Raw genomic sequence first — 178,432 nt, forward strand, 5'->3', positions numbered from 1 at the left:
TTTATAGGATATGGCCCAGCGCGGCGATTTGGCGGTAAAGCCCAGTTCCTGCTGCTGCCCGTAATTATTTACTTTAATTACAATGCCATCTATATCATAACTTAATTCGAACCGGCGCTTATCCCATTCGGTAATAAAAGCTAATACATCATCAATAGTATGGCAAAGTCTGCTTTCGTCATTAACATGAAAGCCCCAGTCTTTAACAGCCTGCAAACTTTCCCAATGGGTTTTAAATAGTGTTTTCTCCGTATATAAACCATATAAGAAGCAATCCAAAGGGCGCTTGGCCACCTCGCTTGAGTCCTGTAATTTTATGGTGCCCGATGCAAAGTTGCGTGGGTTAGCGTATGGTTGTTCGCCGTTGTCAACGCGTTCCTGGTTTAGCCTGTCAAAAGCTTTAAGGTGCATAAACACCTCGCCGCGTATCTCAAATTCGTCGGGGTATCCATCACCATGTAAACGTTTTGGAATGGTATGGATGGTACGAACGTTAGTGGTAACATCATCGCCTTGTGTGCCATCGCCGCGGGTAACGGCTTTTACCAGTTTCCCCTGCTCGTAAGTGAGGCTCATAGAGAGGCCATCAAACTTCAGCTCGCATACGTATTCAAAATTATCACCTATAGCCTTACGGATGCGTTGATCAAAATCCAGCAACTCCTGGGCATTGTAGGTATTGCCCAGGGACAGCATGGGCCAGCGGTGCTTTACGGTGGTAAACTCCTTGGTAATAAACCCGCCCACCTTTTGTGTAGGCGAATCAGCATCCAACAAATCCGGAAACTGTTTTTCAAGTGCGGCCAGTTGCTCCAGCTTTTTATCAAATTCAAAATCGGTTATGGTAGGCATGGCCAGCACATAATAGTTATACGTGTGCTGTTTTAACTCTGCCGATAATTGGTCAATTTGTTGTTTAGCTTCAGAAGGTGACATACCAACGAAGATAGTAAATTGAGCGTTGAGCAAATAATTTTGTTACATAATGCATCATTAAACTTTTTAGAGCAAATGCAGTCTTTATTATAGTAAATGATATTACGATGCCTTTAAAAGTTGAGCGCTAACTTACCGGGGGCATTTATCTAATACAAAGCCGTTCATTTTCGGGAGAGGAGCCCGCCGGTGAGGGGTTTTTTATTTGACTGTTTTTTTGGCATATAATCGTATTATTGTGGTGAGCATGAAACGATTAATCACCAACCTTACCTTCCAGGTTTTAGTAGCAATAACGCTGGGTGTTATAACCGGCTTCTATTTCCCTCAATTCGCGCCAACTGCGCAGCTTATCAGCAAAACGTTTATCAATCTTATAACCATGCTGATAGCGCCAATCATATTTTTAACAATAGTGCTTGGCGTAGCGGGTATGCGCGATATGAAAAAAGTGGGCCGGGTAGGGGGCAAGGCACTCCTGTATTTTGAAATAGTGACCACCTTCGCGTTGGTAATAGGTGTGGTTGTATGTAACCTGCTTAAGCCCGGCGTTGGTTTTGTAAGCCACGTAAAGGTTGACGCAACTAAACTTGAGGAATTTGAAAAGGCCGCTTCAGAAATGCATTGGGGCGATTTTATTGCACACATAGTTCCCTCTAATTTTTTTGACGCGCTTGGCAAAGGCGATATACTGCAGATCCTTTTCTTCGCTATACTATTTGGTATTGCTTTGAGTAAAATGGGGGAGCGTGGCAATACAGTTGTAGACCTGTTTGAGAAGATCTCTAAAGTATTCTTCAATATTATGCATATGGTAATGCGGGTGGCACCAATTGGGGCTTTTGGCGGTATGGCATTTACTGTGGGTAAATACGGAATTGCTACACTGCAACCCTTAGCTAAGCTGATGGGGTCGGTATACCTTACCATGTTCCTGTTTATATTTGTGGTGCTTAACCTGATCTGCTATTTGTACAAGTTCAGTCTGTGGCAATACCTTAAATTCATCCGGCAGGAAATACTTATCGTGCTGGGCACCTCATCGTCAGAGCCGGTGCTGCCTGCCATGATGGAGAAGATGGAGCGCTTTGGTTGCTCGCGGTCGGTAGTAGGATTGGTTATACCCTCTGGATATTCTTTTAACCTGGATGGTACCACCATTTACCTTTCCATGTCCGTGATCTTTTTGGCCCAGGTATTCAATAAGCAGCTTAGCTGGGAGCAACAGCTTTCTATTATTGGGATCTTAATGGTTACCTCAAAAGGAGCAGCGGGGGTAACCGGCAGTGGCTTTATTGTACTGGCATCAACACTTACCGCTGTAAAGCTTATTCCGGTAGAGGGGGTTGCCATTCTGCTAGGTGTAGACAGGTTCATGTCTGAAGCGCGGGCCATTACTAACATGATTGGCAACGGCCTGGCCAGCGTGGTGATTGCCAAAAGCGAGAAAGAATTTGACGAAACTAAATACAAGGCGGCTATAGCCAATAACTAATTAACCTTAAAACGATGAAAAAACTACTACCCCTGGTACTACTGCTGTTAACGGCTCAACTGGCATTAGCCCAGCAAGAGGAATATGTAAAACCCGGTCAGGTTATTGAGAAGGGTAAGGCGCCTGCAATGAAGTACCGGCTGGTCAACACCAACGGCAATATTAAAACCTACGTTATAGCATTATTCCGTGGGGATGATATCCTATCGGGTATGAGTGACTTTGCCGAGAAAGAAGGAATCAAATTTGCGCAGTTTAACGGGGTGGGTGCCATAAGTTCGGGCAGGTTGGGCAGTTACGACCGCGATAAGCAGATGTATCACATTTACACTGTAAAGCAGCAGGCCGAGATCGTTTCTTTTACCGGCAACATAGCCACCTTTAATGGCAAACCGGTAGTACACGTACATATGAGTGTTAGCCAGAGCGATTTTACTGTGCGCGCCGGGCATCTTTTCAACGGTATTGTGTGGCCCACTTTAGAGATAATGGTTACGGCGTACCCGGATGGCGTGTATAAAAAGAAAGAAGATGATACCGGCTTCGTGCTGACCGATCCGGAGTTGACGCATTAATCGCGTTGTCTCACAACAGTGTGGGACAAACTGAGACAACGTGGGACAAGATTTTTAGTAAGTAATTGACAGTTAGTAGTTTGATGATTTTGCCTGGGACAAAGTGAGACTACTTATTCGTCAGGAAATTTAGCTGTAATTTTGCTATAAATTATTGATAATCAGTATAATTATAAAATTGATAAAATTTGTCCCGCCTGGGACGTGAAATGTGGCCATGCGGCTGAGAGAACATGATGAACAAAGAGATAAAACCGTGGACGGTATTAGAAGAAGAAGATGTATCGCCAAGCCATTGGTTCCCTGTTACAAAACAAAAAGTAAGGCTCACCAATAATAATGTCTACGATTATTATTTAGCTGAACTGGGCGATGTGGTGCAGGTGCTGGCCCTTACAAAACAACATGAGGTAGTATTGGTAAAGCAATATAAACACGGCCTTGGCCAAATACTATTGGAGCTTCCGGGCGGGATGCAGCAAAAGGACACATCGCTAATACAGTCTGCCTTAAACGAGCTGGAGGAGGAAACAGGTATAAAAGCGAGTGGCGAAAATCTTGTCTCTTTAGGCAAAATTGCCATCAACCCAACAAAATTAAAGCAGGTTACTTATGGCTTTATTGTGTTTGATGCCGAGTTTAACTCGGTGCAGCAACTGGAAGATACCGAGGACATACAAATAGTTTTAAAGCCCGCTACCGAGGTACTGCAACTCGCACTAAACGGGGGAATATGGGTTACAGATTCGGTAAGCTTTATTTTAAGGGCGGCGATGATGTATCCGGAGGTTTTTGGACGGTAGGGATTTCAAAAAAAAGTCGGTGGCCTGTGCGATTCCCTCCCTTGGGAGGGTGTAGGGAGGGGTTTAGCCGCAGTATTAAACCCCTACCCGCCACTCCACAACCTGCCGCACCCTTCCCCAAGGAAGGAGTTTTAATTGATTTTCCGTTCCCTCAGGGGCTCCTGAAAAGTGTTGGAGATTCAAAAAAGGCGGTGGCCAGTGCGATTCCCTCCATTGGGAGGGTGTAGGGAGGGTTTAGCCGCAGTATTAAACCCCTACCCGCCACTCCACAACCTGCCGCACCCTTCCCCAAGGAAGGAGTTTTAATGGATTTTCCGTTCCCTCAGGGACTCCTGAAAAGTGTTGGAAGATTCAAAAAAAGCGGTGGCCAGTGCGATTCCCTCCCTTAGGAGGGTGTAGGGAGGGGCTTAGCCGCAGCATTAAACCCCTACCCGCCACTCCACAACCTGCCGCACCCTTCCCCAAGGAAGGAGTTTTAATGGATTTTCCGTTCCCTCAGGGGCTCCTGAAAAGTGTTGGAAGATTCAAAAAAAGCGGTGGCCAGCGCGATTCCCTCCCTTGGGAGGGTGTAGGGAGGGGTTATCCGCAGTATTAAACCCCTACCCGCCACTTCACAACCTGCCGCACCCTTCCCAGGGGAAGGAGCTTAATGGATTACAAATCACCGTCCCCTCAACTGCCCTTCTCGTTTACAAATAATTACGATTATTTCGTAATTATACGAATGTTTCGTAGTTTTGGTTTATAACCAAAAAACAAACCTGTTATGAAACAATTTAAAACTTTGTCATTATCGCTTATTGCTTTATTGTCCAGCCTGGCTTCTTTCTCGCAAAATCTTCCCGTAATTCAACCGGCGGGTTTACAAGCTCCCCAGGGCATCAATATAGATGGTAAACCCAACGAATGGGGTGGCAACTTTCAGGCTTTCAATCGTGCTACAAGCGTATTTTACACTATGGCTAACGATGATAAGAACCTGTACATGGTAATTAAATGTGAAGAGCAGCCAACCATAGCCAAGATACTGAGCGGAGGAATCACACTGGCGCTAAAAAGTGCCGCTAATAAAGAAGCTCAAGCTGTAAAAATTGTCTATCCGCTAATATCTTATACAGATAAATATACTATCAGTATACCCCTGCGTGAGGATGCCGACGTAGAAAAAATGGCGATCACACTAAATAAGGAACTGCCAAAAGTGGCCAAGCAGATCAACGTTTCCGGCATTTCAGAAATCAAAGAACCATCTGTTTCTATCTATAATGATTGGGATATAAAAGCAGTTTCGGCTGTAGATACCAAACGCGCTTACACTATTGAATGGCAGGTGCCTTTAAAATATCTTCGCCACTTAATTAGCGCCGACGGCAGTTTTGATTATAACATAATAGTAAATGGTGTAGTTAATCCGCCCGGTACCATCGTAGTTGGAGGAGGAAGGATTGGCGGCGCGCCGCCCAAATTAAATGAAGCCGCTGCTTTTGATATGTTTAATCCAACTGATTTTAAAGGGAGTTATACCTTGATGAAAAAATAGGGCTTGACTTTTTTACGCACGTTATGACGAGGCGGTATTGCACCGGAGCTTTTGAGTTAGCCCATTGGGGGATTACAATCCCCTGCTCTTAAGTCCGGGATCGCAGATCCGGACTAACGGGCTAACTTACCGATCCGCTACCCGGCATGTGGGGTGCTGAAACAAGTTACCCATGACAGATTATATTTTGAGGGTGGGCCTGTCACCCTGAGCTTGTCGAAGGGCGGGGCGTAAAGGCCTTGCCGCGCTATGGTTCGACAGGCTCACCATGACACCCAACCCAGTGTCATTGCACCCTTAGAGACCCCGGATTTTATAACTCAGCATGACGGGCAATAAGTAAAATATTATCATAAAAAAAGCGATGAGCATTCGCCCATCGCTTTAAAAATATAACAAACGCTGGTGTTTAGTTCAAAGAAAACTCAACCCTGCGGTTTTGCTGACGGCCAGCTGCTGTTTTGTTTGTTGCAATTGGCTGGTTAGGGCCATAGCCTGTTGCTTCAATTAATGATGCGTTTGCACCTTGCGATACCAGGTAAGCTTTAACGGCCTCTGCACGGTCTTTTGATAAAGCCATGTTTAAAGCCATTGAGCCGGTGTTATCAGTATGGCCTGCTAATTTTAAGCTAAAGCTTTTCTCTTTTAACAGATCGGCAACACGGTTTAATGTTGGGTATGATCTTGTTTTGATGGTAGCTTTACCCAGATCAAACTCCAGGTTTTTAATCGCTTCGCCAACAACACGACGATCAGACTCGGTTACAATAACTTTCTCTTTAGTAACCACAACCGGGGCCGGAACTTTTAACGGGCAACCTGCACCGTCAACTTGTGTACCTGCAGTTGTGCCCGGGCATCTGTCAAACTTGTTAGCAACACCATCAGCATCATCATCACCCATTTCGCGGGCGTATTGCTGTGCAAGCGCTGCTCTGGCTTGCTCTTCCTGCATTCTTGCTTGTTCGGCAGCAGCTAAACGGCCTCTTAAATAAGCACTCTCTGCAGCAGCGGCTTCGCGCAATGCGGCGGCGGCGCTGTAGTTTTGCAGTTGTGGCGATGATTTTTTACCCAGGGCAATTTCTAAACCGGCATGCGCGTAAGAGAATCTGTCGCTTGTACCGCTTCTGTAACCATCAAAGTTGTTGCTCTTTACAAAGTTTACGTTATAACCTAAATCAATGTTAATACCCCTGGCTATGCCAAATTTTACACCTGCACCAACAGGTATGTAAATGCTTTCATCGTAAGTAGTGTTAGCAAACCCGGGCACATTACGCACATTAGCGCTTGATGACATTACACCAACACCCGATGTAAAGTACGGCGAGATCACGCTGCGTTTTTGATTTAAGCTAAGGTTAGCCAGGGTAATGTTGGCGCTGATAGCGCCTGCCCATGCTATGGTAGTTTTAAAGCTGCTGTTATCCTGCGCGGTTGAGCCCGGTTGTAAACTGTTAGATCTGGAACCCTGAACAGTACCTGCCAGGAAGTCGGCCTGAATACCGAAGCCCGGTAAAATTTGTTTTTTAATGTAACCGCCGTAACCCCAGGTTTCCTGCGGGGTTAAAAAGTCGCCGTTAAATTGATTGTTAAACGGCGTGTAGTGGGTTAACATACCACCGTTTAAACCTATAGACCAGGTACGGAAGTTCTTTTTGTCGAAACGAGTAGTTGTGTCTGAATAACCTTGCGCAAGTACCGCGCTTGATGAGCCTATAAGTGCAAGGGCCATCATGGATTTTGTAAAATTGAATTTCATGGTATAAAATATTTATTAACTGATGAACATGTGTTCAACACCGGCATACAGGCAATAAGCAGGCCCATTTTATGGGCGTTGAGTTTTGCTCATGGTTAATTTGCTGGATATCAGCCGTACAATTATTTATGTTTAACTGATGTTGCCACATATATTATTTTACTATATGTGTACACTAAAAAGGGCGTTTAGTATGATGTTAGTAATAAATTGAAAGAATTTGCCCCTTTTAATCTATCCCTGCTTTTATTGTAATAAATGGGCACCCGTTGCTAAGAGAATTTAAAGCGATGTACTATGTTGCTGTATTATAAGGGTTTGCCTGCAGCGTAAAATTTTAATGCCAATACATTGTTTTTACAGCGATATGTTGGTAAAATTTGCCTAACATTGCGGGCTCAAAACCGTCCCGATTTTTTTTAATAAAAAATTTTGTCGGGCATTAAAATTTTGTAAATTTGCAATCCCTTTCAGAAAGGGGCTTATCGCCACTTCTGAAATAAGGGAACGGTTCTTTAAAATAAAAAAATAAGCCTCCTTAGCTCAGCTGGTAGAGCAACTGACTTGTAATCAGTAGGTCATTGGTTCGATCCCGATAGGAGGCTCAGTTTGATTTCGAATTTCGAAATTTCGATTTCGGATTTTTTCCTGTCAAAAGGTAAATCCGAAATTGTAAATCCGAAATCCGAACTCAACTTGGGGGGATACCAGAGCGGTCAAATGGGACGGACTGTAAATCCGTTGCTTCGGCTACGAAGGTTCGAATCCTTCTCCCCCCACAATGGGTAATGAGTGAAGGTTGAATGAGTGAATGAGTGATTAATTGAAACTTAAAAGTCAATAAATCGCTAATTCACTCAATCACTCATTAAAAAAAGCGGAAGTAGCTCAGTTGGTAGAGCGATAGCCTTCCAAGCTATAGGTCGAGAGTTCGAACCTCTTCTTCCGCTCTGTTAAAGTTGGCAGTATGCGGTTCGCAGTAAGCAGTTAATAACTGCAAGCTACAAACTGAAAAACTGCAAACTAAACAAAAAGCCGACGTAGCTCAGGGGTAGAGCACTTCCTTGGTAAGGAAGAGGTCATGGGTTCAAATCCCATTGTTGGCTCAACTTATTAAAGTATAAATAAGTAATAGTTTTAAATATAAATTAACCTACAAACAAAAATAAATCATGGCAAAAGAAAAGTTTGACCGCAGTAAGCCGCACTTAAACATCGGCACTATCGGTCACGTTGACCACGGCAAAACTACCTTGACCGCAGCTATCACTAAAGTATTAGCTGACGCAGGTTTATCAGAAGCGCGTTCATTTGAATCAATTGACTCAGCTCCTGAAGAAAAAGAACGCGGTATCACTATTAACACAGCTCACGTTGAGTACTCAACTGCTAACCGTCACTACGCTCACGTTGACTGCCCAGGTCACGCGGATTATGTGAAAAACATGGTTACAGGTGCTGCTCAGATGGACGGTGCAATTATAGTTGTTGCTGCTACTGATGGCCCGATGCCACAAACTCGCGAGCACATCCTTTTGGCTCGTCAGGTAGGTGTACCTTCATTGGTTGTATTCATGAATAAAGTGGATATGGTTGATGATCCGGAATTGTTAGAGTTAGTAGAAATGGAAATCCGTGAGCTACTTTCATTCTATGATTTCCCAGGTGATGATATCCCTGTTATCCAAGGTTCTGCTTTGGGTGGCTTAAATGCAGATCCGAAATGGGTTAGCAAAATTATGGAATTGATGGATGCTGTTGATAACTACATCCCAATCCCTCCACGTTTAACTGATCTTCCTTTCTTGATGCCTGTTGAAGACGTATTCTCAATTACTGGTCGTGGTACTGTTGCTACAGGTCGTATTGAGCGTGGTGTAATCAACTCTGGTGAGCAAGTTGATATATTAGGTATGGGTGCTGAGAACTTAAAATCAACCGTAACAGGTGTTGAGATGTTCCGCAAGATCCTTGACCGTGGCGAAGCTGGTGACAACGTAGGTTTATTGTTACGTGGTATTGAAAAAACTGATATCCGTCGTGGTATGGTTATTTGCAAACCAGGTTCAGTTAACCCACACACTGATTTCAAAGCAGAAGTTTACGTATTATCAAAAGCAGAAGGTGGCCGTCACACTCCATTCTTCAACAAATACCGTCCGCAATTCTATTTCCGTACAACAGACGTTACAGGTGAGATCACTTTAGCTGAAGGTGTAGAAATGGTTATGCCTGGTGATAACGTTACCATCACTGTAAAGTTGATCAACGCTATCGCGATGGAAAAAGGCTTACGTTTCGCTATCCGTGAGGGTGGTAGAACAGTAGGTGCCGGTCAGGTAACCGAAATATTAAAATAAGCCCCCCGGCCCCCTTAAGGGGGAGTAATTGGGTGAGGTTAATTTAGACAAAGTACTTAGTCATTTTGACTAAGTACTTTGTTACATAATAAAGAGGTTCTCTTTTGTTCCCCCTTTAGGGGGACAGGGGGCTAATACACGGGAATAGTTCAACGGTAGAATAGAGGTCTCCAAAACCTTTGATCAGGGTTCGAATCCTTGTTCCCGTGCTTATAGTAATTAATAATATAGATGGCTGGCGTATCAGAATATATTAAAGAGTCGTACATAGAGTTGACCCAGAAGGTAACCTGGCCAACCTGGAAAGAGCTGCAAAGCAGTGCCGTATTGGTGCTTATTGCTGCTATTATTATTGCGTTGCTTATTTTCGGTATGGACCATATAATAGGTTACGTGCTAGACAAGTTTTATAGTTCACTGGCTTAATAATATATATAAAGAATGGGTGATCAGTTAAAATGGTATGTGGTTAGGGCCATTAGCGGTAAAGAGAAAAAGGTAAAGCAGTATATTGATGCTGAGGTAAACCGTTTAGGTATATCGCACCTTGCACCGCAGGTTTTAATACCTACCGAGAAATATTACCAAATGCGCGACGGAAAGAAAATTGCTAAAGAACGCAATTATTTTCCGGGTTACGTGCTGATGGAAGCTGCCCTTGATGGCGAGCTGGAGCACATTATAAAAAATATAAACAGCGTAATTGGCTTTTTGGGTGATAAGGCAGGTAATGCCATCCCTTTACGCCAGGCAGAAGTTAACCGTATTTTAGGTAAGGTTGATGAGATGAGTGCGCAAGGCGAAACCATGAGCGTGCCTTACTATGTAGGCGAGGCCGTTAAAGTAATGGATGGCCCTTTCAACGGTTTTAGCGGTGTGATTGAAGAAGTGAACGAAGAGAAAAAGAAACTGAAAGTAATGGTAAAGATCTTCGGGCGCCGTACACCGCTTGAATTGAATTACATGCAGGTAGAGAAAGAGTAGTTAATATTTCGAATTTCGAATTTTCGATTTCGGATTTATATAAAGACATTTTGACCAGGAAAAGGATAGGAAATTCAAAATTGAACATCCGAAATCCGAAATCAAAATAACAAAATGTTACATAGCTTCCAACTTATAACATTGAGTACTAATTAAACAAAGCAAAAGATGGCAAAAGAAGTCGGTGCGATGGTAAAGCTGCAAGTAAAGGGCGGCGCTGCAAACCCATCACCTCCAATAGGCCCAGCATTGGGTGCCAAAGGGGTGAACATTATGGAGTTTTGCAAGCAGTTCAATGCACGTACCCAGGACAAACCTGGTAAAGTGCTTCCTGTAGTTATTACTGTTTATGTTGACAAGTCATTTGATTTTATCATTAAAACCCCACCGGTAGCTATCCAGTTAATGGAAGCCACAGGTTTAAAAAGCGGGTCGGCAGAACCCAACCGTAAAAAAGTTGCCAGTGTAAACTGGGATCAGGTTGAGACAATTGCCAAAGATAAAATGACTGATTTGAACGCATTCACAGTAGAATCAGCCATGAAAATGGTAGCAGGTACTGCCCGCAGCATGGGGATAACCGTTAGCGGTACAGCTCCCTGGAACAACAATTAATTTCGGATTTCGGATTTTCAATTTCGGATTTTGAAATTGAAGGAAAGAAATTTGATTATTAACGTTTCGAGTTAAGGAAGCGACGAGGAAAATAAATCCGAGATCGCAAATCCGAAATCCGAAATAAAAAATTAAATCAGTTTAAAGACAGTGGCTAGATTAACAAAAAATCAAAAAGTGGCACTCTCCAAAATTGAGGCTAATAAATCATACTCGTTAGAAGCTGCATCAGCTTTAGTGAAGGAATTAACCCTAACTAAATTTGATTCATCAGTTGATATAGATGTGCGTTTAGGTGTAGATCCGCGTAAAGCCAATCAAATGGTACGTGGTATTGCAACATTGCCTCATGGAACCGGTAAAACTGTACGTGTATTAGTTCTTTGTACGCCTGATAAGGAACAAGAAGCTAAAGACGCAGGTGCAGATTACGTAGGTTTGGATGACTATATTGCCAAGATTGAAGGCGGATGGACTGATGTTGATATTATCATTACTATGCCAAGTGTTATGGCTAAGGTAGGTAGATTAGGCCGTGTGCTTGGTCCGCGTAACTTAATGCCTAACCCTAAATCAGGAACAGTAACTCCGGAAGTTGGAAAAGCTGTAACTGAGGTAAAAGGTGGTAAGATCGATTTCAAGGTTGACAAAACCGGTATCATCCATACCTCAATAGGAAAAGCATCTTTCCCTGCTGAAAAAATTTACGAGAATGCATTAGAAGTATTGCAAACCATCTCTAAATTAAAACCATCAGCAGCTAAAGGAACATATTTTAAGAGCATTCATATCTCTTCTACTATGTCTCCCGGAATTACAGTAGAAACAAAATCAGTAGCGGGGATCTAAAATCATGACTAAAGAAGAAAAATACGACTTAGTTCTTGCCCTCACTGAGCAAATGAAGGAGTACGGCAATTTTTATATTACCGATACTTCAAACTTAACGGTTGCAAAAGTAAACGATATCCGCAGGAAGTGTTTCGACGCTGACATCAAAATGCAGGTTACCAAAAACAGCTTGATCAAAAAAGCTATGGAAGCTGCAGGCGGAGACTTTGCACCAATATATGATGTGTTAAAAGGTTCATCATCAATACTTTTCTCAAAATCAGCAACTGCTCCGGCAAAACTGATCAAACAACTGAGAAAAGCTGGCGACAAACCGGTATTAAAAGCAGCATATATTGACTCTGCAGTGTTCATTGGCGATAATCAGCTGGATACATTAACCAAGCTGAAATCAAAAGAACAACTGATAGGCGAAGTTATTGGCTTACTGCAATCACCAGCGAAAAATGTTATTTCTGCACTGCAATCAGGCGGAAACACATTGGCAGGATTAGTAAAAACATTACAAGAAAGAGGTTAATCCAAACACCTAAAAGTTTGGTAATTAAAAACAAAGCATTACAATAAAACACAAAATAAAATGGCGGATTTAAAAGCGTTTGCTGAACAGTTGGTAAACTTAACAGTAAAAGAAGTAAACGAATTAGCTCAGATATTGAAAGACGAGTATGGCATTGAGCCTGCTGCTGCTGCTGTTGCAGTTGCTGCTGCTCCTGCTGGTGGCGATGACGCCCCTGCTGCTGCTGCTGAGCAAACAGCATTTGACGTTATCCTGAAAGAAGCAGGTGGCGCTAAATTAGCTGTAGTTAAATTAGTAAAAGACCTAACCGGCCTTGGTTTGAAAGAAGCTAAAGATCTTGTTGACGGTGCACCTAAAGAATTAAAAACTGGTGTAACTAAAGAAGAAGCTCAATCTTTGAAATCACAATTAGAAGAAGCCGGAGCGGTAGTTGAGGTTAAGTAATTTAACCATACACACAAAGCACAGAGACTCCGACCTGTTTTGGTCGGGGTCTATTGCTGTTTATAAGGTTTTAGATTGGAGATATCCGAGCTGAGTTATGAGATTGATGGCACAATAATTGTGCGTTAGGTTTCGTTCTTTCTCTCAAATCCCATAATACCACCCGGTGCAGCCCCGGGGAAACTCACATCTACTAAAGTTTAATTTTTAAACTAAATTTATAACACCTTGGCAACCCAAATAAATCAAAGAGTTAACTTTGCAACCAGCAGAAAGGTACTTGAATACCCCGATTTTCTGGATGTGCAGTTGCAATCTTTCCAGGAATTTTTTCAATTAGAAACTACTTCAGACAACCGCCACAAAGAGGGTTTGTTTAAAGTTTTCGCAGAAAATTTTCCGATCTCAGACTCAAGGAACATCTTTGTTCTTGAATTCCTGGATTATTTTATTGACCCGCCACGTTACGATATACGCGAGTGTATTGAGCGCGGTTTAACTTACAGCGTGCCTTTAAAGGCAAAGCTGCGCCTGTCATGTAACGATGCAGAGCACGAAGATTTCGAAACCATAGTTCAGGACGTGTATTTGGGAACCATCCCTTACATGACCCCTAAAGGTACTTTCGTTATCAACGGTGCTGAGCGTGTTATCGTGTCGCAGTTGCACCGTTCGCCTGGTGTATTCTTTGGTCAAAGCCGCCACACTAACGGTACCAAGTTGTACTCTGCCCGTGTAATTCCTTTCAAAGGATCATGGATTGAGTTTGCTACCGACGTTAACAACGTAATGTACGCCTACATTGACCGTAAGAAAAAATTCCCGGTAACTACCTTGCTTCGTGCTATTGGTTATGATTCTGATAAGGATATATTAGAATTATTTGAACTGGCTGATGAAGTAAAAGTTAGCAAATCTGGTCTGAAAAAATTCATTGGCCGTAAACTGGCTGCAAGAGTTTTGAAGAAATGGGTTGAAGACTTTGTGGATGAAGATACCGGTGAAGTTGTTTCTATTGACCGTAACGAGATCATTCTTGAGCGCGAAACCATGCTGGAAGATGACCATATTGATATGATCATTGACGCTGGCGTTAAAACTATCATCCTGAACAAAGAGGATAGCGCTTCAAGCGGTGATTACACTATTATATATAACACTTTACAAAAAGATACTTCAAACTCAGAGAAAGAGGCGGTTGAGCATATCTACCGTCAGTTGCGTAACGCAGAACCACCTGATGAGGAAACCGCACGCGGTATCATTGACAGATTGTTCTTCTCTGACAAACGTTATGACCTGGGCGATGTGGGCCGCTACCGCATTAACCGTAAGTTGAAACTGGATACTTCTGAAGAGATCAAAGTTTTAACTAAACAGGATATCATCGCGATAGTAAAATACCTGATCAAGTTGATCAACTCAAAAGCCGAGGTGGATGATATCGATCACTTGTCAAACCGTCGTGTTCGTACAGTAGGTGAGCAGTTATATGCTCAGTTTGGTGTTGGTTTGGCCCGTATGGCCCGTACCATCCGCGAGCGTATGAACATCCGCGATAACGAGGTATTTACACCAACCGACTTAATTAACGCGCGTACACTATCATCTGTGATCAACTCGTTCTTCGGAACCAACCAGTTATCACAGTTTATGGACCAAACCAATCCTCTGGCAGAGATCACGCACAAGCGTCGTCTGTCAGCCCTTGGGCCCGGTGGTCTGTCTCGTGAGCGTGCAGGTTTTGAGGTGCGTGACGTTCACTACACCCACTACGGCAGGTTGTGTACTATTGAAACACCGGAAGGTCCAAACATTGGTTTGATCTCTTCATTGTGTGTTCACGCTAAGATTAACAACTTAGGCTTTATTGAAACACCATACAAACGCGTTATTGAAGGTAAAGTACAGGTGCAAGAGCCGGTAATTTACTTATCAGCAGAAGACGAAGATGGCAAAACCATTGGTCAGGCTAACGCGGTTTATGATGATAAAGGCGAATTTGCTACTCCGAAAGTGAAAGCACGTTTCGAGGGTGATTTCCCTATTATTGAGCCGGAAAGACTGGATCTGATGGACGTTGCTCCAAACCAGATCACATCAATCGCGGCATCATTAATTCCGTTTTTGGAGCATGATGATGCTAACCGTGCCTTGATGGGTTCAAACATGCAACGCCAGGCCGTACCATTATTGCGCCCTGAAGCGCCAATTGTAGGTACCGGTTTGGAAGGTCGTGTGGCAAAAGACTCTCGTACCTTGATCAATGCCGAAGGCAATGGTGTGGTTGAGTATGTTGATGCTAACCAGATAATAATTAAATATGATCGTAACGAGGATGACCGTTTGGTTTCTTTCGAAGGCGATTCAAAAAGCTATATATTAACCAAGTTTAAAAAGACTAACCAGAGCACTACTATCAACCTTAAGCCGATCATTAAAAAAGGTCAGCGTGTTGAAAAAGGACAGGTGCTTTGCGAAGGTTATGCTACACAAGATGGTGAACTGGCCCTGGGCCGTAACCTTAAAGTGGCATTCATGCCTTGGCAAGGTTATAACTTTGAGGATGCGATTGTAATATCTGAGCGCGTTGTGTCTCAGGATATCTTCACATCGCTTCACGTTGAAGAGTTTGAACTTGAAGTGCGTGATACAAAACGTGGGGAAGAGGAATTAACTGCCGATATCCCTAACGTATCAGAAGAAGCTACTAAAGACCTTGACGAAGACGGTATCATCCGTGTGGGTGCAGAGGTTAAAGAAGGCGATATTCTGATTGGTAAGATCACCCCTAAAGGCGAATCTGATCCTTCACCGGAAGAGAAACTTTTACGTGCCATATTTGGTGACAAAGCAGGTGATGTTAAAGACGCATCATTAAAAACTCCGCCTTCAATTGCAGGTGTGGTTATTGATACCAAATTATTCTCTCGCGCTAAAAAGACCACTAAGGCTGAAGAAAAAGCACAGATAGAAAAACTGGATACCAAACACGATAAAGCAACTAAAGATCTGAAGTCTACTTTGATCGAGAAGTTGTTTGAAATTGTTAACGGCAAAACATCACAAGGTGTACAAAATGTTTACAAAGAGCTGTTGGTACCAAAAGGTGTTAAATTCACTCAGAAAATTTTAACTGAATTAAACTACGAAAACATCAACCCAACTAAATGGACAACTGATGACGACAAGAATGATCAGATAAAATTGCTGTTGCATAACTACAACATCAAATTGAACGAGGAACTGGGCGCTTACCGTCGTGATAAATTTGCGATAAGTGTAGGTGACGAGCTTCCATCGGGAATTGTACAAATGGCTAAAGTTTACATCGCTAAAAAGCGTAAGCTTAAAGTGGGTGATAAAATGGCAGGCCGCCACGGTAACAAAGGTATTGTTGCACGTATTGTACGTGATGAGGATATGCCGTTCTTGGAGGATGGAACACCGGTTGATATTGTGTTGAACCCACTGGGTGTACCATCACGTATGAACCTTGGACAGATCTACGAAACTGTATTAGGATGGGCCGGTAAAGAGCTGGGTATTAAGTTTGCTACTCCTATTTTTGATGGTGCAAGCCATGATGAAGTAGAAGAGTACGTTAAAAAAGCAGGTATACCAGAAAGTGGCCGTACTTACTTATACAACGGCTTAACAGGCGACCGTTTTGACCAGCAAACAACTGTAGGTATTATCTACATGCTTAAACTGGGCCACATGGTTGACGATAAGATGCACGCGCGTTCAATAGGGCCATACTCATTAATTACACAACAACCATTGGGCGGTAAAGCACAATTTGGTGGTCAGCGTTTTGGTGAGATGGAGGTTTGGGCACTGGAAGCATTCGGCGCATCAAACATCCTGCAGGAAATATTGACAGTTAAGTCTGACGACGTTGTTGGCCGTGCCAAAACTTACGAGGCTATTGTTAAAGGTGAAAACCTGCCAACACCATCAGTTCCAGAATCATTCAACGTATTGGTTCATGAGCTTAGAGGTTTAGGTTTGGATATCACGCTTGAATAATTAGTGAATTAGTGAATGAGAGAATGAGTGATCAGGTCACCATTCACTCATTCACCACTCACTCATTCACTCATTAAAAAAACAAGGAGACTATGTCTTACAAAAAGGATAATAAAATCAAAAGTAACTTTACCACCATCACCATTAGCCTGGCTTCGCCTGAGGCAATTTTGGAGCGTTCAAGTGGTGAGGTTTTAAAACCCGAAACCATTAACTACAGGACTTATAAGCCTGAGCGTGATGGTTTATTTTGCGAGCGTATTTTTGGTCCGGTAAAAGACTACGAATGCCATTGCGGTAAATACAAACGTATACGTTACAAAGGTATAGTTTGCGACCGTTGCGGTGTTGAAGTAACCGAGAAAAAAGTACGCAGAGAGCGTATGGGCCACATCAATTTGGTGGTGCCTGTTGCTCATATCTGGTATTTCCGCTCGTTGCCAAATAAAATTGGTTACCTGCTGGGCTTACCTACAAAAAAACTCGACCTTATTATTTACTACGAGCGTTATGTAGTAATTCAGCCGGGTATTAAGGAGTCTGATGGTATATCAACAATGGATTTCCTTACTGAGGAAGAATACCTGGATATATTAGATACTTTACCAAAAGAGAACCAGTATCTTGATGATAAAGATCCGCAGAAGTTTGTAGCCAAAATGGGTGCAGAGGCTTTAGAAGAGTTGTTAAAACGTATTGATCTTGACCACCTTTCTTTCAGCTTACGCCACCAGGCAGCTACAGAAACTTCGCAACAACGTAAAAACGAAGCGTTAAAACGCCTTCAGGTTGTTGAAGCTTTCCGCGGAGCTAAAACCCGTATTGAAAATAACCCTGAGTGGATGATCGTTAAGATCGTTCCGGTTATACCGCCGGAGTTGCGTCCGTTAGTACCACTTGAGGGTGGCCGTTTTGCAACATCGGATTTGAACGATCTTTATCGCCGTGTAATTATCCGTAACAACCGTTTAAAACGTTTGATAGAGATAAAAGCGCCTGAGGTAATTTTACGTAACGAAAAACGTATGTTACAGGAAGCTGTAGATTCGTTATTTGATAACTCACGTAAAGTTAACGCGGTAAAAACTGAAGGTAACCGTGCTTTGAAATCACTTTCAGACATCCTGAAAGGTAAGCAAGGCCGTTTCCGTCAAAACTTATTGGGTAAACGTGTGGATTATTCAGCACGTTCTGTAATTGTTGTGGGCCCTAACCTTAAACTGCATGAGTGCGGTTTACCAAAGGATATGGCTGCAGAATTATTCAAACCGTTCATCATTCGTAAAATGATTGAGCGTGGTGTTGTTAAAACTGTAAAATCTGCAAAGAAAATAGTTGACCGTAAGGACCCATTGGTTTGGGATATATTGGAGAACGTACTTAAAGGACACCCGGTATTACTAAACCGTGCGCCTACGCTGCACAGGTTGGGTATACAGTCTTTCCAGCCAAAACTGGTTGAAGGTAAAGCTATCCAATTGCACCCGTTAACCTGTACCGCGTTCAACGCCGACTTTGACGGTGACCAGATGGCCGTTCACGTACCACTTGGTAACGCCGCAATTTTAGAAGCACAGGTGTTGATGCTTGCATCGCACAATATATTAAACCCTGCTAACGGTACACCTATTACAGTACCGTCTCAGGACATGGTTTTGGGTCTTTACTACATTACTAAAGGCCGTAAAACTGATGCTAGCCGCGTTGTAAAAGGCGAGGGATTAACATTCTACTCTGCTGAAGAAGTTATTATAGCTTACAATGAGAGGAAAGTTGATCTGCACGCGTTTATTAAGGTTAAAGCCTTTGTAAAAGAGCGCGATGGCAGCATTGTTAGCAAAATTATTGATACCACTGTAGGCCGTGTATTGTTTAATCAGCACGTTCCAACAGAAGTGGGTTACATAAATGAGCTGCTTACCAAAAAATCACTGCGTGATATTATTGGCGAGGTAGTTAAAAACACCGGTATGGCCCGCGCTGCCGCTTTCCTTGATGATATTAAGGAATTAGGATTTAAAATGGCGTTCCAGGGTGGTTTATCATTTAACCTTAAGGATATCAACATCCCTGCTGAAAAAGTAACCCTGATTGACACTGCTTCTAAACAAGTAGAAGAAGTAATGGGTAACTATAACATGGGTTTCATTACCAATAACGAGCGTTATAACCAAATTATCGATATCTGGACACGTATCAACAACCGCTTAACCGCGAATGTGATGGATATCCTGAGCAACGATAACCAGGGCTTTAACTCGGTATACATGATGTTGGACTCAGGCGCGCGTGGTTCTAAAGAGCAGATCCGTCAGCTTGCAGGTATGCGTGGTTTGATGGCTAAGCCTCAAAAATCAGGCTCAGGCGGCGAGATCATTGAGAACCCTATCCTTTCAAACTTTAAAGAAGGTTTGTCTGTATTAGAGTACTTTATATCTACCCACGGTGCACGTAAAGGTTTGGCGGATACGGCGTTGAAAACGGCGGATGCGGGTTACTTAACCCGTCGTTTACATGACGTTGCGCAGGATATGATTGTTGGTACCGTAGATTGCGGAACCTTAAGAGGTATATTCACTACCGCGTTAAAAGATAACGAGGATATTGTTGAGCCACTATACGATCGTATTTTGGGCCGTACATCTTTACATGATGTTCATGATCCGATCACTAATGAGTTATTGGTAACAGCAGGACAGGATATTACTGAAGAAATTGGCAAAAAGATAGAGAATTCACCATTGGAAGGTATCGAAATTCGTTCGGTATTAACCTGCGAAAGCAAGCGTGGTGTTTGTGCTTTATGCTATGGCCGTAACCTTGCAAGCGGTAAACGCGTGCAAAAAGGCGAGGCTGTTGGTGTAATTGCTGCACAGTCTATCGGTGAGCCGGGTACACAGTTAACACTACGTACATTCCACGTGGGTGGTACCGCGTCAAACATCGCGGCTGAATCTCAGATCAACGCTAAGTTTGATGGTATCATAGAGTTTGAAAACGTTCGTACAGTAGAGTATGTTGGCGAAGACGGACCGGTTGATGTAGTTCTAGGCCGGTCAGGCGAGTTCCGTATAGTTGAAGAAGGAAGCAACAAGGTAATTGTTACTAACAACATTCCATACGGCGCTTATTTATACATTAAGGACGGCAGCAAAGTAAAACGTGGCGATCGCATCTGTTCATGGGATCCGTACAACGCGGTTATCATCTCTGAATTTGCGGGTAAAACACAGTTTGAGGCTGTATTAGAGGGTATCACTTTCCGTGAAGAATCTGATGAGCAAACCGGTCACCGTGAGAAAGTTATTATCGATACACGTGATAAAACCAAGAACCCGTCTATCCAGGTTGTTGATGGTAAAGGAACGCTTATTAAAGGATACAACATCCCGGTAGGCGCGCACATTGCTGTTGATGAAGGTGAAAAACTACAAACCGGACAGATCATCGCTAAAATACCTCGTTCAACAGGTAAAACGCGGGATATTACAGGTGGTTTACCACGTGTAACTGAGTTGTTTGAAGCACGTAACCCATCTAACCCTGCGGTAGTAACTGAGATTGATGGTGTGGTAACTTTAGGTGGTGTTAAACGTGGTAACCGCGAGATCACTATCGAATCAAGAGACGGACAGATCAAAAAATACCTGGTGCCATTGTCTAAACACATCCTTGTACAGGATAATGACTTTGTTAAAGCCGGTATGCCATTGTCTGACGGTTCAATATCACCATCTGATATATTAGCTATTAAAGGCCCTGCTGCCGTGCAAGAGTATCTTGTTAACGGTATACAGGAAGTTTACCGCTTACAGGGTGTGAAGATAAACGATAAACACTTTGAGGTTATCGTTCACCAGATGATGCAGAAAGTAATGATCGAGGATGCAGGTGATACCCGTTTCCTTGAGAAAGAAGCTGTTGATAGCTGGGACTTTATGCAGGAAAACGACGAGATATTTGACAAAAAGGTAGTTGTTGATCCGGGTGATTCAACAGCATTTAAAGCCGGTCAGATAGTATCTGTACGTAAACTGCGTGATGAGAACTCTATCCTTAAACGTAAGGATATGAAGTTGATTGAAGTGCGCGATGCTATTGCTGCAACTTCAAGCCCTATACTGCAAGGTATAACCAGAGCTTCATTAGGTACCAAGTCGTTTATCTCGGCTGCATCGTTCCAGGAAACTACAAAAGTACTGAACGAGGCTGCAATTGCCGGCAAACGCGATTTGATGCTGGGTCTGAAAGAGAACGTGATCGTTGGTCACCTGATACCTTCAGGTACAGGTTTACGCGAATACGAAAATATCCGTGTAGGATCTCAGGAAGAGTTCGATCGTCTGATGGCATCAAAAGCCGAAGAGGTAGAAGCTTAACCCAGGCAAATACAAATAATTAATATTTTCAAAGCCTTCCCATTTGCGGAAGGCTTTGTTATTTTAGCACCATGGAAGAACAATTTGACAACCAGCTTAATATAGAGCTTTCAGAAGAAATTGCCGAGGGGATATATTCTAACCTTGCCATTGTAACCCATTCAACTGCCGAGTTTGTAATGGATTTTATACGTGTTATGCCGGGTGTGCCTAAGGCTAAAGTAAAATCAAGAATAATTTTAACGCCGGAGCATGCCAAACGTTTGTTAGCCGCGCTTGAAGAGAATGTTGAAAAATACGAAGCAGTAAACGGGCGCATTAAAACCCAGCCCGAAGCAGGCGGTTTCCCCATAAATTTTGGCGGTACTATGGGCCAGGCCTAATAATCTGCTATATAACTGCATAGCGCTTTTTTGATATAAAATATACTGTTTGCTAAACCCGAAAATGAAAGTATATTTGCAAACTCTATTAAATCAGTAGAATTACTCAATGATATCCAAATTAAGCTCGAGCGAGGTACTGCACTTTCTGATCATCGTATCGCTTATGCTGCTGCTTGCAAGACTGTTAGGCGAACTTTGCCGCCAGCTAAAGCAACCCGCTATTATAGGCGAGGTGATGGCGGGAATTATTCTCGGCCCGTCATTGCTGGGTGGTATATTCCCTGATTTGTTTAACGAGATATTTGTATCGCAACCAAAAGCATATGGCGCTTACGATGGCCTGGCCAACATTGGCATTATGCTTTTAATGTTTATAGCAGGCTTTGAAATAGATTTAAAGCAGATAAGAGCGCAGGGAAAGCAGGCGTTTTCTATAAGCATGATGGGGCTTTTGTTTCCGTTTGCCGTTGGGTTTGCCGTGGCCTATTACTTTTACGATCACATTTTTGCCCAACCCAGCCATAACCTGATAATATCGGCCATGTTTTTTGGTACGGCGTTATCTATTACAGCATTATCTGTAATAACCAAAATACTGATAGATATGGATATCCTTCAATCAAAAATTGGAGGTTTGGTATTAACAGCTGCTATGGTTGATGACTTTTTTGGTTGGATACTCTTTTCGGTTATACTTAAGCTGATGGGCTCGGGTAAGGAGGATGCTTCATTCCTGTCTATTATACTAGTATTGGTTTTCGTAGCATTTATGCTCACTATTGGCCGTTGGGGAATTAACAAATTACTGTCGCTTGCGCAGCAACACTTAAAAACCGGCAGAATAGTTACCCTTTGCGTAATTCTGTGCCTGTTAGGTGCCATTGTTACAGAGTATTTGGGTGTGCGAGGTGTTTTCGGAGCATTTTTGGTTGGTATAGCAATTGGCGACTCTGAATACTTTAGCGCGCGCCACAGGTTGGCCCTTCATCAGTTTGTAGTTAACGTTTTGGCTCCGCTGTTCTTTGCTTCAATTGGATTGCGACTAAACTTTATTGAAAACTTTGATTTAAAAGTAGTGCTGATAATATTAGGCATTGCTTGTTTTGCAAAACTGGGTGGAGCATGGTTGGGCAGCCGCATGAGTGGTATGAGCAATAACGAATCGTGGGCGGTGGCTTTTGGTATGAATGCCCGCGGATCGCAGGAGGTGGTTTTGGGTTTAATTGCTTTGCAGGCCGGCATTATTGATGAACCATTATTTGTGGGCCTTGTAGTAATGACCATTGTTACTATCGGCATTTCGGGCCCGCTGATGCGACATTTTATTTTAAAAGAGGAAGCGGATGTTGCCAGGGCCAAATTGCCCGCAGAATTGCCTTCAACTTAATATCGGAATTTGCACTTTTATCCCGAAATTTGCGGGATGGAAGGAAACCCCAATATTGTAAACTTTACCTACTCGGTTTGCAAGCAAATGCGGGAAGGTGCAAATGGCCATAAAGGCGCTTGTTTATGGTTTGAGGGGCTGTCAGGCGCGGGGAAAAGTACCCTGGCAAATGGGGTTGAAAGTGAGCTTTTTAAAAAAGGCGTTAAAACCTTCAGCCTTGATGGAGATAATGTGAGGAGAGGTTTAAATAGCGACCTGGGGTTTTCTGAATCTGACAGAATAGAAAATTTAAGGCGGATAGGAGAGGTTGCAAAGTTAATGTGTGATGCAGGGTTGGTGGTAACTGCAGCGTTTATATCGCCTTATAAAAAAGACAGGCATCTGCTTAGAAATTTAATAGGCAGTTCTTTTTTTGAGTTTTTTGTTGATACCCCACTAAACGTTTGCGAACAAAGAGATGTGAAGGGTTTATATAAAAGAGCAAGGGCAGGGGAAATAAAAAATTTTACCGGTATTGACGTCCCCTTTGAACGCCCTGACAATCCGGATATGATAATAAATACAGTTAATCAATCAATAGATCAATCGGTAAGTTTAATTTTGGATTTTATTTGGCCAAAATTAGCGCTTAGTTAAATATAATGAATAAATACTATCTTAATCATCTTCAGGAGCTTGAAGCTGAGGCAATTTATGTGATCAGGGAAGTTGTGGCTCAGTTTGACAGACCCGCTATTTTATTCTCTGGCGGAAAAGACTCCATCGTAGTAACCCACCTGGCGCGCAAGGCATTTTGGCCTGCACGTATCCCTATGCCTTTAATACACATTGATACCGGTCATAATTTCCCCGAAACTATGGAGTTTAGGGATAAACTGGTTGAAGAGCTGGGCATACAATTAATTGTTGGATCAGTACAGGAGTCAATTAACGAAGGACGGGCGGTAGAAGAATCAGGCTTAAACGCCAGCCGTAATGAATTACAGATCGTTACACTGTTAGACGCCATCGAAAAAAACAAAATTGATGCAGCCATTGGTGGCGCGCGCAGGGATGAGGAAAAGGCCAGGGCAAAAGAGCGCTTCTTTTCGCATAGAGATGAATTTGGCCAATGGGACCCGAAAAACCAGCGCCCCGAATTATGGAACATATTTAACGGACGCAAGCGTATGGGAGAGCACTTTAGGGTGTTCCCGATAAGTAACTGGACAGAAATGGATGTGTGGAACTATATCCTGCACGAAAATATACCTATCCCGTCGTTGTATTTTGCTCATCAACGCGAAGCGATTTATCGTGATAACACATGGCTGCCCGTTTCAGAATTTACTGAATTACGTGCAGGCGAAAAGATAGAGACCAAATTAATGCGTTTCCGCACATTAGGCGACATAACTATAACCGGAGGTATAGAATCTGACGCGGACACATTGGAGAAAATTGTAAGTGAGGTTGCCGGAAGCCGCAGCACAGAGCGCGGAAACCGAAGCGATGACAAACGTTCTGACACCTCGATGGAGGACAGGAAACGTCAGGGTTATTTTTAAAATGCCCGCAACCTTAATTTACCCTTTTAATTATTATTAAACTATATATGGAATTATTACGCTTTACTACAGCAGGTAGTGTTGATGATGGAAAAAGCACATTAATTGGCCGTTTGTTATATGATTCAAAATCAATTTTTGAAGACCAGATAGAAGCAGTAAAAAAATCAAGCGAACGCAAGGGTTTACAACATGTTGACCTTAGTTTACTAACCGATGGTTTGCGTTCAGAACGCGAGCAAGGCATAACTATTGACGTTGCCTACCGTTACTTTGCCACCCCAAAGCGTAAGTTTATTATAGCAGACACCCCGGGCCACATACAGTATACACGCAATATGGTAACCGGCGCGTCAACAGCTAACCTGGCGCTGGTGCTGATAGATGCCCGGCACGGTGTAATTGAGCAAACCTGCAGACACTCTTTTATCGCATCGCTTTTGCAAATACCGCATATTATAGTTTGTATAAATAAAATGGACCTTGTTGATTATTCTGAAGACGCATTTAACAGAATAGTTGAGCAGTATCATGAGTTTGCAAGCAAGTTAAGCATTAAAGATATCCGTTACATACCTATCAGCGCGCTTAAAGGTGATAATGTTGTAAACGAATCAGAGCATATGCCCTGGTATAAAGGTTCAAGTTTATTAGAAACGTTGGAAACTATACACATAGGCAGCGACTATAACCACAACGATGCCCGTTTTCCGGTGCAAACTGTTATAAGGCCTCACGATACAAAGTACCACGATTACCGTGGATATGCCGGGCGCATAGCGGGGGGGATCTTTAAAACGGGCGACAATATTGTCGCTTTACCGTCGGGCCAAACATCACGCATAAAATCAATAGATACCTTTAACGGGCCGGTTGCAGAAGCATTTGCTCCAATGTCGGTGTCTATTACCTTAGAGGATGATATAGATATTGGAAGAGGTGATATGATTGTTGCGGAAGACAATGAACCAACCGAAACGCAGGATCTGGATGTTATGCTTTGCTGGATGCGCACTAAGGGCCCGCGCCCCGGTGCCAAATATTTTATAAAGCATACCAGCAGGGAGGTTATGGGCATTATAAAAGAAGTGGTTTATAAGCTTGACATCAACACGATGGAAAAGGTAACCGACGATCAGAATATCAAAATGAACGATATGGTGCGGGTAAAAATAAGAACGGTACAACCTTTAATGGTTGATGAGTATAGTAAAAATCGCGTAACCGGTTCTTTAATATTGATTGATGATACCACCAATGAAACAGTTGCCGCCGGTACTATTCAGTTTAACGGATAATTTATAAACGTGTAAGGTAAGGCTTATAACAAATAAATAACGCATGGGCGATAATGCAAATAATGGTGTTAAACTTTCCTTTAACAGTCAGCATATCCCCATATTTTTTGTACAGCTGGGCAATCACGTAAATTTATTTCTTGATAAAATACTACTGCAGGCACAGCATTCAAACGGCAAAGAGAATGTTTACGTGTTAGCAGATAAGAATTTGCATTTATACCGGGATTTTAACTGTATCGATGTATCAAAATACCTGCATGGCCGTGAGTTTGACTCATTGTATCAACACCATTCATCCAATAAATATTCTTTTGAAAAGGCCTGCTTTGACCGCTGGTTTATAATTAATGATGTTGTAAACGATTTAAACATCGATTATTTTTTTCATGCCGATTGCGATGTGCTTATAACGGAAGACCTAAACCCTACTTACGCCCATTTGCTGCAGCATAATTACGATGGCTCGGTAATGTATTTTGAACATGATGGTAAAACCATAACATCAGGGCATTCTTCGTTTTGGAGCAAAAAGCTGCTTGGTGACTTTTGTAATTTTGTTTCTGAGAAATACGCGGATGGGGCAGCTTTTAACGAAATATTGAACGTTACCAGATCAGGTTTTTTTCTGGGCAACAAAAATGTTTCAGACATGATCTTCCTGGATATTTTCAGGCGCAGCACCATCTTAAAAACGTTAAATTTATTTTCGCTTGAAGATGAAGGCATTGGCTTTGATTTTAACCTGAATGTTTCCTCAAATGGTTGGCGTAAATTTTTTAAAATAAATAAAATTTACGGTATAAAAGCCATAACCAGGGCAAACAAAAGCGTGTATGCCGAAGAAGTTGATAACGGCACCCGCTTTAAATTTTACACACTCCATTTTCAGGGTTATATTACTAAATCTTTGATACCTAAGTACATAACTTACGGCAGTAGTATAGATAATGTGCAGAACACCCTGTTAGCGTATTTTACTTTTACCAAAAGAAGGCTTATATTAAAAAAGAATTGGTTAAGAGATAAACTTAAAATTAAAAAATAACTTAACTAAAACTGCTATATTTAGCCAGCCTTCTGCGCGGTAAAAAAATGGTATATAAGCAGTTAAAATAAGGTTAGGTTAAATGTTTTATAAAATTTTGCGATTTTTTTTAATAAAATTGTAAAATTAAAATTTAGCCGCCGGTAAAGTTGTAAATTTGTTAAGCCTGTCAGATACTGTTCTTTCAATGCTTGGTTACAGCCGGGCACACAATATATTTTATGAAACTAAAATTCCATTTATTTAGCTTTATTGTAATAACGATGTTTCTCGGGTCTTTGCTAAGCTCTTGTATTTCAGGTAAGCAACTGGCCTATTTTAATAACATCAAAAATGATAGTGTTTCTACCATAGAACCTACAAATTTTCAGACCGTTATTAGTAAGAACGATATTTTACAAATAGATATTTCTACCCCCGACCCCGTAACAACAGCACGGTTTAATACTACCGGAACTAACGGAAGAACAGAATATCTGGTAGATGAAACAGGCGTAATTAAGTTGCCCTATGTGGGGGCTATTAAGGCCGAAGGGTTAAATAAAAAACAATTGGCAGATTTTATAACTAATGCACTTGTAAAAGGTGAATATGCGAAGGAACCGGTAGTTTCTGTACGGGTAATCAATTATTTCGTTACCGTTTTGGGCGAGGTTGTGAGGCCGGGAAACGTACCTGTGCCAAATGAAAGAATAACATTGCCGGAAGCATTAGCAGCTGCAGGGGATTTAACGGCTTACGGCCGTAGAAATGATGTATTGCTGGTAAGGGAGGCAAACGGAAAAAGGATATATAAGCACATTGACCTTAACAAGGGGCAAATGTTTGATCCTGACGTTTATAATCTTCAAAACCAGGATAAGATCTACGTCTCTCCGAGCAGAAACCGCGCAGCCAGTGTTGATAGAACGGGGCAATTAGTTTCTATAGTTGCATCTGTAGTATCGTTGGTTTTAGTAGTGTATGTTCAATTTATTAAGTAGCGTATTTATTTGCAATGAAAAATATTGAGCAACAAAATGTTTTAAACAACCCGTTTGAGCAAAGGTCTGTTAAAACAATAATTAATCATATTGCCTTTAGATACCTACCTTTTTGGCCAATTTTTGTAATTACCATTATTGTAGCGCTTGTTTCTGCCCATTTTTATATCCGGTATCAAACACCAATTTATCAGGCTAATGCTACAATTGTTTTAAAAGACAATGCCAATGAACGCGAGGATGCCAATGTTCTGCAGGCACTGGGAGTATCAAATACCGTAAAATCTGTTGAAAACGAGGTTGAGATATTAAAATCACGCGATTTGATGGAGCAGGTGGTTGCCAAAGCTAATCTGTATGCTACGTTGTATTATAAAGGCGCGTTAAGGGATGTGTTGATATATCCAAGCCCGATTGATTTTATAGCAATAGATCCTTACGCGGTAAAATCAACCGGCCCTATTTCTTTTAAATATAACGCTAAGGAAAATTTTATTCAGCTTGATAATAAAAAATACCGTTTAGGAATACCGGTTAGGACACCTTACGGGGTATTTAAATTTGATGTGAATCATAATTTTAACCCTTCGCCTCAGGGAGATAACGATGAAAACCAATACTATTTATCGCTGCGCGATGTAAAGTCTGCAGCCTTGGGCACTTTGGGCAATCTTAGCGTGGTGCCTTTATCTAAACAATCGTCATTAATTAATCTGGCTATGTCTGATGCCGTACCTCAACGCGGCATAGATATCCTGAATGCTATAATAAAAGAGTATAACATTGAGGGAATAAAAGACAAAAACCAAATTGCAAGTAACACATTAGAGTTTTTAGAAAAAAGGTTACAACTGGTTGCGGATGAGTTGTCTGGGGTGGAAGGAGAATATGAGAATTACCGGTCTCGCGAAGGCATAGTTAGCATAAGCCAGGAAGGAAATAACCTGCTTACCAATGTTCAGACATTTGATAAGCAAAAAGAAGATATAGAGCTGCAACTACACATTCTTGATCAGATTGAGAAGTATATAGTTACTAAAGGCCCTCATCCGGGTACTGTACCCGCGGCAATAAATAATCCGTTTTTTAATAATTTGCTCGAAAAATTATATGGGTTTGAGCTTCAATTAGAAGGTTTAAGAGAAACAAATGGCGAAAAATCGTCGGCTGTAGTTGGCCTGGTGTCTCAAATTAATCAGGTAAAACAAAGCTTATTAGAGAATATAAAGAATACAAGACAAAGCTTAACAACCGAGTTAAAGTCAATACAAGGCCAGGTTAGCAGAAATTCTCAAATGTTGAAGCAGGTGCCTCAAAAAGAACGCGACCTGCTTCAGATCACCAGAAAGCAGGTGATCAAAAATGATATCTACACCTTCCTTCTTAAAAAACGCGAAGAAACAGAATTATCTAAGGCTTCTCAGGTAGCCAATAGCAAGGTAGTTAATTCGGCCAGTGGCAGTGGCGGCCCTATAAAGCCAATACCACGCAACATTTATCTTATTGCTTTAACAGTTGGTGTTTTTGCCGGGGTGCTGTTTGTACTGATAAGGGAGCAATACAATCAGTCAATATTGTTCAGAACAGATATAGAGCGGTTAACAAATGCCCCTATAATTGGCGAAATTATGTACGACAGCAGTTCAGATGCCATGGTTATCAAAGATGGCAAACGAACGGTTATAGCCGAGCAATTCAGGGCCTTGCGTACTTCGCTAAGCTTTACCGGCATTAATCCTGACAACAGCAACACCTTCTTATTAACCTCTTCCATTTCCGGGGAAGGTAAAAGTTTTATCGGTGTCAATCTGGCGGTTAGTTTCGCGTTAACGGGTAAAAAAGTAGCATTGCTTGAATTTGACTTACGCAAGCCCAAAGTAAGTTCAATGCTTGAAATTGAAAAGGATCCGGGAATAAGTAATTACCTGGCCGGCCTGGTAACCTTGAACGATATAAGAAGGCCAATGGACGACAAAGGCGTACCGGGATTTGTTGTGTTGCCTGCCGGTACCATACCGCATAATCCTACAGAGTTAATGTTAAACGGGCGCCTGGATATATTAATGAAGGACCTTAAAGCTGAGTTTGATTACGTAATTATAGATTCGCCTCCAATTGGATTGGTAACGGATGCCAAGCTGCTTAGCAAATATGCCGATGTAAGCTTGTACATGATCAGACACGGCTACACGCCTAAAGGTTACTTAAAATTGATTGATCAGCTTTACAGCAATCAAGAGATGAAAAATGTTAATCTAATATTTAACGGTATCAAATCAAGAGGTGTTGGAAGCGGAACAGGCTATGGCTATGGTTACGGCTATGGCTACGGTTATGGTTACGGCTATGGCTACGGTTATGGTTACACTCAGGAGGATGAGAAAAAACCGGGTATATTGAAACGCCTGGTAAAGAAAAAGAAATAATCCGAACTTTACTGCGCTTGCAGATCGCGTGGCACTTATTTAATAGTTATGCAAAAAAGTGATGGGTCTACAAATTGGACGCTTAAAATAACATCATCTCGTAGCGCTTTTGATCTTCATCTTAAAGATATTTGGCTTTATAGAGATTTGCTATGGCTCATAGTACGTCGCGATTTTGTGTCGTTCTACAAGCAAACCATATTAGGGCCACTGTGGTTTTTTATACAGCCAATATTTACTACAGTAATATATGTGGTAGTTTTTAGCAACCTGGCAAAAATAAGCACCAGCGGGGCTCCTCCGGCTATTTTCTATTTGGTAGGTACTGTTGCATGGACCTATTTTTCTGATTGTCTAACTAAAACATCAACAGTATTCAGAGACAATGTATCCATTTTTGGCAAGGTTTATTTTCCGAGGCTTATTATGCCATTGAGCATAATCTTTTCCAATTTGATAAAATTTGGTGTACAGTTTTTGCTTTTCCTTATATTATTAATATACTATGTTGTTCAGCAAAGGGTGCATATAAATAATTATGTGTTATTATTCCCGGTAGTAATATTGCTAATGGCTATACTGGGTTTGGGAATAGGATTAATAATAACGGCGCTAACAACAAAATACCGCGACCTGGCATTTATAGTAACTTTTGGAATGCAATTGTTAATGTATGCTACGCCGGTTATTTATCCCCTTTCAGCTGCTCCGGCTAAGTATCGAACAATTATATCTCTTAATCCGATGAGTGGGTTGATAGAAACTTTTAGATACGGCTTTTTAGGCACCGGAGATTTTTACCCTTCAGCCTTTTTATATAGCATTTTTGCAAGTATTGTTTTATTAATATTAGGGTTGATAGTATTCAATAAAGTTGAAAAGAACTTTGTTGACAAGATATAAGGTACGGCGTTAAATGAGCGATATTGTAATACAGGCAGAAAACATATCTAAGGCTTACCAGCTGGGTGATTTTGGTACGGGTACGCTGAGCCATGATATTGAGCGGTGGTGGGCAATAATGCGCGGAAAGGAAGACCCGTTTTTAAAAATAGGCGAAGTTAATGACCGGGCTGTAAAGGGCGTTAGCGACATTGTATGGAGCTTGAAGGATATAAATTTTGAAATTAAACAAGGCGAAGCTATAGGTATTATAGGCCGTAACGGTGCGGGAAAAAGCACTTTGCTAAAAATACTTAGCCGGGTAACTACCCCTACAACCGGCGAAATAAATGTTAAAGGCCGTATAGCCAGTTTGCTGGAAGTAGGTACAGGGTTTCACCCTGAACTTACGGGGCGCGAGAATATTTTTTTAAATGGTGCCATCCTGGGCATGCGTAAGGCCGAGATAAAAAAGCAGTTTGACAGTATAGTGGCCTTTGCCGGAGTAGAGCGGTACATTGATACCCCGGTAAAACGCTACTCATCGGGTATGTATGTAAGGCTGGCATTTGCTGTTGCGGCTCACCTTGAATCAGAGATTTTAATTGTTGATGAAGTGCTTGCCGTAGGCGATGCCGAGTTTCAGAAAAAGTGCCTGGGTAAAATGGGCGAGCTAAGCAAAGCGCAGGGTAGAACAGTGTTGTTTGTTAGTCATAACCTGCAATCGGTAGCAACTTTGTGCAATAGCGGAATGTATTTAAAGAACGGTGATTTAGGCTTTAAGGGAAATATTGACGAAGCATTAAAAACTTACTCAATTGAAAAGGATATTAATTACTCAAACAAAATTGTAGTAATAAGTGAGGGTAAAAGAGCATGGCTATCAAATTTTTATATAACAGATCAGGCTGGTGATGATTATATCCACCCTGAAGGGATTAAGAATGTAATTGTTGAAGTAGAATCTACCGAACGCATAGAGCGTATATTTATAGGGATTGGAATTAACGATACAAATGATCTGCGATTATTAACCTTGTTTAGTAAATTCAGTAATCAGTCATTTACATTAAATCCGGGTAAAAACCTTTTGCAGTGTGAGGTTGAGAGTTTTTACCTAAAACCAGGTATTTATCGGGTAGAGGTGTTTGTTGGCAATGATTATTTAAATCTCGATTATTATGATCGCGGTTTGCAGTTTGAGATATTTCCCTCTGTAAAAACAAACCAAATATTACCTGATTCAGGTCAGGGGAGTATAATGATAAATCAAAAATGGCGTGTCTATGAAGGAAACTGATGAATTTGCGGAGGAGATTTTCTGTTTAAAGTATGAGTTGAATACACTTGCCAGCGTTTTGCTGAGAAACGAATCAGAACGTTGGTTGCCGGGTTTTTTACACGAAAGAACAGAATATTCACACGTTGAGCGATACAAGCTTGCCTGTAAGTATACATCCCAAAAAAATGTATTAGATGTAGCTTGTGGTATTGGCAAAGGCAGTAGTATGATGGCACAAGAAGGCGGCGCGGCGCTTGTTAACGGATTTGATATACAGCCAGAAGCAGTTAGATACGCAAACTGGCGCAATGCAGCCCCAAATTTAACCTTTTCTGTTGTTGATGCCGAGACTATGGATATTGTTGAAGCGTACGAGATGGCAGTAAGTTTTGAAACAATTGAGCACTTACATAATTATAGGAGCTTTTTAATAAATGTAAATAAAAGCATAAGGGCAGGTGGTTATCTTTTAATTTCAACCCCGATATCTGCGGCAAGCGTCGACTCGAATCCTATTAATCCCTATCATACACGAGAGTGGGGTTTTACAGAATTTCAAAAAGTATTAAATGAGTTCTTTTCGATAGAAAAGATATTTGTTCAGCTTTATCCACCATCACAGGTACCAATAAATACTCCACGCAAGGGTATTATTGAAGATTTAATCGGTAAAATAAAACGAAAGCTTGGGTTTGCACAAATCCTTGAACAAGTCAAAGAGTCAGCGAACGGTTTTTCAAAAATTGAGGAGTATACAGGCCAATACGCAGAGGAGGAATTGGGTGTAAGCCGTGTTGGTTATCAAATTGTATTAGCAAGGAAAAATTAATATGAGTTTGGCAATTATTATACCGGCTTATAAAGATCATTATTTTGAAAAGGCGCTACAGTCCTTGGCAAATCAAACAAATAAAAACTTCACGGTCTATGTAGGAGACGACAATAGCCCCAATGAACTTTTTAAAATTTGCGAACTATTTAAAGATCGGATGAATTTGGTTTATCACCATTTCGATAATAATTTAGGCGGAGAAGATCTAGTTGCACATTGGGAAAGGTGCGTAAGTTTGATGAAAGATGAAGAATGGCTATGGATTTTTTCTGATGACGATTTAGCGGAAGAAACCTGCGTTGAATGTTTTTATGCCGCGATTGCAGAAACCAATGGTTTTTATGATGCATATAGGTTCAACGTCACGGCAATCGATTCAAACGATAACATAACCAATAAAACTCCCGCGAGCCCAACTGTTGAATATGCCTGCGATTTAGCCTACCATATTCTTATTAACCAGCGCGGTAATTCTATGCCCGATCATATTTTCAATACAGAAGCATACATTCAAAAAGGTGGTGTGGTAAATTTTATTCAGGCTCAGGCCAGTGATTGGGCAACCTCAATAAAATTTGCAGGTGATAAAGGGTTATATACTATTAGCGGACCCAGAATTAGATGGCGCTACAGCGGGCAAAACGTTTCATCAACAGCTCATAAAAACAATGCCAAATTAATATATGGGCATTTGCAATTTATTGATTGGGTAATCAAATTACCAAATATTAAATGCTCAGAAAAAAACAATGTTTATAAAAAACGAGATTTAATAAAGGCCACAAAATTTAACTTAGATCTTGTTATCACCAGCCACTACAGGGGGGTGCCAAATTCTGATCTGGTAAATATTGCGAAGATTATTGGTGGTATTTATAATAAATCGTTACTATTTGGCCTTTTGTTTTGTTTAAAAATCAACTATAAGGTATACAAAAGAAACAGGTAGTTAGTGTAGGCGAATAAAATATAGTTAATAGTTAATCAGCCTAGCTAAATTTAGGGAAAACAGTTATGGTCATTGTTAAGCTCATTAGCGGATTAGGGAACCAGTTATTTCAATACGCGTTTGGCAGGAAAATGGCATTAATTAACAACGTGCCTTTAAAATTGGATACCTCGTTTTATGAAACTCAGCATCTGCGGGGCTATGTACTTGATCGTTTTAAAATAAAGGCTGAGGTTGCTACAAAACATGATATAGAGGAAGTTTTAAAACTTAACCATCTTGTGAGTAAGTTGGAGCGTTATTTTACAGGCACCAACAAATATTATTACAAAGAGCGAAAGGTGTGGAGCTATGATGCCTCATTATTGAGTTTAAAAAAAGAACGGATCTATTTAGACGGATACTGGCAGAACTACAAATATTACAATGATCTTGATGGCTCAATATTAAGCGAGTTAACAATAGCTGATGAGGCTGAACCATTCAATTATAGCGTATATTCAACTATTTTGCAAGATGAAGGGTCGGTTTCCATACATATACGCAGGGGGGATTATGCCATTGATGAGGAAGCCAATAAAATGATGGGCTTATTGCCATTGGGTTATTATGATAGCGCAGTAGCTTATATAAATGCCAACGTGCCGAACGCGAATTTTTATATATTTTCGGATGATTTAAACTGGGCAGCCGATAATTTAAAAATTGATAGACCGGTTACTTTTGTGGATGTAGCGAACGGCCGGAAGGACTATGTTGAATTGAATATGATGAGTAAGTGCAACCACAATATTATTGCTAACAGCACTTTTAGCTGGTGGGGAGCATTTATCAACAAAAATCCGGGTAAAATTGTAATCGGGCCTAAAAACTGGGTTGCTACGCCTGATGTGAACGCCCAAATTGAATTGCTTTTGCCAGAATGGATAAAGATATAAAATGAGTAATCCTGCACTGTCTGTTTTAATACCGTGTTATAACGGCGGGCAATATTTGCCCGCGGCTTTAGCAAGTATAACCAGCTATCCTGACAAGCATCTTTATGAAATAATAATTGTTAACGATGGCTCAACTGACGAGGCAACTATCGGGCTTTTAAATTCTTTGCAACAACAGGGCTATCAAGTTATTAACCAGGAAAATAAAGGGCCTGCCGCTGCCCGCAATAATGCAGCAAAAAACGCGAAAGGTGAGTACTTACTACTGCTTGACAGCGATAATAAAATACGGCATAATTATATAAAAAAGGGTGTTGACATATTAAGGCAAAACCCCGAAATAAGTATTGTACATGGCAAGCCGGTTTTTTTTGGCAACGTTACTCCGTCGCGCTTATTTGACACGGGCAAGTTTGATATGGCCAAAATGTTAAACTGCAATTACATTGATAATTGCACCCTTATCAGAAAATCCGCCTGGGATATGTTAGGGGGCCAGGACGAGAAAAGCTTTGTAGAGGATTGGGAGTTTTGGATAAGAGCGGGAATAGCTGATCTTAAATTTTTTTATCTGGAAGAAGATTGTTTTGATTACAGAATTGTATCTGATTCATTAACAGACAGCCTTGCCAAAGAAAGGTGGGATAGCGAAGCGCAATACATTTATAACAAACATGTTCAATTGTTAACTGAGCAATATAAACGGCTTTATATAGAAAAGCTAATTTATCATCAAGATCAGCAGCAACCTTTTCGGTCATTCGTAAAGTATTTTTTTAAAAAATATTTTAAGAAAAAATAGGTGATAATGCGCGCTAATTTTAAATACAATATAAACACTCCAATCTAAGCATGCCAGCAGTATCTGTCATCGTTCCAAATTATAACCATGCTCCTTACCTTAAACAGCGTATTGATAGTATCCTTGCGCAAAGTTTTCAGGATTTTGAGGTGATTATATTAGATGATTGTTCTACTGATGACAGCCGTAGTATAATTGAGCAATATCGTGGTCACGACAAAATAAGCCACTTAGTGTTTAACGAGCAGAACAGTGGCGGACCTTTCTACCAATGGAAAAAAGGGATCGAGTTGGCGCAGGGTAAATATATATGGATTGCCGAAAGCGATGATTGGTGCGAACCATCACTGCTGGAAACCTTAGTTGCAGCTATTGACCATAATCCGGAGTGTGTAATGGCTTATGTGCAAACACATACAGTTTACAATGATGAGATCATCCAAACGTCGTCGCATGTTAAGTTAGCGGAGTACATTGATGGCAAACAATACATCAAAAAGTACCTTGCCGGGTTATGTGCTATATGGAATGCCAGTATGCTTTTGTTTAAAAAGGAATATTATTACCAGGTGTCTGATAGCTTTATCAATTTTAAGATGTGCGGCGACTGGCAGTTTTATGTTGAGCTGGCCAGCCAGGGAGAGGTTTTCGTTTCAGGAAAAGTACTCAACTATTTCAGGAAGCATGAAAACGACGTAAGCGGTAAAATTTACGGTACCGGCCAAAATTACATTGAAGAAATAGATATACTTACGTCGCTTGCGGATTATACATTGATTACTGCTGAAGAATTTAAGCAACATTTACTGGATAAATACATAAGGTTTTTAGTTTCCCGCCATCTGTTTTCAACTGAAATGAATGCTGTTATTGAAAGTAAGTTTTACCAGACAGGGGGTGGTAAGTTAAAAAGCTTTTTGATAAAAGAAAGCAGGCGTATACTGATAAAAGCCCGTATAAAACGCAGGCTTAACATGCTATTTGATAATTGATATACAATGGTTAACCGTGTTTGCGTAGTTATTCCCGTACACAAGCAACACCCAACAAATGCTGAAGTACTTTCGTTGAGGGCCTGCACGCGGCACCTGGCATCGTATGATTGTTATCTGATTTTTCCGCAAGATTTAGACGTAAGCGCTTACACCACCATTTTTAAAAGTTTGCTACCCCGGCCGGTAACGCCGCAGTGGCTAGCATCAATTGAAGCGTATAATAAAATGAAACTGGATTTACGGTTTTACAACATGTTTAGTGCCTATACCCACATGCTTACCTACGAGCTTGATGCATACATTTTTAGCGACAAATTAAACCAGGCCCATGCCTTTGAATTTGATTTTATAGGCGCACCTTTTTTTGAGGGTTATTGGGAGGCAAAGCCAGATGCTCAACTTGTTCAGGGCTGTAATTCAGGTTTTTCTGTGCGTAATATACAGTCGTGTATTAGCGTATTAAGTTCAATGAATAAATACCGCAAGCATTGGATATTCTACAAACTATTTTTATCGCCTTCCCGCCATATCAGGCTTTGGTTAAACAGGCTTACCAATAACCGATACGAAGTATTTATTACAGGGCGTTTCGCTTTTTATTTTGATGGTTTTCATTTAAATGAAGATGTTGTATGGACAGAGGTTGTGCCAAAGTTATTTCCAAATTTTAGTATAGCCGACGGTAGAAGCGCGCTGCAATTTGCTTTTGAATATAATTTACCGCAATCTCTCCAACTAAACGGTGGTAATTTGCCCCTCGGATGCCATGCATGGCCTAAACATCCTGAATTTTGGAAGGAATACATCAACTTTGATAATTTGACATAAGATGGGGTTTGATTTTTATCTTTCTGAGATGTCTATATCTGATTACCACGGAGGCGGTTTAACCCTTCAGCGTGTAATTGGCGACGATCTGAAAAATATTGATCATTTAATTTATGTTAGCCGCTTTGCTACGGATATTGAAACAATACCAGCCTTAAAAAGCAAGGTGATAGATGTAACGTCAACCTGGGATAGCAACCTGATGCGTCGTGTTATAGGCCGCACCCGCGCAAATGCCATTAGTAAAAATCTATCTGTTATTAAAGCTGATGCCAAAAAAGCAGCCAATACTATTGTTAAACGGGTAGGGAAAAATGGGCAGTTAAATGGGTTGGTATGCCCCCAGGGTGCGCAATCAATTTATACAATTGAAGCTTTAAAACAGCATACGCAGCTACGTTACACAACATGGGTAATGGATGACCATTTAATTACGTATCAAGGCGGAAAATGGGAATATCCACCGGGTGTAGAAGCTGTATTTGCAAAACATTTGCAGGAAGCTGAACACGTTTTTGTTATAAGCCCCGTTATGCAGCAGTTTTACCAGGAGCGGTTTGGCGTTAAGTCAACAGTACTTTTTGGGCCGGCTGATCCGAAAGAAGAAAACAAAGTGTCTCGCAATACTCCTACGCAAATAAAAATAGGGTATTTTGGCGCCGTTACAGAGTGGCAAACAGATGCTTTATGTGCTGTTGCCGATGCCCTTCAGAACACAGACACTACATTGGATATATATTCTGTGGTTAATAAACTGCCGGATAAACTTAATATTGATGGTGTGTATTTTAAAGGCAGATTACAACAGAATGAAGTTTTAAATACCATGCAAAGATATGATGCTGTACTTTTGCCAATAAGCTTTTCACAGAAAATGCGCAGTATGTCTGAGTTTAATATTGCAACAAAAATGAGCGAGTATCTTGCGTCAGGCGTGCCTGTATTAGCCATCGGCCCGGCGTATGCCGGCATGATAAAGTATCTTAAGCAACACAATGCCGCGCTGATTGTTGAGTCGTTAGCGCTCTCAGATATTAGACACGCGTTTTCTCAATTAAGCAATGGTGAAGTAGTGAAGTCAATTTTACATCATGCCCAAAAAAGGGTCGCGGTTGAAACCGGTGTAACCGCAACGCAAAAACGTTGGCGTGATGCTTTAAGTAACTGATTATATTAATTTTCGTCAATATCGCAGCCGCATATGATCATAAAAAAGAAGAAATTATTAGTAACCGGCTCTTCCGGCCTTATCGGGTCAGAGGTTTGCGTTCATTTTGCCGCGCTTGGTTGGGAAGTTCATGGCTTAGATAATAACCAGCGGGCCGTATTCTTTGGTCCGCAAGGCGACACGCGTTGGAATCAAAACAGGCTAAAAGAAAAGTTAGGCCAAAGCTTTATCCACCACGAGTTGGATATCAGAGACCGTGCCGGAGTATTGGAATTACTTAAACAATTAACGCCGGATGCTATTGTGCACACAGCAGCACAGCCATCGCATGACAGGGCTGCAGCAATTCCCTTTGATGATTTTGACACCAACGCTACAGGTACCTTAAATTTATTGGAAGCCGCGCGACAAGCTTGCCCCGATTCGCCGTTTGTACATATGTCTACTAATAAAGTGTATGGCGACAGACCCAATTCAATTGACCTTGTTGAAAAGGAAACCCGTTGGGACTATGCCGACCCGTTTTATGAAAACGGAATTACAGAAGATTTTTCTATAGATCAAAGCAAACACTCTTTATTCGGAGCATCCAAAGTAGCGGCAGATATAATGGTGCAAGAATATGGTCGGTATTTTAATATCGCTACGTGTTGTTTGCGCGGTGGTTGTTTAACCGGCCCAAACCACTCCGGAGTTGAGCTTCACGGTTTTTTAAGCTACCTGGTTAAATGTAATATAGAAGGTAGAACATATAACGTATTTGGATATAAGGGCAAGCAGGTGCGAGACAATATTCACTCGCATGATGTTGCTTTGTTTATTGAAGCCTTTATAAATGCTCCCCGCGTGGCAGAAGTGTATAATATAGGTGGTGGTCGCGAAAACTCTTGTTCAATATGGGAAGCGTTTAAAATTGCCGAGAGCTTCTCAGGCAAACAACAGGTTTACACTTATGTGGATGACAATCGTATTGGAGATCATATTTGTTATATTTCAAACTTAGATAAAATGCGTCGTCATTACCCTCAATGGGATATAACAGTCTCGTTAGAAGAAACTATAAAGCAAATTGTTGAAGCACAAACAGGTAAAATGTAAATCTGCCTGAAAGTATTTAAAATGAAGATCCTTTCGTTTCATCCCTTCTCTTTATATGCAAACGGCGGTGGAAGCCGCATTTTGCGCCGTTTATATCAGGGGCGGGAGGCGCAGGTAACTTCTCTTGCTGTTGAGGGAATTAGTAATACACCAAACAAAGGTCCCATAAAGGAGCGTATTGTTTATGCGATGCCCCTTACCCGGAAATGGATGCGATGGCATTTACGCACCTGGATAATATTTTTAAGGGAAAAAAAATTTGTTGAAATAACTAATCGCCGTATTCGGCGTGCAGCTGCCCAAATACCTTGCGACGTTATACATGTTGTACATCATGGCCCGTTTGCTGATGCTTTATGTACAGATGAATTTGCCGGAAAAGAACTGTGGGTTTCGTTTCATGACCATTTTAACACTACAAAGTGTACATTCAGCAGTTCGGCGGAGTTATGGAACCGGGCAGACAGGAGATTAGTAATTTCTGATGAACTAGGCAAAAACTATCAGCAGGTATTTGGTAATAAACCTTACGATTTAATTACTGATGGCGTATATACAGACGAAATTACATATCCGGCCGAAGGTGAAGCCGCACAGCCATTTGAAGTTTATTTTGCAGGCTTATTGCATATAGCCTATTTACCCTTATTTGAAGTTTTGGCAGATGCGCTTGATAAGTTGAGCGCCGATGGTTTGTCATTTAAAGTAATTTTACGGGCAACACAAAAACTACCATTTTTAAGCAATAGACTTTTTAAAACTGAGTACAGAGGTATCACTTTAGTCGACGAGGAATTAAAAGCTGAGCTAAATAACGCGGATATTCTATATCTCCCCATAAAATTTACGCAGCCCGATTTTTACCTATATAGCTTATCCACCAAAATGGTGGGATATCTGGGCGCACCGGGTAGTATACTGTACCACGGCCCTGCAGATAGCGCCGCATGCAATCTTTTGCAAAACGCAAGTGCAGCCGCGTGTTGTGTTACCTTAAACGTAGATGAGTTAATAATATCTATTTTAGATGCTATTAAAAACAGGCAAAAGTTTTCTGCTGAGGCAAAAAGCCTGGCGCAAAATAAATTTGATATGTTGGCTATCCAGAACAAATTTTGGCAGTTGACATAAGACAGGTAACAGAATATAAAAATGAGGCGTTTACTATCTGAATTTCGAATATTTGTAGGTAACCGCTGGGTGGCAAGATTGCCCAGTCGTACTTTGCGCATGTTTTTCTATCGCTACATAATGAAATTTAAAATAGCTAGCAACTCCTATATTTTTATGGATTGCACGTTTGATTGTACGGAGCTTTTTAGCATGAAAAACAATTCAGTTATAAATACTAAATGCCGTCTGGATAACAAAGCAGGAATCCATATAGGCGAAAATGTCTCCATCTCGCAGGAGGTAATGATCCTTTCTGCCGATCATGACCCGGATTCCCCAACATTCGCTGCACGAGACCTGGCGGTGTATATAGATGATTATGTTTTTATTGGGTCAAGGGCTATAATTATGCCTGGCGTTACTGTGGGCAAAGGAGCGGTAGTGGCTGCAGGGGCGGTTGTTACCCGTAGTGTTGAGCCTTATACCATTGTGGCAGGTGTACCCGCTAGATTGGTCAGGCACCGCTCGCAAAATCTCAACTATAAAATTAAATACAGCCGTTTTTTACAATAGTTGTGTAACAGAGATCTATTGGTGAAAAAACTTATTTACTAACTGCTTTGCCAGTTTTTGAAAAGGAACTTCAATAAAGAGATAGCTCAAATAGCTTAGGAAAAACGCCAAAACGATAGATAGAATTAAAATAGCGATTTGCCCATATAACAATGCCGATCCAACTAAGGAGCAAACTGTTATGATAATGGGCAAATGAAGCAAGTAAAAGCTGTATGAAATCCGGCCCAAAAACACAAAGGGCTTTGCATTTAGCACGCTAACTAAGGGCGTATTACACAACGAAATGATCAAAATAATGCAACCACCGACGGCCGTTGTATAGTCTCGCCAAAAAAAGGCGAATGGGTGCAGCTTATCGCCATAAGGGATAAATGACAACAGGCTAATATTGTATAGGTAAATGGAAACTAAGCCAATAAGCAGCATTATGCCAAAGTGTATGTTATTTAATTTATCGATAACTTGATATCTGTATTTTGCCAACAAAATGCCTAAATAAAATATGCCCAAATAACCAAAAGTGTGGTTATATATCATCACATTGACGAGTAAGAAAAACAGCAAATTTAAATACCAGTTGCACCGGTTAACCAGCATTATAATAAAGGGTATAATTAATGACATTTTCATTTCAACAACCAGCGACCAAATAACCGGGTCGATAAGATCGCCATTAAAATTAGGGCCTATAAGCAAGCAAGTTTTAATAAGTTCTATGGCATATTTGCTATCCATGTGCCAGGCCCAAAATTCATTTATCCATGGCGAGAATGAATGCATTGCGACTGGCTGATACAAATACGTTTTCAATAATAATGCAAATGCTATAGCGGCCAGGTATGCAGGATAAATCCGTAGAATTCTTTTTAAATAAAATGGTAATAGTTTTAGGGGCTTATTGCTATTTAAAAAGGGAAGTGCCAGCACAAAACCGCTTAAAACAAAAAAGAACATTACCGCCGCCCTGCCATTTGTTATTATACCCAATGGTGTAAAGCGCAACGTCCACGAACTGTGTGCATCTATGTTGAAAGCCAACAGATAATGAGATAGGAATACACATAAAGCAGCAATGCCCCGTAAGCTATCCAGTTGTTGAAAACGTTGAGATACCTGGCTTTTTATTGCAGCATTTGTCATAACGAGTAATTGTACTGGATGGTCAAGGCGCTAAAAATAGGGTTGCTGCTGTTATATAATACAGGTAAATGTAAGGAGAATAAGTATGTTATAAGTATTTTTGTGAATCAGCGGTAACAACAAGTGAATATTGAATGAATATAATTTTAGTATGTAGTTCGCTTGAGCCGGGCCGTGATGGAGTAGGCGATTATTCGCGTTTGCTTGCAGGGGCATTGATAAACCAGGGACATGCATGCGCGCTATTAGCCCTTAATGACAAATTTGTACGCAGCATACAACATGAAGTGCAATTAGCTGATGATACAAAAGTTGCCGCATTAAGAATTCCAACTTATAAGCTAAAAGATAACATACGCGATGTCCAATCATGGATAATTGATTTTAATCCGGATTGGTTAAGTTTACAATACGTGATATTTGGTTATCACAACAAAGGATTACCGTTTAACCTGAGTAAGCAATTGTCAGCAATAAGCCAGGGCCGCAAGTGGCATATCATGTTTCATGAACTGTGGCTGGGAATAGCCGTGCAAGAGTCTGTAAAGTTGAAATTATGGGGGCGGATACAAAAATATTTGATAAAGACGCTGATCCGGCACCTTAACCCAAGGGTAATTAATACGCAAACCCCCCTTTACCAAATATTATTACAAAACTTAGGGTACAAAGCCACCTGTCTGCCGCTATTTTCTAATATTCCAAAAATTGAGAGTGTGCGCAAGGTTGATAATTCCGATAGCATTAAATTGGTGGTTTTTGGTACAATACATACCGGTGCCCTCATTAAGGAATTGGCGGCCGACGCGGCCGCATACACGTTAAAGCATAAAAAAACCGTGCTGCTTACATTTATAGGAGCGTGTGGTAGCCAGCAGGAAAAATGGGTTAGCGAATGGCAAAACGCCGGACTTAGTGTTGATATTATGGGCAAACAACCTGCCGGTATTGTGTCCGCTGTTTTACAGAATTCTACAATCGGTATTTTAAGCACGGCAGTCGCGGTTGCAGAAAAAAGCGGCTCTTTTGCAGCAATGCGCGCTCACCGGTTGCCCGTTTTAAATATATCTAAACCCTGGCAACCAACCGGAGTAGCTATTGATGTCCCCTTGGGCGTTACCGTTTATGAGCCCGGTAGTTTTGAAAAGTATATAGCATCGTGCCCGGTCATGATAAACAATAATATTGGTCCAACGGAAGTTGCAAAAGAAATGCTTGCTCAATTAACAGTTTATTAATGCCAAAAAGAAGAATCTGCCTGTTTACTGCCCATTCACCCGCAAGCGGTGGCGGTGGTGCTATATTACGTAGCCTGGTAGAAAACATGCCCCATATTGATGTAATATGGTGTTATACAGGAAGCAAGGTAGTTGGGTATGAGGCCGGGCATTTAGGCGAAGGCATAATGGGTGGCAATATTCTGAAGGATATAGCATCAACCTATAAAATGCTAAGCGGTTTTAATAGTGTAAGTTTAAATAAACTGGTTGATAAGCTACTGGCTGTTTCTTGCGATGCGTACTGGATAGTATCGCACAACGAAGGGCTGCGGGTTGCTTTAGAGTTAGCTTTACATCAACAGCAACGGCCGGTGCATCTAACCGTGCATGATGATTGGGCAGGGGCACTCAGCGCCCGGTCTGTAAGATATCGTTTATTAGCCGGGCCAGCACAAAAACTTACCATTAAAACCTTAAACAGCGTTGCATCATTTGATGTGATAAGTAAAGGCATGCAAGCATACTACAGCCAAATAGCTGGTAAAACCGGTAATATTTGTCATCGTTATTTATTAGTGGATAGTCTTCATATTACTCATTTACCTAATAGGGGTGAGGTTTACATCGGGCACATAGGTTCTTTGTATAACGTAAAAAGCTTAATAGATCTAATAACGTTATTGCGTAAATATTTTGAGCCAAAAGGAAAGAAGCCTGTGGTTAAACTGTGGGGCTGTCACATAACCGGCGAAAGCATGCCGGCTGATTTAAGAGATTATACCGTTTTTTACCCAACTGCCTCAGAGGCAGAAGTCGTTCCTGAGTTAGCCAACTGCGACTTATTATATGCCATGTATCCGTTGGGTAAATCACTGGAAATTTTTGCCCAAACCAGTTTGCCAACCAAGCTTACCAGTTATTTGCAGGCGGGACGCCCAATTTTGGCACATTGTGCAAAAACAAGTACCCTTGCAGAATATATTGACACAACAGGGTTAGGGGTGGTTTGGCCATCTGATAACGAAGCCGAAGGTATAGCAGCGATTGAAAAACTATCTTCGCTTAATATTACCCTGCAACTTGCATTAAAAGCAAGGGAGCTTTACTTTGGCGAACGCAATTTGGAAGTTATGAATGATTATTTTATGAACGGCGACACCAAAACAGCCTAGGTATGGAAAATAGTGCACCAGCTCGTAATATTTCCGGATCATCAAGTGCTTTTTTGGATGCATTACGAATCTGTGCCGCGCTCTTAGTGCTTATTGTGCATGCTTTTAATAAATGGTTTTTAACCAAAGCATATCGTAGCGAGTGGCCGGGCGAGCCTTCGCATGTGGCGGTAATCGTGTTTTTTGTTCTTTCGGGATATGTGATCGGCTATACAACTATTAGTAAAAACCGGGGCGCTATGCAATACGCTCAGGCAAGGCTAAGCCGGCTATGCTCAATTGTAATACCGGTAATTTTAATAACAGCATGTATTCACCTGTTTATATCAATAGTTAATCCGGAAGCACTATTAAAAACAAGGGGTTCCTCAGTTTTACGTTATATTCTTTCCAGCTTTTATTTAAACGAACTATGGCTCTTTTCGGCAGCTCCGCCGTTAAACGGCTCGCTTTGGTCCTTAAGTTTTGAGTTTTGGTATTACACTGTTTTTGGGTTATGGTTTTTCAGAAAACCCGGCTTAAAATCAACGCTATTGTTAATACTTGCAATTGTTGTTGCAGGCCCTAAAATAATATTGATGATGCCAATTTGGATAATGGGTTATCTGGCTTACAGGCTGCCCGGGCCAAATATTAGCCCGGCATTGGCGTGGTGCCTTATAGGTTTAACCTTTTTAAGCGGGGCCGTTGTTGCGGCTTTTCTGCCGCCTTTGCCATATGTAATTCATTTAAAGCCACTATATTATGCAAACCAGTTTTTTACAGACTGGGTTTTAGCCCTTTTTGTATCTTTTGCATTATGGTTATTGCCAAATGGAAATGGTAGTAAGGTTAGTTCTAAACCTGCAAATCTGCTTAGAAAAATAGCCGACCTTACGTTTCCACTTTACGTTCTCCATTTCCCTTTAATTGTTTTGTGGAAAGCAACCATTGGTATTCAGTATGATAATTTCTGGCAGCTTTGCGCGGCAATTGTTTTTGTGTTGATAACCGCATCAGTAATTGGATATTTTTTAGAAAAGCAAAGGCCGTTGTGGACGCGCTTTTTTAAGTGGCTGCTTACCAATGGGCGTAATTTTTTTAACGTGAGTCGATCAGATAAATCTACAGCCAATCATGAGTAAGATAGTTTTGTCGCATCCTACGGGAAACCAATTCGTCAGAGCTTTACTTGTGGAACTACAGGCGCGCGAACTATTAACTCGTTTTTACACAACCATTGCAACTAACCCCGGCAGCCCATGGCTTGGTATGCTGCCTGCTAAATTTAAGCAGGAATTGCTCCGCCGCTCTTACCCGGTACCCAGGGATATAATAGAAACCCAGCCTTTAAAAGAACTGTCGCGCAATTTGCTGCCAAAGCTTGGTTTTAAAAGCATAGCCAGGCATGAAGTGGGGTGGGCAAGTGTTGATGCGGTATACAACGAGCTTGACAATAAGGTAGCTAACGCGTTATCGCAACTTAAAATTAAAAAAGGTGTAACGGGCATATACGCTTACGAAGATGGGGCTGCGGCATCCTTTGTTATGGCCAAAAGCCTTGGCCTAAGTTGTTTTTATGATTTACCGATAGGTTATTGGAGAGCTGCGCAGCAACTGCTTGCTGCAGAGGCTGAGCGTTGGCCTGATTGGGCAGCTACATTGCCCGGTATGCATGACTCTGCTGAAAAACTATTAAGGAAAGATCGGGAGCTCCAGCTTGCCGATAAAATTTTTGTAGCCAGCCGGTTCACAGCAAAAACACTCGAATTCTATAATGGAACGCTTGCGCCGGTAGAGGTGATACCGTATGGCTTTCCGCAGGTTGCCGGGCGCGAATACAATAAAATATCGCGAAGCCACCCCTTGAAATTACTTTTTGTGGGGGGGCTCTCTCAACGAAAAGGTATAGCCGATGTATTTAAAACAGCGGAATTTTTTGGTAACCGCGTGGAGTTAACTGTTGTTGGGCATAAAACTGGAAACAACTGTCCGGTTTTAAACGAAGCACTTGCAAGGCATACCTGGATACCAGGCTTGCCGCATCAACAAATATTAAAATTGATGCATCAGCATGATGTACTTCTATTTCCTTCGCTTTTTGAAGGATTTGGTATGGTGATTACCGAGGCAATGGCGCAGGGCACACCAGTAATAACTACTGACCGCACCGCAGGGCCTGATATTATTGAGGATGGGCACAACGGATGGTTAATAGAAGCGGGAAATACGGAAAAATTAATTGAAGCAACCGAAAGACTATTGATGAAACCCGAATTGATTGAAGAGAATGGCAAAGCAGCCATTGAAACAGCTGTTAAAAGGCCCTGGCAATTGTACGCGAAGCAGCTTGTTGCGTCAATAATTGATGAAAATTGAGTATAATTGAAGAAAAAACAGGAGTATACCATTTACTAATATGGCCGAGGGGATAACAGCGCAACTGCAAACAAGTACGGACAAGAGTTTGCCCAACTTTAGAGCAGAGCACGGCGAAATGCTGTTAAAAAAAGGCATCTGGGTTTATTTTTTTCTAATAATTTTTGAAGGGGCGTTACGTAAGTGGTTTTTACCTTCTCTGGCAACCCCATTGCTTATCATTAGAGATCCTGTTGCAGTATGGCTGCTATACACTGCTTGGAAATATGACAGATTTCCATCAAACATATATATATCCGGAATTTATTTCGCGGGGATATTAGGTTTTTTTACAACTATGCTTGTTGGCCATGGTAATCTTTTTGTGGCTATATATGGAGAGCGCATATTATTGCTTCACTTTCCCCTTATATTTTTAATAGCAAATACTTTCGATCAGACCGACGTAGTAAAGATGGGACGGGTATTTATGTGGATAGCAATACCTATGGTTGTTATTGTTGCTTTGCAGTTTTATACCCCGCAGTCTTCATTTTTTAACAGAGGCATTGGCGGCGAGGGTAGTTCGGGTTTTAGTGGTGCCAACGGTTTTTTCAGGCCATCGGGTACTTTTTCATTTACAACAGGGCTAACAGAATTTTATACAGTTATAGCGGCATTTGTAGTGTACTTCCTGCTAAACGAAAATAAGATCAAGCGTTGGGTTCTTATAGGTGGGGGTATAGCTTTAATGGCTGCAATACCATTGTCAATAAGCCGGACTCTATCATTTCAAATAGCACTTACCGCGGTATTTACTTTGATAGCTGCTCTTAAAAACCAAAAGTATCTTACTACTATAATTGGCGGGGCTGTAACTGTGGTAGTGCTGTTTTTTGTTTTAAACGAAGTGGGGGTATTTGGAACCGCGGTTGATACGCTTGTGATAAGATTTACTGACGCCAATGAAAGTGAGGGTGGTATAGTAAAAACGCTGACTAACAGAACAATTGCAAACGTTGACGAGCCTTATTTGGGAGATGATTTTCCCTTTTTTGGTATGGGCATTGGTATGGGAACAAATGCAGGTGCCCGCATACTCGTAGGCCGATCAGACAAGTTCCTGGTGTCTGAAGGGGAATGGGGGCGACTGGTTGGTGAGATGGGATCTATTTTGGGCACGTTTGTGCTTTTAATCCGTATTGCCATATGCTTTAAAATACTCGTTAAAGGCTACCAGGCTCTAAAATTTAACAATATCCTTCCGTGGCTATTGTTAAGCGTTGATTTTCAGCTTATATCACAGGGGCAGTGGGCGCAGCCAACCGCTCTTGGCTTCGCCATTTTATTTGCGGGCTTAAACATTGCTGCTTTTAAAACATATGAGCCCGACGTGAAGAGTAATTTTAATTAATGCAAAAGTTAGAAAGCGTTTTAATTTACAGATTAGGTAGCCTTGGAGATACTATAGCTGCTCTACCGGTTTTCAACAAGGTAGTGGCCGCATTTCCGGGCGCGGATATAACCTTGCTAACTAATAAGCCTGTTGCCGCTAAGGCCGCTGCAGTTGAGAGTGTGTTGGGAAATGAATATTTCTTTAATCACATATTAAATTATCCTGTCGGAACACGCAATCCATTTTTACTGTTTAAATTACTGATTGATATCAGGAAGAGAAAACCCAATATCGTTTGCTATTTAGCCAGTGTACGTTCAGACGGCGATATTAGAAAAGCAAAATTAACCCTTTTGCGCGACAAGCTTTTTTTTAAAGCCGCCGGGGTGAAGACATTTATTGGTTTCCCGGAGATAATTGAAGATATCCAGCTAAGCATTGACCCTCAAACCGGAGATTTTGAATGGGAGCCTAAACGACTTGCACGCAGGTTTGCGTCAATAGGTCAGATAGACCTTAATTCGGAAGATGCTTGGAAACTTCATTTCACCTCTGCGGAGTTGGCGATAGCGGATAAAGTAATTGCAGACTACAGTATAAATACACCATTTATTGCCATAAGTACCGGCACAAAGCATCCAACCAATAACTGGGAACAACACAATTGGGTTGAATTATTGAATTTATTAGGACGAGAACTGAAGGGATGGCATTTAGTAGTTTTCGGCGCAGCCGATGAGGCTGAAGAAGCAGACATATGTTTAGCTGCCTGGGGCCAGCAAGGAGTTAATCTTTGTGGGAAGACCGCGCCAAGAACATCGGCAGTATTAATGCAGCGTGCAAGTGTTTTTTTAGGACATGATAGCGGCCCCATGCATTTGGCTGCCAGTGTAGGTACGCCTTGCGTGTGTGTGTTTTCGGCCCGCCATTTTCCACGTCAATGGTATCCACGGGGGTTAAATAACAAAATAATATATCATAGAACAGATTGCGCAGGATGCCAGAAAGAGATTTGTATAACGCAGCAGAAGCGATGCATACTATCTATAAGCCCCTACGAAGTTTATAGTGCGGTTGCCGAGGTGTTAAAGTTTAATATTAATTAAAACTGTATGAGGCTTTTACATATCATCTCAAGTATGGATCCAGTGAGCGGCGGGCCATGCCAGGGTATACGCAATAATAATCCACTGATCAGAGATTTGGGCGTTTATCGCGAGGTTGTGTGTATGGATGACCCCAGTTCGGAGTATTTAGGATCAGATGATTTTCCTATCCACGCTTTAGGGCCGGCTAAAGGGCTTTGGCAATACTCTAACAGGTTGTTTCCGTGGTTAAAAACGCATATGCAGTCTTTTGATGTTGTTGTTATTAACGGCTTGTGGTTGTTTTTTAGTTACGCGGGATGGAAAATGCTGAGAAAAATAAAAGAGGCGGCAAAGAATAAAGGAGATAAAGTACCTAAACTTTTTGTTATGCCACATGGCATGCTTGATCCATACTTTCAGTTGGCTCCCGAGCGGAGAATAAAGGCAATTCGTAATTATATATATTGGCATTTAATAGAAAAAAAAGTTGTTAATGATTCTGATGGATTGTTATTCACTTCGCAATTAGAGCTTTTACTTGCGCGCAAATCGTTTCCTGATTACCACCCGAAAAATGAATATAATATAGGATACGGAATTCCTTTACCTCCGCCATATTCAGCCGGCATGAAAGAAGCGTTCCTGAAAAAGTGTCCTTTGCTGCAGGGGAAAAATTACTTACTTTTTTTCGGGAGGATACATCCCAAAAAAGGCGTTGATATGCTGGTGGAAGCTTATTTAGAGTTGTTAGCAAAAAGGCAAATAAAGAACCTTCCTGTTTTGGTTTTAGCCGGGCCAGGTATGGACAGCCAGTTTGGCGCAAAAATAAGAAGGGCTCTTGCATTAATACCTGAAGCAAAAGATTACGTGTTTTATCCTGGAATGATAAAAGGCGCGGCCAAATGGGGCGCAATTTATGGGGCAGATGCGTTTATGTTACCCAGCCATCAGGAAAACTTTGGCATTGCCGTAGTTGAGGCTTTAGCATGTAGCAAACCTGTAATTATTTCAGACCAGATAAACATATGGGAGGAAATTAAAAAAGGCAAGGGGGGCATCGTAACTGAAGATACAATCTCTGGTGTAAAAAATATGCTCAAGCAATGGTTTGAATTATCTGCGGTTGACAAGAAAGAAATGGGTGAAAATGCCTTCAACGTTTATTTAAATAATTTTAGAGTTGAGCGTGCCGCCGCTAAATTCTACAATGTTATTTCGCAACGGTAATTGCCAGGCAAAATGTGTTATAATAAAATCAATTTGTTTAGCTGTTTTAGTTCTATTAGGATATATTTGCTAACCACTTGCAGATAGTGGAAAATTGTGATTTTATATGATATCTGTATTGATCCTTACTAAAAATGAAGAGTCTAATTTGCCGGGCTGCTTAAAATCTGTGGCCTGGTGCGACGATATAAACGTGTTTGATTCGTATAGTGAGGATTCAACCATAGAAGTTGCGCAACAGGCGGGAGCAATAGTAACCCAACGAAAATTTGATAACTGGTCCGACCATCAAAATTGGGGACTCGCAAACATTCGTTTTAAGTATCCATGGGTGTTATATATAGATGCAGATGAGCGGGTGTCAGAAAGTTTGTATTTGGAATTAAAGCGTTTTGATCCGGATAAAAATACTGACGTGGTAGCCTATGAGATACAAAGAAGGGATTTTGCCTGGAATGGAAAATGGTTAAAGCGGTCGCAGATATCACCGTACTATGTTAGATTGTTTAGACCAGAAAAGATGCGGTATGAACGATTGGTAAATCCAATTTCTCTGGCTGACGGAAAAGTGATGCGAATGAATGGTTATTTGGATCATTATCCTTTTTCTAAAGGATTTAACCATTGGTTTACCAGGCATTTGGGTTATGCAAACATGGAAGCTGAGATGTTAGTGCATGATGTAAAAGCTGATACCCAATTTTCTTTGAAAAAGGCCATTTTTGAACGCGATTTTACAGAGAGGAGATACCATCAAAAGGGTTTCTTTTACAGAACGCCGTTAAGGCCGGTTGTAAAATGGCTTTATATGGTTATTTGGCGTAAAGGGTTTATGGACGGAGCTACCGGCATAACCTATGCTACATTGCAAGCTATATATGAGTACCTGATTGTGTTGAGGACGCGGGAAATAACAGCTGCAGAAAAGGTGGTTTAATATTTGACAAGTGCACCGTGATTTAACTTTTTTGCTGTAATATGTAGGTGATATACGCCATATCTACGCTGTTTTTGATTAATAGTGTTTATATTTAGGGTTTAATAGTTACGGGGACGAGACGTAGGATGTGAAAAAACTATATTTTTAATGAAAAAAAAAAACATTCTGCTTATAAGTCATAATTTTTCGCCCGAACCCATCGGGATAGGTAAATATAACGGGGAGATGATGGACTGGCTGGCTAATCAGGGTTACGATTGCACAGTTATAACCACGTTCCCGTATTACCCTTTCTGGAAAGTTCAGGCACCTTACAGAAACAAATGGTATAAGAAAGAAATTATAAAATATCCCGATAGTAATTCAAATATTCAGGTTTATCGTTGCCCCTCATACATTCCATCTAACCCTACAGGTAAGCAACGAGCAATTCAAGATTTCTCTTACTGGATTGCTAAGTTTTTTGTTGTTTTTAAACTTATTCTGTCGCGAAAAAGGTATGATCTAATCATAAACGTAGCTCCGCCTTTTCACTTAGCCTACCTTGGTTTAATGCTAAGGGTTTTTAACGGCGGTAAGCTGTTGTACCATATACAGGATATGCAGATAGAAGCAGCTCGCGATCTTAAAATGTTCTATCATAAAAAGTTATTGGCAGGCTTGTTTAGAATAGAGCGTAAGATATTAATGAGCGCTGACTATGTAAGCAGCATATCGCTGGGAATGATTGACAAGATTCACTCAAAAATAAATAAGGACGTTATTTTCTTCCCAAATTGGGTTGATACCGAGTATTTTAAACCATTGCAGGATCGCGGCTCGCTTAAACAAAAATGGGGTTACCAGCCCGATGATCAAATTTATATGTATTCGGGGGCTATCGGTGTAAAGCAGGGCTTAGAAGGAATAACCCTTGCGGCAGAAAAATTGAAAGATAATCCGCGCATTAAATTTATCATTTGTGCATCGGGCCCGTACAAAGATGAGTTGGTTAAAGAGGCACAGAAAAAAGGACTGTCCAATATAGCTTTCTTGCCATTGCAGGACAAAGAAGTGTTTAACGAGTTTTTGAACATGGCCGATATTCACCTGGTGATGCAAAAAGCTACTGCAGGCGATTTGGTTATGCCATCAAAATTGGCCACTATATTTGCCGTTGGGGGCGTAAGTATAGTTACAACCTCGCCGGGAACGTCATTATACAAAATGATAAAGGATGATAATTTAGGTTATATTGTTGAGCCGGGAAAAAGCGATCTGCTGGTTGAAAAAATACTTGAGCTTGAAAAAGGGTACGATAAAAACATAGGCTTAAATGCCCGCAATTATGCTATGAAGTATTTAAATATTGATAGTGTAATGAAACAGTTTGTAGCCGATGTGTTGCATGATGTTTAAAAGCAAAAAGCGACTCACTTTAATAAGTCGCGGGTAATAAAAATCTTAATTACGTTGAGCCACAGCGTTATAAATGTCCAATAATTCGTTCGTTATTTTTTGCGGATCATGCCTTTCAAGGGCTGTTTTACGAGAGTTTCTTCCATAGTCAGCGGCTTTTTTATAATCGTTAATCATTTCAACAATTGCTCCCGCCATAACAAAGGGGTCACCATCTTGTATAACAATTCCCTCTTTACCATCTTGTATTAAAGTACTTGTGCCACCGGCATTTGTAGTTACACATGGCATGCCTAAAATCTGCGCTTCGCAAAGGCTGTTCGGGCTGTTTTCAATGTGCGATGTAGAAACATAAATACTAGCCTGAAGCATTTGTGTTATTAAGTCATCTTCAGCAACGGTGCCCAAAAATTTGATGTTTTTTGAGATTGGCTTTCCTACCACTTTTGCCGCTATAGCAACGGTTTCGTCGTTAACGTTAAGGCCCGCAACCCGCCACTCGAAGCTGATATTTATCATATCCAGTAAAAGGGCGCAATGTAACAAGGTTTCTATGCCTTTATAAATATCGGGCCCATTGGTGGTAAATAAAGTAATTTTTGAGTTTAAAGAAGCAGCCCATTGTTTTTGATAAAACCCGCTGCGAAGCACTTCGTCATTGTGATGATAAATTGCGTTTGGTGCCAGTATTGATGCTACTCTTTTATCCCACGCCGTACGGCCAATTACATGTTTGGTATGGCGGTATATATCCAGTTCGCGTTGGGCCATTTTATTGAAACGCCTGTAAACATTATTGAAGCTTCTAAACAAGATGAACTCTTTAACGCGCGAATATTTTCTTACATGAAAATGGTTAATGGTAGAAAAATATTTATGGTGGTAAACGGTAATTATGCTTTGAATGGACAATACCACCGGAATATCAGTGTATTTCTGAATCAGGCCGTAATTGGTTTCTGTACCGTGCACATGTATTACATCAGGCTTAACTTCGTCAATGATTTTTAAAAAAGTGGCTATGTGCCTATCGCTCTCAAGCGAATTAGTAATTCGCTCCAGCATCTCAGATACCTTGCCTTTTTTGTAACGCTTAACCGGAAAATATCTGGTATTGCCCAGCGTAAAGGGTTCATGGTCGTCGTGATGATAAAATGCAATTGATAGGTCAACCTTGTCTTGTATATTGCTTTCAAGCGCTTTAAGCCATCCAAGGCCCATGTAGTTATTGTTTACATGGGTTGCACTTAATCCGGGCGACAATGAAAACCATAAAATCTTCAACATTATGCCTTATAGTTTAATTATGATTGTAAAAATTATTGACACCTTTTGCAAGGTAAATTTCACGGCTCAAGTTAAATAAAAATTTACCCGGGTTATATTAAATACTCACTTAAACTATATTCGTTTTATATTTGAAAGGCAATACAGGCTAAGGTGTGGATTGAAACAAAAAGACGATTTTTATTGTGATACCGGCTTTTCTCCTGCCAGATAAAATGTTAAGCTATTTTTACCGTTAAAAAAATCTTAAATAGTATTGTTCTTCACAACTACCATCTAATAGTAATATATACTAATGTCAAATAAAATTATTACTGATCAAATATCATCTTCAATACTTGTTAAGCAAAGTATTTTAAGCGATCCGGGCTTAATTGAGGTGATTGACAAGGCTGCTAAACTGATAACCAATGCATACAAGGCCGGATTTAAAACAATGTTGGCCGGAAATGGCGGGAGCGCTGCCGATGCCCAACATATTGCGGCAGAATTGGTAGTTAGGTTTTACTTTGACAGGCCGGGGCTATCATCTATAGCTTTAAGTACTGATACTTCCATTTTAACAGCCATTGGAAACGACTATGGTTTTGATAAACTTTTTGCCCGGCAGGTGCAGGCCCATGGGGTTCCTGGTGATGTTTTTATAGGATTATCTACATCCGGAAATTCGCCTAATGTTTTAAATGTACTGGAACAGTGCAAGAAAATGGGAATAGCAACAATTGGGTTAACGGGAATGGGAGGCGGTGAAATGAAGCAACACTGTGATATTTGTATTGAGGTGCCTTCGGTAGATACACCGCGGATACAAGAAGCTCATATTTTAATAGGCCACATAATATGCTGTATTGTAGAGCAGGAAATTTTCGGATCCCCGCAGCATGATACACTGTTGTAATGCTTCTATTCAAAGTAATTTAATTAAATAAGCTGTTTAACGTTCCAATTAAGCTTTTGGAACGCTATTATCAATAGGGGTAAAAATAACCACTTATGAAATATTACTATATTTGAAAGTAGTTATAGCAGGGATGAGTACAAACAGAACAACAATTCTAAAAAATATTACCAGCCTTGTTTCAATTCAAATAGCTAACTATCTCTTACCCGTAATTAGTGTGCCCGTAATTTGGCGTGTTATTGGGGCCGATAAATTCGGTGTCATTAACTATGCAACCGCTATTGCAGGTTATTTTGTTCTGATTGTAAACTATGGGTTTGATCTTACCGCCACAAGAAAGGTGGCACAGAATAAAAACGATACCAAAGTAATTACCGAGCTTTTTAGTACGGTGTTATGGTGTAAGGTTTTATTATTTCTGGTAACACTTGTGCTATTTCTCTGTTGTTTTGCCGTAGTTCCGTTTTTTGTTGCCGAGTGGAAAGCGATGATATTTAGCTACATTTTTGTTATATCCTGGATAATTACACCTAACTGGTTGTATCAGGGCATGCAAGAGCTGCATCGGGTAGCTGTTTTTAACGTAGTAATGAAGCTGTTATTTACAGTAGCCGTATTGTTGGCGGTACGCCACGAAGACGACTATTTCTATCACCCGCTTATTTTTAGTGCAGCGCAAATAGCGGTTGGGTATTATTCGTTTAGGTATGCAATTGGCAGATATAAAATCAAAATTATCAAATTACCTTTTCAAAAAATACTAAGAACGTTAAAAGACGAATATCAGGTGTTTTTTTCGACAGTGGTAATTAATGTATATACTACTGCTAACATGGTTTTGTTAGGCGCTCTCACTAACAATGCCCAGGTGGGTTACTACGCTGCCGCGATAAAAATTGTGCAAATAGCTCAGGCTGTTATCACTGTGCCGTTATCTAACTCTTTTTTTCCGTACGTGGGTGCTGCATTTGCCTCTGGTAGAGACGAAGGTGTACAGGCAGCTCAGAAAGTGCTACCTATTGTAACTATAGTAGGATTTATTGCTTTTACCGGAATGGTTGTGTTAGGCCCCTGGGCATTGCGGTTGTTTTACGGAGAAAGCATTACCTTAAGTATACCTATATTTCTTATTTTGTCTGTAACTCCGTTGCTTATAGTTATTAGTAATGTCTACGCAATACAAGTAATGTTAAATTTAATAATGGATAAGGCGTTTTTGCGCATTACAACAGCAGGCGCGATTGTAAGCGTAGTATCAAATCTATTATTGATACCTTTAATTGGTGGCACCGGAGCGGCATATAGCTTAGTAATAACAGAGGTGTTTATTGTATTGGCCTGTGCTATTTATTTATATGCAAAAGGAATTAATTTGCTTACGTGGAAGTATTTCAGCGCGCGCACTATTATGAGTCAGATATTAACCATTTTTTCATCACTAAAAAAAACAGCTAACTAATGCGTTCTCAAAATTATCTGATTATAGGAGCAGGATTTTCGGGGGCTGTTATAGCTGAGCAATTAAGCAAAAATATTGATTGCAGCATTACCGTATTAGATGAACGTAACCACATAGGGGGCAATTGCCATACAGAGCGCGATGGTGCTACAGGCATAATGGTACATACTTACGGCCCGCATATTTTTAATACAGACAATAAGGAGGTGTGGGATTATATTAACAGGTTTGGCAATTTCAAAAATTACACCCATCGTGTAAAAGCTATTTATCAGGATAAAGTTTACACCCTGCCAATAAACCTGCATACTATAAATCAATTTTTCGGAAAAAATTTTACACCCGCCGAGGCTGAGGCATTTATTGCATCACGTGTAGTTAAGATCGCTGAACCTGCCAACTTTGAGGAGCAGGCAATGACAATGATAGGTGCAGATCTTTATAAAGCTTTTATGTACGGATACACTAAAAAGCAATGGGGATGCGAGCCTAAGGAGTTGCCGGCTTCTATAATTAAAAGACTACCGCTAAGGTTTAATTACAATGACAGTTATTACCATGGACAGTTTTTCGGAATACCTGAGGAAGGTTACTCAGCAATAATTGAAAAAATGTTAACGCATGATAATATAGAAATACGTTTAAACACAAGGTTTAATTCAGCATTTGATACCGGCGCTTATGACCATATATTTTACACCGGACCAATAGACGCTTATTTCGATTATTGCTACGGAAGATTAGGATATCGTACAGTAACCTTTGATCGTAACGAGGCCGAAGGCGATTTTCAAGGCGCATCGCAAATTAATTATTGTGATGAGGACGTAAGCCATACCCGTGTTGTTGAATATAAGCATTTCACTCCCTGGGAGGAGCATGATCAAACTGTGTATTTTAAGGAATACAGTAAGGAGACGGGTGACGATGACGTACCGTATTACCCAAAACGATTGACTGCCGACATGGACAAACTCAGCCTGTACCAGGCGCAGGTTGCACAACTGGATAAGGTGACTTTTTTGGGTCGGTTGGCTACTTATAGGTATATGGATATGCACCATGTAATAGCCGAAGCTCTGCAGCTTGCAGCTAAGTTTATAGAAAAACACAAGTAGTATGTTGAGTAATACTGCAGCTGTAATTGTTACTTATAATCGCCTTGAAATGTTGAAGCATTGTATTGGCAAACTGCGAGCGCAAACCTTACCGGTAAATGATATTATAGTTGTGAACAATGGCAGCACCGACGGAACAAAAGAGTGGCTGGCAACGCAGACACAGTTAATAGTTTTTAATCAGCCCAACAGCGGTAGCGCCGGGGGGTTTTATACCGGAATAAAAGCGGCGGCAGAAGCTTACAACTATAAATGGTTATGGCTGATGGACGACGATGGCTACCCGGCAGAAGATTGTTTAGAAAATTTAATTGCAGCAACTGTTAAGAAACCTGAGGTTGATGTTTGGGGCTGCATTGTGTTGGATAATGATAACCCTGACAGCCTCGCCTTTGATTGCGCGGCTATAACCACATCCAACAATAAAATACATCTGTCAATAGAATATGTTGACAATTGGGCCCCCTTTTTCAACGGCATACTTTTAGCAGTTAATACTGTTAAAAAAGTTGGTTATCCAGATCCACGCCTTTTTATATGGGGCGATGAAATGGAATATTTTCAACGCATTAATAATATCGGTGCTATTATTAAAAGCACTACTAAAGCGGTTTTCTATCACCCTAAAGACAGGCTATATGATAAAGTTTTTAAAGGTGAATATGTTTATGACGGCCCCACAAACTGGAAAGCTTATTGCTTTTTTCGCAACCGGGCTTACTTAGGGCGTAAATACCATAACAGCACGCGTACAAAAGTGTTGCTTAAACAATTTGACTATCTATATAGGAAATTGTCGCTTATAGATTTTATTAAAGCTGTTGGTTTAATAACCAGGGCGCATATAGATGGATTGCGCTATAATTTAAATAAGAAATTGCCTTATTAAAATCATATAATAATTAACCATCAATTAGCTATTGGATGCCAAATTAATTGGTTTGAAGTTTTCTGCTAATTTCATTAAATTTGTTCGTGCTTCTGCAAACTATAGGTATTGGTAAATGCATATACAATTGATATGCGCGTAATCTGATTTGGTATTGAATCTAAACAACATGAGGTTTATCCTTTTTTCGTTGAAAACATTAATTATATGCGCTGTCATTACAGTATTGACATCATTTCAAGGCAACAAAGAAGTTAACATTTTCGTCTCGCCTAATGGTAACGATAACAATGATGGTCAGATAAATACGCCTGTACGTACAATTGAAAGGGCCAAAGGCATTGTGAGAGTGTTACGTTCAAGATATACTTATTCTAAAATAACAGTTGCTCTAATGCCCGGTGAATATGAAATTTCGGAATCGTTAGTATTTACCTTCAATGATGGAGGGACATCGACTTGTTCTGTGAATTATAAAGCATATAAACCTGGTACGGTTACGATTTCAGGCGGAAAAAATTTAGCCCATAACTGGGTTAAAACTAAATCCGGGAACATTTGGAAGTTAAGTACAGGGTCATACAAAGAGATTAATCAACTTTTTGAAAACGGGAATCGCTTAAACAGGAGTCAGTCGCCGTTATTTTATACTTCAGGACCTTTGAGGGCGTACAAAGGCACTATTAAAGATATAACTAAGCACGAGCTTTCGGATATTTCTGAAAAATTTAGGTTAAGTGCAAAACTTAAAACTAAAGATCTCATACCATTTTCGGGATTCTCTTATATCGGAAATGATTTAAGTAAGTTAAGTGTAGAAGATGTAAATAACGCTGAAGTAAAGTTATACCATAGTTGGGATTGTTCTTTGCATTCTATTGCAAAAATAGATTATAATACAAAGGAGGTATATCTTAAGAGCCCCTCTATTTATCCTGTTGGCTTTTTTTCTGATAGAAATCGTTATGTGTTAGAAAATTGTAGAGAATATTTATTAAAACCCGGTGATTGGTGTTACAATAGAGAAACTAATGAAATTCTATTACGCACGAAAGTAAATGCGAATCCTAACTTTTCGCAATACACTATTCCCCGTCTTAAACAACTTATCTTAATAAGAGGCAAGGGGGATTCCACCAACCGATCAGTTCAAAACTTAACTTTCTCAGGAATTAAGTTCAAATATACTGTAGCCCAACGGGGAGTGCATACCGATAAAAAAGAGGTTCTGTCAAAGTACAATATAAGTAATATTCCCTGGCTTGATATGCAAACAGGATACTCTGGTGGTATGAATGGAGATGCAGCTATCTCTCTGCAAAATGCTTGCGGTAATAAGTTTGAAAACTGTGACTTTTCTCAATTAGGAGCATCTGCAATCAATATTAAAGATTATAGCAGCAAAAACAATATTATCAATTGTAGATTTTTTGATTTAGGTGGTGGAGGTATAAAGATAGGTGCAGAGGTATATGATTTAGGTAAAACATTTGATGCTTCTCTGCCCACTTTCAATGTTGTAAAAAAATGTAAGATCCATGATAGCGGACTTATTTATCCGTCGGCGATAGGTATTGCTGTTAATGCCGCAATTGGCTCTAATATAAATAGCAATGAAATATATAATATGCCGTATGACGGTATCCTTTGTGGTTCCGTAACGGGGCGAGGCCTAAGTTATACACGGGCAAACATCATCGAAAACAATAAAATTCATCATGTTATGCAACTATTGGCAGATGGGGGGGGGATATACACATTTGGTAATCAATTTGATGCGGTAATAAGGGGAAATATAGTTCATGATATAAGTCGATCCCCGGATGCGACTGGTTCTGGTAACTATGGTCTATATTTTGATGAAGGCTCGGCCCGTATTTTTTTAGATAACAACGAAGTCTATAATATCGAGAACGAGGCAGTTCGGTATAATAAATCCAATCTACAATCTGATATAGTCTGGGGAACGAATAAATTTGATGGCAAATCTATTACCGGAAGTGATGGTCAGTTATTTTCATCTGTGGATGTACTACAGCGATGGATTAAGACAGGGCGACTCCAGAGTCTTATTTCAGGTGAATTAAGTTCTAATTGGTTTATATATTGTTTAATTGCATTACTATCGATTATCATCATACTTTTCTTTAAAACAAAAAGACGGCAAAATAAGAAAGTGTATCATAAAAAAAGGAATTATAAGGTTAGATAATAAGGTATTTAAATTAAAAGGTAATTTCAACCTATATTCACTTGTAATAGCGAAGATCTTTAACCTAAACCAACGTTGTATATAAATAAATATGAAATTTTTCAAACAATTTGACGCTTATTACTTCATTACGCTGCTGTTTATCTTGTTATCGTCTGCTGCTAATTTTCTTGCTGCAAATGATATTATTTGGTTTGTTGTATTGCTATTCTTCTCTGTTTTTGCACTTGGCAAACAGCTTTTAAAAATTAAGGATCTGCGCATTATAGCAGTGCTTTCTATAGCATATCTTGCTTTTGTAGGTATTAGAGACGCTGTTATCAATAACCTGGCAATGGAATATCTGATCAGTGACGTAGTTTTCTTGTTTAAATATGTTTATCTGGCGTTTCTTTACTGCGTTATAATGAAAGATAAGGTTGCGCATTACTTTGTAAATGTAGTAGCTCATCTTACGGTCATCTCTCTCTTTTTTTATACGCTTCAGCTGATCGGGCTGCGAGATTATATATATGCGTTTTCTGAGTCATTACACTTGCAAAGTGCTTATTACATTGATGGTTATACCAACTTTATTTTATTCACCTACGTTAGGGGGCTTCACGACTATAGAAATTCAGGGTTTTCCTGGGAGCCGGGAGCGTTTGGCTGTTTCCTTATTATAGCTTTAATGTTCAATTTGTTTCTTAACAAATTCAAGTTTGATAGAAAATCGTATCTGTTTATTGTGGCTATTATTACAACCATATCAACAACAGATTATCTGGCGCTCATTGTACTTGTGTTTATGGTTTACAGATACAAAGTGCCTCGTATAAATTGGGGTACGGTAATGTTATTGCTAATGGCGGGCGGAATTTTTATTTACATTCCTATTTTGGGCGATAAGATAATGGGAACCTATTATGAAGATATGGATGATTTGCGCCGTCTTAAATACCTTGAAATATTTTACAAGAAGAATAATAGCCAGATACCTTTAAACCGGTTTTCAAGCATGGTTTACCTTTATCAAACATTTGGCTGGCAGTTAATATTAGGGGTGAGTAACAAGTATGATGTAATAGTTAACAGCAAATTTAATATCAATATATCAAACGGGTTATTTGATTTTATGGCCAAGTTTGGCTTGGTCAACTTTATCTTGCTGATGTATCAATATGCGAGATTTTGCCTGGCTAATGTAAAGAAATTTGAATTCATGATATACTGTGTACTTACGTTATTGATTATTGGTTTTGGCGAACCCATTATGTTTTTGCCATTTGTGCTGATGTTTATCTTTTTACCGTTTGAACAGATAAGAGTGATAAAAGGCAGAGTAAAAAATTTTAGTTTAGATCGCCTGGGCAAATACGGTGTAGCACGATAAATATGATTAAAGCCGGGCTGGTAACTGTTTTGTTTAACGCCGATGATGTGTTAGACGATTTTTTTAAAAGTCTGTCTATACAATCATTCAAAAACTATGTACTATATATTATTGATAACTCCCCATCAGCAGCTACTGATAAGCTAATAGCACATCTTAGTCGGCGCTACCAGATATCGAATTATATCCACATAAAAAATCCGGAGAACTATGGGGTTGCTAAAGGCAATAATCAGGGAATTGAACTAGCCCTGCGCGATGGAGCAGATTATGTTATATTGCTAAATAATGATATAGCGTTTGTACAACCTTTGTTGCTTGAGCAGTTAATTAGTACTGCTGTTAAAAAGGGTGAGGATATTATTATACCTAAGATATACTATTACGGTACGCGAAAGTTATGGATGGCAGGCGGAGCGTTTATCCATTATAAAGGGACTTCAGCGACCATTGGAGATAAGGAAGAGGATAATGGACAGTATAATGCGGATCGATATGTAGATTATGCCCCTACTTGCTTTATGTTATGCAGCAAAAAGGTATTTGACGTTGCCGGCCTAATGGATGAACGCTATTTTGTATATTATGACGATAACGATTTTGTGTTCAGAGCAAAAAAGCGGGGCTTTAGTATTTACTACCTGCACGCTCTGGAGGTTTTTCACAAAGTTTCAATAAGTACCGGCGGCGCGGAATCTTTATTCTCGATTTATTATTTAAATCGCAATCGCATTTTATTCATCCGGAAACATTACAAATTTCCGCTTAAGCAAATAGCATTAATGCACATGATGCTTACCAAAGGAATAAGACATTTCAGTTACGATAAAGCAAGAAAAAAACAATTAATAAAAGCTGTTAAGGACGGATTTTCTATTAGCGTAAATTAAAATTACTTTGCAAATAACATATTAATATAAGTGAAAGTAGCCATATTAAGCAACGATTTCAGGGTATATTGGAGAGGGCGATTGATTTACCTGCAAAGGTATCTTAAAGACAATGGTGTAGAAATGCGGGCTATTGAACTTTTTGGCAAAGGATCAGCATATAGTTTTGACGACTATAACGATAAATATCCCTGGTGGACATGTTTGTTCCCCGATAGTGATGCTACAGAATTATCAACAGATACAATTGCAAAAGAGCTTTTTAACTCGCTTAATGCTTTCAACCCGGATGTGGTAATAGCTTCTCCTATTACTTTCTTTGCTGGCGCGCTGGGCTTGCGCTGGGCTAAGAGGAATAACAAAAAGCACATCATGTTTGATGATGCCAAACCCTTGTTACAGTTTAAACGAAATTTTTTGGTTAGATGGGTAAGAGATACCATTACGGCGCAAACTGATGCGCTATGGTTACCTTCTGCCGATTATGACATGGAGTACCCATCGTTGGATAAATTAGATATGCACTTTTTTTACGGCTTTAATTGCATTGATAATGAGCATTTCAAACCCTCTGAACAAAGAAAACTTGATGGTAATACAGTTATATGCGTGGCAAGGCTGGTTCCTATAAAAAATCTGCACAATCTATTGCGGGCATGGCAAAGCATTGAGGAAAAAAATATCCAATGGAAATTAGTAATTATTGGCGACGGCCCCATGTACGAAAAGTTAACGCAATTCGCTCTGCAATTAAATTTAAAGAGTGTAAATTTTATGGGTGCTAGTAATTACGAGGACATGCCGGAACACTTGCACATGGCAGATGTATTTATTTTACCCAGTTTATCAGAAACATGGGGGCTGGTTGTAAACGAGGCCATGGCTGCCGGTTTACCTGTGATATTGAGTAACAAGGTTAACGCGGCAGTAAGCTTGCTCCAAGAAGGAGTAAATGGTTATAGCTTCGACCCTTATCAAATAAGCGACATTACCAGTTCGCTTTTAAAATTTATAACGCTGGATGACGATTCCAAACAAGTAATGGGAATACAATCTCAACAAATTATTAGCAGAATGGACTACAATAATATGGGACAGAGTTTGCTTGGCGGTTTAAATACTGTATTAAAAAGGAAGGTTAAAAAAACAAATTTTATATCGTCCTTATTATTAAATCTATGGTCGGGTAAGCATGATTTATCCGCTTGGTATGAGCTCTAAATCCCGAACTAAAAACTTTTAATGACAGCGCTAAAGGAATTCAAGCTGAATAATTTTGATCTGTTGCGTTTACTTGCTGCAACGCAGGTGGTTTTTGATCATTATTTTCAGCACTTACATATCCTTTTAAATGATTGGCAACAGGCGTTGCTTTACTTGTTTCCCGGCGTCCCTGTTTTTTTTGTTATAAGCGGCTATCTTATAAGCGCATCCTATGAGCGGACTAATGATTTAACTAAATATTTTAGGAACAGGATATTGCGCATATTCCCGGGGCTATGGCTGTGCATATTTGTTAGCATATTTATTATAACGCTCACCGGTGTTAGTTTTTTAAACAAGCAAACAATTTTTTGGTTGCCAAGTCAGCTTATAGGATTAATTTATACCCCAGCATTTTTGTCGAACTACGGTTTTGGATCTTATAACGGAAGCTTGTGGACTATACCTATAGAATTGCAATTTTACATATTACTTCCTGTATGTTACCTACTTTTACCGAAGAAGAAAAGCGTGTATTGGCTAGGCCTTTTAGTGGTAGTTTTTATTTTACTGAACATAATTTCCACTACATTTACATTTAGTCCTATCATCAGTAAGTTGCTTAACTATTCGTTCATTCCGCACTTCTATCTTTTCCTTACCGGGATGCTGTTGCAAAAGTTAAAATTATACTCATCTACAATGGTGTATAACCAAGCCTTTTATTGGTGTGCTGCCTATGGTATTTTTAGTTTAGTGTTGTACAATTATATTGATCAAACAATATTCTTAATATTAAAGAGCCTATTGTTAGCAATTACCTTATTATCAATGGCTTATACTTTACCTGGTCTGGCAAGCCGATTGTTGCGTACCAACGATATTTCTTATGGTATATATATTTACCACGGGTTGTTTCTTACTGTTATTGTAGCGTTACAATGGGCTGATTACGTAAATTTATTTACTATTACTTTAATATCATACTTGGCTGGCTTTTTATCGTGGGTTTTAATTGAAAAGCCGTTTATCAAACGAAAAGAAGGCGCTTTTAGGAAACTATTTAATTAAAACCTACAAAATAATAAGCGAAAAGAAATAATATTTATCTCGCAACAATTTTGCGGTACACCTTAACAGTATAATGGAGGGCTTTGTTAATAAACTATTAACAAAGTGGAAAATAGGTAAGATATTTAGCTATAAAAGAAACTATTCTTTAATGGAATAATGATATTTAATAACTATTTTTGAGAAAATTAAGATTCTATTAAAATACGGCCTCACTTTTGAAAGTATCCTTTTAAGTTAGGTTGAACACTAAACTATTTAACTTGTTTGTATTGCTAAGTACATGGGTAGGAGTCACACGGTAAATTTATTTGATTATTCTATTTATAGTTCTAATTTAGAATTTATTGATTTGAATTCTAAGTATGTAATTAACACCATTAATCAATACTCTTACGTTGTAGCTGAGCGGGATGCGGAATTCAAACAGTCATTATTACAGTCCGATATATTACTTCCGGACGGCATTGGTATTGTTGTAGCTACCAAAATTATCAAAGGCAAAAGAATTAAGAAGATTGCTGGAGCTGACTTACACAAGTATTTACTGGAAGAGTTAAATTTAGTTGGGGGCAAGTGTTTTTACTTAGGGTCTTCAAATGATACATTAATGCGGATTAAAGATCGCATAACCCATGACTATCCTTCAATTAACTTTGGCTGTTATTCGCCTCCTTACAAACCAGTTTTTAGTGAAGAAGACAATCAAATAATGATTGATAAGGTTAATAGTTTTATGCCTACTGTTCTATTTGTAGGCATGACAGCCCCTAAGCAGGAAAAGTGGGTATATGAACATAAAGACCAGTTGAACGTTAATATTATTTGCTCTATTGGTGCGGTGTTTGATTTTTATGCAGGTACCATTAAACGGCCCAACCGGTTTATGATAAAAATTGGCATGGAATGGATGGGGCGCCTGTCTAATCAGCCTAAACGCTTGTGGAAAAGATATGTGTACTACGGCCCCGTCTTCGTAGCAGATTTAGTGAAAGATATTTTCAGTAGTATTTCTAATAAAGGCGGGTAGTACTTAGGTGTTAAGTACGTCATTGTAAATTTCGTTTAACTTTTTTACATAATTATCCATTCTGAAGTTTTGAGATATGTATGACTTCGATTCTTTTGACATTTGACTTATCAGATCTGTTTTTTTGCATAATAATTTCATTTGGCCATAGATTGCCGTAGAATCATGTTTGGGTACCAAGAGGCCATTAGTTCCATTGGATACAACACTGCCCATCGATCCATCTGAAGTCGTAATCGGCACTAAACCGACAGCCATACACTCAAGCAAAGCCACGGGTAATCCTTCACCATGAATAGACGGGAGAACAAAGACATCATTTGATGTTAATTTATCAAGCTTATCTGCGCCTGATACGATGCCATGAAAAATTATTTTATGATTTCTGTTAGTAGCTTCAGTTACCCTTTCTTCTAGTGGGCCTGTTCCACAGATGTTTAGGACCGCATTTATTCCGGACGAGCAAAGCTCTTCAAAAGCTTTTATTAGATAATCCAAACCTTTTGATTCATGTAATCTTCCTAAAAATAAAAATCTTGTTACTATTTCACTTTTGTCTTTTATGTTAGCTTCGAGGTATGTATCCTCAACGGAATTAGATAATGATACAGTGTCTTGTCGAGAGCTGTACTGCTGTACGAGGTCTTTCTCCAAATCACTTAGCACAATTAATATATCGGAATTTTTTATTATTCGATTAATAATATATTTTAAGATTAGATTTTTTGGTTTCGTTGTAAGGTGCTTACCCCCATGTAAGTGGGTTATTGTTTTCTTTTTAAAAAAACTGGCTATTTCAAAAAATGAGTAGTCTCTTAATATTGATTTTGGATTAAGAGCAAGATTTAAGTGAAGTATATCATATTTGTTTTTTTTAGATAGGCTATAAAAAAGCAAATAGCTTTTGAACAGCGGTGTTAGCCTTTTTAAACCTCCAGCTTCGTCGTCTTCCTTTCCAGACAAAAAGTGGTAATAATTTGCTGCTTTGTTATATTTAATTATCGAATTAACTACAGACGAAATGCCACTTACATTCTTTTTTACGTCTAAACTTGGGCCAGTGATTAAAATATTCATATATACTTCATGATTAGTGACAAAATATTGTGCGATAGTTCTAGTTTTTCAATAAAACTTTCGCTGAATAAGCGGGAACTTTAATTTTTTTAGAGTATTTATTATGATGTAAATCATAATAAATACTGTTATATAGGTTATATATCTCAACCGCTTTAGTCGGGTTTGTTAATAGAACTAAACTTCCACTAGGCTTACGGCTTAATATTAAGTCCTTGTCACTGCTGTTTATAGTTATGGTAAATGAATTTACGTCAAGAAGTGCGTTTTTTTTCCAATCAGAAAAGTTGTAGGACTTTTTTAATCCGGAAAGTTTAAGACTAAAGGTTGAATCATTTTGTGACATTTGACGGATGTAATAATTACTGTCGATAATTCCATATGTACCAATTGTGCTTCTTGCATTTGTTAGTGCTAAGCTACTTTGTCCTTTTTTTGAAATACATATGTTATTTGTTACTATCATATTGCGAATTCTTGTCCCCATTAGGGCGCCATCATCATCCAGAATTATTTGGACGGAGCTGTCATAAAGAATATTTCGGTTAATTTTTATGTCAGAAGCGTTATGAACCTTAATTCCATGCCCTCTAATAGTACTAACGGTATTACTAATTATTTCGATTTCGGAAGTTCCGTCATCTGCATAAATTCCCACAGTCATTTCAAAATGCGGAAAAGCTGTACCTTTTGAATTTCCAATACCATTAGATATGAAATTTTCAATAACACTACGTTTTTTATACTGTGCGCCATCTAAGTAAATGCCTGCACCGTCTTGCAATATTAAATTAAAATTATTGATAAGGTTATGCCTTATAATACATTTATTACCTCCCACTCTTATACCGTTATAACCACAATTTCTTATATTATTTCCATAGAGTAACATATTGTCGCCATTAACATCCAAGGCTGAATAAACAACACCCATTCCGGGAAATAAACCTGTGTTAGAAATAGTATTATTTGTAATCGTTGCATTTGTACTTCTGTAAGATTTAATGGCGATGTCGTTACAGTGGTCAATATAATTATTACGCAGAGTTAAACTATCTATATCCAAAGTTGCTTCTATCCCTTTACCTCCAGAAAGGTAAATGATATTATCACTTATATTTATATTACTTGAACGAATAATTTTTATAGCGCTACTGTTAGCCCCTTCAATAGCTAGATCTGTTACGCGAATGAATCTTGCATCAGAAACGGTAACCAAATCATCAATCGTACTAACCATTATAGAGTGGTTATGTGGCTTTCTTAATCCAAAATATATCTGAATTCTTTCTTTTAACGGATCATAATACCACTCTCCAAAAGTATCAAGCGTATTGACACCCCTTTGAATAAAAAAACCAAATTTATCCATAGCCTCCCAAGGCGAATTTCCGTTATAGGTAATTGATCGGGGAAGACTTTCAGTAATAACACCTTTTTCTAAAGACCACCATGTCCGTCTCACAACCAGTTCAGCACCCAACCAATTTGAAAATTGCACATTCGGTTGTAGGGCTATTGTGTTTTTTTTTCCTGTAGTTCTATATGTTATATATCCTCCATTTTTCGAATTATAATTAGGGAAACGCCCTACAGGCATTGGTTTCTTATCAATCAATAATAAGTTTAGTTTTTCAACCGATCGCTCGCAAGCAGTTTCCCAAATACCACCACCCGAATACTGCCATTTTGTGATAGTTGTTAAAGCTTGAATTTTGGGTAAAGAACCTCTGCCATAGGCACCAAAAGTTATGTTATTTGCTTTTGTGCCAGATGATTTAATAAACAACGGCCCATAAAACACTTGCCCACGTTTAAAAAAAATTTTATCACCTGGCTTAAATTTATAGCCATTAACTGCTAATAACGTTTTCCAGGGATGCTCTACTGTTCCGGCGTTATTATCATCGCCCGCATTTGAATCAACATAATAGTTTTGTTTATTCTGTGTCCATGGATGTAAATGCATAAGCATGATGACCGTTTTTATAATGAAACACAGCATTGAAACTTTACTAATCATCAAGAATTTCTGTTATATGACGGCTTATGATATTTTGCTACATTGTTAAGTGTAGTTAGGATGTATAATCTTCGCAGGGTTGCCCGCAACAACGGAGTTAGGCATTACATCTTTTACAACGACGGAACCCGCGCCAATTGTCACATTATCTCCTATTGTTATATTTCCAATAATACAGGTATTAGCACCGATGTTAACGAAGTTCCCTATTGTTGGACAACCGCCCTCCGCGTGAGCATTACCTATAGTGGTGTTCTGACGAACAGTAACGTAATCTCCAATTACGGTGTCTTTACTTATAACTAAGCCTTGACCATGAAATACGTTGAAGGCATAACCAATTTCGGTTGTATCGGGTATATCTATTCCTAACAGATAGTTAAATAGAATTTTGTAATATATTCTATATAGTAAACCTAGTGTCTTATATACACCTTTTTTTTTCGAAATGGCGTTAGATTTTCTAAAACTTTTTATAAAAAAACGCCCTTTAGTATTAGAACCAATTGCTTCAAGCTCGTTATATAAATTTTTCATAGTTCCACGTCGGAGTTATTTGGTTTTAGCCATTAGCATTAGAAACTTATAACAGTTGTGAGTAATTAAGTAAGTTGCAATTCTGTACTTAAGGGGAGATATATTGCATGGATATCGAGTAATAACTTTATGCCAAAACTCATCAGATGAAACTTCTTTTAACACCGCTCGCCTTTCCTCGTTAGTCATATCATAATTTTTAAGGCTAAATATTAGAGACCGTACGTATCCTATGAAGAGTCTATCAACACTTTGTCGATAATTAGCTAAGCCCAATAAAGACAGTTTTCTATCTAGCTCAACGCTCAGTACCTTGTATCGTTCAAACCTGTCTTTTCTATATGATGCCGACAGCGAAACCCCGTTAATACAATAGAAGTAAAGAGGATCAGGCAGGAATGCAACCTTTGAGGCCATTTGAAGGTAATCGATATGAAAAATGATATCTTCAGAAATAAATTGCCTCTCTGAATGGAACTTTATTTTATATCGGTCAATAATTTCTTTGGAATAAATCGCCCGCCATACGGACATCTGATACTTTCTATCAGCAGTTGCACTTGGTTCATTGCCCACCATATCTACAAGGAAATTGTTTATTTCATCACGACTATTAAAAGTTGTTAATTCCTTAACTTCCTGTACAGGGCGTACAGTTAAGTTTTCATCTACACGATTAAATCCACAATAAACCGTATCTGAAGAGTTTATCTTTGCTACATTGTAAAGCATTTCAAACATTTTAGGACCCACGTAGTCGTCGGAGTCTATAAATGCGACAAATTCACCTGTGGCCAATTCTATTCCGCTATTGCGAGCAAATCCTAAGCCGGCATTTGCTTTATGTAGAACTTTAATTCTGTTATCTTGCATGGCGTATTCATTACACAAAGCCGCACAATTATCTGGAGATCCATCGTTAACTAAAATAAATTCGACGTCGACGAGGGTTTGATGTAATAAGCTATTCATGCATCTCGGAAGATACTTCTCTACATTGTAGATAGGGACGATGATGCTGACTTTTACCATTCCGAATTACTTATTATATGATTTAACCGATGAATTTACTTGATTTTTCTAGCGGGTATGCCGCCTATAACTATTCCTTCCTCTAAAAAGGAATGAATTACAACAGCTCCCGCTGCTATTTTAACCCTATTTGCTATAGTCACATTACCTATTACTTTAGCGCCAACACCTAACATCACATCATCACCAATAACGGGGCAGTCATTAGTGGCGCCATTATTTCCGATACAATTATTCCCATGTAAATGGCAATTTTTACCTATGATTGCTTCGCTATTAATTACATTATTGTAGTGATAAATTAGTAAACCTTTATCCGTGTTCGCAGTACTTATTTCGAGACCTAATTTTTCTCCCAATCGATTTTTAATAGAAACATAATACAAATAACATAAGTTATGTATAAAACTATTTTTGCTTTTCAATAAATGATAATCGGTTTTCCTTGACAAAATCATAAACGAATAAACCATTCGTGCCGGCTCTCTTTTCAGCCTAGATATATAATACCGAAACTTTGTTGGAAACATGTACTCGGAATATATTTTTTTTTCATAAAGTATACAATCCAGTAGCTCTGCTCTATTCGTGATCATGCTTATTGTTATAAGTTCCAAAAAAACAAATGGTCTGGGCTTAAAAAAATGAACCTACCCCAAAATAGTAATAAATAAATCATAATTGTAAAAATGCTCATGTTGAAAAAGTACATAGTACGATTCGTTTTAGCAACACTGCTTCCATTGAAAAGCGCCACTTGCTTTATAACGTTTCTATTGAAATACATCAACGTTACATATCCTAATACTACAAAATAGAACATCATCAAGGGTTCAGCAATACGTCTTAAGATTTCAAAATAAAATACAGCTCTATCAAAAATTAACCCAAACACAGTAACATTGTATATCCAAATTAACCTCTCGTTGAGCCTATATTTTAAAGTAATATATCCTGAGTAAATAATACTTACATGAAACAACGCAGAAAGAATAAGAGCATCGATCGATTGTTCATAAATATCGCTTGCTGCCTCTTTACCAAACCACGTGTCTGCATTTTCTATGTAAGATTGAAAATGACTCTCTACAGAGAGTGTACTAATGTATCGGGACAAAACTCCTATTTTACTTACATCAAATACAAACGTAAAAAATAAATAGAGTGGAATGGAAACTTTCCAATTTATAAGCCATTTACGGCTAAAATAAAACATCCCGATCATGGCTGTTGTTAAAAGAATAGTTGTATGTATTGATGCACCTATTAAAATAGATAACCCGAACAATATCCATTTGCGCTTATCAAAGTAATACCAAGCCAACAATACAAAACTTAGTGCAATTCCCTGCCTAATGGCCGAAGTAGTAAGTATTAAGGTTGCCGGCAGGAAAAATGCATACATATACTTAGCCTCGGCACCAAAACTCCGTATAAACATGAAAGCGCAAGTCACGAAAATCAAGCTATATATAATGTATGCACCAATATAGTTTAATCCAATAGAATTCATTCCTTGATTTAAAAACTTAAACCCTTGCTGATCTTCCTGGTAGCTAAACGCATGTTCAAATCGGTCTTTATAAGAAAGATAGTCGGGACCCCAACCGTATCTTGAACCTATAATTAATATATAAGCGAGTATAGGAATTAATGCTAACTTCCAATATTGGATATTAGAGTTAAAATTATAATTGCGCTTACCCCATGCTATAAACAAGATGAATAAAAATATATATAAAATGATATGCTCCGCGCTAGACATAATTGAAGAACTATAAATGTTTTAAGCAAGTATGAAAGTGACGCACTGAAAAAATATGACTGCGATCAAGCGATGCGCGTTTTAATCGATCCAATCTATCTCTGTCAGCATCTAACAACCTGATTGCATTAGAAAATGAACTCACATCATCGTTGTTGCAATAAATTGCACCGTCTTCTTTACAATAATCCCTAATTGAACCAACATCGCTGACAATCATTGCCAAACCCATGGCTATAGATGTTGTAATAACATTACTTCCAATGGTATCATCCATGACATTTAATGAGATGTCAGCTTCTTGCATTAATTCTTTCAGCTTATCTTCACATACGAAGCCTACAAGTTTAACGTTACTATAACCATTGAAAATATGATCAATGTCACTCACGCCTTTACATACTACAAAAGAAACATTGGGGTTTGCTTTTATAATTTCAGATAAAATGTTATAATTTCTTTTTTGATTCCCCATTGCAATAACAATAATCCTATCATTATGACTTGATCGGTACTTTAAGTTTTTATAATACTCAAGGTCCACGTAATGAAAAAGAGTAGAAATCTTACTTTGAGGTACCCCTCTTTTGACAAAATAACTTGATAATGAGGATCCCATAGTTATCACGTTATCTACGGCAAAAGTCCAGTTCTGAATTTCACTTTGCGTAAAGGCGTTCTCCAATACCGAAGGCGTTAAATGCACGAGTCCTAATACTTTTACCTCAGGTTTTAATTTTTTTATTACCTCGGCAATACGGTTTTGAGGCGTAACCTTTTCCATATATTCTAGTAGAAACACTCTATCTCCTTTTTTAATCTGGTTAACGAGATATATCGCAAACAGAAAATAGCTAGCGGGATTAATTACCTTAGTGCACGCCTGCCATTCTATTCTACCCCAAAAATTTCTTTTTTTGTTTCCAAGTCGGTCGGCAAAAATATATACTTTATAATTGTCAGGAGAATTGAATTTTAATAAGTTAGCCATGTGCTTCATCCCAGCATGGTTGTTCGTCGTATTTTCCCAGTCCTGACACACTAAATAATCCATATATGCTAATTTAATTATTAAATTACCTAGAGTTTCCTATTCAATCACCCTATTGCTAAACAAAATTGTGCCTTGGGAATGTTAACGTTGTGACGATTCGGCCAAACTTCATAAAAGTGAATACTAGTATTAACTGCCAGAGATTTCTTCTATTATTTTTAAATACAAACTCTTGCATATTTTTAAGCTGTTTATATTTAGTAGTGTTTATTTTGAAAAAGTGCTTTTTTCTACCCCATAAAAAATTCATGTAAAGGGTGGCGAGTTCTGTCTTAAATTCTTCATCTTTAGCGGTTTCTGTTAATGCCTCCTGAACATAATTCATGATCTTTAACTCATAATCTAAATTGAATTTTTTTAAAAACACTGATAAGGCGGAACCTGGTCTATCCCATCTGTAACTATATACGGATTTATTAATGATTAAAACTTCACCACTATTATTTAAGCCCAGCCTTAAGTTCATAATCAAGTCTTCTTTATTTTTAATCTCTCTCGGTAAGTCAAAAATAGAGCCATAAAAAAGATGTTTTCGGAAAAGCTTTCCCCATGGTGCCACTTCTACTTTCCCATTTAGAAAAATGGATAGATAACTATTATTACTAAACACGCCAGCGTAAGCATTTTCAAAGAACTCATATTTGCCATCGTCATATATTCTATGATATGCGCCTATTACGATATTAATATTTTCCTTTACAGCAGTAATTAAATCCTGTAGCGCACCGGGAGGAGTTAAATCATCGCCGTCAACAAATGTAATCCATTGACCTTGGGCGATTTCAACACCACTTTTTCTGGCAGCTGTAACCCCTCCATTAACTTTATGCAATACTCGTACCCGATCATCTTTTTTTGCATATTCATCACAAGTCTCTCCGGAACCGTCTATACTTCCGTCATTAATAAGTAGCAACTCAAAGTTTTTATATGTTTGCGATAAAATGCTGTCAACACAGTTATTTAAAAAGGAATTTAAATTATAAACAGGGACAATAACGCTTATTAAAGGTGGTTTCATTTTAAGGCATCATGTAAGAAATTATATGCTTCCTGCCGTACTTCATCCATTTTTTTATTTGGTTCAGAATAATCTATTTCTTGAAAATTAGGTGAAGTATTAACCGATATCAATCTTTCTGAAAGTGCAAATCTCCTTAATAAAGAGGCTGATCTGCTATCCCAACCATCATGAAGGTTCATGGTGTAAAAAGGTTTATTAAATATCATAGAAAATATAGTTCCATGAAAAGATGTTGTAACAACACAGTCTGAGTATTTTATCCAACCTAAAAATTCTTCAACAGATGCTGATTGATATTTGTTTATTGCATTTACTTTGTCAACATGCGCTACCAGTTCCACGACAACCCCACCAATTTGTTTGGCAATATCGCAGGCGATTTTTAACGTTGCTTCACTAACACGAACTTGATAAACCAACACATATTTTTGATTTAAATCCGGTTTTACAGCTATTTTTTCCCATTGAGTACTTTTTAGCAGCAGAGTAGGATCAATAACAGTTGTTATAGGCTTTGAAGTAAGAGGCTGTAATAATTGTTGTAACACTAACTCCCGTACGCCTACATAGTCAAAGTTTTTTATTGCATTTGTAAAAAAAGTCTTTTGTTCATTTGTTAATTGAATAGCCTCCATGCTTGCAGCATAGGCAATCTTTCTAGACCCTTGTTTAGCTGGGAACTCTCCAAAAAAAACCTTATCAAAACCGTTAGTGATTTTTGGATTCCATATTTGATCACTTCCAAAAATATAAGCATCCAAATCCGGAGGAATTTCATTCGAAACTTTTCCTGACAGGTATAATCTGTTATTTATAAAATCATTAAACCTTGTATACCTCAAATAATGCTTCCGAAACATAAGAGCTTCCCAAACAGCTTTTTTGGCTATCTTTACAAAATTTTTGGATTGAAAAATTCGTTTTAAATTTATTAATTTATAGTGGTCAACGATGTAATGGGGTCTGTAATCAATTATTTCAACTTCATGCCCTAGTGTTTTTAAATATTCTTGAGTACCGTAAGCTTGTAGTACGGCCCCGTAATTATGAGCAGAGTGAAATGTTAAAATGCCTATTTTCATATCTGTCTATATCTATCGTCCAAAAAGTTTTTTAATGCCCTTTAAATTATTGTCACCAACAAATTGTTTTAAAGCTTCTTTTGTTTTCCCTTTTACCCCTTGTTCTTCTAAATTCATCATAATCTTTAATGCCTCTGCTTCTTCTTCACTATTAGTGAAAACCTCCAATAATATGGGTCTAAGGGTAACGCCACTTACTAAAAACTTATCTACCACTGCTTCAAATTCCTCCTCGTTGCCGGCGCATAAATAGTCAAAGCCAAGATCTTCTGCATAATGTTTTACCAGTTGCCTCGACTTATTGCCAAAGTGGCCGGCAGCCGCTACAAATTCATCCGCTTCATCGCCAAGGTTAGCAGCATGATGTTTATATTGACGAAATTCTGTGCCTTTACCGTTATTAACCAACATTATACGGAGATTATTTCCTACGTGTCTGTTTCCTAAGGCATTCATATCATAAAAGAAAGCCAGGTCACCAAGTACGCAGAAGTAAAGTTTTTGTTTATTAGCTAAAGAAGCTCCTAGTAAACTTGAAAGACCGCCATCTATTCCAAAGCCTCCTACGTTAGATGCAGATTCAACCGATTTAGGTAACTCGAAAAAATTCCATGAGCGCAGACTGTTTAAAATGCCGAAATGTATAGTAGAATTATCCGGTATCCGATGAGCTGTTTTAGAGGCCAGCCATATGTTTGAATAAGGGAGTTCCGGTAGTTTTTGATATAGTTCATCCAGCTTGGTTTTACAGGTTTGTAAATACGTATCTTTTGATGTATTACCTTCTTTTGCATATTGCTCAAAAAATAACTTTTCGGGCATTTCAAAAACGTATTTTAATTTTCTATAAGTATCACGAAGTTCTCCATCTTCACTAACTCGCCAAATTTCCCCACCTCTTGCACACAAATTGTAGTAATCGCCTGTAATTTCACCAATACTGATAACTATATCCGGCGAAAGAGATCCATCAAAATATAATTGACAGCCTGGTAAAGTAAATAAAACTCTATACTTTCCTTTATAGCCGCTGGTATGATCACAAAAGACAACTGCGTTATTTGTAGCACAAAAGGCATCCAATGCGCTCTCATCTTCTTTTGTGAAATTGCTATGAGAACCTATAAAAACAGCAACCCTTCCATTCAATGCAGGAAATTTCTTTACGATAGTAACTCTCTCAATTTTTCTTACTGCCGGAAGTTCTGTTACACTAAAAGATTGATTATATGTTGTTGGCAAATTAATGTGAACGGGCCCGCCGCCATGGCGGGTTAATTCCAAAATAGCCCTATTTGCTTTTATTTCGCATTCCCATAAATCATCGTCATCTTTAATTAGGGGCAACGATAAACTTAATTTAACGACGTCTTTTTGCATGGAACTTCTATCTATTACCTGCGCTACGTGATGCCCAACTTTTGCAAGAATTTGTGTTGACGTAATTGCTAAAACAGGAAGTTTCCTATAAAATGCTTCAGTTAATCCAGGTAAATAATTTCTCGATGCTGTCGCTCCAGTACAGCTTATTATAACCGGTTCGCCAGACTCCGCTGATAAGCCGCATGCAATATATGCTGCCGACCGTTCATCAACCGCAGAGTACATCTCAAACCAGGAATCCCTCCTCATGCTTGTTACCAATGTAACATTCGTTGCACCGGGCGACGCAACCACTTTTTTCACTCCATGCGATTTTAATAAGGCAATTAAAATCTGAATATGTTTTTCGTCTGAATATTGGTTTGCCATAGTATATGTTTTAATTAATACGATCTAATTATTCAATGAAATTATTTTGCCGCCATTATCAACACTATCTTTATTTTATAGAATATCCACCATCACACACTATTGTTTGTCCAACAATAAAATTGGCGGAATCACTCATAAGAAAAATTGCGAGTTCTGCTATCTCTTCTGGTAACCCAATTCTTTGTAACGGATTTTCGGTAATAAATACATTCTCCTTTTGATGTAGAAATCCGGGTTGCATATCTGTAGCAATTATACCTGGCGCTATCCCATTTACTATAATACCATGTTGTGCTAATTTGATGCCGAGGCCTTGTGTCAATCCAGCGACATCCCATTTAGTCATCCTATATGGGTAAGTTGCTCCAACAAAACCACCTTGCGAAGAAATATTAATAATTTTTTTTAAGCTATTATTTCTGCAGATCATCCATTTTTCACACAGCGTCTGTGTTAAAAAAAATAAACCCTTTGAATTTGTCGCATATATTTTATCCCATATTTGCTCTGTAATATATGGGAATGGAGTAGTGTCTAACACCCCTGCGTTGTTAATTAAAATATCTATATCGCCACCCAATAAAAAAGTTGCCTTTTCAAGACCTTTGTGGATCTCAGACACTTCGGAAATATCCCAAACTAGAGGCTGTAGTAATCCGGAGTTCAATTGCTTGCATGCCTCTCTCAACTTGTTTTCGCTTCTACCAGTTATAACAACAGAAGCTCCCTCTTCCAAGCATCTTTTTGCAATATTAAATCCTATTCCTGCTCCGCCTCCTGTTACTACAATTTTTCGGCCTTTTAAAACTTGTCCATATTGTATACTAGAAATATTAACTATAGTATAACCGCCATGACGATAGATTTTTTTGAAAGCCTTTAGCATTAACGATACACTCGTGACTATACTTAAAATTTTACCCTTAATTATGCTTATAAAACTCATCGTTAAAGCTTTTAATTTAATGTTTTTAAAATTCTTTGCTTAAATAGTCCTGTGACCTTTATACGTGAGGTTTCATCTAGGCCTATAAAATACATGCTTGCGCAAGCAAATATTATACATAAGAAAATATTGATCGCAGAGAACAATAAACCTGTGGGCAACACCCATTTAATTATATATGAAAGAGTACCGGACACAATCGCAACTAACAAAACAGGTAATATTACTTTTCTAGAAAAGGAGCGTACAGGTAAACCAACTAAGCGGCGCACCAGGAATAAACGAGCTACAAACATTATCAAATTCACTAATATAGCTACCGTGAAAACAGAATAAGCACTCCCTCCTTTTTTAAAAACAATCCATGAAACAATAAATATCATCATTTGGAGTGCACCAAGAGTTAGTTCATACAACCTCATTTTACCCGGCGCCCTGGCCGCCGTGCTCAACGGCAAACTAACCGCCAGGATTAAAGACTCTATCAATGCCAAGCGAGTAAACAATACTGAATACTCCGGTAGATTTTTTAACCATAGCTTTAGTATAGTATCCATCTCAAGATAAAATGGCAGCGCAACAATCCACATTAAAAAAAAGGTTATTTTCGATCCATTAAATAACAGAAAAAACATTTCCTGTTTGTCGCCTGCTGCATAAGATTTAATAAGCGGAGGATAAAGCCCTGTATTAAAATTATTTGAAAATAAAATTATTTGCGAGTTTATATTGACTGCTATACCTCTGGCTGCTACTACTACCGGATTAAAAAACTGATTAACCAATATAGTGCTGGCCTCATTGCGTGCAACATTCGACATTTGACCAAAAAGTGTCCACCCAGTAAATCCTAATACTTCCCGAAAAATGCTTTTATCCCAGTAAAATTTTCTAAATTGACACTCTTGATATTTATGAAGGCATATGAAAATATAACCAAAAACATTTAATAAGGACAAAATACAAAGCAAGACACTATACAACTTTAGCTTTTCAAAGTTCAAATAAACCAGTAATCCTACTATAATTAATTTGATAATAGTTTCTAAGATTGACATATATGCGTATATGTGCATGTCTTCGTGGGCAATAATCATGGATGTGAAAGGTGACGAAATAATACCTATCACAAAAGTGAATATTGAAAAATGATAAACCCAAATCGCTGTGTCAAATCTATCAGGAGGTATCTTTAAATGATTAGTTACAAACCAGAGCCCTGCGGTCTCCATTAAAATCAATGCTAAGAGTGCAATTGATATATAAATGATAAAATTTACGGTAAATGTTTTTTTTATTTTCTCCAAGTCATTTTGGCCCATAGCAAACGAAAAAAAGCGTTGTGTTGCTGAGGCCATTGACCCACTAAGAAATGTAAATAGTGATACCAGCCCACCAATTACCGTATAAATGCCATAATCCTTAACTCCAAGTACGTTTAATACAATTCGTACAGTAAAAAGACTTACAATTAATACTAGTACTTGCCTGAAGTACAGCATTAAGGTATTTTTAACAATATGTTTCCTATTATTAATCGTTTCTTTCATCGATAACTATCTGTGGTTGTTGCTCGCCGTTTATTAGGATGTATGTAATGTTAAACGCACCTTAATCACAGATAATGTTGTATCTCAGTTAAACTAAGTATTCCTACTCATTGATATTATTAGGAATACAGTGTTACAAATTAAAATCTGCTTACAAGTCCTTTTATTATTTTACCAAAAGTTACTTTTTCTTTTGTAGCATAAGAGTTATAACCATTGTAACCGCCGTAGCCATAGCCGTATCCATAGCCATAACCTTGACCATAACCACCATAGCTAGATAGACCGCTTTTTACACCATTGAATACAATTGTGAATTTAGGGAAACGTTGTGCTTCGTTAATTTCATTAACAAATTCCAACTCATATTTATGTGTGTAACCTTGCCGTACAACATATAACGATGCATCTGCTACACGGGCAATAATTAGTGCATCGGTAACCAAGTGTATAGGCGGGGAGTCTATAATAATGTCATCATACATCGCCTTAAGCTTATTGATAAGTTCATCCAATTTTTCGTTCTCCAGCAATTCGGAAGGATTTGGTAATATTGAGCCACAACCTAATACATCAAGCCCCGGTATGCCCGATGGCTGTATAAGCGATTTGACATCTGAAGTTTCGTTGTTAAGGTAGTTGCTAATACCTGTATGTGCAGATGGTAGACCAAATGCGACCGAGATTTTCGGTTTGCGTAAGTCCATCTCCATTATAATGGTTTTTCTTGATGCGTAGGCTAGTGTTACTGCCAAGTTGGAGCTCACGAAACTTTTACCCTCTCCACTCACACTTGATGTAAATAGTGTAACACGACCACTACCATTGTTGCTATGCAAGTGGTACAGGTTGGTACGCAACACCCTAAACTGCTCGCCAATTGCAAATTTACTTCTACCTTCAGATACTACTATCTGCTGGTTGCTAACCTGATAAGCTAACTCGCCCAAAATAGGTACTTCTGTTTCATCTTCAATCTGCCTGCGACTAATTATCAGATCATTCATACTTTCACGCAAATAAAGTATGCCCGCAGCTATTGCAAGGCCAACTATTAAAGCTATAGCATACACTGCGATCGGAATGGGCCACTTCACTCGTCCGGCGTGCGCGTCATCAACAACTTCAGAGTCAGAAACTGATGACGAATAGCGTAAATTAACTTGTTCATATTTTTCCAATAAGAACTTGTAAATATTTTCTTTACTTTCCTGGTATCTTTTTAATGAACTGTATTCTTTATCCTGAGCAGGAACGGATTTTAAAGAAACTTTAAGGCCATTTTCTATTTGCTGTAATTTATTTCTTTCAGCTAAAAGAGATGCTTTAGTGCTTTGAATGGCACCTTTAAATTGTTTTTTAAGTGAAGATATTTGCTGATTAACCGTACTCAATATTGGGTTATCTTTTGTAACGGTAGTTACTAAGAATTCGCGACGCATTTGCAACTCAGTTAACTTACTATAAATATCATTTAAAGCTTGATCTTTTACAGTATTACTTATTGCCGGCAATTCTCCCTCGCTTTCTGATGAATTAGCATATCTTTCAAGATTATTAAGTACCCCTAACTCAATATCAACCTCATTCATGTTTTTAATATTGGTTTGACCCAGGTCTCGGAAATCTTGCGCCTGCTCTCTAATATCTGTTATATTGTGAGCACTTCGGTAAATTTGAATGTCAGTTTCAATCGCGTTAAGCTCTTTTCGTAAAGAGTCAAGCCTAAATCCTATAAATTTTAGTGTGCGTTGGGATAGCTTACTTTTACTTTCCATTGCATACTGAACGTAGAGGTTCATTAGAGAGTTTAAAACATCCTTACCTCGTTGCGGAACTTCGTCTGAAGTTGTCAAGTTAACAAAAGGAGCATCTTTATTTTCTAAAGCAACCTTTATTGTTGCTTGTAGACCGTCTGTTACCTGATCAGGATCCTGTATTCTGATGGTAATGGTAGAATCCAAAAAACTACTGACTTTACTTGTTGGGATTAGCTGCCATGTACCTATGCCAGTTTTTATTATTGAAGAAAAATTATAAATAGTTTGTTTACCGTGGGCATCTTCGTAAGCAAAATTTTTTGGAGACTTTATATGAATAATTAATTTTTCTCCCGTGGGCGATGTTATTCCTTCCTGCTGCACAAATTTAAAAGTAACCGGGCTTTGTTTGTAAAGATCAACATTTTTAAGGCCCTTCTTTTGGATGTAGCTTGTCCACAGTTGCAACTCATCTACTACTTGATAAATGATCTTTTTAGATTGCATCACCTCAATCTCATTCTCAACAATTATAGGTTTATCTATAGGATCTAGTTGTTGTTCCGTTGAATTTTGGTTTACAGTTAACGAAGCTGATGATGCGGTAGGTGATTTAAATTCAAGCGTAGCAAGTATTGGATAAACGGAAACAGTTGTTTTTAAATAAAAATATGCACCTACTAATGTTATTATCGTACACAGTACAAATAATGGCCAATGGTAGATGTATTTTTTTATAAGCAAGTTCATACCCGAAGTCTGACCTTCAGTGCCACTGCCAGGTAATGTAAACGCTGCTAAGGTTTGAGTTTTTTGTTTGCTCATATATTTATATTATCAATATTATTAACGTGACAGGAATACTGCAACAATAGTAAGCGCTGAGAACAATAAGGATAGCCTCTGTGCATAAGAGTCTGTAGCCAAAACTCGGTCGCGATTTGGCTTAACATAGATAACATCATTGTTCTTTAAATAGTAGTATTGCGACGAGAATATTTTTTTGGATGTTAAATCTATTGGAACATATTCGCGTTTTCCTTCAGTTTCTCTAATTAGGAAAATACTGTTCCTAACACCTGTGGTATTTAAATCGCCGGCTAATGCCAGTACCTCATTTACATTTATTTTTTCAGTCGCAATATTAAATAATCCTGGATTTTGCACATCTCCTAAAACCGAAACCTTGAAGTTCATCAATCTAACCTCTACATTAGGTGATAACAGTGCGGCAGACAATTTATTTTCCAGAGCTGATTTTGCCTGAGAAAGCGTTAGCCCCCCAATTTTAAGCGGCCCTAATGTAGGCAAAGAAATGTTTCCATCTTTATCTACTAAGTAACCGACAACAGCATTTTGCGCTGTAGAAGTTATTTCTCCGGTAGTTGCCGCATTAGCACCGGTTGAATTTGGACGAACCAAGTTGTAGTTGAAAACAGCATCAGCTTCACGGCTCAAACTAACAACGTTTAGCGCTATCATATCTCCGGCCTGAAGTACAATAGGTGAGTAATTAATTATCTGTTCCGTGACTATGCTGTCCTGCTTCAAATCTTGATAGTAGGGAACGTTTTTGTAAGGAGTGCACGAACCGATTAGAAGCGCAACACCAATTGTAAGTAGAAAAATTTTAAAGCGCATATATTTTTTTTGAAAACAGTTTGGGTTACTCAAGCATCTTTGTTATTTAGAAGAAGATATACAACCAAAGTAACGATATGTAAATAGTCCCTACAAATTTTCGTTATTTTGAGTTATTGGCAGTAAATATATTAATTTTGTTGATTATTTTAAAACAAAGGTACTTTTTTTAGCAAATATTTTAAAAAAAAATAAACATTGGACAATATTAAGAACTATACAATTATCGCTAATGCCGACGACTTTGGTTTGAAAGGTTCTGTCAACTCTGCCATTATCCAATGTTTCCAAAAAGGGTATATTACCAGCGCATCAATAATGACCAATAGCGCTATTTTTGATGAAACCGTTAAGTTGATAAACAGCAACGCGTGTGTAATTAATATTGGCGTACACATTGATTTAGTGGAGTTTAAACCCTTAACAGCGTTTAAGCCAATAAAGTTTCTTAATGAAGAAGGAAACTGGAATTCGGAAGCAATTAATAAAAAATTTCTGATACTTGATGCCCAAGCTAAAGATGCTTTTGAATTAGAAATTTATAAACAAATAGAAACGGCGCTTTCCGCGGGTTTAAACATAAGTCATCTTGATTCTCACTATCACATACACACTTTACCGTGTTTTTACAATTTGTTTATTAAGGCAGCAAAAAAATACCATTTAAAATTGCGGCTGGCCCAAACTTATAATGAAGGTAATTATCTAAAATTCCTTTATAGAAAATGGCTTAACAATTCTATTAAGAAAAACGGATGCAATTATTCTGATTTGTTCGAGGATGTAGATCACTTTCTCACCTCAGAAGGACAGAATGGTGCTTTGAGTGTTGAAATAATGCTTCACCCGGATTTGGATGTTTATGGAAATCTTACTGACCACTACGATCCTGATACAATGACTAAGTGGATGGCTTTTTTACACAATGCAAAAAAGACGTTGTGACACTGGTTAACCGGTAAAATGTAGGGTACGTCTGTTTAGCCGCGGTTTTGATAAATAGAATCGTAATGTTGAATTTTAGCAACAGTATCAAAAATATGCACTTTTGATGATGCGCCAAACAAAATTGATTCTATGTTTGGAAGGCTACAAACGTACTCTATGGCCTCGTCTGGCGAAATAGCGCCGGCAGCAAGTACCTGCATTGCAACAATTCTTAATTTTCTGCCTTTTAGCGTGTCTTCGTAAAGTTTTCTGCCACCGGGCATTCTAAAGCCAATTTTATTTATTGATGTGCATATTATAGCATCGTGTATGTTGCACGAATCCAGCATCTCAACCAATTTAGGCATATTCATGGTTATAAAACCAACTTCTGCATTGTATTTTTTTCTAATATGATCATGAAATGCAATAAACATTTCTTTCATACCAAGCCCCAGCAGTAAGTCTGTTACAATATTTTGCAGCCATATAACAGGAGTTTTGATGCCCTTAAACATTTTCATTTCAGCATCAATCAGTAGCTGAACTATTGAAACAAAATCTTTTGACAAATAAGCAATTCCTCCCTTGGCCACCACACTCAAAAAGTTTCCCGGAACGTATTGTTTAATAGTTTCCCAATACCCCAACTCAGTAACAGCATTAGCATATTTATGGGCATAAGGCATACAGGGATAGATTTCAAAATCTTTGTATTTTTCAGGATATTTCCTCACATGATCACAAATATTCCCAATTCTTTCATGGGTTGTGCACATAAAAGTATTTATCCCTGCTTCTCTGGCAGTATCCAATGTCTGTATAACTGCATCATCATCCTTAAACTTGATTGAAAGTGACCTTGATTTTTCTTCAGAGATGTGATTTATCGCAAAAAACTGGTTATCACCAAAAAGTATTCTATCCATTTCTAAAGATTATTTTGCATTTATTCTTATCAAATCAATTGCTCTATCAGTAAGCCAGGCACTTTCAAAAGTATTGATAATGTTAGGTTTATTTGCAATAACTGCGTTTATAAAGTAATCTATTTGAGCAGAATATTCTTCGCCGCGCAAATAAAAGTCTATTTTCTCGGTTAAATCTGTAACGTATTTAATATTCCATCCTGTTGTATATCCTTCGGGAGTTGTTTTGTCTTTTAAATAAACCTTCAATTCATTTATGTCTGAAACTATTTTTCCCTTAGTTCCCTCTATAGTTATAGAAGTTGACATTACCCGATAAGTCTCATCGCTCCAATTAACAGATATGGTGCCTGTAACGCTATTTTGAAGCTTTACTAATGCATAAACAGCGTCTTCAACTTTTCTTGAAAAGATTGACTTTAAAATACTGCTATTAACCTGCGTTATGGGGCCAACTATGTAATTAATCAGATCTATAACGTGAGATGCGTATTCCATAAGGCATCCGCCACCCTCACCCGGATCAGAGCGCCAGGTGTACGATTGTTTCTTTACAACTACCGGGCCGTAAGATTCACCTTTAAAATGCAATATATCACCAATAGCACCTTGTTCCAGTAAACGTTTTACCTCTTGCCATGTACCGCCAAACTTATTATGATAACCAACCTGGTTAACAAGATTGTTCTTTTCTGCTAATTCAACCAGTGGAGCACCTTCTTCGGGGGTAAGGCAAAATGGCTTTTCAACAAACACATGTATATTTTGCTGCAAAAGTTCTTTAACAATTTCAGCATGGTACTTAGTGGGCGCAGCTACAAAAACGGCATCGGGCTTGGTAGCAGACAGCATTGTCTTGTAGTTAGCAAAGCACGAAAAGGGAGAATATTTTTCCAAAACGTCAACAACAAGCTTCGAAGTGTCGCAAACGCCAACAACTTTAACTTTTGGGTGAGCCCCAAGAATAGATAAATGGGAAATTCCCATTTTTCCGGCTCCAATCAACGCGACTTTAAGCATTATTAAACTTCTTTAATTTAAAAAATAATAAAATTACGTCCGAAAAAAATTTCATCTGGTTACCTATATTTCTTTTAAAAATTTCCGGCCTCAAAAAAATTCTAATCAACCAAGCCAGTCTTAATTTGTACCATAACGAATGAATTGCCTTTTGTGTTCCGGCAAACCAATCAAATACGTTACCAATGCTAATTATTAACCCACTTTTTAAACGGTATTTATGCTTTACAGACCATTTTTCTTGTTTAGGGCAAGTCATCCCAATAAATAATATATCTGGTTCGTACTCATTTATAACATCCACCATTTTATTGTTATCTTCTTCACTAAAATCTGATTTAAATGGCGGCGCGTAACTTCTTATTTTAATGTTAGGATATAAGCGATGAGCTTTTTCTTCTATTTTTTCAAGAGTTTCAGGGCTTGATCCTAAAAAGAAAACTTTATAACCGTTAATATTAGCCCGTTCTATAAAATGCTCAAAAACCTCGGGGCCCTGGTTTTTTTTAATATTTTTTCCTTGTAATAAAATAGATGCCAGTGCGAAATATACACCATCTAAAACCAGATAATCACTTTTTTTTAAAGATTGATAAAACTCTGCATCGCAAGTCGATAAGCCATATGAATTAGGACTAATGGTATTGATTACCTGGGGGGAGGTATTTTTTACATTAATTAAATCTAAATCATCTGAAAAAACTTTAAATCCTAACGTATTAATATATTTTGCTTTACGCATTTTTAAACTTGACTATAAACCGGAGAGCAATAATTTCTTTTCAATACTCCATCTTTAATTTTATCAATAAGATATTTAAGAGTAACTTAAAAGTTTGCCACATTCAACTCGTACCACGGCAGAGGCATCATTTGTGAGCAATTATACTAAATAAAATGCAATTTTATCTAAAATATCAATACTTTACTGATGATTTTATAAATTCATAATATTAGTTTTGAATTCCAACTAATAGTTGCATCACATAATAGTTATGGATTTGCAAAAAATCCCGGCGCTATTTTAAAAAATAAAATTCCTACCGAAAAATAAATCAATGATAAAAGGGAAAAAGAAATTATTGGCGTTTGGCGCGCTGATCTTTGTAGCGTGTTATTTTATTACCAGACCATTAATAGCCGAGGATAAGGGCTTGGAATTTGAAAATTTACATGATACAACTATTTCAAATATATCTATACAAAATATAAAGCAGCCATGCTTAAAATTTAGTAATTGTAGTAACATCACTATAAAAAAATGCACTTTAAGTAATTCTACCGATGTAGCTATTTTTTTGTATAAGTGCCGCAATGTTACTATAGAAAATTGCTATATAACAAATGTGTCAACAGGTGTTTACGCGTTAGAATCACAGGGTATCAAAATAATCAATAATACTGTTCTTAATGTTAACGGACCGTTTCCTCGCGGACAGATGGTTCAATTTGACGAGGTAAGCGGGGCGGGAAACCGGGTTCTAAATAATAAATGCGAAAATATTATTGGCCGGAGCTTCGCTGAAGATGCTATAAGTATGTACAAATCCAGTGGTACACCCTCAGACCCAATATTGATAAGCGGTAATTTAATAAAAGGAGGGGGGCCTAGTATAACCGGCGGCGGAATAATGCTTGGCGATAACGGCGGGGAGTATATTATTGCTACAAATAATGTATTGGTAAATCCCGGTCAGTATGGTATGGCTATTTCCGGTGGTAAGCATATTCAAATTACAAATAATAAAATTTATAGCAAAAGGCAATCATTTACAAATGTTGGTTTGTATGTATGGAATCAAAACCCTTTGGCTTGCGGGGATAACACAGTTAGCGGCAACTACGTTAACTGGACAAATTCTAAAGGCGCTGCGCATGACGAGTGGAATAACGGCAACTGTGGCGTGGTTACAGGATGGGATACAAATGTGTGGCGGGCTTCTATAGACTCAACCTTAATTGAAAATAACTTTATGCTAAATAAGTTTTGAAGCTTAACGCGCATAGTTTATATTATCTGATACTCCTCTTTTAAAATTATTAAAAAAAAGGCCTTATTATTATATAATTTTTAATTGGCATGTTGTATCTTTATCGCATTGATAAAATGTTATTCAAAAAGTAACATTTTAAGTAAGAAGGTTCCATCATCTGAATCAATATTAAACCCAGGTGTCACATAAACGTTAATCTTACTTAGAACTATTTACAAAATATTTGAAAATGCCAAACCAAAAAAAAGTTGCTCTGCTGACCGGTGTTACCGGACAAGACGGTGCGTATTTAGTTGAATTATTGTTGTCTAAAGGCTATGAAGTTCATGGTATAAAACGTCGGAGTTCATTATTCAATACAGACCGGATTGATCATTTATATCAAGATCCACATGAAAAGGATGTTAATCTAACATTGCATTACGGCGATTTGACAGATTCAACAAACCTGATTCGTATTATACAACAAGTGCAGCCTGACGAGATTTACAATCTTGGCGCTATGTCGCATGTTAAGGTTAGCTTTGATACACCGGAATATACGGCTAATGCGGATGGAATTGGCACATTGCGTATTTTGGAAGCAGTACGTTTACTGGGTTTGACCCAAAAAACCAGGATATATCAAGCGTCAACGTCTGAATTGTATGGCTTGGTTCAGGCTGTTCCTCAATCAGAAGATACACCTTTTTATCCACGGTCGCCCTACGCTGTTGCTAAATTATACGCTTATTGGATAACGGTTAATTACAGGGAGGCTTACAATATGTATGCTTGCAATGGCATATTGTTTAACCACGAAAGCCCGCTTAGAGGAGAAACTTTTGTTACCAGGAAAATAACCAGAGCTACTGCAAAAATAGCTATGGGGTTACAAAACAAGTTATATTTAGGTAACTTGGATGCTAAACGGGACTGGGGACACGCTAAGGACTATGTGGAAGCTATGTATTTAATTTTGCAGCAAGATCAACCAGAAGATTATGTTATTGCAACGGGCATAACTACAACAGTGCGTGATTTTGTACGATTGGCTTTTAACGAAGTTGGAATAACTTTGGAGTTTAAAGGCGAGGGGGTTGCTGAAAAAGGTTATGTTGTAAGTTGCTCTAACCCTTCTTATAATGTTGAAGCCGGCACTGAAATAGTAGCTATTGATCCGAAATACTATCGCCCTACAGAAGTTGAATTATTAATTGGTGACCCAAGTAAGGCAGAAAAGAAATTAAATTGGAAGCCAAAATATCGTTTGAATGAATTGGTAAAAGAGATGGTTGCAGCTGATTTGCAGCTTTTCCAAAAAGAAAAGTTGCTGCGTGATTCAGGATACTCCATTAAAAACCAATATGAGTAAAATAGGTATTAACATGGACAAAAATGCTAAAATATATATTGCAGGCCATAGAGGGATGGTGGGGTCTGCTATTTATCGTAAACTGACCAAAGAGGGTTTCAATAATATTATTACCCGTACTTCATCAGAGCTAGACTTGCGTAACCAGGTAGCGGTTGCCGATTTTTTCGCCGATGAAAAACCCGACTATGTGTTTCTTGCAGCCGCCAAAGTAGGGGGTATTCTGGCTAATAACACCTACCGGGCTGATTTTTTGTACGATAATTTACAAATTCAAAGCAATATTATCCATTCTTCTTATCTGAATAAGGTAACTAAGCTAATGTTTTTGGGCTCTAGCTGTATCTATCCAAAAATGGCACCTCAACCTTTAAAGGAAGAGTATTTATTAACCGGGCCATTAGAATCAACAAATGAGCCATATGCTATAGCTAAAATAGCTGGTATAAAAATGTGCGATGCATATAGACAGCAATATGGGTGTAACTTCATTTCGGTTATGCCTACTAACTTATATGGTTACAATGATAACTACCATCCTGAAAATTCACACGTATTGCCGGCACTTATCAGGCGTTTTCACGAAGCTAAAGTAGCACAGGCAGACGCTGTAACCATTTGGGGTACCGGAACACCCAAAAGAGAGTTTTTATTTGCAGATGATTTGGCAGAAGCCTGTTATTTTTTAATGCAAACTTACAACGAGGAAGGTTTGATCAATATTGGAACAGGTACTGATGTGTCAATAAAAGAGTTGGCAGAATTAATTAAGCAGGTAACCGGCTATAGTGGAGCTATAAATTTTGACAGCTCAAAACCAGACGGAACTCCAAGAAAACTGATGGATGTTTCTAAACTGGAAAGTAAGGGTTGGAAACATCGGATTAATTTAGAAGAAGGCTTATCTTTAACATATCAGGATTATTTAGATAAACTAAATAAAACGGTTTTAGTATAAAAAGAATTTATTAGAATTACACATGAAAACTATTCATAACCAAAGGCTCAATTACATGGTATCAGATGTAGTAAGTTGCATTTTTAAATCATAAGGCTTGTTATGAATATTATACCATCGTCTAACCTGGAAGGGTGCATTGTAATTAAACCTAATGTTTATAACGATAACCGGGGATATTTTTTTGAATCATTTAACCAAAAAACCTTCACAGCTCTTACGGGCCATTCAGTGTCATTTGTTCAGGATAATGAATCTTTTTCTAAAAAAGGCACTTTACGAGGGTTGCATTTTCAAACTGGCGAATATGCCCAGGCTAAATTAGTTAGGGTTGTACGTGGCGAAGTGTTGGATTATGCGGTTGACTTGCGCAGATCCTCTCCTACCTATAAAAAATATCAGCCTGTACTGCTATCAGAGTCTAACCGTCACCAATTTTTTATTCCACGTGGTTTTGCACACGGATTTGTTGTGTTAAGTGATGAAGCAGTATTTCAATATAAATGTGATAATTATTATAATAAACAATCTGAAGCAGGTATTAATTTCGCAGACCCTACACTTAATATTGATTGGAAAATCGATGTTAATGAATTAATCGTATCTGATAAAGACAAAGAATTACCATTTTTTAATGAAAGTGATTTTTATTTTTAAATGATTTCTATAAAACTAAAGTAGAATTTGGCACTTCTTAAAATTGTTAGTGCAAAAGTGTAATAACTTTACACTTGAAATAAAACGATTTTATAAACGCTCTAATTTTGTAACATGAAGGGAATTATACTTGCTGGTGGCTCAGGTACACGCCTTTATCCCATTACCAAAGCAATAAGTAAACAACTAATGCCTATATATGATAAGCCGATGATTTATTATCCGCTATCAGTATTAATGCTTGCCGGTATTAAGGACATACTTATCATAACCACGCCCGAAGATCAGGCAGGGTTTATAAGACTTTTAGGCGACGGCGCAGAATTAGGGTGTAATTTTGAATTTGCTGTACAGGAAAAACCCAATGGCTTAGCTCAGGCTTTTGTAATTGGCGAAGAATTTATAAAGAATGATAAAGTCGCCTTGGTGTTAGGCGATAATATTTTTTATGGATCCGGTTTTAGTACTTTGCTACAAAGCTTTAATGACCTTACTGGAGCTGCCATATTTGCATATCCGGTAGCAGATCCTCAACGATATGGTGTTGTAGAATTTGATAGTAACTTTAATGCTCTTTCTATTGTAGAAAAGCCTGTTGCTCCAAAATCTAATTACGCTGTGCCTGGTTTATATTTTTATGACAACTCTGTTGTTGAAGTAGCTAAAAATATAAAACCGTCCGTACGCGATGAATATGAAATTACAGACGTTAATAAATGGTACCTTGACCAAAATAAATTAAAGGTTGGTTTAATGGATAGAGGTATGGCATGGCTTGATACCGGCACTTTTGATTCGTTAAGTGATGCTTCAGAATTTGTAAAGGTTATTGAAAAGCGTCAAGGCACAAAGATTGGTTGTATTGAAGAAGTTGCTTACAGAATGGGCTTTATTGATCGCGAAGCGTTACATAAACTTGCTGATAAGTACATTAAAAGCGGCTATGGCTCATACTTAATGGAACTTGTATAATTGTAAAGAAATTAAAAAACTTATTACACATTTAAATCTAAAAAAATGTCTGTAAAAAACATCTGTTGTATTGGCGCGGGCTATGTTGGTGGGCCAACTATGGCAATGATAGCAAAAAAGTGTCCCCACATCAATGTTACCGTGGTGGATCTTAATGAAGCCAGAATAGCTGCATGGAACGACGAGGACGTAAGCAATATTCCGGTTTATGAACCAGGTTTGAGCGATGTTGTTGCCGAAGCAAGAGGCAGGAACCTGTTTTTTTCAACTGACGTGAATTCAGCCATTGATATAGCTGAAGTTATTTTTATATCTGTAAACACACCCACCAAAATGTATGGAGCGGGAAAAGGGCAGGCTGCAGACTTAAAATGGATTGAACTTTGCGCACGGCAGATAGCTAGTGTAGCAAAAAATGATAAAATAATTGTAGAAAAATCAACCTTGCCCGTTCGCACAGCTAGCGCTATAAAAGATATTTTAACCCATACCGGCAGCGGTGTGTCTTTTCAAATATTGTCTAATCCGGAGTTTCTTGCTGAAGGTACAGCTGTGGAAGATCTGGACTCGCCGGACCGTGTGTTAATTGGTGGAGATGATACACCCGAGGGACAGGAAGCTTTAAGAAAGCTTGTTGATATTTATGCAAATTGGGTTCCGCGCGACAGGATTTTAACCACCAGCGTATGGTCTTCAGAACTATCAAAGTTAACAGCCAATGCATTTTTAGCGCAACGGGTGTCTTCAATCAACGCATTGTCTGAAATTTGTGAAAAAACCGAAGCTAATATAGCCGAAGTAGCACGGGCCATAGGTACAGATAGTCGCATAGGCTCCAAATTTTTAAAATCTTCTGTTGGTTTTGGGGGCTCATGCTTTCAAAAAGATATTTTAAATTTGGTTTACATAGCTAAGAGTTACGGGCTTAACGAAGTAGCAAACTATTGGGAACAGGTTATTATAATGAATGATCATCAAAAAACCAGGTTTGCCAGCAAGATTGTAAGTACGCTATATAACACAGTTAATGGTAAGAAGATAGCCCTGTTGGGCTGGGCCTTTAAAAAGGACACAAATGACACAAGAGAATCTCCGGCTATTCATGTAGCAGATCATTTGTTATTTGAGCAAGCCAATCTTGCTGTATATGATCCGAAAGTATCTGAAGAGCAAGTGTACAATGACCTGGATTACCTAAAGACCCGCGAGAGAGCAGAGAATAGAGCTAATCTGCAAGTATATCTTGATCCGTATGAAGCTTGCAAAGGGGCGCATGCTATAGCCGTTTTAACAGAGTGGGATGAATTTAAAACTTACGACTGGAAATCTATTTACAACAATATGCTTAAACCCGCTACTGTTTTTGATGGTAGAAATGTTTTAGATATTGCAGAATTAAAGGCGATTGGCTTTCAGGTTAGATCTATAGGGTCAACCCTTTAACTAGGGGTTTTATTGCATTGTTGTAGTGCTTTGGTAAAAGATATAAGGAACTAAAAAAAGATATAATTTAATGAGCCACCGATATTTAACATTTATAAAAGCGATCAATCTTACTTTTGATCATATTAGCTTAAATGTTGCCATGGTTTTGGCTTACTATTTTGAGGGTAAAGAAAACACCTTTTTTATTGAAAACATAAATTACTTGCCCATAGTATTAGTGTTTAACTTTACCTGGCTGCTTTCTGCAAATTTAACCGGATTATACGAGCAGGTTCTCAATAAGGATTCTATACGCACTTACCGCAATGTTTTTAAAACATACGTAATTTTTATCTGCATAATATGTTTTATTGTAATAATAGTAGGGCCTAAAACCTACTTTATTACAAGATCATACCTTTTATATTCATCGGTTTCCTTTAGTGTACTTTTGGCTACCTGGAAGTTGATTTTTCTTGCAATAAGAAAAAGTGACAGAGCCAGGCTTTATGATTCGCGAAATGTTGTGATCGTAGGTTCAGGCAGAATAGGAGTAGATCTTCAGCATTATTTTGAGAATAACTCTGGCCTTGGATACAACCTTGTTGGTTTTTTTGATGACAACCCTGATAATATAACTAACAAAAGAATGTACCTGGGTAGTACTAAAGAGTCAATAAGTTACGTGTTAAATAATAGGGTAGATGAGATATTTTGCGCACTACCGGTATCAGAAAAAAGTAAGATAGAGCAGTTGATGAGCGACGCCGACAAAAACCTGATACGCTTTCGCTTTGTTCCTGAGTATTACGACTACGGTATCAAACCTGTATTAATTCAAAGTTTTGGTAATATACCGGTAATATCTGTTAGGCCTGAACCGCTTGAGAACATGCTTAACAGATTTATTAAACGTGTTTTTGACATACTTTTCGCCCTGTTTGTAATAGTATTTTTCTTTAGCTGGCTGTTTCCAATACTCGCCATTTTAATACGCCTGGAATCAAAAGGGCCAATCTTTTTTACCCAGGAAAGATCTGGCAGAGACAATGATCCCTTTATGTGTTATAAGTTTAGAAGCATGAAGGTAAATGATGATTCAGACAAAAGGCAAGCCACACGAGATGATAAAAGGATAACTAAGATTGGTGCTTTTATAAGGCGTACAAGTATTGATGAACTTCCACAGTTTTTCAATGTAATAATAGGCAATATGTCGGTTGTCGGACCAAGGCCCCACATGATCAGTCATACCGAACAGTATTCAGAATTGATAGACAGTTTTATGATACGGCAGTTTTTAAAGCCGGGTATAACCGGTTGGGCTCAGGTAAAAGGTCTGCGTGGTGAAACAAAAACTACAGAAGCGATGTTAAAACGCGTTGAGGCAGATGTTTGGTATCTTGAAAATTGGTCTTTTTTGCTGGATATGAAAATAATTTTTCTTACGGTGTGGAATAGTGCTAAAGGCGATGAGAATGCTTTTTAACCTTAACTTTTTGAGTTACTATTTTTGAGGGGGATCTCCACAGTAACATAAAAAGGTAAATTGATTGAACTACTGATCAACCTGATCTATTACATAGCTAGCTAACTATTAAAATTATGATATTAGCGGCGGGCTAACCATACCTTAAATTGTATAGTATTAATTTTTAACTTTGGCCACCAAGTAGGTATTACGCGAGATAGCGGATCTCTGATTATAGTAAATATGAATAAATCAATACTTTTTCTAGTTATATTTTTTTTAGTTATTGTAAAGTTTACCCCGGTAAACGCTCAGGCAGTACCGCAAAATATGTCAACAGTTAACGTTGACGAACTTTCTGACGCGCAGATAAGGCAACTTATGCAAAACGCTCAATCATCAGGCTTGAGTGATGCGCAATTAATTCAGACAGCCCAAACCAGAGGAATGTCTTCCGCGCAGATACAACGTCTGCAAGCAAGAGTTGCCGACATTCGCAGTAAAGAAGGGAGTGCAGGATTTAACGGAAGCTCACCGGATACGGCCCAGGCCAGAGGTAGAAACTATGGGGCAGATACTATTAAAAACGCTCCGCAAGGAAATCGCGAAGACCTATTTGCAAGTATTCAGCCCAGGATATTTGGAGCTACGTTGTTTAGAAACACTAAAGTCAATTCTTTTGAGCCTAATTTAAAACTACCAACACCAGTTAATTATATACTTGGTCCTGGAGATATTTTGAATATAGAGGTTTACGGTAATTCTATAGCTAACTGGAAATTAGCGGTTAGCCCTGAAGGAAATATTAGTATACCAGGAGTAGGCCCTGTAAACGTAACGGGTAAAACAATTGAAGCGACAACGGCCTTGATAAGGCGCACTTTAATAGCTAATAGATACGCTATAGGAAGGGGTACGGAGCTAAAGGTAACTTTAGGTGATATACGCAGTATAAAGGTTCTGGTGCAGGGTCAGGTTATGCGTCCCGGCACATATACTTTGTCGTCATTATCAACAGTTTTTTTTGCGTTATACGCGGCAGGGGGCCCTAATGATATCGGTTCTTTTCGTGACATTGAAGTAATTAGAGACAATAGAATAATAAGGCATCTTGATTTATATGACTTTTTAGTAAAAGGCAGTCAGAAAGACAATATCGGGCTTAAGGATCAGGATCTGATACGCGTACCATCTTACCGTTTGCGAGCAGAATTAAAGGGTGAGGTAAAAATACCGGCAATTTTTGAAGTATTACCTGGCGAAACCTTGCAAACACTGCTTGACTTTAGCGGAGGATTTACCGACGAGGCTTATACAGCGCGTATCAAAATAAACCAGGTTTCAGACCAGCAACGTAGAATTACAGAAGTTTTAGAGGCAGATTTTAAGAGCTATATACCATTGCGGGGAGATAGATTTGTTGTTGAACGAATACTTGACCGTTTTGAGAACAGAGTAGTTATTAATGGGGCGGTGTTCAGACCCGGCCAATTTGAATTGCAAAAGGGATTAACGGTTTCGCAGTTAATTAAGAACGCAGGCGGTTTAAAAGAAGATGCCTTTACCGGTAGGGCCAGCATAATAAGACTTAACCCTGATAATACTACACAGCAAATATCATTTAATTTATTTGACGCAATAAATAAAGCTGGTGCTGATATAGCGTTGCAACGGGAGGACATTATAACCATTTCATCATTATTTGATCTGCGTGATAAATACAGGGTGGCCATACAAGGAGAAGTTAGAAATCCGGGCGACTTTGCGTATGCGGATAGTATGAAAGTGGCAGATCTTATTGTGCTGGCGGGTGGCTTTTCTGAAGGTGCGAGCGCCAAAAGGATAGAAGTATCCAGGCGAGTGTTTGACAGCGACCCCCGTGCAATTAATAGCAAAGTTGCTCAGATATTTACAGTAGATGTTAACAGCAGGTTGCAGGAGGATGGCATGGGTTTTACACTTAAACCATTTGACATTGTGTCAATTTACGCTTTGCCGGGCTACGAAACACAGAAAGTTGTATACGTAGAAGGCGAGGTACTGTATCCGGGGCCTTTTACAATTCAAAAAAAGAATGAAAAGATTTCTGACATTCTTAAAAGGGCCGGGGGGTTAACCTCGTCTGCTGACGTAGATGGAAGTAGTTTAAAACGTGATAATGAAGCTATTTTAGGCGTTAGCAAAAGCAAGGCCGATGCGAATGCAGAGCGAAATGCACGGTTGCGACAGTTTCAGAGAACATATTCTACCAAGGATATAGACTCGGTAAAAACAAACACCGATACTGCCCAACTTAGAAACAATTACATAGGAATTAACCTTAGAAAAATATTGAAGGACCCGGGAGTAGGTGACGACATTATATTAGAGAACGGCGATGTATTGCGTATACCCAAACAGCAACAAATAGTTAAGGTAAATGGCGAGGTGCTTTATCCAAGCGCAATTGTATACAGTAAGGGTAAAAGCTTCAGGGGCTATGTACTTAACTCGGGCGGATATTCTGCAAGAGCACTAAAGCGTGGAGGATATATTGTTTATGCCAACGGATCTGTTAAAGCAACAAGGAAGTTTTTATTCTTTAACGTCCACCCTTCAGTAAAGCCCGGAGCAGAAATATATGTTCCTAAAAAACTGCCTTCGCCAGCTACTACGGTGCAAACTATATTAGGTTTTACAACAGGTTTGGCCTCTTTAGGAGCAATAATACTGGGTATAGTAAGCTTAAATAAATAGCATTTGTTATTTAGCGTTAGCGCACACAGCAATTATTGTTTAAGCTTTACAAAGCATTCCAATCATGAAGCAACAGAATAAAAGATAGCTATGATAAAATGGTATCAAATTGTTTTGCTGTTCTTTACGCTCTTTGGCATTGAATTGATTTATTTCCGCTTAGCCGAAAATTATAACATCATTGATCGCCCCAATCATCGTAGCTCGCATACAAAGGTAACAATACGGGGTGGGGGAGTTATTTTCACCATTGCAATACTGTTGGCCACCATTTTACAGGGTTTTTCGCAAATTTATTTCGTTATCGGTTTGCTTTTTATAAGCTTTATAAGCTTTATTGATGACTTAAGCCCCTTAAATAATCGTATAAGAATACTGTTTCATGTAATTGCAGTAGCATTTCTATTTTATCAGCTTAATCTCTACAGTCTTCCTTTCTACTTAATTTTACTTGTATTTATTTTTGTAATAGGTACGCTCAACGCCGTTAACTTTATGGATGGCATTAACGGTATTACAGGTGGATATGGCCTGGTAGCTTTGTGCACTTTGTGGTTTTTAAACACACAAATTGCATTTACTACGGGCGTTTATTTATTAGCAGCTATAGTGGGTGTATTGGTTTTTTGCTTCTTTAATTTTCGTAAAAAAGCAAAATGTTTTGCCGGCGATGTAGGCAGCATGAGCCTTGCGTTTATAATACTATATTTTGTGTTACTGGCTATTATAAACACCCAAAATATTAAGTATATAATGATACTTTTTATTTATGGAGTTGATGCGGTAACAACAATTTTATTAAGATTTTGGCGAGGCGAGAATATATTTAAAGCACACCGAAGCCATTTTTATCAATTCCTTGCAAACGAAAAACAAATGCCTCATTTAATGGTTGCGTTAATATATATGATAATGCAAGCCTTAATTAATATTATCTTAATAACCGCAGATATTAGCAACTTATTATGGTTTATTCTTTATATTGTGATTGGGGTTACTATATTTGTTCTGTTAAGAATAAAAATGGAGGGGCGGGACAGGCTTTTTAAAAAAGTTGATGCTAATAATAATTAATTTAGCCTAGGCACTTATAATTGTGTTCCCCCTGATACTATTAGATTGGCTTGGTAAACAATATCTTTAAGAAATTGTTAATGAACGGACATCTATACCAACTACTATGAATTCGTATACGTATTTAGGGCAGCTTAACGTTGTTCCACGATGGATAATTTTTGCGCTTGATTTATCTATAAGTATCTTATCTCTAATTGGTGCATATTTAATCAAATACAATTTCAATCTTTCTACCCTTGACCAAGTTGAATTTAGCCGCAATATATTAATACTTACTTTCTTAAGCATCGGGGTTTTCGGCTGGATAAAAACCTATGCCGGTATTATAAGATATACAGGTATGCAGGACACATTACGCATACTGTTTGCCGTTCTGGTTAATTTTGGCACTTTCTTTTTAATAAATATTGCATCAAGCGCTTTTTTACAACATTCCATAATATCCAATGGTGTTTTAGTCATCATGTCTTTAAGCTGTTTCCTGCTTATGGTTGCTTACCGTATTGTAGTGAAATATGCTTTTATTTACTTCCGTAATTTAAAGCTGGATGAGAAGAACATTGTAATATACGGAGCTGGAGAAGCGGGTGTGGCAGCCAAGCGTTCATTTGATAACGCTTACAAAGTAAATCGCAAAATAATAGCATTTGTTGATGATGATCTTCGCAAAGTAGGCAAAACTATTGGTGGTGTAAGAATATTTAATGCCAGCGAACTGCCGCGATTAATAGCTGATCAAAAAATTGATGAACTTGTTATTGCTACCTACTCTTTGCCTATAAATCATAAAAACAAGTTAGTTGATATGTGCCTTGAGAACAGCGTTAAGGTACTTAATATACCTCCACATAATGAGTGGGCTGATGGTGAGTTACTTCCGGCTCAGATACAGAGCATCAATATTGAAGATTTGTTGAACCGGGAGCCAATTGAAATTGACACAACCGGCATAAAAAGAGAGTTGGGCGGTAAACGTATATTAATAACCGGTGCAGCAGGCTCTATAGGAAGCGAAATTGCACGTCAGTTAACGTCATTTAATACATCACTCATAATCTTATGCGATCAGGCCGAAACGGCATTGCATAGTTTGTATTTAGAGCTTTCAGAAAGTGCACCTCATGCAAATATCTGTCCGTTTGTTGGTGATGTAAGAGACAAAGCAAGAATGGAGTTTCTGTTTGATGCCTATAAGCCTCATTACGTATACCACGCCGCAGCGTACAAGCATGTTCCCATGATGGAAGATAACCCGGCAGAGGCTATTAAAACCAACGTGTTAGGTACCCGCACCATCGCCGATCTATCAGTAAAACACAGCGTGGCAAAGTTTGTAATGGTTTCTACCGATAAAGCGGTTAACCCAACTAATGTAATGGGGGCCTCTAAGCGCATTGCCGAGATGTATGTACAATCTTTGAATAGAGCTATAAGCAATCCCAACTTTAAAGTTTTAAATGGCTTTAGTAATTTGGCGGGTAAACATAATACACGTTTTATTACAACAAGATTTGGAAACGTACTTGGTTCTAACGGTTCCGTTATTCCGCGGTTTAAGCAGCAAATTGAAAAAGGCGGGCCGGTAACAGTTACACACCCTGATGTAACACGTTATTTTATGACGATCCCTGAAGCTTGCCGCCTTGTACTTGAGGCCGGTTGTATGGGCAAGGGCGGTGAGATATTTATATTTGACATGGGCAGATCAGTGAAAATTGTTGAGTTGGCTAAGCGAATGATAAAGCTGGCCGGCCTTATTCCTGATCAGGATATTAAAATAGAGTATACCGGGTTAAGACCAGGAGAAAAACTGTTTGAAGAGTTATTAAATGATAGCGAAAATACCCTGCCTACTCACCATGAAAAGATTATGATAGGCCAGGTTAACGAGTTTTTATTTGTTGAAGTGGAATCTCAAATTAGTGAATTAATAGAAAACGCACAGAAAAGCGACGATTTAGCTGTTGTAAAGTCCATGAAGAAAATTGTACATGAATTTAAGAGCGAAAACTCTATTTTTGAGGAGTTAGATCTGGTATCCAAGGCGGTATAATTAAATGAGGAAAAACGTTCTCCTTGCACTTTTCTTTTTTGTTTTTATCTCCTCTTGTAAAGATAAAGCAAGCGAGCAAACCCAGGTATATAATAACGATTTTGAGAGTAATAATTTGTCTCAAATTACAAACGGACAAATTGAGCAGTTTAATGGTACAGCTGTTTTAGGCCGTTACAACAACGGCAATTTTACTTTGAAACTTGATAATTTGCCAGCGCATGATCTTATTACCATAAGTTTAGATCTCTATATCCACGATAGCTGGGACGGCAATAAACAGGATGTGGACGGACCGGATATATGGCAACTGCTTGTAGATGGTGGCTTATACGTTAACACCACTTTTTCAAATACTACGTGCGGGGTAAATGAGTTTTGTTCACCGCAATCATATCCCTTAGATTATCCCAATAATTACAACAATCCTAAAACCGGGGCTTATAGAATAAATTTGCCGGCTGCTTGTAAACCCACAGAGCCCAGGGGCACATCTGTTTATAAGATTGTAAAAACTATAAGTCATTCAAATTCCACTTTGCTGCTGCAATGTCTTGATAAATTAGTACAACCTAATGCGCCGGATCCCAAATGCGATGAAAGCTGGTCAATAGACAACCTTAATATTAAAGCAATTAAGCTATGAAGATAGCAAAGCATATTTATTGGACTTTAGTTTTTTTGATCGCATTTCAGTTAGCATGTTATTCGCAATCTCTGCCGGTTGGAACTCCCGCTATTGAAGATTATTACAGGAGAGCCCAATTAACGGGGCAGGCTGATACTAATGTATCCTTTACCATTCGGCCATTGTTTCCGGGTAGTATTACTAAAGGGGCCGACCCTTTTTATCCGGATTCTACCGAAGCAAAGTTTAATTTATTAAATACTGAAAGATATTTTCAGAATGCCAGCGGGACAATAAAAGGTAGTTTATTACCAATAACCAGTCAATATCAGTTTAACACACATCATCCATACGGATGGAATGACGGAGCGATGATACCCGCTAAGGGGTTACAAAATGTTATAAGTGCAGGAATATTTGCTCAATATGGCCCCTTAACAATTCAATTTAAACCGGAAGTAGTATTAGCTCAAAATTCTGATTTTGAAAGTTTTAATGCCAACCATTACGATGTAATATTCGCCCGGTACTATGACATTTATAACAATATTGATTTGCCGGTTAGGTTTGGAGTTAATAACTATGTTAGATTAAACTGGGGGCAAAGCAGTATAAGATTAAATCACAAAGGGATTTCTTTTGGCCTATCTACCGAAAATTTATGGTGGGGGCCGGGCATGCGTAATTCATTGCTAATGAGCAATACCGCGCCGGGTTTTGCGCACCTTACACTTAATACACTACGACCGGTAAAAACGCCTATAGGAACTTTCGAGGCGCAGTTAATAGCCGGCAGATTAGAAAATTCAGGATTTGCACCTTTAACACCAGATCATTATTTCTTCGGCACAAATTTAAATGTACCAAAACCAAATGATTGGCGATATCTGTCAGGTCTCATTGTAACATGGCAGCCTAAGTGGATAAAAGGCTTGTTTTTAGGATTTGATAAGTCGGCTATAATGTACGGGAAGGATATAAATGGAATTAAGGATTACCTGCCGGTATTTACTCAGTTTAAAAAAGTAAACAGCCCAACCGCTCAAATTAACAAAAAAGACCAAATGGGCTCAATGTTTATGCGGTGGCTGTGGACCGAAGAGCATGCGGAAATTTACTTCCAGTATGGTCAATATAATTTTGAGGGAACATTAACACAAGCTTTGTTGTCGCCTAATGATTCTCGCGCTTATATTTTTGGACTCAGAAAATTGTTGCCTTTCAATAAATCGCGTAACGAAAGCATATTAATTGGTATAGAAGCGGCCCAGTTTCAAGTAAATTCGTTGGATCTGCTTGCCCAAGGTAAACAGTGGTATGTTGGTAAATGGGTTAGACAAGGTTATACCAACATGGGTGAGGCCCTGGGCGCCGGCATTGGCCCGGGTGCAAACTTGCAAACTGTAAACGTTAGCTGGGTTAAGGGTTTAAAAAGACTGGGTATAGAGCTAGAGCGCTACGTGCACAATAATGATTTTTATTACTATGCCTACATTGATAGCGGCGACCCACGCCGCCATTGGGTTGATTTAAGTTTGGCTGCGCATGGCGAGTGGAATTATAAAAATTTAATTTTTAACGCCAGATTACAGGCAATAAGATCCTTAAATTATCAATGGTATTTAAGGCAGAACCCGGGCGACGATTATTGGGTAAACGGTAAGGATGTAACTAATGTGCAAATTCAAGCAGGTGTAACGTACAGATTTTAACAATGAAAAAAGTATTGTGGATAGTAACAATAATCTCTGGTATTACTGTTATCTTATCCAACAAGTTAGTTGCTCAGTCTATCCCGGTTGGCGCGCCTTTGCTTGATGATTATTACAGGAGAATGCAACTACTTGGAAAAGTTGATTCGAATGTTTCCTTTACAGTTAGGCCAATTTTTGCCGAAGCACTGAAAGCTACTAACGTATTCGACCCCGAAGGCACACTAAAAAAATCAGAAACCCTAACATCAACAGATAATTTAACAAGCGGGCGTGCGGTGTTACGTTTGTTGCCCTTAACATGGCAGCAACAATTTAATACCCACCATCCATACGGATGGAACGATGGTGTTATGATCCCGGCCAAAGGTTATCAAACTTTAGTAAGCGGTGGCTTATTTTTCAAATACGGCGTTTTAACCATACAATTGCGTCCGGAGTTTGTGTATGCGGCCAATAATCAATTTGAGGGTTATGCTGTTGGTCACAACGATACAGAATTAACGCATTATTACACCTGGAATAATTACATAGATCAGCCGGAGAGATTTGGCACTACACCCTACAGAAAATTGTTTTGGGGCCAAAGCAGTATCCGATTAACTTTCGGGAAGATATCTATGGGGTTATCAAATGAAAACTTATGGTGGGGACCTGGAATCAATAATTCACTAATATTAAGTAATAACGCCGGCGGATTTAAACATCTTACCCTTAATACCGTAAAGCCCATCCAAACAAAGATAGGTGCCTTTGAAGGACAAATTATAGCAGGAAAACTGGATGGTTCAGGTTATTCGCCCTTACCTGTCACAACCACTTCGGCCGGCTTAAATTTACTTAACCCCAAAAGGCAGGAATGGCGATATTTTACCGGGCTGAACTTAAACTATCATCCTAAGTGGGTACCGGGTTTAACACTGGGTTTAACCAGAACATTCAACTCTTACCATTCAGATGTAAAAGGTATCAGCGGGTATTTCCCTTTCTTTTTCACTTACTTTAAGGCAAATACAGTTGACGCTAACGGCGATCCTTTTGAACGCGATCAATATACATCTTTGTATGCCCGGTGGTTGTTTACCAAAGCACAGGCCGAAGTGTATTTTGAGTTCGGTGTTAATGACAACTCTTACAACGTACGCGATTTTGTTCTATCTCCGGACCATGCACGGGCTTATATATTTGGTTTCAGAAAAATGATACCGGTAAATGGCAAGAAAAATCAAAATATTTTAATCGGGGCAGAGATAACCCAACTGGCTCAAAGCCCTGAAAGAATGGTTAGGGGTATTGAGTATTGGTACATCCACGCTGGTGTTAGGCATGGCCATACACAGCAAGGGCAAATATTGGGCGCAGGTATTGGCCCGGGGAGCAATCTGCAGTCTGCTGAATTAAGCTGGGTATCAGGCCTTAAAAAGATTGGGATAAAGATTGACAGATATGATCATAATCTTGAATTTTCAAAAACGGAGTTTAAAGACATTGATGGAAATAAAAGAAACTGGGTTGATATTGCATTTGGTTTGCAGGGCGATTGGGATTATAAAAATTTGCTGTTAAGCGCAAAGCTGCAAACTGTTAAATCGCTAAATTACAACTGGTTATTAAAAAATTATACGCCTAATAGTTATTATATACCCAATAATACTGTATATAATTTGCACGGAGAGTTGGGTTTAACCTATAGATTTTAGCAAATTTACACGGTTACGTTAAACTAACCCCTAATTTATTGGTTAACTTTATTTACAACCAATAAACCTTATCTACCTTTACAAGTTAATACCGAATGAGAAGAAAATATTTCCTTACTGGAATTTTAAGCGTATTGTGCGTTTTTTTAAGTTGCCGTTTAAATGCGCAAACTATAATTGTTGGCGACCCCAATTTAGACGACTATTACAGGCGGGAGCAATTGCTTGGACACGTTGACTCTAATATCTCATTTACCGTTAGACCACTGTTTGTGGGCTACTCTTCAAAAGCTAATGATATTTACGACCCTGATAGTAGTTTAGCTGCAAATCATTGGGTAAAAGCCGGCCCTATTCATTTCGCAAAAAAGCTTGGTGTATTTCAAATTTTGCCTGTGCATATACAGCAGCAGTTTAATTCTAACCAACCTTATGGCTGGAACGATGGCAGCATGATACCGGCGCGGGGGTACCAAACAAGAATTAGTGGCGGCATTTTTTTAAAATTTGGCCCGCTAACAATTCAACTGCAACCAGAATACGTTTATGCTCAAAATAATTCTTTTAATGGTTTTGCAACAGGTAAGTCAGCCCAGGATTTAGCTAATTACAACGCGTATTTTGGCGCTATTGACCAGCCCGAGCGTTTTGGAACAGTGCCATTTAAAAAAATGTTTTTGGGGCAAAGTAGCATCAGGTTAACATTTAGCCCAATATCAATTGGTTTATCTAACGAAAATGTATGGTGGGGGCCGGGGATACGCAACGCCCTTATTTTAAGTAATAATGCACCTGGTTTTAAGCATCTTACTTTAAATACCGTTAAACCTGTTAAAACACCAATAGGACATTTTGAAATGCAGGTGCTGGCAGCACGTTTAGATAACTCTAACTTTGCTTTGCTATCCGGAGAGCCAAAACTGGTTACGCCCCAAAATAACGACTGGAGGTATTTTACGGGGTTAAATATTAACTATCATCCTAAATGGATTCCGGGGCTAACAGTGGGGCTAATAAGAACATTTAATGCCTACCGAACGTCAATTAAGACATTTAGTGATTATGTGCCGTTCTTTTTCCCTTATCAAAAACAAAATACAAATGATGGAGATCCCGTACCCCGCGATCAGATAACTTCATTTTATGCCCGTTGGTTGTTTAAGAAAGCAAAGGCCGAAGTATATTTTGAATATGGCTTAAATGACAATTCTTATAACTACAGGGACTTTATTGGTTCTCCGGATCACTCCAGGGCATATGTGTTCGGATTAAGGAAAATAATACCCTTTAACGCGCAGTCAACCAGCCATTTATTATTGAGTGGCGAAATTACCCAATTATCACAAACCCCGGATAGGGTAGTTAGGACAGCCGGCACATGGTATACGCACTATCAAGTAAGAGAAGGGCACACCAATCAAGGGCAGGTTTTAGGTGCAGGCACAGGGCCGGGTGGTAATCTGCAATCATTTGATGTTAAGTGGATATCTGGTTTAAAAAGTTTAGGCATTGGCTTTGAACGTTACGAACATAATGTTGACTTTTCTGATACGTTCCTTTCTGATGTGTATGGAAATAAAAGAAAATGGGTTGACTTCGCTATTGCGCTTCAAGGACAATGGAACTATCGTAATTTGCTGTTCAATGCTAAATTACAACACATTAACTCTTTAAATTACCAATGGATTTTAAAAGACTTTCTTCCGGGCCAATATTATGTGCCTCATAATACGGTTAATAATTTCCATGCAGAACTAGGCGTAACTTTCAGATTCTGAAGGCTTGCGCACCATTAGTTTATACGTGGCAAATAGCAATAATAAAATTATTATACCTGCCGCAATAGCAACCGGATATTTAAGACGATTTTTCTTTAATGGAAGCTCCGGCTCATCTACTATTTGTACGGTAGGGGTTTCCTGAGCTAACATGCTTCTGCTGGCTTCCAGATTTTTAACAGTTTCAGAATAAATAGTGCTCAACACAATTTTATCACGTTGCTTAATGTCCAACCGTGCTTCTTCTTCTGCAAACGCCGGATTTAGATCAAGGCCTACACGAGCTGTGTTAGACATAGCGTAGGTTTTGGAGTTAAGCAGCCTTTCCAGGCTATCGGCACGTACCTGGAGCCTGTCTGCATTATTCTTTAGCCGCTTTGTCTTTGTCGTTATAAAAAAATCTGTCGACTGTTTTATTATTCGCCGGCAAAAAAGCATAGCCAGTTTCTCATCTTTAAAGGTTACGTTTATCTCGAAAAAGCCAAGTTTTTTGTCGGGCTTTGAGATGCCAAATTGCCCCTTGTCTAAAATAAGCTCGGTTATTTCATGCAATAAACTGTCCTGTAAACGAGTGTTATTTTTACCATTTAACGGAAATCGAATAATTTTGCCATCAGGGCTATGTTCAAGCCATTCCTTATCAAGCTTATACGCGGCAGCATACCTGTCAGCAAGCGTTTGGGTATCATCGTATGCTGACACTAATGTGTTTTGTATTAATTTTTGACTTTTTACCAATTCCTCAATATTGTCACCGGCAAGTACCCCGCTCGCGCCTCCAAGTCCGTCAAGATTGAACCCAAATTGGCCGGCCAGGCTGGAAAGTCCACCCATTGAACCCGAGGATTTCGCATCATCAATTACAAATGTTAACCGGGCTGTATAAGTTGGTTTTTTTAAATAGGCCGCCAGCGCGCCTAAAACGGCGCCCCCAATAATACATGCCACTATTAAAGCCCTAAACTGCAGCAGGTATTTAATGTCGCGATACTTGTCATTAAATAATTCCTTAATGGAAAACTCGCGTTCAAAAGCGCTTGGTTGATCAGTGCCGCTCATAGGTTTTACTTAGATAAAATTGCTACAATACTAACCAGTGCTGTTAAAGCTGCAGCTATCCCTCCTAAATCACTTATGCCTACTTTTATTCGCGCGTCAGGACTTTTCTCGGGCACTATTATTTTGCTGCCTGGTTTTACAGGCGGGTACGATTTAAAGAACAGTACGTTTTTAACAGGCCTGTTCATACCGTTAGGGTATTTTATATACGCACCTTTAAGTCGTGCTTTTTGAGTTGTGCCGCCAACTGCATCTATATAATATTTAAAATTGCGCCCTTTATAAAGTATGTATTGCGGGTTATTTACCGCACCGGCAACTTCAACGTTTGATATAACGCGCGGCACATAAATACTATCGCCGGGCAATAATATATTTTTTGATTTTGCAGAAAGTACGTCAACATTAACGCGAACGCCACTCCTGAATATTTGGACATTCTCTGCCGAACCAAACGGAGTTATACCGCCCGCCCGGGTTAAAAATTCCTGTGCTGTTTCATCCCTTTTTTGCACAGCGTAATCGTTCGGGAAAACCACCTCGCCCCTTATTTTAACATTGCCCAAAGGCCTGTTGTTAACCAGCCTTAACACATTAACCACATCCCTGGGTTGCAGCTCAACGTTATAATTAGGATCGGAAGGATCTTCCATATTAACTACAAACGTGCTAACCAGTTGGGTTGCCACGCTGTCTGACTTATTATTTATAATGCGGGAAACCTCAACATGATGAGCAGCTGCCTCGTCATCAAAACCACCGGCCAAAGCAATAACGTCTGCTAACTTTAACCCACTGCGATAAGTAATGGTTACAGGTTTTCTAACGTAACCGTTCACGGCTATTTTTTGGTTGGATATAAATACATCCTGACTTAATATCAATATGGAATCTTCGCGCATAAGCGGTATATCATTTTTACCTGCCAAAATCTGCCTTGGGTCAAAGGGAATAGAGGTGCGCTGAAGATCGGGCATTGTTCTTTTTATAAAGCCCCTTTCCATATAAGCTTCAGGCTTAAGCCCCTGAGCATTTTTTAATAGTTGCGATAAGGTAAGGCCGGGAACCAGTTCATACACGCCGGGCCTGTATGCCATGCCTTCAAGAATGATCCTGTTTGTATAACGATCTGTAATTGGATTAATTTCTACCATGTCGCCGTTGCGTAACACGTAATTGCCAAAACTATTTGCCGATACGTCCTTCACATCTTTTTGCAAATCATTAATCTGGATAAGTTTTGCAACACCTTTATACGCCTGGGCAGTAAATCCACCGGCATAGGCTATCAAATCAGCCATGGTTTCATTATCCTTCAACTCGTAATACGCCGGGCGTTTTATTTCGCCTTTAATACCTACAAGTTTTTTGTAAACAGGTATATTAATAACGTCCTGATCTTCAAGTCGTATATTGTTAGGCATAGTGCCTTGCTGTAAAAACTCGTAAAGGTCTACGGTTTTAAAAAGCTTATTATTTCTTATTAAGCGTATTTGCCTTAATGATCCGTTAGCATTTGGGCCACCGCTATTGTAAAGTACATTAAATAGAGGGGTTAACGCGGATACGGTGTATCCCCCGGGAGTATTTACCTCGCCTGTAACAGTAACCCGGATACGGCGAATATTACCAAGACTGATTGTTACGCTTGTTTTGCCGCTTTCTATGGCCGGATATACTTTGGCCAACCTTCGTTTTATTAAACTGGTTGCTTGTTCTATAGTAAAGCCGGCCACAGCAATAATGCCGGCGTTGGGTATTTGAAGGTTTCCCTCAGGCGTAACTACCGATTTTATATCTCTTTCATTTAAACCGGTTACCAATACTATCACCTCATCGCCGGGCCCTAAAATATAATTTTTAGGTGTAGGTGCCGAAAAATTAGGCTCGAAAGAGAGGCCGCTTTGCCTAAACATATCATAGCCATATATTGTAAGATTATCTGCTTTTTTTGGCTCTTCTTGTTTTTTTGCTGTTGGTTTTGATACAGTATCGGTGTTTGTGCGACTATGATCAATTTTATTTACCGGCGGCGCTGATGAGGTTTTCGTTGCCGAGCCCGTACCGGATAATCCCAGCAAGGTAACCCTGTTTTTTAACTCTTCTATCTCTGAGGCCGGCATGCCTTTTTGCTTTAAAACAGCATATACCTCGGTTTCTGTTAAACCTTGTGCTTTAGCCTGGTTCCATAAATCTATTATCTTTTCGTCAGGTAGTGAGCTAACCTTTGTTGTAGCAATAGACTCGGGCGATTGCGCTACGGCACTGCTAAAAAGAAAAACTATAATAAGGGGCAGTATATATAACAGGTATTTATGTTGCATGTAATTTTTTATGACTGTTACAAATATAAAGTATTATATCGGTGTAGGGTAATACAGAAAGGATAACGCCTAAACTAACCCCAATAACGCAATTTGACACAATTTGTTGAGGGTAATTATAAACCGGGAATAAGTTGCTGCAAACCCGCGTAGTGTTTATTATTGTCTATAAGGGTTGTAATATGCTGTCGCGCGTTTTTTCCCAGTTTTGTTATCAGGTCGTCATCGGCACACAAGGTTGTTATCAACTCACTAAGTTGGGCATCGTTGCCCGGCTCAAATAACAATCCGGTATGGTTATCTATCACCATTTCTGGTATGGCGCCAATGGCCGATCCGATTACCGGTTTGCCTAAGGCCATTGCTTCTACAACAGTAAAGCCAAGCACCTCATACCATTCAGACGCGCATATCAAAAAATCTGCATTTTTTATTATTTGCAATGTTTCGTTACGGTTTTTCTTTCCTTCAAAGCATACATTTTGCAAGCCGTTTTCCAATACAAATTGTTTTAACTCTTGCTCTTGCGTGCCGGTGCCAACAACTTTTAATGATATGTTTGGGCAGCGTTTAATAGCTTTTAAAACAGTGTGTGTCCCCTTTATTTTTTCAAGCCGGCCTACAAAAACAATATACCTTTCTTTAGCTAAAACATGCGTTTGTAAGGCAAAGTCTATTTCTGAATAATTGTAGCCGTGATACAATTGCACCAGTTTATCGCTAAAAAAATTAAACTGCTTAAACTTATTATATAAAAAAACTGATGGGCAAACATAAAAATCTACATAACTATAATAGTTAAGATACTTATGTACATAGTTTTCCAAAGCGGCTACAGTGCTTGCTAATACTGATCCTTTTTTACAGGTATGCGTTATACAGTTATAAAAGGCGCCTCCGTAGCAACGCTCACAAATTTTGCCGTGGCTTATAAACGTACTTTCAGGGCAAATAGGGGTGTATTCGTGCAGCGTCCATATTACAGGGATGTTTCTGCTTTTTATGATTTTTAAAATAGTAGGCGTAATGTAGTGGTGTATAACGTTGATGTGTACAAAATCTATTTTTACATTGTTAAGTAAACGTTCCAGATTTTGTTGTGCTTCAAACGAGTAAATACTTTTTGCTACAACTTTTATTCCTGCAGATAAACTGCGTTTATTTATTTTTTTATAATCAATATTCTCAATAAAATATTCGCTGTATGGCGATGGAAAATTGCGCTCGTCCTTCATTGAAAAAGGAATAACTGTATGCCCGTTCCTTGTATAAAGGTCCACTACATTCTCAACATAGGTCCAATCACCGCCACTGGGATACCATGTCCAGTTAACAACAAGAATATTCATATTTAATATTTGTTGACGAAATTATAAACACTTATTACTCTATTTTCAGCCGCAAAACAAACAAAATATAAAGTGGCTTGTATTATACATAGAATTTAGACTTTGTAATATTAACAATAAAAACCCCGGCCTTTATTGTATAAATAGGATAAAAGTTATTACAACATAGAAAATTTGCAATTTTCAGATGGGTAAGTAGCTGATAACTATTAATCATTTTTATATGAGTTTGGCTTATTTGTGGTGTTTTTTTTAACATCAAACACGTTTTTTTAAAATTATAATATGTTTTTAAGTGCTATCTGGTCGTGTTCCAAAAAAAAGACTAAATTTGGAATGTAAAGTTTTCGCACCTTTTCGCACTTTAAAGCATCTGCCGGATGTTGCCTCTATGGTTAAACGTTTAATATGAAGAAAAAAATTTACATTGCCGGTGCGGGCGGAATGCTTGGAGAAGCATTTTACCGCATTTTTAAGGAAGATTATTTCATTAAGTGCACTGATAAGGACGTAAATGAACAATGGCTTAGCTTTTTAGATTTCCGTAATTTCGAAGCTTACAAAAAGGACGTTGAAGCGTTTAATCCCGATTTCTTATTCCATTTGGGTGCTCACACAGATCTGGAGTATTGTGAGCTAAATCAGGATGATGCTTATTTAACCAATACAACATGTGTTGAAAACGCCGTGTTTATTGCCAACCAATTAAGCATACCCCTTTTTTATGTTAGCACTGCCGGCATATTTGACGGTACAAAAGATTTTTACGACGATTGGGACGAACCCAATCCACTTGGCCATTATGCACGCTCTAAATATATGGGCGAGCGCTACGTTCGCGAAAACGCCAAGAGATACGTTATCTGCCGTGCAGGCTGGATGATGGGAGGCGGCCCTGAAAAGGATAAAAAATTCATCAATAAAGTAATTAAGCAATTGGTAGATGGCAAGCGCGATCTGCACATTGTTAATGATAAAGACGGAACACCAACCTTTACCGTTGATTTTGCCAAGAACGTTAAGCTGTTGCTTGAACGGGAATATTGGGGCTTATACAATATGGTTTGCGGCGGCGAGACAAGCAGGCTTGAAGTTGCACGTGAACTGGTAAAAATTCTGCGTTTAGAAGACGAGGTGACGTTTAACAACGTATCGTCAAGCTATTTCAAAGATATTTATTTTGCGCCCAGGCCACCATCTGAAAGACTGGTGAATAAAAAATTGGAACTACGCAATATCAATATCATGCGGGATTGGAAAATCGCTTTAAACGAATATATAGGCGATTACTATTTAGACTATTTGAACGAGAATAATATTTATCCGGCAAAAAGTATTCCGGTTACTTTATAAATATTAAATTCATTAATGAGAATAGCAGCCTTTGGCTTCCGCTCTTTGCCGCCCGGAAAAGGTGCAGCAGGAGCTGATAAATTCGCGCTTGAATTATTTCCAAGATTGGTAGCCCGTGGCCACAGCGTTGTGGCATACAATCGTCGTTATCCTGATGCATTTGTTGATGTTGCTGAATACCGTGGCGTTACTATAAAAACATTTAAAACCATTAAAAAAGGTGGTTTCGATACCCTTTTACATTCCTGTAAATGCACGCTTGATATTATTTTGCACAATACCGCTGATATTGTGCATATACAAAACGGTGGTAACAGTATATGGGCCCTGCCGCTGCGGCTTTTTGGTAAAAAGGTTTTTATAAGCCAGGATGGCGTTGATTGGAAACGCGACAAGTGGCCCTGGTACGGAAAAGCTTTTCTTAAACTATCATCTTTTATTACTGCGCACTTCCCCAATCAGGTAATATTTGATAACGTAATAGCCAAAAAGCTTTTTGAGGATAAGTTTAAAAAGCAATATAAATTTATTCCCTTTGGTAGCGAAGTTAATTATCCAACTGATACGGAGAAAGTGTTGCAGAAATTCGCCTTGCAAAACGGCGAATATTATTTGTTTGTAGGCCGTTTCATCCCTGATAAGGGTCTGCACTATTTGATCCCCGCGTTTAAAAATTCCATATCCAGCAAAAAGCTGATTTTAATAGGTGGTTCGCCTAACCCGTCGCAGTATGAAAGTGATATTCTGGCAATGGCTGATGATCAAATAATTTTTCCGGGGTTTGTTTACGGCGAAGATGTGAACGCTTTGATGGTGAATGCCTATTGTTACATTCAACCATCTGATGTAGAAGGCCTTTCGCCGGTTGTATTAACCGTTATGGGCCTGAATGTACCTTTGATAGTAAGTGATATTGAGGAAAACCAATATGCTGTTAAAGATACCGCCCGGATGTTTGGGAAAGGTGATATATTATCTTTAACCGAAGAAATAAACTATTGCGAACGCCATTACCCCGAAATGCAGCAATTAGCAGAAAGAGCACAAAAACGTGCCTTAAGTGAATTTAACTGGGAAAAGGTTGCAGATGAACACGTGGAAGTGTTTATGAATAATTAACCACCCGTTTAAAAATTTCAACCAATTGCTCGGCTGTTTTCTTCCACGAAAACTCTTTTAGCCGTTCCCGTCCCTCAAATATCATTGTGTCGCGTAGCGCTTCATCATCCAGCACGCTTTTTATCGTTTTAAAAATATCATCTGTATCAAATGGATCAAAACTTAAAACAGCCTGGCCACCTACTTCTGGCAAACAGGTATTATTGGACACGACTACGGGTAGGTCATTACTAAAAGCTTCAAGTACGGGAAGGCCAAAGCCCTCGTTTACCGATGGGAAAGCATAAAGCAGCGCGTTTTTATAGAGCAGATCCAGATCATTATCGCTCAGATAGCCCGTTAAAACAACGTCATTTTCAACATTGTTTTTTGTTATCGCTTCAATAACCTCGCGGTAGTCATTTTCGGTTTTACTTGCCGGTAAAGGCCCTGCCAATACTAATTTAAGCTCCGTATATCCGGCAGCTTTTAGTTTTGCAAACGCGGTTATTAAGGCGGGTAAGTTTTTCCGTTTAAAAAACGACCCTACATGTAAAATGTACTGTTTTAATTTGATGGGTAAACGCAAGGTATCCAAACCTACCTGGCCCGCGGATTTTTCTGAATTGCGTGCGCCTTCAAACACTACCGCAAATTTTTCTGCATTAATTCCCGTAAAACTTTGCAGCCGCCTTTTTGAATGCTCAGTAGGAGTGATGATCACCGGCGACCGGCGTGCCGCAGGCAAAGCCGTTTTTTTATATAGCCACAACCATAACCGGCCATAATCTCGCGGTGTTTCAAAAAAAAAGGCATCGTGAAACACCGGTATGGTTTGGTATCCTAAACGTATCAGCGGAACAAAGTTATCGGTGCAAAAAACTATATCACAACCTTTACTACGGGCTTTTAAGGGCAGTATTACTTGTTTCCATATTTGGTAACGCAAGTGTTCAGCCCATTTAAGCAGTTTATTGTTACCTGTATAAACCGCAGCATTAGTATCTAAAAACTCAAAACGTAGGTTATCCCTTTGCATTTCTTTAAACTCACGGCAAAGCTCAAGCAGATATGTGCGTGTGCCGGTTTTGGCCACCTTCAGATCGCGCACATCAACACCTATAATAAGTGGCTTGTGCATCAGCTAAACTTCTCCGCGGGTTTTAATAACTTTTGCCGGAACACCCGCCACTACCGAGTTAGGCGGCACAGATTTGGTTACCACACTGCCGGCAGCTATAACGCAACCATCGCCAATAGTAACACCTGCCAGTATGGTAATACCTGCACCCAGCCAGCAATTATTGCCAATTACGGTAGGTTGTTTAGCAACTCCCTGCTCTTTTATAGTGAGCGATGTATCGTCAAAATTATGATTCTCTGAAAATATCTGAATGTTAGGGCCGGTTATCACGTCAGTACCAATAGTTACTCCGCCCTGCCCGGCTATAAACGCCCGCGCACCTATCCCGGTCCTATCGCCTATAATAATCCCGGTGCCCTTTTGCGCTATTATGCCAGTACAAAACAAAATCGAATCGCGCGCTATAGATACGTGGTTGCCCAATTGTATGCCGTTAACAGAAAGAGCGTTTATACTCACATTATCGTCCAGTATTAAATTTTTGCCGGCAGAAAGTTGGTAAGCATGCGTTACTTTTACACGGCAGCCTAAAAAAACAAAGCCTGATGAATGCTTTAAAAAAGGTTTAAGAAACAATCCCCGCAAAGCCTGCCAGCCCCGCATCCAGCTTACAATAAACAGATCGCGGCCACTATAGGCGCTTTCCCATTTATAGTTAGGATCATTCTTTAACTTTTTTATTATCGTTTCAATCATTGCTTAACGCTACTGTTTTTTGGGGCCTTGGCCGCATTATAATACTGATTAGTAAACCCGATAAAAACCAGTTCATGTAGGAAATATAAGAAGATGATTCAACTTCTGAAGTAAATAATGGAATTAAGAAACCAACTTTCATCAATAACACCGCTAAACAAACCTGCCGTTCCTTACCCTCAAGGTAACGCAAGCCTTTTATCCCCGTCCGTATAAACATTACGTATATGCATAAATACAGTAACAATGCAGCCACACCCGCCTGAACGCCTATAATAATAAATTGATTCTCGCCCCCTACGTTCTCGCCTAATGTACCCGCCACACGGCCCGAGGCACCCAGGCCCAGGCCCAACGGCCTTTGTATCATCGCGTTTATGCCTGTTACCCACTCAACCACGTGCCCTACGCTTGATGGGTCAGAAAAATCAATGGTGTTCATTAAAACCTGAACCAGTGGATTTTTTCGCCGGGTTGCGTCGCTAAATAAATAGGCCAGATAAACTACCAAAGCCACGCCACCGGCATGGCAAAAGCGGGTAATAAGCTTATGGTTGGTAACCAGTGCGTATACGTATATAATTAGAAAATAGGAGGCGAGAGGAGCGCGTGAGAGCGCGAAAATTATAGAGAGCAAGCTGGCACCAAGGGCAGCCATACCCATACTTGTTGGTCTGAATTTGTTTTTCGCATCGGTATATAAAGCTAATATAACCGACAATGCAAGCAAGGTTGCAGCAGCGTGTTCAAGCGGGTTGGCAAAAAAGGAAGCAAAGCGCCTGTGCCCGCTGTCCGACTCAAAGGTGGTGCTTAGCCCAAACATGCCACTGGGCTCAAAGTTGAAAAAGTAGTAAACGTATTCAGCGTATCCTGTCATGGTTTGCAGGTGCCTGTTCATTAATACCTCGCCTAATAAAACAAGTCCCGCGGCTATGGTGAGCAGCAGTATGTAATTAAAATACTTGCTGATAAATACATTTTGCGGATCCATCAATCGTCCCGTAAAATATACTACTATGTAAAACGATGTGCTTTTAAATGCCAGCAGCCTTTGGGTGAAGTTTTGTTCGCCAATGGGCAGCAGGGCGTAGATAAGTGTTAGCGCCAGAAAGCTAAAAATGGCATAATCAATTAAATGAAACCGTGGCCTGTATTTAAGCTTTACTATATTAAGTGTAAGGGTACACAATATCAGCACCTCTTTAAAATACTGAAATACAGGTACCAATAGTTTAAGCCCAAGCGTATAGGTTACAGACATGGCCGTGGTGTACATGGATAGGCCCAGAATAATGAAAATTAATACGCCGTCGCGCCGTCCGTTCAGCACTTCTCTAAGAGCTACAATAAACGAGGCAACAAAAATGAGTGTAAAAACAAACATGCTTTAGCGGTTATTGATATTATCAATATCTGTAGGCCAAATTAGGTTTTTTGGCGTTAAAAGCCCATCCTTTAATCCCCTTATTAGGTTGGATGCCTTTTGGTTTCGGCCACGAAGCTTAAAATAGACATATAAGGCCCCGTAATACAACGCGTTGCGTAGGGCGTTTACCGGCAAAAAGGCAGCGCTACCATATTTGCGTAAAAACCATATATGGTTGCGGCTAACGTAATAGTGTATCACGGGGTTTAAATGTCCCTCTTTTTTTGGGGCCGATACTTTGGCTGATACGCCTGCCTCGTGATAAATTTTAACCGAAGGCAGGTAGTGTAATTCATATCCGTTAGCTGCCAGGCGGTAGGAGAGCTCTACATCCTCAAAATATAAAAAGAACTGTTTGTTGAGCAGGCCGCTTTTTTTCAGCGCGCTGTTACGCAATAAAACACAGCAGCCGGTAACCCATTTTGCTTTTTTAAATGATGTTATAGCATTAGCTCCGGGTGTGTTGGTATCAGACCGTACCACACCCGTTACGGCGTTAAAATTACCCTCTCCGTTCCATATTTTGCTTCTATCGTGCATCCAATAAATTGCCGGCTGTACAGCTGCCGCGTTTGGATGCGAATTTAAATGCAGGCTGAGTGCTGTTACAATATCTTCATCAACAATGGTGTCTGTGTTAATCAACAGAGAGTAAGTATACCCGTTGTCTATACTATAAGTTAAAGCTCTGTTGTTCCCTTCGGCAAAGCCCAAATTTCCCCCATTATCAATAAATTTAACACCGGGGAACCTGGTTTGTAAAGTGGCTAATGAATCGTCGGTAGAGCCGTTATCGGCAACAATAATATCAAACAGCTGCTCATCACAATATTGTTTTAATGACTGTATGCACGCCGCGGTATAATCGGGTGTATTCCAGTTCAGTAAAATTAGAGCTACCTGTTTAGGCATTTTGCGTTTTTGTTGTTTTTATAACATACTCATACATTAACCAGGCCGTTCCCTCCATAAACAGGGTAAAAGCGGCTATAAGGTATATGTTTTTGGTATAGGCAGATACACAGGCTAAAATTATTGCAACCACGGTAAGTACTACAGCTATATTAAATATGTTTCGGCGTTTTTGTTTCAGTAACAGATCAAGCATACTAAAAACGTTAAATGCTGATATAATTGGCACAAAAGCCATTATTCGTAATATCAATATCGTATCCGGATCATGTTTTTCTGATAGTATAAAAACTATCCAATCGGCCATAACGCAAATAAACAATGCTCCGGCAAGCGCCACCAGGCTAAAAATATTCTTCATCTTCTTCCTGAAAACTACCCACTGCTCTTTGCTTAGTTTGTAAACAGCCACTGCTTTTGGATATACCGCGTTTGATACAATGTTAAAGGCGTTACGGCATTGGCCTATTACCCTGTTGCTAACACTGTAAGCGCCAAGTAAAGGCGAATGGAAAAAGTTAAGCGCAAAAAATATTACAGATTGCTGCAGGTTAGCTGATACATTATTTAAGGCAAGCGAGAAGTTAGCCTTGCCAATCGCGGCCAAATCAGTAGCGGATGGTAAATGAAGATTCAGCCTGAAACGTTTATGCAGATACAGAAATAAACCTGTATAGACAAAGATATTTGCCGCGCCTAAAATAAAATTTACCCAAACCGCATTATTAGCGCCGTTTACAAAAATAAAAATAGTTGCTACTGCAAAAAAGTTACCTATTAGGTTAAAGATGTTAAATATCTTAACTTTTTCAATCCCGATAAAAAAGCATAGCGGATTAACAACCTCGGCCATTGCAAGCGGAACGGCAAACAACAGATAGCTGTAATGATCAGGATTAAACCAGTAATAGGCACACAATAAAACGCAAAAAATTAAAAATATAACTGCACGTATACCCAGGGTGTTATAAATAACAAGGCTTAGTTTTTCTGTTTCGTTAACGTGAAATGCAGTGTCCCGAACGCCCGATTGGGTTGTACCATAGCTTATAACGGTACCCGCAAGCATCATAAACGTGTAAGCTACTGATACAAGCCCGTATCCATCAAAACCATAACGTACGGTTATTATTCTGATGGTAATAACTAACAGCAATACGTTAGAAGCCTGTATACTGCTCAAATTGATAAAATTTGAGAGGATATTGGTTGATCGCAGCTTGATGTAGTAGTTATTTATTGTTGATCTCAAACAATCTGATTTTTAACAAAAAACAAATTTAGCTTATTTAGTTGTAAAGAACTTTAAGATTATCGTATAATAACAGCACTCTAAGTATTGAACATCAGCCCGATAATTTATACCTTGCAAACAAAAAAATAGAAACCGCTATGAATTATCTTAATCCTGAAATTAAAGACCTTAAACAACTTGGTATTGATAAGAGAGAAGAATATTTAAATGCCGAGCCGTTTCCAAGTATTGTAATAGATAATTTTTTTAATGAGGAGATTCTGAGCCAGGTATTGGCTGATTTTCCCGACCTATCTAAAAAGGCAGATATTAATAGCTACAACAACCATAACGAAAAAAAGCTTGAAGCTAAAGGCGAGCAGTATTTTAGCGATACCACCAAAGGTTTTGTTCATTTTTTAAACTCGCAGCCGGTGCTTGAGTTTTTACAAGAACTTACCGGAATTAAAGAAACACTGTTACCCGACCCGTATTTGAAAGGTGGAGGCTACCATGAAATTAAACCCGGAGGTTTGCTAAAGGTACATGCCGATTTTAATAAGCACGAAATGACCTGGCTTGATCGCCGTATAAACTTGTTAGTATACCTTAACAAAGATTGGGAAGAAAGCTATGGCGGCCATTTTGAGCTGTTTAATGTTGAAATGACCAAATCATACAGAAAGGTATTGCCAATATTCAACAGGATAGCCATTTTCTCTACTACAGACTTTACCTACCATGGTCACCCTGATCCGCTTACTTGCCCGCCTGATAGAAGCCGCAAATCAATAGCGCTATATTATTACAGCAACGGCAGGCCAAAGAGCGAGATAAGCGATACGCCACACTCAACATTATTTGTTGGCAGAGCCGGACAAGAAGGTGACGTAGTGCAGGAAAAGAGCTTTGTTAAAGATCTTGTAAAAGATATTACGCCGCCTATAATATTTAAAACCGCTAAAAAACTGATGGGTAAAAAGTGAGTAAAGTAGTAATATTTGGCGCTTCGGGGCAATTGGGTAGTTGTATAAAAAGTATTACGGGCGACGAATCAGAATCCTTCTACTTTCCGCAGACAAGCGAAGCTAATATATTGGACGTTGAAGGGCTTGAAAAGCTTTTTGCGGCGCATAAGCCTGCTTATGCTATCAACTGCGCTGCTTATACTGCCGTTGATAAGGCAGAAGAGGATAGCGACCTGGCCGAAAAAGTAAATGTAACAGGGGTAAAAAACCTGGCCGACCAATGTACTAAGCACGGCACGGTGCTCATCCATGTATCAACTGATTTTGTTTTTAAAGGTGCTGTTGCGCGCCCGCTAACTGAAGTTGATGCTACTGAGCCCATCAGCGTTTACGGCCAAACCAAATTGGATGGCGAAAAAGCGGCAGTCCAAACAAGCAAGCATTTTATCATCCGTACCGGCTGGTTGTATTCTGAACATGGCAACAACTTTGTTAAAACCATGCTTAAACTGGGTGCTGAGCGTGATAAACTGACTATTATTGCCGATCAGGTGGGTACACCTACCTATGCTATTGATCTGGCAGGATTTATTCTTACCATTATTAAGCAGCAAAGCAATGCCTACGGTATTTACCATTACAGCAACGAAGGCGTAACATCATGGTTTGATTTTGCCCGGGCTGTGTTTGACCTGTCAGGAACGCAGGTAAAGGTCATACCTATCCGTACAGATCAATATCCTACACGCGCAACGCGGCCCGGCTATTCTGTAATGGATAAAAGTAAGGCAAAGGAAACATTTAGTATAGAAATTCCGTATTGGAGGGATAGTTTGATAAAATGTATCCAACAACTCGGGTAAAATAGTCGGATTAACAAAATTTTAAGTAAGCGTGCCATTTAGAGGGGTTGTATCAGCTCCTCTATTTTTTTTCCCTCAATTTCTTCAGGTGCCATCCAGTGTATGTCCTTATCTTTTCTGAACCAGGTTAGCTGGCGTTTAGCAAAGCGGCGGGTGTTCTGTTTTATTAATTCAATGGCAGTATTAAAGGTTGTTTTTCCATCAAAATGGTCAAAAAGTTCGCTGTAGCCAACGGTATTTAAGGCATTCAGGTGGCGGTGGGGAAGTAATGATCGTACTTCATCAACCAAACCTTGTGCTACCATTGCGTCAACCCGGGTATTAACACGATCGTACAATACTTCGCGCGGCAGATCCAATGCTATTTTAATGCAGTTAAACGGCCGCTTATTAGTTGTTGCTTTACGATAGGATGAGAATGGCCGCCCCGTGCTGCGATAAACCTCCAGCGCACGGATAATGCGTTGTGGGTTATTTACATCAACCTGATTATAATAATCAGGGTCAACCGCTTTAAGCTCTTCCTGCAGCGGCGATATCCCTTTTTCGGCAAGTACATTATTTAGCTGCTCGCGTATGCCTTCATCCGCTTGCGGAATATCATCAAAACCTTCACACAGCGCCTTAATGTACAAGCCGGAGCCGCCAACCAGTATAACAACATTGTGCTGTTTAAACAATTCATCCAACAAGGCTAAACCCTGCTTTTCAAAATCGCCAACAGAAAAAAGCTCATTAATACTATGCGAATTGATGAAGTAATGCGTGGCAGCAGCCAGTTCGTCCGCATCAGGTTTGGCGGTGCCGATAGACATTTCGCGATAGAACTGCCTTGAATCTGCCGAAAGTATAACCGTATTAAAATGCTGCGCCAACCTTATAGCCGCTGCCGTTTTGCCGGAAGCAGTAGGGCCGGCAATGACGATTAAGGTTTTTGTTGGTCCATTGTCCATGGTCGATGGTCCATAGGTTTGTTTGTCGATAGTTAATGGACCATAGTTTATTTTACTATGGTCCATGGACTATGGTCTATCGACTAAAATTAATAATCGTCATTTTTACCACCGCGACTATCGTCCTCAAAGCCTTCGTCATCGGCAAACTCGTTGCCAAACTCGTCTTCTTCTTCCTCCGCGTCTTCGGCAGGTACTTCCTCGCCGCTTTCGTCAACTTCGGTAAAGTCTTCAGCGTCTTCGGGGTTCATGCCCACTTCGTTAAAAAAGTCAAAATCGTCGGCATCAGTAGCGGCAGCGGCTGCCATGGCAGCATCAGGACCGGTAACAAATTGCCGTGGCGCTTCGCCTGTTGATTTTATAACCGCCGGATAGGTGATCTTTGGATCTTCATCCAGAATTATCTTCATCAGTTCGATATGAAAATCAAACGGACGGTCGAAATTAAAAGTGTAGTAAAATTTTTGATGCGGATCGTCAATCCGGCTGCTCAGCTTTACCTTTTCCATCAACGCCACGCCGCGGTCAATGCGGCGCTGGTTAGGCAGATAGGTTATTTCCTCGCCTTTCATCCATTGATCGTTACTGATGTAAAACGACGATGAAAACTCAGCATTGTATTTAGTTGATTGGTGAATAGCGCGGTGCAGATCTTCAAATGTTTGGTTTGATCTGATATCTATCACGCGCGATACATCATCATAATCCTCAAAAGTTACGCTAAACCTGTATAGTGCCATTGTATAAGATAGTAGAGTTTTTTTGCAAAAATAATATTTTTACTTTGTGTTTGAGCCTTCCACAACTTTTAAGCCAATCTGTTGGCCGCAAGCTATAGTAAATGCAATTGCTTCATCGCGGCTGTTAGGTATATCGCCTTCCAATATCGCTTCGCGGATCTTGTTTTTTATAATTCCCACCTCGCGGCCCTCCTTAATACCAAACAATTCCATTATATCAGTGCCCGTAACAGGGGGCTGCCAGTTGCGTATATTATCGCGCTCCTCAACATCCTTTAATTTTTGCTGAACCAGCTCAAAATTGTTGCGGTACTTTTTAACCTTGTATTCATTTTTGGTAGTTACGTCTGCTTTACACAACAACATTAGTCCTTCAATGTCTTCGCCTGCCTCAAAAAGTAAACGCCTCACGGCCGAATCGGTAACGATAGACTGCGATAGCACAATGGGCCGCAAGTGCAGCTGCACCAGCTTTTGTACCAGTTTCATTTTCTCGTTAAGCGGTAATTTTAGCTGCGCGAAGATTTTAGGTACCATGCGTGCTCCTTTGTCTTCGTGCCCGTGAAAGGTCCAGCCGTGGCCGGCCTCAAAACGTTTGGTGGCAGGCTTGGCAATATCATGCAAAATGGCCGCCCAGCGCAGCCAAAGGTCGTTAGTGGTTTCGCAAATGTTATCCAGCACTTGCAGGGTATGGTAAAAGTTATCCTTATGGCCTTTGCCGTTAATATAATCAACGCCGTAAAGCGCCACCATTTGTGGAAAAATTTTATGCAGCAGGCCGGTATCAAACAAATAGTTAAAACCGATTGACGGTTTTGGCGAAAGGATGATCTTGTTCAACTCATCGGTTATCCGCTCCTGCGATACTATGCTGATACGGTCTACATTGTTTTTTATCGCCTCAACCGCCAGCGTATCAATTTTAAAATTAAGCTGCGTAGCAAAACGGATGGCACGCATCATGCGCAAAGGGTCATCGCTAAATGTTTCAACGGGGTTAAGCGGTGTGCGGATGAGTTGGCTATCCAGATCAGCCAATCCATTAAAAGGATCAACCAATTCTCCATAACTGTCCGGATGCAGGGATATGGCCAGGGCATTAATGGTAAAATCGCGCCTAAGCTGGTCATCTTCTAAAGTGCCATCCTCAACTATCGGCTTGCGCGAATTGCTGCGGTAGCTCTCTTTACGTGCCCCAACAAACTCCAGTTCAAGGTCCTGATAGCGTAATGATGCCGTACCGAAGTTTTTGTACACCGCCAGTTTTACTTTAAGCAGTTTGGCAACTTTTTCCGCATAGTCAATGCCGTTGCCAATAACAACGATATCAATATCTTTTGACGGGCGCTTTAAAAAAATATCGCGCACAAAACCACCTATGGCAAATACCTGCAAATTATGCTCACCGGCAATTTTGCTCAGTATTTTAAAAACAGGATGTTGGAGGTGTTGCTTCATGTACGCGCGGTTCCCAAACAAAAGGGGACTGCGAAATTAAGGAAAATTATTACAGTTGGAGGTAGGGAGTTTACAGTTGGCAGTTTACAGTTGGCAGTAGGCGAAGCCACAGGCTATCAAAGCCGCACTTATCATTTTATAACGTAAATGATAACATTAATTTACTACTGTTGCAGAAGCTGATGATTATCTTTGGAAAATACCCATACCAGGCCCATGCGTTTACTATTTGCCTTTGTTTTGTTACTTAGCTTCACCCAACAAGGTTACGGGCAACAGCGGAGGCAATTGTTAAACAAAAATGCTTCAAGGCAAGCAAAGGCGGTTTATAGCTATTTGCAGGACATGTATGGCAAAAAAATGCTGGCCGGGCAAATGACCTCCAACTGGGGCGATGACGAGCTTAAATATGTAAAAGACAGTACCGGAAAACTTCCCGCCATACGCGGACTGGATTTTATAGACAGCGCAAAAAATAACGACGAGATAAAATATGCCAGGCAATGGTGGCGCAAGGGGGGCATACCCACTATAATGTGGCATTGGGGTGCACCGTCAATAGGCAGCGGTTACGAAAACTCAAAAAAGCAGATAGATATTGATAAGATATTTATGGATGGCACGCCCGAGCACATTGCCTTTTGGAAAGAGATGGACGAAAAGGCCGCCCTGCTTAAAAAACTGCAGCGCGCCAACATCCCCGTATTGTGGCGACCGTTCCATGAGCTAAATGGCGACTGGTTTTGGTGGGGTAAGCAAGGGCCTGAACGCTTTAAACGCCTGTGGGTAACTATGTACAATTATTACGTTAATGAAAAAGGCCTTAATAACCTGATATGGGTGCTATGTTACATGGATGTGCCGGATGCAGCCTGGTACCCCGGCGACGCGTATGTGGATATTGCCGGGCCGGATACTTATAAAAAGGAACAATCGCAGATAGAAATGTACCAACGCACACGCGCCATTGTGGGCGATGTGATGCCCATAGCTTTTCATGAAACCGGCGTGCCACCCGACCCTACAGCATCTTTTAAATTAGGTGCAAAATGGGTGTGGTTTATGGAGTGGCATACCAATTTTTTAAGAGAGGTACCGGTAAATCATCTTAGATATGTTTATGATAATGATTTGGTAGTAACCCTTGATGAAGTGCCTAATATTGTAAAGCAGTATGGTGGTAAAAGAACTTTTTGGGAATGGTTGCGGGATTTGTTTTAGGGGGCTGAACCCTCAAAATAGTTTGTCATTCTGAGCGGCAGCGAAGAATCTTGTAAAAGCGACCAACCGAGCGCTCAGCTACAAAAGCGTATAAGATTCTTCGCTATTGCTCAGAATGACAGGTAATTATTTACATCACCGTTGTCTCAATACTAATACTATGCGTTAGTATTTTGTGCAGCGGGCAGGCATTGGCAACCGCTAACAGCCGGGTGCGTTGCTCATCCGTAAGGTTGCCGGTAAATTGTATTTTGCGGATGAAGGTGGTTTGTCCTTCCGCCTCTAATAATTCAACATCAGTATCCACACTTTCCAATGGCCATTCTTTACGGTCGGCATACATACGCACAGTAGCGCAGGTACATGCACCCAGTGACGATGCCAGTAATTCTTTAGGCGAAAAACCTTTATCCTGCCCGCCTTTATCAACAGGCTCATCGCCGATAATCACATTGCCTGTGGGCGATTTAAGTTCTATGCGGTAAAGTTCGGTGCCTATGCTGGCTTTAATTGCTATCATGTTATTTTTTGTTAAAGGTTGGGTAAGGTACAAATTCGTTTTCTTCGCCGGGTATCTTGTCAAATGTCTGGTCTATCCATTTCTGTTTGACAACACTTATCAGCTCCTTGTCGGTTGCAACAAAGTTCCAGTCTATAAAGCGCTGCTCGGCAAAGGGCTCGCCGCCAAAAATATAGATAGTGCTGCCGGGTGCCATAACAAAATTGCATAACGAGCTTTCTTTAGCCACCAGCAATTGTTTGGGCTGATAAATATTGCCGTCGTTTTCAATGCTTCCCTCCAGAATATAAATGCCCACCTCGCCATAAAGCTCATGGCTTATATCAACCGTTTGACGGGTTTGGCTTTTTATTTCTATCATAAAAAGTTTGCTGTAAACGGGCACCGGCGATACGCGGCCAAAAGCCTCGCCGGCTATCAGCTTAAATTGCAGGTCTTCATCCGTCCATGCCGGTATATGGTCCGCATCAATATGAAAGAACTCCGGCTCCATCTGCTCCAGCTCTTTTGGAAGTGCTACCCAAATTTGCAGGCCATGCAGCACCTGGTCGTCATGGCGCATATGCTCAGGCATGCGTTCAGAATGGACAATACCTTTACCTGCGGTCATCCAGTTTACGGCACCGGGTTTTATTTCGGCAACGGTGCCCAATGTATCCCTGTGCATAATGCTGCCTTCAAACAAAAAGGTGAGGGTAGACAGGCCAATGTGCGGGTGCGGAAGCACATCAAAGCTTTGGCGCTCGTTTAGTTTTACAGGCCCCATGTGGTCTATAAAAATAAATGGGCCCACCATTCTTTTTTCGCGAAACGGCAGCAGGCGGCCAACCATAAAGTTGCCAATGCTTGCCGCGCGCTCTTCAATTATCAGGCTGATGTTTGACATTTAATTTGATGAAAAGGTTGTAATTGGTAATAAGCTAAATTACACAAAATGTTATGGAATGTGTGGCGCCTGAAAAGCCATAAATTTAGCTACTTAAAGATAGGTCTGCCGTTTGCTTATGCTTCCTTATCAGCAAACACGCAAACCCAACCCCCATAATAGCCATGCACATACCTACCAATGATGGCCAGTTAAAGCCCAGCCCCATGGCAATAGGCAAACCGCCCAAAAAAGCACCGATGGCATTACCAATGTTAAAAGCGGCTTGGGTAATGGCTGCGCCCAGCATTTCGGCACTTTTAGCGGTATTGATCATTAATATCTGTATAGGCGCGGCAAGGGCAATAGACAAGGCACCGGCAATAAACGTTAGCAGCAGCGATATGATCTGATTGCCCGAAAAAAGGAAGATACATAACAGCGTTAACGCCATTGCTGTAAGTAGCCATACCGTTGCCGTAATAGGCTTAACCCTGTCTGCCAGCCAGCCGCCTGCAACGTTACCTACCACCATGCCAAAGCCTGCTAATACCAAGATATAGGATACATTGGCGCTTTTAAAACCTGATACTTCCGTCATTAGCGGGGCTATGTAGCTTATCCAGCAAAACAAACCGCTTGTACCAATCCCTGTAATAAGTATGATCAACCATGTTTCGGTACTTTTAAATATCTGTAGTTCTGAACGCGCGTTGCCGCTGCGGTTAACCGGCAGGGCAGGCATCCACAGATATAAAAATAACAGGGTAACCAAACCAATAAAAGCTACAATTGCAAAAGTATATCGCCATAAATAAACATGCCCAACCCATGTACCGAGTGGCACCAGCAATAAATTGGCAATAGTTAAGCCTGCAAACATAACTGATATGGCTTGCGCCTGTTTGCCCGGCGAAGCCAACCGGCTGGCCACTACCGCGCCTACGCCAAAAAAAGCGCCATGCGGTAGTCCCGCAAAAAAGCGGGCAATGAGCAGTGTAAAATTATTGGGGGCAAAGGCTGATGCAGTGTTAAAAACGGTGAACATTACCATTAACGCGATCAATATTTTTTTAGGCGGATAACTGCCACTTATCAGCACCAACAGGGGGGCGCCAACTACAACACCCAGCGCGTACGACGATATGAGGTGCCCGGCCACCGGGATGCTGATGTTAAGGTTAGCGGCAATATCAGGCAGCAGGCCCATCATCACAAATTCGGTTGTGCCAATAGCCAAACCACCCAGCAATAGCGGGAATAAACTTTTCTTCACGCTACGCTATTAATAGTTTTCTATTCCGGCCGAATCTACATTCCAGAACTTACCTATTGCTGTATTTTCTGTAATGGCCTTGTAAATTCCGTTAACAGATTGTTCAATGGTAGTAGGAGCTGTTTGGCCACCCATGCGGGTTTGCACCCAGCCGGGATGCAATGCCGTAACGCGGATATTTCTTTTGGTCAGTCGTTCACTTAACATCACCACATACATATTTAACGCCGCTTTTGACATGCGATACCCCGGCGCATCAGGCGCCGCCGCCCGCAGCAGCGACATGATGGTTGACAGGAAGATAATTTGCCCGCCGTCGGTCACATTATTTAATAAGGCTTCAGTAAATAAGGCTGTGCCTACAGTATTGGTGGCAAAACTTGCGTTAAGCCCGGCAGCAGTAGGTACTTCGGTATTAGCATCAACCAAAACACCCGCGTTATTGATCAGGCAGTCTATGCTAATGCCCAATTCAGCCACCTGCTTGGCAACTTTTGCAATACTTTCCTCATTGCTGATATCGCCCTGCATAACGGTAAGGTTAGGATGCGAAAAACCGGCAACCTCGCCGCTTCTTGTTACGGCAATTACTTTGATGCCTTCTGCTATTAATTTTTTAGTAAGGTCAAGCCCTATACCATTGCTCGCGCCGGTTATGAGGGAGGTTTTTATTGAATTATTCATAGGGAGATGTTGCAGTTTTTATACCTGGGCAAAGCTAACAAAAAACTCCTTCCCCGGGGGAAGTGTGCCAGGGGCTGTAAGTAGGGATTTATATCGTTCTTTTATCGGTTTGGCTTTTTAGAATGCCCCCTAAAGTGTATACACCTAAAAGTTGTAAAGCCCGTTTTAGGTGATTTTTAGCCATTATTGGGAGATGCTTATTTTAGTTAAATAATTGATAGTTAGTGTATTGAGTAAATAAGCGTATACGCTTTAATTTGAGTGGATGGCTGTATACGGCTACACCCTTTTTGCTTACCGCCTTAAAAATTCAAACTTACCGCTGGGATCTAAGCGCATTATGGTTGATGGTTTTTTGATCTCGGTACTGTGCTGCTCCAGGTCAACCACGTAATCAACGCCGTTTATAATGTCATCGCTTATCTGCCCGAAATACTGGGGTGATGGCTCACCACTTATATTGGCCGATGTTGAAACCAGGGGCCTGCGCAGCCGCTGTATAACCTGCTGGCAAAACTGGTGCGAAGTTACCCTTATACCAACACTGCCATCCGTAGCAATAAGCGCGGGCGAGATATTTTTGGCACCCGGCATTACCAGGGTAAGCGGATTTTCGGCGTATTCTATCAGGTTATAAGCCAGTTCAGGCACCTCCTGTACATAGCTTTGCAGTTTATTATCTGTATCCAGCAAAATGATCATGCTCTTGGCCTCATCGCGCTGTTTTAAAGCGAATATCCGTTTAACGGCATCGGTATTGGCCGCGTCGCAGCCTATACCCCAAATGGTATCTGTAGGATATAGTATTATCCCGCCCTCCTGCAATACTTTAAAAGCTTTGGCAACTTCGTCTCTAAGCATGGTTCAAATATACGCTGAGCGCGTTAATAATCCGCGAATCGTCAAGCAATTGCATACACTTGGGTATGCCGTAAAGTTTGCAAACATTGCGCACGCAGGGTTCGCAAGGTAATTGTCCGGCACGTATTACGGTAAGGTTGTGTGTGTTATTGGGGGCAGTGTTATGTTCATTACCCGCACCAAACAGCGCCACAACCGGCAAGCCCACACTATTGGCCAAATGTGCCGGCCCCGAGTCGGTACTTAGCAACACTGTTGCTCCTTCCATTAAGTTAGCCAGCGTTGCCAGCGTTGTTTTGCCGCAAAAGTTGCTTATACGGTCAAGATTGTCGGCTCCTTGCAGTAACTGTTCTATATAAATGGAGTCTTTAGGGCCGCCTATCAAACCAAACTGCCTGTCGGTAAAAGTTTGGGTAAGCAGTTTTAACAGCTCTTTGCCCTTATCCAGTGGCATGCGTCGAGAATCAGCTTCCGAGTTAAAATTCAACAACACCAGGCCTGATTTTTTTTGCGGCTCCGGCTGTAGTTTTACCTGTTTTTGGCCAATAGTTTTTCCGGTAAATTGTTCAAGCAGGGCTAAATATTCATTTACCCGGTGTACGTTCTTAGGTCGGCGGCAAACTTTGGTCAACAAAAAAAAGCCGCCCTCTTTGCTAAACCCCACGCGCTTTTTTGCGCCCGTTGCTTTACCCATTATCGCTGCCGAAAGGGAATCGGGCAGGGTGAAGAAGATGTCGTATTGTTCTGATCGCAGAGATTTGCCGAAACGGTATACACCACCCAGGCCGGGGTTATCCTGTTTTGAAAAAGAATGAATGGTATCTACACCGGGGATAAGCGAAGCCACAGAACTCAGCTCCTTTTTGATGATCACATCAATGCGGGCATCATGATAAAGCTGCTTCACTGATGTAATAAACGCGGTGCTCATCACCACATCACCCAGCCAGTTAGGCAGCCTTATGAGTATTTTCATGGTAAAAGATTAGTGATTGAAGATTGAAGATTGGTGACTGGCGACGAACCAATCTTCAATCTTTAATCTCCAATCTTCAGTAACTAAACCGCCACATTATTCTCCCTCAAAGCATCATTCAATGAGGTTTTCTTATCGGTTGATTCTTTCCGCGTACCGATTATCAGGGCGCAAGGTACCTGGAAATCACCCGCAGGGAAGGTTTTGGTATAGCTGCCCGGAATAACTACCGAGCGGGCAGGCACACGGCCTTTATACTCAACAGGTGTGCTGCCTGTAACATCAATAATTTTGGTTGATGCGGTAAGCACTACGTTAGCGCCTAACACAGCCTCGCGCTCAACATGCACACCCTCAACCACAATAGCGCGAGATCCTAAAAAGCAATTATCCTCAATTATTACAGGGGCAGCTTGCACAGGCTCTAATACGCCACCAATACCCACACCACCGCTTAAGTGAACATGCTTGCCAATTTGCGCGCACGATCCTACCGTTGCCCAGGTATCAACCATGGTGCCTTCGTCAACAAAAGCGCCAATGTTTACATAGCTTGGCATCATAATAACGCCTTTAGCCAAATGCGCGCCGTAGCGGGCAATAGCATGTGGCACTACGCGCACGCCGGTTGCCTTATAGTCGGTTTTTAGTTTCATTTTATCGTGAAACACAAACGGGCCAACTTCAATCTCCTCCATGGTGCGGATAGGGAAGTATAATATAACGGCTTTCTTTACCCAGTCGTTTACATGCCAGCGGGTGCCAATCAGTTCGGCAACGCGTATCTCGCCCTTATCAAGGCGTTCAATAACGGTTTCAATGGCATTAATGTATTCGTTATAAGTAAGCAGGGTACGGTCTTCCCAGGCTTGCTCAATTAGTTTTTGTAGCTCTTGCATCTTATATGTTAAAAGTTTGCCGCAAATTAAAGGATTTTTGAGCAGATTTGTTTGATTCAGTTTGCAGTAGTCGGTTACTTGGTCTGAACCATGATTCGTATGATTGATGAGTTTAAGGATTTTAAATGATTCTTATAATCCTCAAATCTTAAAAATCTTAGTTCAAACAATATCGGCGTTATCTGAGGCCCGCGCTATCCGCTCATACTGCACAGGCCTTAGCCACGGGCCGGTATCCGCTGCTATCGCTAACGCATTTCTACAATAAATTAAATTTGTAACTTTCTCCCCAAAACCATCACACATAATGAGTTTGCGTAAATGGACATCCACAGATAAAACCCCCACAACTTTACTGATCAGGCTCGTAGTAGGTGTAGTTTTCCTTTCAGAAGGGATTCAAAAGTTTTTATTTGCCGCGGCACAGGGCAGTGGCCGTTTTGAAAAAATAGGCATGCCATCGCCGGAATTTTTAGGTCCGTTTGTTGGCATTACCGAGATCATCTGCGGTTTTTTAATATTAATAGGTTTGCTTACGCGTTTCGCAGCTATACCGCTTATTAGTATTATGTTGGTAGCCATTTATACCACAAAATTACCTATGTTGAATGATGGTGGCATCTGGAAAATGCTGCACGAAAGCCGTACGGATTGGGCCATGCTGCTTTGCAGCATATTTTTGCTGATAAGGGGCGGCGGAGCATTTTCAATAGATAAGAAATTATGAGAAAATACTTAATACTGCTATTACTGGCAATAGCTACAATAGCAAAAGCGCAAGATGATGACGAATATTGGAAAAGCTGGAATAAGAATTATCCGCCGGGCGACATTCCGCTGGTTTTACAACATGAACGGCTTTACGCTGATAGTGTAGAGAAACACCGCAATATAGCGCCTTATTACTTTGCAAAAGCCAGCTACCGCTTTAACGCTACTTTTTTAGCGCAGGTAAAGAAAATAGATAACGAGACGCTGGCATCTATTAAACGCGTTTTAAAGCTTACCGTACAGAAGGATACGCCTGTGGATGAAATATTTAAGCAAATGGTTTTGATGAAAATAGGTGATGTACAGATTTGGATGCCAATACAGGAAAAGATTTTAATGGCGTTAAAGGAAGAGGCATCTAAAAATGACGAAGTATTACTTTACTGTTTGTTTTTAAATGAGCACACAAGTAAAAACGTTTTGTACAATCATTTCTTAATTTCGGAGTTTATAAAAGATTGATGTAAGTTAGGCATGCCCGAAAAAGAGAAACTAAGAATAGATAAATACCTGTGGGCCATACGCCAGTTTAAAACACGTACGCTGGCATCTGATGCCTGTAAGGCGGGCCGTGTTAAGCTGGATGGGAACAATATAAAACCATCGCATGAGGTGCGCCTGGGCGAAGTTTATCAGGTATCTAAAGGACCTGACCGTAAAGTTATTCGTGTTGTTGGCTTGTTAGAGAACAGGGTTGATGCTAAAACCGCCGTAGGTTTTTACGAAGACATTACCCCGGTTGAAGAAACCCATGCTTTTAAAACTATGTTCCATGCACCTATGCTGAAACGGGACAGGGGCACCGGCCGCCCAACAAAACGCGACCGCCGCGAAATAGACGACCTTAAGGACGATCTGCTGGAAAACAAAAACGAAAGCCCCCTCTAAATCTCCCCCGGAAGGGGAGACCTTTAAAAATGAATTATAAAAACAAAACCCGGACTGTTGGTCCGGGCTTGGTATAATATCTTCTTTATCATCCGCAAATCTGCACATTTGCATATCTGCACATCAAATTATTTCTTGTCTTTAGCGTAAGCTTCGTTCAATCTTTTAGTAACATCAGCAGTTACATCAAGTGTAGCGTCACCGTATAACACGGTAGGGTTAGCCTTTGAGTAGGTAAGTACCATTTTGTAGCCTTTTTCTTTCGCGTATATTTTGGTAAAATCAGCTATCTTATCATATAGTTTGTTGGCTTCAGTGCCTTGCAAGTTTTGAAATTCAGCACCGGCAGCCTGCTCGTATTGCTGTTGTTCTTGTCCTTTGCGTGTTAAACGTTGCTCCGTAGCAGCGCGTTGGTCAGCGCTTAAAGTATTGGCATTTCTTTTATACTCGGCTATTTCACGCTCAAAAGCCTGCCTTCTTGAGCCAATATCGTTTTCGGTTGTTTTGCCTTTGCTTTCAAGTGTGCTACGCATGTCTTTAGCATAATCATATTTAGCTAACAGCGTATCCTGGTTTACAAAAACAATAGTTTCAGACGCTGAACTTCCCGTTGAAGCGGCAGCAGCCGGGGCATCGGCTTTTTTATCGTTATTGCAGGCTGCAACGGCAATGGCAACCATTACACCTAAAGAGATCTTTGTGAAAATAGAACCTGTGGTTTTCATTTAATTTTTATTGTATTGATAATGTGTGTGGTTATAAGATCCTTTAAAGCTTATACCTGTTTTTTTGTAAAAAATTTTCACAAATATAATCTTTCAATACAAGTATCCTAATAAATTAAAAAGAGGTTAATGTGAGGTCATAATTTATTAACAATGGCAAATATTAGGGCATTTTTTGTAGCTTTGAAGGTTATTGTTTTAACCAAATTATGAGCGAAGAAAATCAGGACAAATCGAATTACTCAGCAGATAATATACAGGTTTTAGAGGGTTTAGAGGCGGTGCGCAAGCGGCCGTCTATGTACATTGGCGATACAGGTGTTAAAGGCCTGCACCACCTGGTGTATGAAGTAGTAGATAACTCGATAGACGAGGCGCTGGCCGGGTATTGCGATACTATAAATGTTGCCATCCACAAAGGCAACTCTATAACAGTAGTTGATAACGGGCGCGGTATACCAACCGGCATCAACACAAAAGAAAATAAATCGGCACTTGAAATTGTAATGACCGTACTGCACGCGGGCGGTAAGTTTGATAAGGACACTTACAAGGTTTCGGGTGGTTTGCACGGTGTGGGTGTTAGTTGCGTTAACGCGCTGTCAACCCACGTAAAAACAGTTGTACACCGCGAGGGTAAAATATTTACGCAGGAGTACGAGCGTGGTAAGCCGTTATTTGATGTTAAAGAGATAGGCGTTTCTGATAAAACAGGAACGATACAAACTTTTCAACCCGATCCGGAAATTTTTCAGTTAACTACAGAATATAAGTTTGATACACTGGCAGCGCGCTTACGCGAACTGGCCTATTTAAATAAGGGTATCCGCTTAACGTTGACCGACGAGCGCGAGCCTAACGAGGACGGTACTTTTTTAATGGAAGAGTATTACTCTGAAGGTGGTTTGAGCGAGTTTGTTAAATTTTTAGATGGCACGCGTACCTCTATTATACCTGAGCCTATTTATGTTGACGGTATAAAACAAGGCATACCTGTTGAGCTGGCTTTGCAGTATAATGATACTTACTCAGAGAACGTATTCTCTTACGTAAACAACATTAATACTATTGAAGGTGGCACGCACGTAGCAGGTTTCCGTCGCGGATTGACCCGTACTTTAAAAAATTACGCGGAAAAAGAGGGCTTGTTAAAGAACCTTAAAGTAGAAATATCAGGCGACGACTTCCGCGAAGGCTTAACTGCTGTTGTTTCTGTAAAAGTACAGGAGCCGCAGTTTGAAGGCCAAACCAAAGGCAAACTGGGTAACAACGAGGTAATGGGCGCGGTTGACCAGGCCGTTGGCGAAATTTTAGGCAACTACCTGGAAGAACATCCGCGCGAGGCCAAAATGATAGTTCAAAAAGTGGTATTAGCTGCTACTGCCCGTGCCGCTGCACGTAAGGCACGCGAGCTGGTGCAACGTAAGAATGTAATGAGCGGATCGGGCTTGCCGGGTAAACTATCTGATTGTGCCAACAGTGATCCTGCATTATGTGAGATCTATCTTGTCGAAGGTGACTCGGCGGGTGGTACCGCCAAGCAGGGCCGTAACCGCGAGTATCAGGCTATTTTGCCTTTAAGGGGTAAGATACTGAACGTGGAGAAAGCCATGGAGTACAAGATCTACGAGAACGAGGAGATAAAGAACATGTTTACCGGTTTGGGTGTAACCCGCGGTACGCCAGAGGATGATAAAGCGTTAAACCTTACTAAGCTTCGTTATCATAAAATTGTGATCATGACGGATGCTGACGTTGACGGATCGCACATAACAACGTTGATATTGACCTTCTTCTTCCGTTACATGAAGGAGTTGATAGAGGCCGGATATGTTTACATCGCATCGCCACCGCTTTACCAGGTTAAAAAAGGTAAAGAGTCTGTTTATGCCTGGAACGACGAGCAGCGCGATGCTGCCATACAGCGCTTAAAAGGTGCCGGTAAAGAAGATAGTGTACATGTGCAACGTTACAAAGGTTTGGGTGAGATGAACGCTGAGCAGTTGTGGGAAACTACAATGGACCCTGCACGCCGCACACTTAAGAAAGCGACCATTGAAAATGCTGCCGAGTGCGACCATACCTTCTCTATGTTAATGGGCGACGAGGTAGCACCACGCCGCGCATTTATTGAGAAGAACGCCAAGTATGCGCGTATAGATACGTAGGTAGTTGATTAGTTGATTAGAGATTAGTTGACTGGTGCTTAGAGACTATTTGAATATTTAAGCAAACCCCCTCGTCGCAAGATGGAGGGGTTTTGTTATTAATCCAATACTTCGTTGTCATTTCGATGGAGCGGAGCAAGGGCAAAGTGCATAGGGGCGAAAGAGAAATCTTTTCGAAGCAGTCAGTCTTGAATAGTTCGAAAAGATTTCTCCTCCCAACCCCGCTCTATCCTGCGTTGGTCGTCGAAATGACAGCGGAGGTTAAAGCCCGCCCGTGTAGGCGTAAAATACATTAACGCTATTGCTATTTAGCTATAATTGGCGACAATTGAGTGTCCAGCCAAATTTCCCAAATATCAGGCGGCATGAATAATTAGCGTATTCTTTATTTTATTAGAAGCATATAACAAGGCTGCTTGAATGTCCTCTTTCTCCAAAATTGGATGCTGTTCTAATATATCAGACTCAGAAATTCCTGTCGAAAGTAGTTCCAGGATATCGCTTACTAAAAAACGCAGGCCCCTTATTGCCGGTTTACCCCCAAGAGTTCCGGGAGTAATTGTTATACGCTCCAACAGTTTTTGCTGATTATGATCCATATATAAAGTTAATATTTTTTTGTGAATAATATTAATGTCTATAAATGCCCCCAAAATCTACCACCCCCATTAAACCCTGCCCTGCCTTTTTCAGTCAAAAAACAGAGTTTAATGATTTTTAGTTTTAATGAGAGGTGGTTTAGTGAGGATGGCCCTGGCCATCGCCTTAATGATAGTAGTGATGAACGAGGCGATGGCGCAGGGGTACCATCAATTAACACCATCTGATTTTCAGGGGATACCCAAACCCCGCGTTACCGGCCACGTGGCCTACACCAATTGCACTATTGATTTTAAATACCGGGCTTACCGCGATAAAGGCGGCGCATACCGTTTGTATGCTACGGTTGAATTGCTGCTAAACCGCGACCGCTGTTGGCTTGACTCGCGGAATATAAGTTCTAAACCAATGATGGATGAAGTGCTTAATCATGAGCAGGGTCATTATATTATTGCCTATATGGAGCAGCAGGAATTACTGCGCGAGATAAACCGCACCTTTTTTACCGGCAATTACAAGGCAGAGGCTATGCAATTATTTAACACTGTGGATGCCAAATACAAAGAACTTAACCAGAATTACGAAACCGGCACGCTGCACATGCAGAACAAGGCACAGCAGCGCAGTTGGGACGAGTATTTTGCAAAGCGATTAGATAATGCGCCGCCGCTTGCAAGGACAGGGTACTGACAGGTGGCTCACATAGGCTCACGGTGGCTCACATAGGCTCACGGTGGCTCACCCGGCTCAGAGCCACCCCTTGTTAAAGACCTTTTTTTCTTGTTATTCCAGGCTTCCTTGCTCTTTTGGTTTCTACTGATCCAAAACCTTCGGCGCCATATTGCCGTGCCATTTTTGCTATGCGGTCTTCTAAACTTTCGGTGGTTAAACGCTCGCGGCCCAAGCTGTCAACCATTATAGGGAAGGCGAAAGGGGTAGGGCGCTCAATGGTTTTTAATACTATACTTTGTGTGGCTATGCGTTGCAAAGCTGCCCGTAGCCTAAACTCTTCCAGTTGAAAAGCCAATGCCTCGTTATAAGCCTGGCGCACTAATAGGTTATCGGGCTCGTACTCGCTAAAAACCTCGAATAACAAAGATGATGAAGCTTGTAAATGCCTGTTTTTAACCTGCTGCCCGGGATAGCCGGTAAACAGCAAGCCGCCAATATGGGCAATGTCCCTGAAACGGCGGCGGGCCATCTCGTTGGCGTTAAGACTATGCATAATATCGTCCAACAGGTTGTCTATTGAAAAGAAGGAGGCATCCTCTAATACTTCTTCAATGGGTACATCTTCGTCTGTTAGCAACTCAAAGCCATAATCGTTCATGGCGATAGAAAAACTTGCCGGGCGTATGCGCGAGATTCGGTAGGCCAGCAATGATGCTATACCTTCATGCACCAGCCGCCCCTCAAAAGGGTAAAACAGCAAATGATGCCCCTCGCGGGATTTGAAAGATTCTATTAAAAATTCGTGGCTTTGCGGTAAATGCGATAACTCCTTCTGCAAAGCAAATAAAGGCTTGAGGGCCTTAACTTCCTCATCCTGCTCAATACCATGCGCAACCTCATCCAGCTTATCCCTAAATACTGCCGACAGTTGCGATGATAACGGCATCCTGCCACCGTTCCAACTGGGTATCATACCCTTTTGCGCGTTTGATTTTTTTACGTAGGCGCTCATATCTTTTAACCTAACAAATTCCAGGCTGCGCCCCGCAAACCAGAACGTATTGCCCGGCTTTAGTTTGGATATAAAAGATTCTTCTACCGTGCCCAGGCTGCCGCCGCTCAACCATTTTACCCGCACGCTCATGTCGCTGGTTATGGTGCCAATGCTCAGGCGGTGGCGCATGGCCACCCTGCGGCTGTTTACTTTATATAAACCATCTTCAACTTCTACTTTCAAAAACTCGTCATACTGGGCCAGCGTTTTACCACCATTAACAATAAAATCAAGCAGTTGGTTAAATTCCCCTCGATTTAGATCGGCAAAAGCATAAGTGGTTTTTACTTCGTTAAATAGTTCATCTGCCCTAAATCCATCAGATACGGCCAGCGTAACCATATACTGTATCAGCACATCCATAGTAAGCAGCATAGGGTCGCGACTCTCAAAGATTCCGCGTTTGAGTGCTTCCTTCAAAGCAGCCCCTTCCAGTAGTTCCAGGGAATGCGTGGGCACAAAATAAGCTTTTGATATTGCACCGGGATGGTGTCCGCTGCGTCCTGCCCGCTGCATAAATCGCGCAACTCCCTTTGGGCTGCCTACTTGTATTACTGTATCAACGGGCCTAAAATCTACCCCAAGATCTAAACTTGATGTGCATACAACAACTTTGAGTGCCTCTGCGTGGAGCGCCTGCTCTACCCAGTTGCGCAGCTCGTTGTCTAATGAGCCGTGGTGCATGGCCATAATTCCGGCATATTCAGGGTATTGATCCAAAATAGCGTGATACCAGATCTCTGATTGCGACCGGGTATTAGTAAATATCAGCGTGGTTTTGCTTTTGGCCACCAGTTCCATCACCTGTGCAATAAGCTTAACGCCAATGTGTCCCGCCCACGAGTAATTCTCAATATTTGGCGGGATGACCGACTTTATAACCAGCTTTTTATCAATATTGGCACGTATCAATTTTACCTTATCCCGTTCAAAATTGTTGCCGAGCAGTACATCACCAGCCTGCTCCAGGTTACCTATAGTAGCGCTGATGCCCCATATTTTTAGTTGGCGGTTGGCAGTTGGCAGTTTGCAGTTTGTAGTTTGCAATTGGTTTGCTGCTGGGCTACCTACTGCCAACTGCCCACTGCCAACTGAACCAATTGCCTTTAGCCGCGATAGCCCCAGCTCTACCTGTACACCGCGTTTAGTACCCAGTAATTCGTGCCACTCGTCAACCACCAAAATCTGTAAGCTCTTAAATATGACCGGGTACTCCTTTTGGGCCAGCATCAAATGCAGACTTTCAGGAGTAGTAAGCAATACTTCGGGAAGCTTTTTCTTAAGCGCGGCTTTCTCTGCTGCTGAGGTATCGCCTGTACGGGTGGCAATTTTCCATGGAAGCTCCAGGTCATCACAAACCTCCTGCATGGCCTTGCGGATATCGTTGGTTAGCGCTCGCAGCGGTGTTATCCACAGCATTTGCAGGCCGTTGTTTTTACGTGTTTTATAGTCGGGATTTTTGTTAATGAAATCAGCCAAAAAAGGAAGAAACAAAGCGAACGTTTTACCGCTGCCGGTGGGCGCGTTCAACAACCCCGAATAACCCTCCAGGTAGGCCGCCTCCATTTCTTTTTGAAACGGAAATTGCCGCCATTTTTTTTGGCGATACCATTGCTGAATAACTTTTTGCCCCGGCGTGCTCATTGTTAGGTAACAAAATAACTAAAGTATTTGTTATTAATAAATCACAAAGGGTTAAGCACTTCGCCTGAGTTGCTCATAAAAAAAGCCACCAAAGGTGGCTTTTTTACCATAAGCAAAAATGTTATTTCTTTTCAGGCAACAAGGTCAGCTTTATCAGGTTGGCATCATTAAGATATTTGATAGCAGCCTCTTTAGTGCGTGGTATGGTTAATTGCTGAAGCGATTGAACATGTAGCAGAATTTTATCCGGATCATCGCCTGTTTGCGCAGCAACGTTCAGTGCACCGCTCCAGTAAGCATTCTGCCTTAATTGCGATTGCGTGGTACGTGCGTCATCTAAAACAAATGTGTTAAGCTCTTTTTGCTCGGCACCATTTTGCCTGAATTTGTTTATTTCATCAACAACCAGGCCGGTAACCCTTTCAAGATCAGCCACCGGACTTTGAATATCGATATTTACGCGATACCTGCTTTCCGGATGCTTAGTATAGTTAACCCTAACCCCTGTCTGAATATTTCCGGTGGTGTCTTTTATACGTTGCGCCAATTTTAAATATAATATTGTTTCCACAGCATCAAGGTCAATGTTGTTAACGGCGCTGTAGTCATATTTTCCGCTATATATCATTTGAGTTAGGGCGATGTCACCTTTGCCTTTAACAATTGTCCTTGTAATATTACCTGCCGGTGGATGCATGCCCAGGTTTTTGAAGGTTTCGGTGCCTGCTTTTGTAGGCAATGAGCCTAAGTAAGTTTCAATGAAAGGCAAGATAGCCTCAACAGTAAAAGATCCCGTAAAGGTAAAAGTAAAGTTGGCCGCGTTGGAATAGCGATCTTTATAAAATTGATAAGCTTTATCTAAACTGGCTGCATTTAACTGGGCTATGGTAGTCGTCATGCCGCGTTTGTTATAACCACTCAATATAGCATTTGCTGTATCCTGTAACACTGAACCTTCCTCAACAGCGCGTAGTACCAGGGCGCCTTTTGTATCGGCAATGGTTTTTTGCCATGCGGCGATATCTTTGCGTGGTTGTGTAAAATAGAGGTGGAGCAGCTGGATAGCTGTTTCAAAATCATTGGCCGAAGTAAAGCCGGTAAATCCATGAAGAATGTCGCTTGTATACGGCGAGATATTTACACTTTTGTTGCGCAGCATTCTTTCCAGTTGCGTTTGGCTAAACCCGGCAACACCACTTATACCAATCACCCTTGCGGCAAGGTCGGCAGATGTAAAATCCGCGTCAGACGCAAGCGACGTGCCACCAAGGGCGAATCCGTTCATGATGATCTGACCTGGTTGAAACTGTGTTGGCTTTAAAATAACCTTTACACCATTGGATAAGGTTACATTAGTTACAAGTATGGTACTATCCGTTTTAATGCTCACTACTTTGCCGGCCACAGGTAGCTTTTCCATAAGCGGTATGCTGGCGTTATCTTCGTATGCACTAACTGCAGCGCTTCCCGTTGTGAACCAGGTACGCACTGCTTGTTCTGTAGGGAACAGGGCTTTTTCAGTTTCAGGTGCCTGTAATAGAATAGCCCGGTTTTGGTTTAGTAATTTTGCTGCAAGCGCATTCATAGTAGCAAGGTCTATTTTGCCAATATTATCCAGATAGTAGTTGTATTTATAACTGGTTCCTGTGGCAATGCCACCCGTAATAAAATTTCGCTGATACTCCGCAGCTATGCTGGCAGGTAATATATTATCGCGCTGCTGATATTCAAACCCAACCTGAGAAAGCGCGTTTTGCTTAGCGCGCTCCAGTTCGGTTGATACGAACCCGAATTTGCGTGTACGCTCAATTTCTGTTGCCAGTGTCTTTACTGCAGTGTCAATACCGCGTGCATTAGCCAGTACCATTGCTATAAATGCGTCCTGCTTACCAATAAAGCTGTTATAACCAGCTTGCGCAAATAAGAAAGGCGAGTTGGATTGCTGCCGCAATTCATCAATGCGATTGGCCAGCATTTCGTTAAACAAATTTAACTGTACGCTTTGCATAAAACCTGCAGGGGTTTTTGCAACTGCCCGGGGCTGTGGTATAACAACTTGGGTAACTACATACGGAAGTTCCTTATCAGTAATAAATTTTATTTGAGTGCCAACTACCGGCGCAATAGCGTAGAGGGTAACCGGCTTGGGAACGGCCGGACCTTTTAAAGCTGAAAAGATAGTTTTTATTGTCGCTTCTACCTGTTTTGCATCTACATCGCCAACAACAATAATAGCTTGCAGGTCAGGTCGATACCAGTCTGTATAAAAGCTTTTTAAAGTAGCTGCATCAGCCGCCGCAATTGCAGCTTCTTCTCCTTTAGGGTTGCGTAGTGCATACCTCGAATTGTTCAGCATAAAAGGCAGGGCATTTTTATCAAGCCTGTCTTTCATTACATTTAAGCTGTTTTTCAGTTCTTCTGTTACACCTGTTTTTGCAGCATTTACGTTCGCGGCATCAAAGGTTATACCACCAGCCCATCCGGCTAATAATTTAAGCCCCTTGTTAAGTGCGTCTGCGGTATCTGTACGTACGGTTAGGCGGTATACACTTTCATCATAACTACTTATGGCATTACTATCAGCCTTTAATTTACCTTTATTTAATTGCATAAAAGCTGCCAATTGCTCTTCTGTAAAGCCCGGGGTGCCTTTAAGCGCCAAATGACTTATTAAATGTGCATAGCCGCGTTGCGCATCTGTTTCTAACACCGAGCCGGCTTTGTTTACCAAAACCACCTCTGCATTTTTAGCCAGCGCTGTGGTACTCCTTATATAATAAGTTAGGCCATTAGGTAAAGTTCCTTTCAGTAAAAAAGGGTCAGAAGGTAAAATTTGGGCGTTAGCCGGCGGGGCAATTTGCTTTGCAGCCGGTACAGGTTTGCTTTTAGGGGATGGTGCAGGTTTTTTCTTTACCTGGGCAAACGCTCCACCTGCGGTAACCAACAACACAGTTGCCGATAAAAAAAAGGTATGCTTAAAATTCATATAAAAGTTTAAATAATTGGGTGCTAAGATGCAAAAACGAGAGGGTTAGTTAAAAATTATTTTTTTTGGCATCTTTTTTCAAATGCGCTATACCTTAATAACTATATTTCGTTTGTACAATATCCGCATCAACGCCCAAATTATAAAAACCAGCAACAGCCCGCTTAGCGCCGAAGCCACATAAGGTTGAATGTAAGGTTCAAAGATCAGCTGATAAAGGTTGCCGCCACCAAAGTATTTTTTATTGGTGATGTAATGCGGAATATAGTTAGACAGCACATAAGCCGTTATGGCATTAACACCCAGCGGTACAAAAAACATAGCCGGCTTTTTATGCCCCTGCACATCAATCAGCCAAAAGCATAAGGCCAGCGCCACCATTGCCCAGCCACCCGAGTATAACACATATGAGCTTGTCCATAAAGCTTTGTTTATGGGGAAAAACAGATCCCAGATTAAACCTGTAACTATAGCGATAATGCCATAGGCAAACAACCAGCTTACTTTAACCGCGTCATGGTTGTTTTTTTGTTTAAGCCAGCTGCCTACCCTTACACCGAGCAAACAGGTAGCAATGGCGGGCAGTGTGCCCAATAAGCCTTCCGGGTCCCAGGTTTTTGACTCCGACCACAAATGATTGGTTGAAAACACCATGCGGTCAACCCAGGCGCCCATGTTGGTTTCAGGGTCCAGGCTTGCTTTGCCGGTATCGGGCACGGGCACATATGCCATGATGAGATAATACCCTACAAGCAATGCACCAAGCAGCACATCGCGGGTTTTTTGCGTAGTTTTCAGGTAGATCAGGGTGCTTATAAAATACACTAAACCAATACGCTGCAGCACGCCCGGAAAACGCAGATGCGCGAAACCGGGATGAAAGAGCAATTGCGTTACCAGGCTGATGACGATCAAAATAAGCATGCGCCTGAACGCGCCCCACAACATTTTTGAGTGGTTAGCCTTTACTTCGGCCTTGCTCTCCATAGCATATACAATGGATACACCTACAATAAACAGAAAGAACGGAAATATCAGGTCGGTAGGGGTGCAGCCGTTCCAGGCGGAGTGCTCCAATGGGGCGTAAATATGGCCCCAGTCGCCGGGGTTGTTAACCAGTATCATGGCAGCAACCGTGGCACCGCGAAATACATCAAGCGACAAAAGACGAGGTTTGCTGGTGGCGGTCATAAATTATGGTTTAGGTAAAACTACAATTTTATTTGTAAGTGTTAGTTGCCTAACGGGCGTTTACAACTAACGGCGTGTTGCAGAATAATATGCAACAGTTTGCAACACTTGCAACAGTGTTTTTTGCAAGTGTTTGACTGTTAAATAATTATAACTATTGTAAGTTTAAACATGCAACACTTTGCAACAGACATATTCGTCAGGATGTTTAGCTTTAAATTGTAGTTAAATAGCTGTTTTTCAGTATTTTGAAAACAGCTATTTTTACACTGCACGTGCAACACCTAAAAAGGGCAATAGGGTACACTACAATTACTCCAACACTACTTTTTGATGCTGCGCCGGAATCTCTACGCTGGCAAATCCATGCTCCTTAAGTGTTTCGGCAAAATGCTGCTGCACGTCGTATTCGCCGTGCACTAAAAATACTTTGCGCACTTTGGCAGGGTCCTGGCATTGTATAAAATGAAGCAGGTCCTGGTAATCGCCGTGGGCGCTCATTGACCTAATTTCGGCTACTTCCGCTTTTACATCATATTCATCTCCAAAAATGTGTACCTGTTTTTCGCCCCTCAGTAAGCGGCCGCCCAGGGAGTTAGGCTCGCAATATCCCACCATTAATATGGTATTTTTAGCATTATTGATAGCATATTTTATATGGTGCTTCACCCGGCCGGCCTCGGCCATACCCGATGAGGATATAACTACACAAGGCTGGGGGTTATTATTTAACGCGATGGATGCCTCTGTTGATGGTACAAAGCTTAGGCCTTTAAAAGCAAAAGGATCTGAATCAATTTTCATCACTTCCTTTACGCCATTGTTATAAACTTCGGGATGACTTTTTATTACCTGGGTTGCCTTTTCTGATAGCGGGCTGTCAACATAATAAGGCACATCAGGCAGTACGCCACGCAGCTCTAAGGCATTTAAAGCGTATAAAAGTTCCTGTGTGCGGCCAACGCTAAACGCCGGAATAATAACCTTTCCTTTTTTAATTAAACAGGTTTGCTTAATAATTTCTAACAGGGCGTCTTCAATAGGGCCTATGTCTTTATGCAATGAATCGCCATAGGTAGACTCTAATAAAATATAGTCGGCCTGCGGAAATCTTTGCGGGTTTTTTAAAAGCAGATCGCCATAACGGCCTACATCGCCGCTAAAGGATATGTTGGTTTCTTTCCCTTCTTCGGTAATAGTTAAATGCACCGCGGCACTGCCTAAAATATGGCCAGCATCGGTAAACTGAAATTTTACATCGGGTGTAATAGCATAATGCTCATGATACTCAACAATTTTAAACAGGCGCAGCGCCTTCATGGCATCCTCATCATTATATAGTGGCGTAAGCAAGGGCAGGCCCTTGCGCTGGCGGCGTTTGTTGCTATATTCTACATCCTGCATTTGTATTTTAGCAGAGTCCATAAGCAGTATGCGGGCCAGGTCCATAGTAGCGGGTGTGCAAAATATGGTGCCCTCAAAACCTTCGGCAACCAGGCGGGGTATTAAACCGCAGTGGTCAATATGGGCGTGCGAGAGTATCAGGTAGTCAACCTTGCCCGGGTTAAAACCAAAGTGTTCGTTCAGGCCCTCTGTGTCCTCGCCCAATCCCTGGAACATGCCGCAATCAAGCAATATAGTGGTGCCATTATTTAATTTTATAAGATGCTTGCTGCCGGTAACATTGCGGGCAGCGCCGTGAAAGATAATTTCCATTAAATAGATTTTGATATAAAGCGAAACTTAGGATTAAATGTTTGATATAAAAAATAACTAATAAATTAGTTGCATATTAAATTATAAACTAATAAATTCGTTTAAAGATATTTAACCAAATACTAAATAAACATGAGAACGTTAAAAAACACGCTTAAAATAGCGGCATTATTGGTTACTTCAATTTCTTTAGTTGCAAGTGCACAAAAACCAAACCCTCCGGTTGTAAAAGAAGACGGCAATAGAGTGTTTCTTTCGGTTGAAAAACAACCGAGCTTTCCGGGCGGGCAAAAGGCGCTTGGAACCTACTTATCACAAAATATAAAATACCCGGCAATAGATAGAGAAAACAATATTCAGGGTAAAGTATATGTCAATTTTGTGGTTGAGCCCAATGGTAAATTAACAAATGTTGAGGCTGTACGTGGCCCGTCAGAAACGTTGAAGGCAGAAGCGGTTAGGGTGGTATCAAAATCGCCGGCATGGAAACCAGGCGCGCAGGGCGGTAAAAGGGTAAGGGTTAAGTATACGCTACCTGTTAACTTTACTTTACAGGGCGAAAAGGTTTCTTCTGTTCAACCGCAAAAGCCAATGGCTCCGGTTGCAAAAACCGACGAAGATGGAAAAGTTTACCTGTCGGTGCAAAAAAGCCCCGAATTTCCGGGAGGGGTAAATGCCCTTACTAGTTATTTAATGAAAAATATAAAATACCCTATTGACGACTGGAGGGCCAACACGCAGGGGCAAGTGTATGTTAGCTTTGTTGTAGAACCTGACGGTAAACTGGCGGATATTGTTGCTGTACGCGGCCCGTCAGAAACAATGAAAGCAGAAGCTGTAAGAGTATTAGCAAGCTCGCCTTCGTGGAAACCGGGCGTACAGGATGGTAAAACTGTACGGGTGCAGTATACCGTTCCAATCAACTTTTCTTTGAGTAATAATTAAATCACCTTGATGTTAGCGGGTGGGATATGTTGTAATTGTAAATGCAATCTGATAACTTAGAACACATTATGAACCTTAAGGCATGAACACATTAAAAAACACACTTAAAGTAGTATTGTTGTTGGTTGCGGCTGTTTCATTCTCGGCCAATGCAATGCACGCAGATTTTTACGCTAAAAAACAAGCAGGAAATCACCTATCAGCAGGAATTGATACGGCAATTCATGCTTCTGTGGATGTAGCACCCACTTTTCCGGGAGGGATACCCGCCTTCACAAATTTTCTTGCCAAAAATCTCAAATATCCTGCGGTTGATAGAGAGAATAAGATCACAGGAAAGGTTTTTGTGATTTTTGTAGTTGAACCGGATGGTAGTCTATCGCACTTTAATGCAGTTCGCGGTCCATCAGAAACGTTGAAAGCGGAGGCCATAAGGGCATTGGCAAGCTCGCCTAAATGGCAACCAGGCAAGCAGAATGGTGAAGCGGTTAGGGTACAGTTTACCGTGCCTATAAATTTCGAGTTACCCAAATAGTATTTACGTAGCCTAACTTACTCAATTATAAAGCAACTCTAATTTTAAAATTAGGGTTGCTTTTGTTAATTTAAACTAATAAATTCGTTAACAATTAAATATTTGATACCCCCCGAAATACTAAAAACTAACAAAAATTACCATGGAAATTAAAGAGCTAACGCGTGCTGAGGAACAATTGATGCAGATATTATGGCAACTTAAAAAAGGTTTTGTTAAGGATGTAATTGAGTTACTGCCCGAGCCCAAACCTGCTTATAATACCGTATCAACCATCATCAGGATATTAGAAACCAAGGGCTTTGTAAGCCATAATGCTTATGGCAAAAGCCACGAGTATTATCCGCTTATAAGCAAGGATCAATATCAAAACTTCGCTACTGATAAGCTGATGAACGGTTATTTTGATAACTCGGTACAACACATGTTCTCGTACTTCGTAAAGAAAGAGAAGATTGATTTGAAGGAGGCAGACGAGATACTTAAACTTATAGAGAAACTTAAAAGCAAATAAGTTATGAGCTGGTGGCATTATTTATTGCTGGTAAACTTTTACCTGCTGTTGTTTTTTGCCTTCTATGCGCTGCTTCTGCGCCGCGAAACCTTTTTTCAGCTTAACCGTATTTACCTGGTAGGGGGCGCCATACTGTCGTTCGCCATACCGGTAATACAGGCCGATTGGGTAAAGGATCTGTTTATTACCAAGCAGGTACAATATACCCTTTATGGCGGGGGTGCAGAATTAATGGTTTACAACATTCAGCAGGCAGAACACTCGGTTACAATAGGCCACCTTTTAACTTTAATTTACATAACTGTTACCTTTATTTTAACCCTACGGTTGCTATGGCAGCTAATTGTGTTAAAAAAACAAATAGAAAAACCATCCCCATCGGCAGCTTATTCCTTCTTTAAAAAAATAAGTTTAGGTAAAGATGTTGCAGAACATAAGGCCATTGCCCGGCATGAGCAGGTACACGCCACGCAATGGCATTCGGTTGATGTTATGATCATTGAAACGGTAATGATCATCAACTGGTTTAACCCCGTGGTTTACCTGTACCGTTTTGCCATTAAATATATACACGAGTATATTGCAGATATGCAAGTTATAAGCTCAGGAACCGACAAGGCGGATTATGCTCTGCTGTTGCTTAGCCAAACGTTTCATGTTCCGGCACATAAGCTAACTAATCCGTTTTATAGCCACAGCATGCTCAAAAAGCGGATATTGATGTTGCAAAAAAGCAAATCGCAGCGCATTATGCTGTTTAAATATTGCCTGTCGGCACCTTTATTTGTGTTAATGATGATACTGTCGTCGGCAACGGTAAATAACAGCGCAGCGGTTACCAACATACACGATGGCGTTAAAGAGGTAATGCAGGCGCAGGTTAATGATATAGCCAATGTTATAACAGAACATGCAGAGATTCCACAGGATGAGGTTCAGGTTGAATTTCCTCCGATGGTTGTAGCGCCTGATAATCCTGTACAGCAATACACTACACCTTATAGCAACCACCCAACCTATGGCGCAGAAACAGATGAGCTTTTAGCCGATAAGAAAGTATTTGTATCAGTAGAACAGGCACCGAGTTTTCCGGGTGGTGTAAGTGCTTTCAGTAAGTTTTTAGAACATAATGTAAGATATCCTGCACAAAGCAGAGAAAATAACATTCAGGGTAAAGTGTATGTATCTTTTATTGTTGAGGCTGATGGTTCGCTTAGTGACGTGCAAGCCGTTCGCGGTCCTGCAGAGGATATGAAGGCAGAAGCGGTACGTGTGCTTAACAGTTCGCCCAAATGGGATCCCGGTGTTCAAAACGGTCAGACCGTAAGGGTGCAATATACCGTACCTATCAACTTTACGCTGGGCGACGATGATGACATTCCTCCTCCCGGATTAAATGAAATGAACAAGGTGCTTTCTTCGGTTGAAAAATATCCTTCGTTTCCGGGCGGCTTAAAAGCTTTTAATAAGTTTTTACAAAAAAACCTGAAGTATCCGAATGAAATGCGCTTAAGAGGTTTGCAGGGAAAAGTTTTTGTAACTTTTGTTGTTGGTACAAACGGGCAATTATCAGACATAAAGGCTGTTAGAGGGCCAAGTGAAGATTTTAAGGATGAAGCCGTAAGAGTATTATCAAGTTCGCCTAGATGGGTACCGGGTATACAAAACGGCCGGCCGGTTTCGGTGCAGTATACTGTGCCCATTAACTTTACATTGTCTTTTGATGAAACGCAGGCGGCACAGCAAAACAATGGGTTAATTGATGAAGCGCCCCCGGTTATTACGCAGAAAACGGTAGCAGGTAGGCCAAGCACTGCCAGACTTAATAACAAGCCCGTTTTATTGGTAGACGGCGTTGTTTATGATGGATCATTAAACAATTTGCGCGCGGATAAAATATCATCCATTGCCGTTTATAAATCGCCGGAGGCAGTGCCTGCAACCGGCGAAAAGGGTAAAGACGCGGTAGTGATTATCAATTTGAAGAAAGACTGACCATCATTTTGAATCATAATACAAGGGTGTTCAAAATATTTTTCATCGGTTAGCTTCGCGGGCGTTTCTGCGGGGCTTTTTTGTTAGATGTTATTTTAGTTGTAAAAGTAACCATGCTTAATGGGACGCAGAATAAATTTTTGGTGCCGGCATAGCTACTTTTTTAGGTTTAATTATTACTTTTGGTGCATTAAGCATATATAAAACAATGAGCGCATTTATCCCAAGAGGCTTTTACGGAGTTATAAATTATGTTACTGCCTTAGTATCAATGGCATCACCCTGGTTGTTTGGATTTGAGGATTATCGCGGTGCCGCGTTCTTCCTGCCAATACTTATAGGCTGGGTACAATTAATAATGGCCATTTTTAGCAATAACAGCCACGGCTTTATTAAGATATTTCCAATGCCAACGCATAACGTGCTTGATGCATTTTCGGGCTTTATATTATTGGTATCACCATTTTTATACGGCTTCGCATTTGTTGAAAACGGAATTTTCTGGCCGCATGTTTTAATAGGTGGCACCTTCTTTATAGCCGGTGTTTTCACACACGGATCGCCATTTACTACTGATGACGTACACCACGAAGTAGTTAATAACTAATAATTAATACAGACATAAAAAAAGAGGTCCCCGCAATGTTGCGGGGACCTCTTTTTTTTAACAGTATTTTCTGTTGATTAAAAAACTTCGTTCAAGCCTATAAATATCCCTTTGGCCCCATAGGTACCTACACCATAATCAATACAAAGGTTAGAGCGGGTATATTTATTAAATAATATGCGTAAACCCACACCACCACCGGGTTCAACATACTCGCCAAGGTTAACGTCATTCAAATTACGCTGCGCACTTGAGGTTTGCGCATTGGCAAACACTACACCACTAAACAATTTGTTTTTTGATAACGGGAAACGGTATTCTGCTTCGGTGTAAGCAAAGTTTTGTCCCTTAAAGCGGCCTATAGTGTACCCGCGGCCAAGGCGGTTGGTTTGGTCGCTGCCCGTGCCGGGTAATTCCAGGTAAGGCAGATCGCCGTTTAACAGAAAGCTACCCCAGAACCAAAAAGCCAATACGTGTTCTTTGTTAACTTTTGAAAGCCCCCAGTATTTGCGCACCTCTGTTCTTAATTGGGTAGCCCGCCTGTTGCTTCCCATCCAGGTTTCATTAGTGCGCAGTACCACATCGGCAAACATACCCTCGTAGGGGCGGTTAATATGATCGCGCGAGTTATATTCTAAATTAAGTAACAGGCCGTTATTGGTATACCCACCGGTAGGGAAACCGTGGTTTACACTGTACCGGTAATTATGCGCCCGGGTGTTTACGCCTAATTTCCCTTCGTTATCAATATCATTATAAATGTTAAAAATTACCCCTGCGCCAAAAAGCAGGTTTTTTGCTATGCGGCGATATACCCGCTCAGAAAATTTAATGTACGAGTAAGAAAGTGTCATTACCTCGTTATTGTTTGACAGCGGTAAGCCATCAAAGGAGAAACCTTGCTCGCCACGTGCGCGGCTTCCGGTTCCAACACCATAATCCAGGGCCACAGTTTTACCTACCTGCACATTACCCTGAATGTTGTACAGATCATCATTGGTAAAAATATTGTTCTTGGCCTCAAACTGTAAAAGCCCTTTGGTTGATAAGTAGGCATTGGTATTTAATACCGACATGGTGGTTATCCTGGGGTCGCCAAACACCAAACCCGCCGTTGAGGTAATACCAACCGACAAACCCACGCTCGGGTTAAAACCGGCGGATGGGAGGGTAGAAATGGTTGAAGGTTTTTTTGTTATCGAGTCTGCACCCGTTTTTTTCTTTCCGAACCAACTGCTAAGTACTTGCTTGGCGTCAGTTTGTTTCTTGAGTATTTCGGGCGGGTCCTGCCGCTCCTGAGCAAAAATTATTCCTGTGCTTAACAGCACCACGCTTGCTGCATAAGCAAGCTTCCACACAACTTTAATCAATTTAGATTTATTTAACTGGATTGCAATATAGTCATTGCAATGTAAAATTAGAATAAACTAATATTTTTATTAGAATACAAATGGAAAACAATTCGCCGGAAATTAACTTTAATTACAATTAATACCGTTATTCGATAATTGTTATGTGTTTTAAACCATAAGGTTATAACAACGTCAAAAACATTAAATAGGAAGGAAAGACACTATGGGAATGATAAAAGTTTGTTGGAGCTATTGTTTTGCCAATAAGCAAAAAATGCTCAAGGAAGTGTGCTCTGCCCAGATATTTTGATTGTGCAGAACAGGTTTTAAATAAAAGAGGCTCGCTAATCAGCGAGCCTCTTTTAGTATTTGTTAAAATACGATATTATTCAATAACAGATACTTTTACCGTATTAGTACGACCCTGACGGGCTATAGGTGCCGATACTGTGTTAATAATAACATCGCCTGCTTGTATGCAATTTTCTGCTATCAGCATGTTATTACAATCTGTTATGGTTTGGTCTGTGCTTTCTACTTTATCATAATAAAAGGTGCGTACACCCCATACAAGGCTAAGCGCGGTTAGCAGGTGTTTGTCGGCTGTAAAAGTAAAGGTTGGCGCATCTGGCCTGTAGCTCGAAATTTCAAAGGCTGTATAACCAGATGAAGTCATGGCTATAATTCCTTTAGCATTGGTTTGCTCGGCAAGATATACTGCCGATCCGCAAATAGCATCAGCCAGGTAAGTTGCTTTGGTATCATCAATGTCTTCTTTTCCTTTATTAAAAGGATATCCAACTTCCTCTACATTTCTGATAATTTTTGACATCGTTTCGATAACGATCAGCGGAAACTCGCCTACTGATGTTTCGCCGCTCAGCATCACCGCGTCGGCGCCATCTAATACAGAGTTAGCTACGTCATTAACCTCTGCACGGGTTGGGCGCGGGGTAGTTATCATTGACTCCAGCATCTGGGTAGCAACAATAACCGGTTTTGATGCGGCGCGACATTTACGCGCTATCATTTTTTGTAACAATGGCACTTCTTCCAGTGGCATTTCAACGCCAAGGTCGCCACGTGCTACCATTATACCGTCAGTAACTTCAATAATGGCATCAATATTATCAATAGCTTCGGGTTTCTCTATTTTAGCAATAACCCGGGCAGCTTTACCACTACGGCTTATAATTTCTTTAAGCTGAACTATATCTTCAGCATTTCTAACAAACGAAAGGCCTACCCAATCCACATCGCACTCCAAAACAAAATTCAGGTGCTCTAAATCTTCGGGGGTTAAGCTGGGGATAGATACTTTGGTAGCAGGCAGGTTAACACCTTTACGAGAGGTTAAAATGCCGCCGTGCACAACCTCGCAAACAACGGTATCAATTTTATTGGTCTCTAAAACGCGCATTTGTATCTTGCCGTCATCCAATAAAATTATCTCATTAGCCTGTACATCATTCGGAAACTCAGGGTAAGTAATATAGATCTGGTTATCGTCGCCTATACACTCGTGGGTGGTAATATTTATATGTGTGCCGTTAATAAGGTTTATACCGCCATCCTTAACCAGGCCTATACGTATTTTTGGCCCCTGCAAATCGGCCAATATGGCCACGTTGGTTTTGTATTGATCGTTAATCTCCCGTATTGTTTCAATAACCTTTTTATGGTCAGAAATTTTTCCATGCGAAAAATTAAGGCGGCATACATTTACGCCTGCTTTTATCATAGACAGCAATACGTCTTTATTTGACGATGCCGGCCCCATGGTGGCAACAATTTTGGTGCGGTTATAAGCTAATTTCATGTTTTGTCAGTGTCCAAGTGTGTGTAATTATAACACGATGTAAATTTGCGCTAAAATAACAGATTTTCGCGTGATTTTATTTTTTTTGGGTCGATCTTTACTGCTGTTACAATTTCGGGGATGCGATTGAGTGATGTGATAAGGTTTTCAAGATCGGTTTCGTCAATATAATTTTTAATCAGCAAAAAAAAGTCGGCTTTACGCATTTCGGGCACCAGGTATCCTTCGGTACCTTTGTTGGCAATAAAATAAAAGTCGGTTTCGCTGGCCTCCCAGTAGCAGCTAAATAACGAGAAATAACCGCGGTTATTGCTTCCGTTTAAATTATCAACAGCCAGATCTTCTGTCCGAACAAAATTGAAATTTAAGTGTTTGTTTATAAGATAGCAGGCGCGATAGTCTTTTAATGAGGCAGTTACGGCTATCAAAATAAAATCGAGGTCGATCTCTAACTTTAAAATTTTCCTGTTCAATTATAACTATATTTAACCCGCTAAAGATACAAAAACCGCATCGGGGAATTAAATTTTGTTGGACACCAAACTAAAAAGGTTTTAGATTTGATATTTGATAGATTTTATTTTTCTTTGCACAGAATTTTATTTAATCATTAAACTATAAAACTATGTCTGATATCGCTTCAAGAGTAAAGGCTATTATCGTTGAAAAATTGGGTGTTGACGAAAGTGAAGTAACACCTGAGGCTAGCTTCACCAATGATCTTGGTGCTGACTCTTTAGACACCGTGGAACTTATCATGGAGTTTGAAAAAGAATTTAATGTGGCTATACCTGATGATCAGGCAGAAACAATTGGCACTGTAGGCCAAGCCATAGCTTACCTTGAAAAAAACGTTAAATAAGCTCTCCTTATTTTATTTAAATGGGGTTTAAAAGAGTAGTTGTAACCGGGCTTGGGGCACTTACTCCAATTGGTAACAGCGTTTCAGACTACTGGAACGCTCTTATCAATGGAGTGAGTGGCGCTGCTTTGATCAAGAGTTTTGATACCGAAAAGTTCAAAACAAAATTTGCATGCGAAGTTAAAAACTTTGATGCCGACGGCTTTTTAGGCCGCAAAGATGCCCGCAAGCTCGATCCGTTTGTGCAATACGCGCTTTATTCAACAGAAGAAGCCGTAAAGGATGCCGGGTTAGATTTTTCCAAATTGGATACCAATCGCATTGGTGTTATATGGGGATCAGGCATCGGAGGTCTAAAAACCTTTTTAGACGAAGTTGTTGCCTTTGCCAAAGGCGACGGAACACCAAGGTTTAATCCTTTCTTTATTCCTAAAATGATTGCAGATATAGCCCCTGGCCATATCTCTATTAAATACGGACTACGCGGGCCAAACTTCACTACTGTTTCGGCTTGTGCATCGTCAAACAATTCGCTTATTGACTCTTTCAATTATATTCGTCTGGGCCGCGCTGATATGTTTATTACCGGCGGATCTGAGGCTATTATAAATGAAGCGGGCATTGGTGGGTTTAACGCTATGCATGCCTTATCTGTACGTAATGATGACCCCGCTACCGCTTCGCGCCCGTTTGATCTGGACCGCGATGGTTTTGTTGCAGGCGAAGGCGCAGGTACTATAATTTTAGAAGAACTGGAACACGCTAAAGCGCGTGGTGCAAAAATTTATGCCGAAATGATAGGTGGAGGTATGAGTGCCGACGCGTATCATATGACAGCTCCGCATCCTGATGGTATGGGAGCTGCATTGGTTATGAAAGCTGCATTAAGCGATGCCGGGCTTCAGGCATCAGACATTGATTATGTTAATGTACACGGAACGTCAACTCCAATAGGCGATCCGCAGGAAGTAAAAGCTATACAGGATGTTTTTGGCGATGATATTTACCGTATAAATATCAGCTCAACCAAATCAATGACGGGGCACCTTTTGGGCGCAGCCGGCGCGGTTGAAGCTATTGCATCTATACTGGCACTTAATACCGGCATTATACCGCCAACTATCAACCATTTTACAGACGATCCATCATTTGATCCCAAAATTAACTTTACTTTTAATACTGCGCAAAAGCGCGATATTAATGTAGTGCAAAGCAATGGCTTTGGTTTTGGCGGCCACAATGCTTCTGTGATTTTTAAAAAGTATGAAGGTTAATAGTAACGTTAATGCCCGTTAGCCGTTTATATAAGCTTTATTTATCTCCACACAGAAAATACGTAAAGGTTTTAAAAAATTTGCTCGGTTTTGTACCGGGCAATTTGTTGCTATACCGTTTGGCTTTCAGGCACAAATCGGTAGCGCAAAACGTAAAAAAGGGTGTAAAGAACAGTAACGAGCGCCTTGAATTTTTAGGTGATGCTGTTTTAGGCAGCGTAGTAGCCGAGGTGCTTTTTAAACTTTACCCTTATGAGGATGAAGGCTTTTTGACAGAGCTGCGGTCAAAAATAGTTAACCGCCAAAACCTTAATCAACTGGCCCGTAAGCTGGGCTTTGAACAGCTTATTGAGTATGATGCCCGCATGCTTGGGCCATCACGCCAGGGCTCTTTACTTGGCGATGCCTTCGAAGCGCTTGTAGGTGCTGTTTACCTGGATAAAGGATACAATTTTACGCGCGATTTTTTGATCAACCAGATCATTAAACCGCATATTGACATCCACATGTTGGAGCAAACCGAAACCAACTTTAAAAGTAAGTTGATAGAGTGGTGCCAAAGGCATGGTAAGGATATCTCTTTTGATGTGGTAGAAAACGAGGTGGGCGAAAGCTTAAAGCTGTTTACCGTACAAGCCAGTATTGAGGGGCAAACCCTGGGCCTGGGCAAAGAATTCAGTAAGAAAAATGCAGAAAAACTAGCGGCAGAGAAAGCCTGCGAAGCCCTGGGAATATAATCCTTTGTTAGGTTGTGCGTTATACGTGGTACGTTTTACGTTTTTCTTACGCCATTTTTAGACGCTGCTGTTTAAGAAACTTATTACGTATAACGTACTACGTAAAACCTTAATACAATTTCTGCGGCTTCAAACTTTCCTTATTCTTTTGAAAGTATGCGTACGAGGTCTGTACGTATTTTATAATATCATAATCTGCCCAAACCCTTATCTGATCATATGACGGTGTAAAGGCCATCATAAAAGCGGTCATATCCTCGTCGGGTATATCAACAATCTTTTTTATCACGGCTTTATTATAACGCTTTTCTATTTCTACCTGTTCCAGCTCGCGTTTTGAATAGGCTTCAAAGCGCCTTGCCCGGTTTGCAGTTTTACCAAAAAGATTGGATATGCCGGAAATAGGCGAGAAAATAGAAGCGGCAACACCGGGGTGTAAAGAACTAAACGGCGTTTTTTTTCGGTATTCGCTTAATGCTGAAGCCAGCTCCTGCCTTGTGCTTTTGTCTGTTATGTTTACTTCGTCTAAAGTAACAATAGGTTGTAAATAAACAGATAGTAGGTTGTCATTGAGTACTACAAGCGCTTGTGTGGTGTATTGATTTTTGGTAAAAAACAGTGTGTCGCCAACGGCAGCTTGTATCCGGAAAACGCCCAGATCGTCGCTTTTAGAAAGTGTTTTGCGCGTGGAGTTATTAATAACTACCTGTGACACCCGTGATTGTGAAGCTTTTTGAAATGTAACGCCGGTTATATTAAGCAGCTTTTGCGCCACGGCATTTGAAGAGAAAAGTGCAGTTGACAACAGTATAATGCAGACGCTTCGGTATAATATGGGCTTAATCAACACCATGCAAAATTAATTAATCTGTTTAATTATTAACGTTAAAAATTGTTAAAGCTTATAACTGCCAATTGCATGCACCACCTGGGCTTGCGGAATATTATCAGGCTGTATTTGTAATTTAGCAAAAACACTATCTTTGCGCATGATAAAATCCATGACAGGGTACGGAATTGCCAGTTTTGATACCGGTAATACAAAATACACCGTCGAAATAAAATCCCTTAACAGCAAGTTCCTTGAACTTAGCCTGCGCCTGCCCAAAATGTTTTCTGAAAAAGAATTCCAGTTGCGCAATGATTGCAGCAGGCAAATAGAGCGCGGAAAGGTTAATCTTTCAATAAATACCGAACAGGCAAATTCTAAGGTAAAAGCAGCCGGCATTGACGCTACTTTGCTTAAACACTACTTAACCCAGTTGCAACAGGTGAGTACAGAACTGGGCCAGCCGGCAGATAATCTTTTGCAATTGGCATTGGGCCTGCCCGAAGTGGTTAAATACGACGAGGAAACCGTATCAGACGAAGAGTGGAAAATAGTTGAAGATACCTTTAAGCAGGCTATGGCCGCTTTTCAGCAATTCAGAAAAGATGAAGGAGATACTTTAGAGAAAGATGTTAAGTATCGCATTGGCATTATACTGGAGAATTTAAGGCTGGTTGAAATTGAAGAGCCTAAACGCGTACCCGTAATCCGGGAGCGCCTCAACCAGTTTTTAGGCGAGGCGGTTGGTCGTGAAGCGATAGATCAGAACCGTTTTGAACAGGAGCTTATTTATTATATAGATAAATTGGATATCACTGAAGAGAAGATCCGGCTGAAAACCCATTGTGATTATTTTATAGAAACCTTGCAAAACGCCGATGCCAACGGGAAAAAGCTTGGCTTTATATCGCAGGAGATAGGCAGGGAGATAAACACCCTGGGCTCAAAAGCTAACGATGCCAACATACAAAAGTTAGTGGTTGGGATGAAAGAGGAGCTTGAAAAAATAAAGGAACAATTACTTAATGTACTATAGTCATTAGTCATTGGTCATTAGTCGTTAGTGTATTTCACTGGCTACTAGGAGCCAATGCCAATGACAAATGACCAATGACTCAATGACCAAAGAAGGTAAACTCATTATATTTTCTGCCCCATCAGGTGCCGGTAAAACAACCATAGTACACCATTTATTAAAGAAAATACCTAACCTGGAGTTTTCTATATCGGCCACTACCCGTGAGCGCCGCGGCGATGAGGTTGACAAAAAGGATTATTACTTTATTAGCAAAGAGGAGTTTCTGCACCGTATTGCAAAAAAGCAGTTTGTTGAGTTTGAAGAGGTTTACAGCGGGACGTTTTACGGCACACTTCGCGAAGAGATTGAGCGGATATGGGAATCGGGCAAAACGGTGATCTTTGATATTGATGTTGAGGGAGGCCTGCACCTTAAACGAAAGTATGAAGATCAGGCTTTAGCTATTTTTGTGCAACCCCCTTCATTAGAGGTTTTGAAGCAACGTTTAACCGGCCGCGGTACAGATAGCGCCGAAAAGCTGCGGGAGCGTTTTATAAAAGCCGAAAAAGAGTTGAACTACGCCCCAAAATTTGATATTATACTTAAAAATTACGATCTTAACACAGCATGTGAGGAAGCCGAGAAGCTGGTGAGTGATTTTATAACCCCCTAACCCCCTGAAGGGGGAACTCTTTTAACTGCTCCCCTTTAGGGGTTGGGGGCTAAACTATAGATATGAAAATAGGCTTGCTATTTGGTTCATTTAATCCTATTCACATTGGCCACTTAATTATAGCCAACTACCTGGCCAACCATACCACTTTAGATAAAGTTTGGCTGGTGGTATCCCCACAAAATCCCTTAAAAAAATACGGCGACCTTATTAATACTTATGACAGGTTAGAAATGGCGCGCCTGGCTACCGATAATGCACAAAACATTGAGGTGAGCGATGTGGAACTGAAACTGCCCCAGCCATCGTACACAATCGATACCCTTACCCACCTCAAAGAGAAGTATCCGCAGCATGAGTTTGCCCTGATAATGGGCTCAGATAACCTGATCTCGCTACCCAGATGGAAGAATTACAAATTGATTTTGCGCGATCATGCCATCTATGTTTACCCACGCCCCGGTTATGAAAATGCCGAACTGGCTTCGCATCCTTCGGTTACCATTACTATGACGCCACAGATGGAGCTATCCGCAACTTTTATCCGCAAATCAATTGCCGAAAAAAAGAACGTGCAGTTTTTTGTACCAGACCCGGTATTGAAATTTATTGAGAGTAAAAGCTTGTACAGGATATAGTTGCTAGCCTATAAAGTTTATGAAATATTTAAAATTTATGCTGGCCGCGCTGTTGGTTGTACCTATTATAGTGTATATAGGTATAACCAAACACCCTTACTCTTTCCTGTTTGCCTGGGTTTTAAATTTCGGCCTGATGATGGCTGTCTTCATTTTTACCAATACATTTACACCGAAATTAACTTCTGATTATTATAATTCAAAAAAATGGGAAGCAAATGGCGCCATCTATAAGTGGCTTGGAGTAGACATTTTTAGAAAATTTTTGGTATTGATAGGATGGGAGAAAGTTATCAGAGCGGGCAGCCCCATTAAAAAGAATCCCGATGCGATAAAGCATCTGGAAAATGGAACCCGCCAGTCGGAATTTGGGCATCTGGTAATTTTCTTTATCGTATTAATTGTAAATGTTTTTGTGGCGCTCAGTTTCGGAATCACTAAATCATTATCGCTGTTTTTTACGAATATAATATTCAACTTTTACCCGGTTATACTTCAGCGTAGTAATCGGCCAAGGTTACAAAGAATGTTACGGATAAATGCGCGTAAACAACTATAATATCAGGCTAATTCTCAGCTCACCACCTACTAATAAGCCCTGTACCGCGCTATATCCTCGTACAAGTGGCGGAACGAACTACGCAGTGCAAAAAACACCATAGTTGTTTTATCATTAAACTGGGTGTTACTTTCCCGGCGATAGGTTAAACCGGCTTCAATACGCAGGTTATATTTAGGATTGAGCAGGTAAGCTACCCTGCCATTCAGAAATACCATATCAGTAGCCAAGCCCTGGCCAATGTAATTGCCGTTTGTTTTAGCCGGATACAGGTAGCTTTTAAAAATATCCTTGCCATAATTGGTAGCGTCAACATCAAGGCCGTAGCGGGCATAGTTTAACTGGCCGCTAAAATCAAAACGTTTGTAGCTGTAGTTAAGCATACCCACAGTCTCTCTGTAATTGGCACCAAAAGGGTGCGCTAATGGTTCCGCTTGCTGGCTGTAGTTAGTAATGGAGTTTGTTTCCGAATAAGTATACGGTCGTGCGGCGTTATGCTCTAATAAAAAATTAAGGTTCTTTACTTTGAAAAGATCAGCGCCGCGAACACCTATCTGATACGCAAACTTGTTGCGCGAGCTGCCATTGCTGGAGAATAGATCTTTAGCCACAAACTCATCCAGTACAAACTGGCCATAGGCTGCTATACCATCTGTTAATTTATATTTACCATTAAAGCCGATCATAGCGTTATCCGGCGAACCTATTGATGCCTCAGTAGGCCTTAAAAAAACAACCGGGTTAAGATAATTAAATTCAAATCCTCTGAAATTTCCGTCACCATCGCGTTCAGCCCAAATTATTGATTCAAAAAGACCTAACGACAGTCTGTTAGTTACGCTCCAATCCAGGTAATGAAAAGCCCCCCATTTTTTACGATATCCGTTTACATAGGCCACCTGCGGCGAAGCGGGATCTGTCATATACGACCACATGGTCATATATTTTACGTTACCAAGGTTCGCGGTAAGCTTAAGGAAGGGGTACGGCGATGAATTGTCTGACAGCAATTGCGACCGATAGCCGTCGCCTATAAAGTTTCTGTCATGCCCCAGCGTAATGTTTAAAAACTTTACCGGTGTGTAGGATACCAGCGCCAGTACGTTAGACCAATCCTTCTCATCGTGTTCAGCAAAGGTACGGTCATAAGCCTGGCCGGGTACTACGCCAACCTGGTCAATATATTTTTTATAATAATCCGGAAATACAGCCTGGTTTTCAAACCCTGCCGAATAGAAGTAAAATTTTTTGCCAATGGTGCCGCCCAACTGGAAGCCGCGGGTATTGCGCCAGGTATTTTTTTTGCCGGCTATGTCCCTTCCAATGGTAACATCGGTAAGGTAGTCGGCAAAAAATGTATATTCTTTATCGTTTACCTCAATTAAATGCTCATTAAAAATTTTGCGATGTACCCATGTATGCTTTACGGTGGTATCTTTTCCGTAATCCATAAGTAACTGATAGCGCTTCTGTAATACTGTATCATCCATAAAAAACGGCTTCAACGAAGTATGGAAGCGTGTTTTTGTTGAATAGGCGTCAGCATTAAACTTTTGATAGAACTGGTACGAATAAGGCTGATATTGCGCCTGCCCTTTGGATATGCTGACTGCGGTTAACAGTACAAATATGATTAAGTAAATTTTTTTCATGTAGGCAGATAATTATGTAGAGATATTACTCAAAGTAATTAAGAATTGTAAAGCCACCCTTTTGCAGGTAATCGTCCTTTTTCACCAGGTGAAGGTCTGATATGGCCATTTCTTTAACTAGTGCGGGCAGATCATATTTCGGTGTCCAACCCAGTTTTTGCTGCGCTTTTGAAGCGTCACCTATTAATAGATCAACCTCTGTAGGCCTGAAGTATTTTGGATCAACCTTAACAATTGTTTGTCCGTATGGCAAAGCAGCCAGGTCCAAACCCAGCTCTTCTGCGCGTTGCTTGTCAACATCAATAATAACGCCGCGCTCGTATTCGTCCTTACCGCTAAACTCAACTTCAATACCCAGCTCCGCGAAAGTCATTTTTATAAAATCCCTAACTGTGGTAGTAACGCCGGTAGCTATAACAAAATCTTCCGCCTTTTCCTGCTGAAGCATCAGCCACATAGCTTCTACATAGTCTTTAGCATGGCCCCAATCGCGTTGTGCAGATAGGTTGCCCACATAAAGGCAATTTTGAAGCCCCAGCGCTATTTTGGCTGCAGCGCGAGTAATTTTACGTGTAACAAAAGTTTCGCCGCGTATGGGGCTCTCATGGTTAAACAGAATGCCATTGCAGGCATACATATCATATGCTTCGCGATAATTTACAATTATCCAATACCCATACATTTTAGCTACAGCATAAGGTGACCGCGGATAAAAAGGGGTGGTTTCGCTTTGCGGAACGGCCTGCACCAAACCATACAGCTCAGATGTTGATGCCTGGTAGATGCGCGTTTTTTTGGTCATTCCAAGTATACGTACAGCTTCCAATACTCTTAAGGTACCTATTCCGTCGGCATTAGCGGTATATTCGGGGGTATCAAAGCTTACTTTTACGTGGCTTTGGGCGGCCAGATTATAAATTTCGTCGGGTTGTGTTTCCTGTATAATGCGTATCAGGTTGGTAGAGTCTGTAAGATCGCCATAATGCAACTGAAACTTCAAACCGCTTTCGTGCGGATCTTGATAGAGATGATCAATACGGTCTGTATTGAACAATGAAGCTCTTCTTTTAACTCCGTGAACAAAGTATCCTTTTTTTAAAAGAAATTCAGCCAGATACGCACCATCCTGACCGGTGATACCTGTTATTAGCGCTATTTTCATTGCTGTGTAGTAATAATTGCAATAATATTCAAATTTATTGTAAAAGCTGTTAGTATTTGGCTTAATAAACTTATAATATCACAATTAACGTAGTAACAAATAAACGCTATTTGAGTTTCAAAGTGCCAATTAAATATCCGAATTTTTAATGTACTCCACCGCTTCCTCCAGTTCAGCATACCATTCGGCACCGTACTTTCTGGTGAGCGGACCTTTTAAAAACTGATGCACGCTAACTTTAAGCTGATCGCCAAAGCTACACGCCGGGCTGCAAATGCTCCAGCGGTCATAATGCAGTACATCAAACTCGGGATATTTAGTTATGCGTATGGGGTATAAGTGGCAGGATATAGGCTTTTTCCAGTTAATAGCGCCTTCTTCATAAGCCTTTTCAATAGCACATTTGGTTATGCCGTTTTCCCATGTAACATAAGCGCATTCTTTGTTGGTATCAACACATGGCGTGGTGTAGTCTCCCTCAAAATCGGTAACGTGGGTGCCTTCGCGCTCAATGGTGGTTATGCCTTTAGCGGTCATATAAGGTTTTACCTTTGGGTATATTTCTTTAAGTATATCCAGTTCGGCAGCTTCAAGCGGGGCGCCCGAGTCGCCTTCCAGGCAGCAAGCGCCCTTGCACTTATTTAAGTTACAAACAAAGTTTTGTTTAATTACGTCTTCGTGTACAAGTACGCTGCCTACTTCAATCATCTATTGTTTTACTTTTTAACAGGATTTAACGCGTATTTAAGTCCGCTTGCTCCGGTAAGGTCCATGGTAACGCTGCCTACAATTAAGCCAACGTGAGCCTTTACAGGTATGCGGTTACCATCATCGGTTATCCACAAATATAGCTTGCTGTCTTTTTTAAATATACGCCCGGGTATAATAGTTGGGTTAAACTTAAGGCAATTAAAGGTTCCTATTGAACATTTAACCTGCTCTTTGCCAATGTAGGTAATGCTTAAAGAGTGTATACCATCTTCTAAAAAGTAAGGCATATCCAATTTATCGCCCGGTTTAAGTTGCGAAATGTCCAGATTACGGGCAAAGTAATAAGCCGATACAAAATCAAATATTTTTCCTTTGAACGGAAACGTGCCTTTATCAGCAGTTACTTTTCCTTCCTGATGGTTAAAGGTTACATTGTCTGTATGCTTATAGCCGCCTTCGCGCCTGTTCTCTGTATAATAGTAAGGCAGCAATGTGTTTTTATCTATATACGTGTCGTACTGGTTACGTACCTTATAAAAAACATCAAAAGTGCCGGCGGTTTTTCCTGTTGCTGATATATGATAGCTGGGGTGTCCGTTTATTTTTTGTCCTCCGTCTTCAACCTTTAGCGTTGCTTCTGCGCCGGTAAAAAAGCCATACTTTAATTTATAGGTCAGTTCTTCTCCGGGTTTAAAAACAGGGTCGCCGGTGGTTTTAAGTTCCTGCGCGTTTACGGTAAAACAGGTTGCAAAAAGTATAATGGTAATAATATATTTCTTCATTATCAGCTTGTTAAAAAGCAAACCAATTAATTTTGGTGTATCATTAAGACCATAAATACCTATGAAAGTTTAAATATTTTGATGTCTGCCGCTGTTTAATCTTTTCGTTTATATATCGGCACGGTAGAACATGGCTCGCCAAACATAAGGCTTTTAACAACAGGCGTAAGTTTTTTGCCTAACTCAACATAAGCGCTAACAGGTATATCAATGTCGCCGCAGCCTTTTATTACCAGGCGCTGATCGCGGTATTGCTCAGGGTCAAGTTTAGCTATCGCTTTAACAAATAATACAGTTTCTAAAACTTCAGCATCCCCAAAAACAACCTCATTAGCATAAGGCGCCATGCGATTGGCCAACAGCAAATAGGCCCAGGCCGGTACTATAGCATCAGCGCTGCAGGTTACCGCGACATTTTTGCCTTGATATTGGGTCCAGTCGTGCTCTTTAACAAACTCCCTGAAATCTTTCTCACGCAAAATAAGGCCCTGAAACAGATTATCCTTAATGTCATACACAACGCGCTCGCCTGGTGCGTAAAAGTCGGCAGGATCCAATGTAATCAGTCCGCTTTGTGCCACTTTATTCACTATGCTTTCCTGTATATCCATGTCTGTATAAATAAAAAAATCCGGGAGTACGATGCTATCGCGCTCCCGGATACAAAATTACTTTAATTTATAACTATAACAGCTTAGCTCTGTAATCTTTTACATTGCCCTTATTTTTCAGGGCCTCTAATGCCTGTCCTTGTGCACGCTGCGCAAGGGACTGGGCTAACTGTTGTTTTTGTGTAACGGTATTGGCCAAAGCTGCCGGATTTACAAAACTGTTAACGGTAAAAATATAAACGCCCTGCTGACCAGAAACCGGTTTAGATAATTTATTGATCTGTGAGCCAAATATGGTACCTATTAATTTATACTCTGCGCCTGAGCCCGGAACAACCGGATTGGCAAGTACAATGTTTTGAACAGGGGTAACGGTTGCGCCTGCTTTTTGTGCTGCCTGCTCAATTGTGGCTGCACCGCTTAAAGCCGAGTTAAATTTATCAGTAAGCGTTTTAGCTTTAACCTCAGTTCTAACCATTGGCTCAATTTGTTTTTTTACCAGATCAAGCGCTAAAGTTCCCTGTGGTTTAACAGCTGTTAATTTGGCTACGATGTATTGATCGCCTGAGGTATAAACCTGGTCATAAACATCGCCTTTTTCTGCATTAAATGCCCATCTTACCAACTCGCGTGCACTTTCCAGGCCAGGTAACGATGCGGCAACGCCGGTAACGTCATCTGCGGTTTTTACTTCAAAGCCGGCTTTTTTAGCTTCGGCGGCAAAATCACCATCGTTGGTAGAGATTAAAAAGTTCTGGGCCTTAGTGTATGCTGCAGATTGGGTTTCGCTGCTGGCCGTTAATGGCTTATCAACAACCGCCACCTTAACTACACGCGAAGAGCCTTTTTGAGCAACAATATAGATCAATTGTACACCATATGCCGAATTGACTATTTTATAATCACCCGGTTTGCCGCTAAATACCGCGTTGTCAAAATCAGGGTCGTTAACGCCACGGGCAAAGGTACCCATATCACCACCTTTGGCACCCGTTTGCTGATCAAGCGAATAAGTTTTTGCCATATCAGCAAATGATTTTCCGCCCTGTATCAATGTTTTCAATGAGTCTGCTTTTTTCATACCATCAGCAGGGTTTAACACAATGCGTTTAGCTGTAACCGAATCAGGGCTAACCCTTGACTCCATTAATTTAGCCAAAGCATAATATCCGTTTTGCAGGTATGGGCCATATACAAAGCCAGGCGCTGCTGTAAACATTACAGAGTCTAAGCCATTACCCAGCTCGCCTTTTTTCTTGTAGGTAAAAAGTTGTTTATTCTCTGAGTTGATCTGTACAAATAACGAGTCGTTTGTTGATGCGGCAAATTCGGTTTTTAGTTTTTCAACCTGGGTTTTTACAGCCGCTGAATCTGTTTTTGACGGCGCACCGTTAAAACTTACATACTCAATGCTGCGTGTTTCCTGTTGATTTTTAAACTCGTTTTTATGCTCATCATAGTAGCTTTGGTAATCAGCATCGGTTATTGTTACCTTATTATCCGGAATGGTTTGGTAGTTTAAAACGGCATACTTAAAGTTAGCCAGCTTGTTCTTAGCTTCGTAATCATCCTTGGCCTCAAGCGAGTTTACATACAGCCCGTTGCTTAGGGCGGTCATGTATTTTTCAGCCAGCTTATTTTGAATTAACTCCTTTACAAAGTTATCCCATTGTTTTTTCTGCGGATCTGTACTTGGTATTACTTTTAAACGGTTTATGGTTGAAACAACAGAGGCTCTGTCAAACTGACCGGTTTGCGGGTTAGTAAAGGCCCTAACAATTTCAGGACTTGGATTACTTCCGGTTATCATATCCTGCGACTCCTCGCCGGTAACCTGCAAGCCAACTCTTTCAGACTCGTGCTCTATCATGGCCTTACTCAACATCTGGTTCCAGGTGTTTTCTTGTACGTAAGCCGTTATTTGCGGCGAAAGACTGTTTTGGCCGGATTGCTGTTTAAACTGGTTTCCGTTTTGCTCAACAGTTTCTGTAAATTCAACATAAGGGATCTTCTCGCCATATATTTCGCCTATAGTGTTGTTATCGCCCTTAAAAAACGAACTTCCTGATTGCACAACTTCAGTTACAATAAAAGCCACAAGCGATAAGCCTATTACAACTGCGACAATTTTACCCATCCGCTCGCGCAGATAACCCATTATACCCATATTGATCTATAATATTTTAATGAAACTTTTCTTTTTAAAAGAGGGCGCAAGATACAACTTTTGATAAAATTATATAATACAATTTTTTAACTCAAAATAAGGCTATTGCATTTGGTTTTCGGGCACGGAGTAATCACCGGTTGCGCCCTTAATTGATGGATTAGTCAACTTGTCATCGCTGATAAAACTTGTTCCAAAAGTTACGTCGCCGTTGGCCCGGTGCATTTCAACCCTTAGGTTGGAGTAAACAATTTTTTTAGGCTGATCCCATATCATTTCTTCAGACCTGAATGTAGTGCCATCAGCCGTGGTAACTATTACATTTTTGTAAAACTTGGTAATGTTTTCATTCTCCAGCTGAATGCCTGAGTCTGCTACAATAGTTCCTTCCTCTTTGCCCAGCTTATTAAAAGAGATAACCTTTACGCCATCAGGCATAACATCATAAGGTTTGGCAGTTGAGTACTTTATAAGCAGGGGAGTTATCATCCGGCCCTTAACCATAGCCGAGTCGCTGTAAATAACATCAACACCCCGGGTAGTGTCAATAGCCTCGCCGGATGTCATGCTTGAAATTTTTTTGATATTTTCCAGGTCATTCTCGCATGCGGTAAACCATAACATGCCTGTTGCTAATACGGTAATTAGCAGGCGTGTTATGCGTTTTTGGCTATGCGGTAACATGGTTAATCAAATTTATACCGCTGGAACCACCTGTCGTTGAGGGTAAAGCCCAGGCGTATCTTAAAATAATTTTCGCGTACCAGGCCGTTTGCTATTGTGCCTCTGCGGCCCACCTCTGCAGCTATGTTTATCTTATAAAAGCTTGTTCCGTTAACAGGGCGCAATGGTAAGCCAAAGCCAAACGTAGCGGCATAAGATTTTATATTAGTTTGCCCCGTGCCGCTTACATTATTAACGTTAAAATAGGTTTGATCTAAAATAAAACCGGCGCGATAGTCAACCGTTGCCCAATAGCTATTTATGGAGTTTAAATTGGGTGTAATTTGTCCGCCTATATTCAGCGTTTTGCTGTTAGACATGCCCGCGTTAGCACCATCAATGGTTAGTGCCGACCAATTGCCCATGGTATAATCTAAACCAACTAAAAATTTCTGATCGCGTTGGTAGGAGATACCGAAATGATGAATATTAGGCAGTTGTATTTTAGACTTAGCGTTTTGAATGTTTATTACCGAATCTGTAGGTAGGCCTTCATTGCCCAGTTCGTCGCTTTTGTAATGACTAACAATATGGCTTTTTTGCGAATTTAAGTTGGATTGCGCTGCCGCTGAATAAGCAAAAACAATATGCCTTGTTAACGAAAGATCAAGCTGATACTGCGCGCCATAATCATAGCTTACGCCGCCAACAGAATAACTTTGCTCGTCGCGGGTATTTAATACCCCGTAAAGATTGGGAAACTGAGTGGAGTTGAACTGTTTAAGGTTGCCAAAAATGTAAGATATGTTAGCTCCTAATCTCAGGCTTCTGATGGGTGCGAATCCGTAGCCTAAAAATGCTTTTGAAAGGCCACCTTCGCCCTTGTAGCTTAGTAAGGTAACATTGGTATCAGCAGGCGCGGTAGAACCAAAGCCTTTAATTGATCGTGTATAATTATAACCTATTTCGCTATAGGGCATCAAACCAAAGGCCAATGCCGAATTACGCGTTACAGGGATACCAAATGTAAGATGGCTAAGCCTGAAATTGGCGTCGCGCTGCGAAGTTTGGCCGGTTTGGCTTAAGCTAAAAACACTGCCTTGCAAACCCGCATCAATAGTGGTTAAACCAATAGTTGAGTAAGATGCCGGATTAATGGGATTTACACTACTATAGCCGTTTATAAGGCCAATGGCAGTACCTATACCACCCATTGCCATGTTTTGTGGCAGCAACTGCGGATTTAAGTCGCCAATGCCGTAGCGCGAGTAGGGCGAACTGGTAGTACCCGTGCTTTGCGATCTTGCATCAAGCACTGTACCGGCAAGTAAAAACAACAGTAAAAACTTTATATATTTAATCATTATGCTCAATGGCTGCGTTTAATCCTTTTAAAACCAGGTGCGGTTCTTTTTTAATATAGGGGGCAAAGATGCTATTTTTAAGCAGCGTATCAAAAAAAACATTATCGCCCCCGGTTAGTATAATATTTATGTCTTGCGTGTTAGAACTGTAGTTTTCTATAAATCCTATCAATTCATATTTTATTCCGTTTTGTACGCCTGATGTAATGGCAGTATCCGTATCATCACCATAGCTGCCATTAAAATTTGCATTTGCTTCAAGCAGTGGCAGCGCCGCGGTGTAATGGCTAAGCGCATTATAACGCATATTTAAGCCCGGCGATATACTGCCGCCAAAATAATTTCCGCCGGCATCAACAAAATCATATGTTATACAAGTTCCGCCATCAATAACCAGATTGTTTTTGCCGCGAAACAAGTGGTGTGCCCCAACAACAGCGGCCAGCCTGTCGGCACCTAAAGTTTGTGGGGTTTTATAACGGTTATTTATGCTTTTAACTATGCCGTGGTTAAAGTGAAGCAAAGTAGTTTTAGCTATTAAACCTGCTTCCCAGGCTTCATTGTTTTTTTTTACTGATGAAATTATGGATTTGCTGATGCTGTGTTTTTGTACTATGGTGCTGATAGTGGCCTCATCAATATCATCGTAACGTGCCATATCAACCATTTCATCCTGGTTAAATACGGCTAATTTTATATGCGTATTACCTATATCGATAACCAGATTGGCCATCAGGCTCGCGCTATTGACAAAATAGATTCAAATATTGCCAAACCATCTTCGTTAGCTAACAGGCTGTCTGCAGCGCGTTCAGGGTGAGGCATAAAGCCAAATACGTTCCTTTCGGCATTGCAAACACCGGCAATGTTTTCAACCGAGCCGTTAGGGTTAGCATCTGTGGTTATATTACCCCCCTCGTCACAATATCTAAACAATATCTGGTCATTATCATTCAATTGTTTAAGCAATTCAGCATCGGCAAAATAATTGCCTTCGCCGTGGGCAACAGGTATTTTAAGTGCTCTTTGCTCGTCAATCTGCGCGGTTACTAAAGAATTAGCTGTTTGCGGTTTCATGTAAATATTACGGCAAATAAACTTACGGTGCTCATTATGCAGCAATGCGCCAGGTAATAAGCCAGCCTCTGTTAGGATCTGAAAACCATTGCAGATACCCAACACTTTGCCGCCTTTTGCTGCAAACTGTATAACCTCCTGCATAATTGGCGAGAAACGCGCAATAGCGCCAGAGCGCAGATAATCGCCAAAAGAGAAACCTCCGGGTAAAATTATAAAATCTGCCCCTTGCAGGTCGTGATCTTTGTGCCACAGGCGAACAACCTGCTGACCCATAATTTTTTCTAATACATGGATGATATCTTCATCGCAATTGGAACCGGGGAATATAACTACGCCAAACTTCATGCTACAAAACTAATATAACCGCTCAAATTTGAGCGCATATAAAAGTTAAAAAGTGTTAAACTGGAAATAAATTATACCCGCGGTAAGTAAAACAAACAGTCCTTCGTAAAACCATTTGCTTGTGGCATATAAAAAATAGTACGAGAAAAACACCGCCAGCGGCACCGCGCACAGGAGAAAATGCTCCAGATGAAACTCTTTTTTGGTGTAAAATGATAGTCCCGCAATAACAGTAAGTACTAATAAAAGCTGGAACGATTTGCGCGTTTGTACATAACTTCTAAAAAATAGCTGGCTTACCTTTAAAAAGCAAAGCAGCAATATTACCGCTACCGGAATTAATACCAGGTAGTTATACGAGTTTATTTGAATATGAGCGGGGAACTTTGAGGCTAACGGCAGCCATATTTTTTCAAAGTCGGGCAGGCGGTCTGTTAAATAATATATCACCGCTAAAAAAAAGAATATAGTAGCAAAACCTATAATGGCGGCTACCCATTCGCGCCAGCTAAATGGCCTGAAAACTATTAGTGCCGCCCATACCACCAGAAACATAAAAATAAAGGGCAGATAGATAAGCGTGCCCAGCGCAACCACCATCCCCATATCATAAGCAACAGATTTGGCATCGGGCATTTTATAAGTGGCCAAAAGCCTGTAAAGCATGCCTATTACCAAAAAGTTGCAAATAAGCGGCGCGCTTAATATTAAAAATGGTGCAAAAAGAGCGGTAAGCACCACATACATTAGCGCAGGTAAAAAGCTTGGCCGCCCCATTAAATTAAAACTATTAACCAACCTGTTAAACCACAAAGCCTGCAGGAAAACGAGAAGGCCGGCTAAAAATATGTTCAAAAAAGGCGAAAGCGCGAACTCATAATCAACGGGGATAAGCAGGCGCGCAAAGGGTTCAACAAATAAGAATTGAATTTCTGAGGGGGCATTAAATAGGTAACCAATGCGCAGAACTATCAACAAAACTGCCAGCCATACTGCATTTAGCGGGTTGTATGTTTTGAAGAGATTGATCACAGGGCAATATTAGTTGATTTTTTAAAGATTAGTTGTTGAAGATTGAAGATTAGTTATGGTTTGGAGCGTTTCACCTCCTTGCATACCTCTTCACCATGTCCTCAACTATCTGCGCTGTCTCATCGGGGAAGTTGACAAACACGCGTTCATCCTCATGCACCCATTTGGCCACATGCTCTGCAAACTTATGCCCTATGGCCGGAACAAACGGAACGCCCATTCGCGATGCGGCCAGGGCGTTACATTGCTGCTCGTACTGGCCCTGCATAGGTATCATCATCACCTTTTTTTGCAGAAACAGCGCTTCGGCAGGGCCTTCAAAACCGCCGCCTGTTAGCAGGCCCTCACAACTTGCCAGGCTGCTATTAAATGCTTCGTTGCTTACAGGGAATATGTTGACGTTATCCAGTTTATACGGTGTTTTTTGCCGTTTTGAGAAGATGTGCCACTCTGTATTTTTTACTTTGCGCAAGTGTTCTGCCAGTTTTTTATCATCATAAGCGGGCAGGTAAACGGTATAATGCCCCAAATTGCTGGTAACCATACTGCGAATACCGCTGCGGATAACCGGTGTATGAATAAAATCAGCATACCGCTCAAAGTGAAACCCAATGTGATGCGTGGTAGGGGAGTAGTGTTTAAATAGCCACTCGCCATAGTGCCATTTGTGCGGGCGCGGTGTATTTTTTGAAACAAACGCGCATTGATGACTTAATGATACCGATGCCCTTCCCTGCATTTTGCAGGCCCAGGCGCTTACGGGCTCAAAATCATTAACTATCAGGTCGTACTGGTCAAGCGGCAGGCTGCGCATGTCTTTCCACAACTGCGGCAGATCCATAATTTTAAATGTGGCCCATTTATCAACGCCGCCGTTGGTGCCAAAAACAAAACTGAACCCATGAAAACGATATTTGAGTGGTTGAGACAGCGTAACCTCTGCCTCGGTGCCGCTTACCAGCAAGTCAAGCTCGCCGTATTGCTGCAGCAACGGAACAATCTCGCGGGCGCGACTTATGTGTCCGTTACCTGTTCCCTGTATAGCAAATAATATCTTCATCAGGTCGTTATCCTCACAAAGATATTATTTGCATTAATTATACCGGGATGTTTTATAATTAAAATGAGTAACCTAATGATAGCGCGAAGCCGCTGTTTTTAGCTTTGCTTTGGGCAGCGTTATCATTAGCAGCTTTATCAAAATCAAATACATAATTGCCGCTAAGACTAACATTGTTGTTAATATTGTAACCCACACCAACGTTACCACCTATAGCGTTTTTTCTTAAACCATCTGTACTGGTTGTGTTGGCTGTAGCTGCCCCGTTAACATAAGTGTCTGACGCTTGCGACAACAAAAACGCTACCTGCGGACCTGCAAACAATGTTACCTCTGGCGATGGTTTAAAACCAATTAATAGCGGTACATCCAAATAGTTAATACGGGTCCTTATTTCGCCGGTAGTGTTACCCACTGTTGCTTTTACATTACCACCCTTTTGTGTATATAAAACCTGCGGCATAAATGATAACTGAGTTGCCAGCGGCAGATCTGCCATTAAACCACCTTGAAAACCGAAGCGGTAGTCGTAATTGTAACTGGCACCGCCTGTTTCTAATTTTCCAAGCGTCATGTAATTAGCGCCTGCCTTAATACCAATACGCGGCATGGTTGACTGCGCCCTGGCGGTGTTTACACCCGCCGTCAATGTTAATCCTAATGCTGATAGTATGATTAGCTTTTTCATTTTTTCTATGATTTATGTAATAAAATATTGGATATAAAATGCCAATATCTATGCCAAAACCCGAAAAATTAAAGCTTAAGCGAAGCCTTTAAACAGATTAAGATGTTGATAATAAATGTATTAAATAGTTATGTTGATAAGGGATTAGTGTAACAAAAACCGGGTTGGTTGCGTCTGTTTTTGTGTCCAAACGTGACCAACCCGCTAAGGTTTTACCAGTGGTAAGTATTAAAATTTAAAGCCTAAGCCAAGAATGAAACCGCTGTTGCGCTCGCCTGTATCGTATCCACTTTCGGCAGCATGACCAAAATCAAAAATATAATTAAGGTGTATGCCAATATCATTAGTTATGCTGTAGCCTGCACCGATATTTCCGCCAAAAATGGAAGTTTTTGTGCCGGTTTTATCCGTGCTTGTTTGGCTGCCCATGCTGCTGGTGCTTACCACTGTTTTTTGTGAAAGCAGGAATGAAGCCTGTGGCCCTACATAAAATGCTAATTTAGGATTAGCTTTAAAACCAACCAACAAAGGCACATCAAGATAATTCAGCTGTGTGTAGCCGTCAATTTTTGTGTTTAAGATAGTTGTGTTTATACTACCACCTTTTTGAGTGTATAACGCCTGTGCTGTAAACGAAATAGATTGCGACAAAGGTGTTTCAACAAAAACGCCGCCTTGAAAGCCCGGGCGATAATCGTAATTAATAGAAATGCCGTTGCTTGTTGCAGCGCCTAAAGTAGTGTAAGTAAGGCCTGCTTTAATGCCCACACGGGCTTTTGATTGCGCATTACTTTTGCCTGCGAAGCATAAAACGGCCAGTAACGCAATTGCGAAAGAAAGGGAAAGGTTTTTCATGTATTAATAAATTAAGTGTAAAAATTGGACGAAGATAGCGGATTTTTTACCTAAACGAATAGTTTTGAGTAACAATGATATTAAACGGTGGCTTGCAGCCGATAAATATCTTTGAATGCTAATCAAGTTCCTGCTTAAATCTCTCCAATAAACCCCTTACATCCATTTTTGCGTCAAGATCCTCGGCGTCTGAAAGATCAGCAGCATCAGTATCTTCTTCAAAATCCTGCGGAGTGTATTTAAAGATTTCCCACGCGCCGTTATTATACTCTAGCGCTGTAAGGTTTTCAACCCAATCGCCCGAGTTAAGGTACAGTACCTTGCCCGGATTGTCTGTAGCGATGATCTCGCGCATCTCGGCCTGGTGAATATGGCCGCATATTACATACTGGTATTCTTTGCTCACGGCAAGGTCGGCCGCGGTTTGTTCAAACTGGTTAATGAATTTTACAGCATCTTTAAACCTGGCCTTTATTTTTTTTGAGAAGCTCATTTTTTCGCGCCCCATAGCGGTAAGCAGCCAATTGGTAAAACTGTTAAGCAGTATCAATGTATCATAACCAATAGCACCCAGTTTGGCCAGCCATTTGGAGTGTTGCATAGTTACATCAAACACATCGCCATGAAATATCCACGCTTTTTTACCGTCTATGTTTAGCACCAGCTTATTTAGTAACTGGAACGAGCCCAGGTTCATATCAGCAAACTTGCGCAGCATTTCATCATGATTACCGGTTAAGTAATAAACCGGGATTCCATCGGTAACAAACTTTAATATGCGGCGCACCACCTTCATGTGGGCTTCGGGCCAGTATGATTTGCTAAACTGCCATATGTCAATAATATCGCCGTTAAGAATAAGCATTTTAGGTTTAATGCTTTTTAGGTATTTAAGCAGTTCTTTGGCGTGGCAGCCATAGGTGCCTAAATGCACATCAGATATAATCACGATATCAACTTCGCGCTTTGCCATTAATTATAGGGGGATAAAGGGCACTGCCGGTAAAAATACCGGTGCAATAAATTGAGAAAGGTAGAAAAACAACGCTTATTCGTCGTCTTCGTCTTCATTTACTTTAAGCTCATACGGACTTAAATAGAACACGCCAACTAAAACAAGCAGCCCCACTACAACCATATACGATGTGTACTCAAACATGTTAAAAGGTTTTTACAAAGGTCTGTAAATCAATTTAATTTAAGGTTAAGACGCTGTTAAATGTAAAAGGTTTCACACTTTGAAAAATAAATTTTTTATGAACATGTTAACAGTGGGAGAAGGATTCAGTGTGGCAACTTTGCAGCATGCTGTAGTATTACACCTGCTTTGCTACAACAACATCATTAAATCCCTCAGATGGTTAATCTGCACCGGCACATCATCCGGCTTTTCAGCATTAAAAGGGTTAAAGTAGATAGCATCCATACCAAAGTTTAACGCGCCGTAAACATCGGCTTCCAGGCTATCGCCAATCATAATGCTTTCATGTTTTTCTGCACCAGCCACATCCAACGCGTACTGGAAAATGGCTTTATCAGGTTTGTTTACGCCTACCAACTCTGATACCACAACGTGCTCAAAATACTTTCCTATGCCCGTGTTGCCTATCTTAACATCCTGCGACTCCTTAAATCCGTTTGATATTAAATGGAGGGTATACTTGCCCTGCAAATAACTCAATGTTTCGTGCGCGTAGGGGAACAGATTAGTTTTAGTGGGGCAAAGCTGCACATAGGCATCCTCAAAGCCGGCAGGTATAACATCCGGATGAACACCCAGGTCCAGAAAAGTTTGGTTAAACCTTGCCTGCCGTAATTGCTCCTTGGTAATTGTACCTAAATGGTAATCGCGCCACAAGCGGTGGTTGTTTGCCGTGTAAGTTGCTATAAATAAATCAGCAGAGTTTAGCCCCAGATCAGCCAGTTTATGGTGGACATAAAGTTCATGTAAAGTCTCTTCGGCATTCTTATCAAAATCCCATATGGTATGGTCCAGATCAAAGTAGATGTGTTTGTACTGTTTATCCGTGAATGGTTTCGTGCTTGCCATAATTCTGTATCACTCTAGCTTCGTAAGCTAAAAATTCCTTCCAGCGTTTATCAACATCAATGCTGCCCGCGTATTTTTTGGCCAGGTTAATAAACATGGTGTAGTGGGTAGCTTCGCTTACCATCAGCTCATAATAAAAGTCTGATAGCTCTTTATCATTTATATTTTCTGACAGTACCTTAAAACGCTCACAACTGCGTGCCTCTATCATGGCAGAAAACAGTAATCTATCAACCAATTGCGCTTCGCGGCCGCCCCCTATTATAATGAATTTACGTAGCTCATTAACATAATCGTCCTTACGTTCGCGACCTAAAATAAACCCGCGTTGCAAAATTATCTCATGCACGCGTTTAAAATGGTCCATTTCCTCGCGCACCAGGTCGGCCATTTGCTGCACCAGGTCGCTCAGGTTGGGGTTTTGCACAATTAGTGTGATGGCATTGCTGGCCGCTTTTTGCTCGCAAAAGGCATGGTCTGTAAGTAGTTCTTCAATATTACTTTCAACTACGTTCTTTACCCAAACCGGATCGGTAGGTAACTGCAATTTCAGAATGGTTTGCTGGCTCACGGGGCAAAGATAAAAGATAGTGCTAAAAATCAATTGTCATTCTGAGCGATAGCCAAGAATCTTATACGTTTTGTAAGTGAAGGTTGTCATTGCTGTAAGGGTTTAGTAATTCGATGACAGAATAGCGGTTTATTTTTGGTTGTTTAGGGTTACCATATCGATAGGT

The 178,432-nt window shown here is 40.3% G+C and carries 155 protein-coding genes and 5 tRNA genes (1 of these 160 running past the window's edge); 94 read left to right on the forward strand and 66 right to left on the reverse strand.

Annotation, left to right across the window (positions count from 1 at the left end; all coding sequences use genetic code 11):
- Positions 1 to 936: the beginning of an NAD-dependent DNA ligase LigA gene (gene ligA / locus ACFQZS_RS11340; protein ID WP_377100265.1), read on the reverse strand. The gene continues 1,080 nt to the left of window position 1, outside the view; 936 of the gene's 2,016 nt are visible here — the first part of the coding sequence; the start codon lies at positions 934 to 936; its stop codon lies off the left edge, out of view.
- Positions 937 to 1,183: 247 nt separating this feature from the next.
- Between ligA and ACFQZS_RS11345 the strand changes: the two genes are divergently transcribed.
- The 4 genes from ACFQZS_RS11345 (at position 1,184) to ACFQZS_RS11360 (ending at position 5,349) form a co-directional block, all read left to right on the forward strand.
- Positions 1,184 to 2,431 carry a dicarboxylate/amino acid:cation symporter gene (locus ACFQZS_RS11345; RefSeq protein WP_377100267.1) on the forward strand — a complete coding sequence of 416 codons (1,248 nt, stop codon included), beginning with the start codon at positions 1,184 to 1,186 and terminating at the stop codon, positions 2,429 to 2,431.
- 14 nt (positions 2,432 to 2,445) lie between these two features.
- The gene (locus tag ACFQZS_RS11350; protein ID WP_377100269.1) at positions 2,446 to 3,006 is read left to right on the forward strand and encodes a PPC domain-containing DNA-binding protein; all 561 of its coding nucleotides are present in this window, start codon (positions 2,446 to 2,448) and stop codon (positions 3,004 to 3,006) included.
- A gap of 236 nt (positions 3,007 to 3,242) precedes the next feature.
- Positions 3,243 to 3,809: an NUDIX hydrolase gene (locus ACFQZS_RS11355; protein ID WP_377100271.1), complete on the forward strand. Its 567-nt coding sequence runs from the start codon at positions 3,243 to 3,245 to the stop codon at positions 3,807 to 3,809.
- Positions 3,810 to 4,575: 766 nt separating this feature from the next.
- Complete coding sequence (locus ACFQZS_RS11360; RefSeq protein ID WP_377100273.1) at positions 4,576 to 5,349, forward strand: hypothetical protein; 774 nt, start codon at positions 4,576 to 4,578, stop codon at positions 5,347 to 5,349.
- 409 nt (positions 5,350 to 5,758) lie between these two features.
- Here ACFQZS_RS11360 and ACFQZS_RS11365 read toward each other — a convergent pair whose 3' ends face one another.
- The gene (locus tag ACFQZS_RS11365) at positions 5,759 to 7,111 is read right to left on the reverse strand and encodes an OmpA family protein (protein ID WP_377100275.1); all 1,353 of its coding nucleotides are present in this window, start codon (positions 7,109 to 7,111) and stop codon (positions 5,759 to 5,761) included.
- A gap of 532 nt (positions 7,112 to 7,643) precedes the next feature.
- On the opposite strand from ACFQZS_RS11365, the gene ACFQZS_RS11370 reads away from it, so the two are divergent.
- The 34 genes from ACFQZS_RS11370 to ACFQZS_RS11535 all read left to right on the forward strand — a co-directional run bounded on the left by ACFQZS_RS11370 (position 7,644) and on the right by ACFQZS_RS11535 (position 41,832).
- Positions 7,644 to 7,716 (forward strand) — tRNA-Thr (locus ACFQZS_RS11370).
- Positions 7,717 to 7,809: 93 nt separating this feature from the next.
- Positions 7,810 to 7,890, forward strand: a tRNA-Tyr gene (locus ACFQZS_RS11375).
- A 98-nt stretch (positions 7,891 to 7,988) separates the two neighbouring features.
- Positions 7,989 to 8,061 (forward strand) — tRNA-Gly (locus ACFQZS_RS11380).
- 84 nt (positions 8,062 to 8,145) lie between these two features.
- A tRNA-Thr gene (locus ACFQZS_RS11385) sits at positions 8,146 to 8,217 on the forward strand.
- A gap of 66 nt (positions 8,218 to 8,283) precedes the next feature.
- A complete protein-coding gene (gene tuf, locus ACFQZS_RS11390; RefSeq protein WP_377100277.1) occupies positions 8,284 to 9,471 on the forward strand; it encodes an elongation factor Tu in 1,188 nt (395 codons plus the stop codon).
- A 138-nt stretch (positions 9,472 to 9,609) separates the two neighbouring features.
- Positions 9,610 to 9,680: transfer RNA gene (locus tag ACFQZS_RS11395), tRNA-Trp, on the forward strand.
- Positions 9,681 to 9,702: 22 nt separating this feature from the next.
- Positions 9,703 to 9,897 (forward strand): preprotein translocase subunit SecE, encoded by a 195-nt coding sequence (gene secE, locus ACFQZS_RS11400; RefSeq protein WP_377100279.1) that lies wholly within the window; start codon positions 9,703 to 9,705, stop codon positions 9,895 to 9,897.
- A gap of 15 nt (positions 9,898 to 9,912) precedes the next feature.
- Positions 9,913 to 10,455 carry a transcription termination/antitermination protein NusG gene (gene nusG, locus ACFQZS_RS11405; RefSeq protein WP_377100281.1) on the forward strand — a complete coding sequence of 181 codons (543 nt, stop codon included), beginning with the start codon at positions 9,913 to 9,915 and terminating at the stop codon, positions 10,453 to 10,455.
- Between the two features lie 168 nt (positions 10,456 to 10,623).
- On the forward strand, positions 10,624 to 11,070 hold the full coding sequence (gene rplK / locus ACFQZS_RS11410; RefSeq protein WP_377100283.1) for a 50S ribosomal protein L11: 447 nt from the start codon (positions 10,624 to 10,626) through the stop codon (positions 11,068 to 11,070).
- A gap of 150 nt (positions 11,071 to 11,220) precedes the next feature.
- Positions 11,221 to 11,919, forward strand: coding sequence for a 50S ribosomal protein L1 (gene rplA / locus ACFQZS_RS11415; protein WP_377100285.1), 699 nt, complete (start codon positions 11,221 to 11,223; stop codon positions 11,917 to 11,919).
- Positions 11,920 to 11,923: 4 nt separating this feature from the next.
- Entirely contained in the window at positions 11,924 to 12,442 is a 519-nt protein-coding gene (gene rplJ / locus ACFQZS_RS11420; protein WP_377100287.1) for a 50S ribosomal protein L10, read from the forward strand.
- A 60-nt stretch (positions 12,443 to 12,502) separates the two neighbouring features.
- Positions 12,503 to 12,886, forward strand: coding sequence for a 50S ribosomal protein L7/L12 (gene rplL, locus ACFQZS_RS11425; RefSeq protein WP_377100289.1), 384 nt, complete (start codon positions 12,503 to 12,505; stop codon positions 12,884 to 12,886).
- A gap of 228 nt (positions 12,887 to 13,114) precedes the next feature.
- On the forward strand, positions 13,115 to 16,918 hold the full coding sequence (gene rpoB, locus ACFQZS_RS11430) for a DNA-directed RNA polymerase subunit beta (RefSeq protein ID WP_377100291.1): 3,804 nt from the start codon (positions 13,115 to 13,117) through the stop codon (positions 16,916 to 16,918).
- 92 nt (positions 16,919 to 17,010) lie between these two features.
- The gene (gene rpoC / locus ACFQZS_RS11435; protein ID WP_377100293.1) at positions 17,011 to 21,297 is read left to right on the forward strand and encodes a DNA-directed RNA polymerase subunit beta'; all 4,287 of its coding nucleotides are present in this window, start codon (positions 17,011 to 17,013) and stop codon (positions 21,295 to 21,297) included.
- A 71-nt stretch (positions 21,298 to 21,368) separates the two neighbouring features.
- A complete protein-coding gene (locus ACFQZS_RS11440) occupies positions 21,369 to 21,680 on the forward strand; it encodes a DUF3467 domain-containing protein (protein ID WP_377100295.1) in 312 nt (103 codons plus the stop codon).
- Positions 21,681 to 21,789: 109 nt separating this feature from the next.
- Positions 21,790 to 23,070: a cation:proton antiporter gene (locus ACFQZS_RS11445; RefSeq protein WP_377100297.1), complete on the forward strand. Its 1,281-nt coding sequence runs from the start codon at positions 21,790 to 21,792 to the stop codon at positions 23,068 to 23,070.
- Between the two features lie 36 nt (positions 23,071 to 23,106).
- Positions 23,107 to 23,706: an adenylyl-sulfate kinase gene (cysC, locus tag ACFQZS_RS11450; protein ID WP_377100299.1), complete on the forward strand. Its 600-nt coding sequence runs from the start codon at positions 23,107 to 23,109 to the stop codon at positions 23,704 to 23,706.
- Positions 23,707 to 23,711: 5 nt separating this feature from the next.
- Positions 23,712 to 24,617 (forward strand): sulfate adenylyltransferase subunit CysD, encoded by a 906-nt coding sequence (gene cysD / locus ACFQZS_RS11455; RefSeq protein ID WP_377100301.1) that lies wholly within the window; start codon positions 23,712 to 23,714, stop codon positions 24,615 to 24,617.
- Positions 24,618 to 24,664: 47 nt separating this feature from the next.
- Positions 24,665 to 25,915, forward strand: a complete 1,251-nt coding sequence (gene cysN / locus ACFQZS_RS11460) for a sulfate adenylyltransferase subunit CysN (protein ID WP_377100303.1) — start codon at positions 24,665 to 24,667, stop codon at positions 25,913 to 25,915.
- A 43-nt stretch (positions 25,916 to 25,958) separates the two neighbouring features.
- Positions 25,959 to 26,963, forward strand: coding sequence for a hypothetical protein (locus ACFQZS_RS11465; protein ID WP_377100305.1), 1,005 nt, complete (start codon positions 25,959 to 25,961; stop codon positions 26,961 to 26,963).
- A gap of 221 nt (positions 26,964 to 27,184) precedes the next feature.
- Positions 27,185 to 27,946 carry a polysaccharide biosynthesis/export family protein gene (locus ACFQZS_RS11470; RefSeq protein ID WP_377100307.1) on the forward strand — a complete coding sequence of 254 codons (762 nt, stop codon included), beginning with the start codon at positions 27,185 to 27,187 and terminating at the stop codon, positions 27,944 to 27,946.
- 14 nt (positions 27,947 to 27,960) lie between these two features.
- On the forward strand, positions 27,961 to 30,372 hold the full coding sequence (locus tag ACFQZS_RS11475; protein WP_377100309.1) for a GumC family protein: 2,412 nt from the start codon (positions 27,961 to 27,963) through the stop codon (positions 30,370 to 30,372).
- Between the two features lie 48 nt (positions 30,373 to 30,420).
- Positions 30,421 to 31,275, forward strand: a complete 855-nt coding sequence (locus ACFQZS_RS11480; RefSeq protein ID WP_377100311.1) for an ABC transporter permease — start codon at positions 30,421 to 30,423, stop codon at positions 31,273 to 31,275.
- A gap of 13 nt (positions 31,276 to 31,288) precedes the next feature.
- On the forward strand, positions 31,289 to 32,554 hold the full coding sequence (locus tag ACFQZS_RS11485; RefSeq protein WP_377100313.1) for an ABC transporter ATP-binding protein: 1,266 nt from the start codon (positions 31,289 to 31,291) through the stop codon (positions 32,552 to 32,554).
- On the forward strand, positions 32,541 to 33,365 hold the full coding sequence (locus ACFQZS_RS11490; protein ID WP_377100315.1) for a class I SAM-dependent methyltransferase: 825 nt from the start codon (positions 32,541 to 32,543) through the stop codon (positions 33,363 to 33,365). The genes ACFQZS_RS11485 and ACFQZS_RS11490 overlap by 14 nt, the downstream gene beginning before the upstream one ends.
- 1 nt (position 33,366) lies before the next feature.
- Positions 33,367 to 34,317, forward strand: a complete 951-nt coding sequence (locus tag ACFQZS_RS11495) for a glycosyltransferase family 2 protein (RefSeq protein WP_377100317.1) — start codon at positions 33,367 to 33,369, stop codon at positions 34,315 to 34,317.
- Between the two features lie 65 nt (positions 34,318 to 34,382).
- On the forward strand, positions 34,383 to 35,255 hold the full coding sequence (locus ACFQZS_RS11500) for an alpha-1,2-fucosyltransferase (protein ID WP_377100319.1): 873 nt from the start codon (positions 34,383 to 34,385) through the stop codon (positions 35,253 to 35,255).
- A gap of 1 nt (position 35,256) precedes the next feature.
- On the forward strand, positions 35,257 to 36,057 hold the full coding sequence (locus tag ACFQZS_RS11505; protein ID WP_377100321.1) for a glycosyltransferase family 2 protein: 801 nt from the start codon (positions 35,257 to 35,259) through the stop codon (positions 36,055 to 36,057).
- A gap of 50 nt (positions 36,058 to 36,107) precedes the next feature.
- Positions 36,108 to 37,049 carry a glycosyltransferase family 2 protein gene (locus ACFQZS_RS11510; RefSeq protein WP_377100323.1) on the forward strand — a complete coding sequence of 314 codons (942 nt, stop codon included), beginning with the start codon at positions 36,108 to 36,110 and terminating at the stop codon, positions 37,047 to 37,049.
- 6 nt (positions 37,050 to 37,055) lie between these two features.
- On the forward strand, positions 37,056 to 37,880 hold the full coding sequence (locus ACFQZS_RS11515) for a DUF5672 family protein (protein WP_377100325.1): 825 nt from the start codon (positions 37,056 to 37,058) through the stop codon (positions 37,878 to 37,880).
- A gap of 28 nt (positions 37,881 to 37,908) precedes the next feature.
- Positions 37,909 to 39,048 carry a hypothetical protein gene (locus ACFQZS_RS11520; RefSeq protein ID WP_377100327.1) on the forward strand — a complete coding sequence of 380 codons (1,140 nt, stop codon included), beginning with the start codon at positions 37,909 to 37,911 and terminating at the stop codon, positions 39,046 to 39,048.
- A 33-nt stretch (positions 39,049 to 39,081) separates the two neighbouring features.
- On the forward strand, positions 39,082 to 40,146 hold the full coding sequence (locus tag ACFQZS_RS11525) for an NAD-dependent epimerase/dehydratase family protein (RefSeq protein ID WP_377100328.1): 1,065 nt from the start codon (positions 39,082 to 39,084) through the stop codon (positions 40,144 to 40,146).
- Between the two features lie 21 nt (positions 40,147 to 40,167).
- A complete protein-coding gene (locus ACFQZS_RS11530; RefSeq protein WP_377100330.1) occupies positions 40,168 to 41,277 on the forward strand; it encodes a hypothetical protein in 1,110 nt (369 codons plus the stop codon).
- A gap of 192 nt (positions 41,278 to 41,469) precedes the next feature.
- Positions 41,470 to 41,832 (forward strand): acyltransferase, encoded by a 363-nt coding sequence (locus tag ACFQZS_RS11535; protein ID WP_377100331.1) that lies wholly within the window; start codon positions 41,470 to 41,472, stop codon positions 41,830 to 41,832.
- A 15-nt stretch (positions 41,833 to 41,847) separates the two neighbouring features.
- Here the strand turns inward: ACFQZS_RS11535 and ACFQZS_RS11540 are convergent, their stop codons facing one another.
- A complete protein-coding gene (locus ACFQZS_RS11540) occupies positions 41,848 to 42,975 on the reverse strand; it encodes an acyltransferase family protein (protein WP_377100333.1) in 1,128 nt (375 codons plus the stop codon).
- Positions 42,976 to 43,109: 134 nt separating this feature from the next.
- On the opposite strand from ACFQZS_RS11540, the gene ACFQZS_RS11545 reads away from it, so the two are divergent.
- The 9 genes from ACFQZS_RS11545 to ACFQZS_RS11585 all read left to right on the forward strand — a co-directional run bounded on the left by ACFQZS_RS11545 (position 43,110) and on the right by ACFQZS_RS11585 (position 53,753).
- Complete coding sequence (locus ACFQZS_RS11545; RefSeq protein ID WP_377100335.1) at positions 43,110 to 44,213, forward strand: hypothetical protein; 1,104 nt, start codon at positions 43,110 to 43,112, stop codon at positions 44,211 to 44,213.
- Positions 44,213 to 45,367, forward strand: coding sequence for a hypothetical protein (locus ACFQZS_RS11550; RefSeq protein ID WP_377100337.1), 1,155 nt, complete (start codon positions 44,213 to 44,215; stop codon positions 45,365 to 45,367). Before ACFQZS_RS11545 ends, ACFQZS_RS11550 begins: the two co-directional genes overlap by 1 nt.
- 2 nt (positions 45,368 to 45,369) lie before the next feature.
- Positions 45,370 to 46,491 carry an acyltransferase family protein gene (locus ACFQZS_RS11555; RefSeq protein ID WP_377100339.1) on the forward strand — a complete coding sequence of 374 codons (1,122 nt, stop codon included), beginning with the start codon at positions 45,370 to 45,372 and terminating at the stop codon, positions 46,489 to 46,491.
- Complete coding sequence (locus ACFQZS_RS11560; protein WP_377100341.1) at positions 46,484 to 47,725, forward strand: glycosyltransferase family 4 protein; 1,242 nt, start codon at positions 46,484 to 46,486, stop codon at positions 47,723 to 47,725. The genes ACFQZS_RS11555 and ACFQZS_RS11560 overlap by 8 nt, the downstream gene beginning before the upstream one ends.
- A gap of 40 nt (positions 47,726 to 47,765) precedes the next feature.
- Positions 47,766 to 49,118 carry a hypothetical protein gene (locus tag ACFQZS_RS11565; protein WP_377100343.1) on the forward strand — a complete coding sequence of 451 codons (1,353 nt, stop codon included), beginning with the start codon at positions 47,766 to 47,768 and terminating at the stop codon, positions 49,116 to 49,118.
- Positions 49,118 to 50,206: a glycosyltransferase family 9 protein gene (locus tag ACFQZS_RS11570; RefSeq protein ID WP_377100345.1), complete on the forward strand. Its 1,089-nt coding sequence runs from the start codon at positions 49,118 to 49,120 to the stop codon at positions 50,204 to 50,206. Before ACFQZS_RS11565 ends, ACFQZS_RS11570 begins: the two co-directional genes overlap by 1 nt.
- Before the next feature lie 240 nt (positions 50,207 to 50,446).
- Positions 50,447 to 51,415 (forward strand): glycosyltransferase, encoded by a 969-nt coding sequence (locus ACFQZS_RS11575; RefSeq protein WP_377100347.1) that lies wholly within the window; start codon positions 50,447 to 50,449, stop codon positions 51,413 to 51,415.
- 106 nt (positions 51,416 to 51,521) lie between these two features.
- A complete protein-coding gene (locus ACFQZS_RS11580; protein WP_377100349.1) occupies positions 51,522 to 52,352 on the forward strand; it encodes a glycosyltransferase family 2 protein in 831 nt (276 codons plus the stop codon).
- Between the two features lie 150 nt (positions 52,353 to 52,502).
- Positions 52,503 to 53,753, forward strand: a complete 1,251-nt coding sequence (locus tag ACFQZS_RS11585) for a WcaI family glycosyltransferase (RefSeq protein ID WP_377100351.1) — start codon at positions 52,503 to 52,505, stop codon at positions 53,751 to 53,753.
- A 45-nt stretch (positions 53,754 to 53,798) separates the two neighbouring features.
- Here the strand turns inward: ACFQZS_RS11585 and ACFQZS_RS11590 are convergent, their stop codons facing one another.
- A complete protein-coding gene (locus ACFQZS_RS11590; RefSeq protein ID WP_377100353.1) occupies positions 53,799 to 55,040 on the reverse strand; it encodes a glycosyltransferase family 4 protein in 1,242 nt (413 codons plus the stop codon).
- A gap of 295 nt (positions 55,041 to 55,335) precedes the next feature.
- Here ACFQZS_RS11590 and ACFQZS_RS11595 point away from each other — a divergent pair, with 295 nt between their 5' ends.
- The 10 genes from ACFQZS_RS11595 to ACFQZS_RS11640 all read left to right on the forward strand — a co-directional run bounded on the left by ACFQZS_RS11595 (position 55,336) and on the right by ACFQZS_RS11640 (position 67,185).
- Positions 55,336 to 55,938, forward strand: a complete 603-nt coding sequence (locus ACFQZS_RS11595; RefSeq protein ID WP_377100355.1) for a D-sedoheptulose-7-phosphate isomerase — start codon at positions 55,336 to 55,338, stop codon at positions 55,936 to 55,938.
- A gap of 133 nt (positions 55,939 to 56,071) precedes the next feature.
- Complete coding sequence (locus ACFQZS_RS11600; RefSeq protein WP_377100357.1) at positions 56,072 to 57,400, forward strand: flippase; 1,329 nt, start codon at positions 56,072 to 56,074, stop codon at positions 57,398 to 57,400.
- Positions 57,400 to 58,518, forward strand: a complete 1,119-nt coding sequence (gene glf / locus ACFQZS_RS11605; protein WP_377100359.1) for a UDP-galactopyranose mutase — start codon at positions 57,400 to 57,402, stop codon at positions 58,516 to 58,518. Before ACFQZS_RS11600 ends, glf begins: the two co-directional genes overlap by 1 nt.
- Before the next feature lies 1 nt (position 58,519).
- Positions 58,520 to 59,407, forward strand: a complete 888-nt coding sequence (locus tag ACFQZS_RS11610; RefSeq protein ID WP_377100361.1) for a glycosyltransferase family 2 protein — start codon at positions 58,520 to 58,522, stop codon at positions 59,405 to 59,407.
- A 169-nt stretch (positions 59,408 to 59,576) separates the two neighbouring features.
- Positions 59,577 to 61,619, forward strand: coding sequence for a right-handed parallel beta-helix repeat-containing protein (locus ACFQZS_RS11615; protein WP_377100363.1), 2,043 nt, complete (start codon positions 59,577 to 59,579; stop codon positions 61,617 to 61,619).
- 91 nt (positions 61,620 to 61,710) lie between these two features.
- Complete coding sequence (locus ACFQZS_RS11620; RefSeq protein WP_377100364.1) at positions 61,711 to 62,991, forward strand: hypothetical protein; 1,281 nt, start codon at positions 61,711 to 61,713, stop codon at positions 62,989 to 62,991.
- Between the two features lie 2 nt (positions 62,992 to 62,993).
- Entirely contained in the window at positions 62,994 to 63,881 is an 888-nt protein-coding gene (locus ACFQZS_RS11625; RefSeq protein WP_377100366.1) for a glycosyltransferase family 2 protein, read from the forward strand.
- A gap of 30 nt (positions 63,882 to 63,911) precedes the next feature.
- The gene (locus ACFQZS_RS11630) at positions 63,912 to 65,102 is read left to right on the forward strand and encodes a glycosyltransferase family 4 protein (RefSeq protein ID WP_377100368.1); all 1,191 of its coding nucleotides are present in this window, start codon (positions 63,912 to 63,914) and stop codon (positions 65,100 to 65,102) included.
- Between the two features lie 21 nt (positions 65,103 to 65,123).
- Entirely contained in the window at positions 65,124 to 66,155 is a 1,032-nt protein-coding gene (locus ACFQZS_RS11635; RefSeq protein WP_377100370.1) for an acyltransferase family protein, read from the forward strand.
- Positions 66,156 to 66,507: 352 nt separating this feature from the next.
- On the forward strand, positions 66,508 to 67,185 hold the full coding sequence (locus ACFQZS_RS11640) for a WecB/TagA/CpsF family glycosyltransferase (protein ID WP_377100372.1): 678 nt from the start codon (positions 66,508 to 66,510) through the stop codon (positions 67,183 to 67,185).
- 3 nt (positions 67,186 to 67,188) lie between these two features.
- Here ACFQZS_RS11640 and ACFQZS_RS11645 read toward each other — a convergent pair whose 3' ends face one another.
- The 14 genes from ACFQZS_RS11645 to ACFQZS_RS11710 all read right to left on the reverse strand — a co-directional run bounded on the left by ACFQZS_RS11645 (position 67,189) and on the right by ACFQZS_RS11710 (position 84,464).
- Positions 67,189 to 68,262 (reverse strand): glycosyltransferase family 4 protein, encoded by a 1,074-nt coding sequence (locus ACFQZS_RS11645; RefSeq protein WP_377100374.1) that lies wholly within the window; start codon positions 68,260 to 68,262, stop codon positions 67,189 to 67,191.
- Between the two features lie 40 nt (positions 68,263 to 68,302).
- Positions 68,303 to 70,285 (reverse strand): right-handed parallel beta-helix repeat-containing protein, encoded by a 1,983-nt coding sequence (locus tag ACFQZS_RS11650; protein WP_377100376.1) that lies wholly within the window; start codon positions 70,283 to 70,285, stop codon positions 68,303 to 68,305.
- A gap of 45 nt (positions 70,286 to 70,330) precedes the next feature.
- Entirely contained in the window at positions 70,331 to 70,822 is a 492-nt protein-coding gene (locus ACFQZS_RS11655) for a serine O-acetyltransferase (protein WP_377100378.1), read from the reverse strand.
- 15 nt (positions 70,823 to 70,837) lie between these two features.
- Positions 70,838 to 71,854, reverse strand: coding sequence for a glycosyltransferase (locus ACFQZS_RS11660; RefSeq protein ID WP_377100380.1), 1,017 nt, complete (start codon positions 71,852 to 71,854; stop codon positions 70,838 to 70,840).
- Positions 71,855 to 71,889: 35 nt separating this feature from the next.
- Positions 71,890 to 72,450, reverse strand: a complete 561-nt coding sequence (locus ACFQZS_RS11665) for a hypothetical protein (protein ID WP_377100382.1) — start codon at positions 72,448 to 72,450, stop codon at positions 71,890 to 71,892.
- Between the two features lie 8 nt (positions 72,451 to 72,458).
- Positions 72,459 to 73,619, reverse strand: coding sequence for an EpsG family protein (locus ACFQZS_RS11670; protein ID WP_377100384.1), 1,161 nt, complete (start codon positions 73,617 to 73,619; stop codon positions 72,459 to 72,461).
- Positions 73,620 to 73,629: 10 nt separating this feature from the next.
- On the reverse strand, positions 73,630 to 74,673 hold the full coding sequence (locus tag ACFQZS_RS11675; RefSeq protein ID WP_377100386.1) for a glycosyltransferase family 4 protein: 1,044 nt from the start codon (positions 74,671 to 74,673) through the stop codon (positions 73,630 to 73,632).
- Positions 74,674 to 74,728: 55 nt separating this feature from the next.
- Positions 74,729 to 75,694, reverse strand: coding sequence for a glycosyltransferase family 2 protein (locus tag ACFQZS_RS11680; protein WP_377100387.1), 966 nt, complete (start codon positions 75,692 to 75,694; stop codon positions 74,729 to 74,731).
- The gene (locus ACFQZS_RS11685; RefSeq protein ID WP_377100389.1) at positions 75,691 to 76,779 is read right to left on the reverse strand and encodes a polysaccharide pyruvyl transferase family protein; all 1,089 of its coding nucleotides are present in this window, start codon (positions 76,777 to 76,779) and stop codon (positions 75,691 to 75,693) included. The genes ACFQZS_RS11680 and ACFQZS_RS11685 overlap by 4 nt, the downstream gene beginning before the upstream one ends.
- A 12-nt stretch (positions 76,780 to 76,791) precedes the next feature.
- The gene (locus ACFQZS_RS11690) at positions 76,792 to 78,531 is read right to left on the reverse strand and encodes a thiamine pyrophosphate-binding protein (RefSeq protein ID WP_377100391.1); all 1,740 of its coding nucleotides are present in this window, start codon (positions 78,529 to 78,531) and stop codon (positions 76,792 to 76,794) included.
- Between the two features lie 70 nt (positions 78,532 to 78,601).
- Complete coding sequence (locus ACFQZS_RS11695; RefSeq protein ID WP_377100393.1) at positions 78,602 to 79,480, reverse strand: SDR family NAD(P)-dependent oxidoreductase; 879 nt, start codon at positions 79,478 to 79,480, stop codon at positions 78,602 to 78,604.
- 11 nt (positions 79,481 to 79,491) lie between these two features.
- Entirely contained in the window at positions 79,492 to 81,030 is a 1,539-nt protein-coding gene (locus tag ACFQZS_RS11700) for a lipopolysaccharide biosynthesis protein (protein ID WP_377100395.1), read from the reverse strand.
- Positions 81,031 to 81,170: 140 nt separating this feature from the next.
- Positions 81,171 to 83,615, reverse strand: coding sequence for a GumC family protein (locus ACFQZS_RS11705; protein WP_377100397.1), 2,445 nt, complete (start codon positions 83,613 to 83,615; stop codon positions 81,171 to 81,173).
- A 21-nt stretch (positions 83,616 to 83,636) separates the two neighbouring features.
- Positions 83,637 to 84,464: a polysaccharide biosynthesis/export family protein gene (locus tag ACFQZS_RS11710; protein WP_377100399.1), complete on the reverse strand. Its 828-nt coding sequence runs from the start codon at positions 84,462 to 84,464 to the stop codon at positions 83,637 to 83,639.
- A gap of 165 nt (positions 84,465 to 84,629) precedes the next feature.
- On the opposite strand from ACFQZS_RS11710, the gene ACFQZS_RS11715 reads away from it, so the two are divergent.
- Positions 84,630 to 85,376, forward strand: coding sequence for a ChbG/HpnK family deacetylase (locus ACFQZS_RS11715; protein ID WP_377100401.1), 747 nt, complete (start codon positions 84,630 to 84,632; stop codon positions 85,374 to 85,376).
- 35 nt (positions 85,377 to 85,411) lie between these two features.
- On the opposite strand, the gene ACFQZS_RS11720 is transcribed toward ACFQZS_RS11715, so the two are convergent.
- Genes ACFQZS_RS11720 through ACFQZS_RS11730 form a run of 3 tightly spaced genes read right to left on the reverse strand, consistent with a single transcriptional unit; the run spans position 85,412 to position 88,049 of the window.
- Positions 85,412 to 86,287, reverse strand: coding sequence for a hypothetical protein (locus tag ACFQZS_RS11720; protein WP_377100403.1), 876 nt, complete (start codon positions 86,285 to 86,287; stop codon positions 85,412 to 85,414).
- Between the two features lie 9 nt (positions 86,288 to 86,296).
- Positions 86,297 to 87,307, reverse strand: a complete 1,011-nt coding sequence (locus tag ACFQZS_RS11725) for a Gfo/Idh/MocA family protein (protein WP_377100405.1) — start codon at positions 87,305 to 87,307, stop codon at positions 86,297 to 86,299.
- A complete protein-coding gene (locus tag ACFQZS_RS11730; protein ID WP_377100407.1) occupies positions 87,300 to 88,049 on the reverse strand; it encodes a WecB/TagA/CpsF family glycosyltransferase in 750 nt (249 codons plus the stop codon). Before ACFQZS_RS11730 ends, ACFQZS_RS11725 begins: the two co-directional genes overlap by 8 nt.
- A 316-nt stretch (positions 88,050 to 88,365) precedes the next feature.
- On the opposite strand from ACFQZS_RS11730, the gene ACFQZS_RS11735 reads away from it, so the two are divergent.
- From ACFQZS_RS11735 to ACFQZS_RS11800, 14 genes are all read left to right on the forward strand, one after another.
- A complete protein-coding gene (locus tag ACFQZS_RS11735) occupies positions 88,366 to 89,298 on the forward strand; it encodes a right-handed parallel beta-helix repeat-containing protein (RefSeq protein WP_377100409.1) in 933 nt (310 codons plus the stop codon).
- Positions 89,299 to 89,530: 232 nt separating this feature from the next.
- Entirely contained in the window at positions 89,531 to 90,655 is a 1,125-nt protein-coding gene (gene gmd / locus ACFQZS_RS11740; protein ID WP_377100411.1) for a GDP-mannose 4,6-dehydratase, read from the forward strand.
- Between the two features lie 13 nt (positions 90,656 to 90,668).
- Positions 90,669 to 91,613: a GDP-L-fucose synthase gene (gene fcl, locus ACFQZS_RS11745; protein WP_377100569.1), complete on the forward strand. Its 945-nt coding sequence runs from the start codon at positions 90,669 to 90,671 to the stop codon at positions 91,611 to 91,613.
- Positions 91,614 to 91,715: 102 nt separating this feature from the next.
- The gene (gene rfbC, locus ACFQZS_RS11750; RefSeq protein WP_377100413.1) at positions 91,716 to 92,270 is read left to right on the forward strand and encodes a dTDP-4-dehydrorhamnose 3,5-epimerase; all 555 of its coding nucleotides are present in this window, start codon (positions 91,716 to 91,718) and stop codon (positions 92,268 to 92,270) included.
- Positions 92,271 to 92,384: 114 nt separating this feature from the next.
- On the forward strand, positions 92,385 to 93,242 hold the full coding sequence (gene rfbA / locus ACFQZS_RS11755; RefSeq protein ID WP_377100415.1) for a glucose-1-phosphate thymidylyltransferase RfbA: 858 nt from the start codon (positions 92,385 to 92,387) through the stop codon (positions 93,240 to 93,242).
- A gap of 45 nt (positions 93,243 to 93,287) precedes the next feature.
- Complete coding sequence (locus ACFQZS_RS11760; RefSeq protein WP_377100416.1) at positions 93,288 to 94,685, forward strand: UDP-glucose 6-dehydrogenase; 1,398 nt, start codon at positions 93,288 to 93,290, stop codon at positions 94,683 to 94,685.
- A gap of 70 nt (positions 94,686 to 94,755) precedes the next feature.
- Positions 94,756 to 96,156, forward strand: a complete 1,401-nt coding sequence (locus ACFQZS_RS11765; protein WP_377100418.1) for an undecaprenyl-phosphate glucose phosphotransferase — start codon at positions 94,756 to 94,758, stop codon at positions 96,154 to 96,156.
- 225 nt (positions 96,157 to 96,381) lie between these two features.
- Positions 96,382 to 98,874: an SLBB domain-containing protein gene (locus ACFQZS_RS11770; protein WP_377100420.1), complete on the forward strand. Its 2,493-nt coding sequence runs from the start codon at positions 96,382 to 96,384 to the stop codon at positions 98,872 to 98,874.
- Positions 98,875 to 98,964: 90 nt separating this feature from the next.
- Positions 98,965 to 99,948: an MraY family glycosyltransferase gene (locus tag ACFQZS_RS11775; protein WP_377100422.1), complete on the forward strand. Its 984-nt coding sequence runs from the start codon at positions 98,965 to 98,967 to the stop codon at positions 99,946 to 99,948.
- 106 nt (positions 99,949 to 100,054) lie between these two features.
- A complete protein-coding gene (locus ACFQZS_RS11780; RefSeq protein ID WP_377100424.1) occupies positions 100,055 to 102,004 on the forward strand; it encodes a polysaccharide biosynthesis protein in 1,950 nt (649 codons plus the stop codon).
- A 4-nt stretch (positions 102,005 to 102,008) separates the two neighbouring features.
- Entirely contained in the window at positions 102,009 to 102,650 is a 642-nt protein-coding gene (locus ACFQZS_RS11785) for a hypothetical protein (RefSeq protein ID WP_377100426.1), read from the forward strand.
- Entirely contained in the window at positions 102,647 to 104,344 is a 1,698-nt protein-coding gene (locus ACFQZS_RS11790; protein WP_377100428.1) for a capsule assembly Wzi family protein, read from the forward strand. The genes ACFQZS_RS11785 and ACFQZS_RS11790 overlap by 4 nt, the downstream gene beginning before the upstream one ends.
- Before the next feature lie 2 nt (positions 104,345 to 104,346).
- Positions 104,347 to 106,044 (forward strand): capsule assembly Wzi family protein, encoded by a 1,698-nt coding sequence (locus ACFQZS_RS11795; protein ID WP_377100430.1) that lies wholly within the window; start codon positions 104,347 to 104,349, stop codon positions 106,042 to 106,044.
- 95 nt (positions 106,045 to 106,139) lie between these two features.
- Positions 106,140 to 107,822, forward strand: a complete 1,683-nt coding sequence (locus ACFQZS_RS11800; protein WP_377100432.1) for a capsule assembly Wzi family protein — start codon at positions 106,140 to 106,142, stop codon at positions 107,820 to 107,822.
- Here the strand turns inward: ACFQZS_RS11800 and ACFQZS_RS11805 are convergent.
- The 3 genes from ACFQZS_RS11805 to ACFQZS_RS11815 all read right to left on the reverse strand — a co-directional run bounded on the left by ACFQZS_RS11805 (position 107,799) and on the right by ACFQZS_RS11815 (position 112,554).
- Positions 107,799 to 108,881: a hypothetical protein gene (locus ACFQZS_RS11805; RefSeq protein ID WP_377100434.1), complete on the reverse strand. Its 1,083-nt coding sequence runs from the start codon at positions 108,879 to 108,881 to the stop codon at positions 107,799 to 107,801. The two genes, ACFQZS_RS11800 and ACFQZS_RS11805, sit on opposite strands and share 24 nt — an antisense overlap.
- Positions 108,882 to 108,886: 5 nt before the next feature.
- The gene (locus ACFQZS_RS11810; protein WP_377100436.1) at positions 108,887 to 111,205 is read right to left on the reverse strand and encodes an SLBB domain-containing protein; all 2,319 of its coding nucleotides are present in this window, start codon (positions 111,203 to 111,205) and stop codon (positions 108,887 to 108,889) included.
- A gap of 116 nt (positions 111,206 to 111,321) precedes the next feature.
- Entirely contained in the window at positions 111,322 to 112,554 is a 1,233-nt protein-coding gene (locus ACFQZS_RS11815; RefSeq protein WP_377100438.1) for a glycosyltransferase family 4 protein, read from the reverse strand.
- Between the two features lie 408 nt (positions 112,555 to 112,962).
- On the opposite strand from ACFQZS_RS11815, the gene ACFQZS_RS11820 reads away from it, so the two are divergent.
- The gene (locus tag ACFQZS_RS11820; RefSeq protein WP_377100440.1) at positions 112,963 to 113,907 is read left to right on the forward strand and encodes an SDR family oxidoreductase; all 945 of its coding nucleotides are present in this window, start codon (positions 112,963 to 112,965) and stop codon (positions 113,905 to 113,907) included.
- Between the two features lie 15 nt (positions 113,908 to 113,922).
- Complete coding sequence (locus tag ACFQZS_RS11825) at positions 113,923 to 115,026, forward strand: glycosyltransferase (RefSeq protein ID WP_377100442.1); 1,104 nt, start codon at positions 113,923 to 113,925, stop codon at positions 115,024 to 115,026.
- Here ACFQZS_RS11825 and ACFQZS_RS11830 read toward each other — a convergent pair.
- Genes ACFQZS_RS11830 through ACFQZS_RS11850 form a run of 5 tightly spaced genes read right to left on the reverse strand, consistent with a single transcriptional unit; the run spans position 115,013 to position 120,435 of the window.
- Entirely contained in the window at positions 115,013 to 116,146 is a 1,134-nt protein-coding gene (locus tag ACFQZS_RS11830; RefSeq protein WP_377100444.1) for a glycosyltransferase family 4 protein, read from the reverse strand. The genes ACFQZS_RS11825 and ACFQZS_RS11830 overlap by 14 nt on opposite strands.
- Before the next feature lie 3 nt (positions 116,147 to 116,149).
- Positions 116,150 to 116,845, reverse strand: coding sequence for an acyltransferase (locus ACFQZS_RS11835; protein ID WP_377100446.1), 696 nt, complete (start codon positions 116,843 to 116,845; stop codon positions 116,150 to 116,152).
- Entirely contained in the window at positions 116,838 to 118,229 is a 1,392-nt protein-coding gene (locus ACFQZS_RS11840; protein ID WP_377100448.1) for an O-antigen ligase family protein, read from the reverse strand. The genes ACFQZS_RS11835 and ACFQZS_RS11840 overlap by 8 nt, the downstream gene beginning before the upstream one ends.
- A 3-nt stretch (positions 118,230 to 118,232) precedes the next feature.
- Entirely contained in the window at positions 118,233 to 119,183 is a 951-nt protein-coding gene (locus ACFQZS_RS11845) for a glycosyltransferase family 2 protein (protein ID WP_377100450.1), read from the reverse strand.
- Entirely contained in the window at positions 119,176 to 120,435 is a 1,260-nt protein-coding gene (locus tag ACFQZS_RS11850; RefSeq protein ID WP_377100452.1) for an oligosaccharide flippase family protein, read from the reverse strand. Before ACFQZS_RS11850 ends, ACFQZS_RS11845 begins: the two co-directional genes overlap by 8 nt.
- Before the next feature lie 140 nt (positions 120,436 to 120,575).
- Here ACFQZS_RS11850 and ACFQZS_RS11855 point away from each other — a divergent pair, with 140 nt between their 5' ends.
- Entirely contained in the window at positions 120,576 to 121,403 is an 828-nt protein-coding gene (locus tag ACFQZS_RS11855; protein WP_377100454.1) for a 2OG-Fe(II) oxygenase, read from the forward strand.
- A complete protein-coding gene (gene rfbD, locus ACFQZS_RS11860; protein ID WP_377100456.1) occupies positions 121,400 to 122,248 on the forward strand; it encodes a dTDP-4-dehydrorhamnose reductase in 849 nt (282 codons plus the stop codon). Before ACFQZS_RS11855 ends, rfbD begins: the two co-directional genes overlap by 4 nt.
- Before the next feature lie 38 nt (positions 122,249 to 122,286).
- Here rfbD and miaA read toward each other — a convergent pair whose 3' ends face one another.
- From miaA to ACFQZS_RS11875, 3 genes are read right to left on the reverse strand one after another with little or no spacing between them, the layout of a single operon-like run.
- A complete protein-coding gene (miaA, locus tag ACFQZS_RS11865; protein ID WP_377100458.1) occupies positions 122,287 to 123,267 on the reverse strand; it encodes a tRNA (adenosine(37)-N6)-dimethylallyltransferase MiaA in 981 nt (326 codons plus the stop codon).
- A gap of 23 nt (positions 123,268 to 123,290) precedes the next feature.
- The gene (locus ACFQZS_RS11870) at positions 123,291 to 123,941 is read right to left on the reverse strand and encodes an IS1096 element passenger TnpR family protein (RefSeq protein ID WP_377100460.1); all 651 of its coding nucleotides are present in this window, start codon (positions 123,939 to 123,941) and stop codon (positions 123,291 to 123,293) included.
- Positions 123,942 to 123,980: 39 nt separating this feature from the next.
- Complete coding sequence (locus ACFQZS_RS11875) at positions 123,981 to 125,399, reverse strand: CCA tRNA nucleotidyltransferase (RefSeq protein WP_377100462.1); 1,419 nt, start codon at positions 125,397 to 125,399, stop codon at positions 123,981 to 123,983.
- Positions 125,400 to 125,615: 216 nt separating this feature from the next.
- On the opposite strand from ACFQZS_RS11875, the gene ACFQZS_RS11880 reads away from it, so the two are divergent.
- Complete coding sequence (locus ACFQZS_RS11880; RefSeq protein ID WP_377100464.1) at positions 125,616 to 126,620, forward strand: glycosyl hydrolase; 1,005 nt, start codon at positions 125,616 to 125,618, stop codon at positions 126,618 to 126,620.
- Positions 126,621 to 126,750: 130 nt separating this feature from the next.
- On the opposite strand, the gene ACFQZS_RS11885 is transcribed toward ACFQZS_RS11880, so the two are convergent.
- From ACFQZS_RS11885 to ACFQZS_RS11915, 7 genes are all read right to left on the reverse strand, one after another.
- Positions 126,751 to 127,140 (reverse strand): OsmC family protein, encoded by a 390-nt coding sequence (locus ACFQZS_RS11885; RefSeq protein WP_377100466.1) that lies wholly within the window; start codon positions 127,138 to 127,140, stop codon positions 126,751 to 126,753.
- A 1-nt stretch (position 127,141) separates the two neighbouring features.
- On the reverse strand, positions 127,142 to 128,026 hold the full coding sequence (locus tag ACFQZS_RS11890; RefSeq protein WP_377100468.1) for a pirin family protein: 885 nt from the start codon (positions 128,024 to 128,026) through the stop codon (positions 127,142 to 127,144).
- An 85-nt stretch (positions 128,027 to 128,111) separates the two neighbouring features.
- Entirely contained in the window at positions 128,112 to 129,281 is a 1,170-nt protein-coding gene (locus ACFQZS_RS11895) for an MFS transporter (protein WP_377100470.1), read from the reverse strand.
- Between the two features lie 9 nt (positions 129,282 to 129,290).
- Positions 129,291 to 129,965 (reverse strand): SDR family NAD(P)-dependent oxidoreductase, encoded by a 675-nt coding sequence (locus ACFQZS_RS11900; protein ID WP_377100471.1) that lies wholly within the window; start codon positions 129,963 to 129,965, stop codon positions 129,291 to 129,293.
- A 294-nt stretch (positions 129,966 to 130,259) separates the two neighbouring features.
- Positions 130,260 to 130,826, reverse strand: coding sequence for an L-threonylcarbamoyladenylate synthase (locus ACFQZS_RS11905; protein ID WP_377100473.1), 567 nt, complete (start codon positions 130,824 to 130,826; stop codon positions 130,260 to 130,262).
- Positions 130,819 to 131,802, reverse strand: coding sequence for a glycosyltransferase family 9 protein (locus ACFQZS_RS11910; protein ID WP_377100475.1), 984 nt, complete (start codon positions 131,800 to 131,802; stop codon positions 130,819 to 130,821). Before ACFQZS_RS11910 ends, ACFQZS_RS11905 begins: the two co-directional genes overlap by 8 nt.
- A gap of 83 nt (positions 131,803 to 131,885) precedes the next feature.
- Entirely contained in the window at positions 131,886 to 132,701 is an 816-nt protein-coding gene (locus ACFQZS_RS11915; RefSeq protein WP_377100477.1) for a 2,3,4,5-tetrahydropyridine-2,6-dicarboxylate N-succinyltransferase, read from the reverse strand.
- Between the two features lie 307 nt (positions 132,702 to 133,008).
- Here ACFQZS_RS11915 and ACFQZS_RS11920 point away from each other — a divergent pair, with 307 nt between their 5' ends.
- From ACFQZS_RS11920 to ACFQZS_RS11930, 3 genes are read left to right on the forward strand one after another with little or no spacing between them, the layout of a single operon-like run.
- Complete coding sequence (locus tag ACFQZS_RS11920; RefSeq protein ID WP_377100479.1) at positions 133,009 to 133,428, forward strand: DoxX family protein; 420 nt, start codon at positions 133,009 to 133,011, stop codon at positions 133,426 to 133,428.
- On the forward strand, positions 133,425 to 133,934 hold the full coding sequence (locus ACFQZS_RS11925; protein WP_377100481.1) for a hypothetical protein: 510 nt from the start codon (positions 133,425 to 133,427) through the stop codon (positions 133,932 to 133,934). The genes ACFQZS_RS11920 and ACFQZS_RS11925 overlap by 4 nt, the downstream gene beginning before the upstream one ends.
- 12 nt (positions 133,935 to 133,946) lie before the next feature.
- Positions 133,947 to 134,360 (forward strand): RNA-binding S4 domain-containing protein, encoded by a 414-nt coding sequence (locus ACFQZS_RS11930; protein ID WP_377100483.1) that lies wholly within the window; start codon positions 133,947 to 133,949, stop codon positions 134,358 to 134,360.
- A gap of 128 nt (positions 134,361 to 134,488) precedes the next feature.
- Here ACFQZS_RS11930 and ACFQZS_RS11935 read toward each other — a convergent pair whose 3' ends face one another.
- The gene (locus ACFQZS_RS11935) at positions 134,489 to 135,085 is read right to left on the reverse strand and encodes an OmpH family outer membrane protein (protein WP_377100485.1); all 597 of its coding nucleotides are present in this window, start codon (positions 135,083 to 135,085) and stop codon (positions 134,489 to 134,491) included.
- A 209-nt stretch (positions 135,086 to 135,294) separates the two neighbouring features.
- On the opposite strand from ACFQZS_RS11935, the gene gyrB reads away from it, so the two are divergent.
- Entirely contained in the window at positions 135,295 to 137,253 is a 1,959-nt protein-coding gene (gyrB, locus tag ACFQZS_RS11940) for a DNA topoisomerase (ATP-hydrolyzing) subunit B (protein WP_377100487.1), read from the forward strand.
- Between the two features lie 356 nt (positions 137,254 to 137,609).
- Here the strand turns inward: gyrB and ACFQZS_RS11945 are convergent, their stop codons facing one another.
- Positions 137,610 to 137,852: a DUF433 domain-containing protein gene (locus tag ACFQZS_RS11945; RefSeq protein WP_377100489.1), complete on the reverse strand. Its 243-nt coding sequence runs from the start codon at positions 137,850 to 137,852 to the stop codon at positions 137,610 to 137,612.
- Between the two features lie 127 nt (positions 137,853 to 137,979).
- Between ACFQZS_RS11945 and ACFQZS_RS11950 the strand changes: the two genes are divergently transcribed.
- Positions 137,980 to 138,543 carry a DUF922 domain-containing protein gene (locus ACFQZS_RS11950; protein ID WP_377100491.1) on the forward strand — a complete coding sequence of 188 codons (564 nt, stop codon included), beginning with the start codon at positions 137,980 to 137,982 and terminating at the stop codon, positions 138,541 to 138,543.
- A gap of 73 nt (positions 138,544 to 138,616) precedes the next feature.
- On the opposite strand, the gene ACFQZS_RS11955 is transcribed toward ACFQZS_RS11950, so the two are convergent.
- From ACFQZS_RS11955 to ACFQZS_RS11970, 4 genes are all read right to left on the reverse strand, one after another.
- Positions 138,617 to 141,223 (reverse strand): ligase-associated DNA damage response DEXH box helicase, encoded by a 2,607-nt coding sequence (locus tag ACFQZS_RS11955; RefSeq protein ID WP_377100493.1) that lies wholly within the window; start codon positions 141,221 to 141,223, stop codon positions 138,617 to 138,619.
- Between the two features lie 121 nt (positions 141,224 to 141,344).
- Positions 141,345 to 144,209: a M16 family metallopeptidase gene (locus ACFQZS_RS11960; RefSeq protein WP_377100495.1), complete on the reverse strand. Its 2,865-nt coding sequence runs from the start codon at positions 144,207 to 144,209 to the stop codon at positions 141,345 to 141,347.
- 87 nt (positions 144,210 to 144,296) lie between these two features.
- A complete protein-coding gene (locus ACFQZS_RS11965) occupies positions 144,297 to 145,400 on the reverse strand; it encodes an acyltransferase family protein (protein WP_377100497.1) in 1,104 nt (367 codons plus the stop codon).
- A gap of 312 nt (positions 145,401 to 145,712) precedes the next feature.
- On the reverse strand, positions 145,713 to 147,116 hold the full coding sequence (locus ACFQZS_RS11970; protein WP_377100499.1) for an MBL fold metallo-hydrolase RNA specificity domain-containing protein: 1,404 nt from the start codon (positions 147,114 to 147,116) through the stop codon (positions 145,713 to 145,715).
- A 132-nt stretch (positions 147,117 to 147,248) separates the two neighbouring features.
- Here ACFQZS_RS11970 and ACFQZS_RS11975 point away from each other — a divergent pair, with 132 nt between their 5' ends.
- From ACFQZS_RS11975 to ACFQZS_RS11995, 5 genes are all read left to right on the forward strand, one after another.
- The gene (locus tag ACFQZS_RS11975; RefSeq protein ID WP_377100501.1) at positions 147,249 to 148,061 is read left to right on the forward strand and encodes an energy transducer TonB; all 813 of its coding nucleotides are present in this window, start codon (positions 147,249 to 147,251) and stop codon (positions 148,059 to 148,061) included.
- A gap of 82 nt (positions 148,062 to 148,143) precedes the next feature.
- Complete coding sequence (locus ACFQZS_RS11980) at positions 148,144 to 148,596, forward strand: energy transducer TonB (protein ID WP_377100503.1); 453 nt, start codon at positions 148,144 to 148,146, stop codon at positions 148,594 to 148,596.
- Between the two features lie 142 nt (positions 148,597 to 148,738).
- A complete protein-coding gene (locus tag ACFQZS_RS11985; protein ID WP_377100505.1) occupies positions 148,739 to 149,110 on the forward strand; it encodes a BlaI/MecI/CopY family transcriptional regulator in 372 nt (123 codons plus the stop codon).
- Between the two features lie 3 nt (positions 149,111 to 149,113).
- Entirely contained in the window at positions 149,114 to 151,105 is a 1,992-nt protein-coding gene (locus ACFQZS_RS11990) for a TonB family protein (RefSeq protein ID WP_377100507.1), read from the forward strand.
- Positions 151,106 to 151,313: 208 nt separating this feature from the next.
- Entirely contained in the window at positions 151,314 to 151,712 is a 399-nt protein-coding gene (locus ACFQZS_RS11995) for an SPW repeat domain-containing protein (protein ID WP_377100509.1), read from the forward strand.
- A gap of 77 nt (positions 151,713 to 151,789) precedes the next feature.
- Here ACFQZS_RS11995 and ACFQZS_RS12000 read toward each other — a convergent pair whose 3' ends face one another.
- From ACFQZS_RS12000 to ACFQZS_RS12010, 3 genes are all read right to left on the reverse strand, one after another.
- On the reverse strand, positions 151,790 to 153,070 hold the full coding sequence (locus ACFQZS_RS12000) for a BamA/TamA family outer membrane protein (protein WP_377100511.1): 1,281 nt from the start codon (positions 153,068 to 153,070) through the stop codon (positions 151,790 to 151,792).
- A gap of 379 nt (positions 153,071 to 153,449) precedes the next feature.
- Positions 153,450 to 154,883, reverse strand: coding sequence for a pyruvate kinase (gene pyk, locus ACFQZS_RS12005; RefSeq protein WP_377100513.1), 1,434 nt, complete (start codon positions 154,881 to 154,883; stop codon positions 153,450 to 153,452).
- A gap of 50 nt (positions 154,884 to 154,933) precedes the next feature.
- A complete protein-coding gene (locus ACFQZS_RS12010) occupies positions 154,934 to 155,356 on the reverse strand; it encodes an IPExxxVDY family protein (RefSeq protein WP_377100515.1) in 423 nt (140 codons plus the stop codon).
- Positions 155,357 to 155,508: 152 nt separating this feature from the next.
- Here ACFQZS_RS12010 and ACFQZS_RS12015 point away from each other — a divergent pair, with 152 nt between their 5' ends.
- Genes ACFQZS_RS12015 through rnc form a run of 3 tightly spaced genes read left to right on the forward strand, consistent with a single transcriptional unit; the run spans position 155,509 to position 157,756 of the window.
- Entirely contained in the window at positions 155,509 to 155,745 is a 237-nt protein-coding gene (locus tag ACFQZS_RS12015) for an acyl carrier protein (protein WP_008508386.1), read from the forward strand.
- Between the two features lie 20 nt (positions 155,746 to 155,765).
- Positions 155,766 to 157,019, forward strand: a complete 1,254-nt coding sequence (gene fabF, locus ACFQZS_RS12020) for a beta-ketoacyl-ACP synthase II (RefSeq protein WP_377100517.1) — start codon at positions 155,766 to 155,768, stop codon at positions 157,017 to 157,019.
- An 11-nt stretch (positions 157,020 to 157,030) separates the two neighbouring features.
- Positions 157,031 to 157,756, forward strand: coding sequence for a ribonuclease III (rnc, locus tag ACFQZS_RS12025; RefSeq protein ID WP_377100518.1), 726 nt, complete (start codon positions 157,031 to 157,033; stop codon positions 157,754 to 157,756).
- A 109-nt stretch (positions 157,757 to 157,865) separates the two neighbouring features.
- On the opposite strand, the gene ACFQZS_RS12030 is transcribed toward rnc, so the two are convergent.
- On the reverse strand, positions 157,866 to 158,561 hold the full coding sequence (locus ACFQZS_RS12030; protein WP_377100520.1) for a hypothetical protein: 696 nt from the start codon (positions 158,559 to 158,561) through the stop codon (positions 157,866 to 157,868).
- Between the two features lie 184 nt (positions 158,562 to 158,745).
- On the opposite strand from ACFQZS_RS12030, the gene ACFQZS_RS12035 reads away from it, so the two are divergent.
- From ACFQZS_RS12035 to ACFQZS_RS12050, 4 genes are all read left to right on the forward strand, one after another.
- Positions 158,746 to 159,621: a YicC/YloC family endoribonuclease gene (locus ACFQZS_RS12035; RefSeq protein ID WP_377100522.1), complete on the forward strand. Its 876-nt coding sequence runs from the start codon at positions 158,746 to 158,748 to the stop codon at positions 159,619 to 159,621.
- Between the two features lie 67 nt (positions 159,622 to 159,688).
- Positions 159,689 to 160,276 (forward strand): guanylate kinase, encoded by a 588-nt coding sequence (gene gmk, locus ACFQZS_RS12040; RefSeq protein ID WP_377100524.1) that lies wholly within the window; start codon positions 159,689 to 159,691, stop codon positions 160,274 to 160,276.
- Between the two features lie 62 nt (positions 160,277 to 160,338).
- Complete coding sequence (nadD, locus tag ACFQZS_RS12045) at positions 160,339 to 160,914, forward strand: nicotinate (nicotinamide) nucleotide adenylyltransferase (protein ID WP_377100526.1); 576 nt, start codon at positions 160,339 to 160,341, stop codon at positions 160,912 to 160,914.
- Positions 160,915 to 160,933: 19 nt separating this feature from the next.
- On the forward strand, positions 160,934 to 161,473 hold the full coding sequence (locus ACFQZS_RS12050; protein ID WP_377100528.1) for a glycosyl-4,4'-diaponeurosporenoate acyltransferase CrtO family protein: 540 nt from the start codon (positions 160,934 to 160,936) through the stop codon (positions 161,471 to 161,473).
- Positions 161,474 to 161,502: 29 nt separating this feature from the next.
- Here ACFQZS_RS12050 and ACFQZS_RS12055 read toward each other — a convergent pair whose 3' ends face one another.
- The 17 genes from ACFQZS_RS12055 to miaE form a co-directional block, all read right to left on the reverse strand.
- Complete coding sequence (locus ACFQZS_RS12055) at positions 161,503 to 163,125, reverse strand: gliding motility protein RemB (RefSeq protein ID WP_377100530.1); 1,623 nt, start codon at positions 163,123 to 163,125, stop codon at positions 161,503 to 161,505.
- A 25-nt stretch (positions 163,126 to 163,150) separates the two neighbouring features.
- Positions 163,151 to 164,287, reverse strand: coding sequence for a GDP-mannose 4,6-dehydratase (gene gmd / locus ACFQZS_RS12060; protein WP_377100532.1), 1,137 nt, complete (start codon positions 164,285 to 164,287; stop codon positions 163,151 to 163,153).
- Positions 164,288 to 164,416: 129 nt separating this feature from the next.
- Complete coding sequence (locus ACFQZS_RS12065) at positions 164,417 to 164,995, reverse strand: DUF3109 family protein (RefSeq protein ID WP_377100534.1); 579 nt, start codon at positions 164,993 to 164,995, stop codon at positions 164,417 to 164,419.
- An 8-nt stretch (positions 164,996 to 165,003) separates the two neighbouring features.
- Positions 165,004 to 165,780 (reverse strand): DUF3108 domain-containing protein, encoded by a 777-nt coding sequence (locus tag ACFQZS_RS12070; RefSeq protein WP_377100535.1) that lies wholly within the window; start codon positions 165,778 to 165,780, stop codon positions 165,004 to 165,006.
- Between the two features lie 95 nt (positions 165,781 to 165,875).
- The gene (locus ACFQZS_RS12075) at positions 165,876 to 166,391 is read right to left on the reverse strand and encodes a DUF2480 family protein (RefSeq protein WP_377100537.1); all 516 of its coding nucleotides are present in this window, start codon (positions 166,389 to 166,391) and stop codon (positions 165,876 to 165,878) included.
- Positions 166,392 to 166,464: 73 nt separating this feature from the next.
- On the reverse strand, positions 166,465 to 168,558 hold the full coding sequence (locus ACFQZS_RS12080) for a peptidylprolyl isomerase (protein WP_377100539.1): 2,094 nt from the start codon (positions 168,556 to 168,558) through the stop codon (positions 166,465 to 166,467).
- A gap of 102 nt (positions 168,559 to 168,660) precedes the next feature.
- Entirely contained in the window at positions 168,661 to 169,242 is a 582-nt protein-coding gene (gene lptC, locus ACFQZS_RS12085; RefSeq protein ID WP_377100541.1) for an LPS export ABC transporter periplasmic protein LptC, read from the reverse strand.
- A 2-nt stretch (positions 169,243 to 169,244) separates the two neighbouring features.
- Positions 169,245 to 170,585, reverse strand: a complete 1,341-nt coding sequence (locus tag ACFQZS_RS12090) for an outer membrane protein transport protein (protein ID WP_377100543.1) — start codon at positions 170,583 to 170,585, stop codon at positions 169,245 to 169,247.
- A complete protein-coding gene (locus ACFQZS_RS12095) occupies positions 170,578 to 171,318 on the reverse strand; it encodes a type III pantothenate kinase (protein WP_377100545.1) in 741 nt (246 codons plus the stop codon). Before ACFQZS_RS12095 ends, ACFQZS_RS12090 begins: the two co-directional genes overlap by 8 nt.
- Positions 171,318 to 172,010, reverse strand: coding sequence for a phosphoribosylformylglycinamidine synthase subunit PurQ (purQ, locus tag ACFQZS_RS12100; RefSeq protein WP_377100547.1), 693 nt, complete (start codon positions 172,008 to 172,010; stop codon positions 171,318 to 171,320). The genes ACFQZS_RS12095 and purQ overlap by 1 nt, the downstream gene beginning before the upstream one ends.
- A gap of 45 nt (positions 172,011 to 172,055) precedes the next feature.
- Positions 172,056 to 173,042 (reverse strand): DUF6427 family protein, encoded by a 987-nt coding sequence (locus ACFQZS_RS12105; RefSeq protein WP_377100548.1) that lies wholly within the window; start codon positions 173,040 to 173,042, stop codon positions 172,056 to 172,058.
- Between the two features lie 70 nt (positions 173,043 to 173,112).
- The gene (locus ACFQZS_RS12110) at positions 173,113 to 174,102 is read right to left on the reverse strand and encodes a glycosyltransferase family protein (RefSeq protein ID WP_377100550.1); all 990 of its coding nucleotides are present in this window, start codon (positions 174,100 to 174,102) and stop codon (positions 173,113 to 173,115) included.
- A gap of 58 nt (positions 174,103 to 174,160) precedes the next feature.
- A complete protein-coding gene (locus ACFQZS_RS12115) occupies positions 174,161 to 174,790 on the reverse strand; it encodes a porin family protein (RefSeq protein ID WP_377100552.1) in 630 nt (209 codons plus the stop codon).
- A 228-nt stretch (positions 174,791 to 175,018) separates the two neighbouring features.
- Positions 175,019 to 175,645 carry a porin family protein gene (locus tag ACFQZS_RS12120; RefSeq protein ID WP_377100553.1) on the reverse strand — a complete coding sequence of 209 codons (627 nt, stop codon included), beginning with the start codon at positions 175,643 to 175,645 and terminating at the stop codon, positions 175,019 to 175,021.
- A 118-nt stretch (positions 175,646 to 175,763) separates the two neighbouring features.
- The gene (locus ACFQZS_RS12125; protein ID WP_377100555.1) at positions 175,764 to 176,618 is read right to left on the reverse strand and encodes a UDP-2,3-diacylglucosamine diphosphatase; all 855 of its coding nucleotides are present in this window, start codon (positions 176,616 to 176,618) and stop codon (positions 175,764 to 175,766) included.
- Between the two features lie 357 nt (positions 176,619 to 176,975).
- Entirely contained in the window at positions 176,976 to 177,695 is a 720-nt protein-coding gene (locus tag ACFQZS_RS12130) for a YjjG family noncanonical pyrimidine nucleotidase (RefSeq protein ID WP_377100557.1), read from the reverse strand.
- Complete coding sequence (gene miaE, locus ACFQZS_RS12135; RefSeq protein ID WP_377100559.1) at positions 177,667 to 178,266, reverse strand: tRNA-(ms[2]io[6]A)-hydroxylase; 600 nt, start codon at positions 178,264 to 178,266, stop codon at positions 177,667 to 177,669. Before miaE ends, ACFQZS_RS12130 begins: the two co-directional genes overlap by 29 nt.
- Positions 178,267 to 178,432 lie beyond the last annotated feature (166 nt).

The sequence above is a fragment of the Mucilaginibacter calamicampi genome, assembly GCF_042676765.1.
Lineage (GTDB): Bacteria > Bacteroidota > Bacteroidia > Sphingobacteriales > Sphingobacteriaceae > Mucilaginibacter > Mucilaginibacter calamicampi.

Excerpts from the sequence above, each read along its gene's own strand:
- ACFQZS_RS11345 (WP_377100267.1), top strand. The coding sequence starts at position 1,184 with ATGAAACGATTAATCACCAACCTTACCTTCCAGGTTTTAGTAGCAATA.
- ACFQZS_RS11350 (WP_377100269.1), top strand. The coding sequence starts at position 2,446 with ATGAAAAAACTACTACCCCTGGTACTACTGCTGTTAACGGCTCAACTG.
- ACFQZS_RS11355 (WP_377100271.1), top strand. The coding sequence starts at position 3,243 with ATGAACAAAGAGATAAAACCGTGGACGGTATTAGAAGAAGAAGATGTA.
- ACFQZS_RS11360 (WP_377100273.1), top strand. The coding sequence starts at position 4,576 with ATGAAACAATTTAAAACTTTGTCATTATCGCTTATTGCTTTATTGTCC.
- ACFQZS_RS11365 (WP_377100275.1), bottom strand. The coding sequence starts at position 7,111 with ATGAAATTCAATTTTACAAAATCCATGATGGCCCTTGCACTTATAGGC.
- tuf (WP_377100277.1), top strand. The coding sequence starts at position 8,284 with ATGGCAAAAGAAAAGTTTGACCGCAGTAAGCCGCACTTAAACATCGGC.
- secE (WP_377100279.1), top strand. The coding sequence starts at position 9,703 with ATGGCTGGCGTATCAGAATATATTAAAGAGTCGTACATAGAGTTGACC.
- nusG (WP_377100281.1), top strand. The coding sequence starts at position 9,913 with ATGGGTGATCAGTTAAAATGGTATGTGGTTAGGGCCATTAGCGGTAAA.
- rplK (WP_377100283.1), top strand. The coding sequence starts at position 10,624 with ATGGCAAAAGAAGTCGGTGCGATGGTAAAGCTGCAAGTAAAGGGCGGC.
- rplJ (WP_377100287.1), top strand. The coding sequence starts at position 11,924 with ATGACTAAAGAAGAAAAATACGACTTAGTTCTTGCCCTCACTGAGCAA.
- rplL (WP_377100289.1), top strand. The coding sequence starts at position 12,503 with ATGGCGGATTTAAAAGCGTTTGCTGAACAGTTGGTAAACTTAACAGTA.
- rpoC (WP_377100293.1), top strand. The coding sequence starts at position 17,011 with ATGTCTTACAAAAAGGATAATAAAATCAAAAGTAACTTTACCACCATC.
- ACFQZS_RS11440 (WP_377100295.1), top strand. The coding sequence starts at position 21,369 with ATGGAAGAACAATTTGACAACCAGCTTAATATAGAGCTTTCAGAAGAA.
- ACFQZS_RS11445 (WP_377100297.1), top strand. The coding sequence starts at position 21,790 with ATGATATCCAAATTAAGCTCGAGCGAGGTACTGCACTTTCTGATCATC.
- cysC (WP_377100299.1), top strand. The coding sequence starts at position 23,107 with ATGGAAGGAAACCCCAATATTGTAAACTTTACCTACTCGGTTTGCAAG.
- cysD (WP_377100301.1), top strand. The coding sequence starts at position 23,712 with ATGAATAAATACTATCTTAATCATCTTCAGGAGCTTGAAGCTGAGGCA.
- cysN (WP_377100303.1), top strand. The coding sequence starts at position 24,665 with ATGGAATTATTACGCTTTACTACAGCAGGTAGTGTTGATGATGGAAAA.
- ACFQZS_RS11465 (WP_377100305.1), top strand. The coding sequence starts at position 25,959 with ATGGGCGATAATGCAAATAATGGTGTTAAACTTTCCTTTAACAGTCAG.
- ACFQZS_RS11470 (WP_377100307.1), top strand. The coding sequence starts at position 27,185 with ATGAAACTAAAATTCCATTTATTTAGCTTTATTGTAATAACGATGTTT.
- ACFQZS_RS11475 (WP_377100309.1), top strand. The coding sequence starts at position 27,961 with ATGAAAAATATTGAGCAACAAAATGTTTTAAACAACCCGTTTGAGCAA.
- ACFQZS_RS11480 (WP_377100311.1), top strand. The coding sequence starts at position 30,421 with ATGCAAAAAAGTGATGGGTCTACAAATTGGACGCTTAAAATAACATCA.
- ACFQZS_RS11485 (WP_377100313.1), top strand. The coding sequence starts at position 31,289 with ATGAGCGATATTGTAATACAGGCAGAAAACATATCTAAGGCTTACCAG.
- ACFQZS_RS11490 (WP_377100315.1), top strand. The coding sequence starts at position 32,541 with ATGAAGGAAACTGATGAATTTGCGGAGGAGATTTTCTGTTTAAAGTAT.
- ACFQZS_RS11495 (WP_377100317.1), top strand. The coding sequence starts at position 33,367 with ATGAGTTTGGCAATTATTATACCGGCTTATAAAGATCATTATTTTGAA.
- ACFQZS_RS11500 (WP_377100319.1), top strand. The coding sequence starts at position 34,383 with ATGGTCATTGTTAAGCTCATTAGCGGATTAGGGAACCAGTTATTTCAA.
- ACFQZS_RS11505 (WP_377100321.1), top strand. The coding sequence starts at position 35,257 with ATGAGTAATCCTGCACTGTCTGTTTTAATACCGTGTTATAACGGCGGG.
- ACFQZS_RS11510 (WP_377100323.1), top strand. The coding sequence starts at position 36,108 with ATGCCAGCAGTATCTGTCATCGTTCCAAATTATAACCATGCTCCTTAC.
- ACFQZS_RS11515 (WP_377100325.1), top strand. The coding sequence starts at position 37,056 with ATGGTTAACCGTGTTTGCGTAGTTATTCCCGTACACAAGCAACACCCA.
- ACFQZS_RS11520 (WP_377100327.1), top strand. The coding sequence starts at position 37,909 with ATGTCTATATCTGATTACCACGGAGGCGGTTTAACCCTTCAGCGTGTA.
- ACFQZS_RS11525 (WP_377100328.1), top strand. The coding sequence starts at position 39,082 with ATGATCATAAAAAAGAAGAAATTATTAGTAACCGGCTCTTCCGGCCTT.
- ACFQZS_RS11530 (WP_377100330.1), top strand. The coding sequence starts at position 40,168 with ATGAAGATCCTTTCGTTTCATCCCTTCTCTTTATATGCAAACGGCGGT.
- ACFQZS_RS11535 (WP_377100331.1), top strand. The coding sequence starts at position 41,470 with ATGAAAAACAATTCAGTTATAAATACTAAATGCCGTCTGGATAACAAA.
- ACFQZS_RS11540 (WP_377100333.1), bottom strand. The coding sequence starts at position 42,975 with ATGACAAATGCTGCAATAAAAAGCCAGGTATCTCAACGTTTTCAACAA.
- ACFQZS_RS11545 (WP_377100335.1), top strand. The coding sequence starts at position 43,110 with ATGAATATAATTTTAGTATGTAGTTCGCTTGAGCCGGGCCGTGATGGA.
- ACFQZS_RS11550 (WP_377100337.1), top strand. The coding sequence starts at position 44,213 with ATGCCAAAAAGAAGAATCTGCCTGTTTACTGCCCATTCACCCGCAAGC.
- ACFQZS_RS11555 (WP_377100339.1), top strand. The coding sequence starts at position 45,370 with ATGGAAAATAGTGCACCAGCTCGTAATATTTCCGGATCATCAAGTGCT.
- ACFQZS_RS11560 (WP_377100341.1), top strand. The coding sequence starts at position 46,484 with ATGAGTAAGATAGTTTTGTCGCATCCTACGGGAAACCAATTCGTCAGA.
- ACFQZS_RS11565 (WP_377100343.1), top strand. The coding sequence starts at position 47,766 with ATGGCCGAGGGGATAACAGCGCAACTGCAAACAAGTACGGACAAGAGT.
- ACFQZS_RS11570 (WP_377100345.1), top strand. The coding sequence starts at position 49,118 with ATGCAAAAGTTAGAAAGCGTTTTAATTTACAGATTAGGTAGCCTTGGA.
- ACFQZS_RS11575 (WP_377100347.1), top strand. The coding sequence starts at position 50,447 with ATGCAGTCTTTTGATGTTGTTGTTATTAACGGCTTGTGGTTGTTTTTT.
- ACFQZS_RS11580 (WP_377100349.1), top strand. The coding sequence starts at position 51,522 with ATGATATCTGTATTGATCCTTACTAAAAATGAAGAGTCTAATTTGCCG.
- ACFQZS_RS11585 (WP_377100351.1), top strand. The coding sequence starts at position 52,503 with ATGAAAAAAAAAAACATTCTGCTTATAAGTCATAATTTTTCGCCCGAA.
- ACFQZS_RS11590 (WP_377100353.1), bottom strand. The coding sequence starts at position 55,040 with ATGTTGAAGATTTTATGGTTTTCATTGTCGCCCGGATTAAGTGCAACC.
- ACFQZS_RS11595 (WP_377100355.1), top strand. The coding sequence starts at position 55,336 with ATGTCAAATAAAATTATTACTGATCAAATATCATCTTCAATACTTGTT.
- ACFQZS_RS11600 (WP_377100357.1), top strand. The coding sequence starts at position 56,072 with ATGAGTACAAACAGAACAACAATTCTAAAAAATATTACCAGCCTTGTT.
- glf (WP_377100359.1), top strand. The coding sequence starts at position 57,400 with ATGCGTTCTCAAAATTATCTGATTATAGGAGCAGGATTTTCGGGGGCT.
- ACFQZS_RS11610 (WP_377100361.1), top strand. The coding sequence starts at position 58,520 with ATGTTGAGTAATACTGCAGCTGTAATTGTTACTTATAATCGCCTTGAA.
- ACFQZS_RS11615 (WP_377100363.1), top strand. The coding sequence starts at position 59,577 with ATGAGGTTTATCCTTTTTTCGTTGAAAACATTAATTATATGCGCTGTC.
- ACFQZS_RS11620 (WP_377100364.1), top strand. The coding sequence starts at position 61,711 with ATGAAATTTTTCAAACAATTTGACGCTTATTACTTCATTACGCTGCTG.
- ACFQZS_RS11625 (WP_377100366.1), top strand. The coding sequence starts at position 62,994 with ATGATTAAAGCCGGGCTGGTAACTGTTTTGTTTAACGCCGATGATGTG.
- ACFQZS_RS11635 (WP_377100370.1), top strand. The coding sequence starts at position 65,124 with ATGACAGCGCTAAAGGAATTCAAGCTGAATAATTTTGATCTGTTGCGT.
- ACFQZS_RS11645 (WP_377100374.1), bottom strand. The coding sequence starts at position 68,262 with ATGAATATTTTAATCACTGGCCCAAGTTTAGACGTAAAAAAGAATGTA.
- ACFQZS_RS11650 (WP_377100376.1), bottom strand. The coding sequence starts at position 70,285 with ATGATTAGTAAAGTTTCAATGCTGTGTTTCATTATAAAAACGGTCATC.
- ACFQZS_RS11655 (WP_377100378.1), bottom strand. The coding sequence starts at position 70,822 with ATGAAAAATTTATATAACGAGCTTGAAGCAATTGGTTCTAATACTAAA.
- ACFQZS_RS11660 (WP_377100380.1), bottom strand. The coding sequence starts at position 71,854 with ATGGTAAAAGTCAGCATCATCGTCCCTATCTACAATGTAGAGAAGTAT.
- ACFQZS_RS11665 (WP_377100382.1), bottom strand. The coding sequence starts at position 72,450 with ATGATCACGAATAGAGCAGAGCTACTGGATTGTATACTTTATGAAAAA.
- ACFQZS_RS11670 (WP_377100384.1), bottom strand. The coding sequence starts at position 73,619 with ATGTCTAGCGCGGAGCATATCATTTTATATATATTTTTATTCATCTTG.
- ACFQZS_RS11675 (WP_377100386.1), bottom strand. The coding sequence starts at position 74,673 with ATGGATTATTTAGTGTGTCAGGACTGGGAAAATACGACGAACAACCAT.
- ACFQZS_RS11680 (WP_377100387.1), bottom strand. The coding sequence starts at position 75,694 with ATGAAACCACCTTTAATAAGCGTTATTGTCCCTGTTTATAATTTAAAT.
- ACFQZS_RS11685 (WP_377100389.1), bottom strand. The coding sequence starts at position 76,779 with ATGAAAATAGGCATTTTAACATTTCACTCTGCTCATAATTACGGGGCC.
- ACFQZS_RS11690 (WP_377100391.1), bottom strand. The coding sequence starts at position 78,531 with ATGGCAAACCAATATTCAGACGAAAAACATATTCAGATTTTAATTGCC.
- ACFQZS_RS11695 (WP_377100393.1), bottom strand. The coding sequence starts at position 79,480 with ATGAGTTTTATAAGCATAATTAAGGGTAAAATTTTAAGTATAGTCACG.
- ACFQZS_RS11700 (WP_377100395.1), bottom strand. The coding sequence starts at position 81,030 with ATGAAAGAAACGATTAATAATAGGAAACATATTGTTAAAAATACCTTA.
- ACFQZS_RS11705 (WP_377100397.1), bottom strand. The coding sequence starts at position 83,615 with ATGAGCAAACAAAAAACTCAAACCTTAGCAGCGTTTACATTACCTGGC.
- ACFQZS_RS11720 (WP_377100403.1), bottom strand. The coding sequence starts at position 86,287 with ATGGATAGAATACTTTTTGGTGATAACCAGTTTTTTGCGATAAATCAC.
- ACFQZS_RS11725 (WP_377100405.1), bottom strand. The coding sequence starts at position 87,307 with ATGCTTAAAGTCGCGTTGATTGGAGCCGGAAAAATGGGAATTTCCCAT.
- ACFQZS_RS11730 (WP_377100407.1), bottom strand. The coding sequence starts at position 88,049 with ATGCGTAAAGCAAAATATATTAATACGTTAGGATTTAAAGTTTTTTCA.
- ACFQZS_RS11735 (WP_377100409.1), top strand. The coding sequence starts at position 88,366 with ATGATAAAAGGGAAAAAGAAATTATTGGCGTTTGGCGCGCTGATCTTT.
- gmd (WP_377100411.1), top strand. The coding sequence starts at position 89,531 with ATGCCAAACCAAAAAAAAGTTGCTCTGCTGACCGGTGTTACCGGACAA.
- fcl (WP_377100569.1), top strand. The coding sequence starts at position 90,669 with ATGGACAAAAATGCTAAAATATATATTGCAGGCCATAGAGGGATGGTG.
- rfbC (WP_377100413.1), top strand. The coding sequence starts at position 91,716 with ATGAATATTATACCATCGTCTAACCTGGAAGGGTGCATTGTAATTAAA.
- rfbA (WP_377100415.1), top strand. The coding sequence starts at position 92,385 with ATGAAGGGAATTATACTTGCTGGTGGCTCAGGTACACGCCTTTATCCC.
- ACFQZS_RS11760 (WP_377100416.1), top strand. The coding sequence starts at position 93,288 with ATGTCTGTAAAAAACATCTGTTGTATTGGCGCGGGCTATGTTGGTGGG.
- ACFQZS_RS11765 (WP_377100418.1), top strand. The coding sequence starts at position 94,756 with ATGAGCCACCGATATTTAACATTTATAAAAGCGATCAATCTTACTTTT.
- ACFQZS_RS11770 (WP_377100420.1), top strand. The coding sequence starts at position 96,382 with ATGAATAAATCAATACTTTTTCTAGTTATATTTTTTTTAGTTATTGTA.
- ACFQZS_RS11775 (WP_377100422.1), top strand. The coding sequence starts at position 98,965 with ATGATAAAATGGTATCAAATTGTTTTGCTGTTCTTTACGCTCTTTGGC.
- ACFQZS_RS11780 (WP_377100424.1), top strand. The coding sequence starts at position 100,055 with ATGAATTCGTATACGTATTTAGGGCAGCTTAACGTTGTTCCACGATGG.
- ACFQZS_RS11785 (WP_377100426.1), top strand. The coding sequence starts at position 102,009 with ATGAGGAAAAACGTTCTCCTTGCACTTTTCTTTTTTGTTTTTATCTCC.
- ACFQZS_RS11790 (WP_377100428.1), top strand. The coding sequence starts at position 102,647 with ATGAAGATAGCAAAGCATATTTATTGGACTTTAGTTTTTTTGATCGCA.
- ACFQZS_RS11795 (WP_377100430.1), top strand. The coding sequence starts at position 104,347 with ATGAAAAAAGTATTGTGGATAGTAACAATAATCTCTGGTATTACTGTT.
- ACFQZS_RS11800 (WP_377100432.1), top strand. The coding sequence starts at position 106,140 with ATGAGAAGAAAATATTTCCTTACTGGAATTTTAAGCGTATTGTGCGTT.
- ACFQZS_RS11805 (WP_377100434.1), bottom strand. The coding sequence starts at position 108,881 with ATGAGCGGCACTGATCAACCAAGCGCTTTTGAACGCGAGTTTTCCATT.
- ACFQZS_RS11810 (WP_377100436.1), bottom strand. The coding sequence starts at position 111,205 with ATGCAACATAAATACCTGTTATATATACTGCCCCTTATTATAGTTTTT.
- ACFQZS_RS11815 (WP_377100438.1), bottom strand. The coding sequence starts at position 112,554 with ATGAATATTCTTGTTGTTAACTGGACATGGTATCCCAGTGGCGGTGAT.
- ACFQZS_RS11820 (WP_377100440.1), top strand. The coding sequence starts at position 112,963 with ATGAAGAAAAAAATTTACATTGCCGGTGCGGGCGGAATGCTTGGAGAA.
- ACFQZS_RS11825 (WP_377100442.1), top strand. The coding sequence starts at position 113,923 with ATGAGAATAGCAGCCTTTGGCTTCCGCTCTTTGCCGCCCGGAAAAGGT.
- ACFQZS_RS11830 (WP_377100444.1), bottom strand. The coding sequence starts at position 116,146 with ATGCACAAGCCACTTATTATAGGTGTTGATGTGCGCGATCTGAAGGTG.
- ACFQZS_RS11835 (WP_377100446.1), bottom strand. The coding sequence starts at position 116,845 with ATGATTGAAACGATAATAAAAAAGTTAAAGAATGATCCTAACTATAAA.
- ACFQZS_RS11840 (WP_377100448.1), bottom strand. The coding sequence starts at position 118,229 with ATGTTTGTTTTTACACTCATTTTTGTTGCCTCGTTTATTGTAGCTCTT.
- ACFQZS_RS11845 (WP_377100450.1), bottom strand. The coding sequence starts at position 119,183 with ATGCCTAAACAGGTAGCTCTAATTTTACTGAACTGGAATACACCCGAT.
- ACFQZS_RS11855 (WP_377100454.1), top strand. The coding sequence starts at position 120,576 with ATGAATTATCTTAATCCTGAAATTAAAGACCTTAAACAACTTGGTATT.
- miaA (WP_377100458.1), bottom strand. The coding sequence starts at position 123,267 with ATGGACCATAGTAAAATAAACTATGGTCCATTAACTATCGACAAACAA.
- ACFQZS_RS11870 (WP_377100460.1), bottom strand. The coding sequence starts at position 123,941 with ATGGCACTATACAGGTTTAGCGTAACTTTTGAGGATTATGATGATGTA.
- ACFQZS_RS11875 (WP_377100462.1), bottom strand. The coding sequence starts at position 125,399 with ATGAAGCAACACCTCCAACATCCTGTTTTTAAAATACTGAGCAAAATT.
- ACFQZS_RS11880 (WP_377100464.1), top strand. The coding sequence starts at position 125,616 with ATGCGTTTACTATTTGCCTTTGTTTTGTTACTTAGCTTCACCCAACAA.
- ACFQZS_RS11885 (WP_377100466.1), bottom strand. The coding sequence starts at position 127,140 with ATGATAGCAATTAAAGCCAGCATAGGCACCGAACTTTACCGCATAGAA.
- ACFQZS_RS11890 (WP_377100468.1), bottom strand. The coding sequence starts at position 128,026 with ATGTCAAACATCAGCCTGATAATTGAAGAGCGCGCGGCAAGCATTGGC.
- ACFQZS_RS11900 (WP_377100471.1), bottom strand. The coding sequence starts at position 129,965 with ATGAATAATTCAATAAAAACCTCCCTCATAACCGGCGCGAGCAATGGT.
- ACFQZS_RS11905 (WP_377100473.1), bottom strand. The coding sequence starts at position 130,826 with ATGCTTAGAGACGAAGTTGCCAAAGCTTTTAAAGTATTGCAGGAGGGC.
- ACFQZS_RS11910 (WP_377100475.1), bottom strand. The coding sequence starts at position 131,802 with ATGAAAATACTCATAAGGCTGCCTAACTGGCTGGGTGATGTGGTGATG.
- ACFQZS_RS11915 (WP_377100477.1), bottom strand. The coding sequence starts at position 132,701 with ATGCAAGAGCTACAAAAACTAATTGAGCAAGCCTGGGAAGACCGTACC.
- ACFQZS_RS11920 (WP_377100479.1), top strand. The coding sequence starts at position 133,009 with ATGAGTTTGCGTAAATGGACATCCACAGATAAAACCCCCACAACTTTA.
- ACFQZS_RS11925 (WP_377100481.1), top strand. The coding sequence starts at position 133,425 with ATGAGAAAATACTTAATACTGCTATTACTGGCAATAGCTACAATAGCA.
- ACFQZS_RS11930 (WP_377100483.1), top strand. The coding sequence starts at position 133,947 with ATGCCCGAAAAAGAGAAACTAAGAATAGATAAATACCTGTGGGCCATA.
- ACFQZS_RS11935 (WP_377100485.1), bottom strand. The coding sequence starts at position 135,085 with ATGAAAACCACAGGTTCTATTTTCACAAAGATCTCTTTAGGTGTAATG.
- gyrB (WP_377100487.1), top strand. The coding sequence starts at position 135,295 with ATGAGCGAAGAAAATCAGGACAAATCGAATTACTCAGCAGATAATATA.
- ACFQZS_RS11945 (WP_377100489.1), bottom strand. The coding sequence starts at position 137,852 with ATGGATCATAATCAGCAAAAACTGTTGGAGCGTATAACAATTACTCCC.
- ACFQZS_RS11950 (WP_377100491.1), top strand. The coding sequence starts at position 137,980 with ATGAGAGGTGGTTTAGTGAGGATGGCCCTGGCCATCGCCTTAATGATA.
- ACFQZS_RS11955 (WP_377100493.1), bottom strand. The coding sequence starts at position 141,223 with ATGAGCACGCCGGGGCAAAAAGTTATTCAGCAATGGTATCGCCAAAAA.
- ACFQZS_RS11960 (WP_377100495.1), bottom strand. The coding sequence starts at position 144,209 with ATGAATTTTAAGCATACCTTTTTTTTATCGGCAACTGTGTTGTTGGTT.
- ACFQZS_RS11965 (WP_377100497.1), bottom strand. The coding sequence starts at position 145,400 with ATGACCGCCACCAGCAAACCTCGTCTTTTGTCGCTTGATGTATTTCGC.
- ACFQZS_RS11970 (WP_377100499.1), bottom strand. The coding sequence starts at position 147,116 with ATGGAAATTATCTTTCACGGCGCTGCCCGCAATGTTACCGGCAGCAAG.
- ACFQZS_RS11975 (WP_377100501.1), top strand. The coding sequence starts at position 147,249 with ATGAGAACGTTAAAAAACACGCTTAAAATAGCGGCATTATTGGTTACT.
- ACFQZS_RS11980 (WP_377100503.1), top strand. The coding sequence starts at position 148,144 with ATGAACACATTAAAAAACACACTTAAAGTAGTATTGTTGTTGGTTGCG.
- ACFQZS_RS11985 (WP_377100505.1), top strand. The coding sequence starts at position 148,739 with ATGGAAATTAAAGAGCTAACGCGTGCTGAGGAACAATTGATGCAGATA.
- ACFQZS_RS11990 (WP_377100507.1), top strand. The coding sequence starts at position 149,114 with ATGAGCTGGTGGCATTATTTATTGCTGGTAAACTTTTACCTGCTGTTG.
- ACFQZS_RS11995 (WP_377100509.1), top strand. The coding sequence starts at position 151,314 with ATGAGCGCATTTATCCCAAGAGGCTTTTACGGAGTTATAAATTATGTT.
- pyk (WP_377100513.1), bottom strand. The coding sequence starts at position 154,883 with ATGAAATTAGCTTATAACCGCACCAAAATTGTTGCCACCATGGGGCCG.
- ACFQZS_RS12015 (WP_008508386.1), top strand. The coding sequence starts at position 155,509 with ATGTCTGATATCGCTTCAAGAGTAAAGGCTATTATCGTTGAAAAATTG.
- fabF (WP_377100517.1), top strand. The coding sequence starts at position 155,766 with ATGGGGTTTAAAAGAGTAGTTGTAACCGGGCTTGGGGCACTTACTCCA.
- rnc (WP_377100518.1), top strand. The coding sequence starts at position 157,031 with ATGCCCGTTAGCCGTTTATATAAGCTTTATTTATCTCCACACAGAAAA.
- ACFQZS_RS12035 (WP_377100522.1), top strand. The coding sequence starts at position 158,746 with ATGATAAAATCCATGACAGGGTACGGAATTGCCAGTTTTGATACCGGT.
- gmk (WP_377100524.1), top strand. The coding sequence starts at position 159,689 with ATGACCAATGACTCAATGACCAAAGAAGGTAAACTCATTATATTTTCT.
- nadD (WP_377100526.1), top strand. The coding sequence starts at position 160,339 with ATGAAAATAGGCTTGCTATTTGGTTCATTTAATCCTATTCACATTGGC.
- ACFQZS_RS12050 (WP_377100528.1), top strand. The coding sequence starts at position 160,934 with ATGAAATATTTAAAATTTATGCTGGCCGCGCTGTTGGTTGTACCTATT.
- ACFQZS_RS12055 (WP_377100530.1), bottom strand. The coding sequence starts at position 163,125 with ATGAAAAAAATTTACTTAATCATATTTGTACTGTTAACCGCAGTCAGC.
- gmd (WP_377100532.1), bottom strand. The coding sequence starts at position 164,287 with ATGAAAATAGCGCTAATAACAGGTATCACCGGTCAGGATGGTGCGTAT.
- ACFQZS_RS12065 (WP_377100534.1), bottom strand. The coding sequence starts at position 164,995 with ATGATTGAAGTAGGCAGCGTACTTGTACACGAAGACGTAATTAAACAA.
- ACFQZS_RS12070 (WP_377100535.1), bottom strand. The coding sequence starts at position 165,780 with ATGAAGAAATATATTATTACCATTATACTTTTTGCAACCTGTTTTACC.
- ACFQZS_RS12075 (WP_377100537.1), bottom strand. The coding sequence starts at position 166,391 with ATGGATATACAGGAAAGCATAGTGAATAAAGTGGCACAAAGCGGACTG.
- ACFQZS_RS12080 (WP_377100539.1), bottom strand. The coding sequence starts at position 168,558 with ATGGGTATAATGGGTTATCTGCGCGAGCGGATGGGTAAAATTGTCGCA.
- lptC (WP_377100541.1), bottom strand. The coding sequence starts at position 169,242 with ATGTTACCGCATAGCCAAAAACGCATAACACGCCTGCTAATTACCGTA.
- ACFQZS_RS12090 (WP_377100543.1), bottom strand. The coding sequence starts at position 170,585 with ATGATTAAATATATAAAGTTTTTACTGTTGTTTTTACTTGCCGGTACA.
- ACFQZS_RS12095 (WP_377100545.1), bottom strand. The coding sequence starts at position 171,318 with ATGGCCAATCTGGTTATCGATATAGGTAATACGCATATAAAATTAGCC.
- purQ (WP_377100547.1), bottom strand. The coding sequence starts at position 172,010 with ATGAAGTTTGGCGTAGTTATATTCCCCGGTTCCAATTGCGATGAAGAT.
- ACFQZS_RS12110 (WP_377100550.1), bottom strand. The coding sequence starts at position 174,102 with ATGAAGATATTATTTGCTATACAGGGAACAGGTAACGGACACATAAGT.
- ACFQZS_RS12115 (WP_377100552.1), bottom strand. The coding sequence starts at position 174,790 with ATGAAAAAGCTAATCATACTATCAGCATTAGGATTAACATTGACGGCG.
- ACFQZS_RS12120 (WP_377100553.1), bottom strand. The coding sequence starts at position 175,645 with ATGAAAAACCTTTCCCTTTCTTTCGCAATTGCGTTACTGGCCGTTTTA.
- ACFQZS_RS12125 (WP_377100555.1), bottom strand. The coding sequence starts at position 176,618 with ATGGCAAAGCGCGAAGTTGATATCGTGATTATATCTGATGTGCATTTA.
- ACFQZS_RS12130 (WP_377100557.1), bottom strand. The coding sequence starts at position 177,695 with ATGGCAAGCACGAAACCATTCACGGATAAACAGTACAAACACATCTAC.